We start from the raw sequence: 224,701 nt of genomic DNA, 5'->3' as shown, positions 1-224,701 counted from the left end.
ATGGCCGAGACCTTTGTTGCCCCGGAAGCCTTCCTGACCGCAGCCGACGGAACGCTCGTGGCGGACTTCGGCAGGGTCATCCCGGCACGCCCGGAAGTGGACTTCCGCACCGGCGTCATCGGGCGGACCGTCATGATTCGTGCCGGCTACACCCTGGACGCCGACGGCCGGGTGGACACCGGCAAGACTGCCAGCCAGAACACCGACATGTCCTTCCCCTACACGCAGGCCGACGGCCCGCAGCAGTTCCGCGCCACCGTGCACCTGGGCTTCCGCTACCTGGAACTCCCCGGGGTGGAGGCGACCGATCTGTCCCGGGTCGGCGCCGTCGTCATTCACGGGCAGCACCCGCAGGAGGGGAGCTTCAGCAGCTCCGACCCCACGCTGGATGCCGTGTTCGGGCTGCTCCGCGATTCAGCACTGCACGGAATCCAGGAGCAGTTCGTTGATACGCCCACCAGGGAAAAGGGCCAGTTCCTGGCCGACGCCGTCAACATCTCCTACGCCACCATGGCCCTGTTCGGCGAGCACGCCTACACGGCGCAGGCACTGCGCGAGTTCGGCTGGTCCGCGGCCCGTCACTGGACCGCCGGCGAGGACCTCGGACGCTACAACGCGGTCTACCCCAACGGCGACGGGAAACGGGACATCCCCGACTTTTCGCTCATGATGCCGGAATGGGCTGAGGAGTACCATCTCCGGACCGGAGACCTGGGCCTGGTGACGGAACTGCTCCCGCACCTCCACGCCACCGCCGACTATGCGCTGCGATACGTCGCCACGGCAGGCCCGACGGCGGGACTGGTCACCGAACTGGGCGGCGGCTCCGGCCCCTACCTTCATGGCATTGTGGACTGGCCCGCGCCGGGCCGCTTCGGCTACGACATGGACTGCGCCGCCAAGACCACCGTCAATGCGCAGGCACACTCCGCCTTGATGTCCACGGCCCGGCTGTGCAGCCTCGCCGGCCAGGAGGACGCGGCCATCCGGTACGCCCGCCACGCCGGGGCACTCGCGGAAACCATCCGCACCCGCCTGCGCGTGGACGGCGTGATGGTGGACGGGCTGCACGCCGACGGCACACCCAGCTCTCATGCGTCCCAGCACGCCACCTCCTTCCCGCTGTCCCTGGGGATCACCGGTCCTGCGTTCGCAGCGGCAGACGCACAGAGGATCGCCGGCCAGGGCATGCGGCAGGGGCCCATGACCGTGCATCGGCTGGTGCGGGCACTGCTGTCGGAGGGGCTGACGGACGCCGTCCTTGATCTGCTGACAAACCCAAACCAGCCCGGCTGGGCGCGGCTCCTGGAGTCCGGCGCCAGCTTCACCTGGGAGGCCTGGGAGCTCGTGGACGGCACGGATTACAGCCAGTCCCACGCGTGGTCCGCCTCAGTGGTGCAGGAAATCCTGGAGTTCCTGCTCGGGGTCCGCGTGAGTGTTCCGGGAGGCACCGAAGTGGTCATCGAACCGCCGGTGTGCAGCCTCGAACATGCCAAAGGAAGCGTGCCGCTGCCCAACGGCGCCGTCGAAGTCGCCTGGCGGCGGACCGCTAATGGAATGCAGCTGCAGTGCACGGTTCCCCAGGGCGTCACCGCCACCGTCAGGCTCCCCTCCGGCGGCACTTACGGAATCCAGGGGCCGACGGCGGAGCCCGCCGTCGTGGGTTCCAGCACGGAACGTGCCGGGGCCGGCACTCCCGGCGGCAGCGCCCGCACATCGGGCGGTGACGCAAGGCGCGATTTCCGCATCCACACCGGCTCCTGGACCTTCACGCCGCCCAACGAATCCTGAAGGCGACGGACACGGCCCCACTCCCACCCCAGGAACGACGCCGGACGCGGTTCGCATCCGGCGTCGTCCGTTTCTGGGTCGTCCGTTTCTGGAGGGTCGTGCCTTGCTTAGTTAAGGGAGCTCTTGATCTCCTCGATCGACTTCTTCCCCGCGTCCTGCGGGGAGATCCTGCTGAAATGGACCTCGTTGGCGTACCGGGTCAGGACTTCGGAGACCGAACTGGATCCGGCGGGAGGCACGGCAGGGGCCTCGCCTACTTCATCGGCAATGTCATCGATGAACTTTGCCGTCAGCGCATCCGTGGGCGTCAGCTTCGGGCCCACGGCCGCGCGGACTTCCGAGTTGCCCGGGATGCCGCGGTCTGCCAGCCCGATTTCGCCGGCTTCGACGCTGTTGGCCAGGAAGTCGATGAACTTCTGGGTTTCGACCGGATGCTTGGACCGCGAACTGGCAGACCAGAACTGCGATGCCTTGTAGAACTGTTCGGCCTTGGACGCATCGCCCTCGACGCTCGGCGGCCGGTGGATCTCCAGCGCTTGCCCTGACGCCTTGGTCAGCGCGGCCAGCTGGTTGGACCACACCCAACCCATGGCGAACCGGTTCGTTGCCAGGCCCTGCTGGTCCAGCGGTGCGCTGCCGTCTTCGGTCATCACCGATGCGGGCGGAACAGCCTTGGCGTCCCGCATCTCGGCCTGCATCTCGAAGTACTTGGTGGCGTCTGCCTCATCAAAGCCCAGGCCGCCGTCCGTGGCGAAAAGGGACTTGCCATGCTGGCGCATCCAGAGGTTGAAGGAGGCGTCACCGGTAAAGGCCCCGGAGCCGTAGATGCCTTCCTTGCTCTTGCTGGTGATGTCGGCCGCCGTCTTCATGTATTCGTCCCAGGTCCAGCTGGAATCATCAGGCAGGGACATCCCGCTGGCGGACACCAGCGCGGGATTGGCCAGGACCACCAGGGCATTCATACCGGCGGTCACGGCGTACTGACCGCCCTCGGTCCTTCCAGCATCTGCGGCGGCCTGGTCAAACTTGGACAGATCCACGTCCTTCAGCTCCAGTAGCGCCCCCCGTTCGGCGTATTCACCGAGGTACTGGGCATCCATCTGGATGATGTCCGGGGCGTCCTGGGAGGCCACCTGGGTGGCCAGTTTGTCCCAATATCCGGACCAGTCGCCGTACTCCCCTTCGATCTTGATGTTCGGGTTTTTCGCTTCGTAGGCGTCAATCAACTTCTGGGTCATCTTGTGGCGGGTATCGGAGCCCCACCAGCTGAAACGCAGGGTGACCGGTCCGTCGGAGGCAGCCGGCGAGCCCCCGGCGCAGCCCGAAAGGGCCAGCGCCAGGACGGCCATGGCAGCCGCAACTTTGGGAATTCTGGATTTTCGGGCGCGTGAAAGCATTCGTTGGTCCTTTGATCTGGCAGTCGGGAGCGTCTCAGAAACCGCTTTCTCACAGAGTAGGTGTGAGCCGCACCACGCGTCAAGAACTCACACAAAGTTACTTTTCCTCACAGGACTGTCAGTTCCGCACCCGCAGCGAATTCAGCCACAACAAAAGTCCGACGACGGCCGCGGACAGCATGGCCAGCGCACCGGTGACTACCAGGCCTGTCCGCACACCAAATTCCTCTGTCAGCCAGCCCGCCAGCAGGCCACCCAAAGCATGCCCGCCCAGCAGCAATGGCAGGTAAAGTGCCATCACCCTCCCCCGGACTTCGGGGTCCGCCTCCACCTGCACGGCCGTGGCGGCGCTCGTCAGGAACACCAGGGTCATCAGGCCCACCACGGCAAGCATCACGGTGAAAGCGACCAGGTTGGGCATCAACGCGGCAACCAGCTGCGAAAGCCCAAAGAGCCCGGCGGCGGCCACGATTCCCTTGCGGCCCATTGTCCTCAGCCGCGCGGCGAGCAGCGCACCGGCCAGGGCGCCGATGGCACCCACGGTGTTGAACAGCCCGAACCCCGCCGCACCGTTGTGCCACACCCGCTCGGCGAAGGCCGTCAGCACAACCGGACCGTTCATGCCAAAGGCCCCCAGCAGGCCGGCAAGAACGATGGTCAGCAGCAGTGATGGCCGTTCCCGGACGTACCCGAAGCCGGCCAGCAGCTGGCCACGTCCCCGGGATGCAGGGGCCGTGAGGTGCAGGAGTGCCGGCCGGACGGCGGCGATCATGACCAGCACCAGCACGGAAAGCAGGGCGTTCGCGGCGAAGGCGGCGGCGGATCCGGCCTGGGCGATCACCACTCCGCCAAGGGCCGGTCCCACCATGGCGCCAAACTGGCCGATCGCGTTGTTGACTCCGATGGCCGGCCTTAGCCCGGCGTCGCCCACCACTTCGTTGATGAAAACCTGGCGCGCCGGACCGTCGACGGCGGACGTCACTCCCAGCGCAATGCAGCTTCCGTACACCGCCCACACGGTGATGTTTCCGCCGGCGTCCCACGCAGCAAGTCCCAGGGCCAGCAGCGCGATCGCGGACTGGCACACCATCATGACGCTGCGCTTGGGAAACATGTCCACCAGCAGGCCGCTGAGCGGACCGATGACCAGCATCGGCAGGAACTGCAGCGCCACGGCGACCCCCACGGCGGCCGGACTCCCGGTCAGCTGCAGCACCAGCCAGTCCTGGGCCAGCCTCTGCATCCACACACCCATGCTGCCGGCGAAAGTCATGCCCATGTACAGGCGGTAGTTGTGCTGAGTCAGCGGCTGGTACCAGCGGACCGGAGTTTGAGGGGTGTGAAGGGATTCTGCGGACTGCGGGCTGTCGGAAGACACGTCTGGCTCAACTCGGTAGTAAAGGTGAAATGCAGAGACTTGCTAGGCGCGGCTGGTCCGCATCTTGACGGCGGCGGAGGCCAGGATCAGCATGCCGGGCACCACTACAAACAGGGCCTCAAGCATCCAGACAAAGACCACGGACGCGAACAGTGCCGCGGCAAGGAGAAGCGAGCCAGTCCAGTCACGCAGCGAGAGTGCCTTGGCGGCGCCAAGGGCCGCAGACCAGGTCCCCGGCGCGGCGGATTCCCCGCCGTCAACGTCTGACGAGGCAACGCCGGACCAGGCAGCGGCGGTGCGCAGGAGCAGGACCGCTCCGGCCGCCGCCAGGATCAGCGTGGCCGGCAGGACAACTGCACTGCCCGGCAGCTGACCCACCGTCGCGAGCAACAGGTTTAGGACAATCACGACGGCGGCTCCCGCCGTCGTGATTCCCAGCTTCCAGCTGCCCGGGAGGGCAGAACGGAATGTGCCCCAGAGGCCGCGCAGGGAATCATCGCGGCCGGCGAGGTGCCGTTCCAGGTGGGCGATCCCGGCCGCGTACGCGGCGGGGATGGTGACCAGCGGGATGGACAGCACCAGCACCAGCAGCCCGGCCAGGAGGGTCTCGGAAAACAGTGCGAAGCGGTTTACCGGGATCGGTTCATTGTGGCCGGATGCGGGTGTGGTGCTGTCCATGATGCTCATTTTCTGTATCCGTCAGCCCTTGAGGCCCTGGGTGGAGACGCCTTCAACAATGTAGCGCTGGAACACCAGGAAGAAGATCAGCACGGGGAGCAGGGCCAGGACGGACATGGCGATCATGGCGCCGTAGTCCGAGCTTTGGGTCTGGTCCACGAACAGGCGCAGGGCCAGCGGCAGCGGGTACTTCTCAGGGGTGTTCAGGTACAGCAGCGGACCCAGGAAATCGTTCCAGCTCCAGATGAACGAGAAAATCGAGGTCGAGATGAGCGCCGGTTTCATCAGCGGCAGCATGATGGAGCAGAAGATCCGCACGTGGCCGGCGCCGTCGATGCGGGCCGCCTCGTCCAGTTCGGCCGGGAGGTTGCGCATGAACTGGACCATCAGGAAGACGAAGAAGGCATCCGCCGCGAGGAACTTGCCGATGAGCAGCGGAACGTACGTGTCCACCAGACCCAGCTGCTGGAACACGATGTACTGCGGGATGATCACCACGTGGAACGGCAGCAGCAGGGTGGCGATCATCATCCCGAACAGCACGCTCCGGCCCGGGAACTTGATCCGGGCGAAGGCATAGGCCGAGACGCTGGCGGAGAGAATGGTGCCCACCACCGCGCCGATGGCCAGGACCAGGGAGTTGGTGAAGAACTGGAGGGTGGACACCCCGCCGATCCCGTCCATCGCCGTGACGAAGTTGTCCAAACTGAAGTTGTTCGACCACAGCGACGTGTTGGCGCCGCCGATCTCGGCATTGGGCTTGAAGGCGGAGGCCACCATCCACAACGCGGGGTAGAGAACCACGGCTGTCAGGCCGAGCGCCACCACGTGGAAAATCAGGCTCTTCACCCGTTTGGCCACCACGGACTCGGACTTCGGGTTGTAGTCCTGCGCCTGGAGCATCGGCGCCGACTGCTTGGGGGTTGCCATAATTGTCATTTCGAATCACCGCTGTAGTGGACCCAGGACTTGGAGGTTTTGAAGAAGATCAGGGTAATGATGCCCACCACGATCACCAGGAGCCAGGCCATCGCCGAGGCGTAGCCCATCCGGAAGTCGCTGAAGCCCCGCAGGTACAGGTAGAGGGTGTAGAAGAGGGTGGAGCCGGCCGGGCCGCCTTCACCGTTGGAGATGATGTAGGCCGAGGCGAAGATCTGGAACGCGTGGATGGTTTCCATCAGCAGGTTGAAGAAGATCACCGGGGAGAGCATGGGCAAGGTGATGTTGATGAACTTCCGCACCGGGCCGGCACCGTCCATGGACGCCGCTTCGTAGAGGTCCGCCGGGATCTGCTTGAGGCCGGCCAGGAAAATCACCATGGGGGCGCCGAACTGCCAGACGGTCAGCAGGATCATCATGGGCATGGTCATGGAGGGGTTGCCCACCCAGCCGCCCAGGTTGACTCCGAAGAAGGACAGGCCCTGATCCACGGGGCCGGCGTCGCCGAACATCGCCTTCCACACGATCGCGATCGAGACGCTGGCGCCGATCAGGGAGGGTGCGTAGAACGCTGACCGGTAGAACCCCTGGCCCTTGCGCTTGCTGTTGAGCAGCATTGCCACTGCCAGTGCCGCCGCCAGCTTCAGCGGGGTGCCGAAGACCACGTAGCTGAGGGTGACGCCCACGGATTGCAGGAACCTTTCGTCCTGGAACAGGGTGGCGTAGTTGTCCAGCCCGATCCACTTGGGCGGTTCGAAGAGGTTGTAGTTGGTGAACGACAGGTACAGCGAGGAGATCATCGGGCCCACAGTCAGGGCGATGAATCCCAGCAGCCAGGGCAACAGGAAGGTGTAGCCGGCGCGGGCATCCGCACCGCTCCGCTTTGATTTCAGCTGCCGCGGCTTGCGCGGCAGCTTGGGAGCGGACGACGACGAACGCCGGCTCAGGGTTGGGCTTTGGGTCACGAGATTAGTCCGTCAGTTGGGGCCTGGATCAGGCGTTCTGCTTGATGAGGTCTTCGGCTTCCTTGAACCACGCGTCCGCTGCCCCGTCGATGGTCACCTTGCCGTAGTTGAGGTCGGAACTTACCCGCTTGAACGATGCTTCCAGCGTGCCGAATCCAACGATGGGCGGCTCGGGGGCGTCCTTGAGGTACTGCTCGATGGACTTTTCGTAGTCAACAACGAGCTTGTCGGTGCCTTCGAACGTGGTGCCGTCGCGCTGGGTCTTGGAGGCCGGGACGCCGCGGGAGGTCTTGAAGATCTGGCCCACCTCGGGATCGTTGACCATAAAGTCGATGAAGCGGGCGGCAGCATCCTTGTTCTTGGTCTTGGCGCTGGCCACCATCAGCATGGAGGGCTTCAGGAACAGGCCCAGGTTGTCCGGGTCATCGGACGGAACGGGGACGAGCTTGAGCTCCTTGGCGCCGCTGTCACCGAGGTAACCGGCCATGAAGTTATCCCAGGTGACTTCCGTGGCGGTCACGTTCGAGCCAAAGGGTGACTTGGGTGCCAGCTGGGTCACGCGCTCCTCGGAGACGACGGCGGAGGTACCGCGGAGTTCGCCGGTCAGGTTCCACCACTTCTTGAGATCGTCCTTGGTGAAGCCGAGCTTGCCGTCCGCGGTGAAGGCTTCAATGTTGTTCTGGCGCAGCCAGATGTTGAACATCCACCAGACAGAGGTGTAGTCGGTTGACCCGAAGAGTGTGCCGTTACCTTTGGCGCCCACTTCGGTCAGGAAGGCATTGAAATCCTTGTAGGTCCAGGAGCCGTCCGGCTCTGCAATGCCGAGGGTGGCGAGCTTCGCCGGATCGTAGTAGACGGCGAACGCGTTGGTGCTGGTGGGGATGCCGTAGGTCTTGCCCTTGATCTGGCCGGAGGGCAGGAGGGACTTCTCGAAAGCAGACGTGTCGATCTTGACGGTTCCCAGGTCCAGGAGCTGATTGCGCTGGCCGTAGTCCCGGAGGTAGGAAAGGTCCCACTGCATCACGTCGGGGAGGCCGCCGCCGGCAGCTTCCGTGGCCCGCTTCTGCCAGTAGCCCGCGAAGTCCGTGAAATTTCCGTTGACCTTGATGTCCTTGTTCTTTTCCTCGAACAGGGCAATCGCCTTGCGGGTCCGCTCCGCGCGGTCATCGTTACCCCACCAGGTGTAGTTGATGGTGACCGGGTTCTCCGCCGAACCGGTCTGGCTGGGTGCGGGTGAGCCGCATGCTGCCAGGGCTGCCGCGGATGCGGTGCCAATGGCCACGGTGGTGAGGAAATGCCTTCGGTTGATCATGGGAGCCTCCTTGCTCGATTGGTACAAGCCGCTCGCTTCTACAACGTAAGTAGTGAGCTGGCTTACACGCTCTGAAACGATACAATATCGGTATTCCCCGAATTGGGCAAGCGTTTTCCCAAGTTCGGTTTTCAGGTACGTTTAGTCCATCCCGTAGACAAAGGAGTCCCATGAGCGTGCAGCGTAATTCCGGCCCGGCCAGCGTTTGGAGCAACGTGGAAGGGATCGCGTACGGCGGCGATTACAACCCCGAACAGTGGCCCGCGGACATCCGGCTGGAAGACCTGGAGCTCATGAAGGAAGCCGGCGTCAGTTTCCTGAGCGTGGGCATTTTCTCGTGGGCCTTGCTCGAACCGGCTGAGGGCGAATACAACTTCGGCTGGCTGGATGAAGTGATGGACAATCTCGCCGCCACCGGGATCAAGGTTGCCCTGGCGACCGCCACCGCTGCTCCCCCGGCCTGGCTCATCCGCAAACACCCGGAAATCCTGCCGGTCACGGCTGACGGAACGGTGCTGGGACCGGGCTCCCGGCGGCACTACACACCGTCGTCGGCCGTGTACCGCCGGTACGCCACCGGCATCACGCGGGTGATCGCCGAGCGGTACAAGGACCACCCCGCGCTGGCGTTGTGGCATGTGGACAACGAGCTCGGCTGCCACGTCTCCGAGTTCCATGGCGCGGAGGACGCCGCGGCGTTCCGCACGTGGCTGGAGCGCCGGTATGGCAGCATCGAGGCGCTGAACGCGGCCTGGGGCACGGCGTTCTGGTCCCAGAACTACGGTTCCTTCGAGGAGATCCTGCCGCCCGGCGTCGCGCCTTCCACGCTGAATCCGGGCCAGCAGCTGGACTTCCAGCGGTTCAATTCGTGGGCGCTGATGGACTACTACCGCGCGCTGGTGGCGGTCCTGCGGGATGTCACCCCTGGGGTGCCCTGCACCACCAACCTGATGGCGTCCAGCGCCACGAAGGCCCTGGACTATTTCGAGTGGGCCAAGGACCTGGACGTCATCGCCAACGACCACTACCTGGTGGCCGCGGATCCCGAGCGGCAGATCGAACTCGCGTTCAGCGCGGACCTGACCCGGGGAATTGCGGGCGGTGACCCGTGGATCCTGATGGAACATTCGACGTCGGCCGTCAACTGGCAGCCGCGCAATCAGCCCAAGATGCCCGGCGAAATGCTGCGCAACTCACTGGCCCATGTGGCCCGCGGGGCGGACGCGGTGATGTTCTTCCAGTGGCGGCAGAGCTTTGCCGGGTCCGAGAAATTCCACTCCGCGATGGTCCCGCACGGCGGCCGTGACACGCGGGTGTGGCGCGAGGTGGTGGAGCTCGGGTCTGTGCTGAAGCGGCTCGCGCCGGTGCGTGGCTCACGGGTGGAATCCCGCGTGGCGATCGTCTTCGACTACGAAGCCTGGTGGGCCAGCGAAATCGACTCCAAACCGAGCGAGGACGTGAAGTACTTGGACGTGCTGCGGGCGTTCCACCGGTCGCTATTCCTGCGCGGGATCGCGGTGGATCTGGTCCATCCTTCTTCGCCCTTGGAGGGCTACGACCTGGTCCTGGTGTGCACGCTTTATTCGGTGACTGACGCGGCCGCTGCGAACATCGCTGCCGAGGCGCGGGCCGGAGCCACGGTGCTGGTCACGTATTTCAGCGGGATTGTGGACGAACAGGACCACGTCCGGCTGGGCGGCTACCCCGGCGCGTTCCGGGAGCTGCTGGGGATCCGCGTGGAGGAATTCCACCCGCTGCTGGCCGGCGGGCAGTTGAAGTTGAGCGACGGCGGGGTCTCGTCCGTGTGGAGTGAGCACGTGCACCTCGCCGGCGCTGAGGCCGTGCAGACTTTCACCGAGTATCCGTTGGAGGGCGTGCCGTCGCTGACGCGGCATGCGGTTGGCTCGGGTGATAGTGCGGGCGCTGCTTCCGGTGCGGCCTGGTACCTCGCGACGTTCCCGGACCGCGACGGCATCGAAGCGGTCGTGGACCGGCTGCTGGCCGAATCCGGCGTCGCTCCCGTTGCCGCCGCCGACCGCGGCGTGGAACTCGTACGTCGACGGACCGACGACGGCGGCAGCTTCCTGTTCGCGATCAACCACTCACGCTCAGCCGCGGCGGTGGAGGCCGCCGGCGTTGACCTCCTGACGGGCGCGCGGTTTGCGGGGACCGTTGAGGCCGGTTCCGTTGCGGTGATCGCGGAGGACTGATTCGAGCCGGCTTGTCGGGGGCTTCTCAGGGGCTTCTCAGGACAGAACGCCCAACGGCGGCCATAATAATGTCATACCCCCACGGCAGAGTAATCCCATGGAAGACTTCGGGGATCAGCCGGCTCGGAACGGCGGCGGTAGCAACGCCGTTCTGACGCTCGCCGCCCCGCCCATTGGGGGCGCTTCCAACACTGGCGTTTTCGACGGCGACTTAAATGTCACACCCCCACGGCAGAGTAATCCTATGGAAGCTCTCGGGGATCAGCTGGCTCGGAACGGCGGCGGTAACACCGACGTTCCGACTGCCGCGACTGTTCTGTCGTTCGACGCTGTTCTCTCGAACGACGCCGGGCTGGCTGCGGCGATTGCCTCGGTGAACGCTGCCGCGGCGTCCGCACCCGGGACGCTCGCGATGGCCGGCTACGTGGAGGCTTCCGATTTCGCCGGCCGGGTGGAGGAGCTCTCCCGCACCGTGGACTACCTCCAAATCCTCGCCGCCGGCGCCGTGGACCGCACCCGCACGCAGGCCATCACCGCCGCCGCAACCACAAGCCGCACCCGGTCATGGATTACAGGGTGGGACAACGGCGTCGAAACCCTGAACGAAACGGACTCCGAGTGGCCCGCCGGGACCACCGCTGGAACCCCGGGAACGGTTACCGGGAGCACCCGAGATATTCCGCGGTCACCGGCCGATGACGGCTGCAAGAACACCGCGGAATTCCTGCGCCTCCGGCTTCGGATTGGACGCAGCGAAGCCCAGCGACGCATCCATCTCGCCCACAGCATCCTGCCCGCCTCCACTCTCACTGGAGACCGGGTACCCCCGCTAAGGGAACACCTCGCGGCAGCTCTGTCCCCCGCCGCTTATACCGGCGGTCCCGCGGAGACCAGTGACGACAACGACGCCGAAGGCCTGGACCCGCTTCGGCCCGTCCCGAGATCCGGGCCTGTGGTCTCCTCCCGGGCCGGGACCATCATCAGCGCCACGCTGGACCGTCTCAAACACCACACCACCGCCGAGAACCTGGACCGGATCGAACACGACCTCACCCACACCGCCGCCACCGCTGACCCCGACTTCCTTGCCCGTGTCGCCCGGCGCTGGGCCGATACCCTCGACGCCGATGGCACCGAACCTACGGAAGAAGCGCTCCGCCACACCCAAGGTGCCTTCATCCGCAAACCCCGCCACGGCCTCCACCACCTCGAAATCTTCGCCACCACCGACCAATACGAACACCTCGCGACGGTCATGAACGCCGCCACCAACTCCCGCACGCAACCCACAGGCGACACCACAGGCTCGGAAACCGGCACGGGGACCGGCGCAGCCAGCGACACCAAAGCCGGCACTCCCGCCACCGGACAGGGCAATGACGTCTGGCAGGATACGGACATCGATCTGGACCGGCGCACACGCTCCCAGAAACAACTCGACGGGATCATCGGCGCCGTCAAAGCCGCCCTCAGCACTAATCAGCTACCAACCACCGGCGGGAACCGCCCCCAAATCCTCGCCACCATCAACTACCAGGACCTCCTCCGCCACGCAGCGATGGCCACCGGCGGCATCGGCTCCGGCACTGGCGACGAGTTGGCGGCAGGAATACACACCGCGAACAGCAGTGAGGAGACTCGCACTGGCACTGGCAATGGCGTGAGCACAGCCACGGGCGCGGGCAGCTTCACGTTCACTGGTCCCGTCGCAGCCACTACGATCCGCAAAATCGCCTGCGACGCCGACATCATCCCCGTCCTGCTCGGCACCCACGGCGAAATCCTGGACCAAGGCCGCAAAACGCGGCTCTTCACGCCTGCCCAACGCCTCGCCCTCACCGCCCGAGACCAAGGCTGCGCTTTCCCCAACTGCACCATCCCGGCCCCCTGGTGCGAAGCCCACCACATCAGCTACTGGTCACACGACGGCCCCACCAACGTCAGCAACGGAGCCCTCCTTTGCTCCCATCACCACCACCTGATCCACAAAGAACAATGGACCATCCACACGCGCCACGACACCCCATGGTTCACGCCGCCACGCCACATCGACCCCACCCAAAAGCCCCAACAAAACCACTACTTCAAACCACCCCCGCCACCACAACGCGAATGAAAGCCACGGACAAGCCTGCGAGATTTACTACTTGGCCGCGGCCAGGACTGGGCCCGCCCGTTCCCCCAGGGCGCCGTCGGCTGTAAGGCCCAGGACCTCAATCAGGACATCTTCCTCGCGGTGCACCTCTGTAACGTTGACGGATCGGGCCGATCCGTCAACGACACCTGCCGGGAAGCCGTCGAGGGTCACTCCCCATCTGTAGACTGCGGGGTCATTGGATTCCCAGCTGACTTTGACTTCGCTGATCCCGCCGACCGTAGAGAGAACCTCCACCTGTACGTTCAAGGGCGCGGCCAGCAGCTGATACCGGGGTGTAGTGCTGATGCGAACAGGCGTCTCCAACGTGTCGGTGCCTCCGGCGATCCCCGTCACCCGCAGAATCATCAGTCCTTCAAACTCGGTCCGGTACGTGTGCTTGAGGACAGGATCTGTGGTGGTCCGGTCGTAGCTTCCGTCGCCGTCCAGATCCCATTCATACTTGACCACGACGCCTGCGGACTCTGAGGCATCGTAAGTAATTTCCGAACCTGGGGCTCCGGAGTAGCCGCTGACCGGCAGCCACGCCTCGACACCAGTCTGCTTCTGCTTGCCCAGCGGGATGGTGATCGCTTGAACCGGCGCCCCTGAGGCCTGAGCGGATGAACTCGGACGGACAGTGGGAACGGCACTGGGCGGACTAACTTCCAGTGTGTTCGGCGTCGGATGCCCGCTGGGCACACCATCTGCGCAACCGGTCAATATCACTAGTGCTGCCGCAGCGGCGGTCCAAGCGGATGCCTTCATGTTCTCCCCCATGAATTGAATTGATCCCAGTGGACCACGCCGACCGGCACCCGTCTAGCACTCATGGCTGCCTGGAAAAGCAGGACCCAGTACACGGACCTTAAAACGCCACAGTCCCGGCCGGAACCAAAGGTTCCAGCCGGGACTGTGGTGACCACTCGCCGTCGTACGCTTCCTGCTGAAGTTTCCTGCAGAAGCTGCATCCGGAAGAGCCCGACGGCGGCGCGGGACTTAGCTGATAGCGGACTTCATCTCGTCCACGGCCTTCTTGCCGGCCTCGTCTGTGGACAGGCGGTTGAAGAGGACCTCGGAGGTGTAGCGCTTGACGATTTCCTGGATGGCGCCGGCGCCCTTCGGCGGCGGGGCCGGGGCCTCGCCAAGTTCGCCCTTGATCTGGTCGATGAACTTGACCACCTTGATATCGGCGGGGGTCAGCTTTGGCTCGATGGCGGCGCGGACGTCGGAGTTCGGGTAGACGCCGCGGTCGGCAAGCAGGGCCTCGCCTGCCTTGGTGTTGTTGGCCAGGAAGTTGATGAACTTGGCCGTTTCCACGGGGTGCTTGGTGCGCGATGAAGCCGACCAGAACTGGGATGCCTTGTACCAAAGCTTGGCGTCGGCAGCCTTGCCGGTGGTGGACGGGAACCGCAGGATCTGCAGGTCGGTTCCGGCAGCCTTCTCCAGCGCCGGCAGCTGGTTGGACCACCAGAAGGCGAGCCCGTTCTTGCCCGTGGCCAGGCCACTCTGGTCAAGCGCTGCGGCCTCAGCTTCCACAACTTCCGATGCAGACGGCACAGCCTTCTTCTCACTGAGCTCCTTCAGGAAAGCCCACCAGTCGGCGATGTCCGAGGGCTCGAAGCCCAGTTTGCCGTCCGACGTGTACAGGGACTTGCCGTTCTGCCGGAGCCAGACTCCCAGCGAGGCCTCGTCCGTGCCGTAGGCGGCGGAGCCGTACGTACCCTTCGGGGACTTCTCGGTGAGTTCGGCGGAGATGCGGCCGAAGTCTTCCCAGGTCCAGGTCTTGTCGTCGGGAAGTTCAACGCCTGCAGCCTTGAAGACAGCCGGGTTGGCCAGGATGGTGGCCGCGTTGATGCCGGCGGCGATGCCGGTCAGGCCGTCTTCGCTCTTGCCGGCATTGAGGGCGGCTTCGTCCAGCTTTGACGTGTCGATCTGGTACTTGGAGAGGTCCAGCAGGGCGCCGCGGGTTGAGTACTCCGTGATGTATTTTTCGTCCATCTGGATGATGTCCGGGGCGTCGTTGGCGGCGACCTGGGTGGCCAGCTTGTCCCAGTATCCGCTCCAGTCGCCGTACTCCGGCTTGATCTTGATATTGGGGTTCTCGGCCTCGAACGCCGCGATTGCCGCCTGCGTCAGCTGGGCGCGCTTGTCGCTGCCCCACCACGAGAAACGCAGCTCAACGGGTCCGCCGTCGCTCTGCGGGGAGGCTCCGCCGCCGCAGGCACTCAGGGCAAGCACGACGGCGGCTGCCGCGGCCACCACGCCCGTCTTACGGAAACGCCGGGGTGCGCCGGTGGATGGCACCTCGGCCTTACGGATCTTGGCATCTGACTCAGTGCGGTGAAAAAGCGCCACTGGGTACTCCGATCTTCATTGATCTGGCTATGGGGGAAAGTAAACGAGAAAGCGTTTTCTTAACTCTCATACTACAAGTACATGACTTGTATTACAAGATGTTCTTTCCATACGCCAATGGCCCGTCCTCGGGGGACGGGCCACTGGCTGGAGCAAGGTGTTTCACTGGATCTATTTGATGCCTGTGGTGGCGATGCCCTTGATGAGGAACCGCTGGCCGAAGAGGAACACCAGGAATACCGGCAGGAGGGACACGATGGACATCGCGAACAGCGATCCCCAACTGGTGGCGGACTGCGAATCAACGAAGGCCCGCAGCGCAACCGGAACGGTGAACATGTCCGGATCCGTCAGGTAGATCAGGGCCCCGAAGAAGTCGTTCCACGTCCAGATGAAGGTGAAGATGGTGGTGGTGGCCAGGGCCGGCACCATCAGGGGCAGGATGACCCGCAGGAAGATGCGCGGGTGGCCGGCGCCGTCGATCCTTGCTGCTTCATCCAGGTCCTTCGGGATGCCGCGGATGAACTGGACCATCAGGAACACGAAGAACGCGTCGGTGGCCAGCAGCTTGGGCACAATGAGCGGCCAGAACGTGTTTACCCAGCCGATCTGCGAGAACAGGATGTACTGCGGCACGATCACCACGTGGAACGGGAGCATGATAGTCAGCAGCATGATGCCGAAGAACAGCTTCTTGCCCGTGAACTGGAGCCGCGCGAACGCGTAGGCGGCCATGGAACACGAGATCAGGTTTCCCAGGATGGAGCCGATCACCACGATGGCCGAGTTGAGCATGTAGTGCCCGAACGGGTGCGTCAGCGCGGACCAGCCGTCCGTGTAGTTGCTCATCTCCAGGCTGTTGAGCCACAGGCCAGGCTCGCGGAAAATCAGCTCATTGGCCCGGAGCGATGAGACCACCATCCACAGCAGCGGGTAGATCATCAGGCCGCCGGCGAGGATCAGGATGCCATGTTTGATCAAGGCCTTGGTGCGGGCAGCCCTGCTGAACGCGAGCGTGCCGCGGGATTCGCGGCGTTTCGCGGGCTTGCGGTGATTCGTTGGCTTACCGGCGCCGGCGGTCTTTTTGTCCGGGGCGGGCAGCGTCTCAAGCTTAGTCGTCATAGAAAACCCAATACTTTGCGGCGATGAAGTTGATGGCGGTGAACACACCGATGATGACCAGCAGGAACCACGCCATTGCGGAGGCGTAGCCCATGTCGAACTGGCCAAAGCCCTTCTGGTACAGGTACAGCGTGAAGAACATCGTGGAGTCCGAAGGGCCGCCATTGCCGCCGGAAACGATGAATGCCTGTGTGAAGGACTGGAAGGATCCAATGATCTGGAGCACCAGGTTGAAGAAAATGATGGGGCTGAGCATGGGAAGTGTGATCCGCCAGAACTGCTGGAGTGTGCTGGCGCCGTCCACCTTCGCTGCTTCGTAGTACATCACCGGAATCTGGCGCAGACCGGCCAGGAAGATGATCATGGGGGCCCCGAAGGTCCACACGTGCAGCAGGACGATGGAGCCCAGCGCGGTGCTCGGATCGGAAATCCAGCCGGGACCCTGGATGCCAAACATCGCCAGGGCCTGGTTGACCAGGCCGGTGGTGCCGAAGATCTGCTTCCACAGGATGGCAACTGCCACGGAACCGCCCAGCAGGGACGGCAGGTAGAAGACGGAACGGTAGAACGGCAGTCCCCGCAGGCCCTTATCCAGCACCAGCGCGATCAGCAGCGCAACACCGAGCTGCAGCGGGACGCCTACAAAGACGTAGGTGAACGTCACGCCCAGCGAGTTGTGCAGCCGGGCGTCGGCGAACATGCGGATGAAGTTGTCCAGCCCGACCCATTCCGGCGGCTGGAGCAGGTTGTAATCCGTGAAGGACAGGTACAGGGACATCAGCATCGGACCGACGGTGATGGCAACAAGGCCCACCAGCCACGGCAGCAAGAAGATGTAGGCGGCCTTGTTATCCCGGCCGTTCGCTTTTTTCTCCGCTGCCGTCATGGGGCCTTTGCGGCGCTTGAGGGTGCTCAGTTCACTGATGGCACTCATTGCGGCAACTCCGTTTCACGCAGCAGACCCGCAGCAGCCGGCATTCCTGCCGGGCACGGCGTCCTGGGTATGTGTCTAGCGGCCATGTGGCCTCCTTTGGTCATCGTGGCCCTCCACGTCTGGGTTGATCGCACTGGGCGATCCATGTTTACACCGTCTCCGGCGGCGGACTCACTTCATGTGCAGCTGTCCGGATCCGGCCTCCGTCACGCGGGACGTTGAAAGCGGCTCCGTACCAAAGTAAACGGTTTCTTGACTCCTGTATAGCCCTTTGTTAGTTTTTGAGAAAGCGTTTTCTGCAACCGGATCACTTTACCCACAGTTCAACATCCGTCCCGATCCGCCGCGCCTTCAACCCTCCCCGTCCACCCGAACAACAGGCAGGTCAGTGAGCAAGGATTCCCGGCCGGTCCGGCCCAGCGCAATTGCAGGCTATGAGAACTGGCCTGCCTACGTCCGTGACCGGCCGCGCTACCAGGCCGCCACCCCGGCGGCGCAGGACCTTTCGGACGCCCTGGGCGTTCCGGCAGTTGTTCCCCCAACGGACGTCACCGTCCACTGGGAGGAAACGTACGACGGCGTCACCACCTCCCAGCTCAGCTGGCAGTTGGGCTTCGGCCCCCGCACCACGGGCTGGTTATTGCGGCCGGCCGGGACTTCCGGGCCGCTGCCCGGCGTGCTGGCCCTGCACTGCCACGGCGGAAACAAGTTCGGCGGAGCGGACCGGCTGGTCACGCTTCCCGAGTCCCACCCGTCCGCGGCGGAAGCCCGCGCCGGGCACTACGGGGGGCGCGCCCTAGCCACGGAGGTCGCCCGCCAGGGCTTCGCCGTCCTGGCCCACGACGCCTTTGCCTGGGGCAGCCGGCGCTTCGATCTGTCCACCCCGCCGTGGCGGACGGAATCCGCACTGGAGGCGAGGCAGTCGCAATGGCGGGAGGCCGGCGTCGTACCTTCCGATGCCGAACTGTACAACGCCGCCGCGGGAATCCACGAGGACACCGTGGCAAAGGCGGCGGGCCTGCTGGGCACCAGCCTGGCGGGGATGGTGGCCCACGATGACCTGGCCGCACTGGAGATCCTTGCCGGTCTGCCCGGGGTGGACGCGGAGCGGCTGGGCTGCATCGGGTTCTCCGGTGGCGGCGGCCGGGCACTGGCTATGGCAGTCCTCAGCCCGCGGATCCGGAACTACGTGGTCACGTGCATGATGACCACGTTCCAGTCGCTGCTGCCCGCCTACCTGGATGCCCATTCCTGGCTGCTCCAGACCCCGGGCCTTTGGAAGCTGGGCGACTGGCCGGAACTGACCGGACGGTCCGGCGCCGACGGCTTACTGGTGCAGTACGCGCTGGCCGATGAGCTGTTCCCGGAAGAAGGGATGCGGGACGCCCACCGGATCCTGGAGTCCCTGCACTCAGCTGATTCCTACACAGGCGCTTTCTGGCCAGGCGGGCACGCCTTCACCGCGGAGATGCAGAATGAAGCCATCAGCTACCTGTCCAGGACCCTGGGCGCAGCGGGACCCGCCCGCCCACAACCTTTCGCCCCTAGCAACCCCTTAGCCACCGAGGACCCCAGATGATTCAGCACTCCGCCCCCGCGGCGCCCGCCAGCTCCGCAACGGCAGGTGACGTTCCGGCAACCCTCCCGCGCATAGCCCTCGTGGGTGTGCACGGTTTTGGCGAATCGCACCTGGCCAACCTCGCCAGGCTCGAGGAAGCCGGGGCCCTGCATCTGGTGGCAGTGGCGGACCCCAACCCACCGGAAACGGGCGCGCTGGCCGGGTCCGCGGCCGTATTCAACACCCTGGACCAGCTGCTGGCGGCCGGGCCGGTCCCGGACGTGGTCATCCTGGCCACCCCCATCCAGACGCACGCTCCCCTTGCACTGGCCGCGTTGGCCGCCGGTGCCGACGTGTATGTGGAGAAGCCGCCGGTGGCATCCATGGCCCAGTTCCAGGAGGTGCTGGCCGCCGCCGAATCCGCCGGCAGGCTTGTGCAGGTGGGGTTCCAGAGCCTGGGCTCGCTGGCCCTGCCGGAAATCCGGAACACCATCGAATCCGGTGATATCGGAGACGTGCTGGGACTCAGCGCCACCGGCATGTGGCTGCGGACCAGGAGCTACTTCAAGCGTTCCCGGTGGGCCGGAAAGCGCAGCCTGGACGGCATCGACGTGGTGGACGGTGTGGCCACCAATGCCTTGGCGCACGCCGTGGCCACCGCCCTGAACATGGCAGGCGCCCACACGGTTGCCGACGTCGCCTCCGTGGAGACGGACCTTTACCGCGCCAACGACACCCAGAGCGATGACACTTCGGTGATCCGCGTTCGCACGGTGGCCGGACAGACCCTGTTGTGCGCGCTCACTCTGTGCGCCCCCGAACAGCAGCGGCCCTCCGTCACGGTCCATGGGACGCGGGGGGAGATCACGTTCTTCTACACCGAAGACGAACTTGTCATCACGACGGCGGACGGCGAGCGCCGCGAGACGTTCGGCCGGACCGACCTGCTGGAGAACCTGCTTGCTGCGCGGACCGCCGGCACTCCCCTGCCCGGCACTCGCCTGCTCAGCGCGCTGCCGGATGCCGGCGCATTCATGTGTGTGCTGGAAGCCATCCGCACCGCCCCCGCGCCCCGGGAAATCGACGCCGGCCATGTCAGCTGGGAGGGCGACGGCGATGATGCCCACCCGGTGGTCCACGGCATTGCCGCGCTGATCGAACGCGCCACGAAGGCACAGGCCACCTTTGCCGAGCTGGGCGTCCCGTGGGCCCGGAGCCTGCCGCCGGTCGGGACCTTCGACCTTGCCGGGCATCCCGTGGCGGACTATCAGGACGGCAGCGGCATCCGCGCCGTGTCCTCCCCCCGCCCGTACCTGCACCCGGTCCGCACCCTGGCCGGGACCGTTGTGACGGACCACCAGCCGCTGGACCACGTGTGGCACCTGGGCGTGGGGGTGGCCCTCCAGGATGTGGACGGCGTCAACTTCTGGGGCGGGCGCACCTACACCCGGGCGGCCGGCGGCGAATACGTCTGGCGCCCGGACCACGGCAGCATCGTCCGGACCGGCGAACCGTCCGCCGCCGAGGGCAAGCTGACCGAGAACCTCGCCTGGAACGGGCCCGACGGCGCTCCCATCCTGACCGAACAGCGCACCTGGACGTGGGCCGCCGTCGGGCCTTCCGCGTGGCGCCTCACCCTGGACTTTGCACTCTCCCCCGCCGGCAACCGGCCGGTGAGCCTGGGCAGCCCCGGTTCCAACGGCCGTGTTGGAGGCGGTTACGGCGGGTTCTTCTGGCGCCTTCCCGAATGTTCCGGGGCGCGCGTCTGGACGCCTTCGGAGGCGGGTGAGTCCGCCGTGCACGGGAGTGTTACGCCGTGGCTCGCGTGGTCGGGCGGGTTCACGGAGGGAACGTCCGACGGCGGCACTGACGTTGGCGCCGTTCGCGACGGCGGCGAGGCCGGCGGCGCGGCCACACTCGTGTTCGTCGCCGCCGCGGATTCAACGGACCCGTGGTTCGTCCGCGTGGACGGATATCCGGGAGTTGGCCAGTCGCTGGCCTGGGACGCACCGGTCATTGCCGAACCCGGTGCGCCGGTTCGCCGCAGCGTGACCGTGCTTATCGCCGACGGAATTTTGGGTACCGAAGACATCGAGACATTGATCAACACACAGGGGGACAACTCATGAGCCAGACAACCACAGCTGCTACACCGCCGTCGCAGCTGACTGAAGCCGCGACATTTGCGGACCAGGGCCGCCGCACGCCGCCCGCCTCTACCGCGGACCGTGCCATCAAGCGGCGACGCGTCCTGGACATTCTCGATGCCAAAGGGCAGGAGTCGTTGCTGCTGACCACGCACACGGCGCTGGCCTGGTACCTGGACGGCAGCCGCGTCCACATCAGCCTGGCCGGTGACCCCATCGCTGCGCTGCTGGTAGACCGGGAAGGCGACCACCTGGTGACGTTCAACAACGAGGCCGGACGGATTGCGGCTGAGGAGCTCCCCGCCGGGGTCTCCCTCCACACCGCGCCCTGGTACGGGAACCTGCACGAGGCTGCCGCCGCCGTCGGACGTTCTTCCGGAGGGGGCACCGACGTGGGCTCCGGCACCCCGCTGGCCGAGGCCTCGGTGGCCACGGAACTGAGGGCAGCCCGGCAGCAACTGCTGCCCGGCGAGTCCGCCCGCTACGCCCACCTCAGCGCGGAACTGGCCGGCATCATGACCGATGTGCTGTCCACCGCCCGGCCGGACACCACCGAATTCGAACTGGTGTCCGCCCTGGCCGCCCGCGTGGTTGGAGGGGGCGCGGAGCCGCTGGTACTCCTGTGCAACGGCAGCTCCCGGAGCGACTTCCGTCACCCGCTGGCCACGCACGCGCCCCTCGGACGCCGCGCCATGGCCGTGGTGTGCGCTCGCCGGGACGGCCTGGTCGCGAACATCACCCGCTGGGTAAGGTTCGACGCCGGGACCCCTGAAGAGCTCGACGCCGAGTCCCGCATCGCGGCCGTGGAGGCGGACATCTTCGACGCAACGGTCCCCGGCGCCCGGCTGGACCGCGTCTTCGGCGAGATCAAGGCGGCCTACGCCCGTCACGGCTTCGGCGCGGAGCAGTGGGAGCAGCACCACCAGGGCGGACCGGCAGGCTATGCCGGACGGGATCCGCGCGTCACCGCGGCAGCCACCGACACCGTCGTCCTGAACCAGCCGTTCACCTGGAACCCGTCGGGACCCGGCGTGAAGATCGAGGACACGGTCCAGCTCACCGCGTCCGGCATGAAGGTCCTGACGGTGGATGACCGCTGGCCCGCTGCCACCGTGAACGGCCTCAAGCGGCCAGTGACGCTGCAGCTGTAAGCCCTGCCGTTAGACGGCCTGGAGAAGCCCCGGGACGGTCGTCCGGGGGCTTCTCCAGGGTCGGTGATCGAACGGGGGGTCTTGTGGCACAGGCTGTCTTGAGCGAGACTCATTGAGCACGCGATGAACTCATCATTTGGATTGCAGGACAAAACCAGCGGGAAGGGGACGCAACGGGGCGTCCGTTTCTGCTCCGTGGCAACGACGCCGCGGGGCGGATCCCGCAGACCGGGAGGATTTGCTATGGCCGGAATGTTCGAACTGTTCGTTGACGCGGAGTCGTATTTCAGGTTCCGTCTGACCGCGCCGGATGGCACCGTGATGGCAGTGTCCAAGGCCTTTGACAACAAGACCGCAGCTGTTGCCGGGATCGCCGCCGTGCGTGAGTACGCCGGCATGGGACTGATTGCCGATGTTTCCCCGACGGAAAGGCGGGCCACGCCGCCGGAGGCACGTGACGTCACTGTCCAAGTTCGTGAAGTCCGGCGCATTCCGGCTGCTGACCTTCACGCACGTTCACGGGAAATCCATCGCGCCACCAGCGACCGTCGATGGGCCGGGGCAGTTTAACGCTCTCGACTCCAACAACCCGGCCCGGGCTCGACGTTGACGTCGCCGCAGTTAGTGCGCGCTCCAGCCATCGGGCTGCAAACCATCTATGTCGGTGAATCCATACTCTCTGGCAAGTTGAGCGGAGCTGACCGACTGCTGATTCCATTTCGCGCGGTCAGGGTCCGCTGCCAGCGCAGCTACGGCCCGACCGACATAGCGGGGTGACTCCGAGAAAGCGAAACCTGCGGGGGCGTCTGGGTATCCGCCCACCAGGCCGGGGTCCAAAGCGTCGCGCCAGTTGGTTTCTGTGACTCCGAAGCTATCGAGCATCATCTCCGACCGTAGCCATCCAGGCGTGATGGCGATCGCAGTGACTCCGTGCGGTTCCAGCTCGTGGCCTTGAGAAAAGGCCAACCGATTGACCGCGACCTTGGCCAGGTCGTAGAACACCGAGATCCGGTACTCAGTGGCGTTGAATTTGGTAGTCCCATCGGTGACCTCAATGAGAAGACCCCCACGCTTGGTGATTAGCAGCGGAAGCAGATGGTGCGAGGTGATCAGATGAGTGTCAATGCCTAGTCGCAGGATGCGCAGCCCTTTGTCTAGGTCGTGCTCCCAGATAGGGGTGTTCCACTCGGCTGGGCCACCTTTCAGGACCTCAGCACCCCAGATGTCGTTGACCAGCACATCGAGACCGCCATATTCAGTTCGGATCCGCTGGGCCAAGCTTCGGACCTCTTCGGAGTCGAGATGATCGACCTGGATGGCGACTCCGGCGCCGCCAAGCTGTGTGACCAGATCGGCCGTCTCCTCAATGGTCTCGGGCCGGTCGTAGTCCGACCTACTTCTGCCGGCCGCACTGCTGCGTCCAGTGCAGATTACCGTCGCCCCGGCTTCACCCAGAGCAGCGGCTATGCCGCGTCCAGCGCCTCGGGTCGCTCCTGCGACAACTGCAACTCGGCCTCGCAGGGCATCAGGATCCGGGGACCATTGCATGTTTCAGTGTGGCGACAGGATGCAGGGCAAGCAAGACCGCCTCGCTCATTGACGTTTCGGCGGCTGAGCGTCTTCATCGTTCCGTAAGCCCATCGGCTTGGGGCAATCGTCCCGGAACTTGTTCAGTCGAGTCCCGGCTCGCCACTGGAGCTAATCGGTCCGTCTTGGTAGCTTCAACGCATGGCCATCAAACTTGAGAACGTCGGTATCGCCGTTCGCGACCTCGAAGCAACCATCGCCTTTTTCACCGACCTCGGGCTCACGGTCGTCGGCCGTGACACCGTCAGCGGCGAATGGGCCGACACTGCCGTCGGGCTGGATGGCAACCACGCGAAAATTGCGATGCTCCAAACCCCGGATGGTCAGGGTCAACTGGAACTCTTCGAATACATCCACCCCAAAGCGATCGAGACGAACCCAACTCGTCCCAACGACATCGGCATGCACCGCGTGGCGTTCTCGGTCGACGACATCGACGAATCCCTTGAGATAGCTGCGAAGCACGGATGTACACCGCTACGCGGCGTGGCGACCTACGGTGACGTCTACAAACTCACGTACCTCCGCGGTCCCAGCGGAATCCTCGTAATGCTCGCCGAGAAACTGAAGAAAGACTGATACCTGGATCGGCCCACCCCTGCGGCGCGACCAGCGGTGGCCATTCTTCTCTCGCGGCCGCCGTCCCCACCGCATCCTTTGCAGTGGAACGGATGTTCGAAGGGCCGAGCCGTAGCATTGGGCAGATGAAGGTTAGCAAGGTCCACGGACGCTCAGAACGGAAACTGCAATGACCGGCGGCAGGGATCGCGATGCTTCAAGGCGCCCGCGGCAGGCCCGGCCACGTGACGCCCTTGGACGGCCGCTGCCGTACGGAAGCGCTGGCGTTGAGCCGGTCTCCGAGGAGCCGCTGCCGCCGGCGGAGACGTTGATCTCGGCCCGGAGCCTGGTGGAAGCGGGCCGGCCCTTCGCCGCGCATGAGGTACTTGAGGCCCGATGGAAAGCTGGGCCGGCCCAAGAACGCAACCTTTGGCAAGGTCTCGCCCAGATCTGCGTCGGGCTCACCCACGCCGCCCGGGGGAACAGCGTTGGCGCGCTCCGGCTCTTCGAGCGCGGTGCGGCCCGACTCGAGGAATACGGTTCAGGCGAAGGGCCGACCTACGGGCTCGATTTGTCCGCCGTTGTGAGTTGCGCGCGTGATCGGATGGACACCGCCCGCTGAGCTCGCGACCAGCATCCTCGCGGCAGGCGGCGGAGGCACTATCTCCGGGAGACTGCTGAGAGTTTGCTTGACCATTAACTTGTCCCGTAAGGGGAACCCTCTATGGGACAGTCCCCAGCGTTTGATGGGCGTCACGATGAATAGTTGCCTAATACGCCGCGGCTGCCCCGCGGGACGAAGTGGTTTGGGCCCTAGTCTTGCATCACCTCTTTGGGCTTGTGATGGATACTTCGCCGCTGCCGAGGCTTTCCCAAAGGCAGTCAGCGATCCGTTCAGCGTCTTTTTGTGTCGCTGTTTCGAGCAGCTTGATACCCAGGTGCGTAGAAGGCAAATCTGCCGATTGGATCGACTCGTCAATGAGCGGGTCTTCAAAGCAGTGATCTATTGAGGCGCCGTCCCTCGGTCCGAGCACCGAGACATGCCACCGGTCCGACGTTCCTGGGGTGATGCTTGTTCCGTCTGTTGCCACACCGCAGCTACCCAGGGCAAGGGGCAATAGGAATAAACCCATCCAACGGCACGTCTGGCCTTTCATTTACTGCCCCTTCCCCAAAACTCCCAGCCTGACCAGGGCATACGCTCAACCCGCAAGTTCCCGTTCCGTTTGGGGATCCCTCTCCGGACGGATCGTCTGCGGTGAAAAACAGGATTGGCAGGAACGTCATGATCACGCTTCGGAACATAGCTCCACGAGATCCTTAGCTGGCTTCGAAGCCCGCGCTAATCCGAGGTCGGGCACTCAGCGCCTAGTCTCGTACCTGGCCAGGACCACACCATGGGGAAACGTCCGGGTCTCCACCAGCCTCAGATTCACCCAGTTGTCCAGGGCTGTGAAGAACGGCGTGCCGCTGCCCACCAGGACCGGATGGGTGACGATCACGTACTCGTCGATCAGCCCGGCCCGCATGGCCGCCGCGGCGAGTGTGGCACCGCCGATGTCCATGGAACCGCCGTCGTCGGCCTTGAGCCGGGTGATCTCGGTGACCGCGTCGCCGGTGACCAAGCGTGTATTCCAGTCGACCATGCTGGTCGTCGAAGAGAACACCACCTTCGGCATGTCCCGCCAGCGGCGGGCGTACTCGATCTGCGCCGGTGTGGCACCAGGCTGCTGGTCTGCGGTCGGCCAGTGGGAGCTCATCGTCTCCCACAGTTTGCGCCCGTACAGCGCCAGACCCGTCGCCCCCACCCGGTCGGACCACCACTGGAACAGCTCATCGCTCGGTACGCTCCAGCCGAGGTCGTCGTCGGGCGCGGCGATGTAGCCGTCCACGCTCAGATTCATGCCGAAGGTCAGATTGCGCATGGCGTCAGTCTGTCGTGGGTCGGTATTCGTTGTACAGACCAGCACGGCGCAGAGAAGTCACCGCTCAGGCCACACCGAGGGCCAGTTGATTACCACGCCAAGCAAATGCTCCGTACGGAAAGGATCCCTCAGCGGGACAGTCGGTTCTAACGCCACCCGCTAATGGACAAGAACAGATCCTGATCGAGCCGCCATCAGGGTGTGAAAACTGTTCCAGTGTCCGACTTTCACACGGTTGGCGGGTAACGCCGCTATCGGTGCTGGTGAGAGTCGGTTGCTCTCGGTTGGGTCTGGCCCCCGTAACCGCGAGCAACAGACTCTAGGTGATCGCAGTACTCGTGCCACCACGCCGGGTCCCCGGCTGCCATATTGTCGTTGCCGTCCCGGTGTCCGACGCTGCCGTCGGCCAACTCGCGCACGATGTCTGCATGACCGGCATGCCGATGCGTTTCGGCAGTCACGTGGACCAATATGCGGGCGAGGCTGACCGGGTTGCTCGCCTCACGCCACCACGGCACGTAGCCGGAAGCATCAAGCGGCAGCAGGGAAATTGTTGCGTCGGCATGTGCCCACACCCGTTGATATAGGCCGACGGTCGCGTCGCGGGACTCCTCAGACCGCGCCCACATGTCCTCATTCGGATCGGCATTGGGCGAAAGCCATTCTAATTCCTCACGGAAGGGTCGGTTGAAGACTACGCCGAAGTACTCGGCTTCGACCCCGGCTAGGTGCTTGACCAGCCCGAGAAGGTTCGTGCCGGTTGGTGTCAAGGGGCGGCGTAAATCGTATTCAGACAGGCCCTCAAGCTTCCACACAATCGCATCACGACCATCCTGCAAATACCGGCGCAACTCCGCCTTGGCAACATCACTCATGTGTGTCAGCTTGTAGCGGTTGACGGCCGATGGCCGATGGCCGATGGCCGATGGCAAGCCAACATGAACCCGGTGTCAGGAAGGGAACCCCCACGGGACGATAACAGCAGTATCGCTCTAGGTAATGAAGTGACGCTCTGAAGCCTCCAGTGGCACGAAGCTGGGCGTTTCACTGCCCCCGTTGAAGGTGTGCAATTTCATCCAGACTGCCTATACAAGACTTGCGCGGCGTCGGGTCGTGAGCCGAACGTATACCGGGCACGGTGACGGGTTTATGAGGCCGGCGCCTCGATGTCCAACTCGGGGGAGCTTTGCGAAGGTCATTTTGGCAAACGGTTGCAGGTTGAGTTTCACTGCGCTATGGTGCATAAGTCCACGAAAGAAAAGGTTTTCATTGAAGCGAATCCTCAAAATGGATTGCACGAAAGCTTCAATGACAACCGATTGCCATAACTATTGGTGACGCATGGATCCTTTTTATTGCGGCACTGTTCCCGGTGATAATATCCTCTGACGTCGCGGACAATTTCTTAGACCTGCCTCTTGGAGAACACCTTGACCCTGCAGCACACCAGCCACCGCGTCGGATGCGACATTCTTCCTGCCAGGCAAGGGGACGGCCCACCTGATCTGGAAGCCCAGGGGCTTGTCATTGTGTTCCCGGTGGTCTTCTAGGATGGCCTCGGCCGTCGGCACCGAAGCTGTTCCGCAGCTTAGGTCGGCAGCACGTGTACTGGTTATCGGTATCCCGTTGGCTGTTGCTGCTGGCTTGACCTTGCCGCTGCAGGCTCGGATCAATGGTGAGTTGGGGCAGCGGCTGCAGGATCCACTGCTGGCGGGATTGTTCAGCTTCGGGGGAGCCGCGCTGGTCATGGCAGCCGCTACTCTCGTCATTCCAAGCGGTCGCACGGCGTTCGTGAAACTCCTCGCGGATACTCGGCAGCGGAGCATCCCGTGGTATTTCCATGCGGCCGGCTTGATCGGTGCGTATTTTATCTTTGCGCAGACCAGTTTTGTCGCAAGTGTCGGGATCGCCATTTATACAGTGGCGGTGGTAACCGGCCAGACGGTCAGTGGACTCGCTGTGGACCGGATCGGGCTGGGTCCCGGAGGTAAACGGGCCATCACCGCGCTGCGGGTGCTCGGTGTGCTGCTCACGGTTTGCGCGGTGTTCTGGGCGGTGTCGCCTCGGATCTCCGGATCGCCGGACCCCATCGCCATGCTGGTCCCGCTGGCACTGGTTGTCCTGGCCGGGGTCCTGATGACCTTTCAGCACGCAGTCAACGGCAGGATCGCCGCACACGTCCGGTCACCAATACCGGGGACCTTGGTCAACTACGTGGTGGGCAGTTTGGCGTTGGCGCTGATCTGGACACTCAAATTGGTCCTCACCGGCGGGCTGCCCACGCTGCCGACCGAGCCGTGGTTGTATGCAGGCGGCGTGCTGGGCTGCATCAACCTGGTCCTGAGCGCCCTGCTGATCCGGCGTATTGGCGTGCTGCTGACCGGGTTGAGCATGATCGCCGGACAGTTGATCGGTGCTCTGTTGATGGACTGGCTGCTGCCGGTTGCCGGTAGTGTCATTTATCCGCAAACCGTGTTCGGCACCTTGCTCACACTCGCCGCGATCGTCGTGGCCGCGCTGCCAGGATCGACCCTGCGGGGGTTCTGGCGGCGCGGACCCAAGCTGCGCCAAGGCCCGCCCGCAAGAATTCCAGGGAAGCAGTCCCCATAATGGGCCAGACGTGAAACTGCTGAGGCTTTTCGTGCTGGGTGTGAGTCGGCGGTGGTTTCGCGGGAGGGTGTGCGTCGTGAAGCAGGTTCAAACAGTGGTCCGACTGTAGAGAGACAGGTTAGCCGAATGGTCCATGCGTAGTGAGATTGGTCCACCTTGAATGGGACGGGACAACGGTCTTGTCCCATTCAAGTTGAAGCACGAAAACCGCGAAACCTAGCGGGTTGCGCCAACCAATGGTTGGCGCATTTGGCCCGGTTGTCTCAATTTAGTTGACGCAAATCGGAGAATCCGGGGTCAGCCGGGGGACCAAGCGATCGAGGTGCCTAGGATCAGGCTTCGGGGCTGTCCCGTAAGACGGTCCCCTAGGGGGCGACGTCAAACTTAGCGTTGCTGTGTTTGGATGGAGCCGTTAGCTCCGGGGCGTGAATTGGACTTGGATGTGCTTGAGCTCAGTGCGTGGAAGCACAGCGGTCACCACGCCGCCGCCTGCCAGTTGGGCTCCGATACCGTAGACGAACGGGTCCGTATCGACCTCTGCACCGGGCATGTCGACTCCGTTGATGACGATCCTGGCCTGGCTGTTGACCATCCGGCCGGTTACTGTGGGTGCGTGCTGGTCCCACGGGTTGCTGCCCGGCCAGAGCTCTTGCCGGTATAGGTTCATGAGGATGTGGTTGACATGGTCAGCCAGTAGGCTTCGAACCGTAGAGCGCTCGGATGGAGCGCGGTGCCAGGTGGTTCGCACGGCTTCCCACAGTTGCGGGTAGCGCAGTCGCTCCACCTGCTCGATCAGCCAAAGGGGCCGCGGCCATGGCGGAACTTCCTCGATCGATCTGCGTGTCTTCTCGTCGAGGTCTGCGAGGTTTACCGGGTCTGAGCGGTCATCCGGGTTTCGCCAGAGCGTATAGGTGATGCTCGCCGTCATTTCGTTGTACCCACGATCATCTAGGCCGTAGCTCACACCGACGCTGTCCGTGTCCTCCAATGACGGTTGGGGCGTGAGCCCCATCACCGGAATGGGCATGAGTTTCAGGCTCTCGGCCCATTCGGCACGGGGGTCGGGAGCGTCTGCGGGGAGAACTCCAGCCACTCTCATACCCCGACTATGAACCACACGAGGGTGCCTGTAAATGGGATTGAGTTTCGGGCCCCCAATGTCCCGGTGAAGGTTGGGCTAAGCAGCAGAGTGGTTCGATTGGGCTGATCAGTTAGGGCGGACTTGGAGTCTTGTTTGGCTGCCCATAGAAGCAACGACGGCGGCTACGGCGGCGGCCAGGGCTGGGACGTAGAACCAGCCGATGCTTCCGGAGCCGATGACTACGAAGACAACAAGAGCGACAGCAGTCGCAACGGATACTGGAGTCCGCGCACGCCCACGTATAAGGAGAGGTAGCGCGGTCAGGGCCACGGGGATGAACAACGCCACGAAAACAGATGGCCCATTTGTTTCAAGCAGGGTCGGATGGCTGACCTGCTCTGACCCACCAGACGTTACTTTTACCTGGGTGTACATGGGAACTAATGAGAGAACCAAGGAAGCAACGATCGCGAGTGAGACAGCGAGGACCTGGCGAACATTCCTAGAATCCAGATGGTGTTTCATGTGACTCCCCGGGTGAAGCTGTATACGTCAACGAAAGCACGGTTGGGGTGTTTCCACTAGAGGACAGTTGGGATCGAAAGAACGTCCCTTTAGCAAGGAGTCCGTCATGGCGAGACTCCCGCTGGATGACGGATTAGGCTCACACCATGAAGCTTCGGGGCGTACTTCTGCTTGCGGCAGGCGTTGTTGTCACCGTGTTGGCATTTGCCGTCCTGCTCGGTCGCATGCCCTGGGTAAGCCGGGCATGTCCAGCAGTCGGTTACGCATATGTGGGTGCTGTGGAGCTGGCCTTTTCCACCCCGCCGGAGTCAGTAGCGGCTTGTTTTGGGGAGGGATGCACTCCTGAGCCGGTGGCGAGAAACCCTGAGGGAAAATGGCTGGTGCCGCAGTCCCCGCCATACCTGAATCCGCCTGTTAGTGTCATTTCTATTTTTGTGGAAGCCGTGGTCACTTCTGGTGGCCGCATAGCCCGTGATTTGCCCATAGAAACGGAATCAACCGGGGAGCACCCCTTCGGACCCGAGTGCGGCGGGCCTTTCAGGTTCAAGCCCGCGCAAGTGGCTTTTAGCTGAAGCATCGAGCGCAGGGGTGCGTGGCTTTGGGGCAGATCTAGCGGCGCCCTTGTCGCACCCGCCATCCTCCCTTAAAGCGTTCGGCTAACGGGCGGCCGGGGGGTGACATTTATCGCTGCGAAAACGCCGCCATTTATCGCTGCGATTCACACCGTAAGACCCGCCCGCAAAATGCCCGGTGAGGGAACCCTATACGGGACACATGAAGAAGGATGCTCGGGTGATGGCGATGTCCGGTCCCTGAATCGCTCTCCAGAGCATGCTGTGGTTCGGACTCGGCACGCGTCGCAGGAGGAAACCTAGTCAGCGTCGTATGGGGTGTCGAACAGAGTGACTCCCCATTCCGGGTTCTGCAGGACGATACCGGTCTCCCGTTGCACGAACTGGAGCGGGTCCTGGAGATACATTGCCATCCGCTCCTGCTCCTCGTCCCACGGGAAGCCGCAGGCGCCCACAAAACTCTCCAGCGTTCCCGGATCAGGCGTGATGGCTTGGCCGACAATGGTGACTCTGAGCGCGTATGAAGCGCAGGGGATCCGCACGGACATCCATGGACTGCCGCCCACGCTGGCGAACCTGATGGCGTAGTCGCCCGAGCCCACCCCCCGACCGGAGGGTACGTCTGCCGGGACCATGGAGCCGGAAGTGAAGTACTGGCACACCAGCACCCCGTGGGTGAGAGCATCTTTCGGACCTTGACCTAAGCAGTCGTCGGCGCAGGCCAATGGCAGTGGCATGCCCCATCAAGGCAGAGATCAACCCTTCTAGTTGACCCCTGCCTTGATGGCCCGCGACCAGTTACGGAAGAACCAGCTCACCGTCCACGCGGCGCGGGATGCCCAGCGGGTTGCTTTCGCGCAGCGCCGGGTGCAGGACCGTTTCGGGCGCATCCTGGTAGGCGACGGGTCGCTGGAAGCGGCGGACCGCCGTCGCGCCTACTGACGTGAACAGGGACGTGGTGGCCGGGTACGGGCCGCCGTGCTGCTGCGCCCAGTTCACTGCGACGCCGGTGGGCCAGCCGTCGAACAGGACCCGCCCGGCGAGGCCTGACAGCTGCTCCACCAGGTCCGCGACGTCCTCGCCCGGCTGGGCGTGGACGGTGGCGGTCAGGCTGCCGGGAACCTTGGCCAGGACCGCGGAGAGCTCTTCCTGGTCAGCGTATTCGATCAACATAGTGGTGGGGCCGAAGCACTCCTCCAGCAGCTCGTCCGGGCGCTCAAGGGCATTGGCGGCGGAGGTGGCGAACACTACGGGCGCGGCGCCATTGAGGGTGGCGTCCTGGTCGGCTGTGCCGCTGACGATGGTCACGTCCGGCAGCGAAGCCACGCTGCGCAGACCCTCCGGGTACGCGTCGGAGATCCGGGTGGTGAGCATGGCCGCCGTCGGCTTGTCCTTGCTGGCCTCAGCCAACTGTGCGGCGAATCCTGTGCCCGCCGGGATGAAGACCAGGCCGGGCTTGGTGCAGAACTGGCCGGCGCCCATGGTGAACGATGCCGCAAGTCCCGCCGCGAGCTGGCCGGAACGTTCGGCCAGCGCGGCCGCGGTGATGACCACCGGGTTCAGGCTGCCCAGCTCGCCGTAGAACGGGATGGGGTCGGGCCGCGAGACCGCGAGGTCAAACAGCGCCCGGCCGCCGGGGATGGACCCGGTGAAGCCTACGGCCTTGATGGCGGGATCCTGCACCAGCGTTGTGCCCACCTCGCGGCCTGCCACGAGTGCGAACAGCCCCTCCGGCGCTCCAGCCGAACGCAGGGCTTCGGTGACTACTTCGGCCGTCCGCTCGGACAGCTTCAGGTGGCCCGAGTGGGCCTTGACGATCACCGATGAGCCCACGGCCAGGGCCGACGCGGTGTCGCCGCCGGCCACCGAAAACGCGAAGGGGAAGTTGGAGGCCGAGAAGACTGCCACCGGGCCGATGGGACGCAGGATGCGGCGCAGGTCCGGCTTCGGCGGGGTGGCGGACGGGTCCGCGTGGTCAATCACCGCTTCAAGGTAGGAACCTTCGGTGATCACACGGGCAAAAAGCCGCAGCTGCCCGGAGGTGCGGGCCACCTCGCCGGTCAGCCGGACGGTGCCGAGCCTGGTCTCCGAATCGGCGATCTCCACCAGTTCGGCCACGTTGGCGTCCAACGCATCGGCGACGGCGGTGAGCCAGCCTGCGCGCTCGGCGTCCGTCGCGGCAGCCGCGATGGCGGCCGCCCGGGTAGCGGCAGCCGTGAGCTCGGAGAGGGAAAGTGTTGCAGTTGTCACTGGGGATACCTGATTTTCGTCGGGAGTGGTGGTGTCTGCGGTCAGTCGTGATTGCAAGCTGTCAGGCCTGCGGGTGGTCCGTGAACCGGAAGCCCAGCCCCGGCTGGTCCGTGAGCGTGAGGCGGCTGTTGCTGAAGCGGACCGGTGACGGTCCGGCCAGGATGCCCAGCTGCTCGAAGGACGCGTCCTCCACGTCCTCCACCAGGGTGGGCTCCGCCAGCGTGAGGGCCAGCTGCCCGGACAGCTCCGGCAGCAGGTGCGGCATCACGCGGATGCTGTTGGTCCGGGCCAGCTCCACAATCCGCCGGAACGGCGTGATGCCGCCTACCCGGATGATGTTGGGCTGGATGATGTCCGCCGCCTCCGCCTCAATGAAATCGCGGAACCGGTAGATGGTGTGCAGGTTTTCGCCCAGCGCGATGGGCACGGGTGAATGCTTCCGCAGCCTGCGGTAGGCCCAGAGGTCGTCCGCCCGGATGGGCTCCTCAAGCCATTCCAGCCCGTATTCCGCGAGCACGTCCAAAGCCTTGAAAGTGGTGGGCAGGTCCCACCGCTGGTTGGCGTCGATCATCAGCTTGCGGTCCGGGCCAAGGACGGAGCGGACTGCCGCCACGCGCTCGGCGTCCTCGCGGATATCGGGCTTGCCCACCTTGATCTTGACCGCCCGGTGTCCTGCTGCCACCCAACGTTCGGTCTGGGCCACCAGCTCCTCCAGCGTGTAGTGCAGGTTCACGCCAGACCCGTACACCTCCGCGGACTCCTGCCGCTGGCCCAGCAGGCCCGTGACCGAAGTACCGGCACGCCGTGCCTGGAGGTCCCAGAGGGCAAGGTCGACACCGGCCATCGCGATGGTGGTCAGTCCCCCGCCGCCGGCCTCATGCAGCCGCTTCCACAACGCGTCCCATACCGTCTCGGGATTGGCGGGCAGCCCCGTAATGAAAGGCGCGATGTCGTAGTCGAGGAGCGCTTGGACGGCCTGCGGGCCGATGGTGGGCGTCCACGAAAAACCGTGCCCCGCGCCGCCGTCGTCCGTCTGGATCTCCGTAACGATCACGTGGTTTTCCGGTGCCTCCACTCCCCAGCTGCGGCGCAGCGGGACGGTCAGGAGGCGGGTGGTCAGACCGGTAATGAGCGGAACGGTCCGGACGGTTTCGACGGCGGGCGCACTCATCAGCGGCCGGCCAGCTCGTAGCCCTTGGCCAGGATGGACTTCAGCTGGAGCAGCTGGTCCTCGGTGGGGTCCACCAGCGGCGGCCGGACCGGGCCAACAGGAAGTCCGCCGAGCCGCAGGCCGGCCTTGACCAGCGAGACGCCGAAGCCGGGGGTCTGGTCCCGGAGCCGCACCAGCGGAGCGTAGAAACCCTCCAGCAGGGCGTTGCGGCGGTCCTCATCGCCGGAGACGTAGGCGTCGTAGTACGCCTTGGCGATTTCCGGTGCCATGGCGAACGCCGCCGAGGAGTAGAGCGGAATGCCCAGGCCCCGGTAGGCACCCTGGGTCAATTCGGCGGTCAGGAGCCCGTTGAAGAACGCGAAGTCCTCGCGTCCCGTGGCGCGGACCGCGGACACGATCTCCTGGGCCAGGCCCACATCGCCCAGACCGTCCTTGAAGCCGATCACCTTCGGGTTGGCGGCAAGGCGGACCATGGACGCGGCGGTGAACTTGGCGTTGCCGCGGTGGTACACGATCACGGGGAGGCTGCTGGCGTCCGCCACTGCCTCGATGTACGCCACCAGGCCGTCGGTGGGTCCGGTGACCAGGTACGGCGGGAGGACCAGGAGTGCATCGGCGCCCGCCTCCTCGGCAACACGGGCGGCAGCAACGGCGTGCCCCAGCGGCCCGCCGGCTCCGGCCACCACCGGCACCGTGCCTGCCACAACTTCGACGGCGGCGGTCACCACGGTGCGCACCTCGTCGATGCTCAGGGCGTGGAATTCGCCGGTGCCGCAGGCAGGGAACACGCCGCCGGGTCCGAACGACAGCCGCGAGCCGATGTGCTCCTTGAGGAGCTCCACATCAACGGTGCCTTCCGGCGTGAACGGGGTGACGGGAAAGAACAGTACGCCGTCGAATTTCATGATGTCTCCTTGGCACCGGCTCCGGCTGTGACCAGCGCGGCGGATGTCTCGTCGTTGAGGTGGTTGGTTGTCTTCAGTTCGGTCCGCCAGCTGCGCTTGGGTTCCCAGCCGAGCAGTTGACGGGCCTTCGCGATGGAGAAGGCCGGGCTAGTGCCGGTCAGTCCGGAGGCCAGGGCCTCGCTTCCGGGCAGGAAGCGGGGCATCAGCTCCGCCAGCGGTGCCGTGGCGAGGGCGTCCGCCGCCCCCACAAAGAAGGTTTCGCCGTTCGGGATGGTGTCCATTTTCTTCAGGAGCACGTCCAGGAAGTCGGCCACATCGCGGGCGTCCACGTAGTTGAACAGCGCGGGCGCGGACAGGGCGGGATCGGCCAGCCGTTCGGCCAAGGTGTGGCCCTGCTGTGTGGGCGCGCCTTCCCATTCCTCCGGTGAGATGACGTAGCAGGGCCGGAAGGCGGCGTACCGGATCTTCGAACCCTGCGCCGCGGCAAACATCTGCACGGTCTGCTCGGCGATCAGTTTGGACAGCGCGTACGCGTTCCAGGGCTTCGGCACGCTGCGCTCATCCAGCGGGAAGCTGTCCGGCAGCCAGCCGGCCGGCGATCCGTAACCCAGCACCGTGGGGCTGCTCGCCGTGACGATCTTGCCGATCCCCAGTTCCGTGGCCGCGCTGATGACGGCATAGGCAAGGCGGGTGTTGGTGGCGAAGATGACGTCCTCCGGCGCGCTGAACGGAACGGCGATCGCGGCGAGGTGGATGACGGCGTCGGGCCTGGTCTCCCGGAGGAGGCGCAACGCCTCGCCCGGGGCCAGCAGGTCGCCGGTTTCCTGCACAACGCCGGCCGGCAGCTGGTCCGCCGGGATGGCGTCGCGGTCCACCGAGATGACCTCGTGGCCCGCAGCCGCGAGCCCGGCCACGACGCTGCGCCCCAGCCGGCCGGAGCCGCCGGTGACAAAGATCCTGCTCATGTTGGTTCCTTTGGGATTTCGGGCGGCGGACTAGGCGTCGCGGCGAAGGTCTGCGCCGAGGTGGAGATCCTCGATGCGGACGGGAAGGGAGGACTCCAGCGAAAGGTTGCCGGCGATGCCCACGGACACGGAGCGGAGGCCGTCGAGGTAGCCGGACGGACGGCCCAGCGGGTCCTCGCCGGGACCGTTGAAGAGGTCGGAGAGGAGCAGGTCGTCGCCGCCGCCGTGGCCGCCTTCGCCGTTAAGGATGGGCACCTCGTAGGCAGCTTCCCAGTGGCGCTGGACCACCAGGCGTTCGCCGTTGCGGCGGACGGCGTCTTCCTCCTCGATGGGGGTGGCGCTGGGGTCCACCACGGTCTTTTTGTCCGTGCTGTTGAGGACGGCGGCGCGTTCCACCACTTCAAGTTCGGCCCGGCCTTCGGTGCCGTTGACGGCCACGCGGTAGCCTTCCCACGGGCTGTGGGCGTTCAGGGAGTAGCTCAGGCGCGGGCCGCCCTGGTACTCCACCACGAGTGCCAGGTTGTCCTCGATGGTGATGCCGCCGGTGAAGACGTCCTGGTCGCGGCGGTAGCCGTCGTAGTGCTCGTTGTCCAGGAAGAGGGCCTTCAGGCGCTCATCCTCACGCAGGTCCAGCGCAAACGGATCCTTTTCGGCAGTATCGGGCGCGCCGGCGTCGGGCGTTCCACGCTCCGGACGGGGACCCAGGCCGCGCTCGGCGGCGTTCTCATCGCCGTAGAACTTGAGGCCACCGGAGGCGAACACGCGCTCCGGGACGTCGTTGATCCACCAGTTGACCAGGTCGAAGTGGTGCGATGCCTTGTGGATCAGCAGGCCGCCGGAGTTCTTCTTTTCGCGGTGCCAGCGGCGGAAGTAGTCGGCGCCGTGGACGGTATCCAGGACCCAGCTGAAGTCGATGGAGGTCACCTTGCCGATCACGCCGCTCTGGATGATTTCCTTCAGCGCACTGTTGCGCGGTGAGTAGCGGTAGTTGAAGGTGACCACCACGTTGCGGCCGGTTTCCGCCACGGCCTTGGTGATGCGGCGGCAGCCTTCGGCGTCGATGGTGAGGGGCTTTTCGACCACGACGTCGGCGCCCGCCTCGAGTGCCTCCACGATGTAGTCCGCGTGGGTGTAGTCCGGCGTGGTCACCACAACGCGGTCGATGTTGTTGGCCTGGATGTAGGCGGTGAGGTCTGCGGGGTCAAAGGAAGCGACGGGTCCGGGCGCACCGAGTTCCTGGATGAGCTTCTGGTAGAACTCCACGCGGCCGGGGTTCACGTCGGAGAAAGCCACCAGTTCCGCGGTATCGGCGTGCTTGCCGAAGATGGCCCGGATGTACATCTCGGAGCGGCCACCGGTGCCGATGAGGGCGATGCGGGCCTTGGTGCGCGCTCCTGGCTCCGGCGCTGAAGTGAAGGCAGCGGTAGCAGAACTCGATTCGGCTGTGTTGACCATGAGGGTCCCTTTCGAAGGCTTCAATACTCGGCCGAGCTGCGGCCGCTGGTGGTGCGCTGGACTGTGGTGCTCTGGACTGTAGTGCTTGGAACCTGTGCTGCTCTGGACCGTGGCCCGGAAGTCGCTGCGTTAACTGAGAAAGCGTTTTCTCAGTGCCGCTACATGATTTCTATCAATAGACGCGCGGTCCCGTCAACCCTTATCCTCTCTAAGAGAAAGCGCTTTCTGACCAAAAGGCCTGTTTCTGCGGCGGCGCAGCCATCATGCGGCGCGCCGAACGAATGGAAACCGGTTTCCGAGAGCGTTGTATGCTTTCCCACGGGCGCCGGTAATCACGGGGACCGGGACTTACGAAAGGCAGGGCCATGGCCAGGAAATCGGCAACCGGCAGGATCGGCATTGCGGACGTTGCCGTGAAGGCAGGGGTTTCGCACGCCACTGTTTCGCGCGTCATGAACGGGAACTTCACCGTGGACCCGGACATCGCGGCACGGGTGCGGGCGGCCGCCGTCGAGCTCAAATACCAGCCCAATCCAGTGGGTCGCAGCCTCGCGCTGGGAAAAACGGACACCATCGGCATTGTGGTGCCGGACCTTGCCAACCCCACCTTCCAGGCGATCCTGCGCGGATTGAGCCGGGCTGCGGCGGAGGACGGCTACCGCGTCCTGATTGCCGATTCCTTCGAAGTCTCCAGCGAGGAAGCCATTCTGGCCGGCGAGGCCCGCCGGCGCTGCGACGGCCTGGTGCTCTGCGCCCCGCGTATGAGCGATGCCGAACTGGAGGAAATCGCGCCGTCGCTGCACCCGCTGGTCCTGATCAACCGGACGACGGCGGCTGCCGGGATTCCCAGCCTCGTGGTGGACTACGGGCAGGGAGTCCAGGACCTCGCCGAGTACCTGGTGGGCCTCGGCCATACGCGCCTGGCCTTCCTGGCCGGCCCGGCAGGCAGCGCCTCCAACGGCCTCCGGCTCGAGGGCCTGGAGGCGTTCAAAACCCGGCACCCGCAGGTGGATGTCACCATGCTCGACGGCGGCTCGGACTTCGACACCGGCCACGGGGCTGTGGACTCGGTCCTGGCCAGCGGCGCCACCGGCATCCTTGCGTTCAACGACCTCGTGGCCATGGGCCTGATGAGCGGCCTGCACGAGCGCGGCGTGGACGTGCCGGGCGACATCTCCGTCACCGGCTTCGACGACATCCCGTTCGCCCGCTACACCACACCCACCCTGACCACCGCGGCGGTTCCCATTGCCGAGCTCGGCGGCCAGGCCTGGCGTGAACTGCGGGCACTCATCCGCAAGGAAGACCACGACGCCCCGGGCAGCCGGTACCAGCCGCGACTGGAAATCCGGGCCAGCAGCGGCCCCGCCAAGGCGCCACGTCCTGCGGCCCACGGCTAAGTTGCCCCGGTTCCCTCCGCCGGGCGCCCGACCCCGCCCTCGCGGTAGTACCCCTCGATGTGGGCAGCCACCAGCGCGGCCGCGCGCGCGCCGTCGTCGTTCCTGATGGCGGCCAGAATCTCCCGGTGCTCCGCCTGCAGGCGGGACGCCGTGGCATCCCAGTCCGGGAGATTGGCCGTAAACCGGGCGGTGTACCCCTGGATGGATTCGCGCAGCGAGCCCATCATGGCGCTGACCACGGCATTGCCGGCGGCGTCCGCGAGGGCCAGATGGAACCGGATATCCAGCGCCAGGAAGTCATCCGCCGTCCGGGCAACGCGTTCGACGGCGTCCATCTCGCCCAGGAGCGTGGCGGCCAGGCCCAGTTCCGGAGCGTCGGGCTTGGCCCTGGCAGCCGCCCAGGTCTCCAGCAGGATGCGCGTTTCCACGATGTCGGACACGGGCAGATGCTGCGTGGCAACGTGGAGCCGCAGCGCGGAGCCGAGCGCCGCCGTCGGATCCGAAATCACCACCGTCCCCGCTTCCGGGCCGGAGCCAACCCCGGCCCGGACCACGCCCATGGCCTCCAGGATCCGGATGGCCTCGCGCACCGAAGTCCTGGAAACTGCCAGCTGCTCGGCGAGTGCCCGCTCCGCAGGCAGGCGTCCGCCCACGCTCAGCTGTCCGTCGGAGAGCTGCTGTTCGATCCACGTCAGGACAAGTTGGTGCGTACGCATATCACCATCGTAGTTGATGTGGTTGGACCACATGGTTTAGAGTGTGGTTAGACCACAGCCCGACCCCCTGTGCCAGGCCCACCAACGGAGGCAGCCATGACCCACACCATCCAGCCGAACAACCCCGAGGTCACGCCGGCCCCGGATGCCACGGACGTCCCGGCCGCCGCGGCGCCGAAGCTGGTAGCTCCGGCGGTGCCGGCTGCGCTGAAGCGCCGCATCCCCAAGTACTCGGACCTGGCCCCGCTGATGCAGTTCAAGAAGCCCGAGTTCAGCAAGGAAGCCCGGCTGAAGCGTGCCAGCACCATCTGGGACCTGCGGGACATGGCCAAACGCCGGACCCCGCAGGCCCCGTTCGACTACACCGACGGCGCCGCCGAGGGCGAGATCACCCTGCGCCGCGCCCGCGAGGCCTTCCTGGACATCGAGTTCCGGCCCGGCATCCTGCGGAACGTCTCCAACATCGACCTCAGCACCGACATCCTGGGCAAGCCGTCACGGCTGCCCGTGGGCATCGCCCCCACCGGCTTCACCCGCATGATGCAGTCCGAAGGCGAATACGCGGGCTCGCAGGCAGCCGAGGCCGCCGGCATTCCGTACACCCTTTCCACCATGGGCACCGCGTCCATCGAGGACGTCGCCGCCGCCGCACCGAACGGCCGCAACTGGTTCCAGCTGTACCTGTGGACTGACCGCGACCGCTCGCTGGAACTGATCGAGCGCGCCGCCAAGGCCGGCAACGACACCCTCATGGTCACTGTGGACACCGCCGTCGCCGGCGCCCGCCTGCGCGACGTCCGCAACGGCATGACCATCCCGCCGGCACTGACCATCAAGACCGTCCTGGACGCGTCCTACCGCCCGGCCTGGTGGTTCAACTTCCTCACGCACGAGCCGCTCACCTTCGCCTCGCTGTCCCGCTACACCGGAACCGTGGCCGACCTCATCAACTCGATGTTCGACCCCACGCTCACGTTCGAGGACCTGGACTGGCTGCGCGAAACCTGGAAGGGCAAGCTCGTGGTCAAGGGCATCCAGACCGTGGAGGATGCCCGCAAGGTGGTGGACCACGGCGCCGACGGCGTAGTGCTCTCCAACCACGGCGGCCGTCAGCTGGACCGCGCGCCCATCCCGTTCCACCTGCTGCCCGGCGTCAAGGAGGCCTTCACCAAGGACAACTCGGACGCGGCCATCATGCTGGACACCGGCATCATGAGCGGCGCCGACATCATCGCCGCGCTGGCCCTGGGCGCCGACTTCACGCTGATCGGCCGCGCGTACCTGTACGGCCTGATGGCCGGCGGCCGGGCCGGCGTGGACCGCACCCTGCAGATCCTCGAGAAGGACATGGCCCGCACCATGGCGCTGCTGGGCGTCAGCAAAATCTCCGAGCTGACCCCGGACCACGTGCGCCTGCTGAACAAGTAAGTCGCACCGCCCAGAGGGGTGGGCGGGGGCTACTTCTTGCGGCCGAACTTGGGGAGGTTCGGGAGGTTGGCCAGCAGGTCCGCGGCCTTGGTGGCGGCGCGGCCCACAGTACGGCCGATCTGCTGCGGCACTGTGTCGTCGCTGAGCGGGGCCACCGTGCCGCCGGGAATCACGACGGCGGGGCTCAGTTCGGCGCCCGGGCGCTCAAGGACGGCGGCAACGGCCACGTTGTCCGACAGCGGGGTAGCCACGGGCCGCTCCGTGCCGGCGTCCGCCTCCGCGCGAGGTGACTTGGCGACGGCGGCCGCCGGGCCGACGTCGAACGTCTCCAGCCAGCTGACGATCCCCTCAAGCGGTTTGGCATTCAGCGCGTAATAGCGCTTCTGGCCCTGCGCCCGCATGCTGACCAGCTGCGCCTCGCGGAGGACTTTCAGGTGCTTGGAAATGGTGGGCTGGCTTGCGGAAAGTTCTTCCACCAGCTCGCCCACTGCCTTGTCCCCGGCGCGCAGGGATACCAAAATGTCGCGCCGGGTTGCTTCCGCAATGACGGCAAATACGTCGTCTGTCACCATGACTCCCACCCTAGCGACATATACGCCGCCGGGCATCAACTATTTCGCCCGTGACCGGCCCGCGCGGGTTGAAGATGGATCAGTCGAACCAGGGATCAAGGCCGTGCAGCGGGAAAACGGCTTTGCGGGTGGCCATGACGGTGCGGTCCACGGCGTCGTTGGGGTCAAAGCCCACTTCCCAGGACCGCCACCAGAGCTCCACGTCATCGCCCATCAGGCCCGGGGTGTCCATGCCGAACTTGTCCGAAACATACGTGCGCCAATCCTCCGGCACCGGGGTCCGGAGCGGAACGGGGCGCCCGGCAGCGATGGCGATCAGGTGGCTCCAGGAGCGCGGCACAACGTCGGTGACGCTGTACCCCCCACCGCCGGTGGCGATCCAGCGGCCCTCGCAATGGCGGGCAGCAAGATTCCCGACGGCGGTGGCCGCCTCGCGCTGGCCGTCCACGCTGATGTTCAGATGGGCCAGCGGATCAAGGCGGTGCGAGTCGCAGCCGTGCTGGCTGACGATGACTTCGGGCTGGAACGCGCCCACGAGCTGCGGCACCACGGCGTGGAATGCCCGCAGCCAGCCGGCGTCGCCGGTGCCCGACGGCAGGGCAACATTGACGGCGCTGCCCTCAGCCTGCGGACCGCCGATCTCGTTTGCGAAACCGGTCCCGGGGAAAAGTGTGAGTCCGCTTTCATGCAGCGAAATGGTCAGGACCCGGGGGTCGTCCCAGAAGATGCTTTCCGTCCCGTCCCCATGGTGCGCATCGACGTCGATGTACGCCACGCGGCTGATGCCGCCGTCGAGCAGTCTCTGGACGGCCAGGGCGGAGTCGTTGTAGATGCAGAATCCGCTGGCGCGGTCACGGGCGGCGTGGTGCAGGCCCCCGCCGAAGTTCACGGCGTGGAGCGCGGATCCGTCCAGGATGGCGGACGCGGCGGCCAGCGATCCGCCGGCGAGCCTTGCGGCGGCGTCGTGCATACCGGCGAAGGCAGGATCGTCGTCGGTGCCCAGTCCGCGGGCTTCATCCGGCGAGGTCGGGTCGTCGCTGACCCGGCGGACCGCAGCCACAAACTCAGGCGAGTGCACGGTTTCAAGTTCGGCATCGGACGCAACCTCCGGAGCCTCCACGAACACATGCGCAAGGTCCAACAGGCCGAGGCTACGGGCCAGCCGGGCCGTGAGGTCCAGCCGCGCGGGAGCCATGGGGTGGCCGAGGCCAAAATTGTAGGCCGTCATGGCCGAATTCCACACCACCATCGTTGGTGGCGCGGGCTGGCTGAGACCGGGCAGGAATGTCATCAATGACAGGCTACCGGAGGCCGCCGCTGCCCCAGCCCGGCCATTACGCGGGCATTAGTGGTTTACTACTGGAGGAAACAGTTTCAACCGAGGAAAAGCCCCCCATGACGCAACGCCAGACGAGGCCCCGGAACCCGGCCAGCTGGCACCCCGCCGCACCGGAGCGCGAAGGCCTCTGGATCTTCACCCGCGTACGCGACTTCGTCGACGATATTGCCAATACGTCGCCCGCCCGGCTTGCCCTGAGCGCCTTCGGGGCGGTCTGTCTGGTCTTCACGTTCTTCCTCTCGCTGCCCATCTCTTCCGCCACCGGTACGGCCACTCCGATACACCAGGCATTGTTCACCGCGGTGTCCGCGGTCTGCGTGACCGGCCTGACGGTTGTTTCGACGGCGGTGCACTGGTCATTCTTTGGCCAGCTGGTCATCCTGATCGGCATCTTCGTGGGCGGCTTGGGGACCCTGACGCTCGCGTCGCTGCTGGCCCTCATGGTGAGCAAGAAGCTTGGCGTCCGCGGCAAGCTCATCGCGCAGGAGGCCATGAACAACGCCGGCCGGCTCGGTGAAGTGGGTACGCTGCTGCGGATCGTCATTGTGACCTCCGTGGTGATCGAGGGCGTCCTGGCGCTGGCCCTGATCCCCCGGTTTATGACGCTGGGCGAGCCCTTCTGGCAGTCGGTGTGGCACGGAGTCTTCTACTCCATTTCCTCGTTCAATAACGCCGGCTTCACGCCTCATTCGGACGGCATTGTTCCCTACGAGACCGATCTCTGGATCCTCATCCCGCTGATGCTCGGCGTGTTCCTGGGCAGCCTGGGTTTTCCCGTGGTCATGGTCCTCCAGCAGAACGGGCTCAACTGGAAAAAGTGGAACCTGCACACCAAGCTCACCATCCAGGTGTCGTTCATCCTGCTGGCCGCCGGCACGGTGCTGTGGGCGCTGATGGAGTGGGACAACGTGCGGACCATCGGCCACATGGACCTCGGCGACAAGATCACCCATTCGCTTTTTGCCTCCGTCATGACCCGCTCGGGCGGGTTCAACCTGGTGGACCAGAACCACATGGAATCCACCACCATGCTGCTCACCGACGCCCTCATGTTCGCCGGCGGCGGTTCGGCGTCGACGGCGGGCGGCATCAAGGTGACCACCATCGCCGTGATGTTCCTAGCCATCGTCGCGGAGGCCCGCGGCGACTCCGACGTGAAGGTGTACGGCCGCACCATCCCGCAGGGGACCATGCGGGTGGCTATCTCAGTGATCGTTGCCGGCGCCACGCTGGTCTCCGTCTCGGCGTTCCTGCTGCTGCAGATCAGCGGCGCGTCCCTCGACCGGGTGCTGTTCGAAACCATTTCCGCCTTCGCCACCGTGGGGCTGAGCACCAACCTCAGCGCCGAGCTGCCGCCGTCGGGCGTTTATGTCCTCACGGCCCTGATGTTCGCGGGCCGCGTCGGCACCGTCACCCTTGCCGCTGGGCTGGCACTGCGCCAGCGCAGCCAGCTGTTCCACTACCCGGAAGAGAGGCCCATCATTGGCTAATTCCTCAGGCGCCCCCAACCGCCCCGCCCATAACGCGCCGGTCTTGGTGATCGGGCTGGGCCGCTTCGGCTCGTCCACCGCCGAGCAGCTCGTGAAACAGGGCCGTGAGGTGCTCGCAATCGAGCGCGACCGGAACCTGGTCCAGAAATGGGCACCGCTCCTCACCCACGTGGTGGAGGCCGACGCCACCAACATTGATGCGCTGCGCCAGCTCGGTGCACAGGAGTTCAGCTCTGCCGTTTGTGGCGTGGGCACCTCGATCGAGTCCTCCGTGCTGATCACCGTGAACCTGGTGGACCTGGGCATCGAGCACCTCTGGGTCAAGGCCATCACGCCGTCGCATGGCAAGATCCTCACCCGCATCGGCGCGAACCACGTGATCTACCCCGAGGCCGACGCCGGCGTCCGTGCCGCGCACCTGGTCTCCGGCCGCATGCTGGACTTCATCGAGTTCGACGACGATTTCGCCATCGTGAAAATGTACCCGCCGCGCGAGACGGTGGGCTTCACACTGGATGAGTCCAAGGTGCGCTCCAAGTACGGCGTGACCATCGTGGGCGTGAAATCGCCCGGCGAGGATTTCACCTACGCCCGCCCTGAAACCAAGGTGTCCGCCCGCGACATGCTGATCGTGTCCGGGCACGTGGACCTGCTGGAACGGTTCGCCGCCCGGCCGTAATTGCGGGTGGGGATCAGCCGAGCTGCCTGGTGATCTCCGCGGAGCGGTCCGCTGCGGCGCGGGCGCCGGCGGCTATGATGGCCGGAATGCCCCGGTCGTCGAAGGTGGCGATGGCCCGTTCGGTTGTGCCGTTGGGGCTGGACACTCCCTTGCGCAGGGCCGAGGGATCGGCGCCCGGCTCGGCAAGCATAAAGCCGGCGCCTGCGACCGTCTCCCGCGCCAGGAGCAGCGACAGCTCGGGATCCAGGCCCAGTTCGACGCCGGCAGCTGCCATGGCCTCGGCCAGGTAGAACGCGTAGGCGGGACCCGAGCCGCTGATGGCCGACAACGCGTCCACCTGATCCTCGCGCACCTCCACCACGGTGCCAGTGGCCCGGAGGATGTCCTTGACGGTCTGGAGCTGTTCCGGCGTGCAGTTGGTTCCGGGTGAGACGGACACGACGCCGCGGCCCAGCTTGGCAGGGGTGTTCGGCATGCTGCGGATCACCGGCTGTCCGGGAGGCAGGGCAGCTTCCAGTTGCGCCAGAGAGACGGCTGCGGCCACGCTGACAACGATGGCCTTCGGGGACAGGGAGCCGCTGATCTCGCGCGCCAGGTCGACGATGCCCACCGGTTTGACGCCAAGGATTACGACGGCGGATCCCTTGGCCGCCTGCTTGTTGTTGTCCGGTTCCTCTTCGCCTGCGATGGCCGTGATGCCGTGGTGACGCAAGGCCAGTTCCGCGGCGCGTTCAGCACGCCTGACTGTAGCCACGACGTCGGCGGGGTCGGTTCCCCCGCCCAAGAGGCCGGCGAGGATGGCTTCGTTCATGGATCCACAGCCCAGAAAGGCGATTCGGTTGCTCATGCTTCCATCATTGCAGTTCGGGTGGGCGGCTGCAGAAATGGAACGAATCGGAAAAAGCGGGAACCCCCCGAAATGCATTCACAGCGGACTCCCATGTTCGCTGCAGCTTGCACACAACTTCGCCGCCTAACGTAGTTATTACCTCATTGAGGGTGCGAGTGATGCGGCAAGCATGGGGATGTTTGCCCGAGGCGCCGGTGGTTTGCAGCAGGTTTTCCCCCATTTTCCTGCTGCGGACGCCGGCGCTTTCGCGTTAATGCTTCTTTCGGCCAGGCCGCAGGCATAGCGCGGCCTCAATCAAGCCGCGGCGGGCCTCAGGCGGGTGTGGCCTCGATCGCCTGGCGTGCCGCGGCGGGCTCCATGACATGCGGGGCCGGATCCAGCGGACCGGCGAAGACAAGCTGATCGAGCCGGCGCAGGATCAGCCCTTCACGCAGCGCCCACGGGCAGATCCTGATCTTCTTGAACTTGAACATTTCCAGGGCAGCCTCGGCCACCAGAGCCCCGGCGAGCAGCTGGTGCGCGCGGGCCTCGGACACGCCCGGCAGAAAGAGCCGGTCCTCGGACTTCATGGCTGAAATGCGCTGCGCCCACACGCCCAGATCCGTGGCGTTAAGTGTGCGCTTCACGTAGGGCCCTGCGGCGCTCGGGGCTGCTCCGGCGACCCTGGCGAGCGACCGGAAGGTCTTGGAGGTTCCAGCCACAACGTTGGCGCGGCCCAGGCCGTCGAACTGCCTGACTGCCGGGGCGAGGGTGGCCCGGATGTAGCGGCGCAGCTCTTTGACGCTCTTGGCGGAAGGCGGGTCCTCAGCCAGCCAGTCGCGGGTCAGGCGGCTGGCGCCCAGCGGCACCGAAGTGGCCACTTCGGGCAGTTCGTCCTGCCCGAAGGCCATTTCGAAGGAGCCGCCGCCGATGTCTAGGTTCAGGATCGGTCCCGCACCCCAGCCGTACCAGCGGCGGACGGCGAAGAAGGTCATGGAGGCTTCTTCGCTGCCGGTCAGTTCCTGCAGGGTGACAGTGGTTTCGTGCTTGACCCGGGCCAGCACTGCAGGGCCGTTAGTGGCTTCACGGATGGCCGACGTACAGAAAGCCAGCAGGTCGTCCGCTTTGTGCCTGGCGGCAAACTCCCAGGCTTCAAGGACGAATTCGGTCAGCTCGTGCTGCCCTTCGTCTGTGATGTTGCCGTCGGTATCCAGGTATTGGACCAGGGATATGGGCCGTTTGTGCGACGCGAAAGGCACCGGACGCGCGCCAGGGTGGGCATCCACCAGGAGAAGGTGGACAGTGTTTGACCCGATATCAAGGACGCCTAGCCGCATCCTGCCATTATTCCCCCGCCCGGGCCCTCACTTACAACCCTGCGCAAAAGATGTCAGTTTGCGGAGGCGTCCTCGGGTGCGCTGTCCGGAAGCTCATCGGCGCGCTTGAAGTCGCGCTTGATGTTGGCGACGCCGTCCGGGTTGATCTCAAACCCGTACGCAGCGCCGGGGTTGATCACCATGCCCAATTCCTCGCCGATGTTGGCGATGATGGCTGCACCCTGGGTCCCCAGGACGTTCGGGGCCGCCTCAAGATACTGCTCGTCAACGCGGCTGGGGTGCGAGAACACCGCAAGGACGGGCTCGCCGTCGGCGTTCGCCAATACCAGCGGCTCCACCTGGGAATCCTCCCCTTCGATGCCGTCGGTGCTGATGACGTAGACCTCGCTGTTGAGGAAGGACAGGATGACGTCCACCGGGCTGCCCTCGGGCTGGCCGCCAAGGGCGAGCTTCTCTTCGAGGTCGTTGAGCGGAGTGAGATCGGCTGTGCCGGGCTGTTCAGTCATGTATCTACTCGACCACGTTGGAGAGCCCGGCGCAATTCCGCCCGTACTTACTTCTTGGCTGGAGCCTTCTTCTTGGCCGGGGGCTTGCGGGCCGTTGTGGCGCGCTTGACCGGACCCTTGGCCCGCTTCTCGGCGAGGAGTTCAACGGCCTGTTCGCGGGTCAGTTCCTCCAGGGACGTGGACCGCGGGACGGTGATGTTGGTGATGCCGTCGGTGATGTACGGGCCGAAGCGGCCTTCCTTGACCACGATGTTCTTCTCGGAAACCGGGTCCGGTCCGAACTCGGCCAGCGGCGCCACCGCGGCCCGGGCGCCGCGCTGCTTGGGCTGCGAGTAGATCTCCAGCGCCTGCTCCAGCGTGATGGTGAAGATTTCCTCTTCGGTGCCGATGGAGCGGGAGTCCGTGCCCTTCTTCAGGTACGGACCGAAGCGGCCGTTCTGCACCGTGATGAGGTTGCCCTCGGCGTCCTCACCCAGGGCGCGGGGCAGGCTCATCAGCTGCAGCGCTTCGTCCAGGGTCACGGAATCCACGGTCATGGACGCGAACAGCGAACCGGTGCGCGGCTTGGCCTTGACGGGCTTTTTCGGCGGCTTCGGCTTGCCGTTCTTGTAGTACTCCACGGGCTGGTTGGCCAGCTGTTCCTCGGTCATCTCCGGGATGACTTCGGTGACGTACGCGCCGTAGCGGCCGTTCTTGGCGACAACGCTGTGGCCGGTGTGGGGGTCGTCGCCGAGTACGCGTTCTTCCGGCGCAGCCGTTTCCATCAGTTCGATGGCCTTCGCCGCCGTCAGTTCGTCCGGCGCCAGGTCCTCGGGGACGTTGGCGCGGGAGTTCTCCACGATTTCGCCGGTCTTGGCGTCCACCGTGGCAGCGGAGCTTTCCAGGTACGGGCCGAATTTGCCCACCCGCAGCGTGATCTCATCCGTAATGGGAATGGAGTTGATTTCCCGGGCGTCGATCTCGCCCAGGTTGTTCACGATGCTGAGCAGGCCCGGATCGGAATCTTCACCGTAGTAGAAGTGCTTGAGCCAGGCGGACCCAACGGCCTGGCCGTTGGCGATCTTATCCAGGTCGCCTTCCATGTCCGCCGTGAACTCGTAGTCCACATAGTCCGTGAAGTGCTGCTCGAGCAGCCGGATCACGGAGAACGCGATCCAGCTGGGCACCAGCGCGGAACCCTGCTTCCGGACGTAGCCGCGGTCCTGGATGGTGGAAATGGTGGAGGCATAGGTTGACGGTCGGCCGATGCCCTTCTTTTCCAGCTCGGCGGTCAGCGAAGCTTCGGTGAAGCGCGGAGGCGGCGAGGTCTCGTGACCCACGGCCAGAATGTCCGACGCCGTGAGGGCATCGTCCTTGGCCACGTTCGGCAGCCGCCGGGCTTCGTCGGAGTCGTCGTCCCCGCGGCTTTCGTCCTTGCCTTCTTCATAGGCGGCCAGGAAGCCCGGGAAGGTGATGACGGTACCGGAGGCGGAGAATTCAGCGTCCCGGCCATCGGTGGCCACGGCACCCAGGCGGATGGTCGCCGTCGAGCCCTTGGCGTCACCCATCTGGGATGCGACGGTGCGCTTCCAGATCAGTTCGTACAGGCGGAACTCGTCGCCGGAGAGCTGCTTGGCCACCTGGGCCGGCGTGCGGAAGGAGTCACCGGCGGGGCGGATGGCCTCGTGGGCTTCCTGCGCGTTCGCAGCCTTGCTGGTGTACACGCGGGGCGACGCCGGGATGTACTCCGGGCCGTACAGCTCGGAGGCCTGGCGGCGGGCGGCCGTGACGGCTTCGTCGCTCAGCGCCGAGGAGTCGGTACGCATATAGGTGATGTAGCCGTTTTCGTACAGCCGCTGGGCCACCTGCATGGTGCTCTTTGAGGAGAAGCGGAGCTTGCGGCCGGCCTCCTGCTGCAGCGTGGACGTGGTGAACGGCGCGGCGGGACGGCGCGTGTACGGCTTGGTGTCCACGGACCGGACACGGAAGTCCGCATCCTGGAGACCGGCGGCCAGCGAGGTGGCGAGTTCCTCGTTGAGGTGCGCCGCATTGCGCGAGGTGAGGACGCCGTCGTCGTTGAAGTCCCGGCCCGAAGCGACCTTGGCGCCGTCAACCGCAGCGAGCTTCGCCTTGAACGAACCGGCGCCGGCGCCGAACTGGCCCGTCAGGTCCCAGTACGAGGCGGCCTTGAAGGCCATGCGTTCGCGTTCACGGTCCACCACCATGCGCGTGACCACGGACTGCACGCGCCCGGCGGACAGGCCGCGGGCAACCTTGCGCCACAGCACGGGGGAAATCTCGTAGCCGTAGAGCCGGTCCAGGACGCGGCGGGTTTCCTGGGCGTCCACCAGGGCCGTATCAACATCGCGCAGGTTGTCCATGGCGCGGTGGATGGCTTCCTTGGTGATTTCGCCGAACGTCATCCGGTACACCGGGACCTTGGGCTTGAGCACTTCCAGCAGGTGCCACGCGATGGCCTCGCCCTCGCGGTCCCCATCGGTTGCGAGATAGAGGGCGTCGGCATCCTTGAGCGCGGCCTTCAGCTCGGTGACTTTTTTCCGCTTGTCCGCGGACACCACGTAATACGGTTTGAAGTCGTTTTCGATGTCGACGGCGAACTTGCCCACCGAGGTTTTCTTCAGTTCTGCGGGGAGCTCAGACGGCTGCGGCAGGTCGCGGATGTGACCAATGGAGGCCTCTACGATGAAGCCCTCGCCGAGGTACTTGGCGATGGTCTTGCTCTTGGCCGGAGACTCCACAATCACGAGTTTCTTGCCTGTTTTGGCCTTGCTTGGCACGGTGCTCCTACAGAAAAAGGTTGCTCGGGCAGATGAGCCCATATTGGCCTAGTTCACCATATTTTGGACAATAGTGCGCATTCATGTGGAAAACCCGTTGACTCATCAGGCACATCCGGGACACCGATTTGGGGTGTTCCGGGGCCCGCCAAACCACTATTCAGCTGGCTCGGAAGGAACCAGGAAACCGTCGCTGACCAGGTTCGCGACGTCGTCGAGCAGCCCGGTCCGGAACGCGTCGCCGTCGAACCCGTCCTCCCCGGCGAGGCTCCCGCCGAGCAGCGCGGCAAGGGCTCCGATGATCTGGCCGACGGAGAGGTCACCGTCGCACGCGGAGACAAATCCGGCGAGTTCGGTGCTGAGCAGATTGGTCCGGCGCAGGCCCGCACCCTGGCGCAGCAGGATCACGCCGGGGTGCTCGGCGCCGGGGCGCTGATGGCGCTCCTCCGTGACGTCGTCCGCCACGAGCAGGTGCGCGTCCGCCAGGCTGTTGGCGGCCAGCCAGTCGGAACGCTTGACGGCGGCGCCCAGGTGAGGCCCGATGGGCTGCTCAATGAGGTACGTGATTTCCTCGAAACGGCTAATGGAGGCGGCGGGTCGTCCCGCCGTCGGCCGGCGCAGCCAGATCATCCCGAAGCCGATCCCCGCCACGTTCCGGGACGCGAAGTCCGCCAGGTAGGCGGCGTAGGCGTCCCGGTAATGCTTCCGGTCGCGGGATTCGGACGCGTCCTGCAGCCAGGTTTCGGCGTACTGCTCCGGGCCAACCTGCTCGCGCTGGATGAACCAGGCATCCGCGTCCGGACCGATCCAGCTCTTGGGCCGCTCGTGCCACTCGGTCCCGGCGGGAATTTCCCAGTTGCCCAGCAGCTGCGCGGTGCCGCCCGGGGCGAGGGCACCGGGCAGCGCCGCCACGAGCGAGGACACAATGTCATCGCCGGGCAGCCCGCCGTCACGATAGGTGAACTGCCCGGACGCGGCTTCGCCCAGGGTCCGCGGGGTGATGACGAACGGCGGGTTGGATACCACCAGCTCGAATTCCTCCCCCGCCACCGGCTCCAGGAGCGACCCCAGCCGAAGGCTGACCCGGTCCTCCAGGTGCTGCGGGTCCAGGTGCAGGGCCGCGGCATTAAGGAGGAGGTTAAACCGGGTGAAGGCCAGCGCCCGTGTTGAGATGTCCGTTGCCGTCACGTGCTCGGCATGGTGCAGGAGGTGGAAGGACTGGATGCCGCAGCCCGTACCCAGGTCCAGGGCCTTGGCGACGTGGCGGCGGACGGTGGTCTGCACCAGCGTGGTGGACGCCTGCCCGATCCCCAGCACATGGTCGTGCCGGAGCATGCCGGCCTGCTGGTGCGCGGCGAGGTCGCTGGCCACCCAGAGCTCGGCGCCGCCGCTGCCGTCCTCATTGGCGTCCCAGCCGTACGGCCGCAGATCCGCTTTCGCCTGCACCAAGTCCTGCCCTGGCCGATCTGGGCCGGGCCGATCTGGGCCGGGCACGGGCTCGAGCAGCCCCAGCTCGATCAGGCCGTCGGCCCGTACTCCCGGCAGGGCGGCGTCGAGCGTTTCCCGCGTCTGCGGTTCCGCCAGGAGCCAGAGACGCACGACGGCGGCGAGCGCCGCCGTCGTCTTCTCACCGTTCGCTGCGTCACCCTTCGCCGCATCATTCTGGAGGGCGCTTTCGGTGGCGAGCAGCGCCGGGATGATCTGGTCCCGGTTCAGCGCGCGGTAGGCCGACTCGCCCAGCAGCCCGGCCACGCCGTCAAGCGTGTAGTCCACCCGGCGCAGGTCCGCGGCGAGCGCCGCCAGCAGCCCGGGGAGGTCGCTGCGCGGGGCATCGGGGGTGTTGCCGGCCAGGAAAAGCGTGGAATCAGTCACCGCCCAAGTCTATTGGCGGGCACGCTTCCTCCTGACGGGCTACAGGTTCTCCGCCGCGTAGATCTTCAGGGCATCCCGGACGAAGCCGGCACCCTCCGCGCCGCCGTAGTTCTTCGCGAACCGGGGGTCAGCAACGTACATTTCGCCGAGCCCGGTGACGTATGCCTGGACGTCACCGGTGCCCTTGCCTTCACCCTTGCCGCGGGCGTCCGACGCCGGGGTGCCCGGGATGCCGGTCAGCCATTCGACGTGCCGCCTCGCGATGGCCTGGGCCTCCGCGCTGTCCGGTGCGATGCCGGCGGTGGCGGCGGCGATCCAGTCCTCGCCCAGCTGCTGCGAGCGCTGCTTCCACGCGGCCTTCTCCGCGGTGCTCATGCCGCGCCACCACGAATCCCCCTTCGCGTAGGCGTCCTTGCCCCAGCGTTCCTCCACTTCGTCCTTGTACTGCGTGTGGTCGAAACCGTTGAACATGTCTTCTGCCATGATTTCGCCACCTCCTCTCACTGCTTCGATGGTTTGGGTGACCGACGCGATCTGCCGCGCCAGCCTGTCCTGTTCCTCCTTCAGCCATTCGAGATGCCCGGTGAGCGCCTTCGCTGCGTCCGCTTCGTCGTCGAGCACCTGGCTGATCACCGGCAGGCCCAGCCCCAGTCCGCGCAGGAGCAGGATGCGCTGGAGCTGCACCAGTGCGGCCTGGTTGTAGTAGCGGTAACCGTTGTGGCCGGTGCGGCTGGGCTTGAGCAGGCCGATGTCGTCATAGTGCCGCAGCGTCCTGCTGGTGGTCCCTGCGATCCGGGCTACGTCCTGGATGGACAAGTCCATGTGTTCCTCCTTCCTGCTCTGTTTGCGGGATGGTCCGGACGTTCTGTCCCGGCTGATGGTTCCACGATAAATGTTGACGTAGCGTCAAGGTCAAGGGTCTGAATCACGGAGCACAGATGGAGCCGGGTAAGTTGGAAGCATGGCTGTTATTCCTTCGTCCTTGCCGCGCGCCCTCTCCGCTGTGGCTGCAGCAGCTGTCCTCCTGGGTGTCTCAGGCTGTGCGCAGCAGCTTTCGGTGGAGAACGCCGATGTGCCGGCCTGGAAAGCCACGGCGATGCCGTCGGCCAGCGGCATTGTTGCCGAGGACTCCGGCAAGATTCTCAACGCCCAGCCCATTGACCATTCGGAAAACGTGCCGGCAGGCAAGTACACGCTGACACTCGTCTGCGAAGGCGGCGGCAAGGCCTTCCTCGCGGTGCGGTCCGGCGGCAAGGAACTCGCCGACCTCGGAGCAGCCTGCTACGGCACGCCGGAGTCCCGCAAAATCACTCTCCCGGAATCGGGGCCGCTGGAGCTCAGTGCCTCCAGCGTCGACGCACCGCTGATCTACGCCTACCAGCTGGTAACCGCGGGTTAGTTGACCCGGCTTTCCCTCACTTGCCCGAGGCTCTGGATTGGGGTCCGTGCCGGGCATAGAGTCGGAGTATGCCCGCAACGCAGGGGGCGCCGACGCCCCGCAGGGCGGTACTTCGTCCGGGCACTTGCCCGTCCCGGTCAGTCTCCGTGCGCACCCGGGTGAGGGCCGCCGTCGTACTCTGGACGGCTGGCACCCTGGTGGCCGGAACTGCGCTCGCCGGATGTGAATACACGTACGACGAAGGGTGGCGGCCGGCCGAGAACGCCCCGGCCGCGCCGGAGGTGACCGAGCCGGGGCCACGCGCTGAGCTGTGGCGGAACGATCCCGTCAGCGAGGCTGAAATGGAGGCCTGGCTGACGGAGTCCCAGGTGGGGCCCGGCCTGCAGGTGGCGCATAGGACATTCGGCCTGTTGCGCGCGGAGGAAATCCGAACGGACGCGACGGCGCCCCTCCCCGCCGGAACCTATGTCCTGGTGCTGGTGTGCCGGAGCCAGCGGCGCGTCGACTTCAAAGTCCGCAATGACGAATTCACCATGGTGGACCTCAGCCTGCGCTGCGGATCGCGGCGCGAAAGCGTGATCTACCTGTCCAAGGAAACGGTGCTGCAATTCCAGGTCGAAGCGCCGTCCCCCGCCAATTTCGCCTACCGGCTGGCCCGGCTCTGAACCGGCCCCGCGGCTCAGACCATGTAGCTCAGGCCGCGCAGCCTTCGGGGCAGCGCAGCGTCTCCGGGCTGGCGGCACACTCGGTGCAGTACAAGGTCAGCGTGCGGCAGCTCGGGTTGGAGCAGTTCTCGAACTTGCTGGTGGGCGCAGCACAGCGGACGCACTCACCGATGGTCTGGGCGTCCTCGCTGAATTCCAGGTGCATGCGCTTGTCGAACACGTACAGCGAGCCTTCCCAGAGGCCCTTGTCCTTGAACGTTTCGCCATAGCGGACGATGCCGCCGTCGAGCTGGTACACCTGCTTGAAACCGCGGTTCACCATCAGGCTGGAGAGCACCTCGCAGCGGATACCGCCGGTGCAGTAGGTGACCACCGGTTTGTCCTTGAGGGCGTCGTACTTGCCGGAGTCGAGCTCCTTGATGAAATCGTGGGTGGTGGCCACGTCAGGGACGATCGCGTCCTTGAACTTGCCGATCTGGGCCTCGAAGGCGTTGCGGCCGTCGAAGAACACCACGTCCTCGCCGGCCTGTTTCGTGGCTTCCACCAGTTCGTGGAGTTCTTCGGGCTTCAGATGGGTGCCGCCGCCCACCACGCCGTGCTCATCCACCTTGAGTTCGCCTGGCGCGCCGAAGGAGACGATCTCGTCCCGGACCTTAACGCTCAGCCGCGGGAAGTCCTCCGCGCCGCCGTCGGACCATTTCACGTCGATGCCGTGGAAGCCCCTGTATTCGCGTGTGGTCTTCACGTACTGCTTGACCGCGCCGATCTCGCCGCCCACCGTGGCGTTGATGCCGTCCTTGGAAAGGAGGATGCGTCCGGTCAGCCCGAGTTTTTCGCACAGGGCACGCTGCCAGAGCCGCACCGCGTCCGGATCAGCGATGGGAGTAAAGCCGTAAAAGAGCACAATTCGGTTCAAAGCCACGTATTTAAGGGTACTGGGTTGCCGGGCACCGGGCCCGCCCGGTGGCCGGGGCTAAGGTTGGCCCGCCGCGATAGCGGCGTCGCGCCTGTTCAGGGCAGTTTCGGCCGCCCGGTAGCCCAGAACGACGACGGCGAAGGGCACCGCGGTTGCCGTCACGGCGGCCGCGAAAGCATCAGCGCCATTGTTGAGGGCGAGTTCTGCCGCACCGTCACCAACGAGGCGCGGCACCACAAACAGGACCACGGCAGTAAGAAACCCACCAAGTCCCGGCCGTTGCGCTCCTTCGGGCTCGGAGCGCGAACCCAAAAAGTCCAGCGGGCGCTTCAAATTCCGGTAGATCAGTGCGCCGGCCACCAGCGGGATGAGCCCGCAGGCAAGCCAGACCCAGTAAGCCACGCCCGTGGCCGTCTCCCAATACCTGGCGCCGCCCACCATGGCCACCATTAAGGCGACGCAGACCAGCAGGGACAGCGGAAAGGTGTTCTTGGACAGTTCCTTGGCGGCGGGCATTCGGTCAGTCTTGTCCTGTCACGATTGCATAAGCAAGTCACATCGGGGGCACCCTACCCCTGTTGCTTGTGTCGGGGCTGGAATACTCTCATGACATGAGTCCGGACGCCTTGGTTGAAGACATCACACGCCTTCTTGAAGTCTGGGTAGCTGGCTGGGCCGGCTGCCGCGGTTACCAGACAACGGTTGAGGGCCGATTCCCCGCCGCACTGCGGGCCGACACCACCGGGGAATGGGAATACTTCGCCCACGACCCCTCCGCTGACGAGTTCGCGGCCCTGGCTGCGAAGACTGCCGAGGCACCGCCGAGGGTCCTGACCATCCTCACCAACGACGTTGCCCGTTTCACGGCGCTGGCCCAGAAACACGGCCTGAACGTCACGTCCGCATCGCAGGCCATGATGATTGTGGACATGGCCACCCAGGACACGGAAGATCCGTGGCTCTCCGACGACGACCTGAACCTGGTCGCCTCCGAACTTGACGGCGTCCACCACGCGGTGGTCCGATCGGGTGACACGGTGGCGGCGAGCGGCAGGGTGTTTGTAGTGGGCGAGACGGCGGTGTTCGACAAGATTGTTGTCCAACCCGAGTTCCAGCGTCGCGGCCTGGGCAGCTTCATCATGAAGGCCCTTGCGGCGCAGGCCATCGGACCGGATGTGGAGAACGGCCTGCTGCTGGCCTCCATCGACGGCCAGAAGCTGTACTCCCACCTGGGATGGTCCACTGTTTGCCGCGTGCTTTTGTTGTCCACCTCCGATGAGGGTGCTGACCTTTCCGTGGGGTGATTTTTCCCCGGGTGAAAGAATGTTGGGGTGAACCCCCATGACTCCCTGATTCCATTGCTGGGCCGAGGCCCGGACCCGGAACAGTTGCGTCATGTCCGCACCATCCCAGCCCGGCAGGCAGTCCACGAACCGTGGCCGGCGTGGGCACACCCTGATCTGGTGGCCGCTTACGGCTCCCTGGGCATCCACGAGCCGTACCGGCACCAGATCCAGGCCGCCAACTTGGCCCACGGCGGCGAGCACGTGGTCATCGCCACCGGCACCGCATCCGGCAAGTCCCTGGCCTACCAACTGCCGGCGCTTGATGCCATCCACCGCTCCGAACTGCGCGTCCTGTCCGAACCGGGAAAGATCCACGACGACGGCGCCGTGACGCTCTATCTCTCCCCCACGAAGGCACTCGCTGCCGACCAGCTCGCAGCCATCCGTTCCCTGAAGCTGCCCACCGTACGGGCCGAGACGTACGACGGCGATACCGACCCCGCGTCCCGCCGGTGGATCCGGGACCACGCCAATTTCATCCTCGCGAATCCGGACATGCTCCACTTCGGCATCCTTCCAAATCACGCCTGGTGGGCCAGCTTCTTCCGGCGGCTGCGGTACGTGATTGTGGATGAGGCCCACAGCTACCGCGGCGTGTTCGGTTCGCACGTGGCCAACCTGATGCGCCGGCTGCGCCGCATCTGCGAGTACTACGGTGCCGGGACGGCCCATCCCGGTCCGGTGTTCATCGCCGCGTCAGCCACGGCTTCTGAGCCGGGCACATCGTTCGGCCGCCTGATCGGGGCGCCGGTCCGGGCCGTTGCCGAGGACTGCTCGCCGCACGGTTCCACTACGGTGGCTTTCTGGGAGCCTGCCCTGACCGACCTCAAGGGCGAGAACGGCGCCAGGGAACGCCGCACCGCCGTTGCTGAAACGGCCGATCTGCTGGCGAACCTGGTCTCGTCCCGCATCCGGACCATCGCCTTCATCAAGTCCCGCCGCGGAGCGGAGACAATCGCTTCGATCACCAAGCGCCTTCTGGACGACGTGGACCCCACTCTTCCCCAACGCGTGGCCGCCTACCGTTCCGGGTACCTTCCGGAAGAACGCCGGGCCCTGGAAAAGGCACTCCGCTCCGGCGAGCTCCTGGGTGTCTCCAGCACGTCCGCCCTTGAACTGGGCATCGACATTTCCGGGCTGGATGCCGTCCTGGTCGCGGGCTGGCCAGGCACCAGGGCGTCGCTGTTCCAGCAGATCGGCCGGGCCGGGCGCGCGGGCCAGGATGCCATCGCCGCGTTTGTGGCCAGCGATGATCCGCTCGACACCTACCTGGTGAACCATCCCGAGGCGATTTTCGACGTGTCGGTGGAGGCCACCGTCTTTGATCCCTCCAATCCCTATGTGCTGGGGCCCCATCTTTGTGCCGCCGCCGCGGAGCTTCCGTTGGGCGTGGCTGAGCTGGGCCTGTTCGGCGGCACGGCAGAGAAGCTGTTGGGGCAGCTCGTGGCGCAGGGCTATTTGCGCCGCCGGCCGGCGGGCTGGTTCTGGACGCACTCCCAGAGCGCTGCGGCCATGGTGAACCTTCGCGCCGACGGAGGCGGACCGGTAAGCATCGTTGACGCCGACACCGGTTCCCTGCTCGGGACCATGGATTCGCCCCAGACGCACTACCAGGCGCACACAGGTGCCATCTACGTGCACCAGGGCGACAGCTATGTGGTGGAGGACCTGAACGAAGACGACCACTGCGTGGTGGTCCGGCGCGCCAACCCCGACTACTACACAACGGCCCGGGACGTGACCCAGATCGAAGTGCTCGAAACACTCCGGACTGAGCACTGGGGCGATATCGCCGTTCACTTCGGCGATGTGAAAGTGACAACACAGGTGGTTTCCTTTCAGCGCAAGGCCTTGATTTCAAACGAAATCCTGGGCGAGGAGCCGCTGGAGCTGGGCGCCCGGGACCTGTTCACGAAGGCCGTCTGGTTTGTGGTGGAGAACCGTTCGCTGACGGGCGCCGGGCTCATCGAGGCGCAGTTCCCGGGGGCCCTGCACGCCGCCGAACACGCAGCGATCGGCCTGCTGCCGCTTGTGGCCTCCAGCGACCGCTGGGACATCGGCGGAGTATCCACCGCAATCCACGCCGACACCGGCGTGCCCACCATCTTTGTGTACGACGGGCACCCCGGCGGTGCCGGCTTTGCCGAACGCGGCTTCGACAAGGCAAAGGTGTGGCTCTCGGCGACGCGCGACGCCATCAAGGCGTGTGAATGCGAGTCGGGCTGCCCGTCCTGCGTCCAGTCCCCCAAATGTGGGAACAAGAACAATCCGCTGGACAAGGCTGCCGCCGTCACGCTCATCGACGTCCTCCTCAAAGACGCGCGCGAAATGCCTCTCCGCAGTGCGGAATTCCTGGCGAGCACGGAGCCGTTCAGCACCACAGCCGCTCAGGGCGGCGGTCCGGCCCGCGCCTGACCGGTGGCGGCGCCCACGAGCGTCCGTGCGTTCAGCTCCGTTCGGACCTTGACGGTCTGGCCGGCCCCTTCCGTACAGCTGACGAGTGCCGCCTCATGGCGGGCTGCTACCTCGGCGGCCACCGTGCAGGGGTCTCCGGACGTGATCCCGCGCAGGGCATCGGCCGCCGCAAGGGCAGCGAGGTCCGCCGCTGCCGCTGCCCTGCTGGCCATCACCGCGGACTGTGCGAACAACAGCATCAGAGCCATCGCCATGATGACAACCAGCCCCAGTCCCGCAGCGAGTACTGTTCCCGAACCGCGCTCCGGGTTGTCCCGGAATTGCCTGTTCACGACGGCGCCTCCTCCGGGGCCCCGACCGGCTCCAACCCCGGATTGGCCGCGGCAGCCGGCGTTTCGCTCCGCGTGGTGGCCTTGGCCGTGAGCGTCCAGGGCACAGTTGCCCCCAGCGGCCCGCCCACACCGTCGGCCACCGTAACGCTGAGCCACTCACCTTCAGTCCCAACGGACGCCGTTGCCGACGTCCCCGCCAAGGTCCTGACGATCCCCTGCACTGCGGCCGGGTCCTCGCCACGGGCCAGCGCCCTGGCGCCGGCCCGTGCCGCCTCCTCGAGCCTGAGCTGCGTGACGCCCGCGGAGGCTCCCGCTAAGAGCAGTGCGAGGAGCAACAGTACTGCCGGCAGCGCTACCGCGAACTCCGCCGTCACGGCGCCGTGGGCGTCCCCCGGACTACGGCGGCGGCGACGGAGCCGGCGACGGAACGCGGCCGCCGGTCCCAGCGCCACGCGGCTTTCCACGCCCTGGTTCCGGCAGCGGCCACAGCGGCTGCTCCGGTCATCAGCCCGTGGCAGCGCTGCCGGCGGCAGACTCATGGCAAGGCCAGCGCCGTGCGGATGAGATTCAACAGGAATCCGCGCACTTCGTCGCTGCGGAGAATGAAGACGAGAAGTCCGGCGAAGCCAACCGCGGCAAGGGTGGCGATGGCGTATTCGGCCGTCGCCATTCCGGCCTCTGAAGCTGTGAGCCGGGGCCGGCGCTTTTTCGCCTCGCTGGCACCGGGGTAAAGCTCCACGACGTTGCCAGCGGCATCCGGGGCCTCCTCCCGTTGGCAGGTACACGCGCCCAATCCTGCATTGGCAAGTACTACGGAGTCCCATGCGGGGGTACCCGCAACTCCCGTGCTGAGCTCCGGCGCAGGGGCGGCGGAAAGGCTGTTTTGGATGATGGTCATGGTGACGGTTTCCCTTCTGTGCTCCGGCCGAGTTGCCGGCTGATTTCGACTCTTCCCGGCTCCGCGGATCTCGGTAAGTGCAAACATCCCGTAAGTGGATAAGCGCCGCTTTGAGCGGATTGTGGAGGACGGGACGGGGTGTGGAGGAATGGACCGTAACCCAAATCCCGCGGTCAGGACCCGGACGGCACCAGTGCCAGCAGGACCGGGACTACGCCCAGGCAGATGAAGGCCGGGAGCGAGCACAGGCCCAGCGGAATGACCAGCTTCACGCCGAGCGAGGCCGCCCGTTTCTCCGCAGCGCGGAATCTTTCCCGGCGCAACCTCGCGGCCTGTGCGTAAAGGATGGCCGACGACGGCGCTCCGGTCAGGGCGGCGAATCCCAGGGCGTCACGCAATTCCAGGATTTCAGGAAGACGGACTTCGGAACTGCGCCAGGCTGTTTCCCAGTCGGCTCCGATGGCGAGCGCAGACACCACCGGACGCAGCGCCTTGCCGTAGTCCGCGGAGGCCGAGGCTGCGACGAGTTCCAGGGACCGGCCAATGCCAGACCCCGCGTCCAGCATCGCGGCCACGAGCTCAAGCATCATGGCCGTGTCACGCAATCCGTGAAGGCGGCCGCCTTGAGTGAGTGCTTCATCGGCCCCATGCGGCCCGGCGCCCACGTCCCCTCGCAGTCTGAGCAGTCGCTTTCGGACCCGGCTTGGCTGCGAAAGGGCAAGGCAGGCGGCAGCAGCCAGAACAACGGCCAAGGCAAGCCCCGGCACAAGAATGTCCGTCATGGCACACCGGCCCCGGCGGCAGCACCGACCAGGCGGGCGGACCAGATTCTTCCGGCGATGGTGAGGCCCACACCCGCGGCGAGGGCCGCCAGTCCCAGCGGGGTCCCGATCAGGATGGCCAAGGGATCCACCCCCAACGCTATTCCCAGGCCCAGTCCCATCAGCGGGAGCCACGTCAGGAGACCGACCGTGGCCTTGGGCCCGGCGAGCGCTGTCTGCCGTGCGGCCTCGGCGTCGTCTTCCACTTCCAATTGGGCCGCAAACCTCGCCAGGACATCCGCCAGTGGACAGCCACTGGCTTCGGCAATGTCAAAGCAGGCGGCAAGCTCACACCAGATCCGTAACTCCCTGCTGTCGGCGCGCGAAAACTCCGATTGCGCGGCCTTCCTGATCGCCTCAGACACGGGTGCGCCCCGGAACGCTGCTGCCCGGACGGCGCCAAGCATCACCAGGGAACCTGCGCTGAGGCTCGGACCGCTGCGCCCGGCCGCTGACCCACGGATTGGTTCCGCCCTTCCACCAAGGTCTTGCGATGCGTGTGAACCTGCGCCCGCAGTTGCGGAATCTGGCTCCCGACGGCCACGGTGGACCAGCCACAGTTCATCCCATAGCCGTGCCGGAGTGCGGCCGCCCTTCAGCAGCGCAGCAAGCTGCTGCACCACAAGGGTCAGTGACAGGTCGTTCCGTTCCGGTCCGGCACGGAGCAACTTGCGCCACGAGCCGCCCGTCCTGCTGCCACCAGCCCCGCCCTGAACCCGAGAGGCGAGGCCTGGCCCTGCACTCCCCACGGCCCGCCGGAAACGGCCTGTGGCACCGCCGGGCGGGCTGAAGAGCAGCACGACCGCCAGCACGAGGACCACGGCCAGCAGAAGGGTCATACGGCGGCACCCGCCTCGAGGGACAGTCCCAGCCGCTTGCTCATCGCCTCCCAGGCTGGACCGGTGCCGACCTGGCCGCGTCTGGCCTCCAACGCCGGAACCACGGTTAGACCGCCGGGACCGTCCTGCACCACGCCCACGCACGCAACATGCCGCCCGTGCCCGGACCGCTCCACGTGGACCACAACGTCCAAGGCGCTGGCTGCCTGCAGCCGGACCGCGTCCTGGCCCATGCCTGCCAGAGCTCCCAAAGCTGTCAGGCGGGCCGGGACAGCGGTGGCAGCGTTCGCATGGATGGTCCCTCCCCCGCCAGTGTGGCCTGTGTTCATGGCCGTCAGGAGTTCCCGCACCTCGGCCCCACGGCATTCCCCCACCACCAGCCGGTCCGGCCGCATCCGCAGTGCCTGCCGGACCAGTTCGCCGAGATCCACTTCGCCGCCGCCTTCGAGGTTTCCGTGACGGGACTCCAGCGACACGATGTGCGGATGGACGGGGTTCAGTTCGGAGGCATCCTCGATCAGGACCAGCCGTTCCGCCGGGGAGCACAGCCCCAGCAGGGTGGACAGCAACGTGGTCTTTCCGGAACCCGTGGCCCCGCTGATCAGGAAACTCAGCCGCTGCTCAACAACCCGTTCAAGGACCTCCTGGACCACGCTGCCGAACATGCCGCCGGCACGGAGTTCGTCCATGGAGAAGACCTGCTCCCGCCGGATGCGGACGCTCAGCAAGGTGCCGGCGGTGGAAATCGGCGGCAGGACTGCGTGGACACGGTATCCGCCCTCAAGTCTGACATCAACGCACGGGGACCCGTCGTCCAGCCGCCTGCCGCCGGCGGCCACAAGCCGCGATGCCAGAGCCCGCACCTGTGCCTCTCCGGAAAACGAAACCCCGGCCGGTTCGATGCCTTGGCCCCGGTCGATCCACACCGAGTCCGGGGCGTTGACGAAGATATCGGTGACGTGGACGTCCCGCGTCAGTTCCTGGAGCGGGCCAAGCCCGTTCAGCTCGGCGCTGATCCGTTCCACGGCGGCGAGGGAGCCGGCCGTCCCCAGCAGCCGTCCGGTGGCCTGGACCGCGGCGGCAACCCGGGACGGGGTGACAGGTCCGGCGTCGGTCATGACTGATTCACGGACTGTTTCCAACAGCGCCGAATCCAAGAGGCGCGGATCCAGGACCCGGGCCTGCCGACGGCGTGCCCCGGTCCGCTGGTCCGGGTGCAACGGCGGCGGGACTGGCTGCCGCGCGCTCACGGCAGGTCTCCGACGGGGATGTCGCCGTCCAGCAGATCGAGCACTGAGGCGGCGAAATGCCTGACGCTCCGCCGTTTGCCCACGTCAAGTAGCCGCCCGTTTTCCCCGGCCGCCGTAACGCCGCGCAGCTCCGGTACGCGGCCCTGGACGGGCAGGCCGACGGCGTCCGCAATGAGTCCGGCGTCCAGCGCGGCGCCGGCCTTGCCCCGGACCAGGAGGGCTGCCTCAACCGGCGGAAGCTCGTGCAGCAGCCGGGCCGTGGCTACCGCGGCCTTCAGCTGCGCCGGCACAACCACGAGGATGCGGTCGCAGTCCCAGGCAAACATGCGCACGGGTTCGGCGCCCCGGCCGATGTCCACCACCACCAGTTCATAGCCCCGCCGGGCCGCATCCAGCACGCCACCCGCGGTGGCGGCATCCACCGGTGCCTGGCGGTCGCGGCTGCCGGGCCAGGACAGGAAGGAGAACCCGCCGGCGACCGGCAGTGAGTCGGCCAGCTGCTCGGGATCGATGCTTCCGCTCGCGTCGGACAGGTCAGGCCAGCGCAGCCCCGGCGTCTCCTCAGCTGCCAGCGCCAGTTCCAGGCCACCACCCCACGGGTCCCCATCAACCAGCAGTACGCGCACACCCAGACCGGCGGCCGCCTGGGCGATCCAGATTGCAGCAGTGGTGGCGCCGGCACCGCCACAACCGCCTGTTATGCCGAGGACCAGCCCTCCCGCTTCAGGCGACCGCGCCCGGCTCAGGTACTCTGCCAGCCAGGCCGCGGCATCCGGAAGCACCGCCACCCGCTCCGCGCCGAGTGCTGTGGCCAGGTGCCAGAGACTGTCCCCCTCCCCGTTCAGGCCCACCAACACGGCAGGGGCCCGCCGCCGCGGCGGCAGCTCGCGGACATCGCTCCCAACCAACACAGCGGCCGCGGCGTCCCAGTACTTCGCGGCATCGGCCACATCCGCCACCACTCGCAGCTGGCCGCCGGCGGCAGCCACAATCCGCTCCACTTCGCCCTGCAGAAAGTCGTAGCCGGTGACCAGGAGAACCTCGGCACCGGCGGGGTCCGGCAGCCAGGCTCCCGCGGCGTGTGCCGAGGCAGGCGCGCGGGACGTGGAACCACGGGCCTGGGAACCACCGGATTCAGATCCTTGGGGAGGGGAGGGCCGGGCACGGGACAGCTGGGCGGAAGGCCGCTCGGAAGGGGGTGGCGATAGCTGGTGCCTGCTCATGCAGCAACTCTCCACCGAACTCAAGGGGGAGAAACAGGGCCATGCCACCGTATGTGGACAACTCCCCCACGCGGCCGAAAGGCCGGACAGAAAGACGGGCCGAACGGTCGGACCGGTTACTGCTTCCCGTATTTGCGGTGGACGGCCTGCTTGCTGACCCCAAGGCACAGGGCAATGGCCTCCCAGGACAGACCGGCCTGCCTCGCCTTGCGGACCAGGGCCGCTTCGGCGCGGCCGACCTCCTTCTGCAGTTCCGCCACCGCGTACAGCGCTTCAGCGGGGCCTTTCCCGTCCATTGATGCGACCAGCGTTTTCATCCGCCCTACCTCCATTCGTCAACTTTAGTTGACGAATGGAGGTACGTCAACACATGTTGACGGCATGGGATTGGGGCTTGAATGTCCCCGCCACAGGGCAGAATTGGACCTATGTATCTGCTGCTCGCCGCCCACGCCCACGGCGCAGCCCTCCAGCAGGTCACCCAGGCGGGCGATCCCCACCCCGACCGCCCCGAACCGCGCCTCATCAGCGAAAGCGAGCTGGCCGGCGTCGTACGCCAGCTGGAGAACCGGCCCCGCGAGGCGCCGCCCCGCTGGATCTGGAACCGGACCCAGGACTGGTACCCCGCCCTGCTGGCGGCCGGCGTGGAACTGGAGCGCTGCTATGACCTCGGTTTGTGCGGCAATATCCTGGCGTATTCGCAGTTCACCGCCCACACGGAGTACGCGCGGAACGCCGACAAGGAATCGTTGGACGATCCCCAGGAGACGCCCCGCGCCCTCCAGCCGCCGCCCCCGCCAGCGGATCAGGGCGCCCTCTTTGACGATGTCCGCCACCGCGCCCCACGGCAAGGCCTGGCGGAGCTCCGCGCAGAATACGCCGCCCAGCAGGCTGCCCTGGCCGATGCTGCACCGGAAGAAAACAAGCGGAAACGGCTCCAGCTGCTGCTGGCCGCCGAATCCGCCGGCGCCATGATCGCCGCGGAGATGCAGCACACCGGCGTCCCCTGGCGCGAGGACCTGCACGAGCAAATCCTGGCCCACAACCTCGGGCCGCGCCCGCCGTCCGGTCACCGCCCCGCGAAGCTGGAGGCCCTGAACACCGAACTGCGGGGGCTGCTCAACTCGCCCGGGCTGAACCCGGACTCGCCGCAGGAACTGATGCGCGCCCTGCACCGCAACGGCATCGAGGTGAAAAGCACGCGGCAGTGGGAGCTGATGGAGTCCAGCCACCCCGCCATCGAGCCGCTCCTCGCCTACAAGAAACTGTCCCGCCTGCACACCGCCAACGGATGGGCCTGGCTGGACGCATGGGTAGCCAGGGGCCGCTTCCAGCCCGAGTATGTTGTGGGCGGTGTGGTGTCCGGCCGCTGGGCCTCGCGGGGCGGCGGGGCCCTGCAGATCCCGCGGCAGATCCGCGGCGCCGTCCATGCGGATCCCGGCCACAAGCTCATCGTCGCGGACGCCTCCCAGCTGGAACCCCGTGTGCTGGTGGCGCTGGCGCAGGACTCCAAAATGGCGGAAGCAGCGCGCGACAAGGACCTGTACGCCGGCATCGCCGCCCAGGGTTTCGGCGGCGATCGCGCTAAGGCGAAGGTCGCCCTCCTCGGCGCCATTTATGGTGCCACCACGGGCGAATCGGGGCGCCTGATGCCGCAGCTGGCACGGACCTACCCCCGCGCCGTCGGCTTCGTGGAGCAGGCGGCGCGCGACGGCGAGGCCGGCGGCACCGTGACCACCCGGCTTGGCCGGAGCAGCCCGCCCCCGTCGGAAGGGTGGTACCGGAGCCAGCAGTCGGCCACTGCCGAGGAGCAGCGCCGCGCGGAATCCATTGCCCGTTCCCGCGGCCGCTTCACCCGCAACTTTGTGGTGCAGGGATCCGCCGCTGACTGGGCGGCGTGCTGGCTGGCGGAATTACGACGGCGGCTGCGGGCCTTGCGTGCCGATGGCTCCGTTCAGGCGGAGCTGGTGTTCTTCCTGCATGACGAGGTGATGGTCCATGCCCCCGAGGCCGGCGTCCAGGCCTGCATCCGGGCCATCGAGGAAGCTGCCGCAGCCGCGAAGGAACTGCTGTTCGGCCCCATCCCGGTGGAATTCCCCGTCAGCGTGGCCGTAGTGGACTCCTACGACAACGCAAAATAGCAAATCCGGTTAGCCGGAAGAAACCTACCGGTGAGTAGCTGGTCGAACCGCTGTGACCATGGTTACATCGGTGCAGGACTGAAGCAGACGGTCCAGCTATTCATGCAAAGACGCATATCAGGGGAGGTCCGGCATATGGCTGGCAGGTTTGAAATACATCGTGTAAGTGACGAGTGCTATCGGCTGAGGCTCACTGACTCAAACGGGAACATAGTGGCGGTTTCGCCCGACTTCAAGCATCTCGGCGCGTTGAAGGACGGCATCAATGCGCTGCGTGAAAACGCGGCCACCGGCATTGTTGTTGATCTTCGGCAGCAGCCGATCGCCAGCTGAGGCGGTGTGCGCGAGCTCAGCCGGCGCACACGTGGTGCAAGCCCGGCGGGCTCAGTCCCGCCGGGCCACACCGACCCTGCGAGCTACCCCGAACCTAGAAGACCACCTCGTGGAGCCGGGTCCGGTCCCACGGCACGGCCCAGCCCAACTGGTCAAAGAGTCCATCCAGAATGATCCCGGTGAAGCCCCAGACCAGCACGCCGCTGACCGCGAAGGCCGGGCTGCTGAAGGTTCTGCCATCGCGGCTGACCGTGGCGGTCACCCGGTTGGCCGGGTCCAGCAGGTCGCGGACAGGGATCCGGAAAACCTGGGCGGATTCGGCAAAGTCCACCACATGCACGGGCGACGGCGACGCCCACCAGCCGAGTACCGGCGTCACCAGGAAGTTGCTGCGAGCCAGCCCAAGCTCCTGCAGCACACCCAGGACCTCCACACCGGCGGAGTCCAGCCCGGTCTCTTCTTCGGCTTCCCGCAGGGCGGCCGCAACCGGGGTTTCGTCCGCGTCGATGGAACCGCCGGGAAAGGCGACCTGGCCGGGGTGGGAATCCAGGGTGTGCGCGCGTTCCAGCAGCAGGACATCAAGATCCGCCGCGGCAAGGGGTTTGCCGGAGGCTGCGGGAACGTCGTCCAGCACACCGAAAAGCATCAGGACTGCCGCCTTGCGGGCTATGGTTTCGTCCACAGTCAGGGCCGCCCAGGCAGTGTTCGGCGCGGTGACGTCGCCACTGTCCGATCTGCGCACCAGGTCGATCAGGTCCTGGCGTGCGCTCACGGGAGCCGCCTCTGCGATTCCATCCGTATTTCAGCGGCGCGGTGCGTCTCGGCCAGCAACCGTTCCAGGAGGCTCTCGCTCCCGGGCGCCAACTCGTATTTAAGGAGCTTGGCGGCTTTGACGGGATCGGTCTCGCCCAACCCATAGCTGGGGCACCAGTTCGCCACCGGACACGCGCCGCAGGCTGGCTTCCGTGAGTGGCACACCCGCCGCCCGTGGAACACCACACGGTGCGAGAGCATGGTCCAGTCCTTGGGCTCAAACAGTTCAGCGACGTCGAATTCGACCTGCACCGGGTCCTCGGACGTGGTCCAGCCGAAGCGCCGTGCGAGCCGGCCGAAGTGGGTATCCACAGTGATCCCGGGGACGCCGAAGGCATTGCCGAGCACCACGTTGGCAGTCTTACGCCCCACTCCCGGCAGCGTCACCAGGTCTTCCAGACGGCCGGGGACCACGCCGTCGTACTCGTCCACCAGGCGGGTGCTCAGGGCCAGCACGCTCTTCGTTTTGGCCCGGAAAAAGCCGGTGGGCTGCAGGATCGCTTCCAGCTCGGCGGGATCGGCCTCTGACATGGCCCGGGCGTCCGGGTACCGTGCGAACAGGATCTTGGTGACCTGGTTGACCAGCACATCGGTGGTCTGGGCCGACAGGACGGTGGCCACGACCAGCTCGAACGGGTTCCGGAAATCCAGCTCCGCGTGGGCATAGGGATACTTCTCCGCCAGGGCCTTGTTGATCCGCCGCGCCCGGCGCTTCAACGCCAGCAAAGACTCCGGAGCTGTCGTGGCCGGGCCGGATCCGGGTCTACGGGACGTGGCCACGGGGCCGGCTAGCCGCGCTCGATGTTGCTGAGGTCGCGCAGCACGCCCACTCGTCCGTCGGTGTGCTGGACCAGGAATTCGTGGCCCCGGTCTTCCAGGGCCAGCACCCAGCCGCCCGGTTCAATCACAAAGGCGGGGGCGCCGGTCTGGGGGTCCACCGCGGTCCGGTGCTGGGCCACGGCAAACCAGAACGCCTCATGCGCCGGCTCTTCGTACGATTCTTCCGGCCTGGATGCCGGATCCACGGTGGCGCCGATGGGCTCCACGCGGCGCACCTGCTGATGCACGGCCGTCGCTGCAGGTTCCGCGGCAGACTGGCGAGCCGAGGCAGGGACACCTGTGCCGGCGTCGTGGGTTGCTGCTTCAGGGGCAGCGGCGGCGGACGCCGTAGCGGTCGGCGCAGGGGCAGCCGGGGCCGACGTCGGGGTGTCACCCGTTGTGGTTTCCGCAACGGCGGGCGCCGAGGCGCCCGTCGCTGAAGGGGAAGGCACGACGTCGGCCGCCTGGGTTGCGGGGCTCGGGTCGCCGGCAGCGGTCCACTCGTTGACCTCCGGGGCGGAAGAGACGGCTCCTGACGCAGCCGGAGAGGAGGTGGGCGCGGCGGCGGAAAGGGCCCCGGCCGAAGCGGCGGGCGCGGCGGCACGCGCAGAAGTTGCCGCTGCAGGTGTGGCGGTAGGCGCGGCAGCCTCCGGAACGGGCGCGGCCGCAGGCTTGGGTTCCTTGGGCGTGTGCGGCTTGGGCAGCGGGACAGCCGAGTCGCGCGCCATCACGTGGGCCGGGGTTTCGTCGCGCCCCAGGAAGTCGCCGGCGAAGTACGGGATGAACCGGCTCAGCACGGTCCCCGCGAACAGCACGACGGAACCTATCAGGCCCACCAACAGGCTGGGCACATAGCCCGCGGCCGTGGAAACGAAGAAGAACGCCAGTGCAAAGGAAGCCACCACGGACGCGAACTGGTCGATGGACAGCGAGCCGATGCGGACCTTCGTGGCGGGAGCGAGCCGGCGGGCAGCAAAGAGTGCCGTGACAATCATGGGCAACACAATGCCGAGGCCCAGGAAGAACAGGCTGCCCGCGTTCCAGAGGTTAAACCGGCCGAAGAAGATGGGCAGCAGCGAGGCGACCAGCAGGATGAGGGTGGCGGCGAAAACTGTCAGGTCCCGCAGGGTGAACGGACCCAGCACGGCCTGGTTGGTGGTGCCCGGCTTGGCGCCGGCCGGCTTCTGCACGCCCTTCGCTGAGCCGCCTCCCGGGGTGCTGCCAGGCCCTGCCTCGGGTGCGCGGCCAAACTTCTGGCCGAAGCTTTGCTGGTTCATTCTGTACTCCTTAGCGTGGCGGCACCGGGACGGTTCCGTCCCAAAACTGTGCCGTCCGAAACGGCGGCAACGGCCAGGCCCGGCAGTGATACACCGGATCCGACAGCTCCGTAGAAAGTCACAATTCAATCTCAGCCTAGTCAACCGCATGGCCGATCACTAGCCGATCCGCAGCGGCGGAACGCCAGCGGGCAGGGTCCTTTAACCATTCACCGCTAAATAAATGCCGTTCGCGGGCGCCTTTGTGACAGCGAACACGTCGCGGCCCCGGCACGTATTAGGGTTGATTCCGGAACAGCTCTTTGCGGAATGTCCGTGATCGGCCGCTGCCCAATGTCGCGCAAATCGGCGGAGGCGGCCGGGCGACGGCAGCCGCTGAAAAGACCGATGAATGATGAGGTTCACCATGTCTCAGGACACTCCCGGCTCCACGACCACCGCCCCCGCAGCTTCCGTGCAAAACAACCCGCAGGGCGATCAGCAGGGCGACGCCTTTGAAAACCTGCTGCACGAAAACCGCACTTTCGCCCCCAGCCCCGAATTCGCTGCCGACGCCGTTGTCACCGCCGCTGATTATGCAGAGGCCGACGCCGGCCGCCCGGCGTTCTGGGCCAGGCAGGCCCGCGAACTGCTCACCTGGTCCAAGGACTTTGGCCAGGCACTGGACTGGTCCAACCCGCCGTTCGCCAAGTGGTTTGTGGGCGGAGAGGTCAACGCCGCGTACAACGCGCTGGACCGGCACGTGGAGAACGGCCTCGGGGACCGTGTGGCCATCTACTTCGAGGGCGAACCCGGCGACACCCGCACGTACACCTACGCCCAGCTCACTGAAGAGGTCAAGAAGGCCGCCAATGCCTTCGAGTCCCTCGGCGTTGGCAAAGGTGACCGGGTGGCCGTCTACCTGCCCATGATCCCCGAAGCCGTCATCACGCTGTTGGCCTGCGCCCGCATCGGTGCCGTGCACTCCGTGGTGTTCGGCGGCTTCTCCGCCGATGCCCTGCGCTCCCGGATCGAGGACGCCGAAGCCAAGCTCGTGGTCACCGCGGACGGCACCTACCGCCGCGGCAAGCCCAGCGCGCTCAAGACCGCCGTGGACGACGCCCTCGCCGCACACGGGCACACGGTCCAGAACGTTGTGGTGGTCAAGCGCAACGGCCAGAACGTGGACTGGCACGAAGGCCGGGACCACTGGTGGGCGGACACCGTGGAGCTGGCCTCCACCAAGCACACCGCCGTGGGACACGACTCCGAGCACCCGCTGTTCATCTTGTACACCTCGGGCACCACGGGCAAGCCCAAGGGCATCCTGCACACCACCGGCGGCTACCTCACCCAGGGCGCCTACACCCACAAGGCCGTGTTCGACCTGCACCCCGAAACGGATGTCTTCTGGTGCACGGCCGACGTCGGCTGGGTCACCGGCCACACGTACGTCGCCTACGCGCCCCTCATCAACGGCGCCACCCAGGTCATGTACGAAGGCACCCCTGATTCCCCGCACCAGGGCCGCTGGTGGGAGATCATCGAGAAGTACAAGGTCTCCATCCTCTACACCGCCCCCACGGCCATCCGTACGTTCATGAAGTGGGGCCGGGACATCCCGGACAAGTACGACCTGACCTCCCTCCGGGTCCTCGGCTCCGTGGGCGAATCCATCAACCCGGAAGCCTGGATGTGGTACCGGGACGTCATCGGCGGCAACAAGGCACCGATCGTGGACACGTGGTGGCAGACCGAAACCGGCGCCCAGATGATCGCCCCGCTGCCCGGCGTCACGGCCACGAAGCCCGGCTCAGCCCAGACCCCGCTCCCCGGCATCGCGGTGGACGTAGTTGATGAGCAGGGCGAATCCGTGCCCAACGGCCACGGCGGGTTCCTCGTCATCCGGGAGCCCTGGCCTGCCATGCTCCGCGGCATCTGGGGCGACCCCGAGCGGTTCAAGGAGACCTACTGGTCCCGCTTCGAAGGCATGTACTTCGCCGGCGACGGCGCCAAGAAAGATGAGGACGGCGACATCTGGCTCCTGGGCCGCGTGGATGACGTTATGAACATCTCCGGGCACCGGCTCTCCACCACCGAAATCGAATCCGCCCTGGTCAGCCACCCCTCCGTGGCTGAAGCCGCCGTGGTGGGCGCCGCGGACGAGACCACCGGCCAGGCCGTCGTCGCGTTCGTGATCCTCCGCGGCGACGCCGTGGACGCGGGCGACGCCACCATCGCCGAACTCCGCAACCACGTGGGCAAGGAAATCGGGCCCATCGCCAAGCCGAAAACCATCCTGGTGGTCCCGGAACTGCCCAAGACCCGCTCCGGCAAGATCATGCGTCGCCTCCTGAAGGACGTCGCCGAAGGCCGCGAAGTAGGCGACTCCACCACCCTGGCCGACAACACAGTGATGCAGCAGATCGCGCAGTCGCTCAGAAAGTAACAGCTGCCTTACGACCCCGTCCGACGCTATCGAGTGGCCCCGGTTTTCCCGTCCCCATGGGAAAACCGGGGCCACTCCCTGTTTGGGACGATTCAAAAAAATCGACGCTCAAAATGTTATTTGCCGTTCTTCCATGTTCTATTTTGAGAGGTTATAGTCAGACGCAATGTGAGGTGTCTCACATGCAGCTATTTTTCAAGGGAGAGAACATGGCTTCACAGTTTGATGCGTCGGCAACTGCTTTTCCCAGCAGGCGGAGCATCCTCAAGACCGTCGGCGTCGGCGCGGCAGGCCTGGCCGGCATTCCGTTCCTCGCAGCATGTACGGGCGGAACTGCGCCCTCCGCCTCGGGTTCCGATTCCCCCGGCCTTACCTTCGGTTCCGGGTCCTCCGATGACGTCCCCAAGCGGGCGTACCAGGCTGTCACCGACGCCTTCACGGCCAAGACCGGCAAGAAAGTCACCACGAACGTGGTGCCCCACAATGATTTCCAGAACAAGATCAACTCCTACCTGCAGGGCTCTCCGGACGATACGTTCACCTGGTTCGCTGGCTACCGCATGCAGTACTACGCAGGCAAGGGGCTCCTTGCGCCCATCGATGACGTCTGGGAAACCATCGGCGGCAACTACTCCGATGCGCTGAAGAAAGCCTCCACCGGACCGGACGGCAAGATGTACTTCGTACCTAACTACAACTACCCGTGGGGGTTCTTCTACCGGAAGAGCCTCTGGGCCGAGAAGGGGTACGAGGTGCCCGAGACCTTTGACGCCCTCAAGGCTCTCGCCACGAAGATGCAGGCAGATGGCATCATTCCTATCGGCTTCGCCGACAAGGACGGCTGGCCGGCCATGGGCACCTTCGACTACATGAACATGCGGCTCAACGGCTACCAGTTCCACGTGGATCTGTGCGCACACAAGGAATCCTGGGACCAGCAAAAGGTCAGCGCGGTCTTTGACACGTGGGCAGCGCTCCTGCCTTTCCAGGATCCGGGAGCCCTCGGCCAGACCTGGCAGGACGCCGCCAAGGCGCTGGAAGCCAAGAAGACCGGCATGTACCTGTTGGGTTCCTTCGTCACCCAGCAGTTCACCGACCCGGCGGTACTGGCGGACATCGATTTCTTCGCCTTCCCGGAGATCGCCATGGAAGGCCGTGACGCCGTCGAAGCCCCCATCGACGGCCTCCTGCTGTCCAAGAAGGGCGGGGAGAACAAGGCGGCGCGCGACTTCATGGCCTTCCTCGGCACCGCCGAGGCCCAGGACGCCTACGCCGCCGTGGATGCGTCCAACATCGCCGCCGCCAAAGGCACGGACACCTCCAAGTTCAGCCCGCTTAACAAGAAGTGTGCGGACACCATCGCGGACGCGAAGTACATCAGCCAGTTCTTTGACCGCGACGCCCTGCCGGCCATGGCCAACAACGTCATGATCCCGGCCCTGCAGAGCTTCATCAAGGACGGCAAAATGGACGTCAAAAACCTTGAGGCCCAGGCCAAGTCGCTCTACGCCGCGCAGTAGTTCCAGGGCAGCACCTCCAGCCCTGTCAGCGCCGTTTTCAGAGGCGACCAGCCAGGAACGGAACGACGACGGCGGCGCAGAATCCCGCCGTCGTCATTCCCTTCCAGCGTCCCCACCAATAGAGGGAAGACTTCCATGAGCAGCACTGCACAAGAACTGATACCGCCGGAAGCGCGGGAACCCGGCGGGGGCCGTATCCCGCGGGCCAGAGGCGGGCGGGTCCGCCGCCTGACCGGGCGGGACAAGGTGGTCCTGTCGCTGATGGTGGGGATCCCCACCCTGATCGAACTGGCCCTGGTGTGGCTGCCGACGCTGATGTCCGTGGGGCTCAGCTTCACCCGGTGGAACGGCCTGGACCTGGCCGACATACGCCCCGCCGGCACGGCGAACTACCAGTACATCACGCAGGACTACCCGCCCTTTTGGCCGGCGGTGCAGCACAACCTGCTGTGGCTCCTGTTCCTGGCCCTGATTGCCACACCGCTGGGGCTGCTGCTCGCCGTACTGCTGGACCAGAACATCAGGGGCAGCAAGATCTACCAGAGCATCTTCTTCGCACCCGTGATGTTGTCACTGGCCCTGATCGGCATCATCTGGCAGCTCTTCTACCAGCGCGACAACGGACTCCTGAACTTCCTCCTTGGCACCGCAGGGACACCACAGGCCGTTGACTGGTTCGGGGACTCCTCCGTGAACATCTGGGCCGCCATGATCGCAGCCACGTGGCGGCATGCCGGCTATGTCATGCTCCTGTACCTGGCCGGACTGAAAGGCGTGGACCCGACCCTGAAGGAAGCAGCCGCCATCGACGGAGCCAATGCCGTGCAGACCTTCTTCCGTGTGGTGTTCCCGGCCATGCGCCCCATCAATATCGTCATCGTGGTGATCACCATCATCGAATCGTTGCGCGCCTTTGACGTGGTCTACGTCATTAACCGCGGAACCAACGGCCTGGAAATGCTCAGCGCCCTGGTGATCCAGAACCTCGTGGGCGAAGGCCAGGTGATCGGCGTCGGCTCTGCCCTGGCAGTGGTGCTGCTGGTCATTTCCCTCGTCCCCATCGTCTTCTACCTCAGCCGGACCTTTGGCAAGGAGAACAGAGCATGAGCACCACCACAGCCCGCGCCGGCCGTACGCCCACCGCAGCGGCGCCACGCTCCGGCAACAGGCCCAAACGCCACTACGGAACACACATCTTCCTCACGGTCATGGCCGTCATGTGGCTGATCCCGCTGGGCTGGTCCCTCTTCACCGCCCTCAGGCCGGTGGCGTCAACGAACGAGCACGGCTATTTCAGCCTCGCCGGCGCATTCAACTTCGACAACTTCGTCCAGGCCTGGACCCAGGGCGGGTTTTCCACGTACTTCTGGAACTCAGTCATCATCACCGTCCCGGCCGTGCTCCTGACCCTGTTCCTCGCCTCCCTCATGGCCTTCGCCGTCAGCCGGGTCAGCTGGAAGTTCAACATCACGCTGCTCATCATGTTTACCGCCGGCAACCTTCTTCCCCCACAGGTCCTTGCCGCCCCGCTGTTCGAGATGGCAAAGCACTTCGAAGTGCCGTACTCTTTCAGCGATTCCGGCAACATGCTGAACACCTACATCATCGTGATCGCGGTCAATATCGCTTTCCAGATGGGTTTCTGCACGTTCGTGCTGTCCAACTACATGAAAGCGCTCTCCGCGGACCTGACCGAGGCCGCCCTGGTGGACGGGGCCGGCATCTGGCGGCAGTACCGGGAAATCATCATGCCACTCTGCCGTCCGGCGTTCGCCGCCCTCGGCACGCTCCAGGTCATCTTCATCTACAACGACTACTTCTGGCCCCTCATCTTTATCCAGAGCGGCAACCGGCTTCCGATCACCACGGCCATCAACAACCTGCAGGGCGAATTCCTGAACAACTACAACCTCCTGGCCGCCGGTGCAGTCATCACTGTCATTCCCACGCTGGTGATCTACGTGCTCCTGCAGCGGCAGTTTGTTGCGGGGCTGACTCTTGGTTCCAGCAAGGGGTAGACCATCATGGAACGGGACGGGCGATATCGCTCCCCCGTCCCCCCTGCACGAAAGGAACTCCATGCTCCCCGCAGCACGCCACCAGGCAATCGTGGACGCCGTCCAGCGCGAACGGGTTGTCCGCGTCTCGGACCTCGCCCAACAACTGGGTGTTTCGCTGATGACTGTCCGCCGGGATATCGAGCTGCTGGAGGAGGGGGGCAAGCTGGAGCGTATCCACGGTGGCGCCAAGCTCCCCGGCGATGCGAGCACACACGAACCCGGCTTTGAACTGAAGTCCACGCAGCTGACAGCGGAGAAGCGTGCCATTGCTGTTGAAGCGGCCGCGCTGGTCCACGAGGGGATGGCGGTGGGTTTGAGTGCCGGGACCACAACGTGGGCGCTCGCCAAGGAACTGGTTAATGGCCCACAAATTACAGTGGTCACCAACTCGGTGCGCATCGCTGACCTGTTCCACCATGCTGCGGCAACGGGCCCTGCCCGCTACAGCTCCACGGTGATCCTGATCGGCGGCCAGCGCACGCCGTCGGACGCACTGGTTGGCCCCATCGCCACAAGCGCACTGAAGCAGTTGCACCTGGACGTGCTGTTCCTTGGCGTTCACGGCATGGAAGCCGTCGCCGGTTTCACCACGCCCAACCTGCTTGAGGCCGAAACGAACCGGGCTTTTGTGGCCGCAGCGCGGAAAACTGTTGTGCTGGCGGACCACACCAAATGGGGGGTGCTGGGCATCAGTTCCATTGCGTCACTGGACGAGGTGGACGAGGTCATCAGTGATGCCGGGCTGGGTCCGGAGGCGCGGCGTGTCCTGCAGGAGAAGGTTGGCAGGCTTCGGCTCGCTGCAGCCTAGGGGCAGCCGCAGGACTGCCGGATCTGTAAATCGGCAGGAAAGATGAGGTGTTCCGATTCGCGGCCGCGATGGGCGCCTATGAGGGCGCTGACAGCGGCCTCCGCCATTGCCTTTGCCGGCTGTTTCACTGTTGTGAGGGGAGGCCAGCTGTACTCCGCTTCAGCTGAGCCATCGAAGGACGCGAGGGCGATGTCATTGGGGATCGACAGTCCGGCCTCGTGGAGCGCCCGGAGGATTCCCACAGCCTGCAGGTCAGAGGTGGCAAAAATGGCCGTCGGACGGCTCGCGGCGGCCAGAAGGCGTTTCCCTGCGGCGTAGCCGCCTTCCCGGGTGAAGGGGGTACGGACAATGGGGCCTTCAGGCAGGCCCGCCCCGGCCAGAGCCTGCAGCCAGCCCTCTTCACGGCCGTCATAATAGTTGCCGGTGTTCGTACCCATGGCAAGGGCGATGTTGGTGTGTCCGTGGCCGATCAAGTGTTCAACGGCTGACTTTGCGCCCGCCACCAGGTCCACGCCCACGCTGTTGAATCCGGGCGCATCGGCACTGTGGTTCAGGAGAACCACAGGTATCTCCGCCGATTCAAGGTCCGTCAGGCCCGGTTCCATCAAGACACTGGACAGTATGACGCCGTCCACCTGGCGTGCCGCAAGGTTGCGGACGTGCCGGAGTTCCTTCGCGAGGTTTCCATCCGAGTTGGTAAGCAGCAGGGCGTAACCCAGTTCGGCGGCAGCATCTTCCACAGCGTGTGCCAGCAGCGAGAAGAAAGGGTTGCTGTTGTCCGGAATGACCAGCCCTATTGTTTCGCTGGATCCCAGTTTCAGGGCCCGCGCGGCAGCGTTCGGACGGTACCCCAGCCGGCGGATTGCGTCCTGGACCTTCGCTTCCGTGGCCGGAGCCACTTTCTTGGGCCCGCCGTTAACTACATAGCTGACGACGGCGGTGCTGACGCCCGCGTACCGGGCAACATCCTTGCGGGTCACCGGGCCGCGTGGGGCCTGCAATGCGGGAGTCGTCATGGTGTACATGCTAGCTATCAGATCCCCGGTGCGTCGCCGAAGTCACGGATGGGAAGCCGCTCTCCGCCGCGGAGGGCGGACTGGTGCGCCACGATGCCGGGCAGCGTGAACCGGGCGGCAACCCAGGCGTTGACCGGCGGCAGGGTGCCGGTGTTGACCGCTGTCACGAAGTCATCCACCAGGAAATGGTGGCTTCCCTCGTGGCCGTTCGGTGCGCCGCGGAACTCCTCCGGAAGCCGATCAGCGTCATGTACCGGCGAGAGCCCGGAGACGAACGCATCCCTCAGTTCCGGCGCAACATTGGCCAGCGACGGGTCATCCAGGGACATCGTGGGCCGTGTTTCCAGCTGCTCGGAAATGTCGTGGACGTTTTCCTTGTCCTGCCAGACCGAGACTCTTGCGAGCTGTTCAAAGCTCGCTTCCGTCCCGAAGAACCGGAACCGGGACTCCCTGATGTGTGAGGGGTAGCCCACGCGGCGCATCTCGTTGGTCCGCATAACGCCGCCATCGTTGAGTTCAAAAAGGGCCGTAGCGTTGGAGAAGTCGTTGGCGAACATGCTGACCTCCTTGTCAAAGACGCCGTCGTTGCGGTCATCCTTGACTCCGACGCAGCTGACGCTGACGGCATGGACGGGGACAGCGCCCAGCACTCCCCCGACCGCGTGCGTCGGGTACAGCATCGGCGGGTAGCTGGCGGTTTCCTTCCAGCGGTCACCGCCGCTGTACTCATAGGCATCGTAGAAGCCCAGGTCCATGTCGTGGACGTAGTCCCCTTCGCTGTAGAAGATCCGCCCGAAGCTGCCGGCCGCGTGCTGTTTGCGTGCATAGACGGTGGCAGGGTTGTAGTAGCTGGTCTCGCCCATCATGTAGACCAGGCCGGATTCGCGGACAGCGCTGATGATCCGGGCGATTTCCTCCTCGGAGATGGCCATGGGGACGGCTGAGTAGACGTGCTTGCCGGCGCGGAGCGCCTGCTCTACCAGCGGACCGTGTGTCCAGCGTTGCGTGAAGATGGCCACGGCGTCGACGTCGGAGGCGAGGAGGTCTTCGAAGCTCGCCTCCGAACCCGCCAGGTGATACCGGTCCACGGCCTCGGCGGCACGCTCCGGAAGCTCATCCACTACATAGACGGCACTGACGCCGGGGTGGAGATTGAAGAGGTGCGCGAACTGGCCGCCGAACTGGCCAACCCCTACTACGCCGATTGAAAACGTCATTGTCTCTCTTTCCGTGGGTGCCGTGAAGCGCCGGGCAAGCGCTGTCCATCAGGTTCCCAGTGTTTCACCCAGATCTACTCGAGTCAATGCCCTAGCGACTGGATAAATCCCTCTAAAAATAAAAGAAAATTAAACACTTGCCACTCCTAATCTACTCGTGTAGATTTCTCACCAGTTGTTATCCACATCACAGTCAGGAAAGGGTCGACGATGACCACCCTTGCCAAACCAGCGAGATCCGCCCCGCCCCAGCCGGGAGCCCCCAAGCCGCGCGGCGGTTACCGCCGGCTCGGCGACCTCAAGATCGCCCTGTTCTTCATCGCCCCGGCCATGATCGGGTTCATCTTCTTCTACGTTGTCCCAACCATCCGCGGCGTGTACTTGAGCTTCACGGAGTACAACATCCTCGGAGACCCCACTTGGGTGGGGATGGACAACTACACAGCGATCGCCAAGGACCCGCTGTTCTGGAATTCCCTGGCCGTCACCGGCCAGTACGTCCTCATCAACATCGTCCTCCAGACAGCCCTGGCACTGGGACTGGCCCTCCTGATGCACCAGGTCGCCAAGTCCACGCTCATCCGCGGCGCCCTACTCCTGCCCTACCTGATGTCCAACGTCATCGCGGCGCTGCTCTGGTTCTGGATGCTCGATTATCAGATCGGCGTGGTCAACCAGTTCATCGAATGGGCCGGCCTCCCCCGCGTCGCGTTCTTCGGCAGCGAAGAGTGGGCCATCCCCACCCAGGCAGTCATCAACACCTGGCGGCACATGGGCTACACCGCCCTGCTCATCTTCGCGGGCCTGCAGGCTATCCCCGGCAACATCTATGAGGTCGCAAAACTCGACGGCGCCTCAGCGTTCCAGACCTTCCGCAAGATCACCATTCCGCTGCTCCGCCCGGTCCTGGTGCTGGTCCTCGTGGTGACCGTGATCGGATCCTTCCAGGTCTTCGACACCGTGGCCGTCACCACCCAGGGCGGACCGGTGAACGCCACCCGCGTGATCCAGTACTACATCTACCAGCGGGCCTTCACCGAGTCGGACTTCGGTTACGGATCCGCCATCGCCGTCATTCTCTTCCTCATCCTCGCCCTGGTGGCCTTCATCCAGATGAAGTTCCTCAAGGGCAACGAGTCGGACCTGGACTAAGGAGTCCCCCATGACATCCACCACCAGCCGCGCACCGCAGCAGGCCCCGGCCCGCCGTCGTCGTCCGTTCAACACCCGCCGCGCAGGTGCCTGGGCCCTCCTGGTCCTCGCCATCGCCGTCTCCGTCCTCCCGTTCCTTTGGGTGCTGCGGACGGCGCTGTCCACCAATTCGGCACTGGCCGCCAACTCAGCCAGCCTGCTTCCCGCCGATTTCACGTTCGGTGCCTTTATGCGGGTGTTCGGGCTGCAGAGCCCCGCGGACGCCATCGCCGAGGGCGGTTCCGGTGCCACCATCGATTTCTGGCTGTACCTGAAGAACTCCATCATCTTCTCGTCCATCACCACCGCCGGGGCCGTGTTCTTCAGCGCCATGGCCGCCTACGCCTTTGCACGGCTGCGCTGGAGGGGCCGGAACGCGGTGTTCAGCCTGTTCCTGGGCACCATGCTGGTCCCGCCGATCTTCACGGCACTGCCCAACTTCCTGCTGATCAAGAACCTGGACCTGCTCAACACAATGCTCGGCATGGTCCTGCCATACGTCTTTATGACGCCGTTCGCCATCTTCTTCCTCCGCCAGTTCTTCCTGAACATGTCCCGCGAGGTCGAAGAAGCCGCCATGCTCGACGGCGCCAAGCACCTCCGCATCTTCTTCCAGATTGTGCTTCCCAACGCCGCAGCCCCCATCGCCACCCTTGCCCTGCTCACCTTCATCGGCCAGTGGAATGAATACTTCTGGCCGCTGCTCGTCGGGTCCCAGGACGATGTGCGCGTCCTCCAGGTAGGCCTCGGGGTCTTCAAATCCCAGGCACCCCAGGGTTCCCCGGACTGGTCCGGCCTGATGGCCGCGACCCTGGTTTCGGCCCTGCCCGTCCTGATCCTCTTCGCGGCCTTCGGCAAGAAGATCGTCAACTCCATCGGCTTCTCCGGCATCAAGTAACCACCCCCAAAAACCCCACTCCCCAACTCCCAAACGGAAAGTAGAACCATGAAGAAATCCCTCGGCGCCGTCGCCGTCGCCGCAGTTATGGCACTGTCCCTGTCCGCCTGTGGCGGAGGCTCGTCCTCCTCGGCAGAGTCAGCCAAGGGCGAGATCAACTACTGGCTGTGGGACGCCAACCAGTTGCCCGCCTACCAGCAGTGTGCCGACGACTTCGCGAAGGCCAACCCGGACATCTCGGTCAAGATCACCCAGCGCGGGTGGGACGACTACTGGAGCACGCTGACCAACGGCTTTGTCGGCGGCACTGCCCCGGACGTTTTCACCAACCACCTCGGACGCTACGGCGAGCTCGCAGAGAACAAGCAGTTGCTGGCCATCGACGACGCCGTCAAGAAGGACAACATTGACCTGACCCAGTACAACGAGGGCCTCGCGGACCTCTGGGTTGGCCAGGACGGCAAGCGCTACGGCCTGCCGAAAGACTGGGACACCATCGGCCTGTTCTACAACGAGGCCATGCTCGCCAGCGGCGGCGTCACCGAAGAGCAGATGAAGAACCTCACCTGGAACCCCCAGGACGGCGGCACGTACGAACAGGTCATCGCCCACCTGAGCGTTGACAAGAACGGCAAGCGCGGCGACGAGGCCGGCTTCGACAAGAACAACGTCGCCGTCTATGGCCTAGGCCTCAACGGCGGCGGCGACTCCTCCGGGCAGACGGAGTGGAGCTACCTCACCAACACCACCGGCTGGTCCCACACGGACAAGAACCCGTGGGGCACGCACTACAACTACGACGACCCCAAGTTCCAGGAAAGCATGGACTGGTTCGCCGGACTCGTGGAAAAGGGCTACATGCCCAAGCTGGAGACCACCGTCGGCGCCAGCATGGCCGACACGTTCGCGGCCGGTAAGTCCGCCATCAATGCCCACGGTTCGTGGATGACCGGCCAGTACACCGGCTACCAGGGCATCGATGTGGGCATCGCCCCCACCCCGGTGGGCCCCGAAGGCAAGCGTGCCTCCATGTTCAACGGCCTGGCCGACTCGATCTGGGCCGGAACCAAGAAGAAGGACGCCTCGATCAAGTGGGTTGAGTACCTCGCCTCCGCTGACTGCCAGGACGTCGTAGCGTCCAAGGCCGTCGTCTTCCCCGCGCTCAAGGCTTCCTCCGACAAGGCTGCCGCGGCCTTCGCCGCCAAGAACGTGGACGTCTCCGCGTTCACCGAGCACGTCAAGAACAAGAGCACGTTCCTGTACCCGATCACGGACAACACCGCCAAGGTCAAGGGCATCATGGAGCCCGCCATGGACGCAGTAGTGTCCGGCAAGGTCCCCGCCAGCTCCCTGACCCAGGCCAACGAACAGGTCAACGCCCTCTTCAAGTAGGCCGCAAGCTCTACCGGCTGCGCGCCGCGGGCGTTGTGTTCCCGCGGCGCGCAGCCTCTTTTCATACTCCTAAAAAACTCGCAGAAGGATAGCATTATCTATGGATACCCTCCACCTCCGTTCCGCCGGCACCAGCCTGGTGATGAGCTTTGACAGCGGGGAGGCCGAGGTCATCCACTGGGGCGCGGATCTTGGCAGCACCTTGCCGGACCTCGCCATTCTCGGTGAACCGGTCCCCCACTCCGCCATCGACGCCACTGTGCCCGCCGGCCTCCTGCCGCAGGCATCGTCCAGCTGGCGTGGCCGTCCCGCCCTCCGCGGCCACCGCCTCGCCGACGGCGTCTCCGGCCTTGACTTCTCGGCCCGCCTCCGCGTCGTGACAGTGAACGCCGAGGGCAACTCCGCGGTCATCGTCCAGGCCGATTCCGACGCGGGCCTCACCGTCTCGTCCTCTCTGGCACTGCACGACGGCGGCCTGCTGGAGCTGCGGCACACCGTCACCAATGACGGCAGCACCCCTTACCAGCTCGATGAACTGGCGACCGTTCTCCCGGTGGCGCCGGACGCCGTCGAGCTCCTTGACCTGACCGGGCGCTGGTGCCGGGAACGCCACCCGCAGCGCCGCCCCATCCAGCAGGGCACCTGGGTCCGCACCGGACGGCATGGCCGCACCGGACACGACTCCTCGCTGCTCTTCGCCGCAGGCACCGCCGGCTTCGGCAACCGCCACGGTAAGGTCTGGGCCACGCACCTGGCCTGGAGCGGCAACCACGAACAGTTTGCGGACAGCATCGGCGACGGCCGCACCATGATCGGTGGCTCCGAACTCCTGGGCCCGGCCGAGGTCATTCTTGAGCCCGGTGCCAGCTACACCACGCCCGCCTTGTTCGCGGCCTACTCGGACCGCGGCCTGGACGGCATCAGTGAGGCGTTCTACAGCTGGTTCCGGTCCCGCCCGCACCACGTGCTCCCCGCGGGGGGCGCCGGCAAGCCCCGTCCCGTGGTGCTCAACACCTGGGAAGCAGTCTATTTCGACCACAACCTGTCAACCCTGATCGAGCTGGCTGACTCCGCCGCCGAACTGGGCGTGGAGCGTTTTGTGCTCGACGACGGCTGGTTCCGCGGGCGCCGCGATGACCACGCCGGCCTCGGCGACTGGTACGTGGACGAGTCGCTCTGGCCCGATGGCCTCACGCCGCTGATCGATGCCGTGACCTCGCGTGGGATGGAGTTCGGCCTGTGGGTGGAGCCGGAGATGGTCAACCTGGACTCCGATATCGTCCGCTCGCACCCGGAGTGGATTGTGGGTCCTTCGGTCCAGAGCTACAAGGACGGTGGCCGCCTTCCGCTTGAATGGCGGAACCAGCACGTCATCGATCTCGTGAACCCTGACGCGTGGCAGTACATCTTCGACCGCGTCGACGCCCTCTTGCGCGAAAACAACATCAGCTACCTCAAGTGGGACCAGAACCGGGACCAGTTGGAGCACGGCCATGCCGGCCGCTCCTCGGTCCACGAACAGACCCTGGCCGCCTACCGTCTTTTTGACGAACTCAAGAAGGCCCACCCCGGCGTCGAGATTGAAAGCTGCTCCTCCGGCGGCGCCCGCGTGGACCTGGGCATCCTGGAGCGCACGGACCGGATCTGGGCCTCGGACTGCAACGACGCCCTGGAACGGCAGACCATCCAGCGCTGGACCGGGCTGGTGGTCCCGCCGGAGCTCGTGGGCGGGCACGTCGGCCCCACCACCTCGCACACCACGGCCCGCACGCACGATCTGTCCTTCCGCGCCATCACCGCGCTGTTCGGCCACTTCGGCATGGAGTGGGATGTCCGCGGGGTCCAGGGCGCCGAGCGCGAGGAACTCAAACGCTTCATCGCCCTCTACAAGGAACACCGCGGCCTGATCCACTCCGGACGCATGGTCCGCGCGGACGTCGCGGACACTTCCCTCATGCTCCACGGCGTGGTAGCCGACGCAGAATCTCTTAAAGGCACGACGGCGGCGCTGTTTGCCCTGGTCAGTACCGGCACCTCCTTCGCCGAGCAGACCGGCCGGATCACCATCCCCGGGCTGGAGCCTGACCTTACCTACCGGGTGGAGGCCATCTTCCCGGCTCCCGGTGATGCGGACCACGGACACACGTTCACGCAGGTCAGACCCCCGGCTTGGCTTTCTAACGGTGCCGTCGCGGGCGGCCGCTTCCTGGCCGAAGTGGGCCTGCCGATGCCCAACCTCAACCCGGAACACGCCCTGGTGCTGAGGTTCACCGCCCTGTAACAACTTGAAGGCCTGCCCCGCCGTTCCCCCGCCCTCGGAGCCGGGGAACGGCGGGCAGCCTCAGGTCCGATAGAGGATGCAAATGAGAATTCTGGTCACAGGTGGCACCGGGTACATCGGTTCCCACACTGTTTTGTCCCTGCAGGAAGCCGGCCATGACGTGGTGGTGATCGACAATTTGGTGAACTCCGGCGAGGAATCCCTGTGGCGGGTTGCCGAGCTGAGCGGCAGAATCGCGGAGTTCCACTACGTTGACCTGGTGGACGAGGCCGCGGTGGAAAACGTCTTTGCCGGAAACGGGATCGACTCCGTGATCCACTTTGCCGGGCTCAAGGCCGTGGGTGAATCGGTGCAGGAGCCGTTGAAGTACTACCACAACAACCTGGTGGGCACCCTGAATCTTCTCCGGGTCATGGAACGGCACGGCGTCCGGTCCATCGTCTTCAGCTCCTCAGCCACCGTATACGGCGAACACAACCCCATCCCGTACGTGGAGAAGATGGAGATCGGGGCCAACAACCCTTACGGCCGGACCAAGGAGCAGATCGAGGACATCCTCTCGGACCTGGGAGCAGCGGATACCCGCTGGCATATCGCCCTGCTGCGCTATTTCAACCCGGTAGGCGCCCACCCTTCAGGAAGCTTCGGCGAGGACCCCCAAGGCATCCCCAACAACCTGGTGCCGTTCATCGCCCAGGTTGCCGTGGGGCGACGCGAAAAACTGATGGTCTACGGCGGCGACTACGATACCCCGGACGGAACCTGCCTGCGCGACTACATCCACGTCGTGGACCTCGCTGAAGGCCACCTAGCCGCGCTCAACCACATCGCCGACCGGTCCGGCGTCTACCGCTGGAACCTTGGCTCCGGGAAGGGCTCCTCCGTGCTGGAGGTGCTGCACTCCTTCGAAAAGGCAGTAGGCAGGCCCATCCCCTACGAGATCACCGGACGCCGCGCCGGCGACCTGCCCGCCTTCTGGGCCGACGCCACGTCAGCACTGGCCGACCTCAGCTGGTCCACCACTAAAACCGTTGACCAGATGTGCGAGGACCACTGGCGCTGGCAGAAGAACAACCCGAATGGTTACAAGATCTAGGACAGCTGGGACGGGGGCATTCATGACCAGCCCGGATTATCAAACGTCCGGACCTGCTCAGGCGCAGACTGGCCAGTCACTCCATGCCGCAGGCATCCGGGACGTGGCCGCCGCCGCCGGCGTGTCGACGGCCACCGTCTCGCGCGCTCTGCGTGGACTCCCGCGTGTCTCCGAGGCCACCCGGCAGAAAGTCATGGCTGCCGCAACCAACCTTGGCTATGTTGCTTCCGCCGCGGCATCGGAACTGGCCCGGGGACGGGGCAGCCAGTCGGCGATGACCCGGAGGCACGCACAAGTGGCGGCTATTGGCACCACAGGCACCGTGAGAAAACACACCATGAAGCCTGCGACCAGCAGTTTCATAGTGAGCTTATGGACCATCTGGCCCGCGTCATCGGAGAACGCCTTGCCAGAGCCCATTGATCGTAAGAATGCGCGGCATGCCTGCCCAGGCGCTAGATTTGCAACCATGACTGAAGCCACCACTGCTGCCGGGCGCGGCACCATCCTCGTGATCAACGGCCCCAACCTCAATCTGTTGGGCACCCGTGAGCCGGAGAAGTACGGCACCTCCACCCTCGCGGACGTGGAGCAGCTGGCAGCCACCACGGCGCAGGCCCACGGCTTCAACGTGGAATGCGTCCAGTCCAACCATGAGGGTGTGCTCCTGGACGTCATCCACGCAGCCCGTGGCACCGCCGTCGGGATTGTGCTGAACGCCGGCGCCTTCACCCACACCTCCGTGGCCCTGCGCGACGCCCTGGCAGCAGTGCAGCTTCCCGCCGTCGAGGTCCACATCACCAACGTGCACCAGCGTGAGGAATTCCGGCACCACTCGTTCCTGTCCCCCGTGTGCGCCGCGGTGATCGTGGGCGCCGGCGTCTTCGGCTACAAGCTGGCCATCGATTACCTGGCCGAAGCGCTGTAGCCCGGCGCTGTGCGGCTCAGACTCGTGTGACTCAGGCCGCCCGGGCTACTTCTGGATGCACTGCCCGGAAGAGACTGGAGCGCTGAGGCTTGCGGCCTGGGATGCGACCGGGAACAGGTCATTCATGGTGATCGCGAAACCCATTTCGGTGTCCGAGGTTGCCTTGGCGAAAATGACGCCGGCCACCAGGCCCTCCATGGTCAGCAGCGGGCCGCCCGAGTTCCCGGGCTGAACGTTGCCGGCCAGGCGGTAGATCTCTTCCGGGGCCGGGTTTTCGCCGTAGATGTCGGGCACCAGAACCGAGGTGATGTCCTGGACCGTGGCGGGGTTGGACTGGAACGGACCGCCGTGAGGGTACCCCGCGAAAGCTGCCGGGCTGCCGTTCGGGAGATCGGACGTCAGCGTCAGCGGTTCGGACGGCAGACCGTCAACGGCCAGGACGGCGAGGTCGTGCCTGGGGTCGAAGTACACCACCCGCCCGGGCATCGCGCCGCCGTCGGGAATTTCAACCACCGGCTGCGACACGCCCGCCACAACATGGGCATTGGTCACAACCCGGCCCGGGGAAACCACAAAGCCGGTGCCGGTCTGGTTCTGGCCGCATTGGTAGGCGGTTCCGGCAATTTTCAGGACTGACTGCGCGGCCCGGTTCAGCGCTGGCGTATCGGTACTGGCGTTGGGCACCGCCACTGGCTGCCCCTGGTCCAGGCCTTCAAGCAGCGTGGGAATTCCGTTGCCGATCACCGTGGACCGCAGCTGCGCCATGGTGGTCTTCAAGGGGACAGGCGTCAGCCCGTCGATGTACCGGATGACTTTGGACTCGGCCAGTTGCTGGGACACAAACGGAACGCCCAGGGCGCTGACGCTGAAGGCGAGCATGGACATCACGAGGGCCGAGACCACCACGTTGACGGCCCCGCCCACCAGCCGGTCCACCGCACGCAGCGGCTTGATCCGCACGGCGCCACGGATTTTGCGCCCGATCATGGTCCCGAGGCCATGGCCCAGAGCCATCAGAACGACGGCGGCGGCCACGATGGCGGTCAGCCTCCAGCCGGAGTCTTCCACGAAGTTGCTGACCAGTGGAACGGCAAAGAAGGCAGCCATGGCGCCCGCGGCAAAGCCGGCGATACCCCCGAGGGTTACCAGGAAGCCGTTGCGCAGGCCATAGATCAGGTAAGACAGCAGGGCCAGGATCAGCGCCAGGTCCAGAACAGTCAAGCCAAACACTGAGCGCTCCTCGAATACGGTTGAGACCCAATTCTAGTGGCGCAAGCTGACATTGTTCTGTGGGCGCCAGTCCCCCGCCCCTTCGGCCCAGGTTCGGCCCACGTTCCGTCGTCAAACTCACACCCCGGGTGGGGCCGGACACCGGATCGTGCCCGCATTACACACTGTCAGCGGCGTTTCCGCTGCCAAGTACGTCACAGAACCTTGAAAATTCTGAAACAATGGCAAAAGCGCCACAGCCGACACTTTTTATTCAGGAGATTTCATGGACATCGAGGTACTGCGCCGAGCACCCCTATTTGCCACGCTCGACGACGAAGCATTCCGCCTGCTGACGGACGAGCTGACCGAGGTGGACCTCTCCCGCGGTGCATCGGTATTCCGCGAGGGCGACCAGGGCGACCAGCTCTACTTCATCGTCTCCGGCAAGGTGAAGCTGGGCCGCACGTCCCCCGATGGCAGGGAGTCCCTGCTCGCCATCCTGGGCCCGGGTGAACTGTTCGGCGAAATGGCACTCTTTGACCCCAGCCCCCGCACGGCCACGGCCACGGCTGTCTCCGAAACCCGCCTTGCTGGCCTGAAGAACGAAAGCCTCAACGCCCTGCTGCGGACACGCCCCGAGGTTTCGGCGCAGCTGCTGCAGGCCCTGGCCCGCCGCCTGCGCCGCACCAACGATTCACTCTCGGACCTGGTGTTCTCCGACGTCCCCGGCCGTGTGGCCAAGGCACTGCTGGACCTGGCCGACCGCTTCGGCCGCCCGGCAACGGACGGCGTCCTGGTAGCCCACGAGCTCACGCAGGAAGAGCTGGCCCAGCTGGTAGGCGCCTCCCGCGAGACGGTCAACAAGGCCCTCGCAGAGTTCGTCCAGCGCGGCTGGCTCCGCCTCGAAGCCCGTGCCGTAGTGATCCTCGACATGCAGCGCCTCCGCCAGCGCTCCCGCTAGTCCCAGTTGCGTCCGGCCCGAGGCCGGCATCCTCCGCGTGCTGCTCCTTCGTCGCTCTGACGCACGCTTCCGGATGCCGGACCTCGGGCCTTTTGCGTTGGGGCAGCGGACTGCGTGACGGATACGAGCTGGGCGGCGGTCTTTCGCGTAGGAGCGCATCGCGGCGCATCGGGCGCTGAAGGTCGCCCAGCGACCGCAAGTGCCCCTATGCGCTGTGTCTAAGCGACGGCGAAAGGGCCGTCGCATAGCGGACGCAACCAGAAGCGACTAGCGCTCGCGCTGGGGGTCTCCGGCTACGGTTTTGGCGGCCTCGACTTCGAGCATGAGCGTGCCCTCTTCATCGACCAGCCGTGCCTGGTACACGTGGGGTTTGCGCTTGTAGCTGAGGTAGGCGATGCAGCCGTTCGCTGCGGCCATCTTCTCCAGCATGATCTCCGACCCCGGCACCAGGAGCTGGCCGAGGGTAAGGCCAACGGTGTTCTCCTGGCCCACTTCATCGCCCAGGGCAGTGGTGCTGCGCGCGGCGATGGCCTTGGTGGCGCACACCCAGCGGCCCCAGACGCCCTTGCTCTCCAGCAGGCTGGGCTGCTGGTTCATGGGGACGGTGGCGGCGAAATAGCGGGTGTCGAAGCGGCGGTGCGCGAAGTCGGGGCTGCGCCAGTTGACGAGCGGCTTCAGCAGGTCGGTCCGCAGCGAGAGTCCCCGCTTGGCGAGGAGCTCCGTGAAGGTCTTCTCTTGGTCGGCAACGGCCACGCGGGCCCGCATCCAGTCCTGCGTTGACGTGTTTTCCACCGTGGTGGACATGTCCGGCCCGGCAAGGAGAACGCCGGCTTCCTCAAAGAGTTCGCGGATGGCGCCCACCACGTGGCGCCGCGCCAGCCCGACGTCGTCCGTCCCCATCTGCTCGGCCCAATGCTGGGGTGAGGGGCCCAGCCAACCGACGGCGTCGTCGTCGGACGCCTCCAGGGAACCTCCGGGGAACGCGAGGACGCCCAGCGGCGAGGAGCCGGGCCGGTACCCCAGCCACGTCTCCAGGCCGGTGGGCGAATCCCGCAGAAGCACCACGGACGATGCGTAGCGGGCGGCACGCGGGGTCCGCTCGCCGTGTTCGAGCCAGCTTTGGGCAGCCCCTTCAAGATCCGGAGGAAGGGCAAACAAGCGTCGGGCGAGCTGAGGCAATTGAGTGAACCGGGTCCTTAGCTGAATTCAGCGATCAGTTCGACCTCTACGGGAGAGTCGAGCGGAAGAACCGACACGCCGACGGCGGAGCGGGCGTGCTGGCCTGCGTCACCAAAGACCTGGCCGAGGAGCTCGGACGCGCCGTTGATGACGCCCGGCTGTCCGGTGAAGGCCGGATCGGAGGACACGAAGCCCACCACCTTGACGATGCGGGTGATGCGGTCCAGATCGCCGATGACGCTCTTGATGGCCGCCAGCGCGTTGATGGCGCAGACAGCGGCGTAGGCCTTGGCGTCCTCCGGGGACACGGTGGGCTCGTCGGAGGCGCCCTCCGTGCCGGTGGAGACCTTGCCGGTTGCTTCGAGTTTGCCGTTAATAAACGGCAGCTGGCCGGAGGTGTAAACATGGCTGCCGGTGATGACGGCCGGCACGTAGGCGGCGACGGGAGCGGCCACCTCGGGAAGGGTCAGTCCGAGCTCGGCGAGGCGCTGCTCAACGGCTGAAATCGGCGCGGTTTCCGCGCCGGACGTGGTCTCTGCGGGGGTGCTCATCGCTACTGCTTCTCCCTCTTGAGGTAGGCAACCAGGCCGTTGCCGTCCGGTCCGGTGATTACCTGGACGAGCTCCCAGCCGTCCTCTCCCCACTGGTCCAGAATCTGCTTCGTAGCGTGAATAATGAGCGGAATCGTCGCGTACTCCCATTTGGTCATGAGCTAAAGACTAGTCCTTGCCGGTAAAGTGGAAAACATGGTGACTCGTAAGAACCCCATTTTCGACACAGCCACTACCCTCGGAAAGATATTTGGTTTCCTCGGTGTGAGCGCGATTTGTGGTGTCCTGGTGGCGGGCCTGCTGGTCCCGGCTGCGGCCGTTTCCGGCAGCGCGGCAAGCGGTTCCATCGAGTTCTTCGATACCCTCCCGGCAGAGCTGCAGGTGGACCCGCCCAGCCAGTCCACCCGGATCCTCGCCGCGGACGGCAGCCTGATCGCGAACCTCTACGAGGAAAACCGGACCAAGGTTGCCCTCGACCAGATTTCGCCGTTCATGAAGGAAGCGATCATCGCTGTCGAAGACAGCCGGTTCTACGATCATGGCGGTGTGGACACCACCGGCATCCTCCGCGCCATGGTCAGCACGGCCCGCGGCAACAAACAGGGTGCCTCCACCATCACCCAGCAATACGTGAACAACGTACTCAACGCCAACCTCGCCGCCGAGGGAAACACTGATGACATCAAGCTCAACGGTGTTAACAAGGGCGTAGGAGACAAGCTTCGCGAAATGAAGCTCGCGATCGCCCTGGAGAAGAAATTCTCCAAGGAGCAGATCCTCGAGGGTTACCTCAACATCGTCTTCTTCAACCGCGACGCTTACGGCATCGAGGCCGCGTCCAAATTCTTCTTCAGCAACACCGCGAAGGATCTGACCCTCCCGCAAGCAGCACTCCTTGCAGGCCTCGTGAACAGCCCGTCGGCGTTTGATCCCATCACCAACCCGGAGAACGCCAAGGAGCGTCGCGACCTGGTCCTGGGCCTGATGCTGAACCAGGGAAAGATCACGCAGGTTGATCACGACGCCGCCGTGGCCACCCCGGTGGAGCCAAAGATCACTCAGTCGCGCCAGGGCTGCGCCTACGCCAGCACGGCACCGTACTTCTGCGACTACGTGCTGCACCTGCTGCTGAACAACCCGGCCTACGGCGCCACCCCCAAAGAGCGTGAGCAGATGGTGTTCCGCGGCGGTCTGACCATCACCACCACGCTGGACGTCAACGCCCAGAACGTGGCACAGGCCGAGTCGGATGCGGCCGCCGGCGTCAACCCTGACAACTGGGGTGCGTCCATCGTCTCCGTGCAGCCCACCACCGGCAAGATCCTGAACATGGCGCAGAACACGTCGTTCCTGCCCACCGAAGGCAAGTTCAACCAGACCCAGAACTTCAACGTGGACAAGCTGGACAAGGACGGCAACGACCTCAACGGCCTGGGCGGATTCCAGCCCGGTTCCACCATGAAGCCCTTCACATTCGCCCAGTGGGTGAACGAAGGCAAGTCGATGAACACCAACCTCAACGCCGCCACACGCAAATACCCTCAGAACTTCCCCTGGAAGAACACCTGCCCGGAACCCACCGTGGGCTGGTATGACGCCAGGATTCCCGGCAGCTTCGACCTGCAGAACTCCGACGACGGCTACTACCGGAACATGACCGTCCTGTACGGCCTGCAGAACTCGATCAATACGGCCACCTTCGCATCGGCGGCGCAGGTTGACCTCTGCGGCATCCAGAAGATCGTGGACGCCGTCGGTATCCACGGTGGCCTGCCGGTGGGTGACGATCCCAACCCGCCGGTCAAGATGACCACTTTGGCCAACCTGATCGGCTCCACGCAGACCGCCCCGCTGACCATGGCCTCCGCGTTTGCCACGTTCGCCAACGACGGCAAGTACTGCGAGCCCATCGCCATCACGTCTGTCACGGACCAGACCGGCGCACAGCTCCCGGCCCAGGCCACGAGCTGCCGTGATGCCGTCAAACCGGAGGTCGCCCGGGGCGTTGCGTATGCCTTGCAGAAAGTTCTGGATGAGGGGTCCGGATCCCTCATCAAACCCCGGATCTCCACCAAAACCAACTTCCCGGTGGCCGCCAAGACCGGTACCAACGACACCAACGGCTCCACCTGGGTGGTCGGTTTCACCACCGGTGTGGCCACTGCAGCATGGTTCGGCGACCCGCTGGGTGACCAGCTCCGGCCCGGCCGGAACCTGACCATCAACGGGAAACGCTATGAGGCGATCGACGGTTACATGATCGCCGGTCCCATGTTCTCCAAGTACATGGCCCAGGTCGCTCCGGCGTATGGCACCAACGCGTTCACGGCCCCGCCCACCAACATGGTGAGCGGAACGCCTGCCCGGACCACGCCGTCAACGCAGGCCACCGCGCCTGCCACGGCTCCAGCCACGCAGCCGTCCACGGACCCTGCACCGGGCAACAGCGACAAGAAGAACTAGCCTCCATGGCAGTCAGCCCTGCATTGGCCAGCCGCGTCCGGAACCTCGGGCGCGGCTTTGCCGTCACCGCCGGCGCGGGCACCGCAGCGGGTCTCGCCGCCTTCGGATACGGGCTGTGGGAGAAGAACCAGTTTGTCCTCCGCGAGGAGACATTGCCCATCCTGCCGGCAGGCCACGCGCCCTTCCGCGTCCTGCACCTGAGCGACATCCACTTCGTCCCGGGCCAGGACACCAAGGCCCGCTGGCTCGAGTCGCTGGCGTCGCTGGAGCCGGACCTGGTGGTCAACACCGGGGACAACCTCAGCCACGTCAAGGCCGTGGAGCCCCTGCTCAAAGCACTGCGCCCGCTACTGGAATTCCCCGGCGTTTTCGTCCCGGGGTCCAACGACTACTACGGCCCGAGCTTCAAGAACCCCGCGTCCTACCTGCTGGGTCCATCGAAGATCAAGCCCAAAGAAACCGAACTGGACTGGCCACGGCTGCGGTCCGGCTTCGGCATGGGCGGCTGGGTGGACCTCACCAACCGGCACCAATCGGTGGTACTGAAGGGCATCCGTTTCGACTTCTCCGGCGTGGACGATCCGCACTTGGACCGGGAGCGCTATGCGGGCTGGCCCCGCGGCACCCGTGACCAGGACGAGAACGCGCACCTCCGGGTTGCGGTCATCCATGCCCCGTACCAGCGGGTCCTGGACCACTTCACGCAGGACGGCGCGGACCTGCTGCTGGCGGGCCACACCCACGGCGGCCAGCTCTGCATCCCCGGCTACGGCGCCCTGGTGTCCAACTGCGACCTCCCTACGTGGCGGGCCAAGGGACTCAACAGCTGGGAAAGCAACGGACGTACGACGCCGGTCAACGTCTCGGGCGGCATCGGCACCTCCCGGTTCGCTCCCATCCGTATCGCCTGCAAACCCGAGGCCGTCCTGCTGACGCTCACCTCCCCCGAATAACGAAGGTGTGAACCTGCTCACGCCATGGCATAGGGTAGTTGCTAAGGGAAACTACATTCGATTTAGAGCTTGAGAAGCGGGCATGGCCAAGCAGACCTCATTTTTCAGATCCATCAGCCGTCTTTACCCTCATGTGAGGCCGATCATCCCCCGGCTGGTGATGGGGCTCCTCTGCGCACTCCTGGCCAGCGTTGTGGCGCTGACCATCCCGCAGGTGCTGCGGGTCCTCGTCAATGAGTCCCTCAAACCCGGTGGCGCGTCGGACGCGGTCTGGACTGCCGCCGTCGTAATCCTGGTCCTGGGCATCGCGGAAGCGGGACTCGTGGCCCTCCGCCGGCAGTTTGTGATCAACCCGGCCACCACTGTGGAAACCCGGATGCGGGTCTCGCTCTACGGGCACCTGCAGGACCTGACCGTGTCCTTCCATGACCGCTGGGGCTCCGGCCAACTCCTCTCACGCGCCATGACGGACCTGAACTTCCTCCGCCGCTGGATGGCGTTCGGTGCCATCATGCTGGTGGTCACCACGCTCACGGTGGTCATCGGCATTGTGGTTATGTTCTCCATGAGCTGGCAACTGGCCCTGATTTTCCTAGCCGCCGCGGTGCCCATCATGGCGTACGGTTTCCGGTTCCGGACCCGCTTCAGCAAGGTGGCGCGGCGGAGCCAGGACCAGGCCGGCGACCTCGCCACCACCGTGGAGGAATCCGTCCACGGCATCCGCGTCCTGAAGGCCTTCGGCCGCAGCCGCGAGGCCCTGGAAAACTTCAACGAGCAGGCCGAGGAACTCCGCCAGACCGAGATCATGAAGGCGAAGCACCAGGCCACGTTCACCATGGTGGTCACCCTGCTGCCCGAACTCGCGCTCGGCGCCGGACTGGTAGTGGGCGTGATGCTTTGCGCCAGCGGCCAGCTGAGCATCGGCGCCCTGGTGGCCTTCTTCGCCACCGCCGCGGTCATCGCGATGCCGGTGGAATTCTCCGGCATGCTGCTGGCCATGGCACTCACCGCCAAATCCGCCGTCGACCGCCACTTCGAAGTCATGGATTCGGTCAACACCATCACCAGTCCCCCGGAGCCGCGCACCCCCTCGCCACTGAAGGGCGCACTCAGCTTCAATAACGCCACGTTCGCGTTCGAGGACGCCCCGGACAGACCCATCCTCAAAGACATCAACCTGGATGTCCGGCCCGGCGAAACCATGGCACTGGTGGGCATCACGGGCAGCGGCAAGAGCGCGCTGATCCAGCTGGTCCCGCGCCTGTACGACGTCACCGACGGCTCCATCACCATCGACGGGGTGGACCTGCGCGAGTTCGACGTCGACGGGCTCCGGCGCGTAGTGGGCGTCGCGTTCGAGGACACCACGCTGTTCTCCAGTTCCGTCCGCGACAACGTGCTCCTCGGGGCGCCGGACCGGACCGAGGCAGCCCTGGACGAAGCCCTGGATGTAGCGCAGGCGCACTTCGCGTACTCGCTGCCGGAGGGCGTGGCCACCCTCATCGGCGAGGAGGGACTGAGCCTCTCCGGCGGGCAGCGGCAGCGGATCGCCCTGGCCCGGGCCATCGCGGCGCGGCCCCGGGTCCTCGTGCTGGACGATCCGCTCTCGGCCCTGGACGTGCACACCGAGGAGCTCGTGGAAACCCGGCTCCGCGCGGTCTTGAAGGACACCACCACACTGATCGTCGCGCACCGCCCGTCCACCGTGGCGCTGGCTGACCGGGTGGCGCTGCTCGAGGAAGGCCGGATCGCCGCCGTCGGAACCCACACGGAACTTCTGGCGCACAACCCCCATTACCGCTACGTCATCGCCAGCCTGGACCGGGAACCACGGGACCTGGATTCGGAACTGTCGGAGCTTGAGGACGAGTCAGAGGACAGCATCCGATGAGTAACGCAACCTTCGGCACCGCCAACGAGGACAACACGCACCTCAGCAAGTCGGACAGTAAAACCGTACGACGGCGGTCGCTCGCCCTCTTGGCCACCCTGATCCGTCCGGTGCGGCTCAGGTTCTGGCTGACCATCGCCACCGTGGTCCTGTCCCAGGCCGCGCGCGTGGCCGGGCCTGCACTGATCGCGTTCGGCATCGACCACGCGCTCCCGTCGTTGCAGGCGGGCGACAACCTCCCTCTGGTGCTTACCGGTGTCGCGTACCTGCTCGCAGCGATTGCGACGGCGGGACTCACCGCCCTCTACGTCACCTCCACCGCGCGGCTCAGCCAGGCGATGCTGCTGGACCTGCGCGTCCGGGTCTTCCGGCACACGCAGCGCCTGAGCCTGGAGTTCCACGAAAAGTACACGTCGGGACGGATCATCGCCCGGCAGACCTCGGACCTGGAGGCGCTGCGGGAACTCCTCGACTCCGGTGTCAGCTCCCTTGCCTCGGGCCTGCTGTTCATGGTCTTCACGGCTGTGACGGTGTTTGCCCTGGACTGGCGCAGCGGGCTGATCGTGCTGGCCGCCGGCGTCCCGATGTACTTCCTGTCGCGCTGGTACCAGAAGCACTCCCAGATCGTGTTCCGCGAATCCCGGGTGGTGTCCGCCCGGCTGATTGTGCACTTTGTGGAGACCATGACCGGGATCCGCGCCGTGAAGGCCTTCCGCAAGGAAACTGAAAACGCCGAGACGTACGGCCAGCTGTCCGAGGACTACCGGCTGGTCACCGTGCGCTCCATCAACCTCAACGGCATTTTCCAGCCCGGGCTGGTGCTGATCGGCAACGTCTGCGTGGCCGTGGTGCTCCTGTTCGGCGGGTTCCGTGTGCTGGACGGGGACCTTGCCGTGGGCGTGCTGCTGGCACTGATCCTTTCCACCAAACGCTTCTTCCAGCCGGTGGACCAGATGGCCATGTTCTACAACTCCTTCCAGAGCGCCCAGGCTGCCCTGGAGAAGGTGTCCGGCCTGCTGGAGGAGGTTCCCACGGTCCGTCCGCCCAAGAACCCTGTTGCGCTCCGCGATGCCAGGGGCGCCGTCGATTTCAAGGGTGTGGAGTTCCGCTACGGCGACGGCCCTGTGGTCATCCCCACCATGGACCTGCACATCCCCGCCGGCCAGACCGTGGCCCTGGTGGGGCAGACCGGTGCCGGGAAATCCACGCTTGCCAAGCTGATCGCCCGCTTCTACGACGTCTCCTCCGGCTCCCTGACCCTGGACGGGGTGGACCTGCGCAGCCTCACCACCACGGACCTGCGCCGGAACATCGTGATGGTCACGCAGGAGGCGTTCCTGTTCAGCGGCTCCGTGGCGGACAACATCGCGCTGGGCCGGCCGGAGGCTTCGCGGGCGGAGATCGAGGATGCTGCCCGGGCCGTGGGCGCCCACGAGTTCATTACCGAACTCCCCGAAGGCTATGACACGGATGTCAACAAGCGCGGCGGCCGGGTGTCCTCCGGGCAACGGCAGCTGATCAGCTTCGCCCGGGCGTTCCTGGCCCGGCCGGCGGTGCTGATCCTGGACGAGGCCACCTCGTCCCTGGACATCCCCTCCGAGCGGCTCGTCCAGAGCGGCCTGGCGCGCCTTCTGCGGGCAACGTCCGACGCCGGCAGTCCGGCAGGTGCCCCGGGCTCGTCTGATGCGGGATCTGCGGCCGAGGGCTCAGCTGCTGCCGGCGGCGGCCGGACGGCGCTGATCATCGCGCACCGCCTCTCCACCGTTGAAACTGCCGACCGCGTCCTGGTGGTCCACGACGGCCGCGTGGTTGAGGACGGCACCCCCGCGGAACTCATCGGCGGCGGCGGACGCTTCGCAGACCTCCACGGCGCCTGGAAGGACTCCCTGGTCTAGGGATCTGGCCCGGCCTGCGCCGCCGATTTCGCATCCGGGCCCGGCGTCGGCTATTCTTGTAAAGTTGCTTTTGCAGCGGATCGGGATGTGGCGCAGCTTGGTAGCGCGCGTCGTTCGGGACGACGAGGTCGCAGGTTCAAATCCTGTCATCCCGACCAATTGAAAGAGGGTCTCCCCCAGGGGAGGCCCTCTTTTGTGTTTCCCGGCTGTCAAGCGCCGGGGCTAGGAACGGTCAAGTGCCCGGACAAAGAAATGGCCCCGAGGCATGATGACCATGCCCCGGGGCCGCGCCTCCTGAGAGGATTCCTTACATCGGGTCGGGCCAGTTGCCAACGTTGGTGGTGTACGTGCCGCCGGTCTTGTCCTTGACGGGCTTGGACATGGGATCGGGCCAGTTGCCAACGGCTACGGATACGCCGGTGGTGTCGGCGATGGAACCTGCCGACAGGACAGCCGGGGCCGCCGCAGAAAATGCCAGGGCAGCAGCGAGTACGCCAGCGGCCGCAATCTTCTTCAACATATAAGTTCCTCAATACGAGTCGGATTCGTTACAAAGTCAGCACTGTCCTTGTTGACATACATTGTAAAATGTTTTCCACAGGGACTGTCAAGCATTGAGTACAAAGACTGTCCAGAATTAGGAGGAAATCCCGTGGGCAACGGATTCGGGGAGAAGCTCCGTGCGGAGCGTCTCGAACGTGGGCTGACACAGGCTGAACTGGGCAAGGACCTGTATTCCCCCAGTTACATCTCCCTCCTCGAAACCGGCCGCCGTGAGCCGACGGCCGAAGTGATCGAGGAGCTCGCCCGCAGGCTGGAGCTGGCGCCCAAGGCGCTGGAAGCCTGGAGCCAGCCCATCACTGTCAGCGACGCCGAGTACGTCCTGGCCGGCCTCTACGCGCGCCAGGCCTGGGACCTCAGGGACTATCCTCTGGCCGCCACCCACGCAGCCAACGCGGCCCAGATAGCCTTGGAAGGCAAGAACACCAGCGCGTGGTGGAACATGACCTACATGCAGGCCGAATGCCTGATCAAGCAGGGCAACTGGCAGGAATGCCAAAAGATCATGCAGCACCTCCTGGAGCACCCCATGGCCACGGAGTCTGCCGGCCTCGCCGTCCGTGCCCGCCAGATGCTCGCGGCGATCTGCCAGGGACAGGGACAGCTGAGCACTGCCGTGGAACACGCATTGGCGGCCGTCCAACTCTGCGGCCAGCTGCCCAACGGTTCCACGCTGATCATCGGCGCCTACCGCGCGCTGATCGGCGCGCTGGCGGAGAGCGGCCGCCTGGACGAGGCCTGGAAGTACTGCCAGGCCATGAATGACCAGATGGACGAGCACTCCATGTCCCAGCTTGCCGGTGAGGTTGCCTGGGTGATCGGAAACGTCGCCTTTATGCGGCACGACTACCCCGAGGGCATCAAGTACCACGAGCGCGCCGCCCGGATGCTGTCCCCTGCCAACGACATTGATCTGTGGGCCCGCTTCAACAAGGCCTCGGCCGCCGTCCGGCTGTCCTCCGGAATTGTAGAACCGGAAACACTTTCCAGCATCGAGCGCGCTGAACTGGCGCTGTCCATTGTGGGCGGCAACAAGAGCGACCAGCTGGAAGTTGCGTTCATCCGCGCGCGCTGGCTGTATCTCACCGGCGACATCGTGGCCGCCATCAACAAGCTCCGCGAGATCCACTCGGAATCAGGGGCTCTGGCCAAGCACACGGCAGGCGAAGTTTCACTCCTGCTGGGAAAGTCGCTGAAGGCCGCCGGCGAGTCAGACGAAGCCCTGGTCTATCTCGAAGAAGCGCAGAAGGCCTTCAGTGCCGCGGGAGCCTCGGACCGCGTCCAGCAGGCACTGGACGCGGTCCTTGAGATCAGGCTTGCCCAGCAGCGGGCCGCCGCAGCTGCGAATGACGTCAAAGCAAGCTAGGTTCGGGCCCGGCCTGAAGCCGGGCCCGTCAAAAACGCCCTAGGCGAACGTCCTGCCGGTGATCTTCTCGTAGGCCTCGACGTAGCGGCTGCGCGTCCGGCCCACGACGTCCACCGGCAGGGCGGGCGGTGCCTCGTCGGAGTTCTTGTCCCAGCCGGATTCGGCCGACGTGAGCCAGTCGCGCACATACTGCTTGTCATAGGAGGGCTGCGCCTTGCCCGGCTCATACGTTGCCGCATCCCAGAAACGGGAGGAATCCGGCGTCAGGACCTCATCGCCCAGGGTGATGGCCCCGGACACGGCGTCGTAGCCGAACTCCACCTTGGTATCGGCCAGGATGATACCGCGTTCGCGGGCGATCTTCTCGGCGCCGGTGTAGATCTTTAGGGTCAGCTCGCTCAAGCGTGCGGCGATGTCGTCCCCCACCATGGCCACAACATCGTTGTAGGAGATGTTCTCGTCGTGCTCGCCCACCTCGGCCTTGGCAGACGGTGTGAAGATGGCCTGTTCCAGCCGGGACCCGTCCACCAGGCCCGGCGGCAGCGGAATCTCGCAGACCGTCCCCCGGGCCTTGTACTCCAGCAGTCCGGTGCCGGTGAGATAGCCGCGGGCGATGCATTCCACGGGGAACATATCCAGCTTCCGGCAGATCATCGCGCGGCCTTCCACAGCCGCGGGAACGCCGTCCTCCACGGTGGATGCCAGCACGTGGTGGACCACGTCAAGCTGGTCGAACCACCACAGGCTCAACTGCGTGAGGATGCGGCCCTTGTCCGGGATCTCGCTGGCCAGCACGTGGTCGAAGGCGCTGATGCGGTCGCTTGCCACCACCAGGACGCAGTCCTGGCCCACCTGCTGGCGGATGGCTTCGTCCGCCGGCTCGTAGAGGTCGCGGACCTTGCCGGAGTAAACGTGCGTCCAGCCCGGCAGGTCCAGGGTTTCGGTGCTGAAGCCGCGGGGCTGCTGTGGTTCCTGGGCGGAGTTCTCAGTCATGTTATGCCTTCGCCTTCGTGACAGGAGCCGATCCGGTGGCCTTGGATGCAACCTTGATTTCACCGCGGGCGGCCTTGCGGCCGATGTCCGTCCGGAACTGGGAGCCTTCCAGGTGAACCAGCTCCACGCCGTCGTACGCCCGTTCCCGGGCCTCCACCAGGTCGCTGCCGAGGGCAACGACGGCGAGCACCCGGCCGCCAGCGGAGATCACCTTGCCGTCGTCGTCGAGCGCGGTGCCCGCGTGGATCACGTGCACGCCGTCGAGCTCGTCCACCTTCTTGAGTCCGCGGATGCGGTCACCGGTGCGCGGGGTGTCCGGGTAGTTTTCGGACGCCACGACGACGGCGACGGCCGTCTCCTTGGACCAGCGCAGCTCGTCTGCCTTGTCCAGTTCGCCCTTGGCGGCTGCCAGCAGCAGCGCACCGAGCGGGGTTTTGAGCCGGGCCAGCACGGCCTGCGTCTCGGGGTCCCCGAAGCGGACGTTGAATTCGATGACGCGGGTGCCGCGCGTGGTCAGCGCCAGGCCCACAAACAGCACACCCACAAACGGAGTGCCGCGGTTGGCCATCTCGTTGACCGTGGGCTGCGCGACGCGGTCGATGACTTCCTGGACCAGCCCGGCGGGGGCCCATTCCAGCGGCGTGTAGGCACCCATGCCGCCGGTGTTGGGGCCTTCGTCGTTGTCGAAGATGCGTTTGAAGTCCTGCGCCGGGGACAGGGCCACGGTGTTGCGGCCGTCGCAGAGGACAAAAACGGATACCTCGGGGCCGTCGAGGAATTCCTCGATCACCACGGTGCCGGCGGCGTCGAAGCACGTCTGCGCGTGGGCCAGGGCTTCGTCGCGGTTGTTGGTGACCACCACGCCCTTGCCGGCTGCGAGGCCGTCGTCCTTCACCACGTAGGGTGCGCCGAAGGTGTCCAGGGCTGCGGCGGCTTCCTCGGCGTTTGTGGCCACCATCGCCATGGCCGTGGGGACTCCCGCTTCGGCCATAACTTCCTTGGCGAACGCTTTGGAGGCTTCCAGCTGGGCTGCGGCCTTGCTGGGGCCAAAGACCGGGATGCCGGCGGCGCGGACGGCGTCGGACACCCCGGCAGCCAGCGGCGCCTCGGGGCCCACGACGACGAGGTCCACGCCGAGCTTGGTGGCCAGCACCGCGACGGCGTCGGGATCATTCCCGTCAATCTTGTGGGTGGGGACCAGCTTGCTGATGCCGGCGTTGCCGGGAGCCGCATGGACCTCGGAAACGTTGGGGTCGGCGAGCAGGGAGCGGACAATGGCGTGTTCGCGGCCTCCAGGGCCAATGACGAGTACCTTCACAGTCTCCAAGGGTACTTTGTGCACCCTGCCCTTTCCTAAGGGGGATGTTCCTAAGCTGTGTCCTCGCCCGGCCATCCCTGCGGCCCGCCGCAACGAATCCAAGGCATGAAGAAGCTTCTGAAGTGGCTCAAGGACCCCGCCGCAATGGCCGCGCTGGCAGGCGTGGCGGCTGCCGCCGTCGTACTTTCCGTTGCGGAGCTGACCGGAGCGTTCTTTACCGCCCGGGCAACTCCGGTGATCGCGTTGGGGTCCACGTTCATCGACTTCACACCGCCGTGGATGAAGGACTTTGCCATCGCCACGTTCGGCACGAATGACAAAGCCGCGCTGTTTGTGGGGATGGGCCTGACCATTTTCCTGCTGGCCTGCGTGCTGGGTGTGGTGGCCTACCGCAGGTGGGCGCTGGGCGTTGCCGGTGTGCTGCTGATGGGCACGGTGATCGTGGCCAGCGTGGTGACTCGGGCCAGCGTGAAGCCGCTGGATGCCATCCCCACCGTGCTGGGCACAATTGCCGGGCTGGTGGTGCTGCGGCTGCTGATCGCCCCGCTCTGGCGGCTGAAGTCCTGGCCTGAGGCGCCTGCCGACACGGGCGCCGCGGAACCTGACCGTCCCGCCACCAGCCGCCGCCGTTTCTTCGCCGCCGCCGGGATCACCGTGGTCGGCGCCGGGATCGCGGCCACGGGCGGCCGCCTGCTCAGTGCCGCGCGCAGCAACATCTCCAAGGCCCGCGAGGCCCTGCAGCTGCCCGCCCCGGCAAAGGCCGCCGCCGCTGTGCCCGCGGGCGTCCAGTCCCCCGCTGCCGGCGTGACGCCCTGGATCACGCCCAACGGGGACTTCTACCGGATCGATACCGCCCTGAGCGTGCCCGAAATCACCGCCGACGACTGGGAGCTCCGCGTGCACGGGCTGGTGGAGGAAGAGGTCCGCCTCACCTTCCAGGACCTGCTCGACGCCGACCTCATCGAATCGCACGTGACCCTCACCTGTGTCTCCAATCCCGTGGGCGGAAACCTCGCGGGGAACGCGCGCTGGCTCGGCCTTCCCATCCGCGAGGTCCTCAAGCGGGCACGTCCCAAGGACGGCGCGGACATGGTGCTGTCGACGTCGATCGATGGCTTCAGCGCCTCCACGCCGCTGGAGGTCCTGCAGGATGACCGCGACGCCATGCTGGCGATCGGCATGAACGGCGAGCCCCTGCCGCTGGAGCACGGCTATCCGGTGCGCATGGTGGTGCCCGGGCTGTACGGTTTTGTCTCCGCCACCAAGTGGGTGGTGGACCTGGAAGTGACGCGGTTCGCCGACAGCAAGGCGTACTGGACCCAGCGCGGCTGGTCCGAGCGTGGTCCCATCAAGACCATGGCCCGGGTGGAAGTTCCGAAGTCCTTCGCCAAGGTGCCCGCCGGCCGGGTGGCGATCGGCGGCACGGCATGGGCGCAGACCCGCGGCATCACCAAGGTGGAAGTCCAGATCGACAACAACCCGTGGGCCGAGGCCGTCCTGTCCACCGAGGCGTCCCTCATCACGTGGCGCCAGTGGTCCTTCGACTGGGAAGCCACGCCCGGTCCCCACTACATCAAAGTCCGCGCCACCGACGGAACAGGCGAGGTCCAGACCGATCAGCGGGCCGATCCGGTGCCCGACGGCGCCTCCGGCTGGCAGTCCGTCATGGTCACCGTGGAGTAGCCCGGCATTAGAGGATTCCGCCCCTAGACTGGCAATATGCCGCACAACCCGCATGCCACGTTCACTGTGGACTCCGCCGTCGAACTCGCCGTTATTGAACGAAGCGGTTTTGTGGAGTCCCGGCACATCGGCTCCGCCGTCGTACTGTCCGGCGACGGGTCAGTCGTCACTGAACTCGGCGACATCCGGACTCCCCTGTACCCACGGTCCGCGCTCAAACCGCTGCAGGCCCTGGCGGCCATGCAGTCCGGAGTTCCGCTCCGCGGCGCTCAGGTGGCCCTAGCCTGCGGCAGCCACGTGGGCTCCCTGGACCACATGGACGTGGTGGAGGGAATGCTCAAGGCCGCCGGCGTCCGGGAGGACCAGCTCCAGTGCCCCGCCGCCTGGCCCCAGGACGAGACGGCGCGTAACTGGCTGGTCCGGTCCGAAAAGGGCAAATCGAAGCTGGCCTTCAACTGCTCCGGCAAGCACGCCGCTTTCCTGTGGGCCTGCACCGAAAACGGCTGGGATACCCACAGCTACCTCGAGCCGAACCATCCGCTGCAGCAGCGCGTCCGCAGCGTGATCGAGGAATACAGCGGCGAAAAGATCGCCCACCTGGGCATTGACGGGTGCGGGGCCCCGGTGGCCGCTATTTCGCTGACCGGGTTGGCGCGCGCCTATTCGATGCTGGCCAAGGCCCCGGGAGACAAGAACTCCAACGCCCGCGCCGCCACCATCACCACGTCCATGCTCGACTACCCGTGGGCCGTCCAGGGCCGCGGCGAGGCCAACACCATCGTGATGGACGAACTGGGCATCATCGCCAAGATCGGCGCCGAGGGTGTCCTGGCCATGGCCACACCCCAGGGTGTCTCAGTGGCCATCAAGATGCTGGACGGGAATCTGCGGGCGACATCCCTGGTGGGCCTGACCCTCCTCGCCGCGGTCGGCGCCGTGGATATTCCGGGCGTCTCCAGCGTCCTCGAAAAAGTGGTGGCCCCGGTGATGGGCGGCAGCCACGAGGTGGGCAAGATCCGCCTGGGCCCGGCCGTGTCCGCGCTCCTGGACTGATGGCTGTAGCGCGCCGCCGGATCGGCATTGAAGAAGGCACAGCGGCACTGGCCGCATGGCAGGAAGCCGCCGCACCGCCGTCGGACGTTCCGCTCCCCCGCAACGTCACGGCCACGGCCGTGCGGTACACGCTGGAGGAGGTGACCGCGCGGGCGCCGGGGAATTCGGTGGAGGTGCGGGTGCCGCCGTTCGGCGTCACCCAGTGCGTGGAGGGGCCGCGTCACACCCGCGGAACCCCGCCCAACGTGATCGAGTGCGACGCCGCGACCTGGCTGAGCATGGTGACCGGCCAGTTGAGCTGGGCGGACGCTGTCGCGGCGCACAAGGTGTCCGCCTCCGGTCTGCGCGCTGACCTCTCAGCCCTGCTCCCCCTCTAACCTGCCCCCCTCCCAAGCGTCCCGGCACCAGCGCGAACGGACAGTTAAGCCCCCGCAACGCGCGCGAACGGACAGTTAAGCCCCCGCAACGCGCGCGAACGGACAGTTAAGCCCCCGCTGGCAGGGCCGCAAGTGTCCCCTCGCGCAACTGGGCACAGGCGGGCAGGGCCGCAAGTGTCCCCTCGCGCTACTGGGCGCCGGCGGGGTTCGATTCCAGCGTCAGCAGCCTGCCGATGGCGCTTGCCTGCAGGTTGTCCAGGAGGTCCCGGGGGCCGTTGTAGACCTCGGCCGCGCCTGCCTCGCGGAGTTCGGCGGCGCTGGTCCCGCCGCAGGTGACGCCGATGGCAGGGATTCCCAGCGCGGCAGCAGCTTGCATGTCCCACACCGCATCCCCCACATAGACTGCTCCGGCCGCGGCCACACCAACAGCTTCAAGCGCGGCCACGAGGATGTCCGGGGCCGGCTTGCTTGCCTTCGCATCGTCCGCGCTGGTGGCGGCATGGATGAACGCGTCCGCACCGAGGGCTTTGCGGGTGGCCGTCAGATCCTGCGTTCGCGCCGATGATGCCAGGGCGACGGCGAGTCCCCCGGCGTGGCACTGCGCAAGCAACTCCTTGGCGCCGTCGAACGGACGCAGCGACGGCCAGCTCTGCGCGAAGACTGCCGCATGGCTGGCCAGGATTTCGGCGTCGGCCTCTCGGTCCCGGCCAGCAGGAAGAAGCGTGTCCACCAAACGGTCGCCACCCATCCCGACGCACCGGTGAATGGCGGCCATGGGGACGTCATACTGGTGCTGGCGGAACGCCTGCCACCACGCGAGCGTGTGGATGTAGGCGGAATCCACCAAGGTTCCATCAACGTCAAAAAGGACGCCGAACCGCCGCCCGCGGACCAAGGCGTGGCTTTGGGTGATCACCCGGCTACAACGCGAGCGGCCCCGGACATTTTTTTGGCGCGGGCAGCCGCATTGTCTTTCGGGGAGGACAGGGGACCAACCCGGTCCCGGATGACGGCTCCGGCACCGTTGCTGCTGAAGTCCCTGATCAGGCCGGTGCCGGCAATCTCGCGGGCCATCGCAATGCCGGCCACCGCTGCGCGCATCGTTGGGAAAGTCACCGAGATAGCCATCAGGCTTCCTGAACCATCCAACATCCGCACGCGATAGCCGCCGTCAGGCGCATCCACCAGCTCAAAATGTCCTGCCATTACAACCACCCCTCGTTCAGTCACGGCGCTGTGCCTTAATAGGAGCGCTCCGCGAGTCTAGTAAGTATACTTACCTATCCCGCGGAGGTGAAGAGCGGGCGGACCCTCAGGCCCTCATTGCCCTACCCGTTCTGTCTCCGGGGGAATAGGTGTGTCACTTCGGCGAACTGTATCCTGATGCAGCTCAAGAGCGCTTGTCACAAGCGCGAAATGGCTGAAGGCCTGGGGTGTATTGCCCAGCTGCCGCCCCGCCCTGACGCCCCACTCCTCGCTCAGCAGACCCACATCGTTGCGGAGTTCCAGCAACCGTTCGAAGAGTTCGGTGGACTCCGCCGTGCGCCCAGCGCCCAGCAGGGCCTCCACCATCCAGAACGAGCACGCCAGGAACACGCCTTCGTCCCCCGGGAGCCCGTCGTCGCTGTCGGCGGGACGGTAGCGGAGCACAAAACCGTCTTCGGTGAGCTCCCGCTGGATCATGTTAATGGTCCCCAGCACGCGGGGATCATCCGGCGGGAGGAAGCCCACCCGCGGGATCAGCAGCAGGCTGGCGTCCAGTTCGGGCCGGCCATACGCCTGCACAAAGGTGTTGCGGACGGGGTCGAAGCCGTTGGCCATGACGTCCTGGTGGATGGTGTCACGAAGGGCCTCCCAGCGTTCCACGGGGCCGGGCAGGCCGAAATCGCGGACGCCCTTAACCATCCGGTCTGCGGCCACCCAGGCCATCACCTTGGAATGCGTGAAATGGCGCCGCGGCCCGCGCATCTCCCAGAGTCCGTTGTCCGGCTGGTCCCAGATGGTCTCCAGGTGCTGCATCAGGGCCACCTGCACGTCCCAAGACTCGTCCGTGTGTTTCAGCAGGGAGTTCCTGGTCAGCGCCAGGCAGTCCAGGACCTCGCCCCAGACGTCCAGCTGAAGCTGATCGGCGGCACCGTTGCCGGTCCGTACCGGTTTTGAATTCTCGTACCCGGCAAGCCACGGCAGTTCCATTTCCGGAAGCCGGCGTTCGCCGTGGATTCCGTACATGATCTGCAGGTCGGCCGGATCGCCCGCCACAGCGCGGAGCAGCCAGTCACGCCAGGCGGCAGCCTCGGTGGTGTAGCCGGCGGCCAGGAGCGCCTGCAGCGTCATGGTGGCGTCCCGCAACCAGCAGAAGCGGTAATCCCAGTTACGGGGACCGCCCAGCTGTTCCGGCAGGGACGTGGTGACCGCAGCGACGATGCCGCCCGTGGGAGCGTAGGTCAGCGCCTTCAGGGTCACCAGCGAACGGACCACGGCATCCTGGTACTTTCCCTGGACGGTGCACTGCGATGCCCAGCCGCGCCAGAAGGCCAGGGTGGTGCCCAGCACTACCTCGGCGTCCACTGTGTGCGGGCGGGGAACGTGGCTGGGCGCCCACGTCAGGACAAAGGGGATGCGCTCCCCTGCCTGGACTGTGAAGTCACTGACGGAGTGCTTGTTCTCGCCGTGAAGCGGCGCCTTGGTGACGAAGTAGACGGAGTCTGGGCCGGCGATGGCATGCAGGCCGTGCTTGTCGCGCCGCACCCAGGGAACGATATGCCCGTAGTCGAACCTCAGCGCCAGTTCACCGTGCATCCTGACGCTTCCGCTCACGCCCTCGACGATCCGCACGATGTCCGCCACTGCGTCACGTGGCGGCATGAAGTCAATAACCCTGACGGTACCCTCCGGGGTTTCCCATTCTGTTTCCAGGATCAGGGTCCCCTCCCGGTAGCCGCGCCTGGTGCAGGTGCCGCCGCTCTCGGGTGCCAGTAGCCAGCGTCCGGCCTCCGGCGTATCCAGGAGCGCGTTGAAACATGCCGGAGAGTCGAAGCGCGGCAGGCAAAGCCAGTCGATGGAACCCTCGGTGCTGACCAGGGCGCCGGTGTGGAGGTCGCCAACAACTGCATAATCTTCAATGCGCGCCATGCCCATACCCTGCCACAAGGATGGGCCCTCAGGGGAACAACGGTGAACGATAGCGGCAAAGCCCGGCGGTGTAGCCTGAGTTGACGGCCGGTCCACGAACACCGGAGGCATCATGGTTCACCCTTCATCCCTGCGGGTCAGCTGACCGTGGCTGTACATATCGGCACCTCCGGCTGGAGCTATGACCACTGGGAGAACGTGCTCTACCCGCCAGGCCTCCCGGCCCAGGACAGGCTCCAGCACTACGTTTCCCGGTTCGGCACCGTTGAGTTGAACGCCAGCTTTTACCGGTGGCCCCGGGACACGTCCTTCGCCAGCTGGCGGCGCAGGCTCCCGGACGGGTTCGCGATGTCCGTCAAAGCCCCCCGCGGCCTGACGCACGGCAAGAAACTCTACGGACCCGAAGTCTGGCTGGAACGCATCGCCCGCTGCTGGCACGAGCTGGGCGACAAACGCGCTGTCCTGCTGGTCCAACTGCCACCGCAGCTGCAGCGCGATGATGCCCGGCTGGATCACTTCCTCGCCGCGGTCCCGTGGTGGATCCGGGTGACCGTGGAGTTCCGGCACCCCAGCTGGGACCATCCGGACGTGTACGCCTTGCTGGAACGGCACCAGGCCGCCTACTGCATCATGAGCGGCGCCCAACTGCCGTGCATCCTCCGCGCCACAGCGCCCTTCGTCTACATCCGGCTCCACGGGCCTGACCATCAGCACCTGTATGGCGGCTCCTACTCCGATACGGACCTGCAGTGGTGGGCGGACCGGATCCGCGAATGGTCCGCGGCAGGCAAGGATGTCTATGCCTATTTCAACAACGACGGCGGCGGGAACGCCGTGCGGAACGCCGACACCCTCCGCTGGCTCCTTGGTGGAGGCTGACGTCACGCACGACGGCGGGACCGCCGAACGTGCCGGGCGAGCGGCTGCGCTGTGGCAGAGTGGAGACATGGACAGGGCTCCTCAGAATTCACCGCAGAACACTACGCACCCCGCACCGCTGTCCGGCACCCAGCTTTTACGCCTGGCGCACCGGATCTCCGCCGTCGTCAACGCCGTCCGCATCCAGCTCGCCAAGGGCTGGAATTTCGCACCTCAGACCATCGCGTACCAGGGCTACGGTTCGACCGGCTGGGTACGCGTGCTCGGCCGCGTCCTGTTGACCAAGAATCCGGCCCCGGGCAGCCGGGCCGAGCACGCAGCACGTAACGGCACACAAAACGTCCGCGGCTGGCGGGCCTTCACCAGCGTCCCGCTGCAGTTCGTCGAGGTGGAAATTACTATCGGCGGCGTCACCACCCGGGTCCGGGCGGACCGCGGTGGGCTCATCGATACAGTGGTGGACGTGCAGCTCCCGCCGGGCTGGCACACCGCCGTCCTGAGGGCTGACGCGACCGAACCCGTGGAGACGCGGATCCAGGTGATAGGTGCCGACGCGAAGTTCGGCATCGTGTCCGACATCGACGACACCGTGATGGTCACCGCCCTGCCGAGGCCATTCCTGGCCCTGTGGAACACGTTTGTCCTCAGCGAACGGGCACGGATGGCAACGCCGGGGATGGCGGTCCTGCTGGAACGGCTCACCATTGAACACCCGGACGCGCCCGTCATCTACCTGTCCACGGGCCCGTGGAATGCTGCCCCCACCCTGGCGCGGTTCCTGGGCCGGAACATGTATCCCTCCGGCGCCCTCCTGCTCACCGACTGGGGCCTGACACAGGACCGTTGGTTCCGCAGCGGGCAGGAGCACAAGCACCGAAATCTGGAGCGCCTCGCCAAGGAATTCCCGGACATGCGGTGGCTCCTGATCGGCGACAACGGCCAGCACGACGAACAGATTTACTCAGGCTTCGCCCAGGAAAACGCCGACAGGGTGGCCGCCATCGCCATCCGGCAGCTTTCCGTCAGCGAGTCCGTCTTCGCCGGCGGGCACTCCGAGGACGGCGACCACACCACCTCCGCGGTGCCCTGGATCTATTCGCCCGACGGCGCGGGGATGGCCAAACAGCTCAAGCTCCTGGACCTCCTCTAGATCCCGCCGGGTCAGCAATAGAATGACCTCACACCTTCAGGCGGGTAGGCGACACGAATGAGCGACACTGACGGCGATGAACGGCGGCGGGAACTTGGCGACAATCCAGGCCCGGTTGAGGAGGAGGTGGAGGAATCCTTCGACCGCACGGTTGAGGAAGGCGCGCAGCGGCTGAACCGCTCCTTTCGGGACGTGCTCATCACCGGTTTGTTCGGCGGGTTTGAAATAGGCGTTGGCATTATGGCCTACCTCGGCGTTCTCCATGAGACCGGGAACCACCTTCTCGCGGGGCTGGCCTTCAGTGCAGGCCTCATCGCCCTGCTGCTGGCCAAGAGCGAACTGTTCACGGAAGGCTTCCTGGTACCCATAGCCGCCGTCGTCGCACGGGAGGCAAGCTACGCGCAGCTCGGGAAGCTCTGGGGCGGCACACTCATTGCCAACCTGGCGGGCGGTTGGCTGTTCATGGCATTGATCATGACAGCGTTCCCGCAGTGGAGCGAGACCATCACGAAGGAAGCCACCCACTATCTCGACGCCGGGTTTAACTGGAAAACCGTGTGTCTTGCCGTGTTGGCGGGGAGCACCATCACGTTGATGACCCGCATGCAGCACGGGACGGACAGCGTCACCGGCAAGATCGCGGCCGCCGTCGTTGGCGCTTTCCTGCTCTACGGGCTGCAGCTCTTCCACTCGATCCTGGACTCGCTGCTGATCTTCGGTGCCATCCACGCGGGTGCCGACATCAACTACCTTCAATGGCTCGGCTGGTTTTCCTATGTAGTGGTCTTTAACGTGCTTGGCGGGATCCTGCTGGTGACCGCGCTACGGCTGGTGAGTGCCAGCAAGCTCGTGAAGGAACGGCGCGATGACTCACCCGAGGACCCGGAGGACGCGCACCACGCCGGCTAGGTTCCGGCGAACGGGCCTAAGTCCGAGCAACATATCCCCACGAGGCTAGGCGGTGGCACCCGAGGTGGTCACGCCGTCGTCGGGAGATACCGCCGTCTCGGGATCAACGGCAGTGTCCGGTTCCTCACTGGCGGCCTGCGCGACGGCGGCACCCGCCGCCGCGGCAAGGTTCCGCTCCTCGATGAGCTCCTGAAGCCAGAAGTAGGACGCCTTCGGCGTGCGCTCCAGGGTCTCGAAATCAACATGCAGCAGGCCAAACGGCTGGTTGTAGCCTGCCGACCATTCGAAATTGTCCATGAGCGACCACACGTAGTAGCCCCGCAGGTCAATGCCCTCGGCGTCACCGCCGGGAGCCGTGGCCTTCAGCGCTGACTCGATGTGGTCCGACAGGTATTTCAGCCGCCGCTCGTCCGGGATGAAGGTGGTGTTGGTGGACTTGTCCCGGACGACGATGTCCTCAAAACTGGCCCCGCCCTCGGTGATGATCACCGGCGGCAGATGCGGGTATCGCTCCGCCATCTCCTTCAGCGCCACCGCCATGTACTCGGGCTTCACCGGCCAGCCGTAGGAGGTGATGTCCGCTTCGGGCCAGGCCTCCACGTGGAACGGCGTGGAACCGTTGCCTGCCGCACTCAGGTCGCTGCCCATGGCCTCCGCCATGGTCGCCGGCACCGCCCCCTCACCGGGGCCGACGGCTACCTTCGTGGGCATGTAGTAGTTCAGCCCGTAGAAATCCAGCGGCTGGGAGATGATCTCCATGTCCCCGTCCGGATGGTCAAAGGAGCCGAAGAACTTCGCGGCGCGGATGATATCCGGATATTGGCCAGTGAGGACGGGGTCCGCGTACAGCCGGTTCTGGGCAATGTCCATCAGGCCCGCACTCATCCAGTCCAGGGGGTTGATGGAGTTCGGGACCATGGGCGAGTACACGTTGGTCATCCCGATCTCGCCTGGGACCCCCGCCGCCCGCAACGCCTGCATCGCGAGCCCGTGGCCCAGAAGCTGGTGGTGCACGGTAGGCAACGCGTTGACCATAAGTGCTTCGCCCGGTGAGTGCAGGCCCATGGTGTAGCCGTTGGTGCTGACCGTGGCGGGCTCGTTGATGGTGACCCAGCGGGCAACGCGGTCGCCGTACGCATCAGCGGCAATCGCGGCGAACTCGCCCAGGCGGTAGGCGGTATCGCGATTCATCCAGCCGCCAGCGTCGTCCAGTGCCAGCGGAGTGTCCCAGTGATAGAGGGTGACCATGGGCGAAATCCCGTTGGCCAGGAGTTCGTCCAGAAGCCGGTCATAGAACGCCAGCCCGGCAGGGTTCATCGGGCCGCTGCCGTTGGGCTGGATCCGGGGCCAGGACAGTGAGAACCGGTACGAGTCGACGCCCAGCTGCTTCATAAGGGCAACATCGCCGGGCATGCGGTGGTAGTGGTCGCAGGCTACGGCCGGGCTGTGCCCGTCCACGATGGCACCTTCCTTGGCCGAAAACACGTCCCAGCCCGCCGTGCCCCTGCCGTCTTCAGTAAGGGCGCCCTCGATCTGGAAGGCCGCCGTGGCCACGCCCAGCGTGAAGTCCGCAGGGATGAGGGCGGCCAGGTCCTTGGCGGAAATGTGCATGGATTCAGTCCTTCATGACCGAGAAAGCGTGGAACGGGTACGTCCCAGAATGGCACACCGGAGCGGGGCTGACGAGCGTCGCTGCTAGGGTCTGAGCATGGATGAAAAACTGGGGAAGTTCATCGACGATTTTTCCGAGCTGGTCCAGCTGGCGCAGGCCGGAAACCACCGGCAGCGGGCGGGCAAGCAGCTGCTTGAGGCGCTGACGGAGCACCTGGGTGAGCCGGCTGAAGGCCTCTCCGTGGTGGTGGAGAACATCCCGCCGCACCGGTTTGTGGACGCGGACATCCTGATGGCGGAGTTTGCCGGTCAGGATCCGGGCAGCCGGCTGGTGGGCATCGGCGGCGCCCAGCGGCACCACCAGTCACTCAGCGACATGGTGCAGCAGTCGCAGCTGTTCCCCAGTTTCCGCTGTCCCAGCCCGACTACACCAACCTTGCCAGCAAAAATAGCTGAGGCACCGAAACGATTTTCGCGAGCATCTTGACTTGAGGCACTACTCGGACCCAAAGTCGTGGCCATCAGACCCACGCGTCATCTTCAGAATTGGATGTCCCTGGTGTTCAGAAGTCGCAGTCGGCGGAAGCCCCGTGACTCCCCGGCAAGGGCATAGTCGTACGAATCGCCTTTCGACCCTACGGAGGCAACGGCGTCTGCTTCTTCCAGTCGCTGGGTGTAGCGGATCGCCCGGTGCTGCACTCCGCGATCGGCGTGATGGACCATAGACCCAACCGGCGAACGTGCGGACATAGCTTATGTCAGCGACCCACAGCCGGCTCGGCGCCGGCGCGGTGAAGCGGCGCTCGATCAGGTCCTCAGGCTTGCCGGCCGGCGAGACTCAACCTCGTTGCTCGTCAGCTCTGCCTGCTGCATTGGCATCGCACCGCACTGGTCGAGCCTGGATCCGAACAGGGTGGAACGACGGTTCCCGCCCGAGAGTCTGACCTGCCAGCTTTCATATCACCGCTTGGCGTAGTCAGCGAATCCCTGCCAGTCGATCACGACACACGGCTCGTCGCCAAGAATCCAGGCGTCGTGCCCAGGAGGCATGATGCCGAAGTCCCCAGGCCCGTACTCCATTTCTTCGCCGTCGTCCATGACAACCTTCATCCGTCCGGAGATGAAGTAGCCCATGTGGGAGGCTTGGCAACTGTCCGTCTTAGCGATCGGCTTTACGTGCTCGGACCACCTCCACCCCGGCAGGAATGTGGCGCGGCCGACGCCGCCCGCTTCCATGTTTACCAGTTGGAGCTGACCCGTCCCACCCTCGAACGGCCTGGTCTCCTCAGGCGAATCGAGGCTCTTGCGAATTAAACCTGCCATCTTGACCTCCTGTTGTCGGTATGCATTTTCTTGTGGATACGGCCAACGGTTCAGCCCCGCTGTCACGCCAAGCCCGCAGTCGCCTCGGACGACCTTGGCCGTCGCCGGTAGTTCCACACTGTACGCCGCTGTTCGCCATTCTGATACGGACGCACCGTCGTCTTGATTCCCGGATGGATCCTGACCTCGGTCGGCATCGTCTGCATCGTCGCCGGCTGCCTGCTGCCTGCTGCCTGCTGCCTGCTGCCTGCTGCCTGCTGATGATGCTCTGACGTGAAGGCTATCGAGGGCCGTCGGACTGTTTCAGCGGCGGGACGCTTGCACGTGCCGATCCGGCACCGTGCGTTTGGGACAGCGGAAGAGGGTCTCCGCGGCCCGCCGGCCCGTGACGTCCGGCAGCACAGAGAGCGTGGCGAAGAAAACAGACATGGCAACGGGAACAGTGAAATTGTTCAACTCCGAAAATCCTGCCCGACGGCCTGCTGCAGAAGGTCGCGGACCACACCGTGGGCATCGCCACGCACCGGGCGTCCCTCAAACAGCACGGTCAGCATCTCAAACGGGGCATCCTGCTGTACGGCCGCCCGGGCACCGGCAAGACGCACACCGTCCGGCACCTGCTGAGCCAGAGTGAAGGCTCGACGGCGATCCTCCTCTCGGGCGGTTCCCTCGCCAGGATCTCGGAGGCGGCCCGCATGGCGCGGGCGCTGCAGCCCTCGATCGTCGTGCTGGAGGATTGCGATCTTATTGCCGAGGACCGGAGTTTCGGGCACGGGCCGCAGCCGCTGCTCTTTGAGGTGTTGGACGCCATGGACGGCTTGGATAACGACGCCGACGTCGCGTTTGTCCTCACCACCAACCGGCCTGACATGCTGGAGCGGGCGCTGGCGCAGCGCCCGGGCCGGGTGGACCTCGCGGTGGAGATCCCGCTGCCGGCCCATGCCGAGCGGGTCAGGCTGCTGGAACTGTACGGCCGCATGGTGGCGTTCAGCCCGGCGGCACTGGATGCCGCCGCGGAACGGACGGCGGGAACCACCGCCTCCTTCGCCCGGGAACTGGTCCGGCGGGCGGTGGTGGCTGCGGCGCTGGATAACACGCCGGTGTCCGATTCGCATCTGGCGGCCGCCGTGGAGGATCTGATGGCCGACGCCGAAACCCTCACCCGCAGCCTGCTGGGCAGCGGCACGGACGCGGCCGGTTCATTGTGAGCCGAAGAGGAACTCCTTGGCGTGCGCCACGGCCTTCCGGAAGGCATCATTCCGGAGCGTGACGAGTTGCTCCGCGTCGCCGTCTGCCGGCTCCAAATAGCCGGTGTAACCGGGCCGCAGCACCCAGACGTCCCCGGCAGGCGGAAGATAGAACACTCCGAAGGAACGCTGCTGTTCGTCTTCTGCGGTCCACACCGGCACCACTGCCAAGGCTGCGCCGGTGGCAGGGTTGATCCACTGCGCGCGGGGAAGCGGCTCTTCGTGGGCTTCGGGGTCCAGGAACGGTGCAGTACCCTCGCCCCAGCGCTGTTCGAAGCGTTCGTGAAAGGCAGGGATCAGGTGGGAGTCGTAGCGGCGCCAGTCGCTCATTGTTTTCCGCCTCCTCGCGGTGGTGGCTGTCGTCTTACGGGGTTTACGTCCAGGGTCCGCTTTCCCAGCGCACCGGCGTGATCCTGATGGTGTTGCCGGCCGACACGGACCGGCTGCTGACCTTCCGGACCGGGACGACGGTCGGGGCGCCACCCGCCGCGCTTGCTCCGTTGCGGCTCCGGTCGTAGGCTGCGCGCCGCGCCGGGTCACGGAGGACAGCGAACGCCTGCATGATCCGCAGCAACTCTCCATCCTGGACGTTGCGGTCACCCTTTGGGCCGCCGTCGACGTCGGGGTGGTGGGTGCGCATCAGCGCCCGGTAGGCGCGCGAGATCTCCTGCTGGCTGGCAGCGGGTTTCACCCTCAGGGCGGCGTAGTAGTCCGGCTGGCTGGTCATGGCGGGTACGTCTCGGGGATCTTACGGGGACGGCGCGGGGGCACCGACTGCAGCCGGTGCCCCCGCGGTCCGGACCTATTTACCGATCTCGTGCAAGGAACCCTGCTTGGTTTCGATCTCGATCCTGCGCGGCTTGGCCTGCTCCGCCACTGGGATCCGCAGGGTCAGGACGCCCTGGTCGTAGCTGGCCTTGATGTTGTCCGCATTGAGCGTGTCGCCCAGGATGAGCTGGCGACTGAAGACACCGCGCGGACGCTCTGAGGCCACCAGCTCCACATTGGGCTGTGTGGGGTCCTGGCGCTCCGCCCGGACAGTCAGTACGTTGCGTTCAACATTGAGGTCCACTGAATCGATCTTGACGCCCGGGAGGTCGAACGCCACCACGAACTCGCCGTCTTCCTGCCAGGCGTCCATGGGCATGGCCGCCGGCCGGGCTGCGGTTCCGAAGACCTGCTGGGTGAGCCGGTCCAGCTCACGGAACGGGTCCGTACGCATCAACATCATTTCCCACTCCTTCAGTTTCTAGAAGTTACTTCCAGTTGCTATACCCACCATCGTTTATCTGTGGTGGTGGATATAGATTTTTTATAGCACTCGTGCGAGACTGATGCAACATCACGGGGAGGGAATTTTGGAGTGGACGCGGTCAGTGGAACACCAGGACAAAAACCGGGACCTCGGGCCGGGCAGGCACTGTATGCCATCTCCGTGGCGGCAAAGCTGGCAGGGACCGGGCAGCAGAACATCAGGCTCTACGAGACAAAAGGGCTGATCCTCCCGGAGCGAACGGCCGGGGGCACGCGTCAGTACAGTGATGCCGATGTCGCCCTGCTCCTGCACATCGGCGAACTCCTGGACCAGGGGCTCAATCTTGCCGGCATCGCCAAAGTTTTGGAGCTCGAGGTAGCCAATGCCGAACTGCGTCGCGCCCTCGGACGGGCCAGGTCACGCCCGGACACGTAACGGCCAGAGTCCCCGGCCAGTCAGGATCCGCGGCCGCCCGCCAGCCGGTAGGACTCCTCAAGCAGTTCGCCGAGTTCCTCGGTGCCGATCCGCGCCAGCCGGACCAGCACCAGCTGCGGCGAACGCTCGTGGTGCGGCGTCCAGAAATACGTAGTGGGCGCCGTACCGGCCAAGGCCTCCCGCTCTGTGGTCTTCACCGTCAGCACGCCGTCCTCCCACATGCGCGCCATCAGCGTCTTCGCGAACCAGGCGGGCTGGTCCCAGCTGCTGCGTTCGGTGACACCGGGCAGGGCGAGGCACATGCTGCGGACATCCGACTCGGTTGCCATCGCGGCTAATCCCCCGGCGCGTCCGCTTTGGAGAGCTCGCCCGTGATCCGTTCACCGGGGATCCGGGCGGTCCGCCACGTATCGAGGGCGATGACGGCACCGAGGATCAGCAGCGAGAGGGAGACTGAAGCCATGGCGTCGCTGAGCCAGTGGTAGCCGAGGTACAGGCGGCTCAGCGCGGCCAGGACAACGCCGATGCCCGCACCAACGAAGCCGAAGACGGCCGACCTCGGATTTTTCCGCCGCGAGAACACCAGGAAGGTGGTCACCAGCAGGAAGTCACAGGCACCCAGCACATGGCCGGACGGAAATGAGTAGGTGTGGTCGGCGCCGAACAGCATCAGTTCCACCGGCGGCCGCGAGCGCTGGACGATCGCCAGGATGATCTGCGATGTCACGACGCCGGTGAGCATCGCGGCGGCGAGCACAATGGGCCGCCAGGCGTGCTTGGCCACGAACCCCCAGACCACCGTCACCACCAGCACGATGATTGGCAGGGCAACAGGGCCAAAGATCACCGCGAGGAAGATCATCACGGCCGTGAGGGTCTCTGACCGGAGCGAGAGCAGCCAGTCGCGGATGGATTCGTCGGGACCCCAGGGGCCGGTGTTGCTCTGCAGAACGCCCACCAGGGTGGCGATGAACAGCAGGGCGCCCACGCCAATGAGCACCACAGCCGTCCGGTACAGAGCCTTCCGCGCGGCCGGTTCCATAAAGCGTTCCTCCACCACGAACTTGTCATGGAAGGTCCGCCAAAGGCTGTTCTTGCCTGCCTGCTCTGCCACTGTATTTCCGTCCGTGCGCCGTTATGGAGTGCCTAAGGTGAAGATTATCCCTTCTGCCCGGTGTTGGCCCTGTTCTTTGCCGCGTTGGCTCCGCCGCCGGGCATGTCAGCCTGCCGGGGTAGCCTGGCTCAGTGGGCGCGATGAATGAGCTGATCAACCGGCAGGGCGTGGAAACACTGGCCGGGATCCTGGCTGAGGCCGCTCCGGGATCGGACTGGCCGCACGTCGCTGCTGCCGCCGCACATTTGGACGAGTTGAGCCTGCGCGGCCGCACGGATGCGGTGAGCAAAGCCCTACTGGCGGACGTGCGGCAGCTTCCGGATCCGGGATACCCGACGGCGGCACGCATCTTCCGGAGCGCCCTTTCCGGAGCCGGTTTCACGGGGTGGGTCCTCTGGCCGGTATCCGAAACGGCCGTCACGCTTGCCCTCGAATCAGGCACTGCACCTGACTTTGACGACTGCCTGGCCCTCCTGGCCGAACTGACCCCGAGGCTCACCGGCGAGTTCGCCATCCGGCGGCTGCTTGCCGCGGACCTGGAGCGTTCCCTCAAGATCATCCAGGGCTGGACCGCGCATCCGGACGAGCATGTCCGCCGCCTGGCCTCCGAGGGCACCCGCGCGTATCTCCCCTGGGCGGTGCGGGTTCCCGCCGTCGTGCTTCATCCGGAGGCGTCCCTCCCCATTCTGGACGCCCTGTACCGGGACGCTTCGGAGTACGTGCGGCGCTCGGTGGCGAACCACCTCAACGATCTGGCCCGGCACGCACCAGAGATCGTGGTGGCGACGGCGGCTGGCTGGCTGGCCGCGCCGGACGCCAACACCGCATGGGTGGTCAGGCATGGCCTGCGGACCCTGATCAAGAAGGCCCACCCCGGTGCGCTCGCGCTGCAGGGGTTCGCGCCGGCGTCGGTGGCTGTCACGGGGCCCACGCTGGACCGGAACTCGGTGGCCATACCGGGTGAACTGGCTTTCGACTTCGCGATCGCCAACACGGGGAACTACGATGCCAAGCTCGCGGTGGACTACGTGGTCCACTACGTCAAAGCCAACGGCACGCAATCGGCAAAGGTCTTCAAGATCGCGGCGCTCACCCTGGCCGCCGGTGAGACCCGCACATTATCGAAGCGTCATGCCTTCCGGCAGATGACCACCCGGGTGCACCACGCGGGGGTCCACGCCCTGGAGCTGCAAATCAACGGGATCCGGCACGGGCACACAGAGTTCGAGCTGCATGTCTGAGCTGGGAGGCACTGCGGCTTGGGCGATAACGCTCATTCGGGTATGCGCGGAAATCCCAACTGGTCACTGATGTGGTCATCCAGCCAGCGATAGCTGGAAAGAGCCCAGTCCCCGCAGGGCTCCACTGGTGCAGGAATAGGGTGACCCTGTTCATCCCTATACTCTCCGGTCCATCGACGGAAACAGTGCTGGGCCAATAGATCTTCGTCCGACAGGGGCTGGGTGCCGACGGTTTCGAAGTAGCCTTTGGTCCAGGGTATGCGGTTTATGAATATGGGCGGGAGGAGTAGAAAGTCCGGTCTTAGTTGGTCTAATGCGGGACTTTTCGCAGATGAAACGTGATCGTAAATGTAGATGAGATATGAGCCGGGCATGGGTGCCTTATCCGCAGGAAGATCCACGGAAATAACCCTGCCAAACACGTACTGCTCGTCTGGCAGCTGTAAGGCAAAGATGTCACCGGAAGCCGGCTTTTTACGACTGGGCTTGAGAATCCGTATATTTGTTTCGCTCATCAGTACCCATACTGCCTTAGCCACGAGCTGGTCAAAGCGACCGCCATGTTGAGCACCGCGACGTCCCAAGTCTTCAACAACTGGGAGGCACTGCGGGTACCTGTATCAACAGCCACTCCCACGCGTGCGGAATGTGCGGTTGGCTATTAAAGGAACACCCGGGCTCCTGCCCCTGACGAAGTGATGAGGAAACGAAAATGCGAGCAACCATGATGTATGGCGCCGGCGACGTGCGCGTGGAGAACGTGCCCGATCCCGTCATCCAGAATCCGACCGACGCCATCGTGCGGATCGTCAATTCCTGTATCTGCGGCTCCGACCTGCACCCCTACCACGGCATGCCCTCGTCCCGGCAGGGCAGCCCCATGGGCCACGAGTTCATCGGCGTCGTCGAGGAAACAGGCAAGGACGTGTCCACTCTGAAGAAGGGCGACTTCGTCATCGCCCCGTTCGCCTGGTCCGACGGGACCTGCGTCTTTTGCCGCGAAGGCCTGCAGACGTCCTGCCGCCACGGCGGGTTCTGGGCCTCGAACGGAATCGGCGGCGCCCAGGCCGAGGCCGTCCGCGTCCCGTTCGCCGACGGCACGCTGGTCCAGGTCCCGGTGGGTGAGGACAGCGAGCTGCTGCCCTCGCTCCTGACCCTCTCTGACGTCTATGGCACCGGCTACCACGCCGCCATCAAGGCGGGCGTCAACGCCCGGACCACTGTCACGGTCATCGGTGACGGCGCCGTCGGGCTGATGGCGGTGCTGTCCGCCAAGCAGCTGGGTGCCGAGCAGATCATCCTGATGGGCCGGCACAAGGCCCGCACCGACCTGGGCATCGAATACGGTGCCACCGACGTCGTTGCCGAGCGCGGTGAGGCCGGCATCGAGAAGGTGCGCGAGCTCAGCGGCGGCGACGGAACGCACACCGTCCTCGAGTGTGTGGGGCACCGGCCGGCGTACGACCAGGCCCTCGGCGTGATCCGCCCGGGCGGCGTTATCAGCCGGGTGGGGGTTCCCCAGTACGAGGACGCTCCGATCGGTTTCGGCTCCATGTTCGGCCCGAACATCACGCTCACCGGCGGCCCGGCCCCTGTGCGCGCCTACATCGAGACGCTGCTGCCCGGCGTCCTTGACGGCACCGTAAACCCCGGTAAGGTCTTCGACCGCACCATCAGCCTGAACGACGTGCCCGACGGCTACCGCGCCATGGATTCCCGCGAGGCCCTGAAAGTCCTCGTCCGCCCGTAACGTCACCCCCGAAAGGAAACACGCCATGACTACCTGGCTCATCACAGGCTGCTCCACCGGACTCGGGCGCGCACTCGCCCAAACCGTGCTCGCCAACGGCCACAACGCCGTCGTCACCGCCCGCAACGTCACCGCCGTGGAAGACATCGCGGTTGCCTACCCGGACACCGCCCTTCCCCTTCAGCTCGACGTCACCAACACCGCCGAGATCAGCGCGGTTGTCGAGCAGGCCAGGGCACGCTTCGGCGGCATCGACGTGCTGGTCAACAACGCCGGCTACGGTTACCGTGCCGCGGTTGAAGAAGCGGACGACGCCGACATCCGGCAATTGTTCGACACTAACTTTTTCGGCGCCGTCAGCATGATCAAAGCCGTCCTCCCCGGAATGCGCGCCAACAGGGCCGGGTCCATCCTGAACATCTCCTCCATCGGGGCGCGCATCTCACCGGCCGGATCCGGATACTACTCCGCCAGCAAGGCAGCCCTGGAGGGCCTGTCCGGCTCCCTCCACAAGGAATTGAAGCCACTCGGGATCAGCGTCACCGTCATCGAGCCCGGCGCGTTCCGGACCGACTTCGCCGGCCGCTCGCTGACCCAGTCAGCGACGCCGATCGGGGACTACGCGGAGACAGCCGGGAAGCGCCGCAAGGAAAATGACACGATGCACGGCACGCAACCGGGCGACCCTGCCAAGGCGGCGGAAGCCATCCTGGCGGTCGCCGAAAGCCCCAACCCGCCAGCCCTGATGGTGCTGGGCAACGACGCGTTTGACCTGTTCGCCGCCGTCGCGCAGGCCGAGCGCACCCAGCTGGATCAATGGCGGGACGTCAGCCTCAGCACCGGCATCGGAGCAGACCAACGATGAGCACACATAGGCAACCGAAGACCGCCACCGTCAAGGGACCCGCTGACTGGTTTACCGGCGATGTCTACTTCAACGCTTACTACTCCGGCCAGCAACCGTCCCGCGCCCGGCTGAATCTTGTGCGCTTCACTCCTGGCGCGCACACAGCGTGGCACAAGCACGCCGTCGGGCAGACCCTGCACGTCACGGAAGGCATCGGATACGTGCAATCGCGCGGGGAAGAGCTGATCGAGCTGCAGCCCGGCGATACCGTCTACACGCCCGCGAGTGAGTGGCACTGGCACGGCGCGACGGAAGGCAACTTCATGTGCCACCTCGCCCTGTGGGAAGCGCCCGTGGACAGCGACGAGGCCGAAACAGTCTGGGGTGCCAAGCTCACGGCCGACGAATACCCCTCGACGAAGTAGGAGGACTATAAGGCACCCGTAGTAGCGCCAGCTAAGGCAGCTTTACAAGACTATCGAGGCTCTCCCAGGTTTTGGTCTCATTGTTGAGAACGGTTGTCTCAGCACCGGAGCCTTTCACCTCTCTGAGCCCGAACTGATATCCGGTTATGGAATATTCGTGGAGTTTTCCATCTTTGGAGGACTGCGGTGAGAGGAAGACGACATATTCTTTGCCGGCCTCGATGTCGACATCATCGAGGACCTTCTTTTGGATGTACTTCTTCGCAGTCGGCCTCTGGCCGTTATTCAGATGGAGGATTTTATCTCTCTGCTGCTGATTTAGGCTGCTCCAGTACTCATCGAAGGTTACGGTCCCACCGACCCGTGAATAGTTCACCTGGTCACCGGGCTTTACGTCACCCTTGTAGACGTCGCGGACCGTCATCTTCCCGATTGTCTGCGGGAATACGTACTGATCGGAGATGGTGCTGAAAGCCCGTCCACCGTCGATGGAGTCGATGTGCACGCGGGCAACGACGGGAACCCTGTTGTATCCGTAATACGGGTCCTTCGCGTCCCAAATAAACTCAGCCTCTGTTATGGCGTGCTGAATTTCGTCACTTGGGATGCTGGCGTACACATTGTTGGAACTCGATGTTTCGGCCTGTTTCACCTGCTGATTTGACTCATGATCGGCAGGCTTGGGTGCGTCGGATGCGCAAGAAGATACCCCGGCCAGTAGCAACATGGCCGCAATCATGAAAGACACTTTCGGCTTGTTCATTCTGTTGACCTCCCCTACTGCGGGTGCTTGGCCGTAGGTGCTGGTTCGGCGAACGCGTCATCGTGCGTGGCAGCCCAGGAGGCCAAAAGCTGCAAGGCATCAGCCGTCGGGGAGCCCGCCGGTGCGGTGTAGACGTTCAGCACCAGGCCCGGCTCGCTGGGCAGCTCCATGGACTGGTAGTTCAAGTCGAGGTCACCCACCACCGGGTGATGCAGCCGTTTGAGCCCGCTGCGGTGGAAGACCACGTCCCGGGAAGCCCACCGGTCCCTGAACAGCTCGCTCTGCGTGGACAGCTCGCCAACGAGCCGGATCAGGTCGGGGTCGTGCGGGTGGCGGCCTGCTTCAAGCCGGAGCATCGCTGCGGCATCGTTGGCGATCTGATCGTAATCGCGCCAGAACTCCCGGGCCGCCGGGTCAAGGTACGTAAACCGGGTGGTGTTCACGGGCCGGTGCGCACTTTTGAACACGGGTGCGTAAAGTGCCCGCCCCATCCGGTTTGCAGCCAGGATGTCATGGCGGCCGTTGCGGACCCACGCCGGCGCGTCAGCCATTGCATCGAGGACCTGCTGGACTTCAGGGCGGACAGTACCGGACGGCTTACTGCGGCTCCTGCGAGCCGGCCCGGCGGCGCGGGCGAGGTCAAAAAGATGCTCCCGCTCGGCTTCGTCCAGCTTCAGCGTGCGGGCGAGGGCATCCAGCACGCTATCGGAAGCCCCGGCGAGGTTGCCGCGTTCCAGGCGCACGTAGTAGTCCACGGACACACCGGCCAGCATCGCCACTTCCTCACGCCTCAGGCCGGCGACCCGCCGGTTCCCGCCGTACGCAGGCAACCCGGCTTCCTCGGGCGAAATCCGCGCCCGCCTGGAACTTAGAAACTCCTTTATGTCCGCGCGCACGTCTCCCATACCCCTACGGTAGGCGCCCGCGGTCCCGGGCGGCAGGCACTGTCAGTACCTGCCTGCTCCGCGCCCGGGGAATGCGAGCCAAGGAGTGCAAGCCCAGACAGACAAGCCCAGACACGACCAGGCCGCTACCGCTGGGTGGTTCCGCTGGCGGTGGCGCCCAGCATGGCGAGCTCGGCGCGGCTGGGCAGGCCCTCCCAGTCGCCGGCGGTGCTGACGGCGAAGGCTCCCATAACGGCGCCGCGTTGCAGGCGGCCGGCAACATCCTCGCCGTCGAGCAGGGCAGAGAGGTAGCCGGCGGTGAAGGCGTCCCCCGCGCCCACGGTATCAATGCTTGTCACCGCGACGGCGGGCGCCTCGAACCGCCCGGAGGCGGTGTGGACGCCGGCGCCGGCGGATCCCCGCTTGACCACGACTTCCCCGACCCCTTGCTCCAGCAACGAGGCAGCGAGCGCAGTTTCGGCGTCGTCGTACCCCAGGGAATCGGAGCCGCTCAAGGCGGCGGACGCCACTAGGTCCAGTTCGTCGTCGGACGCTATCAGGATGTCGGCGTGCCGCGCGATGGGGCCCAGCACGGCGCGGGCCTCGTCCCGGGTCCAGAGCCTGCTGCGGTAATTAACGTCGAGGGAGACCAACACTCCGTCGGCTGCGGCGCACTCGGCAGCGTATTCAAACGCCTTCCGGGCTTCCGGGCTGAGGGCGGGGGTGATGCCGGTCAGGTGCAGCACGCGCGGTCCGGCAGCGAGGGCACTGTCCACGTCGTCCCGGCTGACGGTGGAACCGGCCGAACCGGCGCGGTAGTAGAAGGCCCGGGTGACGTCCGCGGTCCGCTGTTCGAGGAACATCACGCCCGTGCTGCGGGACGGATCCACCCGGCACTGCGTCCCGATGCCCTCGGAGCGGAGCTGCCGCAGGATGAATTCGCCGTGCGGATCGGCGCCAACTGCACCGGCCCACGTGACTGTGTGTCCCAGCCGCGCGACGCCCACGGCGACGTTCGATTCAGCACCGGCCACGTGCATGGCCAGGCTGCCGCCGGCGGACAGCGGCCCGGCTGACCGCAGCGACACCATGGATTCGCCGAAGGTCAGAAGGTCGACGGCGGCGATCACCGCACGCCCGCAGCGGCGGTTGCTGCGGCGGTCGCTGCAGCCGCTGCGGCCGTCCGGCGGGCAAAGGAGTCCGCCAGGTCCACAAAGGCGCGGGCACGCCCCCGCATCGGGGCCAGGTCTCCGCCGGAGCCGGCATCACCGAACAGCGGCCCGCCAAGCCCGACGGCGATCGCGCCGGCTTCCCAGTAACCCGCCGCTTCGTCAATGCCCACACCGCCCACCGCGATGAACGGGATCCCGGGGAAGGGATCGCGCAGCGCCTTGAGGTAGCCCGGGCCGCCGATGGATGCGGGGAAGAGCTTGATGGCTGTGGCCCCGCGGCTCATCGCTTCGTACGCCTCGCTGGGCGTCAGGGAACCGGCCAGGACCGGGATTCCCTGCCGCGCCGATTCCTGGATGGATGCGGCCAGGGACGGCGTGACCATAAACTGGCCGCCGGCCTCGGCGACGTCGTCCACGTCCTGCCCGGTCAGGACGGTTCCGCCGCCGACGTAGCAGCCCGCCGGTGCGGCGGCGCGGACCTCGCGGATGGCATCCAGCGCCCCCGGCGTGGTCAGTGCGATCTCGACGAACCTGAACCCTTCCGCCATCGCGGCGAGGGCGGCCTGCGCCGCGGCCTTGCCGTCGGTGCCGCGCACGATTCCCACGAGCCGCGACTCCCGGATTCCGGCCAGCAGGCTTTCGGGCGTGATGTCCGTGCTGTCAGAAACGTCAGCGCTGTCAGTCATGTTGTTCACCATTCTGCAAATGCTCCGTCCGAGTGGCGCCAGACCGGCCCGCGCCAGGCGTGGCCGCGCTTGTCCGCCGCGCGGACCACGGCCTCGTCGATTTCAATGCCGAGGCCGGGACCGGTCAGCCGTTCGATGTGGCCGTCCACGAACTTCAGCGGGGACTTGTCCACGACGTAGTCCAGGACTTCGGCGCCCTTGTTGTAGTGGATGCCGATGCTCTGTTCCTGGATCAGGAAGTTGGGCGTTGCGAAGCCCACCTGCAGGCACGCTGCCAGCGCCAGCGGCCCCAGAGGGCAGTGCGGGGCCAGTTGGACGTCGTAGATTTCCGCCAGCGAAGCGATCTTGCGGACCTCGGTGATGCCGCCGGCGTGCGAGAGGTCAGGCTGGGCCACGGCGATGCCAGCCTGCAGAGCGGGCAGGAATTCCTGCCGGCTGTAGAGCCGCTCACCGGTGGAAACCGGCGTCGTGGTTGAAGAGGTGAATTCGCGCAGCAGGTGCGTGTTTTCCGGAACCACCGGTTCTTCGAGGAAGAACGGCCGGTACGGTTCCAGCAGCGGCGCCACCCGGCGGGCGTTGGCCAGGCTGAAGCGGCCATGGAAGTCCACCGCGACGTCGCGGTGGTCCCCCAGCACCTCGCGGGCAGCGGCAACACGGCGGACGACGCCGTCGATCTCGGCCACCGAGGCGACGGGGCTCATCCGGCCGCTGGCATTCATCTTGACGGCGGTCAGGCCCACTTCCAGCTGGGCGCTGATCTGGTCCGCCACTTCGTTCGGCTCGTCCCCGCCCACCCAGCCGTACATCCGGATCCTGTCGCGGACGTGGCCACCCAGGAGCTGGTGTACGGGGGTGTTGAAGTGCTTGCCCGCGATGTCCCAGAGGGCCTGGTCCAGCCCGGAGACGGCACTGGCCAGGATGGGTCCGCCGCGGTAGAAGGAACCCTTGGTCATGACCTGCCAGTGGTCTTCGATCCGGAGGGCGTCGTTGCCGATCAGCAGCTCCGAGAGCTGGCCGACGGCGGTGCGGACCGTTTCGCTGCGCCCCTCGCAGGTTGCCTCGCCCCAGCCGACAATCCCGCTCTCGGTCTCGATTCGGACAAACAGCCACCGCGGCGCGACGAGGAAGGTTTCTATTCTGCTGATGAGTGTCATACCGGACCTAGCCCTTGGTAGCTCCGGCGGTCATGCCGGAGACGATGTACTTCTGCGTGAAGAGCGCAATGATCATGATGGGGATGGTCACCACGGTGGCGGCCGCCATGAGTCCGCCCCAGTCGATGCTGGCGTAGGAGACGAAGTCGAAGATGGCCACCGGCAGCGTCTTGGTCTTGGACCCGGAGAGCACCAGGGCGAACATGAAGTTGTTCCACGAGAAGATGAAGGACAGGATGCCTGCGGTGGCCATGCCGGCCACGGACAGCGGCAGCGTGATGCGCTGGAACGCGCCGATGGGGGTGAGTCCGTCCACCTGGGCCGATTCCTCCAGTTCCAGCGGGAGTGAATCGAAGTAGCTCATCATGATGTAGACGATCAGCGGCAGGGCAACGAACATGTGGCTGAGGATCAGTACCTCGAACCCGCCCACCATTTTCAGGTTGGAGAACACGTAGTACCAGGGCACCAGCAGGGAGACACCCGGGATGACGCGGGCCATCAGGACCACCAGGGCTGAGCGGTGCATGGTGAAGCGGCTCATGGCGTACGCGGCCGGGACGCCCAGCACCAGCGAGAGGGCCGTGGAGACAAAGGCCACCCAGAAGCTGTTGAAGATGAAGACGAAGTAGTTGTTGCGCTGCAGCACGTTAGCGTAGTTCTCGAACGTGGGGCTGAAGATGAACGATTTGGCGGTGTCGTAGATGTCCACGTTGGTCTTCAGCGAGGCCAGCAGCATCCAGAACAGCGGCGCGACCAGGAACAGCACCACGGCGATCAGGGCCGCGACGCGGAAGACCTTGTAGGCGCGGGTGCCGAGGGGCTTCTTCGGGCGGCGGACCGGCCGGGGCTGCCGGGGTTGCCCGGCGGACGTTTGGGTTTCGGTGTTTTCGTTCAGGACGGTCATTTGCTTACCGCTTTCTTGCGCATGGTCAGCAGCCACATGGAGCCGATGATGATGATGAAGAACAGGATCAGCACCGCGGAGGACAGCCCGTACTGGTTGTAGTCGAAGCTCAGCCCATAGGCGTAGACGTTCAGGGTCTCCACCTCGTGGAAGGACCCGCCGCCCTTGCCCTTGGTGGCGTACAGGATGTCGAAGGTCTTCAGGGCGTCGATGCCCCGGAGCAGGATGGCCACAATCACGGTGGGCATCATCAGGGGCAGCGTGATGAAGAAGAAACGCTGGAACGCGTTGGCGCCGTCCATGCGGGCCGCTTCGTCGGGCTCCTCGGAGAGGGAGGTCAGGCCGGCGAGCAGGATCAGGACCACCATGGGGGTCCACTGCCACACGTCCATGAAGATGGTGGTGCCGAGCGCGGTGTCCTGGCCGGAGAGCCAGGGCTGGGCGGGGATGCCCACAGCGGCGAGCAGCTGGTTCGCGAACCCGATGTTGGGGTCGAAGATCAGCCGCCACATCATGCCGACGGCTACCGGGGTTGCCACGAGCGGCAGCAGGATGGCCACGCGGACCCACTTTTCGCCGCGGAAGGGCCGCCACAGCAGCAGGGCGATGCCCATGCCCAGCGCCACTTCGCACACCAGTGCAATGCCGGTGAAGGTGAGTGTGCGGCCCACAGCGGGCCAGAAGCGCTCGACGTCGGACAGGACCGTCAGGTAGTTTTCCAGGCCGATGAATTCGGTGGCTGCCCGGACGGAGCCCTGCGAATCGGTGAGGCTCAGGTACAGCGTCCAGGCCAGCGGAAAGATGATCAGGACGCCGACGAAGGCCATCGCCGGGGCTGCGAAGAGCCATTTGCGGTGCCGGTTGGCCCAGTCAGAGAATTTTTCGCGGGCACCGGGAGCACGACCTGCGTTCCGGGCTGCGCTGCGGGGAGGAGTCATTACAGACATGGTTCACCTAAGGAGTTGGGGGGTGAAGAATGGCCTGGGCGGGACGGCAGCGTCACTGCCGTCCCGCCGAGGCTGTTGCGTGCACCGGGCCTCATTGACTGAGGCCCCGTGCACCGCGTGCGTTACTTCTTTTCGCTGTCCAGGAACTTCTGGAAGGCCACGTGGGCCGAGTCTGCTGCGGCGGAAGCGTCGGCGCCGGTGATGCTGGCGACGATCGGCTCGCCCACGATTTCGCGGGCCTTGCCAACGGTGACTACCTCGGGACGGTCGTGGCCCACACCGTTTTTGGCGCTGGCGGCAATGGCTTCGGCCAGGTCCTTCGGGTATGTGGAGGTTCCCGCGGAGTCAGCCCAGACGGAGGCGCGGGGTCCGGGGACGCCCGCCTTCTGTGCGGCCAGGGTGCGTTCCTTGCTCGTGGCCCACTGGATGAACTTCCAGCCGTTGTCCTGGTTGCCCGAGGCCTCGTTCACTGCCAGGCCCCAGGACGGGATGTTGTACGGCTTGGAGCCAGCGGGACCGGCGGGCAGGGCAGCGAACCCGACAGTCTCGGCCACCTTGGACTTGGCCGGATCGGTGGCGTTCTTGTAGAGCGAGTCTGCCTCGGTGTAGAAGGCGGCCTTGCCCTGTGTGAAGATTGCCATCGCCTCGGGCCAGCTCATATCCGTGCTGACGTTGGCGGGGCCGTAGTTCTTGATCAGGCCGCCGTAGTACGCGTAGGCCTCTTTGGCAGCGTCCGAGTTGACGGTGGACTTGCCGCTGGAATCGGTGAAGTCGCCGCCGAAGCTGTACAGGAAGCTGGAGAACTGGGTGACGGCGGCGGACTTGCCTGTGCGGGCCACAAAGCCGGCCGTGTCCGGATTGGATTCCTTGATGGCCTTGGCGGCCGCTTCAAGCTCCTGCATGGTCTTGGGGACCTCAAGACCGGCGGCCTTCAGCAGGTCCTTGCGGTAGTAAAGGACTTCGCGCTCGGTGATGATGGGGACGCCCACAACCTTGCCGTCAGCGGTGGTGGCCTTGACCGGGCCCTCCTGGTAGTCCTTCCAGTCCCAGCCGGAATCCGAGGAGACCTTGTTGGTCAGGTCCGCGAGGTAGCCGTTCTTCGCGAACGCCCTGCCTTCCTGGAGCGGGCGGTACATCATCACGTCGATCTCGTCGCTGCCTGCGTTGAGCTTGACGTTGTACTGGTCCGAGAGCTGGTCTTCGCCGAGCTGGGTCAGTTCCACCTTGAGCCCGGAGGACTTCTCAAATTCCGGGATGGCGGCCTTGATGCCTTCGGTCCAGACGTGGTTTGCGAGAGTTACCCGGACGATGCCGGATTCCTTGGCGGCGCTGCTGCCGCTGCCGCCGCCGCAGGCGGTGAGCCCCATGGAAAGTGCCGCGGCAACTGCCGCGTACTTCATTACTGAACGTCGCTTCATGACGACTCCCTTGCTTCCAGGCTGACGTCACTGTCCAGCCATCTACAAATGCATCTTTACATCTGCTCTGGAAGAGAGCATAGGTAAATAAGGCAGACTTAAACAACCCCTTTCGGCGACCAGTATGATTTATCTATGAAAACCCCAAAGGCGGAGTCCCCTACAGACCGGCATACTGCGTTGGTCCAGAGTTTGGGACTCGCGATCGCCGAGGGGTCCCTGGCTCCGAACTCGGTGGTGCGGCTGGATGAGCTGGAGGCGCAGCACAAGGTATCCCGCTCGGTGGTCCGGGAAGCGGCCCGGGTTCTGTCATCCAAGGGCATGCTCGCATCCCGCAGGCGGTTCGGCACCGTGGTGCAGCCCGAAGAGGCCTGGAACCTTTACGATCCCCAGGTAATCCGCTGGCGGCTGGCCTCGTCCCGCCGGCTGGAGCAGCTGCAGGCACTCAACGAGCTCCGTGGCGCGATCGAACCGCAGGCCGCCCGGCTCGCCGCCGAACGGGCGTCCTGGGATGCCGGCAGCGATCTGGTCTCCCTCGCAGCGCGGCTCTGGGCGGCCGGCCAGCGCGGCGACCAAGAGGAATTCCTCCGGCTGGACGTGGAGTTCCACGCCGCCGTGCTCAACGCATCAGGCAACGCCATGTTTGCCCAGCTCCAGAACCTTGTGGCCGAGGTCCTCACCGGCCGGACCGAACACGGCCTGATGCCGGACCTCCCGCATCACGAAGCGCTGCAGCTGCACGTTGACGTGGCCAGCGCCATCCAGCGCGGTGAGGCCGGCGCCGCGCATGCCGCCATGAGCAGGATCGTGGAACAGTTCGCCGAAGAAGTGGGCCATATCTGGTCCGAGCACCACCAGGGCGTGACGCCGGATGCGTCCCCGCGGCACACAACCCCGCAGCACACAACAGAGGCCGACGGCGCCCCCCAATTGCCGCCGTCGGCCTCCCCTTCCCTCGCGGACGGCTAGAACGAACCCGTGGTGAACTGCCACGTCTTCGTGGCCAGCTGATTGCCTGCGAGGTCGCGGATGGACGTCCCGCCGCCGGTCACGGTCACCGTGTATTTCGTCTTCGCTGCCAGGGTGTTCTGCGGGTCCAGGATCCACTGATTGGTGGTTCCGTTGCGGAAGACGGCGGCCGGGACCACAGCCCCGGTGGCGGCGTTCTTCACCGTGAACGTGGCGGCGCCGACGCCCTGGACCGGCTCGCTGAAGGTCACCGACAGGTTGTTGTTCCGCCGGACCAGGACGGAGTTGCTGCCCGGCGTGAACCCCGTGACCGTGGGCGCGGGGCCGGTGGTGAACGTCCAGCTCGTGCTGGCCAAGGGCGTGCCTGCGGTGTCGCGGATGGCGGTGGCGCCGCCCACCAGCGTGGCGGTGAAGGTGACATCCGCGGCCAGGTTGGCGGTGGGATCGAGGGTGGCCGTTTTGGTTGTGGCGTTGTAGCTGACCGTTGCCGGGATGGCGGTGCCGGCGGCGTTCCGGAGCACAAATGTTCCGGCACCAACACCCTGGACAGCCTTGCTGAACGTGGCCGTCACGTTGCCGGCAACGGGCACCGCCGTCGACTGCGGTGCGGGTGATTTGGCCGTAACAGTGGGGGCAGGCGCCACGGGAGCCGGCGCGGGTGCAGGTGCCGGGGCTGGGGCAGGTGCCGCGGCGTACAGCAGGCGGTTCGGCGTTCCGGTTCCGATGCCCGTGATGGCTCCGGCTGTGGCGTTCGAGGTCAACGACGCAGCGACCTGGGCCGGTGTGAGCGCCGGGTTCTGGGACAGCAACACGGCCGCGGCGCCGGCCGTGTGGGGCGCCGCCATGGAGGTGCCGGACATGGAGGCGGTTGCGGTGGCCGAGGTGTACGACGCGGACATAATACCGACGCCGGGTGCATACAGATCCACGCAGGAACCGAAGTTGGAGAAGGAGGCCTGACGGTCGGCGGAATCGCTGGCTGCCACCGTGACCGCTGCGGCGAGCCGCGCCGGCGAGCTCCCGCAGGCGTCCGCGGCGGAGTTGCCGGCGGCAACCACTGCAGTAACGCCGTCGTTAATGACACCCTGGAGCGCCGAATCCACGGCCGTGCTGGCCACTCCGCCCAGGCTCATGTTCACCACGGCGGGAGTTCCCGCGGCGTGGTTGGCGGCGATCCAGTCCAGGCCGGCAACGACGTCGGAGTTGAAGCCGGAGCCGGAGCAGTCCAGCACCCGGACGGGGACGATCGTCGCCGCCTTTGCCACGCCGTAGGCGGTCCCGGCCACCGTTCCGGCCACGTGGGTGCCGTGGCCGTTGCAGTCGCCAGATCCGCGGCCATCGGCCACTGCCGTCCAGCCTGCTGCCACGCGGCCGGCAAGCTCTGAGTGGGAGGCGAGCACGCCGGTGTCCACCACGTACGCGTTGACTCCGGCGCCGGCGGCGGTCCAGGTGTAGGAACCGGAAAGCGGCAGGGGACGCTGGTCCACGCGGTCCAACCCCCATGGCGCGGGCTGCTGCGTTGCGGAGAGTGTGATGGGCGCATCCACCTCAACCGACGCGACGCGCGCCGCACGGGACAATGCCGCGGCTTGCGCCGGCGTCGCCGTGACCACGGCGCCGCGCAGGGCGTGCGAAAAGGAGCGTCCGACGCCGAGGCCCTGGGACTTGAGGCGCGCCGCCTCGGCCGGGACGTCCGTTTCCGCGGTGAAGTGGACCAGATAGCGGACGCTTGCGTCGTTGCCGCCCGGGGCAACGGGCGATGCAACGGCGGCGGCGGGCAGGCCCGAGGCGGTCAGGGCCACCGCAGAAATCAGCATGGCGGCAGCGGTCAGCACAAAACGGAAGGTGCGCATGGCGGGGTCCTAGTGTGACGGTCTGGATTGATGCTGGCGGCAACAAATCCCCGCCTATCACCAGATTAGGAGCCCGCCACGCGCCGCGGCCGGGAATTGAGCTGATCCTGCGCCAACCTTTCGGCGCCTGCGGAATTCTTGAGGGACCGCCCTCCTCAGTGGCCTGCTTTCGGGTTCAGCCTTCCGCGATTCAGTCTTCCGTGGGCGTGGTCCTGTTGGAGTGGTAGGTCCGCCACGTGTGTTCAGGTTCGTAGCCCAACAGGCGCCGGGCCTTGTCGATGGACAGCAAGGTCTCGTGTTCGTCCAACTCCTTGGTCACGGTGACGTTGGGGAACACCTCCGCGGCGAGGCTGGCGCTGGAACGCGTCATGACAGTGTCCGCGTTCGCGATGATGAAAGCCTGGAACCCGGGCTGGCCGTTTTCCAGCGCACGCGCCACGGCCTGTGCGCCGTCGCGCCCGTCGATGTAGCCCCAGAGGTTCCACTTCCGCGCACTGGCGTCCGAATCGAACGACGGGAACCGTTCGTAGTCCTCAGGATCCATGACGTTGGAGAACCGCAGGCCCGCAATGCTGAGCTCCGGATCCCAGCGCGTCAGCTGGATCGCCATCTGCTCCTCGAGGTGCTTCACGAGTGAGTACGTGCTCTCGGGCCGGGCCGGGTATTCCTCATCCACCGGGATGTAGGGAGGGTCGACGTCGAACGGCAGTCCCAGCACCGTCTCGCTGGAGGCGTAAACCACCTTCTTGATGCCGGCCCTCCGCGCCGCCTGGAAGACGTTGTAGGTCGAGAGCATGTTGTTCTCGAAGGTGGCGGCATCCGGGATGATGCCAGGCGCCGGGATGGCTCCCAGATGGACGATTGCGTCGAAGCCGTCATGCCGGTCGTCGAGACCGAGGAACACGTCAAGAACCTGGCCATAGTTGCGCAGGTCCACGATTGCCAACCCGCGGTGCCGCTCCCCCGCCCGGTCCAGGTTCAGCACCTGGTGGCCGTCGTCGGTCAGCCTGCGGACCACATGCCGTCCCAGTTTTCCGCTGCCGCCGGTCACTGCAATTCTCATGGGGACACCCGGGTGGCCAGGAACTTTTCGACGGCGGCAATGGCACGTGTGGTGATGGCACTTGGGTCGCCGCTGCCATCCACCGAAACCAATATGCCCCGGCCGGCGTAGACCGCCACGACCTCGTGGGTTTCGCGGTGGTAGAGGTCCAGCCGGTGCCGGAACACGTCGATGGTGTCGTCCTTCCGGCCTTGTTCCTTGGCCCGCCGCAGCATCCGTTGCTCCAGTTCGGAGTCCGGTGCGCGGAGTTCCACCACGGCGTCGAGGCGGTGGCCCTGGGACGCCAGTATGTTGTCCAGTTCCATGATCTGGGGAGCTGTCCTGGGGTATCCGTCCAGCAGGAAACCGGGCTGCAGATCGGCGTCGAGGAGCCGGTCCTTGACCAGGGCGTTGGTGAGATGGTCCGGGACAAAAGCGCCGTCGTCGAGATACTTGGCGGCCTCTACGCCCAGCGGCGTCTCGTGGCTGACGTTGATCCGGAAGATTTCGCCCGTGGATACGGTTGGAATGCGGAAGTGCTTGGCGATCTGCACCGCTTGGGTGCCTTTCCCTGAGCCCGGCGGCCCGATGATGAGCAGTCTGGTCATTTCCTGTCCCTCCACGGCGTCCTTGCCGGCTGGTCTCGGGTCCACTGTCGGCAGCGCCAACGTGTGCTTCATTCTGCCCACAAGTCGCAGCACAACGCCAGCCTCCGGGGAGGGATCCGGAGACTGGCGCTGGATTGAGGGGGTTAGAACCTGGAAGCAGGCGCCCCGCTGATCTGCGTGATTGGAAGCGGATTTCCCACGATGTCTGTCAATCCTGTTTGAGGCGTGTACCTCGGAATATTGGCTTGCTGAGTGGCATTGCCTGGATTGCCACTTGAGACGCTGCCAAGTGTGACTGTCAGTTGTAGGGTCGACTGGTCCCACGCCAGCGACGAGCCACCAAACTGCAGGTTGCCTGATCCATAGTAGGAAGCCCCCAAAGCAACTGACCCAAACCTGAGCGTGGGACAGCCACTGGTAGCCGAAACTGACAAGGAGTTGCTGCTGTTGATGGCGACTACTACCCCGGATCCAGTAATTGACTGGACGGGATTGGTGTTGTTCCAGTCGCTGCAGATGGATGATGCATCCAGGGCTTCGGAGAACTTGATGACCACCTTGTCGCCGACATCCACCTTGCCGTCTTTTGCGTTTCCGCTGCCGTTGAAGAGGGTAACTGCAGCTACCGAGGGTGCCCGCGTGTCCTTGGTTGTCGTGGCCGCTATTCCTGGCGCACTAACGTTACCCACTGCATCGGTGGCAACGGCTGTATAGCTGATAGTGCCATCAGCCAGGCCGGTGAGGTTGAAGTTGCTAACTGTCCACTGACCGGAGCCAGTGGCACTCACGGGTTGAGAAACTCGAAACGCTCCCCCGGCGTCGGTGGCGGTGACGGTCACGGACCAGCCGGCACCAGCAGTGCCGCTGACCTCAGCCCGGTCAGCATTGGCGATCTTCACGGGACTTGGTGGATCGATTGTCGGAGAGGCCAGCGGAGTTCCGGCCACTCCCCCGCTGCGGGCAGACTCCGGCCCCGCCCATGCTGCGAGCACAGGGGTCACGGTGTAGTACCAGGTGCCGGCCGGCAGCGCAGCCTCGCTGCAGGTCAGCGCTGTGACCGTGCCCTCACAGCCTCCCAACGCTGCAACCTTGGTACCGCCGGTCTCGGACGAGTAGCGGGCAACGGTGTAGCCGGAGACCGGCCGGCCCGCCGCCGTCGTGCTTTGGGCCCAACTGACGGAGGCGGCACCTGCCGAAGCGGACGCCGTCAGCGCGGCCACGGCAACGATGGCATCGGCCCCGGCGCCGCCGTTGTTGCTGCTGAGGGTCTGCCAGTAGGCGTCGGCCGCCGGGGCTCCCCAGGAAATCACGAGTGCCGCAGCCATAATGCTGGCAATGCGGGCCTTCCGGCGCGCCCGCGGCGGCTGCACGTGCGGCAGGGTCTGGATGGGGCGGCTCATTTCCGTGCCTCCAAAGTGACGGGCAGACTGAACGTGGCGCCCTGGCAGCCTGACACTGATGCCGTGGACATGGCGGCGGCGCCCGGCAGGGTGATCAGCACGGACGAATTCGCCGGAATACTCACTGTGGGGGCCAGCGGAGCGGCGGGTTCAACGAAGGTCACGCCGGTGGTGGTGCAGCCAGGGTGGCCGGCGTCCGCCGTCGCGGCCCCGTTGCCGCGGATGGCGTAGACCTGCACGGCGTGGCCGTTGGGGTTGAGCACCCGGACGGCAACATCGGCGGTGCCGCCCGGGGCAAGGGTGTTCTGCGGGCTGTCGCCCGCCACGAGGGCCTCTACGGTGACGGTGGCCATGGTGCCGTTGGTGGCAGCGCCGGATCCGGCACCCACCGTGGCCCAGTAGGCGTACGCTCCGCCCACTCCCGTGACGAGGCAGAGGGTGACGGTTGCTGCCGCAGTCCTGGCAGCCAGCCGTCGGGAGGTGGTTTTCGTTGTGCGTGTCATCTCAGTTCCCCTCTCCTGCTCCGGAGTAGGAGAACTGCAGGGTGGCACCCTTACAGCCGTCCTGGTTCAGCGCCGTGTCCAGCATGGCGATTTTGGGCCACAGTGCCGGAGCGATGCCGAGTGATTGGAGCGAGCTGGAGCCCACAGGAACCGTGAACGGATAGGAGCCGGCGTAGTTGGTCACCACGTAGTCCGACGCCGTGCAGGGAAGCGCTGCTGCCGCTGCCGCCTGCGTCCGGGTGATGCCGGTGATGGCGACGGACAGGCTGGTCAGCGCCAGGCTCTTGTTGTTGGGATTGGCAAAAGAAAGATTCAGCGGCAGCGTGGCACCCGGCGTTAGCTGCGTGCCCAGATTCCCGAAAATCGTGAAGGACTTCTTGGACGAAAGGACGTGCAGTTGGACCACGACGGCGGCGGCCTGGCTTGCGCCGGCGGCCGTGGCGATGGTCAGGTCCGCTTTGCCGTCCGGAGTGGTTGCCGACGTCGCCACCGTGAGCGTGACGGTGGCAGTCTTGCCCGAAGCGAGCGTCACCGACGCCGGTGTGAAGGCTGCCGTCGTACTGGCCGGCAGGCCCGAAACAGTGGGGGTGACGCTGCCGCTGAACCCGTTGGTGGAGGTCAGGGACACCGAATAGTTGACCGGTTCGCCCCGGTCAACCGTCCGGCTGGAGGGATTCACCTGGATGGTGACGCCCTTTGTGTTGTTGCCCTGGCTCCCGCCCTGGCTGGCCGCGAAGATAGTGCCCGCCGAAACGAGCATCACTACAAGACCCACCAGCAGCACCTTCGCTACGGTGGTGGTTCTTCGCATGACTGTGCGGAAGTACCCAGAATATTTCTGCACGTTCAGCCCTTCTGGCCTGTTCCTAATTGAGTGGGAGGAGGTGGAATTCGCCGGCGGGGAGGTTCTGCTCCTCCCCGCCGGCGAAGACTATTTGTCGCTCTCGAGAGTGAGCGTCACCGTTGCACCCTTGCAGGCGCTCTGGTCGACTGTTGCACTGTCTGCGAACGTCAGATCTCCTGTGCTCACCAACGCCGTCGCGCCTGCAGCGACGGCTACTCCACCAGCGACAACCGGAGCAGTCGGGGTGAACCAGGTAGTGTCGCAGGTGCCCGTGACACCGGCCGCAAGAGTGATGCTGACCGTGGGCGAAACACTGAATACGCGAGTTCCGGATGCGGTTTCATTCTCGGCGTAGTACTCCACTGGTACCGAGTTGCCCGGAGTCAGACCCTGGCTAAATTGGGCGGTCAACGCCACGGTGCCGCCGCCGTTCGAGTTGGCAGCGGAGCCTGAACCGTCGCCCGTGGTGGTCCAGTAGGCGTAGGCAGCGCCGCCGCCGCCGGCCACCAGTGCCAGGGCACCGGCTGCTGCCAGGACCTTGTTCTTCTTGGTCATTTTGCGCATGAGAGAGACTCCTTTGGGCTGGGGGTAAAGACAGATGCTGAGACGCACAGCCATCGGGAACCACTAAGGGACCTTGCTTCCGGCTGATCGATGACGCCCATACTTCCCGGCCCCATTGGTCCCAACAACGCGTAGCAGTACTGGACTTTTGCAGACCTCCTCGGCGACGACCTCTTGGATGAGGGGCAGGGTACTCGGTTTTCGTCGACGAGGCGTGAGGTGTCCGATGTGCAAGGACTCTCGTGCGGGCGTTCGGGAACCCGCCGCACTCCTTGTAGTTTCAAGCCCAGAGGCCTCACTGCCGGATCCCCGGCGGTGCCACCCGCACGGTAAGCAGGTAGTACTTGAGTCCCCCTGGCCTGGCCGCCTTGTGGCGCTTCCCAAGGCTCTGGCCTGTATATACTTCTGGATATCGGTTTAGCAGCAGGCCGTTGGACAGTTCGTCGATCCAGCGACCGTCGCCACCCTTTTGCCACTACGGCGGGTTGTGCGGAGGGTTGCCGGCTCCTTTGACCTGAGCGAATGGCACTAAGAACCGTGGCCAGCGAGTCAACAGCAAAAACAGCGACATCAATCACTGAGCACCTGCACGAAGAACTCCTCAACAGCTCCGACGTAGAGGAGTTCCTGGATGAGCTTGCCCGGGTGTCGGCCCGCAACCTTTCCGAATCCGGCGACGAAGTGCTGTGCGGTATCACGCTCCTGCGCCAGCGCAAGGCCGCCACTATTGCCAGCAGCGGCACCGCTGCCCGCGCTGTCAGCCAGATTGAATGTCAGTCCGAGCAAAGCCCGGGGATGGCTGCCTCGCTGGAGCAGGTGACGGTCCATGTTCCTGATGTGAACGACGAAGAGCGCTGGCCCGAATACTGCGAAGCCGTCCTGGACCAAGGCATCCGTTCAGTCCTGGCCATCCCGTTCCGGCTGGAGGGGGAAACCAAAGCCACCCTCCTCCTCTACTCCCACCGGACCTCCCGCTTCGAAGGCCGCGTCCTGACGGCTGCGGAGGACTTCGTCCGCCAAACCTCACTGGCCCTGCGGCTTGCGGTGCGTTTCGCGCATTACAGCGAGACTGCGGCGCATCTGCGTGCCACCCTCGAATCACGCACGGTGATCGACGTGGCGGTGGGCATCATCATGGCCCAGAACCGGTGCAGCCAGCAGGACGCGTTCGAACTCCTCAAAGCGGCGTCCAGCACCCGCAATTCCAAGCTGCATATCGTCGCCGCGGCCGTGGTGAATGCGCTGGGCCAAGGGCCGGCCCGGACCCATTACGACGGCTGAACCGGCCCACGGCCGGCGGCCAGCGAAGGGACCGCTGCGATGACCGGCGGGGCGGTTTGCGGAATATGTCATTGTGACGTTTTCCACCCCACCGGCCCCGTAAACTGGTGGCAAAGTTGGCTGAGGGGCTTTCATGGAAACAAAACGCATCTGTCTTGTCATCGAGGACAACGACGACATCCGCGGTCTCATCACGGTGGTCCTGACCCGCGCAGGCTTTTCCGTTCGTTCGGTTGCCAACGGCGCCGAAGGAATTGCCGCGGCCGCGGAACCCTCGGTTTCGCTGATCACCCTGGACTTAGGCCTGCCGGACATGGACGGGCACGTCGTAGCCCGGGCAATCCGTGCCTTAAGCACCGCTCCCATGCTGTTCCTCACGGCCAGGTCCGAGGAGGACGACATCCTGGCCGGAATGGCCTCCGGCGCTGCCGCCTACCTGACCAAGCCGTTCCACCCCAAGGAACTGCAGGACCTCGCACTGCGGCTCTGCCCGGCGGATACCCCCGCCCGCCAGCAGTCGACACCGCAACGGCAGCAGTAAGCCGCACCCTCGCGCCTGCCCGCTCTGCGCGAATTCGGCGCCGTCGGCCAACACTGCGTACCCTTTCACAGCCTCAGCACATCCTCGGCAAATCGAAGCGATAGCTTGGCTGCCTACAAATGAGGCATGACTCCTCTCAAGAACAAACCACGCAAGGGCAGCCGCGTCCGGCGCGCCATCGTCGCCGGGGCCGTGGCCCTGACGCTTTCGGCAGGAGGTGCCACGGCCTGGGCGCTGGACCGGTTTGTGGTCCAGCACGTGGAAATCTCGGACGTCTCCGCGTACCAGGCCAGCCAAACGGGAACGTCCACCAGCACGACGGCGGACACCACCACTGATTCCACCGCCAGCGCCGTCACCACGGACACCTCCTACGTGTCGGACAGCTCGAACATCACCATCTCCACGGTGACCACCGGCAGCGGCGACAGCACCGTCACCCACTACGTTGCCGACGTCGTGCTTCGCGATGCCACCACCCTCCAGTCAGCCTTCGCCAACAACAGCTTCGGCGAAAACATCACCGAAACCACGTCCGCCATCGCCGAGGCCAACAGTGCCGTCTTCGCCATCAACGGCGACTACTACGGCTTCCGCGACACCGGCATCGTGATCCGCAACGGCGTGGTGTTCCGCGACGACGGCGCGCGGCAAGGCCTGGCCTTCTACCGCGACGGCACCGTCAAGGTCTACGACGAAACCGCCACCACCGCCGAACAGCTGCTGGCCGACGGCGTCTGGAACACCCTCTCCTTCGGCCCGTCCCTGCTGGACAACGGCGAAGTGGCTGCGGGCATCGAGGACGTGGAGGTGGACACCAACTTCGGCAACCACTCCATCCAGGGCGAACAGCCGCGCACCGCTGTCGGCATCATCGACGAGAACCACCTGGTGTTTGTGGTGGTGGACGGCCGCAGCCCCGGCTACAGCGCCGGCGTCACCATGACCGGGCTGGCCGAAATCATGCAGGGCCTCGGCGCCACCACCGCGTACAACCTCGACGGCGGCGGATCCTCCACCATGTACTTCAACGGCGAACTGGTCAACAACCCGCTGGGTGAGAACAAGGAACGCGGCACCTCCGACATCCTCTACATCGCGGAGTAGGGCCCGCCATGATCATCCTGATCCCGGCGTACGAGCCGGACCAGCAGCTGCCCGCCCTGATCCGTTCCATCCGCGAAACCAAGCCGTGGGCCACCGTGGTGGTGGTTGATGACGGCAGCGGGCCTGAGTACAAGGCCGTGTTCGACGGCGTCAAGGCCCTCGGGTGCCACGTCATCGGGTACGCCCGCAACCGGGGAAAGGGCTTCGCGCTGAAGACCGGGTTCGGGTTCATCGCCGACCACCTCCCGGGCCGCAACGTGGTGTGTGCCGACAGCGACGGCCAGCACACCATCGTGGACATCCTGCGTGTGGCGGCCGCAGTCCAGCCCGGCTCACCGGCCATGGTCCTGGGAACCCGGAACTTCAACGGTAACGTCCCGGCCCGCAGCAGATTCGGCAACAGCGCCACCCGGCTGCTGTTCACCCTGGCCACCGGCGAGCGCATTTCCGACACCCAGACAGGCCTCCGCGGCTACCCGGCGTCCATGCTCCCGTGGCTGCGGTCCGTCCGTGGTGAGCGTTACGAATACGAACTGAACCTCCTGCTGGAAGCCAAACCGGCCGGCTATGCGATCACCACCGTGGACATCGCCACGGTCTATTTGGACCACAATTCGGCGTCCCATTTCCGGCCGGTGGCGGACTCTGTCCGCATCTACGCGCCGCTGCTGAAGTTCCTGGCGTCCTCCTTCGCGGCGTTCCTCGTGGATACCGTGGTATTCCTACTCCTGACGCTGGTGACCGACTCGCTGCTGGTGGCAGTGGTGGGAGCCCGGGTCGTAAGCTCCGCGGTGAACTTCCTGGTCAACCGCCGCGTGGTGTTCCAGCACGGCCGGGACAGACCTGCCGCCGCTGCCGGGGTGCGCTACTTCGGCCTGGTTCTTGTCCTCCTGGCCACCAACTACGGCCTCATCTCTGCCCTGGACTCGCTCTCCGTGGCCGCCCTGCCGGCAAAGATCCTGGCCGAAATCGCGCTCCTGGCCGTCAGCTATGTAGTGCAGCAGCGGTTCCTTTTCTCCAGGAACGCAGCGGGGAACACGGCCAGAAGCGCCGCACGGGAGGCTCAGAACCAGACTCTGGACCTGAGCCGCGGCCACCACCCCGGGAAGTTGCGCCGGTAGCCGGAGTAATGCTCGCCTTATCCGGTGGTGCCCGTCTTCTCGGCGTAGGAGGTGGCCTGGCGGCGCACCTGGTCCACGTAGGAATCGGACTGGTTGTAGGAGTAGATGGCCTCAGTCCATCCGTTCGCGGCGGTGAGGTCGGGGCCATGAGCGCATAAGTAACCGGCAGCGCTGAGGGCGGCATCGTCGATGTTGAAGGGATCCGCTTCTCCGTCACCGTTCCCGTCTCGTCCCGCAAGCTCCCAGGTGGAGGGGATGAACTGCATGGGTCCTACGGCGCGGTCCCAGCGAGCGTCGCCATCCAGGACGCCGTCGTCTGTATCAGCGATGGCGGCGAATCCGTTGCCGTCCAGGCTCGGGCCGACAATTGGTCCACTCGCCTGCCCTGCGGGGGTCAGGCTTCCGCCGCCGTAAGCTCCGTGGGCGGATTCGATGAAGCCGATCGCCGCCACCGTATTCCAGCCGATCCCACACGTCGGAGCGGAATGATTGGCCGCGCTGGCCGCACCCACGTAGGCCCGAAGCGCGCGGGCGGGTATACCGGTTTGTGCGGCAGCCAGGTTGAGCCACTCAGCGTCCGCGTTCCGAGTGATATTCACGGCAGTTGTAAGGCCGGTGGCGGGCGTTTCGAGTTTCGCCTCCGACCGTGGCGGAGGAGGAAGAGCCCCGCGGGCGTCCGCGCCGGACTGCCCGAGCGCCCAGAATGACACCGCGGTGATGACGCAAATCGCGAACACGCAGAAAACCGCAAGGCGTTTGAGTTGGAGCACGGGTTTGATCCTATCGATCGAAGTCCGCCAGGAGGAACGGCGGCTGCATGACTCCCGGGAAACAGCAGTGGAGCGCCCAGCCGGCACTCATATTCGTGCCTAGGTTCCGTCACAGCACCCGCACAGTATCGCCCGGGATCGTAGAGAACAGCCCACCAACAGATTCCGGAGAATCCCGATGACTTCCCTCATTTTCATCGCCGCAGACCTCGCGGCCATCAGCATCCTTACGTTCGTCCTCTACCTTCGCCGCCACCGGCGCCGCGACCTGGTGGTCTCGTACCTGGGCATGAACATGGGCGTCCTGGCCGTGGCCACCGCGCTGTCAGGCTCCGCGGCCGGGCTCGGCCTGGGACTTGGCCTCTTCGGCGTCCTGTCCATCATCCGGCTCCGGTCCACCGAGCTGGCCCAGCACGAGGTGGCCTACTACTTCTCGGCCCTGGCACTTGGCCTGATTGCCGGCCTCGGCATTGAACCCGTCTGGCTCACTGCCTCGCTGATGGGCCTGATCCTGCTGGTGATGTTCATCGGGGACCACCCTCGCGTGCTGCCCGCCCACCGGCACCAGACGGTGATTCTGGACCGGGCCCTGGCCGAAGACGGCGAACTGTACGCACGGCTCGAGGAAGTCCTGCACGGCAAGGTCCACTCCGCCACCGTCCAGGAACTGGACCTGGTCAACGACAAAACCATCGTGGACGTCCGCTACGCCTACACCCCCGCGGCCGCCCCGGCAGCCGTGGCGTACCTTCCGGCCATGACGACGGCGGCGCCCCGGCACGCAGTACCGGCACCTCCGGTGCCGTTCCCCGCAGAGGAACCGGTGCCGACGTCGTCCGCTCCCGTCCGTGCGGCAGAAACCGAGCGTGCAGCAGAACCCGTCCATGCCTCTGCCGGTGCGGCGTGAACGCCCCCGCAGGCGTCGTCAGCAGCCTCAGCGGACTGCCGGCCGTGGGGCTGGACGAACTGAACACCGAAGCCGCGCTGCAGACCCGGGTGGACCGCAAGTACGTGGTCCCCGAGGACGTGGCCCAGGAGCTCCTGGCCACGTTCGATGCCGAGGTCCGGGTCCTGGAGATGGACGGCTCCCGCTGCTTCGCCTACGACTCCGTCTACTTCGATACCGCGCAGCTGGACAGTTACCGCCTGGCCGCCCACGGCCGGCGGCGCCGCTACAAGGTCCGCACCAGGACCTATGTGGACAGCGCCATCAGCTTCCTGGAGGTCAAAACCGAAGGCGCCCGCGAAGCCACCGTCAAGGAACGCATCCCCTACGAGCTCACGGACCGTGCCCGGCTGACCGCGGAAGGCCTGCACTACGTCCACGAAACCCTCGCCGCCGCGGTGGGCGGGGCGCCGGACGGAGCCCTCGGGCCGGTCCTCGAAACCCGCTACCACCGCACCACGCTTTACCTGCCGGAATCCGGCAGCCGGGCCACCATCGATACCGACGTCACCTGGCAGCGGCCCGGCGAGCAGGCCTGGGTCCTGGACGGCGCCGTGATCCTGGAAACCAAGTCCGGCTCGGCCTCCGGCCCGCTGGACCGGCACCTCTGGGCCCACGGGATCCGGCCCTCCAGGATCTCGAAGTTCGCCACCGGCATGGCCGCGCTCTGCCCGGACCTGCCAGCCAACCGCTGGAACCGCACGCTCCGCCGCACCATGAACCTCCGCCCCGCCGCCTGACCCACCTCCCCACTGATCTCGAAGGAACACACCATGAACCGCTTCCGCACTGCTCTGTCCGTCACCGCCCTCGCCCTCGCCGTTGGGCTGGCCGGCTGCTCCGCCGCCGGCACCGCCACGGGAACGTCCATCACCGGGACCACCTCCACCGGCAGCACCTCCAACTCGTCCACCACGTCCGGCACGGCCCAGGCCGCGGTTTCCCTGGACACCCTCGCCGCCGACACACACTACGACGCCGACGACCTCACCTGGGACGCGGCCGCCGAAGTAGCCGTGACCCTGGCGGGCGACGCCAGCAGCGTTGCCTCCGGGACGTCGTCGGACGCTGTAACGGTCGACGGCGACACCGTCACCATCAGCGCGGCCGGCACCTACCGCCTGAGCGGCTCGCTGTCCGACGGCCAGGTGGTGGTGGCCGCAGGCGAGGAGGACGTGGTGCGCATCATCCTGGACGGCGCCGACATCTCCAGCTCCACCGGCTCGCCGTTTGTGGTGCAGAGCGCCAATGAGGCCATTGTTTTCCTTGAGGACGGCACGTCCAACTCGCTGAGCGACCCGTCCACCTACACGGACACCGCCGAGGACGCCCCGAACGCGGCACTCTACTCCATGGCCGATCTCACCATCGCCGGCACCGGCTCGCTGAGTGTGGACGGCAACTTCAACGACGGCATCTCCTCCAAGGACGGGCTTGTGCTGGCCGCCGGCAACGTCACCGTGAACGCCACCGACGACGGCATCGTGGGCAAGGACTACGCGGTCCTGCTCGACGGCGCCTACCAGGTGACCGCCGGCGACGACGGCTTCAAGTCGGACAACGAGGAGGACGAAGGCCGCGGCTGGGTCCTCATCAACGGCGGCACCCTGAACGTCAGCGCGGTGGACGATGGCATCAAGGCCTTCAACACGCTCACCATCGCCGCCGGCGTCACCACGGTGGCCAAATCCGAGGAGGGCCTGGAGGCCCAGCACATCGTGATGTCCGGCGGCACGGCCAGCGTCACCGCGAACGACGACGGTGTGAACGCCTCGGGCGGGGCCTCCACCTCCACTTCGGCCCAGGGCGGAATGGGCGGGGGCGGCGGCGAGATGGCCGTGGGCGACTACACCGTGGACATCACCGGCGGCTCGCTGACCATCAACGCGCAGGGCGACGGGCTGGACTCCAACGGCAACGCCAGCATCTCCGGCGGCACTGTCGTCGTCAACGGCCCCACCAACTCCGGCAACGGGGCGCTGGACGTCAACGGCGAACTGACCGTCACCGGCGGCACCGTGGCAGCGGCGGGAAGCGTGGGCATGGTGGTCACGCCGGGCACCTCATCGACGCAGTCCGGCGTGCAGGTCACGCTCGGGTCATCGGTTCCGGCCGGCACCGTGGTGCAGATCGCTGACTCCAGCGGCACTGTGGTGGGTGCTTTCGTGACCACCAAGACGACGGCGTCGCTAGTGTTCTCCTCGGCAGCGATCACTGAAGGCGAGGAGTACACCGTCTACACCGGCGGCACGGCCACGGTCAGCGCCGGAGTAGGCGAGGGCTCCCTGGACGGCGCCGATCAGGTGGGCACCGTGACCGCCGGCGAGTACACCGCGGCCCAGGGCCCGGGCGGCGGAGGCGGCTTCGGCGCCCGCCCCTAATCCCACCCCCACCCCACCTCCAACCCCTTCAGACGCTCTCTCACTTAACGCAGGTTTTTGACCAACGCTCTCTCACTTTTTTCAAGAAAGTGAGTGTGAATCGCTGCAAAAACGCCGCCATTTACCGCTGCGATTCACATACATAGATAGCGGACACGGATCATGTCATGTCGAAGACGTGGCGGCCGACGATTGTCGCCCCGATCTGGTCCCAGTACGGCCGGGTGTAGTCGTAGGACGTCTGCGACACCTTCACCTCGCCGCTCTCGTCCAACGGGACGTCACCGCTGGACAACCAGTCGAACAGCGGTCCGGGCTGGTCGTTCTCGTCCGCGACGAAGCCGTCCACCGACACCGAGCTGTACATGACCACCTTGCCCACGGGGCTCTCCTTTGATTTGGGGTGCCCCACATTAGCAGCTCTTCACAGTTGAGGGTGTAGCGGGCGTGTGATGTTGTCGGCGGCGGTGGTCGACGCGTCGGTGGCCGGGTAGGGGTCGAGGTCTCCCGAAGATGGAAGTTCTCACACTGCCCATCCGGAAGACCTCGACGTGCCTGACGCTACCCCTGGGGCGGGCTTGCCTGCCCTGAACTGACCGTGTTCTGCCGACTCGACGAGCTCGGTCTCGAAGTGACCGGGCAGCGGTTCGAGACGGACCGTGCTGTCTTGGCCTGTCGCGTCGTCGAGCCCGACGGGTCGGATGAGAGGTGGTCGCTGCGGATGCGAGGGATCGCCGCGCGACACAGTGACCCGGCGTCTGGCGCACGAGCCGCTGGGTTGGCGGCCGACCACGCTGGTGGTCACGATCCGTCGCTATCGGTCATCCGGATGCCCGCTAAGACGATCGCCTAGTGAGACGCCGATGTCGGGGGCGGGAGGTCGCTCTGGCAGGCTAGGAACGTGATTGCAATCCTGTCTGCACCAAGTAACCTCGGCCTGCGGCCTCCAAGACGCGGCAGTGTGCCCGGCACAGCCAAAGCACCCGAGGCCCTAAGAGAAGCCGGTCTATTCAAGCGGCTCGCACAAGTGGGGGCGATTGACGCTGGCGTAGTCCTTCCAGGTCGGTACGTCGATGACGACACCACTCGTTCGGCTGGCCATGTTCGCAACGAGGCTGCGATGGCCGAGCACGCCCATCGACTTGCCGATCGTCTGGCGGGTGTTATCGAAACGGGAAACACTCCGTTGGTGGTCGGCGGAGATTGCAGCCTCCTACTCGGAATCGGCCTCGCTCTCTCGCGGTGCGGCCGGACTGGCCTGGTTCATGTAGACGGCCACACTGACTTTCGGCACCCTGGCAACAGCGAGGAGTGCGCTAGCGTCGCCGGTGAAGACCTTGCCGCTGCCGTTGGCCTGCACTGGCCAGCAATCGCGAATATGGACGGATTCGGGCCGTACTTCCCCACTGCTCGTACCGTCCACATAGGGCACCGAGACGATGATGCAGAGGCTTCCGAAGCGCGTCGGAAACTGGGCCTCGTGGTCTCCGCTCAAGAAGCCCTTGCCCAGACGCCGGACGCCATCGCCGCTGCAGCTCTTGCAGTTGCGGGCGCTGGCTACTGGCTGCAGATCGACGTCGACGTACTCGATCCCAGCGTGATGCCAGCCGTAGACAGTCCCGCCCCAGGAGGATTCGCCGCGAATGAACTGACGGAACTTCTGGCTCAGCTCGCCCCATGGGCCATCGGGGCGTCAGTGACCGTGTTCGACCCTGACCTCGACCCCGACGGACGGTACTCCCGCGTAGTTACCGACGTCATTGCGGACGGTCTCGCGCGATTAGGTGTGGCTGCCTGGCCTCCCCACTCCCAGTAAGGGATCCCCTACCGGGCAACCGGGCGTATTTACGGCTGCAGAAACGCCGCCATTTAGCGCTGCGATTCACAAAAGTGAGAGAGCGTTGCGAATTAAGTGGCATTAAGTGAGAGAGCGTCCGGGGGGTGGGGAGGGGCGGCGTTTTTGGTCCTGTGAGCTTTCCGGTTATCGGCGCATACTTGAACGCACAGGCCACGCCATGGGAGGACACCATGAAGTTTCTCGGAGCACTGATTGTCATCTGGCTGATCATCGGAGGAATCGCCGCCTGGCAGCGCGGCTATTTCGGCGGGGCTCCAGGGTCCTGCGCCGCGGCGGGAACGGTGGCCGTGACCATCGTCGCCGGGCCCTTGAACTACCTGGGCGTCAACCCGCAGATCAACTGCGAGCTGCCCCAACCCACGCAGTAGCCACATCCTTGGCGCCCCGGCGCGTGGTCTCTAGAGTAGGGAATGCCGGGCGCTGGCTTTTGCTTGCGCCCGAAACTGATCCCGAAGCTTCGAAAGGACCGCCGAGATGGCATTCGTCACCGTTGGAACCGAGAACAGCACCGATACCGAGCTCTACTACGAAGACCATGGGAGCGGCCAGCCCGTTGTCCTGATCCACGGCTACCCGCTGGACGGATCCTCCTGGGAAAAGCAGACCACCGCCCTTCTGGAGGCCGGCTACCGCGTGATCACCTACGACCGCCGCGGCTTCGGCAAGTCCAGCAAGACCACCAGCGGCTACGACTACGACACGTTCGCCGCCGACCTCAAAACCCTCCTGGAATCGCTGGACGTCAACAACGCCGTGCTGGTGGGCTTCTCCATGGGTACCGGCGAGGTTGCCCGTTACCTGAGCACGTATGGCTCCGCCCGGGTGGCCCGCGCAGTGTTCCTCGGATCGCTGGAACCGTTCGTCCTGAAAACCGAGGACAACCCGGAAGGCGTACCGCAGGACGTTTTTGACGGGCTCACCGAAGCCGTCACCGCGGACCGGTACGCGTTCTTCACGCAATTCTTCAAGAACTTCTACAACTCGGACACGTTCCTGGGCACGCCGCGGCTCAGCCAGGAAGTCCTGGACGCCAGCTGGAAAATCGCCGCAGGAGCCGGCGCCACCGCTTCAGTCGCCGCGCAGCCCACCTGGCTGACCGATTTCCGCGGCGACATCCCCCGGATCGATGTCCCCGCGCTGATTGTCCACGGCACCGAGGACAACATCCTCCCCATCGACGTCACCGGCCGCCGGTTCGCCAAGGCCCTGCCGTCGGCGGAGTATGTGGAGATCGACGGCGCCCCGCACGGGCTGCTGTGGACGCACGCCGCGGAAGTCAACGAAGCCCTGCTCGCCTTCCTGAAGAAGCAGACCGGGTAACAAAACGAGTGGAAGGGCCAGGCGTTTCGCCTGGCCCTTCCACTCTTTAAGGCTTAGTCAGCTCAAGCCCTGGCAGCCTTGCCCGGCAGTGCCAGCCTAAAGATCTTGCCCCAGGTCGATCCAACCTGCTTCAGCAGGGGACCCGTGGTGTACTTCAGGCCGTAGCGCTCGCAGATTTCTCGGACCAGCGGCGCAACCTCGGCGTACCGGTTGGACGGCAGGTCCGGGAAGAGGTGGTGCTCGATCTGGTGCGACAGGTTGCCGGTCATCAGGTGCATGAACTTGGACCCGGAGATGTTGGCGGAACCAATCATCTGGCGGACGTACCAGTCCCCGCGGGTTTCGCCTTCCACCATTTCCTCGCTGAAGGTGTCCGTGCCTTCGGGGAAGTGGCCGCAGAAGATGACCGCGTGCGCCCAGACGTTGCGGACGGCGTTGGCCGTCAGCGTGCCGTAGAGGGCCTGCTTGCCTGAGCCGGTGAGCATGGCGACGGCAGGAGTGGCCGCGTAGTCCTTGGTGAACTGAGTGACCACCTTCTTGCCCAGCGCCTTGAGGTCCTTGAGCAGGGCTTCCTTGGACTTCTTGCCCTCTTTGAAATCGTTCAGCTCGAGGTCGTAGATGGCAATGCCCCACTCGAAAAGGGGTGCCAGGATCGCGTTGTACAGCGGGTTGCCCAGGTTCATGGGCACCCACGGCTGGCTCTCGTCCATGCGCAGGAGGTTGTACCCGACGTCGTTGTCCTTGCCCACCACATTGGTCCAGCGGTGGTGCAGGTCATTGTGGGTATGCTGCCAGGAGCGCGACGGGGTGACGAAGTCCCACTCCCACGTGGTGGAGTGGATATCCGGGTCCCGCATCCAGTCCCACTGGCCATGGAGCACGTTGTGCCCGATCTCCATGTTTTCGAGGATCTTCGCCAGGCTCAGGAGCGTGGTTCCGGTGACCCAAGCTGCCTTGTTCTTGCTCACCAGGAGAGCCGCCCGGCCCGAGATTTCCAGCCCGCGCTGGATCTTGATTACGCGCCGGATGTAGGCGGCATCGGACGCGCCGCGCTTGGCGAGGATATCGTCGCGGATCGCGTCGAGTTCGCGGCCCAGCTCAGCTACCTGTTCGTCGGTAAGGTGCGCTGCGGCAGGTGGACGCACCAGGGGGCTGCCGGACTCGGCCAGCGCTCCGGGGCGCGTCTTTGCCGCTCCGGTGGGGGCGGTGCTGCTTGCGGAATCTTTCTTGCTTTCTGAAACTACTGACATGCGGTATTGCTCCTCAGAGTTCGAGGTTGACGGGTCCGGCGGCTGCCGAGACACACGTTTGGATTAGTTGGCCGGGTTCGCCGTGGACCTCGTTGGTGCGAAGGTCACGGACCTGTCCGGCCAGGAGCGGAGTCAGGCAACTGTGGCAGATTCCCATCCGGCAGCCGCTGGGCATCAGCACCCCGGCGTCTTCGCCGACGTCGAGCAGCGGAGTATCGCCGTCGGCGTCAACTTCCCGGTCCGACGCCTCAAAGGTGACCAGGCCGCCGTCGTGCCCTACACCCCCGGCGAAGGTGGTGTTGAACCGCTCAATCATGAGGTTGCCGGGATCGCCGGCGAGCGCAACATCGGAGCCGGGGGCACCGGCGGTGAGGGACGCCTGCTTCCACAGGGCCTCGGCGTCGTCCAGGAAACTGTCCGGGCCGCACGCGTAAGCGGCCCGTTCCTTCCAGTCCGGGCAGATCTCATCGAGCTCGGCCGTGTTGGTCAGGTCCATCCGGCCCTGTTCGCCGGTGTACCAGTGGGCCAGCCGGAAGTTGGGGAACTGGTCAGCCAGTTCGGCGAGTTCCTCGCGGAAGAGGCTGTCGCCGGGCGTGCGGGCGGAGTGCACCAGGACGACGTCGGCATCCGGGCGGCGGGGAACAAGGGTGCGGATCATGGACATCACCGGAGTGATGCCGCTGCCGGCGGTGACCATCAGGAGCGGCCTGGGGTGCTCGGGCAGGACGAAGTCGCCTTGCGGGGGTGCCAGGAAAAGGACGTCGCCCGGTTTGGTGGTCCGGACCAGGGTTCCGGAAACGGCGCCGACGTCGGTGACGGTGATGGCCGGGTCCTTGCCGGCGGGGGCGCTCAGCGAATACGAGCGCCAGTGGCGGACGCCGTCCAGCTCAACGCCGATGCGCGCCCACTGACCAGCCAGGTGGGAATGCCAGCCGCGGCCGGGACGGAAGAAGATGGTGGCCGACTGTGCCGTTTCCTGGACCACACGGGTCACCACTCCACGCAGCTGGCGCGCCGAGAAGACAGGGTTAAAGAGCGCCAGAATATCTTCCGGTGCCAATGGCGTGGTCAGTACGGAAGCCGCCTGTGCCAGCTGACGTAGCCGGATCATGCAGTAAAACCTAAAGCGGCGCGAGCCATATTTCTCTCTCCTGACCGTTCCGCAGTCACGCAGTAATCGTAGGGCGCATTGCCCCCAAAGCCCGCTACAAGCCTAACGGCTGTGGCTTGTGGATGGTTCCTTGAGCAATATTAGTAAGGATGCTGACTAATATCCACTGCCGATCACCGGAATGAGCCAGACCGACGGCGGGGGACGGTTGTCAGCGGTCGTCGCGTTCCTGGAATTCCTCGTCCAGGTCCAGGTGCCGGAACTCCGTCTCCGGGTTCGGTTCGCCCTCGGCCACGTACTCGTAGTCCAGTTGACGCTGTACTTGACTGTCCAAAACCTGCAGCTCCTTGTCCGGGATGCTGGAAAGATCCTCCGGGAACTCGTCTTCCGGTGTCAGGTGTAGTTTTTCGGACATGGTGAGCCTCTCTAGGCCGTGAGGAATAACCGGGCCTCAACGGCCCGCACCTTCTCAGGATATTCCCTTCCGGGCGGATCACCCAGCGGAATCGGCTCCGGATCAGGAACGTGCCGGGGTCCAGCCGACGGCGGGCGCAATGTACCGGGCGATGTTTCCCAGCATTTTGGCATTGAAGTCAACGCCCAACTGGTTGGGCACAGTCACCAGCAGCGTGTCCGCGGCCTGGACGGCGGCGTCGGCCACCAGCTGTTCGGCCAGGACATCCGGGGCGCCGGCATAGGTCTTGCCAAAGCGTGCCGTGAGGCCGTCGATGACGCCCACCTGGTCCCGGCTGTCCCGCAGCGCGCTGCCCGCAAAATACCTGCTGTCCTCGTCGTCCACGATTGGCAGGATGCTCCGGCTGACAGAGACCCGTGGCTGGTGGCTGTGTCCTGCCGCGGCCCAGGCCTCCCGGAAGAGCTGGATTTGCTCCGCCTGCAGCTGGTCGAAAGGGACGCCGGTGTCCTCGGTGAGCAGGGTGGAGCTCATCAGGTTCATGCCCAGGCCGGCCGCCCACACGGCGGTGTTGCGGCTTCCGGCGCCCCACCAGATCCGCTCTGTGAGGCCCGGCGACTGCGGTTGGACCGGCAACAGGCCGATGGCTCCGCCGGCGTAACGCGGGTCCGCCTCGGCCACGCCGGCGCCGCTGATGGCGTGCCGGAACTGGGCTGTGTGCTGGTGGGCCATGTCCGCGTCGGTCTCCCCTTCTGCCGGTTTGTGGCCGAAGGCAGCGGCCCCGTTCCGGGCGGGCTCGGGTGAACCACGGCTGATGCCCAGCTGCAGCCTGCCGCGGCTGATCAGATCCGTGGCCGCGGCTTCCTCGGCCATGTACAGCGGATTTTCGTACCGCATGTCGATGACACCGGTGCCGATCTCTATCCGGCCGGTCCGTGCGGCGATGGCTGCCAGCAGCGGGAAGGGCGACGCCTGCTGACGGGCGAAATGGTGCACCCGGAAGAAGGCGCCGTCGATTCCGAGTTCCTCGGCGGCCACCGCCAGCTCAATGCCCTGGCGCAGGGCCTCGCCGGCGGTTCTGGTGCGGGAGCCCTGGCCGGGGCCCCAGTGGCCGAAGGACAGGAATCCGATGCGTTGCATGTAAGGCCCAACCTCCCGCCGGGTGGCCGCATTCCCGGCTGGCATGATGAGCCTGTGAGTATTCCTGCTGAAACCGTGGCGATCGCCAAAACGACTGTGCTGTTCGTCCTGGCCGCTGCTGCCGAGATCGGCGGCGCGTGGCTCGTGTGGCAGTCAGTCCGTGAGGGCAAGGACTGGTGGTGGGCAGGGCTGGGTGTGATTGCCCTGGGCCTCTACGGTTTTGTGGCCACCCTGCAGCCGGATGCCCATTTCGGCCGGATCCTTGCCGCCTACGGCGGAGTGTTTGTGGCTGGGTCGCTGGCGTGGGGAATGGTCTTCGACGGTTTCCGGCCGGACCGGTGGGACATCGCGGGCTCCGTCATCTGCCTGGTCGGGGTGGCTGTGATCATGTTTGCCCCACGAAACGCGGGCTGACCCTGGAGACGTGACAGCGTTCGGAAACGCCCAGCGGAGGTAGCCCGTACCCGCGGTTGGGAGCACAATTGATCCATCCTTTGGATGTGGATGGTGATCAGCGATGGCCACAATAGTTGTGGTGGGGTCCGCCCTTTTTCTGCTCCTTGGCCTGCTGGTGGTGGTGCTGTGGGGAGGCCGCAGCATCCGTGAGCCATCCGCCTCACGGCCCCACCCCTCCACGGGCACCGGCGGGCAAGAGTTCCGGACTGACGTGAAACTGAGCGCGCTGCGCCGGTTCTTCTGGTGGGCCAACGTCGTGTCCTTTTCCGCACTGGTCTCGGCGTTGCTTGCCGCCTGGCCCGGCGGGCGGCTGGTCATGCGCATTTTGGCGGACACATCCCCCGCTTCCGCACAGGGCCGGCTAACGGAGGCCCAGGCATTCGTGGGAATTCCCAGCGTTGGGGGGACCATGGCCCTGCTGTTCTTCGGTGGCCTGCCGGCCGGCTTCCTTGCCGCGATCCTGTTCCCCCTCGTACGCCGCTGGCTTCCACGCGGACGTCTCGCCGGACCGCTGTTCGGTTTGCTCCTCCTCGTGTGGGTAGGGTCCTTGATGGATCCCCTGCGCGCGGACAACATCGATTTCAACATCGTTGGACCCGGCTGGCTGTCGGTGGCACTGTATGCCGGACTTGCCCTCCTTCACGGCGCCGTCGTCGCTGCCGCGGCGGGTTGGTGGAGTGAGCGCCTTCCGCTGTGGGGCCCCGCAGCGGCTAAATTCTATGTTCCGTTGCTCGTTGGTGCCATCTTGTTTCCACCGTTCGCAGTCCTCGTCGTCATTGGGACCCTCCTCTTGTTCCTCTGGCTGAGCGTCGTTCCGGTTTCCTGGCTGAGATCCGCGCGGCCCCGCCGGACAGTGCCGGCTTGGGTGGGTGCCGGGGCGATAGTGCTGATCAGTGCCGCCGCGCTTCCTGTTTTCATCAGCGCCGTGGTTTCCATCTCGTCCAGGACCGGCTGACGCCAACGGCTAAACTGGCCCCGTGCCCAGCAACCAGACGCCGCCCAACGACCCCGTGCCGCCGTCGCGGGGAAAGATCGCCGAACGGCTGCTGCCCGGCGGCACCGAGCCGGACCCGCGCTTCACGCTGGCCAATGAACGAACCTTCCTCGCTTGGATCCGCACGGCGCTGGCGCTTCTGGCCGGCGGCATCGCCATCGAGGCCTTCACCTCGGACCTGTTCCTGGAACCGGTCCGCAAGAGCCTGGCGGTACTGCTCCTGCTCCTGGGCATGCTGCTGAGCGCCGGCGCCGCAGGGCGCTGGATCCGCGTCGAACGGAGCATGCGCAACAAAACTCCACTCCCGCTGCCGCTCATTGTGCCGCTGCTGGCCGGCGCAGGGGCACTGGCTGCCGCCGTCGTCCTCGTCTTTATCCTCTGGCGTTAGCCCGGTGGTCCGCACCGGGCTTCCGGACCCCGGGCCGCACGGGGATCCCGGGCTCCAGCCCGAGCGGACCACGCTGGCGTGGGGCCGGACCATGATGGCGCTGGTGACGGTCAGCGCCATCTTCCTGCGCTGGCTGCCCCACCACGGCTTCCCCATCCTGCTGCTTTTCGCCGTATCCGCGGCCGCAGCGGCGGCCATCTACCTGACTCAGCGCCGGCGGTACGGCGCCAGCGCGCGGGGAATTTCGCGCGAAAGGGTCGACGCCGATACGTCCGCGGTACTCTGGACCGCCTTTGCGGGTGTTGCGCTGGGCGCGCTCGGCATCGGCGTGGTGCTGGCCGGCTGATTCAGCCGCGCTACGTCAGAACATCGGCAGCAGGAAGCCCGCGATGAGCGAAACGGCACCGATCCCGGTGAGCACCCGGCCAAGCACGACGGCGGTCCGCCCCACCGCTTCTGGCGCTGCGGTCTGCCACTGCGTGGGGCGCTTGGGGTGGTAGTAGATCGGCAGCGTGTCGCCCACGGTCAGGTCCTTGATGTCGTGGGGTGACATCGGTGCGTGGTGGACCTGGTACTTGCGGTCAAACCAGCGGAAGCCCGTTCCGGTAGCGTCCGCGTAGACCACCGCTTCTGCAACGGTCCAAGGGTGCACAAACCGCCGAAGGATGCCCGAGTAGAACAGCAGGGCAAGCCCCGGCGGAAGGCACAGCCAGGTCATCATTTCCAGGATGGGACCTGCCATTTCAAGCGCAGTGGGCATAGCAATGATGCTACCGGGAGTTGCGACCCCAGCGGGCCCCCGCCCGGCGGAATCAGCCGATGGGCTCGGCCATCTGCTCCACCACGTACCGGGCATCCACGGTGGATCCTGTCACGGGGTCTGTCATCTCCACTTTCCAGCTGCGGGCGAACTGGTTTACCCCGCTTGTCATGGCCACCGTGCCGGAAATGAGGACCGTCCCCGGCTCATTCAGGCCACGCTCGGTCAGCACCTCCAGCCAGTAGTCCGGCGTCAGCAGGGCTTCCAACGAGCTGTCCTGGATCAGCGTGTCCGCGGTATCACCCTGCCCCACCCAGCCCTTCAGCGTGATCTGGTCCAGGTGGTCGCGCACGTCGTCCAGCCGCCACGCCTTGCGGCCCAGGACGTCCGGGCTGGCATTCTTGCTCCAGGCCACCCCATGGACCTCAAGCTCGCGGTCCGTGTGGTCGCACGCGACCGTCAGCAGCACGCCGTCGTCCGTGATGACCAGCGCCCATTCGGCTTCCCCGGAGGTCCGGGCATGCTGCACGCGGACTTCGGAAACCTGCTGCGCCAGGTACGGCGAGACCGGGTAGAGCGCCGGGGTGGTGGCGGGGCCCGGAACGCCCAGTTCTGCCAGCTCGGCAATGTGGGCCTGCACTTCCTCCTGCTCCCGCCCTGCATAACCGGCGTTCAGGAGGTGCTTGACCTGGACTGTCCGGGTGCTGCCGTCGGGAAGTTCGAAGCTCAGAGTCGTCATGTTCTGTCCATCCTTTGCGTGTCCTGCTGGAGAAATTTACAAACTGGAAACCGGAAACGGTGGCCAATGTACATCCAGTATGCGTAATGTATACATTTAACGCCAGCGTGACAGGCGTCACCCGTAAACATCTCGTGGAGGACAACACCCATGGCTAACGTCCCAGTTCCGGCTTCCGGCGCAGCGCCGCGTCCGGACAAGCCGATTCACCCCAAGGGCCTGTACAAGGCCTTCGCTGCCAGCCTCACCGGCACCGCCCTCGAGTGGTATGACTTCGCCGTCTACTCGGCCGCGGCCGCCGTCGTATTTCCCCTCGTGTTCTTCCCGTCATCCGATCCCCTGACGGGCACCATCCTGGCCTTCTCCACGTATGCGGTGGGCTACGTGTCCCGGCCTGTTGGTGGCATCATCTTCGGCCGCCTGGGTGACCGGATCGGCCGCAAGAAGGTGCTGGTGACCACCCTGATGATCATCGGCGTGGCCACCGTCCTGATCGGTGTGCTCCCCGGTTACGACAGCATCGGCATCAGCGCCCCGATCATCCTGGTGCTGCTGCGGTTCGCCCAGGGCGTGGGAGTCGGCGGCGAATGGGGCGGCGCCGTGCTGCTCTCCAGCGAATACGGCGACCCCCACCGGCGCGGCTTCTGGGCGTCTGCAGCCCAGGTGGGCCCGCCCGCCGGCAACCTTATGGCCAACGGCGCCCTGGCTGTCCTGACCCTCGCCCTGACCGAGGAACAGTTCATCGGCTTCGGCTGGCGCATCGCGTTCCTTGTCTCGGCCGTGCTGGTCGGTTTCGGCCTCTGGATCCGCCTGAAGCTGGAAGACACCCCCATCTTCAAGGCCATCGAGGCCCACGGCGAACAGCCCCACGCCCCCGTCCGTGAGGTCTTCAGCACCGAACTCCGGCCCCTCATTGCCGCCACGCTGTGCCGGGTGGGCCCGGACGTGCTCTACGCCCTGTTCACCGTTTTCACCCTCACCTACGGCATCCAGACACTCGGCTACGAACGCAGCCAGGTGCTCACGGCAGTCCTGATCGGCTCCGCGTTCCAGCTCTTTATGATCCCGCTGGCCGGCGCTGTGTCCGACCGCTTCAACCGACGCCTGGTCTACGGCACCGCGGCTGTGGTGGGCGCCGTGTGGACGTTCATCTTCTTCGGCGTCCTGGGCGCCGACAACGAGCCGATGCTCATTGCCGGCATTGTGCTGGGCCTCATGGCGCACTCGTTTATGTACGGCCCGCAGGCTGCCTTCATCGTGGAGCAGTTCTCACCGAGGCTCCGGTCCACGGGCAGCTCCCTGGCCTACACGTTCGCCGGCGTGATCGGCGGCGCCATCGCCCCGCTGATGTTCACATTGCTGCTGGCGCAGTTCGGCACCTGGATTCCGGTGGCCATCTACGTGGCAGTCGCTGCAGGCGTCACCGCCGTGGGACTGGCCCTCGGCCGCGATTCCAACACCGTGGAGGACGAGGACTACCGGCTGCTGCTGGAAGTATCCGCACTAGAGCGCCAGCAGTCGGCCACCGGCAAAGGCCACTGACGATTTCCCACTCCCAAGACCGGAGTTTTTGTCCACATAATGCACCCAAAACGACTCTCAACTCGCGTTATGTGGACAAAAACTCCCTTAGGTGCGGAGCAGAATATCCCGGGTGACAGCCAGGTGATGGTCAATGGCCTCCTGCGCCTTCGCGGGGTCGCCGGACATCAGGGCATCGAGGATGTCCTGATGTTCGGCGCACACCTGTCCGCGCCGGTCTCCGGTGCGGAACAAGGCCGAAACGCCCACCAGGATTTGCCGGACATGGAGCTTGCTGTACGTTCGGGAGATGAGCTCATTGCCGGCGGCGTCGATCAGAAGCTGATGGAAGAGGGTGTCCAGCCGGATGAACTCCTGCGCAGCCTCCGCATTCAGCAGCTCGGGAAGCTGGGCCTGCAGGTCCAGGGTGTCCTGCATCGTTTTCGCAGGAACGCGGTTCTGTTCGATAACCAGGCGGGCGGCATGGCTTTCCAGCACACCCCGGAGTTCCATCAGTTCCGACATTTCACGGCCAGTCACCGGCGGAACATATGCCCCGCGCTGCGGAATCAGTTCCACCAGGCCGTCGGAGACGAGCAGCAGGAGCGCCTCCCGGACCGGAGTTCGCGAGACGCCGATCTCCGCGGCCAGCTCCTGCTCATTCAGGAACTTCCCCTGCACCGCCGGGTCAACCAGGATGTTTTCGCGCAGGTACGCGTACGCCTTCTCGCGGCCGGACGCCGCCGTCGCCGAACTTTTTCGCATACATTATGTATACAACAGACTGGAGTAATTTCATGCGTTTAGCAGTGGCCCAAATCATCACCGGAGCCGATCTGGCCGCCAACCTGGAGCTCATCAGAGACTACGCCACGCGAGCCAAAGCTGCCGGAGCGGAGCTCGTGGTGTTCCCGGAAGCCGCCATGCGCGCCTTCGGCAACAGCCTGAAGGACATTGCCGAGCCGCTGGACGGGCCGTGGGCTGCCGCCGTCCGCAGCATTGCCCAAGAGCTGGACATCACGGTGGTGGCGGGCATGTTCACCCCGGGCGACGGCGGCCGCGTGCGGAACACGCTGCTGGTCACCGGCCCCGGCGTCGAGACCGCCTACGACAAGATCCATCTCTTTGATGCATTCGGGTTCGCCGAGTCCGATACCGTGGACGCCGGAACCGCCCCCGTGACCTTCGAGGTGAACGGCACCACCTTCGGCCTGGCCACCTGCTACGACGTGCGGTTCCCGGCACTGTTTACGGCCAACGCCAAGGCCGGCGCCCAAGTCAACATTGTCTGCGCCTCATGGGGCGCCGGCGAGGGCAAGGCAGAGCAGTGGGACCTCCTGGTCCGGGCCCGCGCGCTGGACAGCACCACCTTCGTGGTGGCCTGCGGACAGGGCGACCCGGCAAGCGTCGGCATCGCCTCCGCCGGCAAGGCTCCCACCGGCGTCGGCCACAGCGCCGTCATCTCTCCCGTGGGCGCTGCCCTGGTGGCCCTCGGCGGCGAACCGGAACTCGCCGTCGTCGACATTGACCCGGCCGTCATTGCCGAGGTCCGCGGCCAACTGCCCGTCCTGGCCAACGCCCGGACCTTCTGACCCGGCGGGCCAGCCCCGCGCACCGTAAATTCCCGGACCGCCTGAGGCACTCCCCCAAGCTACGTCAAAGCGGCGCCCCACGGCGGTGAGCCGCCGTTCACTTTCAGGAAACGTTGCCCTTTCAGCGTCCGACGGCGGCTTCTCACCACGTGCGCGGACCGGCGCCCGCCGTTGCTGGCATCGGAGTCTCAGGGCCTCCCGTCCCGGCGCCGTTCAACAGGTCCCGTTTACACGCCGGAAACATCACCGTCATGCGATCTTCACGTAAGCCGCCGGGCCGTAACGTATCCGCAACTTAGCGAAGCGCAAACGGAAACACGCGGCGACAAATATTGATCGGGGGGATTGCGCGGGCCAGGTAGGAAAAGTCCCCGTATACAGGATCAATGAAAGGGACCCACCGGTGGAGATCACTGCGCAACACGTCTGGATGATGATCGCGGCGGCAATGGTGCTGCTTATGACACCCGGGCTTGGCCTCTTCTATGGCGGCATGACGCGCGCCAAGGCAGCGCTGAACATGATCATGATGAGCTTCATCTCCGCCGGCATCGTGGGAGTTGTGTGGGTCCTATGGGGATACTCGATGACCACCGGCGAGGGAATCCTGGGCATCTTTGGCAACCCCTTCGCCAACTTCGGGCTGCAGAACCTCATGGGCTCCCCTGACCTCATCAAGGCAGGCTTCAGCGCCACCTTCGCCATCATCACGGTGGCCCTCATCAGCGGGGCCATCGCGGACCGCGCCAAGTTCAGCGCCTGGGCAGTGTTCGTGCCGCTGTGGATCACGCTGGTTTATTGCCCCTTGGCCTACATGATCTGGGGCGGCGGGCTCATGAGCGCCGGCGGAGCCATCACCGAGACCTTCGGCCAGGTCATCGACTTCGCCGGCGGTGCGGTGGTGGAAATCAGCTCCGGTACGGCCGCCCTGGTCCTGGCCCTGGTGGTTGGCCAGCGCCACGGCTTCGCCAAGGATCCCAGCCACCGCCCGCACAATGTCCCCTTCATCATGCTCGGCGCGGCCATCCTGTGGTTCGGCTGGTTCGGGTTCAATGGCGGCGCCGCCACCACCGCGGAGCAGGCCGGCCTGATCTGGATCAACACCCTGGTCACCCCGGCCGCGGCCATGCTCAGCTGGCTGCTGGCGGAGAAGATCCGCCACGGCCATCCCACGTCCCTGGGCGCAGCCTCCGGTGTTGTTGCCGGCCTGGTGGCCATCACACCGTCCTGCGCCAACATCAGCCCAGTGGCCGCCATCGGCCTGGGCCTGGTGGCCGGTGCAGCCTGCTGCGTGTTTGTTGACCTGAAGTACCGGTTCGGGCTGGACGACTCCCTGGACGTGGTGGGAGTACACCTCGGCGCCGGGCTCATCGGCACACTCGCCCTGGGCTTCGTCGCTCTCCCCATGGACGGCCAGGGCGGGGGCCTGTTCTACGGCGGCGGTCTCCAGCAACTGACGGCGCAGGCCGTGGCGGTAGTGGTCACCGTAGTTCTCTCCGGCGGTGTGACCCTGGTGATCGGCCGGGCCATCAACAGGACCATCGGGTTCCGGGTGAGCCACGAGGCCGAGATGGCAGGGGTGGATCTCTCCGAGCATGCCGAGACCGCCTACGCCTTCGGCGGGCTGGGTAGCCACTTCAACCCGCTGGGCCGCGGCGTCACGGCACCTGCTGCCGCTCCCGCCAAGGAAGACACGTTCGCCTGAGGCCACAGCGTTCAAAAGCGCTCAGTCGGCCAGGATCCGGTAGAGCGCGCGGCGGGTTTCGTCGAGCTTTTCCACCGCAGCATTGCGCTGTTCTTCCGTAGCGGCCGTACGGAACTGATGAATGACCCCCATCAGTTTGCCCACACTCTGGTGGAAGGCGGGTCCGGATCCTTCCGCATCGCTGTTCCACGCGTTCTCCAGTTCCTCCGCATGCTCGGCCACGTAGGCCTTGCCGGCGTCGGTGAGGGTGAAGTCGGTCCGCCGGCCCTCGCTGAGGGGGGCAATGAGGTCCTCGTCCACCAACTGCTGGAGTGTGGGGTAGATCGACCCGGGGCTGGGCCGCCATGCGCCGGACGTTTTCTCCGCGATGGTCTTGATCAGGCCATAACCGTTGGACGGGGCCTCGGCCAGCAAAGACAGGATGGCCCACCGGACGTCCCCCCTGCTTGCCCGCCGGGGACCGGGCCCAAAGCCGGGACCGAACCCTCCGCCCGGTCCAAAACCGGGACCAAATCCGCCCCGTGGGCCAAAGCCCGGGCCAAACCCTCCCCCGCGGTGCCCGTGCGGTCCGCGGCGGCCCCTGCCGCGCTCAAACCGTCCCCGCCCAAACTGTCCCCGCCCGAACGGCGGTTCCAAAAACTTGTCGTCGTGAATGCCTTTCATGGTGGCATCTTCCCTTCTCTGTCTTTTTGAATGCTTCTTGGCCCTTGTTGAATGGTTATCGGTCAACTACTCACCGACATTTAACGATATATCGGTATCTATCGCCTGACAAGACCCAAAACAAGACTTAGGGACGGAAAAGTACCGGCTTGGCATCAGTTCGTCCAGCATCTGGATGCTGCAGGTGCAGCGGCGTATCCTGTTCACACGTCGCGAGCTTGGGGCTGAACAATGGCGCAGCAAAAGAAACGCAGGCACCGGTTGGCCGCCACCCTGGGAAGGGTCATCGGATTCTTTGCTGCGAGCGCCATGTGCGGCGTCCTGGCCGCAAGCCTGGTGGTCCCCGCTGTTGCGACTGTCGGCTACGGGGTCAGCACCTCCATCAGCTACTTTGAAAATCTGCCCTCGGAACTGATCGTTTCGCCGCCGTCGCAGTCCACCAAAGTCCTCACTTCCGACGGCCAGCCGCTCGCCACGTTTTATGCCGAAAACCGGATTAAGATCCCCCTGGACCGGATATCCCCCTACGTCCGGGATGCCATCGTGGCCATCGAGGACAGCCGCTTTTATGAGCACCCGGGCGTTGACCCGCAAGGGATTCTCCGGGCCGCAATCTTCAACCTGACGAGTGAGGGCAGGCAGGGCGCCTCCACGATCACCCAGCAGTACGTCACCAACGTGATCAACGAGTCATTCGTGTCCCAGGAGAAGACCGACGAGGTCATCCTCAGCGGCCAGAAGAGCATCGGGGACAAGCTCCGCGAGATAAAGCTGGCCATTGCGCTGGAGAAGAAGTTCAGCAAGGACCAGATCCTCGAGGGCTACCTGAATATCGTGTTCTTTAACCGCGAGGCCTACGGAATCGAGGCGGCGGCCCGGTATTTCTTCAGCACCGGGGCAGGGGACCTCACGCTGCCGCAGGCCGCCCTGCTGGCCGGTCTGGTCAACAGTCCCAGCTTTTACAACCCCGCGGTCAACCCGGAGCAGGCCATGAGCCGCCGGAACCAGGTTCTTACGGAGATGCTGGCCACCGGCAAGATCACCCAGGCGGACCACGACGCCGCAGCGGCTACGCCCATCGAGCTCAAGCTCAGTCCGGGGAAGCAGGGCTGCGCCCACGCCCAGATGGCGCCGTACTTCTGCGACTACATTTCGCATATGATCCTGAACAACCCGGCCTACGGCGCCACCCTGGCCGAGCGCGAGCGGAAGCTGTACCGCGGCGGGCTCACCATCGTCACTACGCTGGACAGCCGGCTCCAGGCGGCGGCCCAGGCGCAGGTGGACAGCACTGCCGGGGCGAATCCTGACCGCTGGGGCGCATCCCTGGTGTCGGTCCAGCCGGGCACCGGGAAAATCCTGGCCATGGCGCAGAACACGGTATTCCTGCCGGCGGAGGGCAAGTTCGACACCCAACTGAACTTCAATGTGGATTCCCGGGATTCCACGGGCAATGACCTCAACGGGGCGGGCGGCTTCCAGCCCGGCTCCACGATGAAGCCCTTCACGTTCGCCGAGTGGCTGAACGAGGGCAAACCACTGACAGGCGTGGTGGACGCCTCCCGCCGGGTGTATCCGCTCGGCTTCCCGTGGCGCTCCAGCTGCGGAAGGGTGCTGGGCGCCTACAGTACGGCCCAGAACAACCCTGAGCTGGGCGCCGCCGACGATCTCCAGAATGCTGATGAGGGCTACTACCGTCCCATGCCCGTGAACTACGGGCTGTACAACTCCATCAACACGGCCACGTTCGCCGCGGCCACCCAGCTCGACTTCTGCGGCATCCAGAAGATGGTGGACGCCGTGGGGCTGCACAGCGGACTGGACGGTGCCCAGATCAACATGCACCAGCTCGGCAATCTCCTCGGTGCCATCGGCGTCGCCCCGCTCCACCTCGCCAATGCTTTCGCCACCTTCGCCAACGACGGCCGTTACTGCTCCCCGATCGCCGTGCTTGAGGTGACGGACCTGACGGGCGGGAAGCTTCCCGGACAGACCAGCGAGTGCCGCGATGCCGTCAAGCCGGAGGTTGCCCGGGGAGTCAATGCCGTGCTCCAGGACGTACTGAAGATCGGCTCCGGCGTGTGGATCAATCCCAAAATCCACACGCAGATGCCCGTGGCCGCCAAGACCGGGACCTCCAACAACAACGGCGCCACCTGGGTGGCTGGGTACACCTCGGGACTGGCTACGGCGTCCTTCTTCGGCGACGCCCTGGAAGGCCAGCACCGTCCCGGCCAGAACGTCACCATCAATGGCCAGTTCTACCCGCGGCTGGACGGCTACATGATAGCGGGGCCCCAGTGGGTCAACTACATGCTCAAAGCCGCGCCGCTTTACCCGGCGAACCCGTTCCCGCCGCCGCCAGCATCCATGGTGGCCCCGCCGAAACCGTCACCCGCTCCGCCCGCGCCGCCTGCGCCCGCTCCAGCTCCAGCCCCCGCGCCCGCACCCGCTCCAGCGCCGGCTCCCGCGCCGGAGCCCGCACCTGCACCACCTCCTGCCCCTGCTCCTGAGCCCGCGCCCGTCCCGCCTGCTCCGCCAGCACCGCCCCAGCTTCCGGACCCTCCGCCTGCGAACGGCTTCCCGGGAGGCAGGCGCTGAGATCCGACGACGGCGGGAGGCGCCGCCGTCGTCCGTTGCCTACCTCGCGCGTTCCCCTCGCCCGCTCAGCTAGGTGGTGCCGCGCCAGAGCCGCTGCCACCAGGAGCGCTGCGGCTCCGGTTCAGGTAGGGCGTCCTGTGCGTGGGCGGCGCGGCGTTCGTGCCAGCGCGCCACCTCGGCGTCGACGTCCCGCGTTTTGGTGACGACGGGCGGGCCGCCCTGGAGCTGGCGGCGGGCCTCGATTACCCGGGCATTGAAGTCGGCGAGGATGTCCCGGACCTGTTTTTCGGTGAACTGCACATCAAGCCGGCCGTCCAGTTCGGCGTCTTCGGTGCGGAGCAGGATGGCTTTGGGGCCCAGCCCGCTGATGTTCTCGCGCTGGATCAGGCCCTTGACCCACCAGTCAGGATCGTAGGCCTCGCCCAGCCCGGGGATGGGCTTGCCGGCGTATTTGAGGTTGTCGAATTTGCCCTGTGCCATGGCGTCCCGGATCAAGTACTCCGCCCGCCGCGCATCGTCGACCTTCTTGCGTTTGTCCCGTTCCTTGGCCTCGGCGGCCTCGAGTTCGGCCTCTTCCTCGGCACTGATGCCGGCGCCCCGGTAGGAGCGCACTTCCGCAGCCCGTTCCAGCCGGCGCTTGAAGGCACTGTCTCCGCCGCCCATAACCCCTTCACCGCCTCATTGCCCGTCCCAACCCTTCAGACTTCCAGTATTCAGACGTGGACCTCAGGTTTCAACGAGCGCCACCCACGGCGGGCACCAAAGCTCATTGGAGCCCCAAAGACGGCAGCCCCGTGCCGGAGACCACCACCGCGCCGCTCGCCGTCGAATCCGGGTTCAGCATCCAGCCCATCCGCTTGGCGCTGCTCAGGATCACAACGCTCTCCACGAGCTCGATCTGCGGGATGCGTTGCTGGAGGGCCAATTCGGCGTTCATCACATCGGCCAGGGAATTCAGCCACATGAGGATCACAAAATTTGTGCCTCCGGTGGTGGAGGCGCTGAGCCTGACAGTGCGGAGGCCGCGGAGTTCGGCGGCCGCGGCCTCGTGCTGGCCCGGCGGCACATTGGCGAACCACTGACAGCTCACCGGGTAGCCGGAGAGATTCTGGGCAATGTCGCAACGGAAGGTCAGCAGCCCACTGGATATCACCCTGTTGAGCTGCCGCTGGACCGTCGCCGGGCTCCTGCCCAGGCTGCGCGCGATGTCCGCTGCGCTCGCACGCCCGTCCCGCGCCAGGAACGGGATCAGATCCAGGTGACTGGGCGGCAGTGGCGCCCCGGGCCTCGGGGCTGCCGAACCGGTGACTTCATGACTGGCAACGTCCATAAGCGCATTCTGCTTCGCCTTGTCCAACGTATTGAGGCGCCACGAATGGCCAGCGGAGTGCAGACGGGTACCCAGCGAGGTCCGGTACTTCAACAACCCGCGAATCTCCTTGAACCTCGGGAGCACATGATCCGTGAACCGGTCCAAGGTGGGCGCTATTACCGTCAGCATGAGGTCCCTGTTGCTTGCCGCCTCCTCCACCGTGACCACCTCCGGGATGGCGGCGAGCGCCGCGGTCACCTCGGCCCGCAACTGCATTTCGCAATCCACGCTCACCAGCGCCAGGCACATCTTTTTGGGATCGCCGATCAGGTGGGCCGTCGTCCAGGCCGCCCCCGACAACCGCAGCCTGTCCCAGCGCGCAGCCAGCGTTGTGGCGTGCACTCCCAGCACATCGGCTGCATCCGACCAGCTGATCCGCGGCGCAACCTGCAGCACGTTGATCAGGGCAAGGTCTTCCTCGCTGAGTACCACTTCGCCACTCCCACGCTTCAGTGAATGAATCCTGCCATTTCCATCATACTTTTGATTTTTTCCAGCTATTTCGCAGCTTGTGAACCGCATCACTTCACAATGGAAGCGGGTCACTGACCAAACGTTCAGAAATTAGGAGAGAGCAGATGTCGATCACCACCGACGCCAAGGAACTGCAGGGCGAGATCGCCCGGTTCCGCCACGAGCTGCATCAGGAACCGGAGATCGGCCTGGACCTCCCCCGGACCCAGGAAAAAGTCCTCAAGGCGCTCGACGGCCTACCGTTCGAAATCACCCTGGGCAAGAGCACGACGTCGGTCACCGCGGTCCTGCGCGGCGGCGCGGCTTACGCCTCGGCGGAGAAGCCCGTGGTCCTCCTTCGCGCGGACATGGATGGCCTCCCTGTCCAGGAGACCACCGGCGTCGACTACACCTCAAGGGTCGACGGCGCCATGCACGCCTGCGGCCACGACCTCCACACCTCCATGCTCGCCGGTGCCGCCACCCTCCTGGCCGAGCGTCGCGATCAGCTGGCCGGCGACGTCGTCCTGATGTTCCAGCCCGGTGAAGAAGGATTCGACGGCGCGAGCTACATGATCAAGGAAGGTGTCCTGGACGCTGCCGGTCGCCGCGCGGACACCGCCTACGGAATGCACGTCTTTTCCGCTTTGGAGCCGCATGGCCAGTTCACCACCAAGAACGGCGTGATGCTCAGCTCCTCGGATGGACTCGTCGTCACCGTCCTGGGCGCCGGCGGCCACGGTTCGGCCCCACACTCTGCCAAGGACCCCGTAACGGCTGCGGCCGAGATGGTCACTGCACTGCAGGTCATGATTACGCGACAGTTCAACATGTTTGATCCCGTCGTCCTGACGGTCGGCGTGCTGCACGCAGGAACCAAGCGGAATGTCATTCCCGAGACCGCCCGCATCGAAGCCACCATCAGGACCTTCTCCGAAGAGTCGCGCAGGAAGATGATGGATGCAGTACCCAAGCTGCTCCAAGGCATCGCTGCAGCCCACGGCTTGGAGGTGGACGTGCACTACCAAGAGGAATACCCCCTCACCATCAACGACGAGGACGAGACCCACACTGCCGAAAAGGTCATCGCTGGAATGTTCGGCGAGCCCAGGCTCACCCGGATGGCTACGCCGTTGAGCGGTTCGGAGGACTTCTCCCGTGTCCTTGCCGAGGTCCCCGGCACGTTCGTCGGGCTCAGTGCCGTTCCCCCCGGCGCCGACCACACGACGTCGCCGTTCAACCACTCGCCTTACGCCACGTTCGACGACGGCGTACTCTCCGACGGTGCAGCGCTCTACGCAGAGCTCGCCGTCTCCCGCATCGCGGCACTTGCCGCCGCCAACTGACCTTCCCGCCACCCCTTGGAGCATGACATGACCACAACTGCAGGCGTCCCAGCCGACGTCCAGGTTCACAAGTCCCACCTGCGCACCCTCGTCGGCACCGGCATCGGCAACGCCGTGGAATGGTACGACTGGGCCATCTATGCCACGTTCTCGCCGTTCATCGCGAGCGCACTGTTCAGCAAGGCGGATCCGACGTCGGCCTTCCTCGCCACCCTGGCGATCTTCGCCGTCGGCTTTGTCGCCCGTCCGTTCGGTGGCTTCGTGTTCGGCTGGATCGGTGACCGGATCGGCCGCAAGACGTCCATGACGTTCGCGGTGGGCCTCGCCGCCCTCGGCAGCCTGATCATCGGCGTCGCCCCCACTTTCGAGGCCGTGGGGGCCTTCGCCTCGGTCCTGCTGCTGGTGGCTCGGCTTATCCAGGGCCTTGCCCACGGCGGAGAGCTGCCGTCGTCGCAGACCTACCTCTCGGAAATGGCGCCCAAGGAACACCGTGGCTTCTGGGCAACGCTCATTTATACGTCCGGCACGGTCGGCATCCTGGCCGGAACCATGCTCGGCGCCATCCTCTCCAATGTCTTGAGCACGGCCGACATGAACGCCTGGGGCTGGCGGGTGCCATTCCTTATCGGCGGCGCCATGGGCCTCTACGCCCTGTTCATGCGGGCCCGCATGAAGGAAACGGCGGCGTTCGAGGCAGAATCGCCCAAGGAAAAGCACGAGCCGATGTGGCCACAGATCTACCAGCACCGCAAGCAGGCCCTGCAGGTGATTGGCCTGACCGTCGGCCTGACTGTGACCTACTACATCTGGGGCGTCGTGACTCCCAGCTATGCCGCGTCGGTCCTCAAGATGGACCGTGGCGAGGCCCTCTGGGCCAGCGTAATCGCCAACGTGCTGTTCATCGCCGCGCTGCCGTTCTGGGGCAAACTCTCGGACCGTATCGGACGCAGGCCCGTCATGATCATGAGCGCCGCCGGCGCCGCGCTGTTCCACTTCCCCATGACCTGGCTGCTGAAGGACTCCCCGTGGCAGCTCGCGGTCACCATGTCAGTCATGCTGTTCTTCATCGCCGGCAGCGCAGCAATCGTCCCGGCCGTATACGCCGAACTGTTCCCCACCAAGATCCGCACGGTCGGCGTGGGCGTCCCGTATTCCATCTGCGTCGCAGTCTTCGGGGGTACCGCACCGTACCTTCAGGCCTGGCTCGGCTCCATCGGACAGGGCAACCTCTTCAACGTGTACGCGGTGGTCCTGCTGGCCATCAGCATCGCGTTTGTGTTCACCATCCCGGAGACCAAGGGCAAGGACCTGACACACTAACCAGCAACGCCGCCTCCGTAGGAGCGACCACCACCACGCGCGAAAGGACACTTGAGGCCCCGGATCCTGGGGCCTCAAGTGTCCTTTCGCGCGTGCCTTTGCGTGAAAGCGTCAGCGTTACTCAGGCGCGGGCGTGTTCGGCGAGGACGGCGTCGATCTGGCCGGCAGCCTCCTTCATGCCTTCCTCCATGCCCATCTTGACCATTTCTTCCATCTGCTCTTCGGAGTCGAACGTGGACATAATGGTCATCCGGGTGCGGCCGCCGAGATCCTCGAGGTCAACAGCGGCATGGGCACTGCCCATGGCATCCACGGGCGCTCCGGTTTCGTCCGCGAAGCCGTCATCAAATTCGAGCTTGCGCGGCGCCTCGATGGTTCTGAATTTCCACCAGCCTCGGGGCTTCTCGCCTTCGGGCGTGGTCATGTAATAGTCGGCCTTCCCGCCGGGCTGGAAGTCGAACCGGTCAAACGTGGCCGGATAGTTGGGCGGACCCCACCAGCGCTCGAGCTGCCGCGGGTCCTCCCAAATCTGCCAGACGCGTTCGACGGTGGCGTCGAACTCGGCGACGAGGGTGAGGCTGAGTGCCTCGAGATTTTTCATGGAACTGATAACAGGCATTGCCGTACCTTTCCTATCCTTCAGCCAGAATGTCCGCGATCCGTTCGGCACGCTGCCGCCAGATCGCCTCGTACTCATCGAGCAGCCGGCGGGCCTTCGCCAAACCTTCGTGATTGCCCCGCACGATCTGCTCCCTTCCGCGCTTCTCCTTGGTGACCAGGGAAGCCCGCTCCAACACCGCCACATGCTTCTGGACTGCGGCGAAACTCATGGCGTAGAGGGCCGCAAGGCCGGAGACCGAGTACTCCCCCGCCGTCACCCGCCGGACAATGTCCCGCCGGGTGGCGTCCGCGAGCGCCTGGAACAGGCGGTCCACGTCCGCGTCTCTGAGCTGATCTACAACCATTTGGTTGTACGATACGCCCGGGGCCGAAGGGTGTCAAGAGGTCTCCGCCGCCGCCCGGTTTGACGCGGGTACCCGCCATTGTCCACAGTGGGTCAGTGTCTGCCACTATCCCCACCGATGCCCCCGAGGCACGCCCGGACGGGCCGTCCCGACGGCGGCAGGTTGCCGCCCTGGTCGGCTTCCTCGCGCTTTCCTGGGCCGTGTCGTTCGTGGGGTCCCTCCCGATCCGAACGGCTGCCGGCGGCTGGTACGCCCTGGCGGACAAAGCCCCCTGGACGCCTCCCGGGCTGATGTTCACGTCGGTCTGGCTGGTCCTGTACGCGGCCATGGCCGTGGCGGCCTGGCTCGTATGGCGGCAGAGGCGCCACCCGCGCCGCCGCGCACTCAGGCTCTATGGGCTCCAACTGGCCTTGAACCTGCTCTGGCCCATGACGTTCTTCGGGCTGTATCCCATACTGGGGACCGCGGCGCTCTGGCTGGCCCTGGCCGTCCTCGCCGCCCTCTTCCTCACAGCGGCCCTGACAGTTCTGCGCTTTGGACCCATCAGCCCAACGGCCGGACTGCTGATGCTGCCGAACGTGTCGTGGCTGGTGTTTTCGGCGTCCCTGAACCTTTACGCCGCCGTCAGTAACTAAAGCCGGCGCGAGCGTGTAATCGCTCACACTTTCGCCATTTCTGTTGCAAATCCCGGCGGCAAGCATGAACCATGAGATCGGGACCCCGTTCCCGCACTACCAAGATCAGCAATCCTCACCGACGAGGATGCGGCCCCCTCAAGGACGACGCGGAGCCGTTAACTGCATGAGCGAAAGTACTGACAATGACGTTTGAAAACACTGACTCCATCACGCTGAAAATCTGGGACCGGTCTGCGATTGAGCACACCCTGGAGAGCATTGTGCATGACCTCTCGGTCAAGGCGAACACCACCAAATGCCGCATTGCGGTCCAGTGCAGCGGCCCCAACACTTTCACGGTCAGCGTCCGTGGCCAGGAACGCCAGCTCGCCACCGTCTGATCGGTTCACGGCCAAAAACTGAAGCGGACGACGGCGGGAGGTTCCCGGCGTCGTCCGCTTCCGTTTTGTGCCCGGGCGAATAGCCCTACGCCCTGGACTGGCGGCTCACCATCTCATTAATCCAGCTCGGCGCGAACGGCGACGTGCAGTTCGGGGGCGTCGGGTAGTCCTTGAGGACCTCGAGCCGTTCGCCGATATCGAGCGCCCGGGCCCGGTGCTCGGCGTGCTCGATGCCAATGAAGGCCAGCGTGTGGTTCATCGCCCACTGCAGCCGGTCCGGGGCGTCCTTCATCTCGGCCTCGATAGTGTCCAGCAGCCCGGGGAGGTCGAGCCCTGCTGGTTTTTTCGCCACCCGTTCGCTGGTCAGGGCCCAACCGGCGCTGGCGACCACCGGATCCGGGTCAGCCATCCAGGCCACGCGCAGGTCCTCCGCGTGCGTGCTCTTCTTCACGACGTAATTCACGAGCCAGTCGTGCACTTTGGGGGCGCGCGCCTCGCGGAGCATGGTGTCCAGTTCGTCGCGTTCGAAGGCCTTTGGCCGGCAGATCAGCAGCGCCACCAACCTGGCCGGAGTGTCGTTCGTGGACCAGAGCTCGCGCGCGAGTTCCTGCTGCGTCTTCAGCCGCTTCGCGACCGCACGCAGCTTGGACAGGTTCACGCCGTGGTCGTCGCCGCGCTTCTCGTTCGCCTCGCGCATCTTGGGGTCCTCAAGCACGGCCAGCTCGGCCATCACCTCGCCCAGCAGCCCGGCCGTCATCGTCTCCGACATTGTCACCCTTTCGGTCACCCTTTTGTCGGTTCCAGCCTACGGCTGACAGAGCGGAAGCGGACGACGGCGGGAGGTTCCCGTCGTCGTCCGCTCCTCTTTTGTGGTCAGTAACGTTCGGGCCCGCGACGGCGGGTCATGCCCATGCCACGACGAGCCGTGCGACCTGGTTGGGCACAGTGAGATCAATCCCGGTCAGCTCCTGATTCGATGCCTGTAGAGCATGGAATCAAGCCCAATTTGGTCTTTGACCGCATAGCCGATGAACACGATAGTGGTGAGAGCGTGCAGTGGAAATAGTTTCATCGCACATCGAAGGAACCCTTGCCCATGGCGCTGTCTGGTTCAAGGAGTTCGCCCCCGAGTGGTCTCGTTTACTGTCTGCCCACTCGGGATCACTTCATAAACCTGCCGTGCGCCCGCCAGCATTTCACTTTTCCAGAACGCGCAGCTGCACCTTGCACTGCCAGAAGCATGAAGGGATGTCCATGCCCCGTTCCTCTACCGTCCACACTCCCCACGCCCCTGCCCTGCCCTGGCTATCCCAGGCAGTCGCAGCCGGCGATCTGGTGCTGACATCAGGCCAAGTGGGAGCCGATCCCGACACCGGGCACGTCCCTGAAAACTTCACCGACGAAGTCCGACAGGCCTTGCGGAACATCGAGGAAGTGCTCCGGGCCGCCGATTGCACCTTGTCGGACGTCATGAGGACTTTCTGCATCCTGACTGACACCGCATACCTTGCGGCATTCAATGACGAATACATTAAGTGGTTCCCTGACGCCAAACCGGCCCGCACCTCGATCATTGCCGGGCTCGTTGGATCCTTCCGGTTCGAAATCGAAGCAACGGCTATCCGGAGCAACCCATGACCCCCTCCGATAGGCCTCAGGTAGCAGTTATCGGCGCCGGCGTCATCGGCCTGACTACCGCCCTCGTCGCGGCTCGCGCAGGCTACGACGTTACGGTCACGGCTGCGCATCGTCCCGAAGACACCGTGTCTGCGGTGGCCGCTGCCATCTGGGCGCCATACCACGCGGAACCCGAAGCATTGGTGGGGTCCTGGGGTGCTGTCACCTTCAAAGTACTCGCCGGGCTCGCCGCCAGCTCACCGGAATCCGGTGTGGAGATGCGGGAAGGGGTTGTCGTCGTACGCGCAGGGTCCACACCCCTCAAGTGGCCGGCTTCAGTCGGAGGCCATCGTCCCGCCAGGGAGGAAGAACTGCCACGGGGCACAGAATCGGGCATCGTCTGCACTGTCCCCATTGCAACCATGTCCAGCTACCTGCCTTGGCTCCAGCGGCAGTGCACAGACGCAGGTGTGAGCTGGGAGTGGCGCTCAGTCCATACACTGGCCGACATCCCTGCCAACGACCTGGTTGTGCTGGCTACCGGGCTCAACAGCCTCGGACTGCATGCAGATGACGGGCTCTACCCGGTGCGCGGCCAAGTTGCCCGGATCGGCGATGCGCGCCCCACTCGTTGGATCATCGATGACTCCAACCCCGCGGGCCCCACCTACATCATTCCCCGATCAGACGAAGTCGTCTGCGGCGGCACCGCACAGGTCGGCGAGAACAGCCTCGAACCCGATGCGGCGACGGAACACAGGATTCTTTCCACTGTGCGGTCGCTGGAACCGGTGCTGGACGGCGGGGTCTTCCTCGGAAGCAGAGTGGGACTCCGACCAGGGCGGGACTCGGTCCGCCTGGGACTGACGGAAGATCACGGGCGACCAGTGATCCACAGCTATGGCCATGGCGGATCCGGGGTAACAGTCTCCTGGGGTGTCGCCTTCTCGACGCTCGAATTGATCGACAGGGTCACGACCGCTGCGGAAACTCTGCACGCCCCCACCGCCACGCCCCCGGGCCGAGCCCAAGCAGGCCGGTAGAGAGCCAACTCGACCCCTTGGTGCGCCGAACGTTCTGACGCAGCACTGAAGGTTGATCGTGGCACATGTGAGCATCGATCGCGGCGGCGGGGTGTTCGCCGCCGCTCCGGGCCCGCAGCACACCCGTCGGCGTGTACCGTTCGAGCCGTACTGGGCCAGGTTGGGCTCCAATCAGGTTGGCACAGTCAGTCCTACGGCTGGTGGCTAGGCTGTCTTCGCAGGCCAGGAGGCCGAAATCGTCCAGGTTGCGTCGACGGTGATGGTCCGCGCCACAGGGGAACGTCAAAGCGCTTCACACGATCCCCAATTTCCAGAACATGGAACCAGCCCACCGGCGGGATCTACCGTTGGATAAGGGTCCGGCCAGGCTTGAGACCGACAAGCCGCTCCAGGACGACATCGAACATTGCATCGTCTACGTCCTCGGTACCGCCTTCCACAGCAACGGACTTGGTCGTTCAGAGCTTCATCTGAGCTTCGGCCTCCCGTCCGTCGATGAGGTGCGGGACAGCGCGAGAATCCTCGGCCAGTCCTTCACTAAGGTGCTGGCCCAAACCAACTAACCCAAGGCAAGGCTCAATGATTTTCCGGAGCCCTGCGCCCTTCGATCGGGACCAGCCGCCCGGGACCGCCCACTCGAAAGGGTCTAGGACAATTTGGTTGAGGGCCATTCTGAGTCCGGGCGCCCATCCTCACGCTGCTATAACCGTGCCTTGCAAGGCGAGGAAGTCCCGGATACGATCGGCGATTTGCGCGATGACGCCCTCAGCGAAGTGGCCCGGCGTGCATGTCAAATGCAGCGGCAATGCCAGGGGGTTGCTGTTGCCGTCGGATGCACCCGCTTCGCGAACAATGATCGCGTGGGCTCCATACATCGGGCGTTCTGTGGAAAAACCAACCCCGTGACCGGCTGCCGCAAGCGCCACGATCGTCTGCCCATCGTCGCACTCTGTAACACCTTGGAAAGCCATATCGGCCCGGCTGACTGCCGCGTCGATGATGTGGCGGCTCGCGCTGTGGTGTGAAGGAAGAACAGCCGTAACGCCCGCAAAGGAGGAGATGGGGAGCTCGGCGACGCCGTTGAGGGCCCACTCGTGGCCAGCCGAAACGTAAGCCCTGACCGGCACGCGCCCCAGCTGTATATTCCGCAGCACCGGATCCGGTAACGCCGGAGAGATTGCGAAGTCGCAGCCATTGCGCAGCGATTCCGTCATGTCGAAGTGGTTGACCTCACGGGGAATGATTCTCGGATCATCCGGCCCCATTGTCGCAATGAAGGGCGCCAGGAATACCCGCAGTGAGCCGCTCGTTGTCGCTGCGACGAGTTCCTGAACACATCCGGTACGCAACGCGGTTGCTGCTTCTTCAAAACCGTGGGTTTCCCTCATGAGCCTGCGCGCCATGGGGACGAGCGCGCGGCCGGCAGCGGTCAGTGCAAGCCGGTTGCCCTGGGCCTCGAAGAGCCGCAGTCGCAGTTCACGTTCGAGCGTCTTGATTTGCCGGCCCAAGGCCGGCTGGGCAATGTGCAGGCTCTCCGCGGCCCCCGTCACCGTCCTGGCGTCGACAACAGCAAGGAAGTACTGGAGCCGACGAAGATTCATGTTCGATTGACGGGTCATTTGAACTGTAGATCCCTCCATGAAGTCTGCCCTGAATGACTGAGCCCTGACGGTGGAACACATCGGCTGGTCCAGGCGGGACTCTGCCCGCCCGGACCAGCCGAAGCGGCCGATCGGGGCGCCTTACCGGCTTACGGATTGACACTGTCCGACAGGGCACCCCCGATTGGGGGGGACGCGCTTCCTAGAGGACCTTACTCAGGAAGCCCTGGGTACGCTGGTGCTGCGGGTTGGCAATGACGTCACGGGGGTTGCCCGACTCGACGACGACACCGCCGTCCATGAACGTCAGCGTGTCGCCGACTTCGCGTGCGAAACCGATTTCGTGGGTGACGACGACCATCGTCATGCCGGACCTTGCGAGGTCCTTCATGACATTGAGCACGTCGCCGACAAGCTCCGGGTCAAGCGCAGAAGTGGGTTCGTCGAAGAGCATCAGCTCGGGGTCCATGGCCAGGGCGCGGGCGATCGCGACGCGCTGCTGCTGGCCGCCCGAGAGTTGTGCCGGGTAGTGATAGGCACGTTCCGACAGACCAACCCGATCCAGGAGCTCCAGCGCGCGCCTTTTGGTCGAAGACTTGTCCTTGCCTTTGACCTGGATCGGTGCCTCCATGACATTCTCAAGGGCGGTCTTATGGCCGAACAGGTTGAAGCGCTGGAACACCATGCCGATGTTGCGGCGTTGCCGGGCGATCTCCTTGACGTGCAACTCGTGGAGCTTGCCGCCGCGCTCCCGGTAACCGATCAGTTCGTCGTTCACCCGGATCCGGCCGGCGCTGATTGACTCCAGGTGGTTGACGCACCGCAGCAGCGTCGATTTCCCGGAGCCGGAGGGCCCGATCAGCACCGCCACCTCGCCCTGTTTGACCGTCATGTCGATCCCGCGCAACACGTGGTGGCTGCCGTAGAACTTGTGCACCCCTTCGATGCGGACGAGCTCTTTGTCGGAAGCGGGGACGGTGTGCCCCTTCACGGGTGCGGCGTGTGCGCTCACTTTTGGTCCTCCTCGGTGCTTGTGGCGATGGGTTGGACGGCGACAGCTCCTGTTGTGGTGGCTGCTGCGGCTTTGGCTGCTGCAGGGTTGACGGCGGCGGGGGCCATGTTGTCCACGCCTTTGCCGTAGTACTTCTCTATGTAGTGCTGGCCCACCATGAGGATGCTTGTGACGAGCAGGTACCACGTCGCCGCAACGATGAGCAGCGGGATCGGCTGGTATGTGCGGTTGGCAAGGGCATTTGTGACAAAGGTCAGGTCGAGGGTGAATGGCACCGCCAACACCAGGGAGGTGGTCTTGAGCATGCTGATGGTCTCGTTCCCGGTAGGGGGCACGATTACGCGCATGGCCTGGGGCAGGATGATCCGCCACATGACCTTCCGGCGGGCCATGCCCAGGGCCTCGGCCGCCTCCGTTTGGCCCTTGTCCACGGATTTCAGGCCTGCGCGGAAGATCTCGGCGAGGTAGGCAGACTCGTTGAGCCCGAGGCCGATCACTGCCGGGATGAAGCCTTTGGTGGGGTCGGAGACGACCACGTGCAATAGTTCGGGGCCGAACGGTATTCCAAGGGAGATCGACGGATACAGCACGGTGATCAGGCCCCAAAAGATCAGCTGTGTATACACGGGGGTGCCCCGGAAGAACCAGACCCAGAACCAGGACGACCAGGCCAGGACCGGGTTATCCGACTGGCGCATGAACGATAACAGGACAGCCAGTACGATCGCGATGATCATGGCCATCACGGTCAGCAGCAGAGTCCACCCCACACCCTTGAAGACGTTCACATCGAGGATGTACGCAGCTACGGTTTCCCACCGGAAATTCGGGTTGGTCGCCACGCTCTGGATACCCAGGGCTACGAACAGGAGGATCATCGCCGCAGCAACCCAGCGGCCGGGGTGGCGCACCGGAACCGCCTTGATCAGCTCCGGAGCGCCCCCTTTCCCAGCGTCGGCAGCCTCTGCTGCCTCGAGAACCCCGGAGGATGTGTTACTCATGAAGGTACCGACGGGTTAACCTCGGACTTGGCGATCGCACCGTCGGATACGGTCCAGCTGTCGAGGATCTTCGTGTAGGTTCCGTCGGCCATGAGCTTGGTCACGACTTTCTGGATGACCTCGCTGAGGGCTTTGTCGTCCTTTGCGATGCCGATGCCGGCAAGAGCTGCCCCGTACATGTCACCGATCTTCTCCACGGCGCCGTTCGTCTGCTGGGCCGCATAACCGATAACGGGCGAGTCGGCGCTCATGGCGTCGATGCTGCCGTTGACCAGGCGGGTGGTGATGTCGGTCTGTGTCTTGAGCGAGACGACATCGATCGGTTTCTTACCCTCGGCAAGACACTTTTCGTTGCGCTCCTTCAGATCCGGCTCTTCCTGCGTGGTACCGGTCTGGACTCCGACGCTCCTGCCGCAAATGTCCTCGAGGGAGAAGTTCTTCGGGTTGCCCTTCTGGACGGCCCACGTGGTGCCGGCGCTGAAGTAGCTGACAAAGTTGACGGCCTGCAGGCGCTTCTGGGTGATCGTGAACGATGCGATGCCCAGATCGTACTTGGGGCCCAGTGCGGGCAGGATGCTGGGGAAATCGGCAGGCCGAAGGTCGATTTCCAGCCCGAGCGTGGTGCCGATGGCCTTGGCGAAGTCGATGTCGTAACCCACTGGAGTGTTGTTGTTGGGGCCGCTAAGGAACTGGGCCGGTGCGTACGTCGGCGTGATGCCGATCGTCAACGTGCCCTTGGACTTGATGGCGGCCGGCACCAGGGCTGCGAGTTCTTCGTCTTTCTTGAGGGTGCCTGGATCAAACGTGGCGGCAGCGGAGCCGGTACTGGCGGGCTTGGAGTTCGCATCGGTATTGGAGGCGTTGGTGCATGCCGTCAGGGCCAGCGCGCTGGCCACCAGAACGGCCAGGGCCTGGGCCGTGAATTTCGTGGAGACAGTCATATGTCGTCCTTCCTGGGATGTAATGCGGTGTTGGGTCATGCGACCGTTGCGGGTCCACATGCTGGTGGCGCAGCCGGGAGGCGTGGCACGTTCCCGGGTGCTGGATACTACGGTTGGATGACCGATTGCCGTTTGGGTGTTTCACTATGATCTGGCTAACAGTTCAAGTCCGTCCAAGACCAGAATTGGCTTGTCTCAGTGCCATGTCGGCATAGTGGTGATCAGACGCCACCCCCGCATGAGGCAGGTCAGACAGGCCCATACGCAGCGGTCCTCAAGGCCCTGTCGGCCCGCTGGCGTATGAGGAACTACCTGTTCGTGTAGACTTTCCGGCCGTCCTGGCGCAGGAACGCCGTCCGTGGGAAGTCGGCCGTGGCCGCGATCCAGAGGACCGCATTGTCGACCGTTACGTCCTCAACTTTGCCTTCACGGTCGGCGCTGTTTTCGCCAACCAATTGGACGATGTCGCCGATGGCTGGCCCGTCCGCGGTGATGTAGTAGGTGATCATGTTTTCTCCATGGGTCGTACCGGCTGAAGCGGTGGCCGGGGGCAGAGTGGTCGGGGTGTGTTCATGCTGGGATTCCTTCCAGGGCCGAATGTGTGAAGGCACCGCCAAGGACCGTTGCCTCCACTTTCAAATCTGTGAGGTTTGGGGTGTCGTAAGGGTTGCCGGAGAGGATGACGGCGTCGGCCAGTTTTCCGGGGGAAAGGGATCCGTTGTGGTGGGCCGCTCCGGTGGCGGGTGAGCCGTTCGCGGGGGTAGCCGATTCGGTGCCGGTAGCTTCTAGGCAGGGATTGTGAACGACGTGGGCAGCGCGGATGCTTCGGGCAGCGGGACGGGGGCGAGTTCTGCGAACCTGTCCCCCGGGCCCGGGTTCTCCGGCGCACTGCTTCCGCCCAGCTGGTCCATCACCGCCCATGCCGTGTTCAGGGCGGTGGTGACTGCTCCTTCGGCCCATCCGGCGGTCCATGAGACGTCATCTCCTGCCAGGTAGATCCCTTGGGCCTGACGGCCCTGGGTGTGTTCCATGAACTGGGTGTAAAGCCGGCGCTGGTACCGGTAGTGCCCGGGCAGGTTGATCTTGAACGCACCCGCGAAGCCCGGCTCATCCTCCCAGGACACGGTCAACGGTTCGCCCACGATGTGGCTTCTGATGTCCACGTCCGGGTAGATCTCCCCCAGAGTGCGCAGCATGACATCGGCGCGCTGCTGCGCAGTCAGGGGCAGCCACTTCAGCGCGTCATCGTTCCAGGTGTAGGACAGGCAGATCAGTGCCTGCTGGTCCGGGCCATTGTCGAAGAGGTACGTGCCGCGCGTGACCCTGTCGGTCAGGGTTGTGCTCATGACACGGCGTCCGGTCTTGGGGTCGGTGTCCAGCCAGAACGGGCGGTCGACGACGACGAAGGTCTTTGAGGACTGGAGGTAGTGGACCCGACGCATGGCCATCCACTGCTCCGGGCTGAACAGGCTTTCCTCGGTGTCGATTTCCGTGGAGAGCAGCCATTTGTGACAGGTGACAATGACTGCCGCGTAGTCCCGGGAACCTTCGGCGTCAGTGATCGTCACGGTCGGATCCGCGGCCCCTGCCGCGCGCCGGATGCTGGTCACCGCACCGTGCGGGGTGCCGCCGTGGAGGGAGGCCAGGCTGGTGCCTTGCGGCCAGCGGACCATGTTTTCAGGGGCGTGGTTCCACAGTCCGTCGGTGATGCCCCGGGCCCCGCCGAGGATTCGTCGTTGGTTGTTTTCGCATTCCATATAGACCACGCGGAGGATTTCCAGGATCGCATTGGGGAAACTGACATCCCATCCGCCGGAGCCGAACCCGATTTGGCCGAAGGCTTCACGGTACTGGTAGGGCAGGTCGGAGAAAGCCTTGGAGCTGGCCAGGTAGTTGGAGAAGGAGGTGTCGTCCAGGGCCGGGACGAGGCCTGCCCAAATACGTTTGATAGCGGCGTAGTCCCGCTCAGCAATGGCCTGCTGCATGGCGGCGTATTCGGCACGTTCCTCCAGGCTGTGTTCCCAGGCGTCGGCGACTTCCTGGAAGAACGGGGGCAGCTTGTCGCTGGCGCTGGCGTAGAACTGTTCTCGGCCAAGTTCGACGACGGTGCTCGGGGAGGCGGCGTCCAGCGGGTTCGGGAACGGGGCCGAGTCCACGCCTGCGAGGTCGGCGTAGTGCCAGAATGCGCGGCTGGAGACGGGGAAGCGCATGCCTCCCATGTCGGCGACGGGTCCGTCGGTGCCAGGCAGGGTGGCACCGCGGAGCCTGCCGCCGATGGTACCGGATTCATAGATGACAGGCCGCAGGCCCATTTTCATCAGTTCCAGGGCAGCGACCAGGCCGGCGAGGCCGGCGCCGATGACGGCTACTTCGGTGCCATGGGCTGCTTCGGGGATGGATCCAAGGCCGGAGGGGTGGTGGAGGTATTCGTCATAAGGGAAGGGAAAGTCGGGGGTCAGCATCGTGACAGGCTGTGTGTTCATGGCATTTTCCTGACGGGTCGGGGGTTACTGGTTGAAGTAGTTGAGGTAGCCGATGTCTGTCCGGGCTTGCCGGACGAGGGCGTGGTCCAGGTCGGCGAAAAGGACTTCCGCGCCGGCATCGCCGGCGGTGGCGATCCTGCGGCCATACGGGTCAGCGACGGTGCTGGTTCCAGAGAACCTCGGCCCGGTGTGGTTGGCGTAGGCGATGAAGAGCTGGCTTTCCAGGGCGCGGGCCGGGACCAGGAGTGTGGATACGATTCTGGTGTCCAGGGGGTGCGGCACCCCGCCGACGCCGGCACGCAGGGGAACGGCGGTAGGTATCAGCAGCAGGTCCGCGCCCCGGAGTGCCTGTTCCCGGGCGAATTCCGGGAATTCGACGTCGAAGCAGATGCCCAGGGCAGCCGTGAACTCACCGATTCTGACCAGTTCCGGTTGCCCTGTGCCTGGCCTGAAAACTCCGGTCTCGGCCGCACCGAAGAGGTGCTGCTTGCGGTAGCGGGTGAGTTCCTGGCCGGTCCTGTCAAAGAGGGAAGCACAGATGTAACTTCCGTCGCTTCCATGCTCCACGGTTGAGGCGGCGATTCGGATACCGGCTGCGGCGGCGATCCCGGCGATCCAGTCACGGTGTTTGTCTCCGTCGTCCTGGTGGACACGCAGCGGATCGTATCCGCTGAGAAACAGCTCGGGTGTGAGAAGCAGTTCCGCTCCCCCACTGGCGGTTGACCTGGCCGCCCCTTCCAAGGTTTCGCGGTTTCCCTGGGCCGCTCCCACGGTTCCTGTGGCCTGAAGCAGCGCGATCCTCATGACTGCGGAACCTCTGCAACGGCTGCTGCTGTCGCCGGCTCAGATTGGCTTTCCCGTTGACGGGCGAGTTCGCTGACTCTGCCGCGCACGGCATACCAGCCGAGAATGAGCGCCGGGACAATGATGACCAGCGTACCTACTGTGTAGGTTCCCGTGGGGTATTGGAATCCAATAATGACCAGCACCGACAACAGAAACGCCAGGGCGAGGTATGACGTCCACGGTGACCCTGGAAGCCGGAATGCCGGCCGGGTCACAAGGCCCTGTTTGGCCCAGCTCTGCAGACGGAGCTGGCACAGAATGATCGTGGCCCAGACTGCCAGAATGGCTAGTGCGGTGGCGTTCAGCGTGATCTCGAATGCTTCCTTGGGCACAATGGCGTTCACAGCCACGCCGATCAGTGCAAACGCCGACGTGAACAGGACTCCGGCGTACGGCACACCGGATTTGTTCATCCGGTTCATGAACCGAGGCGCCGAGCCGGCGATGGCCAGGGAACGGTAGATACGGCCGGTGGAGTACAGGCCTGCGTTGAGACTGGACATCGCAGCGGTTACCACCACGAGATTCATCACGTCCCCTTCGCCGGAGACCCCGATGGACGCAAAGAACGTCACAAACGGTGAGACTCCGGCGGAGTAGGACGTAAACGGCAGAAGCAGGGCAAGTAGCACGGTCGAGCCGACATAGAACACCGCGATGCGGAAGATGACGGCGTTGACGGCCTTGGGAATGACCTTCTCCGGGTTCTTGGCCTCCCCAGCGGCCGTACCAATCAGTTCGATGCCTCCGTAGGCGAACATGACCCCCGAGACAGTGATGATCAGCGGCAGCGCGCCGTTGGGCAAAAGCCCTCCCCCGGCTTCGAGAACGCCCAGACCAGGAACCTGCCCAGCGACAGGGAAGGACCCGGCCAGGAACACGGTGCCGATGACCAGGAAACTCACCAATGCAAGGACCTTGATCAAGGCAAACCAAAACTCCATCTCACCGAAGAGCTTCACAGAAACCAGATTAATCGCCGTGACGATGACCAGCGCAATAAAGGCAAGCACCCACTGCGGGACGCTGGTGAACACCGTCCAGTACTGCAGGTAGACGGCGACCGCGGTGATGTCCACCAGGGCCGTGAGCCCCCAGGTCAGCGCATAGATCCAGCCGGCAACATAGGCAGCCTTTTCGCCGTAGAACTCGCGGGCATAGGAGACGAACGACCCGGACGAGGGCCGGTACATGACCAGCTCACCCAGGGCCCTAAGGATGATGTAGGCAAAAATGCCGCACAACGCATAGACGACAAACAGTGCCGGTCCGGCCTCGGCCAGCCGTCCACCCGCCCCCAGGAACAGCCCGGTGCCAATGGCCCCGCCAATACCAATCATCTGCACCTGGCGGTTGGACAGGCCCTTGTGGTATCCAGCCTGTTCCTGCAGATCCACCCTGCTCGGCTTGTTGTGGTTGATCATGAAAAGTCTCTCTGGATTGGAGTCCGTGCCGCCGGCTTCGATGACGGGCCACAGTTTTCAGTCGCTTGCCGGAACGTTCCGGCTTCCAATAGACTGACAGTGTCAGCCATCACATGTCAAGGGGGCGCTCAAGGAGGTCATGATGGATCGATACCATTCACTAATGGGCAAACCGACGATTATCGATCTCGCAAGGCACCTGGGGATCTCCAAGACCACAGTGGCCGACGCACTCAAGGGCTCCGGCCGGGTTGCCGAGGAAACACGGGCAAAGGTCATGGCAGCGGCACAGGAAGCCGGCTATGTATCAAACCGCGCGGCCCGGCAACTGCGGGAAAGCTCAACCGGTGCCATTGCACTGTACGTGCCCCAACGGGTTCGCAACATGTCCTTCTACATGCCCTTCGCCTTGGGGGTTGCCGACGAGGCAGCCAAGCACGGTTACGACCTGACCCTCGTCTCAGACCGCTCCGCAGACAGATCCGGCTGGGCACATGTGGACGGAGTCATCCTGGTCGACGCCATGATGGGCGACCCTGTGGTGCAGTCGTTGCTCCCTGCTTCCTTGCCGATAGTGACTGCCGGACGGGTCGCCGGATTTCCGGAAGACCGAGCCGCCGGCACAGTTGAGATCGAACACGCCAAGATGTGCGGGGAAATCCTGGACGCCATGGCCTCGCACGGAGCCGAACATCCAGCCCTGATTTGCCCTGAGCCCGGGGACGAGTATTCCTGGGCCCGACAAATCGTTGCCGGATACCAGGAATGGTGCACCCGCAGAAACATCCGACCTGTAATGGAAGTGGTCAGTAGCTTTCCCACCAATGTTGAGCTTGAAGCTTCCCTGGCGGACGCACTGTCCGGCGGTGACGTCGATTCTCTCCTGTTCGGGTGGCAAGACGTCGCCCAGCGAGCAGAGGCCGCACTGACGCGCATCGGACAACACCCTGGGAAGGTAAAGCTGGCCTCGCTGCTGAGCTCGCAGGACAACCTGAATGACTCCTATGTGGCCGGCTTGGATCTACAGCCCTACGAATTTGGGCAAAAAACCGCCGCCGTACTCTGCGAATCCATTTCCACACCGCCCCTCACCCCGGCACACCAGGTCCACGAGGCATTGGTGGTACTGCCCGTTGACGGCGGTTAATGTGGCAGCCTCATCGCCGGCGGAAACCGCTGCCTTGGCCGCGTCGTCGTCAACAACGCCGGCGCCGCCGCATTCACGCTGGTCGGCCAGACGACAGTCAACGACTTCGCCAAAGAACCTCACAATCCTGGCCAACCCTCGGGCTGCAAATTCGCGGGCAACTTTGGTCCAGCACGTGGCGGCTTCCCCCGAAGTCAGCTGACCACTCTCGCACCAAAAACAAAAGCGGACGACGGCGGGAGGTCCCCGTCGTCGTCCGCTCCTCTTTTGTGGTCAGTAACGTTCGGGCCCGCGACGGCGGGTCATGCCCATGCCACGACGAGCCGTGCGACCTGGTTGGGCACAGTGAGATCAATCCCGGTCAGCTCCTGAAACCGGTTGAGCCTGTTGAGGACCGTGTTCCGGTGGCAAAAGAGCCCTTCCGCCGTGAGCGCCACGCTGCCCGACTGAAGAAAATGCCGCGCAGCCTCCGTGAGCCTTTCCCGCTCCGCGCCACGACAAGGTTCCAGCGCAGCGTCAATCTCTTCCACAAGGTCCAGACCCGCCTCCGCGAGTTGCCGCTTGGCAAGTCGCGGCCACGCCTGGTTGGCAGACAGTGGACCCGTGTCCGCGGGCTGCAGGAGGGCCGCCAGGCTTGAAGCCGTCCGAGCAGCCTTTGGCAATCCGCGCAGGCCGTTCGCTTCGGCCACACCGCAGGGGATATCTGCAAATACCTGTGGCACTGTGAAAATGACAGCCTTGTCGTCTCCCGCCCGCGATGCTGGCACCGGCCAGAAGACATAGGCCATGTCACCCGATTCCCGGAGAAAAAGTCTTTGGTTGCGCCTGGTCGCAGCTTTTCCCTGGGCCGTTCGCAGCAGGGCGGCGGCGCTCCCGCTTGCCGCGACGAGCCCAAACCGGGCATCGACTGAGACCCCCAGTGCGTCCGCGACCTGGGCGGCCGTTTCCGCCGAAGGATTCACCACACTGAACAGTCTCGCAATGAACTCGTTCTGGATGCTCGACTCCTCCTGAGCCATGCGCACACGCTCATTGAGGTAACTTGCGTTTGTCCGGGCGGCGAACTCGTCCACAACACGCCACACCTGATCCACCCGGGATGTCAGCATGGGCGCATCTGCCGGATCAGCGATCGCCAATAGCTCTGCCCAAAGAATGGTGAAGTCCAAGCGCACCGCGGAAATGAGGGCTTCGGCCGGAATCCCGGACCGGGCACGCTTGGCACCCAAAGCCGCAGAAAATTCTCCATCCAGTTCCCCACCGGGTCGGCTCCCGCCGCTCCTGAGGGCGTTCACCAGCCGGTGGAAGGTTTCCCGAGCCGTCAGCATGATCTCATCGGTGTCAACAGCGGATTCCCGATATTCGGGGATCTCCCGGACTTGGGTGATGAATTTCCCAGCCAAAGTATCCACCCTGTCGTGAAGCAGTTCCACGAGCTCCGACCACCTGCGCGAGACCGCAACATCCTCATTATTGTGCATTTACACACAATACAAGCCGATTTCGGTTGCCGCTAGCTAACTTATTTGAGCAGATCTACTGAGACAATTGAATCCGGTGAGACGCATCACACCCATCCGGGCCCGACTGCCCCGATGGCCCTCTGCCGGCCCCGGCCGCCAGAATCTATCCGCACTACCATCCGTATTTGGAGTAAGCATGGCAAGCAGCAGCCCCGCAACTGGTCTCGGACCATCAGTACCCCGCGTTGTAGACGAGCGTGTCACGAAGAAAGTGGCGCTAGCCGCGCTGGTGGGCACCGCGCTGGAGTGGTACGACTTCTTCCTGTTCACCACCGCCGCCGCCCTGGTGTTCAACGCCCAGTACTTTGTTTCCGCTGATCCGTTCGTCGCCGCGATGAGTTCCTTCGCCACCCTTGCCGTGGGTTTTGTGGCCCGTCCCATCGGTGGATTCATCTTCGGAGCCCTGGGCGACAAGGTGGGGCGCAAGAAGATCCTGATGATCACGATTGTCGGGATCGGCGTTGTCACGGGCCTGATCGGGCTGCTGCCGAACTACATGACCATCGGTGTCGCAGCTCCCATCATCCTGGTGGCGCTGCGCATCCTGCAGGGCCTTGCCGTGGGCGGCGAGTGGAGCGGTGCGGTGATTATCGCCGTCGAAAACGCCCCGGTTGCCAAGCGTGCACGCTACGCGGCGCTGCCGCAGATCGGTTCCCCGATCGGCACCATCCTGTCCTCCGGCGGCTTCTTCGGCATGCTCTATCTGGTGGGCCAGACCAACTTTGATGCCTGGGGCTGGCGCATCCCGTTTATTGCGGCCATCCCGCTGCTGGCGGTCTCTATGTGGATCCGCAGCCGCCTCAGCGAATCACCCGAGTTCGAGGCCCTGATGGAGTCCGGCGAAACGGAGCACGCCCCCATCCGAGGCGTCCTGACCAAGAGCTGGCGCCAGATCCTGGTCGGCGGGTGCTCTGCGCTGCTGGGCATCGGCGGCTTTTATCTCATCACCAGCTTTGTGGTCTTCTACGGCACCAAGGTCCTCAAGATGCCCTACGAAACCCTTTTGCTGGGCTCGCTCCTGGCCGCGGTGTTCGAGATCTTCGTCCTGATCTGGGCCGGCCGGATGGGCGAGAAGTACGGGGCCAGCAAGGTGATCCTCTGGGGCGGCATCGCCTCCGCTGCCGTCGCCGTACCGGTCTTCCTCGCGATCGACACCGCCAACCCGGTCCTGGTGATCCTGGCCATGATCGTCGGCGTGTGCACACTGTCGATCCCTTACGCCGTCTCCGGCACCGCACTGACCTCGCTCTTCGCCACCAAGGTCCGTTACACCGGAGTAGCCATCACCTCCAACAGCGCCGGCGTGATTTCCGGCTTCGTGCCGCTGATTGCCACCGCACTGGTTGCCGCCAGCGGCAACTCATTCTGGCCCGGGGCCATCATCCTGCTGGTCGTGTCGGTCCTGACCGCACTGTCCGGCATCTTCCTGCCGGCACTCAGTATCGAAGAAGAAGGTATGAAGCATTGAGCACCCTAACCACTGCCGGGCACCTGATTGTTGCGCAGCTCGAACGTGCCGGCGTCAAGCGGGTCTACGGTGTCCCCGGCGAGAGCTTCCTGGATGTCCTGGACGGCCTGCACGGCTCCTCCATTGAAACGGTGGTGACCCGCCATGAAGGCGGCGCGGGTTTTATGGCCCTCGCCGAGGGCCGGCTCACTGAGCTGCCCGGCGTGGCGATGGTGACCCGTGGCCCCGGAGCGGCCAACGCGTTCATCGCCATCCACACCGCGCACCAGGACGCCACGCCCATGATCTTGTTCGTGGGGCTGATCCCGGTGGCGGACCGCGGCCGGGAGTCCTTCCAGGAATTCGACATCAATGCCTGGTTCGGCAGCACCGCCAAGAAAGTGGTGACGCTCGACGACGCCGCTTCCGCGGCCCGCGTGGTGGACGACGCCATCTTCACCGCGCTGAGCGGACGCCCCGGACCCGTGGTGATCGGACTTCCGGAGGACGTCCTGGTCCACGCCATCGACTCGGGGACAGTGGAACCCAGGGTGGTGGCACGATCCGAACCGACCGCGGCGGACCTGGCCGCGCTGGAACAGCGCCTGGCAGCATCGCACAAGCCCCTCATCGTGGTGGGCGGCGAAGGCTGGGACCAGGCTTCTTCGGAAGCGTTGGCCGGCTGGGCAGAACGCCAAGGCGTTCCTATCCTGGCTGATTTCCGCGCCTACGATGCGGTCCCGTACAGTAGCGGCGCCTACGCCGGCTACCTGGGCTACGCCCGCAGCGACGCCAACGCGGCACGGTTGGACGAGGCCGATCTCTTGATCTTCGTCGGCTGCGTCCGCGCCGATGTGCTCTCCGACGGCTACCGGCGTGGTCTCGATGCCGTCACCGTCGTCGTCAACGCCGACGCCGACCTGCTGGGTCACTTCGGCCGGCTGGATCAGCACATCCCCGCCCACGTCGCGTCCTTCGCCACGGTCCTCGCCGCTACTACGTCCGAGGTGAAGCCGGCCGCGGGTTGGCTGGCCGACGCCCGCGCCGACTACGAAAAGTTCTCCACCGCCCAGCCCGACGGCGGAACCGGCGTGGACCTCGCCGTCGTGATGGAAATCCTCAAACAGGAAATGGACGACGACGCCGTCATCACCTACGGGGCGGGGAACCACTCGCTCTGGCCGGCCCGCTACCTCAAGCACAACGCCGCGAACTCCCTGGCCGCGCCCCGCAACGGCGCCATGGGCATGGGCATCCCCGCAGCGGTGGCGGCGTCCCTGGCGTACCCGGGCCGTCAGGTCATCTCCGTGGCCGGAGATGGCTGCTTCATGATGAACGGGCAGGAGATCGCCACGGCCATGGGCCACGGCGCCCGGTTCATCGTGCTGGTGGTGGACAACGGCATTTTTGCCACCATCAGGGAGCACCAGGAAGCCCACTATCCAGGCCGTCCCTCCGGCACGCACATGACCAACCCGGACTTCGCCGCCCTGGCCCGCTCCTACGGCGGCTACGGCGAGCGCATTGAGAAGGCCGAGGACTTCGCCGGTGCGTTCCGCCGCGCCGTCGAGTCCGGGCTTCCCGCCGTCTTGCACCTGCCCCAGGACCCTGCCACCCGCTCGCCCCAGACCGCCAGCAACTGACCGGAGCACTCCATGATCACCCTTAACAACATCATCAACGGCCAGTCCGTTCCGGCGGCGGCCTCCTTGCCGTTCTTCGATCCGGCCACCGGAGTCCAGCTCGGCAGCGCACCGGACAGCGACGCAGCCACCGTGGACCTCGCCTTCCAGGCCGCGCAGGAGGCGTTCAAGAGCTACAAGCGGACCACCCCGGCGGAACGCCAGGCCATGCTGCTCAAACTCGCTGACCTCATCGAAGCCAACGCCGACCGGCTGCTGGAGGCGGAAGTCGCCTGCACCGGAAAGCCTCGGCAGACCACCAGGGAGATCGAAATCCTGAGGGGCGCGGACCAGCTCCGCTTCTTCGCCGGTGCGTGCCGGGTGGTTTCCGGAACGGCACAGACCGAATACGTGAGGGGATTCTCCTCGACGGTCCGCCGTGAACCGCTCGGAGTGGTCGCCCAGATTACTCCCTGGAACTACCCGTTCATGATGGCCATCTGGAAGATCGGGCCGGCTCTGGCCGCAGGTAACACTCTGGTGCTCAAGCCGGCCGACACCACGCCCTGGTCCACCGTGATCCTGGGTGAGCTGGCACAGGAAGCCTACCCTGCAGGGGTGGTGAACATCCTCTGCGGCGGCCGCGAAACCGGCGCCGCCATGGTGGACCACGAGATCCCGGAAATGGTCTCTATCACCGGCTCCACCCGTGCCGGGGCGCAGGTCATGTCCGCAGCCTCGAAGACGCTCAAGGACGTCCACCTGGAACTCGGTGGCAAAGCGCCGGCGATCGTTTTCGCCGACGTCGACATTCAGCTGACAGCCAAGGAGATCGCGCTCAGTGCGTTCTTCAACGCCGGGCAGGACTGCACCGCCGTGACCCGCGTCCTGGTGCACGAAACCATCCACACCGAATTCGCGGCCGCCCTCGCCGAAGCCGCTTCCGCGCTTCAGGTGGGCGGTGACAGTGCCGACCTCGGACCGCTAAACAGCGCCGCCCAGCTGGACCAGGTGGAGGGTTTTATGTCCCGGCTGCCGGCCAACGCCAAGGTCCTCGCCGGTGGCAAGCGCACCGGCACCGGCTACCACTTCGAACCGACGGTGATCGACGGCGTGTTCCAAAGCGACGAGGTGGTGTGCGATGAGATCTTTGGCCCCGTCGTCACCGTCCAACCCTTCCGCACCGAGGAAGAAGCACTTGAGCTGGCCAATGGCACCAAGTACGCCCTGGCGTCCAGCGTCTGGTCCAACAACCACGGAGTGGTCACCAGGGTCTCCAATGAACTGGACTTTGGCGCCGTCTGGATCAACTGCCACCAAGTGATTCCGGCCGAGGCCCCGCACGGCGGCTTCAAGCACTCCGGCACCGGCAAGGACCTCTCCGTCTTCGGTCTGGAGGACTACACCCGCATCAAATCCGTCACCACCTCCCACCGCTAAACCCACGCTAGGTAAACCATGAAACTCGATCTGCTGCTGTGCAATGCGGACATCATCACCATGGACGAGCGGCGCCCGCACGCCACATCGTTGGGCATCTGGCAGGGCCGCGTGGTCGGCCTGGACGAAGACCTGTACGGGCTGGACGCCGTCGAGGTCCTGGACCTCCACGGCGCTACGGTGACTCCCGGATTCATCGACGCCCACTGCCACACAACCTGGTTCGGCCTGGGCCTGGCAGAAGTGGATGTTGCTGCCGCCCGCGGCCTGGACCAGCTGTATGCCCTGCTGGAGGCCGACATGGCCACGGTTGGGGCTACCGGCGAGGAGAAAACCACGGATCAGCAGACCGGATGGCTCATGGCCACCGGCTTCAGCCAGACCCAGCACGGGGGCCAGTTTCCGGACATCGCCGTACTGGACCGGATCACGGGGAACCGGCCGTTGTTTATCCGCCACAACTCGGGTCACATGGCCGTGGTCAACACCGCGGCGCTGCGGCTGGCAGGTGCCGAGTCGCCGTCGTTTCCGGACCCCGACGGCGGGGTGATAGTCCGCGGCGCCGCCGGCCGGCCCACGGGGCTGGTCCAGGAGACGGCGCAGCAGCTGATCCAACAGCTGATCCTGCCGTATACCTTGGATGGCATCGAAGCAGCCCTGGACCGTGGGACCCGGTACTACGCGTCGGAAGGAATCACCAGCTTCACCGAAGCCGGAATCGGTGGCGGCTGGATTGGACACAGCCCCGTGGAACTGGCCGCCTACCAGCGCGCCCTGGCCAACGGCAGGCTCCACGCACGTGCGCAGCTCATGCCGGTCCTGGATGCGCTCCACCCGCTGGAGGGGCATGGCTCAGATCCGGCCGGAGCGGCTGGCCTCGATTTGGGCATGTACAGCGGGTTTGGCAACGACTTTCTGTCCCTCGGGCCGGCCAAAGTTTTTCTGGACGGCTCGCTGCTGGGCGAAACGGCGGCGGTCAGCGAGGCCTACTGCAGCCACGGGCACACCGACAACAGCAGCAACACCGGGTATTTCCAGGCCGATCCGGAAGCGCTGCGGAACCGGATCGAGGCCGCCTACGCGGCGGGCTGGTCCATCGCCGCCCATGCCATCGGCGACCGGGCAGTGGACCTGGCGATTGACATCATCACGGAGTGCGCGGAAAAGTACGCACCGCGGACCGTGCCCAACCGGATCGAACACGCGTCCATCACCAGGCCCGAACAGGTGGCCCGGATCGCGGCGGCTGAAATCGCCGTCACCCCGCAGGCCAGCTTCTTCGCCGACGGCGGGGACGGCATGACCGCCTCGCTGGGCCAGGAACGGTTGGGTTGGGCCTATCGGGCAGCGTCCTTCCTGGCGGCCGGCGTGACTGTTGCCGGCAGCTCGGACCGCCCGGTGGCAGACGGCAACGTGCTCCGCGGAATGCAGGCGTTCGTGGACAGGCGCACCTCAAGCGGGAACGTCTTCGGGAACCCGGATGAGCGGCTGACCCCGCTTCAGGCCCTGGCGGCCTATACCACCGGAGCGGCCGCAGCCACCGGCACGTCCCACATCAAGGGCGCACTGACCCCCGGGAAACTGGCGGACTTCACTGTCCTGTCCGGCTCTCCGCTCGACGTTGACGATATCTCCGGACTCAAAGTGCTCGCCACTTCCGTCGGCGGCACGTTCACGCACCTAACACCTGGCCTGCAATTGACGGACGGCAGGCCAAAGGTCCTGCAGCACGTCCCATCAGACGCTGCGGGAATCTCACCATGACCGTGGTGGAGCCGGAGGTCATGCCCGTCCGCCCGGGCCACACGGAACTGTGGGCCCGACGGGCGGCACCCACCCCATCCACGGCCGTGCGGGAGATCTTTGCCGCCGCGGCCCGGCCAGGGATTATTTCGCTGGCAGGTGGAAACCCCGACGTCGGATCGCTGCCCCTCGAGGCCCTCGGCAAGACGGCGGCCGCCATCATCACCGGCCAGGGTTCCCGGGCGCTGCAGTATGGTGCGGGGCAGGGAACCGAGGAACTGCGGTCGCAGATCTGCACCGTCATGTCCCTCGAAGGCATCAATGACGCCGACCCCGACGACGTTTCCGTGACCATCGGATCCCAGTCCGGCCTTGACACCGTGACGAAGATTCTTTGCGATCCGGGGGACACCGTGCTGACCGATGACGCCACGTATATGGGCGCCCTCGGTACATTTTCCGTCTACGAAGTGGACGTCCAGCCGGTCCTCACGGACTCCGACGGCCTGGTCCCCGAAGCTCTGCGGGAACGCATCGATACGTTGCGGGGACTGGGGAAGCACATCAAGTTCCTCTACACGATTCCCAACTTCAACAATCCAACCGGTGTGACGCTCAGCCTGGAACGGCGGCAGCAGGTAGTCGACATCTGCCGGGAGGCCAACATCCTGGTGGTGGAGGACAACCCTTATGGATTGCTCCGCTACCGTGGCGACGCGCTCCCTGCAATGCGGGCGGCCAACCCCCTGGACGTCATCTATTTGAGTTCGTTCTCCAAAATATTCTCTCCCGGCCTCAGGCTCGGCTGGGCGCTGGTTCCGCCTCACTTGAAGCAGCGTTTCCTCATTATCGGAGAGTCCAGCACCCTTTGCCCGCCGGCTTTCAACCAGATGCTCACCTCTGCTTATCTGCGCGACTACGACTGGCAAGGCCAGCTCGAAGTCTCCCGTGCCGCCTATCGGCTCCGCAGTGATGCCGCCCTGTCTGCCCTCTCCGAGACCATGCCCGACGGCGTGACCTGGACCAGGCCTGAAGGCGGCTTTTTCACCTGGCTCACGTTGCCCGGGGCCGTGGACACCCAGGCGCTCATCACGACGGCGGTGGACGCCTGTGTGGTGTACTTCCCGGGAGCCGCGTTTTCGCTCGGCACTGCGCCGTCGAATCAGCTGCGCCTGGCATTCAGCGCACTTAGCCCCGACCTCATCACCGAGGGCATCCACCGGCTCGCACCGGTGCTTGCCCGGTTCTAAAAGCCGCTTCACGGCTCCTCCCCCGGACTAAATGCTCCACACGCCAGTGCTGGCGGTTGTCTGCGCGTAGTCGGTGAAGTCGCGAGCGGGCCTGCCGAGTATGCGTGCGACGTCGTCAGAGGTTGACGCCAGCGCATAGCGCGAGAGCGATTGATGATTACCAAACGGATGTTAGGTTGAGCGTCATGACTGATCCCAACACGCCACCTGCCCGTGGCGGAGCGTCCGTCCTCAGAACCAATTCGCCGATCGGACGGCAATCCTTCGACCGCTTGATCAACGATCTCGCAACTAATCGACCACGAACGGTCTTGGACCATGGGTGCGGATGGGGTGGAATGCTCCTGGACATCCTTGAGGCGATGCCGAATACCAGCGGCACGGGCATTGACATCAAGGAGTCCTACGTTGAGCAGGCACGCATGGCAGCTAAGCAACGGGGGCTTGCTGACCGGGTCGTATTCCAGGCGGAATCGTCTGCGGATTACGCGGAGAGCGCCGACCTCGTGCTCAACGTAGGTTCGTACCAAGCTTTTGGGACGATCAGCGAAGCCCTGTCCCGTCTTCGCAGCTCGACCACGCCTTCCGGACGTCTGGTTTTTGGTGCCGAGTTCTGGTCTGTTGTCCCAACCGATATTCAGTTGGCTCACATGTGGCAAGGGACAACGGTTGATGATGCTTTACTCCTTCCCGACCTTGTCGACAAGGTCACCCGCGCTGGGTGGCGCGTTCTGGATCTGCGGACCTCAACCAGTCAGGAATGGGAAGAATTTGAGTGCGGCCATCTCCGAAATCGGGAGCAGTGGCTTGTAACCCACCCCGGGCACGAGTCGGCGACAGAAATTCGGGACGAGTTGGACAAGGCAAGAATGATGTGGTTGCGCGGCCACCGTGACGTCATGGGCTTCGTCACCTTCATCCTTGCCAAGGACGGGTGATCAGACGCTGAACGACCCATGTGATGCCGGGGTCGTTCTTGGTTGTCGACGATCCCCGATTTAGCTGAGTCCCTGTTGGGCGATGGTGTGTGCGAGGCGGTATGAGTTGGTGCCGGTTTCGATGATGGCACCGTTGAAGGTGAGTCGGTCGACGATCGCGGCGCAGAGTCGTGGATCGGTGAAGGTTTTGGTCCAGCCAGAGAAGGATTCGCTGCTGGCGATCGCGATGCACGTCGATGTTTCGGAAACGCACCGGACCACAAATTGTGCGCGGAAGATCCTGGTGCGGCCCACCTTAAACAGCTAAGCGCCCGGCCGGGATATTCCGGACAGGCGCGTGGAGCTTATTCCATGCCGCCGGGAAGAACCGTATCGATGGCCTCTCCGGAACGCAGGCGTCGCAGAATGTCCGGCTCAGCACGGTCCGTTGACAGGGCCAGGTCAACAATGGCTGCGGCCTCCTCGGGCGAGAGAACCAGGACGCCGTTGTCGTCGGCCATAACTACGTCGCCGGGGTTCACCATCACCCCGCCGCACAGCACCGGAACATTCACCGCGCTGTTGGCATCGAGCTTGCGCTTAGCCGTGAGGACACTGGTTCCGCGGGCGAACACCGGAAGCCCTGCGCCCCGGAGCTCCACGATGTCGGTCACCACCCCGTCCACAACGATCCCTGCGGCACCGGCGCATTGGGCTGCACACGCGGTGACAGCACCTACAGGTGCATGCGTGGTGTCATGCCCGGTTTCGATGACAAGAACGTCGCCAGGTTCCAGAAGCGCCAGCGCACGGTTCGTGGCGAAGGCATCCGCGGAGGCAACTCGAACGGTCACGGCCCGGCCAACAAGGTGGACGTTCCGGAGCATCGACCGGATGCCCGAGTCGAGGAATCCTTCCTCCAGAAAATGCCCGATGGTGGGAAAGCTCACGGACTGAAGCCGGCTGACCAGCTCAGCATCCAGGGCCTGGGTCAGACGAACGGTGCCGTTCATAAGCTGCTGCCCTCCTTCATGACAGCTATGCACTGAATCTCGAAGGAGAAATCCCAGATTCCCACGCAGATCGACGTGAGTGCAGGTGCACGGGAACTGAAAACTTCAGCATAGACGCGGCGGTATTCCTCCTCCTGGCTCCGGTCGGATAGGTACACGGTCGCGTTGACCACGTGGTCAAGGCTGGAGCCTGCCCCCTCAAGAACGGTTTGGAGATTGGTCAGCACCTGGCGGACTTTCCCTTCAAAGTCCGCCGGCCGATCGTCCGTCCTGGAGCTCAGCGGAATCTGGCCTGTGGTGAAGACAAATCCCCCTGCAACCACAGCTTGGGAGAACGGTCCCACCGAGGCTGCCATCCCTGGAAATGTGGCCAGCCGCGTTAGCATGTCTCCCCTGCTTTCTGGGTAGCGGAGACAAGCTCCGGTTCCTGAGGAAATGGGGCCTGTGACGGTCCGTCCGCTACGAAAGCAATGCATTCGATTTCCAGCGCTATGTCCCAGATGCCAACGCAGCATGAAGTGCGGGCCGGCAACGTTGACCCGAAAACCTCGGCGTACACACGGTTGTATTCAGCCAACTGCTCCGGGTCCGTCAAGTAGGTGGTGACCTTCGCGACGTGTGCAAGATCAGAGCCTGCCTCAAGGAGGATGGCTTCCAGGTTGGTCAAGGTCTGGCGGACTTTTCCGGCGAAGTCCTCCGGCTGGTCCTGCATGCTGGTTCGGGCCGGGATCTGGCCCGATGTGAAGACCATTCCGTTTGCAACGACAGCCTGGGAATAGGGTCCCAGGACCGGAGCCATTCCTAGAGCGTTTGTGATCCGGCGGATAAGCGGTGGCTTGTGACCGTCCGCCACCGCCGCTATGCAATGGATCTCAATGCTGTAATCGCTTTCGGACACCATAACCGTCGTCCTGGCAGGAAGGTTATCGCCGAAGACGTCCACGTAGATCTCGTTGTAGTCGGCCAGCCGTGGATCCGTGAGGAACGTCGTTATTTTCAGTACGTGTTTCAGGCTGGACCCCGACTCTTCGAGAATCGCAGAGAGGTTTGCCAGCGCCAGCCGAACGTCGTCGGCAAAGTTCCCGTTCTCCACTTCAGGGACGGAGCGCAGCGGTACCTGTCCTGAGGTAAATACCAGGCCATTTGCCACGACCGCCCGAGGGGGTGGACTGGGCAGGGCGCTGACGCCGTCCATCGTGCCGATGCGCCGGATCATGCGCGGGAAAGTTCGTCGCGGTCGGCAGCCTCGGCGGGAGCCTCGTGGATTGCGTCGATGTTGGAACGCAGGGTTTCAGTTAGCAGCAGCAGTGCCACGAGGGAAACGGCAGCCGAGCCGATCATGAACCATGCCACGGAAGACCCCTGGCCTGTGGCGTTCAGCAGAGCTGTAGTGACGACAGGCGTAATCGCACTCCCAAGGAGTCCGGCGAGCATGTAAGCGACGGAGAGGCCGGAGTATCGGACCCGCGATCCGAAGAGTTCGGCCAGGAAAGTGGCGATCGGGCCGTAGTTGGCGCAAAATGCCGTCATCAGCAGGATGTATCCGAAGACCACGCCGGCGAGGGAACGGGTGTCCATCAGCCAGAACAGCGGGAATGCGACGACGATCTCGGCGATTATCCCGCCGACGATAATGGGCTTGCGGCCAAATTTGTCCGATAGTTTGCCGAAAACGGGGAGCATGATGATTCCTACGGCGCACGCCGCCAGGACTGCAATCAGCATGTCGTTGGTGGAAAAGCCCAGTTTTGTCTTGCCGTAGGTAAGCCCGAACGCCACCAGGATATTGAAGGCTGTTCCGGTGGAAATTGTTGCCAGCGCGCCGAGAAGGACCTGCTTCCAGTACTTTCGCAGCAGTTCGGCCAGCGGCATTTTTGCCTTGGCTCCCGCGTCCTTGACGGCCTGGAATGACGGCGTCTCTTCCAGGGTCAGTCGAATGTAAAGGCCTACGGCAACCAGGATGACACTGGCCAGGAAGGGAATCCGCCAGCCCCACGCAAGCAGGGCTTCCTCCGGCATGATTCCGGCGATGATCAGGAACACGAGGTTGGCGATCAGCGTTCCGCCCGGGACACCGACCTGGACTAGGGAACCGTAGAATCCGCGCTTGTCCTTCGGAGAATGCTCCACCACCATCAGGACCGCTCCGCCCCACTCCCCGCCCAGGGCAAGTCCCTGAATGACTCGAAGCACGAGCAGGAGGATCGGCGCCGCGATACCGATTGTTGCGTAGTCCGGCAGGAGGCCGATGGCAAAGGTCGCGGCACCCATCGTCAGCAGTGATGTGAGGAGCATCGATTTGCGCCCCATCCGGTCACCGAAGTGGCCGAAGAGTGCGGCGCCTGCCATTCGAGCAACATAGGCAGCAGCGAACGTGCCGAACGCCAGCATGGTTCCGACCAGCGCATCAAAGCTGGGGAAGAAGATCTTGTTAAAAACGAGGGCAGAAGCGGTAGCAAAGAGGAACAGGTCGTACCACTCAACGGTGGTTCCGATGACACTGGCTACTGCGATCTTGCGCATCTTGTCTATTTTGGGACCGGACGTTGTTGCGGGTGGGGCAACGGATGATTGAGGCATGGCTCTTCTCCAACGTGAGAGGCGGCTGATGTGAAATGTGACTGATCGGTGCACTCAACTTTGGTGTGCGCGAGGTCACAACTCAAGGGATTTTTTCCCCCGTTTACACGCATAAACGAGGGCATTTGCCCAAATTTCTAGGATGGGTGCCGGCCAAATCACTCACGGCTTTCGGGCTCATCTACTTCTCAGGAACTGCGATTCACCAACCCCAGCCGCGTCCGTCCGCGTCAGTTACGCGATCTCCTATCGACCGCCGGTGGCCACCCAGGAACCGAGCGGCTCCTCCGCCACTTCCGTGTCCCCGTCCTCGGTCCCGCAGGGCTCAAAGCCGCGGGACTGGTAGTTTGCCAGGGCCGCGGGACCGTCCAGCGTGCAAGTGTGGACCCAGACCCGGGACACCTGCGGGAGGTCGAAGCGTTGTGCCAGCGACCATGCCGCCGTGATGCCGTGTTCCAGCAGCCGGCCGCCGAGGCCCCGTCCGATCGCCTGCTCTGAAAGGCCGAAGTACCTGACTTCGACGTGGGTGCCGTCCTCGGCAACGACGGGCTGAAGATGGACATAGCCCCACGGCACGCCCTCCCCATAGAGGACCCAAAATTCCGTCCCCGGCACCGCGAGCTCCTCGGCCCACTGCTGCCGTGTCCACTCGAGCCGATCCGTCCAGTGCCACGGGCCGCCCACCAGGCCATAGAGGAACCGGGCATACTCCGGCGTGACCCCGTCAGCCCGGTCCAGCCGTGCGTCATCGGGCAACAGGCGCGCCGTCCAGGCGGGCGGCTGGAGCATCTGGAGCGTTGTGGTGGTGACCTTCATAGACAGCTCAAACTTTCGATCTCGATCGTCGGTCAATCGTATTTGAGACCAGGGAAAGCGGACGACGGCGGGACCTCCCGCCGTCGTCCGCTTTCCCCATACGGTGGTTGCCTACGAGGTGCGGAGCCGGCCGAGGCAGTAGTTCTTGACGCAGTGCCGGAGCAGCCGCGGCAGCCGTGGGTACACCAGTGCGGACCACCGGGTGGTGCGTTCGAACAGGCGGCTGTGGCGGTCGCTCCACGGCAGCCCGAAGCCGGCGCGCAGGTGGTCCGGCAGCAAACCGGCGGTAACAAACCGGATCAGCGGCATGCTCATCCGCAGCCAGAGTGGCCCGGCTGGCGGGTACAGGAGGTCGCGGCCGACGCCGGCGGTGACGGCGTCCAGCTCCAGTGTCAGCAGGGACGTGTCCCAGTATGTCCTGAAGGCTGTGCGGTCGGCCGGCCAAAGGTTCGCCGGCAGTTGCAGGACGGTGCCGATTCTTGCGTAGTCGCTGTACATAAGGTCGGCTGCCTCGTCGTCCAGCGGGCCATAGATTTTCTCGTAGACGGTGATGGCTGTGTCGTACAGGGTGGCCACCACCCATAATTGCGCCTGGGCATCGAACGCGCTGTACCCGTGGGAGCCGGATTCGGGCTTGCGGCGGACCGCGGAGTGGGCCCGGTTGACGCTGCGGCGAACGGCCGCGACCTGGGCTTCGGTGCCGTAAACCACGGCGTAGACGTAGGTGACGGTGGCCCGGAAGCGGTCCAGCGGCCGGGCAATAAAGTCACTGTGCTCGGCGACGCCATGGCCCACAGCGGGGTTCGCGATCTGCAGCAGGATGGCACGGCCCGCCCCGGCGAGCAATACACCTTCAGCGCCGATGTCGGCCAGGTTCCGCACCATGGACCCACGATACCGGAGAAGGCAACCGCTACTTCCCCCGCGACGCCGTCAATGCGGGCTACCTCAAGAACAGCGACATGTACTCCGTCTGCCCGTGGAAGGGCAATCTCGTACGGATCAACGGGACCGCCACTATGCTGGGCAGACCATCAAAGGAGATGGCACGGCAGCGCAAGGGGGAACTGTTGGAATCAGATTCTGGCGACAGGGAGTTTCCCCCCATCCGCCGTTCGCCCAGCGGGCGCATTCCGCAATGGGCAATCGATGAGGCACTGGGCAAGCCGCCAGCGCGCGAGCCGTGGCGCGGTGCCCCCATCTCGCCAATCTCGGCAAAGAGGACCGTCCACCGCCGGAAAGTCAGCGGGCGCAAGTGGAAATCGCGCACAGCCACGGTCCTGGGCATCGCCCTGGTGGCGGGTCTCTACTTCACGCCGACCCTTTTCGAACGGTTTGTGTTGCCGGCAGCCATGCCCCACCTGCCGGGCGCCAAAGTGCCGCCGCCAGGGTTTGAAGCCGCATCAGCCCCGCTCGGCCTGCCGCCGGCCACCAGCGGATCCACCGCCTATGTCCTGCAGAAGTCCCCGGACCCGGGCCAGGCCTTTGTGGCCTATGACCCCTGCCGTCCGCTGCACTACGTGGTCCGGCCGGACAATGCGCCGCCAGGAACGGACGTACTTATCCAGGAGGCCGTGTCCGCGGTTTCCGCGGCCTCGGGACTGCAGTTCGTGTATGACGGAACCACGTCTGAGGCGCCATCCGAAGCCCGCGAAGCGTACCAGCCGGCGCGCTACGGCAAGCAGTGGGCGCCGATTCTCATTGCGTGGTCATCTCCGGAGGAAGCACCCAAACTGGCCGGGAAGGTTGCAGGGACCGGCGGCAGCGCCTACGCCCACATCCCTGGCGAGCCCTATGTGTACGTCGCCGGCCAGGTGACCCTCGATGCGCCGGGCCTTGCGGAAACGCTGGCCTGGCCGGAGGGACCTGCCCACATCCGCGCCATCATCATGCACGAGCTGGGGCACGTCCTGGGGCTGGACCACGTGGACGATCCCACGCAGCTGATGCATGAGGAAAACAGCGGGCAGTTCGACTTCGGCGATGGCGACCGCGCCGGGCTGGCGTTGCTGGGAACCGGGGAGTGCGTCCCGCGGCTGTAACCACGGACGCACCCACGGCGGGACGGCTGACCGTTTTTCCGTCAGCGGACGCTGCCCGTCGGCGGGCGACGGCGGGACCTCCCGCCGTCGTCCGCTTTCTGTTGGGGGCGTCCCCCTTTCCGTTGGGGCATCACCCGAGCAGCGTCCCGGAAGTTGACACCCGCAGGTGCGTGCGGTTGACTTTTGCATATGCTGAAATAACAGTTCCATGATGCGGAATAAAATATCCGCATAGCCTCACACCGTGGATGCCAGCATCGAAACACGAGGACTTGCCTCATGCATCTTGAACAGTTCAACGCGGCCGGCCGCACGGAGGCTGCCGCTTTCCTGCGCCCCTGCCTGGATATCCAACGCTGGATCGACGAGCTCGCCGACGCGCGGCCCTATTCCAGTCCCGACGCGCTCCTGGCCGCGGGCCGCGGTGCAGCCAATCCATTCACGCCGGCAGAGATCGAGGCAGCCCTCGCCCACCATCCGCGGATCGGCGAGCGGGCGCAGGGCGACAGTGCCGAAGCCAGGCTGTCCCAGTCGGAACAGGCCGGACTGGGCGTGGCCGACGCGGCCGTCGCCGAGGCCCTGGCTGAGGGCAACCGGGCCTACGAGGAGAAGTTCGGGCAGGTGTTCCTGATCCGCGCCGCCGGCCGCAGCCGGGAGGAGATCCTGGCCGCCCTCAACACCAGGCTCGCCCACACCCCCGAAGCAGAGCAATCAATCATTGGCCAGCAGTTGCGGGAAATCGCAGTGCTCCGACTCGAAGGACTGATGGGCAAATGAGCATTTCCCACGTCACCACGCATGTACTCGATACCGGTTCCGGAAAACCGGCAGCCGAGGTCCCGGTAACCCTCCACGTGCTCGACGGCGAGCGCTGGGTCCGGATCGCAGACGGCGCCACCGATGCGGACGGACGCATCAAAGAGCTGGGACCGGAGCGGCTGCCTTCGGGCACCTACCGCCTCGCATTCGACACAGGCAAGTACTTCGCAGCGAGCGGCACCGAGACGTTCTTCCCGGAGGTAACCCTCACGTTTGGCGTGGTGGAGTCGGAGCCGCACTACCACGTGCCGCTCCTGCTGAGCCCGTTCGCGTATTCCACCTACCGGGGCAGCTGAGCGTTCAGGCAGTACCCCTCGGCGGCCGGCGCTTCGGAGCCCTTGGCCGCCGATTGTGACCGTCCGCTCACCTTGACGCGCGGATCGTCGCTTGGATAATCTCGAGATGCAATAAAGTTTTCTCACAGAATGAAAACTTGAGCCAACTATTCAACGATGAAAAGAGGCTGGACGTGGCTGCAGGAGAAGAGACCTCCCATATCCTCAGCGGGTTGACAAACCAGCTGCCCGATCGTGATCCGGAAGAGACCGCCGAATGGCTGGAGTCCCTGGATGCCCTGATCCAGGAACAGGGCACCGAGCGTGCCCAATACATCATGCGGAGCCTGCTCCAAAGGGCGGGCGCGCAGAGCGTCGGCGTTCCGATGGTGACCACCACGGACTACGTGAACACCATCCCGGTGGACCAGGAAACGGCGTTCCCGGGGGACGAAGAGATCGAACAGAAGTACCGGGCGTACATGCGCTGGAACGCCGCCATCATGGTGCACCGGGCGCAGCGGTCCGATATCGGCGTGGGCGGGCACATCTCCACGTACGCCGGCGCCGCCACCCTGTACGAGGTCGGCTTCAACCATTTCTTCCGCGGCAAGGACCACCCCGGCGGCGGCGACCAGGTCTTCTTCCAGGGCCACGCCTCCCCCGGCATGTACGCCCGCGCGTTCATGGAAGGCCGACTCGCCGAGGAGGACCTGGACGGATTCCGGCAGGAAAAGTCCAAGGAAGGCCACGCGCTCTCCTCCTACCCGCACCCGCGCCTCATGCCGAAGTTCTGGGAATTCCCCACGGTCTCGATGGGCATCGGCCCGATGAACGCGATCTACCAGGCCCAGTCCAACCGGTACCTGCACAACCGCGGCCTCAAGGACACCTCGGACCAGCAGGTCTGGGCGTTCCTGGGCGACGGCGAAATGGACGAGCCCGAGTCCCGCGGTCTGCTCCAGCTCGCCGCGAACGACAAGCTCGACAACCTCAACTTCGTGATCAACTGCAACCTCCAGCGCCTGGACGGTCCCGTCCGCGGCAACGGCAAGATCATGCAGGAACTCGAAGCGTTCTTCCGCGGCGCGGGCTGGAACGTCATCAAGGTCGTCTGGGGCCGGGAGTGGGACGGCCTGCTCACCAAGGACGCCGACGGCTCCCTCGTGAAGATCATGAACGAGACCCCGGACGGTGACTACCAGACCTACAAGGCAGAATCCGGCGGGTTCGTCCGCGAGCACTTCTTCGGCAAAACCCCGCAGACCAAGGACATGGTCGCGGACCTTTCCGATGACGAGATCTGGAACCTCAAGCGCGGCGGCCACGACTACCACAAGGTCTACGCCGCGTATAAGGCAGCCACCGAATTCAAGGGCAAGCCCACCGTCATCCTGGCCAAAACGGTCAAGGGCTACGGACTCGGACCCCACTTCGAGGGCCGCAACGCGACCCACCAGATGAAAAAGCTCACCCTCGATGACCTGAAGAAGTTCCGCGACCACCTGCGGATCCCCATCACGGACGAACAGCTCGACGCGGACCTCTACCGGCCCCCGTACTACCACCCCGGCATGAACTCCCCCGAGATCCAGTACCTTATGGAACGCCGCCGCGCCCTGGGCGGTTTCGTCCCCGAACGCCGGCCGGACCACGCGCCGGCGGAGCTGCCGGACGCCAAAACCTACGAGGTTGCCAAGCGCGGTTCCGGCAAGCAGCAGGCGGCCACCACCATGACCTTCGTGCGCCTGCTCAAGGACCTGCTCAGGGATAAGAAGTTCGGACACCGCATTGTCCCCATCGTTCCGGATGAGTCCCGAACCTTCGGCATGGACGCGTTCTTCCCCACGGCCAAGATCTACAACCCGGACGGACAGGCCTATCTCTCCGTGGACCGGGACCTGGTCCTGGCCTACAAGGAATCGGCCCAGGGCCAGCTGATCCACCCCGGTATCAATGAGGCCGGGGCAGTCGCGGCCTTCACGGCCGCGGGAACTTCTTACGCCACCCACGGCGTACCGCTGATCCCGGTGTACGTGTTCTACTCCATGTTCGGCTTCCAGCGCACCGGCGACGCCTTCTGGGCCGCCGGGGACCAGATGGCCCGCGGGTTCATCATCGGCGCCACCGCCGGCCGCACCACCCTGACCGGCGAAGGCCTGCAGCACGCCGACGGCCACTCCCCGATCCTGGCTTCGACCAACCCGGCCGTCCTTACCTATGACCCCGCATACGGGTACGAAATGGGCCACATCATCCGGGACGGCATCGAGCGCATGTACGGGCCGGCCGCAAGCGGCGATGGAACCGGACCTGCATCCGATAAGAACCTCATGTACTACATCACGGTCTACAACGAGCCGATCTCCCAGCCGGCCGAACCTGAGAACCTCGACGTCAACGGTGTGCTGAAAGGCATCCACCGGGTGTCGGCGTCGGGTCTCGAAGGGCCCAAGAGCCAGATCCTGGCCTCCGGCGTCTCCGTCCCGTGGGCCCTGGATGCCCAGCGGATCCTCGCCGAGGACTGGGGCGTCTCCGCCGACGTCTGGTCCGTCACGTCCTGGAACGAACTGCGCCGCGACGGGCTCGCCGCCGAGGAAGAAGCCTTCCTGAACCCAGGCCAGCCCGCCCGCGTACCGTTCGTCACGCAGCAGCTCGCCGATGCGCAGGGGCCCGTGGTAGCGGTGACCGACTACATGAAGGCCGTCCCGGACCAGATCCGCCAGTTCCTCCCGCACCAGTTCGCCTCCCTCGGAGCCGACGGCTTCGGCTTCTCCGACACCCGCGCAGCAGCCCGCCGCTTCTTCAAGAACGACACCCACTCGATAGTGGTGAAGACCCTGCAGCTGCTGGCTTCGCGCGGCGAGGTGGACGGCGGCGTGCCCGCCTACGCGCTGGACCGCTACAAGCTCCTGGACGTCAACGCCGGGACCACCGGCGGCACCGGCGGCGACGCCTGACCCCGGTCATCCATGGAACAGTTGACGGCAGTGTTCCCCCGGAACACTGCCGTCAACTGTCATGTGGCTGGATAGGCTGGGGCGATGGCTGACCTGGACAAACAACGCACGACGGCGGTGCTGCTTGCCGCCGGTGCCGGGACGCGGCTGGGGCTCGGGCCCAAGGCATTGCTCCGGTTCCAGGGCCGCACGCTCGTTGAAGTCCTGGCAGACGTGCTGCTCGCCGGCGGCTGCCGGGAAGTGGTGACGGTGCTCGGCGCGGACGCGGAAACGGTCCGCGCGGCCACCGATCTCAGCCGGCACCGGATCATCAGCAACCCGGCCTGGGCCAGCGGAATGGGAAGTTCGTTCCGGGCGGGAGTTGCCGCCGCAGCCCCGGAGGACCATGTGCTCATCGCACTCGTGGACCAGCCGGGCCTGACCGCGGAAACCGTCGCCCGGTTGCTGGCATCACACAAGCCTGGCCGGGTGACGGCGGCCGCCTACCGTGGCAACGACGGAAAACTACAGCGGGGACATCCGCTGCTCCTGGATTCCAGCCTTCGCGCGCAGGCCACGGAAATGGCAACGGGCGACGCCGGGGCCCGCTATTTCCTCCAGGCCCATCCCGAAGTGATAGATCTCATCGATTGCAGTGACCTCTCCGCCGGTGAAGACCTCGACTCCCCCGAGCAGTTGCACCTCCTCGACTAGTAGTCCACCTGCCGCTTGAGCTTGTTGCCGAGCCACAGCATCGCCAGGCTCACCACCAGGAAGCCGACGGAAATGGCGAGGGCAAACACCACCACTCCGCCCCAGCCACCTGCCCGTGCGGGGTCGACGAACCAGTACGGGTACCAGTTCACCAAGGCCCCGCGGACCAGGCTGTAGACCAGGTAGCCGACGGGGTAGAGCAGCCAGTACCAGATGTGCTTGACCGTGAGCGTGGCCCGCGGCGGTTGGAAGAGCCAGTCCACCACCATGACCACCGGGATCAGGTAGTGCACCACGAAGTTGACCCACGGCAGCAGCGAGCCGAGATCTTCCCCGGCGAGCAGTGCACCGAACACGAGTCCCACCACGGCCATGGCGATGGTTGCCGTGCCGCGCGTGACGTCGTCGATTTCGCTGGGGCGTTTGCGGATCAGGACCCTGTAGCCGCTGATGAGAAGCACCAACGCAGCGAAGATGTTGGACAGATTGGTGAAGTAGCTGAAGAAGTTCCAGACGTCATAGCCCATGCCCAAATGAACTGTCAGCTGTGTTCCCACCGCCACCAACGTCAAAAGGCCAAAGAAAAAGCGTCCCCCGATAAGCACAGTTCTCTTGGTCATAGCCCCAATCCTTGCCGAATCCCCAGCTCAGACGCGGTTCGACACTCCGAAGCTGAGTGGGCGTGGTCAATGCCAGACGCAAGGAACCCCACCCCCATTCAGGGGCGGGGTTCCTTGCCTTGGCGACGGCGATCAGCCGGGGAACCGGAAGTTACTTCCCGCCGCCCGCGTCGGACGAACCGTCAGGCGCGGCAGCGGCGTGGGTGGGCCGCCTCATGTGGAACTCGCGGATCTCTTCCGGGTTCGGTCCACCGCGGAACTTGGGCGACGGCTCCTGGCCGCCGCTGATCCGCTCAAGCTCCTGGTCTTCGAACTCTTCCTCAACGCCAAGCATGATGGCGGAATCGTGGTTGGTGATTTCGCCCTTGAACGCCCTGACCATAACGCTCCGGTCGAACTGGCCCTCCCACTTGGAGACGACGAACGTGGCGACGCAGTTGCCCAGGAGGTTCACCACCACGCGCATGGAGTCCATGAGGCGGTCGGCACCGAGCAGGAGCGCCACGCCGGCAACCGGGAAGATCCCCAGTGCTGCGGCGGTGGCGGAGAGAGCCAGGAACGATGAACCGGGTACGCCGGCCATGCCCTTGGAGGTCAGCAGCAGGACGCCGAGCGCGGCCAACTGCTGGCCGAGGTCCAGGTTGTGGCCGAAGGCCTGTGCCAGGAAGAGCAGGGAGATCGAAAGGTAGATCGCGGCGCCGTCGAGGTTGAATGAATAGCCGGTGGGCACCACCAGGCCCGTGGTGGCGCGTGAGCAGCCGGCGTTGGTCAGCTTGGTCATGATGCGCGGCATCACAGCCTCGGTGGAGGCGGTGCCGAGCGCCAGCAGGAACTCCTCGCGGGTGTACTTCAGGAAGTGCCAAAGCGGGACGCGGGCAAAGCCCCAGGCCACGAGGAACAGCAGGCCGATGAAGACAATGGCCGCGCCGTAGCAGGCGGCAATGAGCAACGCATAGGTGCTGAGCGTGTCCAGCCCGTACTGGCCGATGATGAATGCCATGGCACCGAAAGCACCGATCGGGGCAACCTTCATGATCCAGGACATGATCTTGAAGATGAGCTCCAGGACGGTCTCCATGAGGCTGACGACCGGCATGCAGCGCTCGCGTCCGATGACGACGATTGCCGCGCCGAAGAAGACCGAGAAGAACAGGACCTGCAGGAGGCTGTTGCTCGCGAAGGCGCCGATGACGCTGGTGGGGATGACGTCCAGGATGAAGGCCGCGGCGTCCTTGGGCACGGCATTGCCGGTCTTGGCGGTCAGCGCTTCCTGGGAGAGGGTGTTGGGATCAATGTTCAGCCCGGCACCGGGCTGGACGATGTTGCCTACGATCAGGCCGAAGACCAGCGCGAAGAGCGTGGCCGCGGTGAAGTAGAGAAGGGCTTTGACTCCGACCCTTCCGACCGCCTTGACGTCGCCTACGGCCGAGATGCCGGTGACAATCACCAGGAAAATCAGCGGCGCGATGATCATCTTAATGAGCTGGATAAATCCATCACCGAGAGGCCTCAGCTGCGAGCCGAGGTCCGGCCAGAAATGTCCGATAAGGACACCTGCCACGACGGCGATCAGAATTTGGAAGAAGAGCGACCTATACAGGGGCTTCTTCTTCTGCGGGGCCGAACTCGCCTTCAGCGCCGCGGAATCTGGGATCTTCATTGATCTGTACCTATCAATCGGGAACAGCCCCGGAGATCGGGGTCTGTTTCCAAAGTAACCCCGCTCACATTATTCCGCAAGGGGAAAATGAGTTTTCACAATGTGGAAATCGCTAGGAAGTTTCGGACATGAAAAATCCGCCACGGAAACGGACGCCCACCCGGGAAAACCCCGGTGCGGACGTCCGCTTCCACAGCGGAAGGGTGTGGATTATTCTTTGTCAGCCCCGGCCGATGAACGGCATTCCCGCAGCAGTGATCACCACTGAGCCCACACTGGCCGACGGCGGCATGCCTGCCATCAGGAGCACGGCGCGCGCGGCGTCCTGCACCGGGAACGTGGGTTCCACCCTGCGGCTGCCGTCAGCCTGCAGGGCGCCGGAGTCCACGCCGATGGTGGACATGATGTCCGTGGCCGTGTTGCCGATGTCGATCTGGCCGCAGGTGATGCCAAAATCCCTGCCGTCCAGCTCGATACTCTTGGTCAGGCCCGTCATCGCGTGCTTGGTGACCGTGTAGGCCACCGTCCGCGGCCGCGGCGAATGCGCTGAAATGGACCCGTTGTTGATGATGCGGCCACCCTGCGGCTCCTGGGATTTCATGGCCCGCACGGCGGCGGCGGCGCAGAGCAGGGAGCCGGTCAGGTTCACCGCCACCACCGCGTCCCAGTCGGCCACACTGATTTCATCCACCGACGCCGCCGGGCCGAACACTCCGGCGTTGTTGAACAGGACGTCAACCCTCCCCCACTTGCCGAGGGACGCGGCGAAAAGGCGCTCGACGTCGTCGGGTATTGTCACGTCGCAGGGCACCGTCAGCGCCTGGCGGTGGCCGGCCGCGGACTCCAGCAGCGGAGCCTCACGGCGGCCGGCCAACACCACGCGGTACCCGTCGGCCAGCATGAGCCGCGCCACCGCCCTGCCAATCCCGGAGCCTGCACCGGTCACGACGGCGACCGGTGCCGGCCGGTGGGGATGTGCGGGCCGGTGGGTTGCAGTCATGGGGTCGCTCCTTGAGTTGATTGCCGGGCTGTTGATCGCCGGCTAAGGCGCAGCGGGCATGTTCGCTGCCGTTATTGGCCAGCCTATGACGGTCTTGGGCCGCGGGGTGGCGTAGGTCCGGACCTTTGAGGTGCTCAGCCGCAGCCGGACCAGCGATTCAGCGATGGTGACCGCGGCCGCCACACCGTCCACCACGGGGACGCCGGCACGCTTCCGGATTTCCTCGTCCAGGCCGGCCATGCCGCCGCAGCCCAGGACAATGACTTCCGCCTTGTCCTCACGGACAGCCAGCAGCGCCTGTTCGATGATGGCTTCCACAGCGCGCTCCGGCTCCTCCTCCAACTCCAGGACGGCCATGCCGCTGGCCCGGACCGAGGCGCACCGGGCGTCGAGGCCGGCCAGCTTCAGCCGGTCCTCGATCAGCGGCACGGCCCGGTCCAGGGTGGTGATCACCGAGTACTTGTGGCCCAGGAACATCGCGGTGCTCGCGGCCGCCTCGGTGATGTCCACTACCGGAACGTCAAGGAGCTCCTGGAGCCCTTCGCGGCCGTGCTCGCCGTAGCCGGCCTGGATGACGGCGTCGAACGGCTCCTGGTAGTTGACGACGGCGTCCATCACGGCGATCGCCGCGAGGTAGCTCTCAAAGTTTCCCTCGCAGGAGTCTGCGCCGAAGCGCGGAGTGATTCCCACGATCTCCGTGTCCGGCAGCGCGGCCTGTTTTGCCTGCGCGGCGATGGAATCGGTCATGGACTGTGTGGTGTTGACGTTGGCCACAAGGATGCGCATGGTGCTTTTCCTCTTTCGGGACAGGTTGGTTGGCTGGCGCGGCGGTTGGCTGGCGCGGCGGTTGGCTGGCGCGGCGGTCAGCTGGTGTTAGTGGGCGCTGGCGACGGCAATGGATTCGCCGTCGACGTCGTCGAGCCGCTGGGAGCGGTCGGAGATGACGTAGTAGACCACCGCGGCGATGCCGGCCGCGACGAACCACGCGAACGGGGCGGCGGCTTCCAGCGCCGGAACAAAGGCGATCAGGAGCGCGATGGCGGCAGCGGGCACCATGGCGATGATGGCCCGGGGGTTGTAGCCCTTTTTGTAGTAGTAGGCACCTGCCGGGTCCTCGGAGTAGAGCTCAAGGACGTTGACCTTGCCGCGGCGCAGCAGCCAGTAATCGGCCATGACAACGCCGAACAGCGGGCCGAGCAGGGCTCCGAGTCCGCCCAGGAAGTACACGATGACCAGCGGGTTGTTGTACAGGTTCCACGGCAGGATGATGAGGCCGATGGTGCCGCTGACCCAGGCCGCCTTGCGGAAGTTCAGGTGCTTCGGGAAGAGGTTGGTCAGGGCATAGACGGGGGCCACAAAGTTGGCCATCAGGTTCACGGCGATGGTCAGGATCAGCAGGGCAAGGCAGGCCAGGACAAGGAACAGCGTGTTCGGGATGGTCTGGACGATGTCCGACGGACTTTGGATGACAGTGCCGTTGATCTTGAACTGTCCACCGGCCATGACTACAACGATTGCGCCGAAGAGGAGCATGTTGATGGGGATGCCCCAGAAGTTGCCGCGCACGACGGCCTGCTTGGAGACGGCGGACCGGGTGAAGTCGCAGAAGTTCAGGACGAACGTTCCGTAGATGGCAACCCACAGGGCACCGCCGGCGAAGATGGTGCGCCACATGTCGCCGCCTTCGAGGGCGTTGTCCCCGGCCCAGGCGATGGAGCCGCCGGCTTCGACGAAGATCCAGACGGCGATGGCCGCCATGGTGACCAGGATGATGGGGCCGGCGAAGGCCTCGTACTTGCGGATCATTTCCATGCCAAAGCTGACGATAACCAGCTGGACAATCCAGAGGAATACGAACGAAGCCCAGCCCAGCGTGGACAGGCCGAGAATGGAGTTGGTGTCGAGCTCCTGCAGCGAGGGAACCATGGCAACGAGCATGACCCTGAGCACCACGGACGCGAGGTACGTCTGGATGCCGAACCAGGCCACGGCCACTGCCCCGCGCAGGAGGCTGGCAATCTGGGCGCCCCTGATGCCGAAGCTGATCCGGCTCATGACGGGGAACGGGACACCGGTTTTTACGCCCATAAAGCCGGACAAGCTGAGGAGCGCAAACAGCAGGACGGCGCCGACTCCCAAAGCGAGGAGGATCTGCCAGCCGCCCAGCCCGAGGGCGAAGAGTCCAATGGCGAAGGCGTAGTTTCCAAGGCTGTGGACGTCGTTGGCCCAGAGGGTGAAGATGCTGTAGCCGGTCCAGCGGCGACCTTCCCGCTTCGTCGGGGCAAGGTCGATGTTGTAGAGGGTGGGGCTGATGGTTCTGCCGGAGGCGGCGCTGGCTACATCGCAAAGCGCGTCGACGCCCACGGAGGGGTGGGCTGCTTTGCCCAAGTCAACTGCTGTCTCAGGTGCCGGTTCAACGCCGGTCAACGGGGTTGTCTGCATCGTGATCTCACTTCTTGAAGATGTCTTCCATATGTTCCGCTGTGGGATTTATGCCGGAAACTACCGGCAGAAGCGTCATTGCTTTTCCACAATGCGAAAAATAGGTATCGAGTAGTGAAATAACGGTATGACCTGGGTCACGCATCGGTCAAGGGGTCGCCGAATCACGGCCGGTCACAAACGGTTGCTTCGCCAGCAACGCGGGGTCAGATACGGCCCAATAAACCCCGCCCCATGGGCCGTATCTGACCCCGCGTTGGTCTTAGCGGGAGCGGACGAGCCCTCCTTCCTTCAGACCCAGATAGATCTTGTCCCGCCCGATCGGCAGCTCCGCGAACCGGACCCCCGTGGCATTCCGGATCGCATTGGCCAGGGCCGGAGCCACCGGGTTGAACGGGCTTTCACTCATGGATTTCGCCCCGAGCGGGCCCACCTGGTCGTTGGTGGAGGCGAAGTAGACCTCGCTGCGCGGCACGTCCGCGAAGGACGGGATGTGGTATTGCCGCAGGATGTCCGTGGTGACCCGGCCGGCGTCGTCCACCCGGACCTCCTCATACAGTGCAGCGCCCAGCGCCTGCGCGATGCCTCCCTCGATCTGGCCGCGGCACTGCCGCGGATTCACCACCACGCCGGCGTCGGCTGCCTGAACGCTCTGCAGGATCCGCAGCTCCCCCGTGCCGGTGTTGACCGCAACGCGGAAGCCGTGGACGTTGAACGCCACGGATCGCGGGGTCCCGTCCCAGTTGCCCTCGACGGCGAGCTGCACGCTCTGGTGCCGCGCGGCGTCGTGGATGTCCGCGAGCAGAACCCGCCGCCCGGCACAGTCCACGCCGCCGTCGTCGAGCACGCATTCGGTCTCCGGCGCGCCCGTCAGCGCCGCGGCGACGGTGACGATCCGGGAGGCCAGCTCGGTAGCCGCCATCAGGGTGGCCTTGCCGGCCACCACCGTTCCGGCCGAGCCGAACGCGCCGGTGTCGTGCTCCACGAGGTCCGTGTCGGACTGCCGCACGGCCACTTTGGCTGCCGTGGTGGACAGCGCCGTCGCGGCCAGCTGCGCGTGCACCGTGGTGGTGCCGTTGCCGAATTCGGCGGTCCCGACGTCGGCCGCGAACGTGCCGTCCGGAAGCAGGCTCACGCGGGTGTGGGCGAAGTGGCCGCGGGGCGGCACGGTGTCGATCATGGACAGCGCGGAACCTTCCCCGGTCACCCAGTCCGGGCCGAGGTCGTCGAGCCCGGCGTCGCGGTAGCGCTGCTGGCCGCGGTCCAAGGCATCACGCACCAGGGAGATGCACTGGTCCAGGCCGTAGCTGCCGTAGTGGACGTCTTCCTCGGGCTCGGGGTTGGTGGAGAGCATGTCATCGCCTTCGCGCACCATGTTCCGGCGCCGGAATTCCAGGGGATCCATGCCGATGCCGACAGCCAGTTCATCGATGGCCGACTCGATCGCGAAGATCATCTGGCTGAGCCCGTAGCCGCGGAACGCCCCGGCCGGCACGGTGTTCGTGTACACGGCATGCGCGTCCACTTTCTTGTTGGCGCACTTGTACACGGCCAGCGATTCGCCGCAGCCGTGGAACATCACACCGGGGGCGTGGTTGCCGTAGGCGCCGGTGTTGGTGACCACGTCCAGCTGCAGCGCGGTGAGGAGACCGTCCTTGCTGGCGCCGGCCTTGAGCTTGATGGTGAAGGGGTGCCGCGTGGTGGTGGCGGTGAACTGCTCCGTGCGCGTGAACTCCACCTGGACCGGCCGGCGCAGCGTGAGCGCGGCGAGGGCCACGAGGTCCTCGGTGAGCACTTCCTGCTTGCCGCCGAAGCCGCCGCCTACGCGCCCGGCCACCACGCGGATACGGTCCTCCGGCAGGTCGAACACCCGGCCCAGCGTGCGCCGGACCAGGAACGGGACCTGGCTGGAGGTGCGGACCACGAGGCGGTCCTCCTCGTCGAGCCAGGCGATGGAGGAGTGCGTTTCCAGGGCGACGTGCTGCACGCGCTGGGTCCGGTAGGTGTGCTCGTGGATGAAGTCGGCAGCGGCGAAACCGTCCGCCACACTGCCCAGCTCCGAGTGCAGCTCGGCCACCACGTTCTGCCGCGGCCGCGAGATCCGGGCCTTCACGGCATCCTTGTCCCCGTGCAGTGCCGGAGCGCCGGGGAGCATGGCGTCCTGCGGGCTGAAGACAGTGTCCAGCAGCTCGTATTCCACCTGCAGGGCGCGGGCCCCGGCCTCGGCGGCACCCACCGATTCGGCCACGACGGCGGCCACCCGCTGGCCAATGAACCGCACCACGTCATCGAAGACGCGGGTATCGTCGGGATCGTCCGTGTAGAGCTCGTGCTGGGCGGTGGAGAAGTGCTGCGCCGGGGCATCCTCGTGCGTGAAGACCGCGACGACGCCGGGCACCTGGAGCGCGGCAGTCCTGTCGATGGAGACAATTCGCGCGTGCGCGTGGGGTGAGCGGAGCAGCTTCAGGTGGAGCAGGCCTGTCAGTTCTTCGGCCGGGACATCGAGTGTGTAGCGGGCGGTGCCGGTGACGACGGCGAGGCCCGCCGGGGCGGGCACGTTGTCGCCGATCTGCCCGGCCCGGGAAGCCGTGGTGCCGGCGGCGGTATTGCTCGTGGCGGTGGTTCCGGCCGCGGTGGTTCCGGCTGCGGAAGCCGGACGGACCGCGCCAGCTGCCGCGCCGCCGTCGTGCGTGTGGGTCCCGCACACTGCGTCCGCGATGGAACGGTAGCCGGTGCAGCGGCAGAGGTTGCCCTTGAGGCTGCGGGGCAGGTTGGCTTTCTGTTCGTTGTCGAAGGTGGCCGCGGTCATCATCATGCCGGCGGTGCAGAAGCCGCACTGGAAGCCCTGTTCGGCCAGGAACTGCTCCTGCACGGGGTGCAGCGCACCGCCCTGGGCGAGGCCTTCGATGGTGGTGACGGCCTTGCCGTCGGCGCGGACGGCCGGGTAGATGCAGCTGTGCACGGGGGTGCCGTCCACGTGCACGGTGCAGGCACCGCAGTCGCCGCCGTCGCAGCCTTTTTTGACGCCGAAATTGCCTTGTTCGCGCAGGAACGTGCGCAGGCACTGGCCCGGGCGGGGTATGGCCGGGGTGGCGGTGCCGTTGATTTCGATTGCCATGCTCAGGCCTCCTTCTGCTGCTGGTTCTGTGCTGTGTCGGGTTGCGCGCTCGGCTGCGGCGACGTGGCGTGCGGCTGGCCGGTCCAGAAATCGCCCGACACGGTGAGCCGTTCCTCCAGCAGTTCCGCACGGATCTCCTCCGCGAGCCGGAGGGTCATGTCCCGGCGCCACTCGGGCAGCCCGTGGATGTCATCGTGGTACAGCTCCGCGGGAATGGCCTTCCCGACGGCGGCCGCCAGTGCCGCGGGGCCAGCCATCTTGGCAGCGGTGAACCGCAGCTGCACGGGGCGTTTGGTGGCGGCGGTGACGGTGAGGACCAGGCCGCCGTCGGCATCCCGCCGTCCGATCAGCAGGACTCCGGAACGGCCGAGGTTGCTGAGCGAGAGCCGGCGGAAGGCCACTTTCGCCGACAAGGCCGACGCCGGCAGGTGGATGCTGCGCAGGAGCTCGCCGAGTGCCAGGCTGTTTTGCCCGTCCCCGGTGATGAACGTGGCCACCGGGACCGTGCGGCTGCTGCCGCCGGGGCCGAGGATGGTGGCGGTGGCGTCCAGCCCTGCGCAGAGCGAGATCATGGGCCCGGCCGGGAGCGAGGTGCACAGGTTGCCGCCCACGGTGGACATGTACCAGACCTTGAAGGACGCCACGAAGGAGTCGCAGCACGGACGGAACAGGTCCAGGCCCGGCCACTCCCTGCCGGCAACTTCGTCCGAACCCGGCAGGGCGTAGAGCTCCGCGACGGTGCATGTGGCGGCCAGTTCAATCCCTGCATCGCTCACGGTCACGGCCGGCCAACCCGCTTCGCCAAGGTCCAGCAGCCGCTTCAGGACGGTACTCCCGTAGGAAAACAGCACCGTGCCGCCGGCCAGCCAGGCATCGCCGTCGCGCCAGTCGGCGGGGTCTGTCGTGGGGACGACGGCCTCGATGGTGTTCATGTCCATGGGTCCTCCTGGCGGGGTTCGTGCGTGCGGGGTTCGTGCGTGCGGGGGTCTGGATGGTGGATGGGGCCGCTGCCGTCCTTGAGCGAGGATGCCTTGAGCGGCGCCGGCGTGGTGCTGCCCCGTCCGGCCCGGCCACGGGAGGCGATGATCTCGGCCGTAATGGACACCGCGACCTCGGCAGGCGTGACCGCGCCCAGATCCAGGCCGATGGGCGAGTGCAGCCGTTCGAGCGCTTCAGCCGGCGTGCCGTCCGCGAGCAGCGCGTCGATCCGCTGACGGTGGCTGCGCCGCGAACCCATGGCGCCCACGTAGGCGAGGCCCAGGCCGAGCGCGGTTTCCAGCAGCGGGATATCGAACTTGGGGTCGTGGGTCAGTACGCACACCACGGTGCGGCCGTCCACCCGGCCCGCGGCTGCTTCTGCGGCAAGGTAGCGGTGCGGCCAGTCAGTGACCACCTGGTCAGCGGCGAGGAAACGGCCCTGGTTCGAAAAAGCCGGCCGGGCATCACACAAGGTAACGTCATAGCCCAGCAGTTTCCCGGCCGGGAGCAGCGCGGCGCCGAAGTCGTTGGCGCCGAAAATGAGCATGCGCGCGGCGGGGAGCCGGCTTTCCACGAACAGGGTGATGGGTTCGGGGTGTGTCTCCGAGCCGCCGGTGCAGCCGGCGGGTGGTGCCAGCCGGATAAGGCCCGCGCGCCCGCCTTGGACCAGCGGCTCGAGCTGGGCGGCTGCCGCGTAAACAGTGGCGGGATGGTCGCCCACCAGCACGGCAAGTTCAGGCGACTCCATGGCGCGGAACCTCACAGGATCGTCGACGACCACCACGCCTCCGCCCGCGTCGAGCCGGCGGATGACCGCCAGGGCGGCAAGCCCCCGGGCGGCGGGGCCTTCGGCCACGTTGCGGCCAGCGTCACCAAAACCGCGCAACACAGATAGTTCAGGGGAGCCAACACCGAGCGGCTGGATATGGACTTCCAGCTCTCCTCCACAGGAGAGTCCGACGGCGAACGCGTCCTCGGCACTGTAGCCGAACGACTCAAGGCGGCTGCCGCCGTCGCGCATGGCCTCAAGGGCGGCGTCCACCACGGCGCCTTCCACGCAGCCGCCGGAGAGACTGCCGAGGACGTCCCCGCGTTCCGACACAAGCATGGAGGTGCCGAGCGGCCGGGGCACGGAGCCGCCCGCGGCCACGATGGTGGCGACGGCGCAGCGCTGGCCGGAGACCGCGGCCCGCCAGCCTCCCAGTGAAGGTATTAGGTCCAGCATGGCAACACGTCCTTTACCACTGAGGTTCCGGACGGGAAGCCTGTCCGGAACAGTGCGCGGTCTTGCCTCATAATCTCATTCCTTGCTGGTGTAGAGGGAAAGTCAGGGGAGTTGTTTGATGGGACCGGGGGCGGGGCCTCTAATCCCGCCCCGGTCCGTGACGGCGCAGCCGCACTCCACCGCCGCCCGCCGTCGTGGGTTCCCGTGCTGCGGACCACGGCGACGGACGCCTACTCGATGCGGTGGGTGCGGATGGACCGCCGTCTAAGGCGCCCGAATGGGCGGTTACGCCGGGGGCCTACGCGCCCAGCAGGGCGTTGATCGGCCCGCGGGCGAAGTAGATGATGAAGCCCGCGGTGACCACCCACATGAGCGGATGGACTTTCCTGGCCCGGCCGGACGCCGCGCTGATGACCGCGAAGGAGATGAATCCGACGCCGATGCCGTTGGCGATCGAGTAGGTCAGCGGCATGGTGATGATGGTCAGGAAGGCCGGCAGTGCGATCGAGAACTTGCTGAACTTGATCTCGCGGATCTGTGCCATCATCATGGCGCCCACCACCACCAGGGCGGCTGCCGCCACTTCGAGCGGCACCACCGAGGTCAGCGGCGTAAAGAACATCGAGCCCAGGAACAGCACGCCGGTGACCACGGAGGCCAGGCCGGTGCGGGCACCTTCGCCGATGCCGGCCGCGGAATCGATGTAGACGGTGTTGGACGAGCCGGACGTTCCGCCGCCCACCACTGCGCCCATGCCTTCGACGATGAAGGCCGACTTCAGCCTGGGGAACGTGCCGTCCTTGTGCGCCACTCCGGCGCTCTTGGCGAGTCCGGTCATGGTGCCCATGGCGTCGAAGAAGTTGGTGAACACCAGGGTGAACACCAGCATGGTGGCCGCGAGGCCGCCGATCCTTGAGAACGAGCCGAAGAGATCGAACTGGCCCACCAGGCTGAAGTCCGGGGCGGAGACCAGCTGGCCGGCGAGCACGGGCACGTTGAGGTGCCAGCCGCCGGGGTTGTCGGCGCTGCCGGGACCGATATGCATGGTGGCCTCGACGACGGCGGCGAGGGCTGTGGTGGCGACGATTCCGATCAGGAGACCGCCCTGGATCTTGCGGGCCACGAGGATTCCCATGACCAGCAGGCCGACGATGAAGACGAGGGTGGGGATGGAGGTGATGGAGCCGTCGTTGCCGAGCTGGACCGGCGGGCCGCCTTTGGTGGGGCGGACGAAGCCGGAATCCACAAAGCCGATGAAGGCGATAAACAGGCCAATGCCGACGGTGATGGCAGCCTTGAGTTCCTTGGGGACTGCCTTGAAGATCGCCGTCCGGGCACCCGTGGCGCCGAAGAGGACAATCAGGAAACCGTTGATGACCACCAGACCCATGGCTTCGGGCCAGGTCACGTCCTGGATGACGGCCACTGCCAGGAACGAGTTGATGCCCAGGCCCGCTGCGAGCCCGAACGGCAGGTTGGCGACGAGGCCGAACACGATGGTCATAACGCCGGCGGTGAGCCCGGTAACTGCCCCCACCTGCGCCGCCGAGAGCCAGCCGCCGGCGACGTCCGTGGGGGCGTTCTCGGCCGAGAAACCGCCCAGGATCAGCGGGTTGAGGATCACGATGTAGGCCATCGTGAAGAACGTGACGATGCCGCCGCGGAATTCGCGGGCCAGCGTGGAGCCACGCTTGGTGATCTGGAAGAAACTATCCAGGAAGGATTTCGACGCCGGGGGCCGGGGTGCCGCCGTGTGCTCTGCGCCTTCGGGCGCAGCCTGCTTTTCAGCTGCGGTTCGCATTTCTGCGGGGTCCAGGATTGTCATGTCAGCCACCGGATCCTAGTAGTCAATCCTGGAATCGAGCGTGTTCCAGGTGTTGAACGGTTCCAGGATGGCGGGAGCCTGGGGGTCGCCCAGTTCCAGCTTGGCGACCGGCATCAGTGCATCCCGGTCCTCGTTCTCGAAGTACTCGTAGAAGACCGCGTCGTCGAAGCCCACGGAGGCTGCGTCGTGCCGGTCAGCGGCGAAGACCACGTTGCCGATCCGTGCCCACAGGGCCGAGGCCAGGCACATGGGGCAGGGCTCGCAGCTGGTGAAGAGGGTGGCTCCGCTGAGATCGAACGTGCCGAGTTCGCGGCAGGCATTGCGGATGGCGGTGACCTCGGCGTGGGCCGTGGGGTCGTTCGTGGCGGTGACCCGGTTGACGCCTTCGAAGGCGTGGCCATCCGCGGTGACAACGACGGCGCCGAACGGGCCGCCGCTGTTCAGGACGTTGGCTGTTGCCAGTTTTATGGATGCGGCCAGAAAATGTTCGGCCGTGACGGTTGTACTCATTTTTGCGACTTCCTTAGTGGCAAGGAAGCCCAGTAACCCTGAGACGGGGACGCGCCAGTGATACGGCTACCAGGCTTCAGCATGTGCTTTTGAAGGTTCGCCTGGTAGATAGCTTCCCGGAGTCCGGGTGCCCGCCTTTGGCAAGATCGAGATTAGCACCGAACCTGTGATCAGCGCCATAGTTTCTGGAAACTTAATTTCGTGATGTGAAATTCAGGTTTCGGACGGGTCACATTGACGCGCTTCCGCGTGCGTCCTACGCTGAAATCCCACCGGCCGTCCCTAGGGAGGCCGGGATCCTGGATCAGCAGACAGGGCCTAACTGAGCTGGAACGCATTTGTTGCCGACCAGACAAGGAGCCATCCATGGCCCACCCGCAAACCCCGTCCCCGTCCCCGTCCAGGCTCTGGATCAAGAACCCGCTCGCCGCTTTCACCGCCAACGGGCTCGACGCCGGTGGCGGCATCGTGGTCAGCGGCGGCATCATCGCCGAGCTGGTTCCGGCCGGCGGGCAGCCGTCCGCTCCCTGTTCCGCCGTCTTCGATGCTTCCGCGCACGTCCTCCTGCCGGGCCTGATCAACACGCACCACCACTTCTACCAAACGCTCACGCGGGCCTGGGGGCCCGTGGCCAACGCCCCACTGTTCCCGTGGCTGCAGAACCTCTACCCGGTCTGGGCACGCCTGACTCCGGACAGCCTCGAACTCGCGGTCAAAGTGGCCCTGGCCGAGCTGCTGCTCTCCGGCTGCACCACGGCAGCCGACCACCACTACCTGTTCCCCGCGGGACTCGAGGACGCGATCGACGTGGAGGTCGGCGTCGTACGCGACCTAGGCATGCGGGCAACCCTCACGCGCGGCTCCATGACTTTGGGAACGGACGACGGCGGCCTGCCGCCGCAGTCCACGGTGCAGCGGCCGGAGATCATTCTGGCGGACAGCGAGCGCCTCATCCGCGAGTACCACCAGCGCGGCGACGGCGCTGTCATCCAGATTGCCCTGGCCCCGTGTTCGCCGTTCTCGGTGACCAAGGAGATCATGGCCGAAAGCGCCTTGATGGCAGAGCGGCTGGATGTCCGGCTACACACTCACCTCGCCGAAACCATCGACGAGGAAGACTTCTGCCAGTCGATGTTCGGCCTGCGGACCGTGGACTACCTGGACAGCGTCGGCTGGCTGGGCAACCGCACCTGGCTGGGCCACGGCATCCACTTCAACGACGACGAGATCGCCCGGCTGGGAGCCGCGGGCACCGCCGTCGCGCACTGCCCGACGTCGAACATGCGGCTCGCGTCAGGCACGGCACGCGTGCTGGAACTCGAGGCAGCCGGGGTCCCTGTGGGGCTGGGAGTGGACGGATCGGCGTCGAACGATGCCTCCAACATGATCCTTGAGGCCCGGCAGGCGCTCTATCTGCAGCGGTTGCGCTACGGCGCGGACGTGCCGGTGGAGCGCGCTCTCGGCTGGGCGACGCGGGGCTCGGCAGCCGTGCTGGGGCGCTCCGATATTGGTCAACTGGCGCCGGGGATGCAGGCCGACCTGGCACTCTTCCGCCTCGACGACCTGCGCTTCTCCGGCAGCCACGATCCGGTGGCGGCGTTGTTGCTGTGCGGGGCGGACCGTGCGGACCGGGTGATGGTGGGCGGAGAGTGGCGCGTGGTGGACGGGCAGATTCCGGGCTTGGACGTCGCCGGGCTCATCGCGGAACACTCGGCTGCGGCGCGGAAGCTCGTGAACGGCTAGGCACTCCGCCTCGGCTCGCCGGCCTGCCCGCTCCGCCGCCTCCCACCCCACCCGTTTCGATGGTTCCCTGCGCAGACGATGGTTCGAACCATCGAGCGCGCAGGGAACCATCGAAACGGCCTTGGCTAACCTGCATTTCGGAGGGCCCGCAGGACGCGCATCTTGAACTCGTGTTCCTGGAACAGGTCTTGCCACTTGATCCGGATGAACGTCCACCCCTCCTCGGTCAGCGCCTTTTCACGGTGCCGCTCCTTGTAGATGACCTCATCGGTGGGCTCGTAGTCGAAGTACTTCACCCTGCCGTCGAATTCCAGTGCCACCTTCTTCTCCCGCCAAGCAAAGTCCAGCCGGTACTGGCCTTCCGGCGACCAGGCGACCACCTGCAGCTCGGGCGGTTCAATGCAGAGCCGGTGAATCAACTCACGGGTCAACGTCTCGCCCGGTGACTCCGACCGCGCGTCGGCGTTCTCAGTGGCTCGTCGCAAGGTCCGTACGCCGTTGCGTCCCGCCAACGAAGCACTCATCCGACGGATTTTCTCCAGGTCAGCGCCCATCCTGAGGGCATGATCCATGAGCACCAAGGCCTGCCTGTAGGTCAGCATGAGGCAGCAATCCACCACGGTGCGCTCCAGTGAGGTGCAGGGCATGCCGTCCACGAAGACAATGTCCGCTGTCTGCAGCGACCTGGTGTGGCAACTACGTCGCGGCCATGGGAAGTACGCGAAGGAGCCGGACCAAGTCGCCGGTCCGCACCAAGGCCGCGACTTTGCGGGCATTGACCCCGGATTCCTGCAGCTCGCCGGTGCGCCACAGGTCCATTCCGGTGGGCAGCATGCCAGCCGGCGGCATCGTCAACTGCGCGTTGTTCGTCATGGGTCAAGCCTCGGACGGCACCACTAGCCGACGACAGCCGGAGTTCGTCCTATGTGGATAACGCCGGATCGACGGTTCCCTGCGCACACGACGGTTCGAACCATCGTGTGCGCAGGGAACCATCGAATCGGCGGAGGTGCGGAGGCTCGTGAACGGCTAGGCACGCAAAAGCGGGCGGCACCTCCCCAGGTGCCACCCGCCCGTTGGCTCTGTTGCGCAGAGTCCGGCCTGAACAGGGCCCACAGCCGCAGGGTTCCCTGTCCGAGCTTGCGAGCAGAGGGGGCTGCTGGGGATGGAGCTCTTAGGGACGCTGCCGGCCGAATACCGGGAGCGCGCGCATCCAGCGGGAGAACCCGCCTGCACGGTCACAGTCGGCCGGAATGTAGAAGTCGGGATCCGTGGCGCCGAACGGCAGGTACAGCTCCTGGCCGGGGGCCGGGAAATCCACGACGTTGTTCTTATCCTTCGAGTCCATCTGTTCCTCCTCGTTCTTGCTGCTTAGCTTTTCCGTACTTCGGAAATCTTTTATTGTTATGTGGAAATTCTATGAGGGTCTGGGATCGGCGTCAAGACCTCGGCCGCAGAGATGCACCCCCGGGCGGTCACAATCGGAAAGTACATAACAATTCCCGGGAAGTGATGACACCACTGGCAAGAGTGGGCTACGCTTTTTTCACTTCGTGGCGCAGGTCACGTAACCTGGGAGCAGCAGGCAGGGTCGTAATGAGCTGGCATCAATGGATGCCGGCTCTTTTTTGTTGGGTCGGCTCCACCAGAAACGCGTTGGAAATACGCGCTTAATTTCGTTGGTGGACCTTGAAGGTTCCACCTCGTAGAAGTTGGGATATGACCATGAGCAACAAAATCGTCCTCGGCGACAACCAGTACGGCAAGGCAGAAGTCCGCGTCGTCAAAGTCACCCGCGACACCGACCGCCACCAGATCGAAGACCTGAACGTCACCTCGCAGCTGCGTGGTGATTTCGAGGCTGCGCACCTCCAGGGCGACAACGCCCACGTCGTCGCCACGGACACCCAGAAGAACACCATCTACGCCTTCGCCAGGGCGGGCGTTGGCTCCCCCGAAGCCTTCCTTCTTCGCCTCAGCGAGCACTTCACGTCAGGCTTCGACTGGGTTACGGGCGGCCGCTGGGAAGCCGAGTCCTACACCTGGGACCGCATCCAGTCGCACGGCTCCGAACACGACCACAGCTTTGTCCGGAACGGGCAGGAAGTCCGTACCGCCGTCGTGGTCCGGGACGGCAACACCACGCACCTGATCTCCGGGCTCAAGGACCTGACCGTCCTGAAGACCACCCAGTCCGGCTTTGTGGGCTACCCGCGAGACAAGTACACCACCCTGCCCGAGACCACGGACCGCATCCTGGCCACGGATGTTTCCGCCCGCTGGCGCTACAGCACAGGCCTGGACCACACGGCCACGGACTTCAACAAGAGCTACGAGGACATCAAGGCCCTGCTGCTCGAGGGCTTCACGGAGAACTACTCCCACGCCCTGCAGCAGACCCTGTTCGACATGGGCAAGAAGGTCCTGGAAGCACATGGCGAAGTGGACGAGATCAAGTTCTCGATGCCCAACAAGCACCACTTCCTCGTTGACCTCAGCCCGTTCGGGCTCGACAACCCCAACGAGGTCTTCTTCGCCGCGGACCGCCCCTACGGCCTGATCGAGGCCACGGTCCAGCGCGAAAACTCAGGCACGGCCCCCGCCGCCTGGAACGGCATCGCCGGCTTCTGCTGACCCACCCGCCACCCCGCCCCGGCCTCGGAGTTTTTGTCCACTTAAAGCGACTTCAGGAACCCTTAAACCCGCTATATCTGCCCAAAAACTCCGGGGCCGGGCACCAACATTCCCTAGATCCATAGCCAGACATTGTTAGCCAGACGAAGGCGTCTGCCATGAACCAAGAAAGTCTGCCATGAACAGCAAGAAGAATTCCCGGCCCGCGTCGACTAGTTCCGCGGCCCGCCCCGAGGACAAGCGCCTCTCCATCGGAAGCACGTTCGCGTACGGCTTCCAGCACGTTTTGACCATGTATGGCGGCATCATCGCCCCGCCGCTCATCATTGGAGCCGCGGCCGGCATGTCCGCCACGGACATCGGCCTGCTCATCGCGGCCTGCCTGTTTGTCGGCGGCCTCGCGACCATCCTGCAGACCGTGGGAATCCCGTTCTTCGGATCGCAACTGCCGCTGGTACAGGGCGTCTCGTTCGCCGGCGTCTCCACGATGGTGGCGATCGTGCAGGGCGGCGGCGGCATCCAGGCCGTTTTCGGCTCCGTGATTGTGGCGTCCCTGATCGGCCTGGCCATCACGCCGCTCTTCTCCAAAATCATCAAGTTCTTCCCGCCCGTGGTCACCGGCACGGTCATCACCACGATCGGCCTGACCCTCATGCCGGTCGCCGCCAACTGGGCCATGGGCGGCAACGCCAAGGCCGAGAACTACGGGAGCGTGGCCAACATCGGCCTCGCCGCAGCCACCATGGGCATCGTCCTGCTGCTGAGCAAGGTGGGCAACGCCGCCATCTCCCGCTTGTCCATCCTGCTGGCCATGGTGATCGGCACTGTGATCGCCCTGTTCACGGGCATGGCGGATTTCTCCAAAGTGGGCCAGGGCGACGTTGTCGCCTTCCCCACGCCGTTCGCCTTTGGCCTGCCGACCTTTGAGATTGCCGCGATCATTTCGATGCTGATTGTCATCCTGGTGACGCTCACGGAGACCTCTGCGGACATCATCGCCGTCGGCGAGATCGTGGACACCAAGGTGGACTCACGCCGCATCGGCGACGGCCTGCGGGCGGACATGCTCTCAAGCGCCATCTCGCCCCTGTTCAACTCCTTCACCCAGAGCGCCTTCGCCCAGAACG

The 224,701-nt window shown here is 65.3% G+C and carries 211 protein-coding genes, 1 tRNA gene and 6 pseudogenes (2 of these 218 running past the window's edge); 96 read left to right on the top strand and 122 right to left on the bottom strand.

Annotated features, from left to right (window positions below):
* Positions 1 to 1,791: the 3' portion of a family 78 glycoside hydrolase catalytic domain gene (locus tag AU252_RS14750; RefSeq protein WP_099093399.1), read on the top strand. It extends 1,632 nt beyond the left edge of the window; the window shows 1,791 of its 3,423 coding nt (coding positions 1,633-3,423); its start codon lies beyond the left edge, outside the window; the stop codon is at positions 1,789 to 1,791.
* 107 nt (positions 1,792 to 1,898) lie between these two features.
* Here AU252_RS14750 and AU252_RS14745 read toward each other — a convergent pair whose 3' ends face one another.
* From AU252_RS14745 to AU252_RS14720, 6 genes are all read right to left on the bottom strand, one after another.
* Positions 1,899 to 3,188, bottom strand: coding sequence for an ABC transporter substrate-binding protein (locus tag AU252_RS14745; RefSeq protein ID WP_083510415.1), 1,290 nt, complete (start codon positions 3,186 to 3,188; stop codon positions 1,899 to 1,901).
* A gap of 118 nt (positions 3,189 to 3,306) precedes the next feature.
* A complete protein-coding gene (locus AU252_RS14740) occupies positions 3,307 to 4,566 on the bottom strand; it encodes an MFS transporter (protein ID WP_058931365.1) in 1,260 nt (419 codons plus the stop codon).
* Positions 4,567 to 4,608: 42 nt separating this feature from the next.
* Positions 4,609 to 5,253 carry a hypothetical protein gene (locus AU252_RS14735; protein WP_058931364.1) on the bottom strand — a complete coding sequence of 215 codons (645 nt, stop codon included), beginning with the start codon at positions 5,251 to 5,253 and terminating at the stop codon, positions 4,609 to 4,611.
* Between the two features lie 12 nt (positions 5,254 to 5,265).
* Entirely contained in the window at positions 5,266 to 6,183 is a 918-nt protein-coding gene (locus AU252_RS14730) for a carbohydrate ABC transporter permease (protein WP_058931363.1), read from the bottom strand.
* Positions 6,180 to 7,148, bottom strand: coding sequence for a carbohydrate ABC transporter permease (locus AU252_RS14725; protein ID WP_058931362.1), 969 nt, complete (start codon positions 7,146 to 7,148; stop codon positions 6,180 to 6,182). The genes AU252_RS14730 and AU252_RS14725 overlap by 4 nt, the downstream gene beginning before the upstream one ends.
* Positions 7,149 to 7,176: 28 nt before the next feature.
* On the bottom strand, positions 7,177 to 8,460 hold the full coding sequence (locus tag AU252_RS14720) for an ABC transporter substrate-binding protein (protein ID WP_058931361.1): 1,284 nt from the start codon (positions 8,458 to 8,460) through the stop codon (positions 7,177 to 7,179).
* Positions 8,461 to 8,630: 170 nt separating this feature from the next.
* Between AU252_RS14720 and AU252_RS14715 the strand changes: the two genes are divergently transcribed.
* Positions 8,631 to 10,670, top strand: a complete 2,040-nt coding sequence (locus AU252_RS14715; RefSeq protein ID WP_058931360.1) for a beta-galactosidase — start codon at positions 8,631 to 8,633, stop codon at positions 10,668 to 10,670.
* A 244-nt stretch (positions 10,671 to 10,914) separates the two neighbouring features.
* Complete coding sequence (locus tag AU252_RS14710) at positions 10,915 to 12,786, top strand: HNH endonuclease signature motif containing protein (RefSeq protein ID WP_058931359.1); 1,872 nt, start codon at positions 10,915 to 10,917, stop codon at positions 12,784 to 12,786.
* Positions 12,787 to 12,813: 27 nt separating this feature from the next.
* Here the strand turns inward: AU252_RS14710 and AU252_RS14705 are convergent, their stop codons facing one another.
* The 4 genes from AU252_RS14705 to AU252_RS14690 all read right to left on the bottom strand — a co-directional run bounded on the left by AU252_RS14705 (position 12,814) and on the right by AU252_RS14690 (position 17,218).
* Positions 12,814 to 13,572: a hypothetical protein gene (locus AU252_RS14705; RefSeq protein ID WP_157768990.1), complete on the bottom strand. Its 759-nt coding sequence runs from the start codon at positions 13,570 to 13,572 to the stop codon at positions 12,814 to 12,816.
* Between the two features lie 231 nt (positions 13,573 to 13,803).
* Positions 13,804 to 15,111 (bottom strand): ABC transporter substrate-binding protein, encoded by a 1,308-nt coding sequence (locus AU252_RS14700; RefSeq protein ID WP_430929486.1) that lies wholly within the window; start codon positions 15,109 to 15,111, stop codon positions 13,804 to 13,806.
* Between the two features lie 222 nt (positions 15,112 to 15,333).
* The gene (locus tag AU252_RS14695) at positions 15,334 to 16,284 is read right to left on the bottom strand and encodes a carbohydrate ABC transporter permease (RefSeq protein WP_058931357.1); all 951 of its coding nucleotides are present in this window, start codon (positions 16,282 to 16,284) and stop codon (positions 15,334 to 15,336) included.
* On the bottom strand, positions 16,274 to 17,218 hold the full coding sequence (locus AU252_RS14690) for a carbohydrate ABC transporter permease (protein ID WP_056346294.1): 945 nt from the start codon (positions 17,216 to 17,218) through the stop codon (positions 16,274 to 16,276). Before AU252_RS14690 ends, AU252_RS14695 begins: the two co-directional genes overlap by 11 nt.
* A gap of 388 nt (positions 17,219 to 17,606) precedes the next feature.
* On the opposite strand from AU252_RS14690, the gene AU252_RS14685 reads away from it, so the two are divergent.
* From AU252_RS14685 to AU252_RS14670, 4 genes are all read left to right on the top strand, one after another.
* A complete protein-coding gene (locus AU252_RS14685) occupies positions 17,607 to 18,797 on the top strand; it encodes an acetylxylan esterase (RefSeq protein ID WP_099093397.1) in 1,191 nt (396 codons plus the stop codon).
* Complete coding sequence (locus tag AU252_RS14680) at positions 18,794 to 20,905, top strand: DUF6807 family protein (protein WP_058931355.1); 2,112 nt, start codon at positions 18,794 to 18,796, stop codon at positions 20,903 to 20,905. Before AU252_RS14685 ends, AU252_RS14680 begins: the two co-directional genes overlap by 4 nt.
* Positions 20,902 to 22,074: a M24 family metallopeptidase gene (locus AU252_RS14675; RefSeq protein ID WP_058931354.1), complete on the top strand. Its 1,173-nt coding sequence runs from the start codon at positions 20,902 to 20,904 to the stop codon at positions 22,072 to 22,074. Before AU252_RS14680 ends, AU252_RS14675 begins: the two co-directional genes overlap by 4 nt.
* A gap of 243 nt (positions 22,075 to 22,317) precedes the next feature.
* Positions 22,318 to 22,644 carry a YegP family protein gene (locus tag AU252_RS14670; RefSeq protein ID WP_058931353.1) on the top strand — a complete coding sequence of 109 codons (327 nt, stop codon included), beginning with the start codon at positions 22,318 to 22,320 and terminating at the stop codon, positions 22,642 to 22,644.
* 51 nt (positions 22,645 to 22,695) lie between these two features.
* On the opposite strand, the gene AU252_RS14665 is transcribed toward AU252_RS14670, so the two are convergent.
* Positions 22,696 to 23,622, bottom strand: a complete 927-nt coding sequence (locus AU252_RS14665) for an SDR family oxidoreductase (protein ID WP_058931352.1) — start codon at positions 23,620 to 23,622, stop codon at positions 22,696 to 22,698.
* 180 nt (positions 23,623 to 23,802) lie between these two features.
* Here AU252_RS14665 and AU252_RS14660 point away from each other — a divergent pair, with 180 nt between their 5' ends.
* Together AU252_RS14660 and AU252_RS14655 are read left to right on the top strand one after the other, a co-directional pair.
* Positions 23,803 to 24,240 carry a VOC family protein gene (locus tag AU252_RS14660; protein WP_058931351.1) on the top strand — a complete coding sequence of 146 codons (438 nt, stop codon included), beginning with the start codon at positions 23,803 to 23,805 and terminating at the stop codon, positions 24,238 to 24,240.
* Positions 24,241 to 24,409: 169 nt separating this feature from the next.
* The gene (locus AU252_RS14655) at positions 24,410 to 24,841 is read left to right on the top strand and encodes a DUF309 domain-containing protein (RefSeq protein WP_058931350.1); all 432 of its coding nucleotides are present in this window, start codon (positions 24,410 to 24,412) and stop codon (positions 24,839 to 24,841) included.
* Between the two features lie 739 nt (positions 24,842 to 25,580).
* On the opposite strand, the gene AU252_RS14650 is transcribed toward AU252_RS14655, so the two are convergent.
* Positions 25,581 to 26,144 (bottom strand): dihydrofolate reductase family protein, encoded by a 564-nt coding sequence (locus tag AU252_RS14650; RefSeq protein ID WP_058931349.1) that lies wholly within the window; start codon positions 26,142 to 26,144, stop codon positions 25,581 to 25,583.
* 251 nt (positions 26,145 to 26,395) lie between these two features.
* Positions 26,396 to 27,019 (bottom strand): DinB family protein, encoded by a 624-nt coding sequence (locus AU252_RS14645; RefSeq protein ID WP_058931348.1) that lies wholly within the window; start codon positions 27,017 to 27,019, stop codon positions 26,396 to 26,398.
* A 676-nt stretch (positions 27,020 to 27,695) separates the two neighbouring features.
* Between AU252_RS14645 and AU252_RS14640 the strand changes: the two genes are divergently transcribed.
* The gene (locus AU252_RS14640) at positions 27,696 to 28,754 is read left to right on the top strand and encodes a DMT family transporter (RefSeq protein WP_083510414.1); all 1,059 of its coding nucleotides are present in this window, start codon (positions 27,696 to 27,698) and stop codon (positions 28,752 to 28,754) included.
* Positions 28,755 to 29,166: 412 nt separating this feature from the next.
* Here the strand turns inward: AU252_RS14640 and AU252_RS14635 are convergent, their stop codons facing one another.
* On the bottom strand, positions 29,167 to 29,853 hold the full coding sequence (locus tag AU252_RS14635; protein ID WP_058931347.1) for a hypothetical protein: 687 nt from the start codon (positions 29,851 to 29,853) through the stop codon (positions 29,167 to 29,169).
* A 135-nt stretch (positions 29,854 to 29,988) separates the two neighbouring features.
* On the opposite strand from AU252_RS14635, the gene AU252_RS23895 reads away from it, so the two are divergent.
* On the top strand, positions 29,989 to 30,150 hold the full coding sequence (locus AU252_RS23895; protein ID WP_157768989.1) for a hypothetical protein: 162 nt from the start codon (positions 29,989 to 29,991) through the stop codon (positions 30,148 to 30,150).
* A 1,081-nt stretch (positions 30,151 to 31,231) separates the two neighbouring features.
* Here the strand turns inward: AU252_RS23895 and AU252_RS14630 are convergent.
* The 6 genes from AU252_RS14630 to AU252_RS14605 all read right to left on the bottom strand — a co-directional run bounded on the left by AU252_RS14630 (position 31,232) and on the right by AU252_RS14605 (position 37,678).
* Positions 31,232 to 31,669, bottom strand: a complete 438-nt coding sequence (locus AU252_RS14630; RefSeq protein ID WP_058931346.1) for a hypothetical protein — start codon at positions 31,667 to 31,669, stop codon at positions 31,232 to 31,234.
* A 61-nt stretch (positions 31,670 to 31,730) separates the two neighbouring features.
* The gene (locus AU252_RS14625) at positions 31,731 to 33,182 is read right to left on the bottom strand and encodes an aldehyde dehydrogenase (NADP(+)) (protein ID WP_058931345.1); all 1,452 of its coding nucleotides are present in this window, start codon (positions 33,180 to 33,182) and stop codon (positions 31,731 to 31,733) included.
* 61 nt (positions 33,183 to 33,243) lie between these two features.
* Positions 33,244 to 34,353 (bottom strand): mandelate racemase/muconate lactonizing enzyme family protein, encoded by a 1,110-nt coding sequence (locus tag AU252_RS14620; RefSeq protein WP_058931344.1) that lies wholly within the window; start codon positions 34,351 to 34,353, stop codon positions 33,244 to 33,246.
* Positions 34,353 to 35,258: a 5-dehydro-4-deoxyglucarate dehydratase gene (locus tag AU252_RS14615; RefSeq protein ID WP_058931343.1), complete on the bottom strand. Its 906-nt coding sequence runs from the start codon at positions 35,256 to 35,258 to the stop codon at positions 34,353 to 34,355. Before AU252_RS14615 ends, AU252_RS14620 begins: the two co-directional genes overlap by 1 nt.
* Complete coding sequence (locus AU252_RS14610; RefSeq protein ID WP_058931342.1) at positions 35,255 to 36,223, bottom strand: NAD-dependent epimerase/dehydratase family protein; 969 nt, start codon at positions 36,221 to 36,223, stop codon at positions 35,255 to 35,257. The genes AU252_RS14615 and AU252_RS14610 overlap by 4 nt, the downstream gene beginning before the upstream one ends.
* Before the next feature lie 30 nt (positions 36,224 to 36,253).
* Positions 36,254 to 37,678: a Gfo/Idh/MocA family protein gene (locus AU252_RS14605; protein ID WP_058931341.1), complete on the bottom strand. Its 1,425-nt coding sequence runs from the start codon at positions 37,676 to 37,678 to the stop codon at positions 36,254 to 36,256.
* Between the two features lie 365 nt (positions 37,679 to 38,043).
* Between AU252_RS14605 and AU252_RS14600 the strand changes: the two genes are divergently transcribed.
* Positions 38,044 to 39,078, top strand: coding sequence for a LacI family DNA-binding transcriptional regulator (locus tag AU252_RS14600; protein ID WP_058931340.1), 1,035 nt, complete (start codon positions 38,044 to 38,046; stop codon positions 39,076 to 39,078).
* Here the strand turns inward: AU252_RS14600 and AU252_RS14595 are convergent.
* Entirely contained in the window at positions 39,075 to 39,794 is a 720-nt protein-coding gene (locus AU252_RS14595) for a FadR/GntR family transcriptional regulator (RefSeq protein ID WP_058932971.1), read from the bottom strand. The genes AU252_RS14600 and AU252_RS14595 overlap by 4 nt on opposite strands.
* A 96-nt stretch (positions 39,795 to 39,890) precedes the next feature.
* Between AU252_RS14595 and AU252_RS14590 the strand changes: the two genes are divergently transcribed.
* Entirely contained in the window at positions 39,891 to 41,222 is a 1,332-nt protein-coding gene (locus AU252_RS14590; protein ID WP_058931339.1) for an alpha-hydroxy acid oxidase, read from the top strand.
* Between the two features lie 29 nt (positions 41,223 to 41,251).
* On the opposite strand, the gene AU252_RS14585 is transcribed toward AU252_RS14590, so the two are convergent.
* Both AU252_RS14585 and AU252_RS14580 read right to left on the bottom strand, forming a co-directional pair.
* Positions 41,252 to 41,794: an ArsR/SmtB family transcription factor gene (locus tag AU252_RS14585; RefSeq protein WP_058931338.1), complete on the bottom strand. Its 543-nt coding sequence runs from the start codon at positions 41,792 to 41,794 to the stop codon at positions 41,252 to 41,254.
* Between the two features lie 79 nt (positions 41,795 to 41,873).
* Complete coding sequence (locus tag AU252_RS14580) at positions 41,874 to 43,085, bottom strand: acetoin utilization protein AcuC (protein ID WP_058931337.1); 1,212 nt, start codon at positions 43,083 to 43,085, stop codon at positions 41,874 to 41,876.
* A gap of 104 nt (positions 43,086 to 43,189) precedes the next feature.
* Between AU252_RS14580 and AU252_RS14575 the strand changes: the two genes are divergently transcribed.
* Together AU252_RS14575 and AU252_RS14570 are read left to right on the top strand one after the other, a co-directional pair.
* Positions 43,190 to 44,623, top strand: a complete 1,434-nt coding sequence (locus AU252_RS14575) for a TrkH family potassium uptake protein (protein ID WP_058931336.1) — start codon at positions 43,190 to 43,192, stop codon at positions 44,621 to 44,623.
* Positions 44,616 to 45,302 (top strand): potassium channel family protein, encoded by a 687-nt coding sequence (locus AU252_RS14570; protein WP_058931335.1) that lies wholly within the window; start codon positions 44,616 to 44,618, stop codon positions 45,300 to 45,302. The genes AU252_RS14575 and AU252_RS14570 overlap by 8 nt, the downstream gene beginning before the upstream one ends.
* Before the next feature lie 13 nt (positions 45,303 to 45,315).
* Here AU252_RS14570 and proC read toward each other — a convergent pair whose 3' ends face one another.
* The 6 genes from proC to AU252_RS14540 all read right to left on the bottom strand — a co-directional run bounded on the left by proC (position 45,316) and on the right by AU252_RS14540 (position 53,445).
* Entirely contained in the window at positions 45,316 to 46,149 is an 834-nt protein-coding gene (proC, locus tag AU252_RS14565) for a pyrroline-5-carboxylate reductase (protein WP_058931334.1), read from the bottom strand.
* A gap of 314 nt (positions 46,150 to 46,463) precedes the next feature.
* Positions 46,464 to 47,468 carry a Ppx/GppA phosphatase family protein gene (locus AU252_RS14560; protein ID WP_058931333.1) on the bottom strand — a complete coding sequence of 335 codons (1,005 nt, stop codon included), beginning with the start codon at positions 47,466 to 47,468 and terminating at the stop codon, positions 46,464 to 46,466.
* A gap of 53 nt (positions 47,469 to 47,521) precedes the next feature.
* Positions 47,522 to 47,974, bottom strand: coding sequence for an SseB family protein (locus AU252_RS14555; RefSeq protein ID WP_058931332.1), 453 nt, complete (start codon positions 47,972 to 47,974; stop codon positions 47,522 to 47,524).
* 47 nt (positions 47,975 to 48,021) lie between these two features.
* Positions 48,022 to 50,751 carry a type I DNA topoisomerase gene (gene topA / locus AU252_RS14550; RefSeq protein ID WP_058931331.1) on the bottom strand — a complete coding sequence of 910 codons (2,730 nt, stop codon included), beginning with the start codon at positions 50,749 to 50,751 and terminating at the stop codon, positions 48,022 to 48,024.
* A gap of 156 nt (positions 50,752 to 50,907) precedes the next feature.
* Positions 50,908 to 52,623, bottom strand: coding sequence for a DUF7059 domain-containing protein (locus AU252_RS14545; protein WP_058931330.1), 1,716 nt, complete (start codon positions 52,621 to 52,623; stop codon positions 50,908 to 50,910).
* A 39-nt stretch (positions 52,624 to 52,662) separates the two neighbouring features.
* Entirely contained in the window at positions 52,663 to 53,445 is a 783-nt protein-coding gene (locus AU252_RS14540) for a MerR family transcriptional regulator (RefSeq protein WP_058931329.1), read from the bottom strand.
* A 139-nt stretch (positions 53,446 to 53,584) separates the two neighbouring features.
* Between AU252_RS14540 and AU252_RS14535 the strand changes: the two genes are divergently transcribed.
* A complete protein-coding gene (locus AU252_RS14535; RefSeq protein ID WP_058931328.1) occupies positions 53,585 to 54,022 on the top strand; it encodes a hypothetical protein in 438 nt (145 codons plus the stop codon).
* Between the two features lie 68 nt (positions 54,023 to 54,090).
* Positions 54,091 to 54,687 (top strand): hypothetical protein, encoded by a 597-nt coding sequence (locus tag AU252_RS14530; RefSeq protein ID WP_083510413.1) that lies wholly within the window; start codon positions 54,091 to 54,093, stop codon positions 54,685 to 54,687.
* A 28-nt stretch (positions 54,688 to 54,715) separates the two neighbouring features.
* Here AU252_RS14530 and AU252_RS14525 read toward each other — a convergent pair whose 3' ends face one another.
* Together AU252_RS14525 and AU252_RS14520 are read right to left on the bottom strand one after the other, a co-directional pair.
* Positions 54,716 to 55,609 (bottom strand): rhodanese-related sulfurtransferase, encoded by an 894-nt coding sequence (locus AU252_RS14525; RefSeq protein ID WP_058931326.1) that lies wholly within the window; start codon positions 55,607 to 55,609, stop codon positions 54,716 to 54,718.
* A 51-nt stretch (positions 55,610 to 55,660) separates the two neighbouring features.
* The gene (locus AU252_RS14520; RefSeq protein WP_058931325.1) at positions 55,661 to 56,119 is read right to left on the bottom strand and encodes a hypothetical protein; all 459 of its coding nucleotides are present in this window, start codon (positions 56,117 to 56,119) and stop codon (positions 55,661 to 55,663) included.
* A gap of 95 nt (positions 56,120 to 56,214) precedes the next feature.
* Here AU252_RS14520 and AU252_RS14515 point away from each other — a divergent pair, with 95 nt between their 5' ends.
* Both AU252_RS14515 and AU252_RS14510 read left to right on the top strand, forming a co-directional pair.
* Entirely contained in the window at positions 56,215 to 56,907 is a 693-nt protein-coding gene (locus tag AU252_RS14515) for a GNAT family N-acetyltransferase (protein WP_058931324.1), read from the top strand.
* A gap of 27 nt (positions 56,908 to 56,934) precedes the next feature.
* Entirely contained in the window at positions 56,935 to 59,364 is a 2,430-nt protein-coding gene (locus tag AU252_RS14510) for a DEAD/DEAH box helicase (RefSeq protein WP_240484191.1), read from the top strand.
* On the opposite strand, the gene AU252_RS14505 is transcribed toward AU252_RS14510, so the two are convergent.
* From AU252_RS14505 to AU252_RS14470, 8 genes are all read right to left on the bottom strand, one after another.
* Positions 59,337 to 59,696 (bottom strand): Rv3654c family TadE-like protein, encoded by a 360-nt coding sequence (locus AU252_RS14505; RefSeq protein WP_058931323.1) that lies wholly within the window; start codon positions 59,694 to 59,696, stop codon positions 59,337 to 59,339. The two genes, AU252_RS14510 and AU252_RS14505, sit on opposite strands and share 28 nt — an antisense overlap.
* On the bottom strand, positions 59,693 to 60,235 hold the full coding sequence (locus AU252_RS14500) for a TadE family type IV pilus minor pilin (protein WP_083510412.1): 543 nt from the start codon (positions 60,233 to 60,235) through the stop codon (positions 59,693 to 59,695). Before AU252_RS14500 ends, AU252_RS14505 begins: the two co-directional genes overlap by 4 nt.
* Entirely contained in the window at positions 60,232 to 60,594 is a 363-nt protein-coding gene (locus AU252_RS14495) for a DUF4244 domain-containing protein (RefSeq protein WP_099093396.1), read from the bottom strand. The genes AU252_RS14500 and AU252_RS14495 overlap by 4 nt, the downstream gene beginning before the upstream one ends.
* Positions 60,595 to 60,767: 173 nt before the next feature.
* Positions 60,768 to 61,376, bottom strand: coding sequence for a type II secretion system F family protein (locus AU252_RS14490; RefSeq protein WP_058931322.1), 609 nt, complete (start codon positions 61,374 to 61,376; stop codon positions 60,768 to 60,770).
* Positions 61,373 to 62,254 carry a type II secretion system F family protein gene (locus AU252_RS23635; protein ID WP_058931321.1) on the bottom strand — a complete coding sequence of 294 codons (882 nt, stop codon included), beginning with the start codon at positions 62,252 to 62,254 and terminating at the stop codon, positions 61,373 to 61,375. The genes AU252_RS14490 and AU252_RS23635 overlap by 4 nt, the downstream gene beginning before the upstream one ends.
* Positions 62,251 to 63,474, bottom strand: a complete 1,224-nt coding sequence (locus AU252_RS14480; RefSeq protein ID WP_430929485.1) for a TadA family conjugal transfer-associated ATPase — start codon at positions 63,472 to 63,474, stop codon at positions 62,251 to 62,253. Before AU252_RS14480 ends, AU252_RS23635 begins: the two co-directional genes overlap by 4 nt.
* A 26-nt stretch (positions 63,475 to 63,500) precedes the next feature.
* The gene (gene ssd / locus AU252_RS14475) at positions 63,501 to 64,727 is read right to left on the bottom strand and encodes a septum site-determining protein Ssd (protein WP_240484190.1); all 1,227 of its coding nucleotides are present in this window, start codon (positions 64,725 to 64,727) and stop codon (positions 63,501 to 63,503) included.
* A 116-nt stretch (positions 64,728 to 64,843) separates the two neighbouring features.
* A complete protein-coding gene (locus AU252_RS14470) occupies positions 64,844 to 65,059 on the bottom strand; it encodes a hypothetical protein (RefSeq protein ID WP_056346200.1) in 216 nt (71 codons plus the stop codon).
* Positions 65,060 to 65,155: 96 nt separating this feature from the next.
* On the opposite strand from AU252_RS14470, the gene AU252_RS14465 reads away from it, so the two are divergent.
* Complete coding sequence (locus tag AU252_RS14465; protein ID WP_058931320.1) at positions 65,156 to 66,868, top strand: bifunctional 3'-5' exonuclease/DNA polymerase; 1,713 nt, start codon at positions 65,156 to 65,158, stop codon at positions 66,866 to 66,868.
* 102 nt (positions 66,869 to 66,970) lie between these two features.
* Complete coding sequence (locus AU252_RS14460) at positions 66,971 to 67,201, top strand: YegP family protein (protein WP_058932966.1); 231 nt, start codon at positions 66,971 to 66,973, stop codon at positions 67,199 to 67,201.
* A gap of 94 nt (positions 67,202 to 67,295) precedes the next feature.
* Here the strand turns inward: AU252_RS14460 and AU252_RS14455 are convergent, their stop codons facing one another.
* Genes AU252_RS14455 through AU252_RS14445 form a run of 3 tightly spaced genes read right to left on the bottom strand, consistent with a single transcriptional unit; the run spans position 67,296 to position 70,110 of the window.
* Entirely contained in the window at positions 67,296 to 67,973 is a 678-nt protein-coding gene (locus AU252_RS14455) for an NUDIX hydrolase (RefSeq protein WP_058931319.1), read from the bottom strand.
* Positions 67,970 to 68,794: an endonuclease III gene (gene nth, locus AU252_RS14450; RefSeq protein WP_058931318.1), complete on the bottom strand. Its 825-nt coding sequence runs from the start codon at positions 68,792 to 68,794 to the stop codon at positions 67,970 to 67,972. Before nth ends, AU252_RS14455 begins: the two co-directional genes overlap by 4 nt.
* 8 nt (positions 68,795 to 68,802) lie before the next feature.
* Complete coding sequence (locus AU252_RS14445) at positions 68,803 to 70,110, bottom strand: hypothetical protein (protein ID WP_058931317.1); 1,308 nt, start codon at positions 70,108 to 70,110, stop codon at positions 68,803 to 68,805.
* Between the two features lie 406 nt (positions 70,111 to 70,516).
* Between AU252_RS14445 and acs the strand changes: the two genes are divergently transcribed.
* The gene (acs, locus tag AU252_RS14440; protein ID WP_058932965.1) at positions 70,517 to 72,538 is read left to right on the top strand and encodes an acetate--CoA ligase; all 2,022 of its coding nucleotides are present in this window, start codon (positions 70,517 to 70,519) and stop codon (positions 72,536 to 72,538) included.
* 209 nt (positions 72,539 to 72,747) lie between these two features.
* Positions 72,748 to 74,058 (top strand): ABC transporter substrate-binding protein, encoded by a 1,311-nt coding sequence (locus AU252_RS14435; RefSeq protein WP_058932964.1) that lies wholly within the window; start codon positions 72,748 to 72,750, stop codon positions 74,056 to 74,058.
* On the opposite strand, the gene AU252_RS23890 is transcribed toward AU252_RS14435, so the two are convergent.
* Positions 74,043 to 74,195 carry a hypothetical protein gene (locus AU252_RS23890; protein WP_157768988.1) on the bottom strand — a complete coding sequence of 51 codons (153 nt, stop codon included), beginning with the start codon at positions 74,193 to 74,195 and terminating at the stop codon, positions 74,043 to 74,045. The genes AU252_RS14435 and AU252_RS23890 overlap by 16 nt on opposite strands.
* Between AU252_RS23890 and AU252_RS14430 the strand changes: the two genes are divergently transcribed.
* The 3 genes from AU252_RS14430 (at position 74,194) to AU252_RS14420 (ending at position 76,926) form a co-directional block, all read left to right on the top strand.
* On the top strand, positions 74,194 to 75,165 hold the full coding sequence (locus AU252_RS14430; protein ID WP_058931316.1) for a carbohydrate ABC transporter permease: 972 nt from the start codon (positions 74,194 to 74,196) through the stop codon (positions 75,163 to 75,165). The two genes, AU252_RS23890 and AU252_RS14430, sit on opposite strands and share 2 nt — an antisense overlap.
* The gene (locus AU252_RS14425) at positions 75,162 to 76,076 is read left to right on the top strand and encodes a carbohydrate ABC transporter permease (RefSeq protein ID WP_058931315.1); all 915 of its coding nucleotides are present in this window, start codon (positions 75,162 to 75,164) and stop codon (positions 76,074 to 76,076) included. Before AU252_RS14430 ends, AU252_RS14425 begins: the two co-directional genes overlap by 4 nt.
* 61 nt (positions 76,077 to 76,137) lie before the next feature.
* Positions 76,138 to 76,926: a DeoR/GlpR family DNA-binding transcription regulator gene (locus AU252_RS14420; protein ID WP_058931314.1), complete on the top strand. Its 789-nt coding sequence runs from the start codon at positions 76,138 to 76,140 to the stop codon at positions 76,924 to 76,926.
* Here AU252_RS14420 and AU252_RS14415 read toward each other — a convergent pair.
* Complete coding sequence (locus tag AU252_RS14415) at positions 76,923 to 77,942, bottom strand: LacI family DNA-binding transcriptional regulator (RefSeq protein WP_058932963.1); 1,020 nt, start codon at positions 77,940 to 77,942, stop codon at positions 76,923 to 76,925. The two genes, AU252_RS14420 and AU252_RS14415, sit on opposite strands and share 4 nt — an antisense overlap.
* A gap of 17 nt (positions 77,943 to 77,959) precedes the next feature.
* Complete coding sequence (locus AU252_RS14410) at positions 77,960 to 79,159, bottom strand: Gfo/Idh/MocA family protein (protein ID WP_058931313.1); 1,200 nt, start codon at positions 79,157 to 79,159, stop codon at positions 77,960 to 77,962.
* A 210-nt stretch (positions 79,160 to 79,369) separates the two neighbouring features.
* Between AU252_RS14410 and AU252_RS14405 the strand changes: the two genes are divergently transcribed.
* From AU252_RS14405 to aroQ, 7 genes and pseudogenes are all read left to right on the top strand, one after another.
* A complete protein-coding gene (locus tag AU252_RS14405) occupies positions 79,370 to 80,311 on the top strand; it encodes a carbohydrate ABC transporter permease (RefSeq protein ID WP_058931312.1) in 942 nt (313 codons plus the stop codon).
* A gap of 10 nt (positions 80,312 to 80,321) precedes the next feature.
* Positions 80,322 to 81,248 carry a carbohydrate ABC transporter permease gene (locus AU252_RS14400; protein ID WP_058931311.1) on the top strand — a complete coding sequence of 309 codons (927 nt, stop codon included), beginning with the start codon at positions 80,322 to 80,324 and terminating at the stop codon, positions 81,246 to 81,248.
* 48 nt (positions 81,249 to 81,296) lie between these two features.
* Positions 81,297 to 82,640: an ABC transporter substrate-binding protein gene (locus AU252_RS14395; protein ID WP_058931310.1), complete on the top strand. Its 1,344-nt coding sequence runs from the start codon at positions 81,297 to 81,299 to the stop codon at positions 82,638 to 82,640.
* A 100-nt stretch (positions 82,641 to 82,740) separates the two neighbouring features.
* Entirely contained in the window at positions 82,741 to 84,921 is a 2,181-nt protein-coding gene (locus AU252_RS14390; protein WP_058931309.1) for an alpha-galactosidase, read from the top strand.
* 82 nt (positions 84,922 to 85,003) lie between these two features.
* Positions 85,004 to 86,017, top strand: coding sequence for a UDP-glucose 4-epimerase GalE (gene galE, locus AU252_RS14385; protein WP_058931308.1), 1,014 nt, complete (start codon positions 85,004 to 85,006; stop codon positions 86,015 to 86,017).
* Positions 86,001 to 86,228, top strand: a pseudogene (locus AU252_RS25025) (LacI family DNA-binding transcriptional regulator); the annotation flags it as partial. The gene galE and the pseudogene AU252_RS25025, both read left to right, overlap by 17 nt.
* Before the next feature lie 258 nt (positions 86,229 to 86,486).
* The gene (gene aroQ / locus AU252_RS23880; protein ID WP_058932962.1) at positions 86,487 to 86,945 is read left to right on the top strand and encodes a type II 3-dehydroquinate dehydratase; all 459 of its coding nucleotides are present in this window, start codon (positions 86,487 to 86,489) and stop codon (positions 86,943 to 86,945) included.
* A 45-nt stretch (positions 86,946 to 86,990) separates the two neighbouring features.
* On the opposite strand, the gene AU252_RS14375 is transcribed toward aroQ, so the two are convergent.
* On the bottom strand, positions 86,991 to 88,175 hold the full coding sequence (locus AU252_RS14375) for a MarP family serine protease (RefSeq protein ID WP_058931307.1): 1,185 nt from the start codon (positions 88,173 to 88,175) through the stop codon (positions 86,991 to 86,993).
* Positions 88,176 to 88,440: 265 nt separating this feature from the next.
* On the opposite strand from AU252_RS14375, the gene AU252_RS14370 reads away from it, so the two are divergent.
* A complete protein-coding gene (locus AU252_RS14370) occupies positions 88,441 to 89,118 on the top strand; it encodes a Crp/Fnr family transcriptional regulator (protein ID WP_011693220.1) in 678 nt (225 codons plus the stop codon).
* Positions 89,119 to 89,385: 267 nt separating this feature from the next.
* Here the strand turns inward: AU252_RS14370 and AU252_RS14365 are convergent, their stop codons facing one another.
* Genes AU252_RS14365 through AU252_RS23630 form a run of 3 tightly spaced genes read right to left on the bottom strand, consistent with a single transcriptional unit; the run spans position 89,386 to position 91,006 of the window.
* Positions 89,386 to 90,297, bottom strand: a complete 912-nt coding sequence (locus tag AU252_RS14365) for an NUDIX hydrolase (protein WP_058931306.1) — start codon at positions 90,295 to 90,297, stop codon at positions 89,386 to 89,388.
* Positions 90,298 to 90,314: 17 nt separating this feature from the next.
* Positions 90,315 to 90,848 carry a RidA family protein gene (locus AU252_RS14360; protein WP_058931305.1) on the bottom strand — a complete coding sequence of 178 codons (534 nt, stop codon included), beginning with the start codon at positions 90,846 to 90,848 and terminating at the stop codon, positions 90,315 to 90,317.
* A gap of 2 nt (positions 90,849 to 90,850) precedes the next feature.
* On the bottom strand, positions 90,851 to 91,006 hold the full coding sequence (locus AU252_RS23630) for a DUF4177 domain-containing protein (protein WP_099093395.1): 156 nt from the start codon (positions 91,004 to 91,006) through the stop codon (positions 90,851 to 90,853).
* A gap of 37 nt (positions 91,007 to 91,043) precedes the next feature.
* Between AU252_RS23630 and AU252_RS14355 the strand changes: the two genes are divergently transcribed.
* The 5 genes from AU252_RS14355 (at position 91,044) to AU252_RS14335 (ending at position 98,208) form a co-directional block, all read left to right on the top strand.
* Complete coding sequence (locus AU252_RS14355) at positions 91,044 to 93,311, top strand: transglycosylase domain-containing protein (protein ID WP_058931304.1); 2,268 nt, start codon at positions 91,044 to 91,046, stop codon at positions 93,309 to 93,311.
* A 5-nt stretch (positions 93,312 to 93,316) separates the two neighbouring features.
* Positions 93,317 to 94,264, top strand: a complete 948-nt coding sequence (locus AU252_RS14350) for a metallophosphoesterase (protein WP_058931303.1) — start codon at positions 93,317 to 93,319, stop codon at positions 94,262 to 94,264.
* 82 nt (positions 94,265 to 94,346) lie between these two features.
* Positions 94,347 to 96,155, top strand: a complete 1,809-nt coding sequence (locus tag AU252_RS14345) for an ABC transporter ATP-binding protein (protein WP_058931302.1) — start codon at positions 94,347 to 94,349, stop codon at positions 96,153 to 96,155.
* The gene (locus AU252_RS14340) at positions 96,152 to 98,050 is read left to right on the top strand and encodes an ABC transporter ATP-binding protein (protein ID WP_058931301.1); all 1,899 of its coding nucleotides are present in this window, start codon (positions 96,152 to 96,154) and stop codon (positions 98,048 to 98,050) included. The genes AU252_RS14345 and AU252_RS14340 overlap by 4 nt, the downstream gene beginning before the upstream one ends.
* An 81-nt stretch (positions 98,051 to 98,131) precedes the next feature.
* Positions 98,132 to 98,208: transfer RNA gene (locus tag AU252_RS14335), tRNA-Pro, on the top strand.
* A 149-nt stretch (positions 98,209 to 98,357) separates the two neighbouring features.
* Here AU252_RS14335 and AU252_RS14330 read toward each other — a convergent pair.
* A complete protein-coding gene (locus AU252_RS14330) occupies positions 98,358 to 98,570 on the bottom strand; it encodes a hypothetical protein (protein ID WP_058931300.1) in 213 nt (70 codons plus the stop codon).
* Between the two features lie 132 nt (positions 98,571 to 98,702).
* On the opposite strand from AU252_RS14330, the gene AU252_RS14325 reads away from it, so the two are divergent.
* Entirely contained in the window at positions 98,703 to 99,977 is a 1,275-nt protein-coding gene (locus AU252_RS14325) for a helix-turn-helix domain-containing protein (RefSeq protein ID WP_058931299.1), read from the top strand.
* 39 nt (positions 99,978 to 100,016) lie between these two features.
* Here AU252_RS14325 and AU252_RS14320 read toward each other — a convergent pair whose 3' ends face one another.
* A complete protein-coding gene (locus AU252_RS14320) occupies positions 100,017 to 100,970 on the bottom strand; it encodes a phosphoribosylaminoimidazolesuccinocarboxamide synthase (RefSeq protein WP_058931298.1) in 954 nt (317 codons plus the stop codon).
* A 1-nt stretch (position 100,971) separates the two neighbouring features.
* Positions 100,972 to 102,288, bottom strand: coding sequence for a phosphoribosylamine--glycine ligase (gene purD / locus AU252_RS14315; protein ID WP_058932961.1), 1,317 nt, complete (start codon positions 102,286 to 102,288; stop codon positions 100,972 to 100,974).
* A 105-nt stretch (positions 102,289 to 102,393) separates the two neighbouring features.
* On the opposite strand from purD, the gene AU252_RS14310 reads away from it, so the two are divergent.
* The 3 genes from AU252_RS14310 to AU252_RS14300 are packed head-to-tail and all read left to right on the top strand — an operon-like array spanning position 102,394 to position 105,401.
* A complete protein-coding gene (locus AU252_RS14310; protein ID WP_058931297.1) occupies positions 102,394 to 103,971 on the top strand; it encodes a molybdopterin-dependent oxidoreductase in 1,578 nt (525 codons plus the stop codon).
* 36 nt (positions 103,972 to 104,007) lie between these two features.
* Positions 104,008 to 105,024, top strand: coding sequence for an asparaginase (locus AU252_RS14305; RefSeq protein ID WP_058931296.1), 1,017 nt, complete (start codon positions 104,008 to 104,010; stop codon positions 105,022 to 105,024).
* On the top strand, positions 105,024 to 105,401 hold the full coding sequence (locus AU252_RS14300; RefSeq protein WP_058931295.1) for a sterol carrier family protein: 378 nt from the start codon (positions 105,024 to 105,026) through the stop codon (positions 105,399 to 105,401). Before AU252_RS14305 ends, AU252_RS14300 begins: the two co-directional genes overlap by 1 nt.
* 187 nt (positions 105,402 to 105,588) lie before the next feature.
* Here the strand turns inward: AU252_RS14300 and AU252_RS14295 are convergent, their stop codons facing one another.
* The 3 genes from AU252_RS14295 to AU252_RS14285 form a co-directional block, all read right to left on the bottom strand.
* The gene (locus AU252_RS14295; protein WP_240484189.1) at positions 105,589 to 106,317 is read right to left on the bottom strand and encodes an HAD family hydrolase; all 729 of its coding nucleotides are present in this window, start codon (positions 106,315 to 106,317) and stop codon (positions 105,589 to 105,591) included.
* A complete protein-coding gene (locus AU252_RS14290; RefSeq protein WP_058931294.1) occupies positions 106,314 to 106,607 on the bottom strand; it encodes a hypothetical protein in 294 nt (97 codons plus the stop codon). Before AU252_RS14290 ends, AU252_RS14295 begins: the two co-directional genes overlap by 4 nt.
* 114 nt (positions 106,608 to 106,721) lie before the next feature.
* Positions 106,722 to 108,533, bottom strand: coding sequence for a glycoside hydrolase family 15 protein (locus tag AU252_RS14285; RefSeq protein ID WP_058932959.1), 1,812 nt, complete (start codon positions 108,531 to 108,533; stop codon positions 106,722 to 106,724).
* Positions 108,534 to 108,680: 147 nt separating this feature from the next.
* Between AU252_RS14285 and AU252_RS14280 the strand changes: the two genes are divergently transcribed.
* From AU252_RS14280 to AU252_RS14270, 3 genes are all read left to right on the top strand, one after another.
* Entirely contained in the window at positions 108,681 to 109,412 is a 732-nt protein-coding gene (locus AU252_RS14280; protein WP_058931293.1) for a DUF72 domain-containing protein, read from the top strand.
* 67 nt (positions 109,413 to 109,479) lie between these two features.
* On the top strand, positions 109,480 to 110,562 hold the full coding sequence (locus AU252_RS14275) for an App1 family protein (RefSeq protein WP_058932958.1): 1,083 nt from the start codon (positions 109,480 to 109,482) through the stop codon (positions 110,560 to 110,562).
* 57 nt (positions 110,563 to 110,619) lie between these two features.
* A complete protein-coding gene (locus tag AU252_RS14270) occupies positions 110,620 to 111,471 on the top strand; it encodes a formate/nitrite transporter family protein (protein ID WP_058931292.1) in 852 nt (283 codons plus the stop codon).
* Positions 111,472 to 111,516: 45 nt separating this feature from the next.
* Here AU252_RS14270 and AU252_RS14265 read toward each other — a convergent pair whose 3' ends face one another.
* Positions 111,517 to 113,082, bottom strand: coding sequence for a glycoside hydrolase family 1 protein (locus AU252_RS14265; RefSeq protein WP_058931291.1), 1,566 nt, complete (start codon positions 113,080 to 113,082; stop codon positions 111,517 to 111,519).
* Positions 113,083 to 113,179: 97 nt separating this feature from the next.
* Between AU252_RS14265 and AU252_RS23625 the strand changes: the two genes are divergently transcribed.
* Positions 113,180 to 113,569, top strand: a complete 390-nt coding sequence (locus AU252_RS23625) for a hypothetical protein (protein ID WP_058931290.1) — start codon at positions 113,180 to 113,182, stop codon at positions 113,567 to 113,569.
* Between the two features lie 473 nt (positions 113,570 to 114,042).
* Here AU252_RS23625 and AU252_RS14255 read toward each other — a convergent pair whose 3' ends face one another.
* Positions 114,043 to 114,405: a cupin domain-containing protein gene (locus AU252_RS14255; protein WP_058931289.1), complete on the bottom strand. Its 363-nt coding sequence runs from the start codon at positions 114,403 to 114,405 to the stop codon at positions 114,043 to 114,045.
* Positions 114,406 to 114,869: 464 nt separating this feature from the next.
* Between AU252_RS14255 and AU252_RS14250 the strand changes: the two are divergent.
* A pseudogene (locus AU252_RS14250) lies at positions 114,870 to 115,613 on the top strand (AAA family ATPase); the annotation flags it as partial.
* Here AU252_RS14250 and AU252_RS14245 read toward each other — a convergent pair.
* The 3 genes from AU252_RS14245 to AU252_RS14235 all read right to left on the bottom strand — a co-directional run bounded on the left by AU252_RS14245 (position 115,605) and on the right by AU252_RS14235 (position 116,880).
* The gene (locus AU252_RS14245; protein ID WP_058931288.1) at positions 115,605 to 115,982 is read right to left on the bottom strand and encodes a hypothetical protein; all 378 of its coding nucleotides are present in this window, start codon (positions 115,980 to 115,982) and stop codon (positions 115,605 to 115,607) included. The pseudogene AU252_RS14250 and the gene AU252_RS14245 overlap by 9 nt on opposite strands.
* A 43-nt stretch (positions 115,983 to 116,025) precedes the next feature.
* Positions 116,026 to 116,379 carry a J domain-containing protein gene (locus AU252_RS14240; RefSeq protein ID WP_058931287.1) on the bottom strand — a complete coding sequence of 118 codons (354 nt, stop codon included), beginning with the start codon at positions 116,377 to 116,379 and terminating at the stop codon, positions 116,026 to 116,028.
* Positions 116,380 to 116,454: 75 nt separating this feature from the next.
* Positions 116,455 to 116,880: an Hsp20/alpha crystallin family protein gene (locus AU252_RS14235; protein ID WP_058932957.1), complete on the bottom strand. Its 426-nt coding sequence runs from the start codon at positions 116,878 to 116,880 to the stop codon at positions 116,455 to 116,457.
* 135 nt (positions 116,881 to 117,015) lie between these two features.
* Between AU252_RS14235 and AU252_RS14230 the strand changes: the two genes are divergently transcribed.
* Positions 117,016 to 117,342 (top strand): MerR family transcriptional regulator, encoded by a 327-nt coding sequence (locus tag AU252_RS14230; RefSeq protein WP_058931286.1) that lies wholly within the window; start codon positions 117,016 to 117,018, stop codon positions 117,340 to 117,342.
* 20 nt (positions 117,343 to 117,362) lie between these two features.
* Here the strand turns inward: AU252_RS14230 and AU252_RS14225 are convergent, their stop codons facing one another.
* The gene (locus tag AU252_RS14225; protein ID WP_058931285.1) at positions 117,363 to 117,671 is read right to left on the bottom strand and encodes an MmcQ/YjbR family DNA-binding protein; all 309 of its coding nucleotides are present in this window, start codon (positions 117,669 to 117,671) and stop codon (positions 117,363 to 117,365) included.
* Between the two features lie 5 nt (positions 117,672 to 117,676).
* Positions 117,677 to 118,456 carry a phosphatase PAP2 family protein gene (locus tag AU252_RS14220; protein WP_058931284.1) on the bottom strand — a complete coding sequence of 260 codons (780 nt, stop codon included), beginning with the start codon at positions 118,454 to 118,456 and terminating at the stop codon, positions 117,677 to 117,679.
* A 140-nt stretch (positions 118,457 to 118,596) separates the two neighbouring features.
* On the opposite strand from AU252_RS14220, the gene AU252_RS14215 reads away from it, so the two are divergent.
* Complete coding sequence (locus AU252_RS14215) at positions 118,597 to 119,697, top strand: hypothetical protein (protein WP_058931283.1); 1,101 nt, start codon at positions 118,597 to 118,599, stop codon at positions 119,695 to 119,697.
* Between the two features lie 32 nt (positions 119,698 to 119,729).
* On the opposite strand, the gene AU252_RS23260 is transcribed toward AU252_RS14215, so the two are convergent.
* Complete coding sequence (locus tag AU252_RS23260; protein ID WP_083510404.1) at positions 119,730 to 120,212, bottom strand: immunity 26/phosphotriesterase HocA family protein; 483 nt, start codon at positions 120,210 to 120,212, stop codon at positions 119,730 to 119,732.
* A gap of 197 nt (positions 120,213 to 120,409) precedes the next feature.
* Between AU252_RS23260 and AU252_RS14210 the strand changes: the two genes are divergently transcribed.
* The 3 genes from AU252_RS14210 to AU252_RS14200 are packed head-to-tail and all read left to right on the top strand — an operon-like array spanning position 120,410 to position 122,719.
* Entirely contained in the window at positions 120,410 to 121,447 is a 1,038-nt protein-coding gene (locus tag AU252_RS14210; protein ID WP_058931282.1) for a zinc-dependent alcohol dehydrogenase family protein, read from the top strand.
* Between the two features lie 25 nt (positions 121,448 to 121,472).
* Complete coding sequence (locus AU252_RS14205) at positions 121,473 to 122,312, top strand: oxidoreductase (RefSeq protein ID WP_058931281.1); 840 nt, start codon at positions 121,473 to 121,475, stop codon at positions 122,310 to 122,312.
* Positions 122,309 to 122,719, top strand: coding sequence for a (R)-mandelonitrile lyase (locus tag AU252_RS14200; RefSeq protein WP_058931280.1), 411 nt, complete (start codon positions 122,309 to 122,311; stop codon positions 122,717 to 122,719). Before AU252_RS14205 ends, AU252_RS14200 begins: the two co-directional genes overlap by 4 nt.
* A 31-nt stretch (positions 122,720 to 122,750) precedes the next feature.
* On the opposite strand, the gene AU252_RS14195 is transcribed toward AU252_RS14200, so the two are convergent.
* From AU252_RS14195 to AU252_RS14160, 8 genes are all read right to left on the bottom strand, one after another.
* A complete protein-coding gene (locus AU252_RS14195) occupies positions 122,751 to 123,482 on the bottom strand; it encodes a hypothetical protein (protein WP_058931279.1) in 732 nt (243 codons plus the stop codon).
* A gap of 14 nt (positions 123,483 to 123,496) precedes the next feature.
* Positions 123,497 to 124,387 (bottom strand): helix-turn-helix transcriptional regulator, encoded by an 891-nt coding sequence (locus AU252_RS14190; RefSeq protein WP_058931278.1) that lies wholly within the window; start codon positions 124,385 to 124,387, stop codon positions 123,497 to 123,499.
* Positions 124,388 to 124,512: 125 nt separating this feature from the next.
* Positions 124,513 to 125,496, bottom strand: a complete 984-nt coding sequence (locus tag AU252_RS14185; RefSeq protein WP_240484188.1) for a sugar kinase — start codon at positions 125,494 to 125,496, stop codon at positions 124,513 to 124,515.
* A complete protein-coding gene (locus tag AU252_RS14180; protein WP_058932955.1) occupies positions 125,493 to 126,224 on the bottom strand; it encodes a bifunctional 4-hydroxy-2-oxoglutarate aldolase/2-dehydro-3-deoxy-phosphogluconate aldolase in 732 nt (243 codons plus the stop codon). Before AU252_RS14180 ends, AU252_RS14185 begins: the two co-directional genes overlap by 4 nt.
* Before the next feature lie 5 nt (positions 126,225 to 126,229).
* The gene (gene dgoD / locus AU252_RS14175) at positions 126,230 to 127,378 is read right to left on the bottom strand and encodes a galactonate dehydratase (RefSeq protein WP_058931277.1); all 1,149 of its coding nucleotides are present in this window, start codon (positions 127,376 to 127,378) and stop codon (positions 126,230 to 126,232) included.
* 7 nt (positions 127,379 to 127,385) lie between these two features.
* Entirely contained in the window at positions 127,386 to 128,285 is a 900-nt protein-coding gene (locus tag AU252_RS14170; protein WP_058931276.1) for a carbohydrate ABC transporter permease, read from the bottom strand.
* A complete protein-coding gene (locus tag AU252_RS14165) occupies positions 128,282 to 129,223 on the bottom strand; it encodes a carbohydrate ABC transporter permease (RefSeq protein WP_083510402.1) in 942 nt (313 codons plus the stop codon). The genes AU252_RS14170 and AU252_RS14165 overlap by 4 nt, the downstream gene beginning before the upstream one ends.
* 131 nt (positions 129,224 to 129,354) lie before the next feature.
* A complete protein-coding gene (locus tag AU252_RS14160; protein WP_058931274.1) occupies positions 129,355 to 130,650 on the bottom strand; it encodes an ABC transporter substrate-binding protein in 1,296 nt (431 codons plus the stop codon).
* A gap of 135 nt (positions 130,651 to 130,785) precedes the next feature.
* On the opposite strand from AU252_RS14160, the gene AU252_RS14155 reads away from it, so the two are divergent.
* The gene (locus AU252_RS14155; RefSeq protein ID WP_083510401.1) at positions 130,786 to 131,619 is read left to right on the top strand and encodes a FadR/GntR family transcriptional regulator; all 834 of its coding nucleotides are present in this window, start codon (positions 130,786 to 130,788) and stop codon (positions 131,617 to 131,619) included.
* Here the strand turns inward: AU252_RS14155 and AU252_RS14150 are convergent.
* From AU252_RS14150 to AU252_RS14120, 7 genes are all read right to left on the bottom strand, one after another.
* The gene (locus AU252_RS14150; RefSeq protein WP_240484187.1) at positions 131,616 to 133,472 is read right to left on the bottom strand and encodes a S8 family serine peptidase; all 1,857 of its coding nucleotides are present in this window, start codon (positions 133,470 to 133,472) and stop codon (positions 131,616 to 131,618) included. The genes AU252_RS14155 and AU252_RS14150 overlap by 4 nt on opposite strands.
* Positions 133,473 to 133,662: 190 nt before the next feature.
* Positions 133,663 to 134,535, bottom strand: coding sequence for an NAD-dependent epimerase/dehydratase family protein (locus tag AU252_RS14145; protein ID WP_058931273.1), 873 nt, complete (start codon positions 134,533 to 134,535; stop codon positions 133,663 to 133,665).
* The gene (locus tag AU252_RS14140) at positions 134,532 to 135,122 is read right to left on the bottom strand and encodes an adenylate kinase (protein WP_058932953.1); all 591 of its coding nucleotides are present in this window, start codon (positions 135,120 to 135,122) and stop codon (positions 134,532 to 134,534) included. The genes AU252_RS14145 and AU252_RS14140 overlap by 4 nt, the downstream gene beginning before the upstream one ends.
* Before the next feature lie 143 nt (positions 135,123 to 135,265).
* On the bottom strand, positions 135,266 to 136,522 hold the full coding sequence (locus tag AU252_RS14135) for a hypothetical protein (protein WP_058931272.1): 1,257 nt from the start codon (positions 136,520 to 136,522) through the stop codon (positions 135,266 to 135,268).
* Positions 136,519 to 137,025: a hypothetical protein gene (locus tag AU252_RS14130; RefSeq protein WP_058931271.1), complete on the bottom strand. Its 507-nt coding sequence runs from the start codon at positions 137,023 to 137,025 to the stop codon at positions 136,519 to 136,521. Before AU252_RS14130 ends, AU252_RS14135 begins: the two co-directional genes overlap by 4 nt.
* Before the next feature lies 1 nt (position 137,026).
* On the bottom strand, positions 137,027 to 137,869 hold the full coding sequence (locus tag AU252_RS14125) for a hypothetical protein (RefSeq protein WP_240484186.1): 843 nt from the start codon (positions 137,867 to 137,869) through the stop codon (positions 137,027 to 137,029).
* A gap of 87 nt (positions 137,870 to 137,956) precedes the next feature.
* Entirely contained in the window at positions 137,957 to 138,433 is a 477-nt protein-coding gene (locus AU252_RS14120) for a hypothetical protein (RefSeq protein ID WP_058931269.1), read from the bottom strand.
* Between the two features lie 537 nt (positions 138,434 to 138,970).
* Here AU252_RS14120 and AU252_RS14115 point away from each other — a divergent pair.
* The 4 genes from AU252_RS14115 (at position 138,971) to AU252_RS14100 (ending at position 142,483) form a co-directional block, all read left to right on the top strand.
* A complete protein-coding gene (locus AU252_RS14115) occupies positions 138,971 to 139,714 on the top strand; it encodes a GAF and ANTAR domain-containing protein (RefSeq protein ID WP_058931268.1) in 744 nt (247 codons plus the stop codon).
* Between the two features lie 133 nt (positions 139,715 to 139,847).
* Positions 139,848 to 140,255: a response regulator transcription factor gene (locus AU252_RS14110; RefSeq protein ID WP_058931267.1), complete on the top strand. Its 408-nt coding sequence runs from the start codon at positions 139,848 to 139,850 to the stop codon at positions 140,253 to 140,255.
* Between the two features lie 126 nt (positions 140,256 to 140,381).
* Positions 140,382 to 141,362, top strand: coding sequence for a phosphodiester glycosidase family protein (locus AU252_RS14105; protein ID WP_058931266.1), 981 nt, complete (start codon positions 140,382 to 140,384; stop codon positions 141,360 to 141,362).
* Between the two features lie 8 nt (positions 141,363 to 141,370).
* On the top strand, positions 141,371 to 142,483 hold the full coding sequence (locus AU252_RS14100; protein WP_058931265.1) for a bifunctional glycosyltransferase family 2/GtrA family protein: 1,113 nt from the start codon (positions 141,371 to 141,373) through the stop codon (positions 142,481 to 142,483).
* A gap of 17 nt (positions 142,484 to 142,500) precedes the next feature.
* Here AU252_RS14100 and AU252_RS14095 read toward each other — a convergent pair whose 3' ends face one another.
* Entirely contained in the window at positions 142,501 to 143,253 is a 753-nt protein-coding gene (locus AU252_RS14095) for a lytic transglycosylase domain-containing protein (RefSeq protein ID WP_058931264.1), read from the bottom strand.
* A gap of 178 nt (positions 143,254 to 143,431) precedes the next feature.
* On the opposite strand from AU252_RS14095, the gene AU252_RS14090 reads away from it, so the two are divergent.
* From AU252_RS14090 to AU252_RS14080, 3 genes are read left to right on the top strand one after another with little or no spacing between them, the layout of a single operon-like run.
* Positions 143,432 to 144,160 (top strand): DUF4956 domain-containing protein, encoded by a 729-nt coding sequence (locus AU252_RS14090; protein ID WP_083510400.1) that lies wholly within the window; start codon positions 143,432 to 143,434, stop codon positions 144,158 to 144,160.
* Positions 144,157 to 144,939, top strand: coding sequence for a polyphosphate polymerase domain-containing protein (locus tag AU252_RS14085; RefSeq protein ID WP_058931263.1), 783 nt, complete (start codon positions 144,157 to 144,159; stop codon positions 144,937 to 144,939). Before AU252_RS14090 ends, AU252_RS14085 begins: the two co-directional genes overlap by 4 nt.
* 33 nt (positions 144,940 to 144,972) lie before the next feature.
* The gene (locus AU252_RS14080; protein ID WP_058931262.1) at positions 144,973 to 146,580 is read left to right on the top strand and encodes a carbohydrate-binding domain-containing protein; all 1,608 of its coding nucleotides are present in this window, start codon (positions 144,973 to 144,975) and stop codon (positions 146,578 to 146,580) included.
* A 163-nt stretch (positions 146,581 to 146,743) separates the two neighbouring features.
* Here the strand turns inward: AU252_RS14080 and AU252_RS14075 are convergent.
* A pseudogene (locus tag AU252_RS14075) lies at positions 146,744 to 146,962 on the bottom strand (dihydrofolate reductase); the annotation flags it as partial.
* A 169-nt stretch (positions 146,963 to 147,131) separates the two neighbouring features.
* On the opposite strand from AU252_RS14075, the pseudogene AU252_RS14070 reads away from it, so the two are divergent.
* From AU252_RS14070 to AU252_RS14055, 4 genes and pseudogenes are all read left to right on the top strand, one after another.
* Positions 147,132 to 147,413, top strand: a pseudogene (locus AU252_RS14070) (ISL3 family transposase); the annotation flags it as partial.
* Positions 147,414 to 147,481: 68 nt separating this feature from the next.
* Positions 147,482 to 148,396, top strand: coding sequence for an arginase family protein (locus AU252_RS14065; protein ID WP_083510399.1), 915 nt, complete (start codon positions 147,482 to 147,484; stop codon positions 148,394 to 148,396).
* A gap of 212 nt (positions 148,397 to 148,608) precedes the next feature.
* Complete coding sequence (locus AU252_RS14060; RefSeq protein ID WP_058931260.1) at positions 148,609 to 148,806, top strand: hypothetical protein; 198 nt, start codon at positions 148,609 to 148,611, stop codon at positions 148,804 to 148,806.
* A 106-nt stretch (positions 148,807 to 148,912) separates the two neighbouring features.
* Positions 148,913 to 149,758, top strand: coding sequence for an alpha/beta fold hydrolase (locus AU252_RS14055; protein ID WP_058931259.1), 846 nt, complete (start codon positions 148,913 to 148,915; stop codon positions 149,756 to 149,758).
* Positions 149,759 to 149,820: 62 nt separating this feature from the next.
* Here the strand turns inward: AU252_RS14055 and AU252_RS14050 are convergent, their stop codons facing one another.
* The 4 genes from AU252_RS14050 to AU252_RS14035 all read right to left on the bottom strand — a co-directional run bounded on the left by AU252_RS14050 (position 149,821) and on the right by AU252_RS14035 (position 153,671).
* A complete protein-coding gene (locus tag AU252_RS14050; RefSeq protein WP_058931258.1) occupies positions 149,821 to 151,008 on the bottom strand; it encodes a fatty acid desaturase family protein in 1,188 nt (395 codons plus the stop codon).
* 13 nt (positions 151,009 to 151,021) lie between these two features.
* Entirely contained in the window at positions 151,022 to 152,119 is a 1,098-nt protein-coding gene (locus tag AU252_RS14045; RefSeq protein WP_058931257.1) for a ferredoxin reductase, read from the bottom strand.
* 211 nt (positions 152,120 to 152,330) lie between these two features.
* Positions 152,331 to 152,534 carry a hypothetical protein gene (locus AU252_RS14040; protein ID WP_058931256.1) on the bottom strand — a complete coding sequence of 68 codons (204 nt, stop codon included), beginning with the start codon at positions 152,532 to 152,534 and terminating at the stop codon, positions 152,331 to 152,333.
* Between the two features lie 102 nt (positions 152,535 to 152,636).
* A complete protein-coding gene (locus AU252_RS14035; protein WP_058932952.1) occupies positions 152,637 to 153,671 on the bottom strand; it encodes an LLM class flavin-dependent oxidoreductase in 1,035 nt (344 codons plus the stop codon).
* A 75-nt stretch (positions 153,672 to 153,746) separates the two neighbouring features.
* On the opposite strand from AU252_RS14035, the gene AU252_RS14030 reads away from it, so the two are divergent.
* The 4 genes from AU252_RS14030 (at position 153,747) to AU252_RS14015 (ending at position 155,855) form a co-directional block, all read left to right on the top strand.
* On the top strand, positions 153,747 to 154,085 hold the full coding sequence (locus AU252_RS14030; protein ID WP_058932951.1) for a YnfA family protein: 339 nt from the start codon (positions 153,747 to 153,749) through the stop codon (positions 154,083 to 154,085).
* A 103-nt stretch (positions 154,086 to 154,188) separates the two neighbouring features.
* Complete coding sequence (locus tag AU252_RS14025; RefSeq protein WP_058931255.1) at positions 154,189 to 155,082, top strand: hypothetical protein; 894 nt, start codon at positions 154,189 to 154,191, stop codon at positions 155,080 to 155,082.
* A gap of 22 nt (positions 155,083 to 155,104) precedes the next feature.
* Positions 155,105 to 155,509 (top strand): YidH family protein, encoded by a 405-nt coding sequence (locus tag AU252_RS14020; RefSeq protein WP_058931254.1) that lies wholly within the window; start codon positions 155,105 to 155,107, stop codon positions 155,507 to 155,509.
* Between the two features lie 4 nt (positions 155,510 to 155,513).
* On the top strand, positions 155,514 to 155,855 hold the full coding sequence (locus AU252_RS14015; protein ID WP_058931253.1) for a DUF202 domain-containing protein: 342 nt from the start codon (positions 155,514 to 155,516) through the stop codon (positions 155,853 to 155,855).
* Between the two features lie 15 nt (positions 155,856 to 155,870).
* Here AU252_RS14015 and AU252_RS14010 read toward each other — a convergent pair whose 3' ends face one another.
* Together AU252_RS14010 and AU252_RS14005 are read right to left on the bottom strand one after the other, a co-directional pair.
* Entirely contained in the window at positions 155,871 to 156,269 is a 399-nt protein-coding gene (locus AU252_RS14010) for a hypothetical protein (protein WP_058931252.1), read from the bottom strand.
* Positions 156,270 to 156,321: 52 nt separating this feature from the next.
* Positions 156,322 to 157,008: a DUF2848 domain-containing protein gene (locus AU252_RS14005; RefSeq protein ID WP_058931251.1), complete on the bottom strand. Its 687-nt coding sequence runs from the start codon at positions 157,006 to 157,008 to the stop codon at positions 156,322 to 156,324.
* 150 nt (positions 157,009 to 157,158) lie between these two features.
* On the opposite strand from AU252_RS14005, the gene AU252_RS14000 reads away from it, so the two are divergent.
* On the top strand, positions 157,159 to 158,550 hold the full coding sequence (locus AU252_RS14000; RefSeq protein ID WP_058931250.1) for an MFS transporter: 1,392 nt from the start codon (positions 157,159 to 157,161) through the stop codon (positions 158,548 to 158,550).
* An 87-nt stretch (positions 158,551 to 158,637) separates the two neighbouring features.
* On the opposite strand, the gene AU252_RS13995 is transcribed toward AU252_RS14000, so the two are convergent.
* Positions 158,638 to 159,294, bottom strand: coding sequence for a GntR family transcriptional regulator (locus tag AU252_RS13995; RefSeq protein ID WP_058931249.1), 657 nt, complete (start codon positions 159,292 to 159,294; stop codon positions 158,638 to 158,640).
* Positions 159,295 to 159,326: 32 nt separating this feature from the next.
* Here AU252_RS13995 and AU252_RS13990 point away from each other — a divergent pair, with 32 nt between their 5' ends.
* Both AU252_RS13990 and AU252_RS13985 read left to right on the top strand, forming a co-directional pair.
* Positions 159,327 to 160,121, top strand: a complete 795-nt coding sequence (locus AU252_RS13990; protein ID WP_058931248.1) for a carbon-nitrogen hydrolase family protein — start codon at positions 159,327 to 159,329, stop codon at positions 160,119 to 160,121.
* 403 nt (positions 160,122 to 160,524) lie between these two features.
* Positions 160,525 to 161,826 carry an ammonium transporter gene (locus AU252_RS13985; protein ID WP_083510398.1) on the top strand — a complete coding sequence of 434 codons (1,302 nt, stop codon included), beginning with the start codon at positions 160,525 to 160,527 and terminating at the stop codon, positions 161,824 to 161,826.
* Between the two features lie 21 nt (positions 161,827 to 161,847).
* Here the strand turns inward: AU252_RS13985 and AU252_RS13980 are convergent, their stop codons facing one another.
* Positions 161,848 to 162,489, bottom strand: a complete 642-nt coding sequence (locus AU252_RS13980; RefSeq protein ID WP_058931246.1) for a PadR family transcriptional regulator — start codon at positions 162,487 to 162,489, stop codon at positions 161,848 to 161,850.
* Between the two features lie 231 nt (positions 162,490 to 162,720).
* Here AU252_RS13980 and AU252_RS13975 point away from each other — a divergent pair, with 231 nt between their 5' ends.
* On the top strand, positions 162,721 to 165,090 hold the full coding sequence (locus AU252_RS13975; RefSeq protein WP_083510397.1) for a transglycosylase domain-containing protein: 2,370 nt from the start codon (positions 162,721 to 162,723) through the stop codon (positions 165,088 to 165,090).
* A 69-nt stretch (positions 165,091 to 165,159) separates the two neighbouring features.
* On the opposite strand, the gene AU252_RS13970 is transcribed toward AU252_RS13975, so the two are convergent.
* Both AU252_RS13970 and AU252_RS13965 read right to left on the bottom strand, forming a co-directional pair.
* Positions 165,160 to 165,753 carry a DUF1992 domain-containing protein gene (locus tag AU252_RS13970; protein WP_058931245.1) on the bottom strand — a complete coding sequence of 198 codons (594 nt, stop codon included), beginning with the start codon at positions 165,751 to 165,753 and terminating at the stop codon, positions 165,160 to 165,162.
* A 103-nt stretch (positions 165,754 to 165,856) separates the two neighbouring features.
* Positions 165,857 to 166,894 carry an Lrp/AsnC family transcriptional regulator gene (locus tag AU252_RS13965; RefSeq protein WP_240484184.1) on the bottom strand — a complete coding sequence of 346 codons (1,038 nt, stop codon included), beginning with the start codon at positions 166,892 to 166,894 and terminating at the stop codon, positions 165,857 to 165,859.
* A 146-nt stretch (positions 166,895 to 167,040) separates the two neighbouring features.
* On the opposite strand from AU252_RS13965, the gene AU252_RS13960 reads away from it, so the two are divergent.
* The gene (locus AU252_RS13960; RefSeq protein WP_058931243.1) at positions 167,041 to 168,261 is read left to right on the top strand and encodes a M20 metallopeptidase family protein; all 1,221 of its coding nucleotides are present in this window, start codon (positions 167,041 to 167,043) and stop codon (positions 168,259 to 168,261) included.
* 27 nt (positions 168,262 to 168,288) lie between these two features.
* The gene (locus AU252_RS13955; RefSeq protein ID WP_058931242.1) at positions 168,289 to 169,581 is read left to right on the top strand and encodes an MFS transporter; all 1,293 of its coding nucleotides are present in this window, start codon (positions 168,289 to 168,291) and stop codon (positions 169,579 to 169,581) included.
* 121 nt (positions 169,582 to 169,702) lie between these two features.
* Here the strand turns inward: AU252_RS13955 and AU252_RS13950 are convergent, their stop codons facing one another.
* Positions 169,703 to 170,200, bottom strand: coding sequence for an SRPBCC family protein (locus tag AU252_RS13950; RefSeq protein WP_058931241.1), 498 nt, complete (start codon positions 170,198 to 170,200; stop codon positions 169,703 to 169,705).
* A gap of 13 nt (positions 170,201 to 170,213) precedes the next feature.
* On the bottom strand, positions 170,214 to 170,546 hold the full coding sequence (locus AU252_RS13945; RefSeq protein WP_058931240.1) for an ArsR/SmtB family transcription factor: 333 nt from the start codon (positions 170,544 to 170,546) through the stop codon (positions 170,214 to 170,216).
* Positions 170,547 to 170,641: 95 nt separating this feature from the next.
* Here AU252_RS13945 and AU252_RS13940 point away from each other — a divergent pair, with 95 nt between their 5' ends.
* Positions 170,642 to 171,181 carry a TspO/MBR family protein gene (locus AU252_RS13940; protein WP_167349834.1) on the top strand — a complete coding sequence of 180 codons (540 nt, stop codon included), beginning with the start codon at positions 170,642 to 170,644 and terminating at the stop codon, positions 171,179 to 171,181.
* A 185-nt stretch (positions 171,182 to 171,366) separates the two neighbouring features.
* Complete coding sequence (locus tag AU252_RS13935) at positions 171,367 to 171,564, top strand: hypothetical protein (RefSeq protein ID WP_058931239.1); 198 nt, start codon at positions 171,367 to 171,369, stop codon at positions 171,562 to 171,564.
* 85 nt (positions 171,565 to 171,649) lie between these two features.
* On the opposite strand, the gene AU252_RS13930 is transcribed toward AU252_RS13935, so the two are convergent.
* Positions 171,650 to 172,333 carry a DNA alkylation repair protein gene (locus AU252_RS13930; RefSeq protein WP_099093394.1) on the bottom strand — a complete coding sequence of 228 codons (684 nt, stop codon included), beginning with the start codon at positions 172,331 to 172,333 and terminating at the stop codon, positions 171,650 to 171,652.
* 485 nt (positions 172,334 to 172,818) lie between these two features.
* On the opposite strand from AU252_RS13930, the gene AU252_RS13925 reads away from it, so the two are divergent.
* The 3 genes from AU252_RS13925 to AU252_RS13915 all read left to right on the top strand — a co-directional run bounded on the left by AU252_RS13925 (position 172,819) and on the right by AU252_RS13915 (position 174,787).
* A complete protein-coding gene (locus tag AU252_RS13925) occupies positions 172,819 to 173,202 on the top strand; it encodes a RidA family protein (protein WP_157768987.1) in 384 nt (127 codons plus the stop codon).
* Complete coding sequence (locus AU252_RS13920; protein ID WP_058931237.1) at positions 173,199 to 174,224, top strand: FAD-dependent oxidoreductase; 1,026 nt, start codon at positions 173,199 to 173,201, stop codon at positions 174,222 to 174,224. The genes AU252_RS13925 and AU252_RS13920 overlap by 4 nt, the downstream gene beginning before the upstream one ends.
* A 317-nt stretch (positions 174,225 to 174,541) precedes the next feature.
* Positions 174,542 to 174,787 (top strand): hypothetical protein, encoded by a 246-nt coding sequence (locus AU252_RS13915; protein WP_157768986.1) that lies wholly within the window; start codon positions 174,542 to 174,544, stop codon positions 174,785 to 174,787.
* Between the two features lie 129 nt (positions 174,788 to 174,916).
* Here AU252_RS13915 and AU252_RS13910 read toward each other — a convergent pair whose 3' ends face one another.
* From AU252_RS13910 to AU252_RS13875, 8 genes are all read right to left on the bottom strand, one after another.
* Entirely contained in the window at positions 174,917 to 175,843 is a 927-nt protein-coding gene (locus AU252_RS13910; RefSeq protein WP_167349833.1) for a LysR family transcriptional regulator, read from the bottom strand.
* A gap of 184 nt (positions 175,844 to 176,027) precedes the next feature.
* Positions 176,028 to 176,837 carry an amino acid ABC transporter ATP-binding protein gene (locus AU252_RS13905; RefSeq protein ID WP_276203717.1) on the bottom strand — a complete coding sequence of 270 codons (810 nt, stop codon included), beginning with the start codon at positions 176,835 to 176,837 and terminating at the stop codon, positions 176,028 to 176,030.
* Positions 176,834 to 177,838, bottom strand: coding sequence for an amino acid ABC transporter permease (locus AU252_RS13900; RefSeq protein ID WP_083510396.1), 1,005 nt, complete (start codon positions 177,836 to 177,838; stop codon positions 176,834 to 176,836). The genes AU252_RS13905 and AU252_RS13900 overlap by 4 nt, the downstream gene beginning before the upstream one ends.
* A complete protein-coding gene (locus AU252_RS13895; protein WP_083510395.1) occupies positions 177,835 to 178,779 on the bottom strand; it encodes an ABC transporter substrate-binding protein in 945 nt (314 codons plus the stop codon). The genes AU252_RS13900 and AU252_RS13895 overlap by 4 nt, the downstream gene beginning before the upstream one ends.
* 308 nt (positions 178,780 to 179,087) lie before the next feature.
* Positions 179,088 to 179,288 (bottom strand): hypothetical protein, encoded by a 201-nt coding sequence (locus AU252_RS13890; RefSeq protein ID WP_058931233.1) that lies wholly within the window; start codon positions 179,286 to 179,288, stop codon positions 179,088 to 179,090.
* Positions 179,289 to 179,564: 276 nt separating this feature from the next.
* Positions 179,565 to 181,262 carry a flavin monoamine oxidase family protein gene (locus AU252_RS13885; RefSeq protein WP_205630578.1) on the bottom strand — a complete coding sequence of 566 codons (1,698 nt, stop codon included), beginning with the start codon at positions 181,260 to 181,262 and terminating at the stop codon, positions 179,565 to 179,567.
* Positions 181,263 to 181,286: 24 nt separating this feature from the next.
* Positions 181,287 to 182,066: a nitrilase-related carbon-nitrogen hydrolase gene (locus AU252_RS13880; protein ID WP_058931232.1), complete on the bottom strand. Its 780-nt coding sequence runs from the start codon at positions 182,064 to 182,066 to the stop codon at positions 181,287 to 181,289.
* Positions 182,063 to 183,532, bottom strand: a complete 1,470-nt coding sequence (locus tag AU252_RS13875; RefSeq protein WP_058931231.1) for an amino acid permease — start codon at positions 183,530 to 183,532, stop codon at positions 182,063 to 182,065. The genes AU252_RS13880 and AU252_RS13875 overlap by 4 nt, the downstream gene beginning before the upstream one ends.
* Before the next feature lie 163 nt (positions 183,533 to 183,695).
* Here AU252_RS13875 and AU252_RS13870 point away from each other — a divergent pair, with 163 nt between their 5' ends.
* A complete protein-coding gene (locus AU252_RS13870; RefSeq protein ID WP_058931230.1) occupies positions 183,696 to 184,679 on the top strand; it encodes a LacI family DNA-binding transcriptional regulator in 984 nt (327 codons plus the stop codon).
* A 302-nt stretch (positions 184,680 to 184,981) separates the two neighbouring features.
* Here the strand turns inward: AU252_RS13870 and AU252_RS13865 are convergent, their stop codons facing one another.
* Complete coding sequence (locus tag AU252_RS13865) at positions 184,982 to 186,160, bottom strand: PucR family transcriptional regulator (protein WP_058931229.1); 1,179 nt, start codon at positions 186,158 to 186,160, stop codon at positions 184,982 to 184,984.
* Between the two features lie 178 nt (positions 186,161 to 186,338).
* On the opposite strand from AU252_RS13865, the gene AU252_RS13860 reads away from it, so the two are divergent.
* The 6 genes from AU252_RS13860 to AU252_RS13835 all read left to right on the top strand — a co-directional run bounded on the left by AU252_RS13860 (position 186,339) and on the right by AU252_RS13835 (position 194,642).
* Positions 186,339 to 187,670 (top strand): MFS transporter, encoded by a 1,332-nt coding sequence (locus AU252_RS13860; RefSeq protein WP_058931228.1) that lies wholly within the window; start codon positions 186,339 to 186,341, stop codon positions 187,668 to 187,670.
* A complete protein-coding gene (locus AU252_RS13855) occupies positions 187,667 to 189,292 on the top strand; it encodes a thiamine pyrophosphate-dependent enzyme (RefSeq protein ID WP_058931227.1) in 1,626 nt (541 codons plus the stop codon). Before AU252_RS13860 ends, AU252_RS13855 begins: the two co-directional genes overlap by 4 nt.
* A gap of 12 nt (positions 189,293 to 189,304) precedes the next feature.
* Complete coding sequence (locus tag AU252_RS13850) at positions 189,305 to 190,711, top strand: gamma-aminobutyraldehyde dehydrogenase (RefSeq protein ID WP_058931226.1); 1,407 nt, start codon at positions 189,305 to 189,307, stop codon at positions 190,709 to 190,711.
* An 18-nt stretch (positions 190,712 to 190,729) separates the two neighbouring features.
* Entirely contained in the window at positions 190,730 to 192,475 is a 1,746-nt protein-coding gene (locus AU252_RS13845) for an amidohydrolase (protein ID WP_083510393.1), read from the top strand.
* A complete protein-coding gene (locus AU252_RS13840) occupies positions 192,472 to 193,704 on the top strand; it encodes a PLP-dependent aminotransferase family protein (protein ID WP_058931225.1) in 1,233 nt (410 codons plus the stop codon). Before AU252_RS13845 ends, AU252_RS13840 begins: the two co-directional genes overlap by 4 nt.
* A 185-nt stretch (positions 193,705 to 193,889) precedes the next feature.
* Positions 193,890 to 194,642, top strand: coding sequence for an SAM-dependent methyltransferase (locus AU252_RS13835; RefSeq protein ID WP_157768985.1), 753 nt, complete (start codon positions 193,890 to 193,892; stop codon positions 194,640 to 194,642).
* 60 nt (positions 194,643 to 194,702) lie between these two features.
* Here AU252_RS13835 and AU252_RS13830 read toward each other — a convergent pair.
* The 7 genes and pseudogenes from AU252_RS13830 to AU252_RS13800 form a co-directional block, all read right to left on the bottom strand.
* Positions 194,703 to 194,876: pseudogene (locus tag AU252_RS13830) on the bottom strand (ATP-binding protein); the annotation flags it as partial.
* 110 nt (positions 194,877 to 194,986) lie between these two features.
* Complete coding sequence (locus AU252_RS13825; RefSeq protein ID WP_058931223.1) at positions 194,987 to 195,634, bottom strand: RraA family protein; 648 nt, start codon at positions 195,632 to 195,634, stop codon at positions 194,987 to 194,989.
* Positions 195,631 to 195,990: a RidA family protein gene (locus AU252_RS13820; RefSeq protein WP_240484183.1), complete on the bottom strand. Its 360-nt coding sequence runs from the start codon at positions 195,988 to 195,990 to the stop codon at positions 195,631 to 195,633. The genes AU252_RS13825 and AU252_RS13820 overlap by 4 nt, the downstream gene beginning before the upstream one ends.
* A 23-nt stretch (positions 195,991 to 196,013) precedes the next feature.
* Positions 196,014 to 196,850, bottom strand: coding sequence for a RidA family protein (locus AU252_RS24575; RefSeq protein WP_240484182.1), 837 nt, complete (start codon positions 196,848 to 196,850; stop codon positions 196,014 to 196,016).
* Positions 196,847 to 198,157, bottom strand: a complete 1,311-nt coding sequence (locus tag AU252_RS13810) for an MFS transporter (protein WP_099093393.1) — start codon at positions 198,155 to 198,157, stop codon at positions 196,847 to 196,849. The genes AU252_RS24575 and AU252_RS13810 overlap by 4 nt, the downstream gene beginning before the upstream one ends.
* Before the next feature lie 303 nt (positions 198,158 to 198,460).
* Positions 198,461 to 199,030, bottom strand: a complete 570-nt coding sequence (locus AU252_RS13805; RefSeq protein WP_058931220.1) for a GNAT family N-acetyltransferase — start codon at positions 199,028 to 199,030, stop codon at positions 198,461 to 198,463.
* Between the two features lie 111 nt (positions 199,031 to 199,141).
* The gene (locus tag AU252_RS13800; protein WP_058931219.1) at positions 199,142 to 199,915 is read right to left on the bottom strand and encodes an oxygenase MpaB family protein; all 774 of its coding nucleotides are present in this window, start codon (positions 199,913 to 199,915) and stop codon (positions 199,142 to 199,144) included.
* On the opposite strand from AU252_RS13800, the pseudogene AU252_RS23875 reads away from it, so the two are divergent.
* The 6 genes and pseudogenes from AU252_RS23875 to nboR all read left to right on the top strand — a co-directional run.
* Positions 199,876 to 200,010: pseudogene (locus tag AU252_RS23875) on the top strand (hypothetical protein); the annotation flags it as partial. The gene AU252_RS13800 and the pseudogene AU252_RS23875 overlap by 40 nt on opposite strands.
* Positions 200,011 to 200,100: 90 nt before the next feature.
* Positions 200,101 to 201,072, top strand: a complete 972-nt coding sequence (locus AU252_RS13795; protein ID WP_240484181.1) for a matrixin family metalloprotease — start codon at positions 200,101 to 200,103, stop codon at positions 201,070 to 201,072.
* A 279-nt stretch (positions 201,073 to 201,351) separates the two neighbouring features.
* Positions 201,352 to 201,849, top strand: a complete 498-nt coding sequence (uraD, locus tag AU252_RS13790) for a 2-oxo-4-hydroxy-4-carboxy-5-ureidoimidazoline decarboxylase (RefSeq protein ID WP_058931218.1) — start codon at positions 201,352 to 201,354, stop codon at positions 201,847 to 201,849.
* Positions 201,846 to 202,187 (top strand): hydroxyisourate hydrolase, encoded by a 342-nt coding sequence (uraH, locus tag AU252_RS13785; protein ID WP_058931217.1) that lies wholly within the window; start codon positions 201,846 to 201,848, stop codon positions 202,185 to 202,187. Before uraD ends, uraH begins: the two co-directional genes overlap by 4 nt.
* Before the next feature lie 173 nt (positions 202,188 to 202,360).
* Positions 202,361 to 205,126, top strand: coding sequence for a pyruvate dehydrogenase (acetyl-transferring), homodimeric type (aceE, locus tag AU252_RS13780; protein WP_058932943.1), 2,766 nt, complete (start codon positions 202,361 to 202,363; stop codon positions 205,124 to 205,126).
* A gap of 84 nt (positions 205,127 to 205,210) precedes the next feature.
* Positions 205,211 to 205,819, top strand: coding sequence for a nicotine blue oxidoreductase (gene nboR, locus AU252_RS13775; protein WP_058931216.1), 609 nt, complete (start codon positions 205,211 to 205,213; stop codon positions 205,817 to 205,819).
* On the opposite strand, the gene AU252_RS13770 is transcribed toward nboR, so the two are convergent.
* From AU252_RS13770 to AU252_RS13725, 10 genes are all read right to left on the bottom strand, one after another.
* Positions 205,816 to 206,439: a Pr6Pr family membrane protein gene (locus AU252_RS13770; protein ID WP_056340720.1), complete on the bottom strand. Its 624-nt coding sequence runs from the start codon at positions 206,437 to 206,439 to the stop codon at positions 205,816 to 205,818. The genes nboR and AU252_RS13770 overlap by 4 nt on opposite strands.
* 151 nt (positions 206,440 to 206,590) lie before the next feature.
* The gene (locus tag AU252_RS13765) at positions 206,591 to 208,099 is read right to left on the bottom strand and encodes a cation:dicarboxylate symporter family transporter (RefSeq protein ID WP_058931215.1); all 1,509 of its coding nucleotides are present in this window, start codon (positions 208,097 to 208,099) and stop codon (positions 206,591 to 206,593) included.
* A 220-nt stretch (positions 208,100 to 208,319) separates the two neighbouring features.
* Positions 208,320 to 209,099: an SDR family oxidoreductase gene (locus tag AU252_RS13760; RefSeq protein ID WP_058931214.1), complete on the bottom strand. Its 780-nt coding sequence runs from the start codon at positions 209,097 to 209,099 to the stop codon at positions 208,320 to 208,322.
* Between the two features lie 42 nt (positions 209,100 to 209,141).
* Positions 209,142 to 209,885: an aspartate/glutamate racemase family protein gene (locus AU252_RS13755; protein ID WP_058931213.1), complete on the bottom strand. Its 744-nt coding sequence runs from the start codon at positions 209,883 to 209,885 to the stop codon at positions 209,142 to 209,144.
* 87 nt (positions 209,886 to 209,972) lie between these two features.
* Positions 209,973 to 211,541 (bottom strand): NCS1 family nucleobase:cation symporter-1, encoded by a 1,569-nt coding sequence (locus tag AU252_RS13750; RefSeq protein WP_058931212.1) that lies wholly within the window; start codon positions 211,539 to 211,541, stop codon positions 209,973 to 209,975.
* Positions 211,542 to 211,803: 262 nt separating this feature from the next.
* Positions 211,804 to 214,659, bottom strand: a complete 2,856-nt coding sequence (locus tag AU252_RS13745; protein WP_058931211.1) for a molybdopterin-dependent oxidoreductase — start codon at positions 214,657 to 214,659, stop codon at positions 211,804 to 211,806.
* A gap of 2 nt (positions 214,660 to 214,661) precedes the next feature.
* The gene (locus AU252_RS13740) at positions 214,662 to 215,597 is read right to left on the bottom strand and encodes an FAD binding domain-containing protein (RefSeq protein ID WP_058931210.1); all 936 of its coding nucleotides are present in this window, start codon (positions 215,595 to 215,597) and stop codon (positions 214,662 to 214,664) included.
* Complete coding sequence (locus AU252_RS13735; RefSeq protein ID WP_058931209.1) at positions 215,588 to 216,862, bottom strand: XdhC family protein; 1,275 nt, start codon at positions 216,860 to 216,862, stop codon at positions 215,588 to 215,590. Before AU252_RS13735 ends, AU252_RS13740 begins: the two co-directional genes overlap by 10 nt.
* A 298-nt stretch (positions 216,863 to 217,160) precedes the next feature.
* Positions 217,161 to 218,687: an NCS2 family permease gene (locus AU252_RS13730; protein ID WP_240484402.1), complete on the bottom strand. Its 1,527-nt coding sequence runs from the start codon at positions 218,685 to 218,687 to the stop codon at positions 217,161 to 217,163.
* A gap of 15 nt (positions 218,688 to 218,702) precedes the next feature.
* Positions 218,703 to 219,197: a nucleoside deaminase gene (locus tag AU252_RS13725; RefSeq protein WP_058931207.1), complete on the bottom strand. Its 495-nt coding sequence runs from the start codon at positions 219,195 to 219,197 to the stop codon at positions 218,703 to 218,705.
* A 366-nt stretch (positions 219,198 to 219,563) separates the two neighbouring features.
* Here AU252_RS13725 and AU252_RS13720 point away from each other — a divergent pair, with 366 nt between their 5' ends.
* A complete protein-coding gene (locus AU252_RS13720) occupies positions 219,564 to 220,940 on the top strand; it encodes an 8-oxoguanine deaminase (RefSeq protein WP_058931206.1) in 1,377 nt (458 codons plus the stop codon).
* Positions 220,941 to 221,065: 125 nt separating this feature from the next.
* Here the strand turns inward: AU252_RS13720 and AU252_RS13715 are convergent, their stop codons facing one another.
* From AU252_RS13715 to AU252_RS24170, 3 genes are all read right to left on the bottom strand, one after another.
* Positions 221,066 to 221,596, bottom strand: coding sequence for a hypothetical protein (locus AU252_RS13715; RefSeq protein WP_346425552.1), 531 nt, complete (start codon positions 221,594 to 221,596; stop codon positions 221,066 to 221,068).
* A 40-nt stretch (positions 221,597 to 221,636) separates the two neighbouring features.
* A complete protein-coding gene (locus AU252_RS24895) occupies positions 221,637 to 221,813 on the bottom strand; it encodes a hypothetical protein (RefSeq protein ID WP_346425551.1) in 177 nt (58 codons plus the stop codon).
* 301 nt (positions 221,814 to 222,114) lie between these two features.
* Positions 222,115 to 222,288 carry a hypothetical protein gene (locus AU252_RS24170; RefSeq protein WP_167349832.1) on the bottom strand — a complete coding sequence of 58 codons (174 nt, stop codon included), beginning with the start codon at positions 222,286 to 222,288 and terminating at the stop codon, positions 222,115 to 222,117.
* 371 nt (positions 222,289 to 222,659) lie between these two features.
* Between AU252_RS24170 and pucL the strand changes: the two genes are divergently transcribed.
* Together pucL and AU252_RS13705 are read left to right on the top strand one after the other, a co-directional pair.
* A complete protein-coding gene (gene pucL / locus AU252_RS13710) occupies positions 222,660 to 223,574 on the top strand; it encodes a factor-independent urate hydroxylase (protein WP_205630577.1) in 915 nt (304 codons plus the stop codon).
* Positions 223,575 to 223,752: 178 nt separating this feature from the next.
* Positions 223,753 to 224,701, top strand: the 5' portion of a protein-coding gene (locus AU252_RS13705; protein ID WP_058931205.1) for a nucleobase:cation symporter-2 family protein. It continues 539 nt past the right edge of the window; only the first 949 of its 1,488 coding nucleotides appear in the window; the start codon lies at positions 223,753 to 223,755; the stop codon falls past the right edge of the window.

This window comes from Pseudarthrobacter sulfonivorans, from assembly GCF_001484605.1.
GTDB lineage: Bacteria > Actinomycetota > Actinomycetes > Actinomycetales > Micrococcaceae > Arthrobacter > Arthrobacter sulfonivorans_A.
Note: the sequence above shows the minus strand (reverse complement) of the source record. Positions and strands in the feature narration are given on the sequence as shown.

What these genes read in the sequence shown, in the direction of transcription:
- AU252_RS14745 (WP_083510415.1), bottom strand. Translation starts at nt 3,188, where the DNA reads ATGCTTTCACGCGCCCGAAAATCCAGAATTCCCAAAGTTGCGGCTGCC.
- AU252_RS14735 (WP_058931364.1), bottom strand. Translation starts at nt 5,253, where the DNA reads ATGAGCATCATGGACAGCACCACACCCGCATCCGGCCACAATGAACCG.
- AU252_RS14730 (WP_058931363.1), bottom strand. Translation starts at nt 6,183, where the DNA reads ATGACAATTATGGCAACCCCCAAGCAGTCGGCGCCGATGCTCCAGGCG.
- AU252_RS14720 (WP_058931361.1), bottom strand. Translation starts at nt 8,460, where the DNA reads ATGATCAACCGAAGGCATTTCCTCACCACCGTGGCCATTGGCACCGCA.
- AU252_RS14715 (WP_058931360.1), top strand. Translation starts at nt 8,631, where the DNA reads ATGAGCGTGCAGCGTAATTCCGGCCCGGCCAGCGTTTGGAGCAACGTG.
- AU252_RS14710 (WP_058931359.1), top strand. Translation starts at nt 10,915, where the DNA reads ATGGAAGCTCTCGGGGATCAGCTGGCTCGGAACGGCGGCGGTAACACC.
- AU252_RS14705 (WP_157768990.1), bottom strand. Translation starts at nt 13,572, where the DNA reads ATGAAGGCATCCGCTTGGACCGCCGCTGCGGCAGCACTAGTGATATTG.
- AU252_RS14695 (WP_058931357.1), bottom strand. Translation starts at nt 16,284, where the DNA reads ATGACGACTAAGCTTGAGACGCTGCCCGCCCCGGACAAAAAGACCGCC.
- AU252_RS14690 (WP_056346294.1), bottom strand. Translation starts at nt 17,218, where the DNA reads ATGAGTGCCATCAGTGAACTGAGCACCCTCAAGCGCCGCAAAGGCCCC.
- AU252_RS14680 (WP_058931355.1), top strand. Translation starts at nt 18,794, where the DNA reads ATGATTCAGCACTCCGCCCCCGCGGCGCCCGCCAGCTCCGCAACGGCA.
- AU252_RS14675 (WP_058931354.1), top strand. Translation starts at nt 20,902, where the DNA reads ATGAGCCAGACAACCACAGCTGCTACACCGCCGTCGCAGCTGACTGAA.
- AU252_RS14670 (WP_058931353.1), top strand. Translation starts at nt 22,318, where the DNA reads ATGGCCGGAATGTTCGAACTGTTCGTTGACGCGGAGTCGTATTTCAGG.
- AU252_RS14665 (WP_058931352.1), bottom strand. Translation starts at nt 23,622, where the DNA reads ATGCAATGGTCCCCGGATCCTGATGCCCTGCGAGGCCGAGTTGCAGTT.
- AU252_RS14660 (WP_058931351.1), top strand. Translation starts at nt 23,803, where the DNA reads ATGGCCATCAAACTTGAGAACGTCGGTATCGCCGTTCGCGACCTCGAA.
- AU252_RS14655 (WP_058931350.1), top strand. Translation starts at nt 24,410, where the DNA reads ATGACCGGCGGCAGGGATCGCGATGCTTCAAGGCGCCCGCGGCAGGCC.
- AU252_RS14650 (WP_058931349.1), bottom strand. Translation starts at nt 26,144, where the DNA reads ATGCGCAATCTGACCTTCGGCATGAATCTGAGCGTGGACGGCTACATC.
- AU252_RS14645 (WP_058931348.1), bottom strand. Translation starts at nt 27,019, where the DNA reads ATGAGTGATGTTGCCAAGGCGGAGTTGCGCCGGTATTTGCAGGATGGT.
- AU252_RS14640 (WP_083510414.1), top strand. Translation starts at nt 27,696, where the DNA reads ATGGCCTCGGCCGTCGGCACCGAAGCTGTTCCGCAGCTTAGGTCGGCA.
- AU252_RS14635 (WP_058931347.1), bottom strand. Translation starts at nt 29,853, where the DNA reads ATGAGAGTGGCTGGAGTTCTCCCCGCAGACGCTCCCGACCCCCGTGCC.
- AU252_RS14630 (WP_058931346.1), bottom strand. Translation starts at nt 31,669, where the DNA reads ATGCCACTGCCATTGGCCTGCGCCGACGACTGCTTAGGTCAAGGTCCG.
- AU252_RS14620 (WP_058931344.1), bottom strand. Translation starts at nt 34,353, where the DNA reads ATGAGTGCGCCCGCCGTCGAAACCGTCCGGACCGTTCCGCTCATTACC.
- AU252_RS14615 (WP_058931343.1), bottom strand. Translation starts at nt 35,258, where the DNA reads ATGAAATTCGACGGCGTACTGTTCTTTCCCGTCACCCCGTTCACGCCG.
- AU252_RS14610 (WP_058931342.1), bottom strand. Translation starts at nt 36,223, where the DNA reads ATGAGCAGGATCTTTGTCACCGGCGGCTCCGGCCGGCTGGGGCGCAGC.
- AU252_RS14605 (WP_058931341.1), bottom strand. Translation starts at nt 37,678, where the DNA reads ATGGTCAACACAGCCGAATCGAGTTCTGCTACCGCTGCCTTCACTTCA.
- AU252_RS14600 (WP_058931340.1), top strand. Translation starts at nt 38,044, where the DNA reads ATGGCCAGGAAATCGGCAACCGGCAGGATCGGCATTGCGGACGTTGCC.
- AU252_RS14595 (WP_058932971.1), bottom strand. Translation starts at nt 39,794, where the DNA reads ATGCGTACGCACCAACTTGTCCTGACGTGGATCGAACAGCAGCTCTCC.
- AU252_RS14590 (WP_058931339.1), top strand. Translation starts at nt 39,891, where the DNA reads ATGACCCACACCATCCAGCCGAACAACCCCGAGGTCACGCCGGCCCCG.
- AU252_RS14585 (WP_058931338.1), bottom strand. Translation starts at nt 41,794, where the DNA reads ATGGTGACAGACGACGTATTTGCCGTCATTGCGGAAGCAACCCGGCGC.
- AU252_RS14580 (WP_058931337.1), bottom strand. Translation starts at nt 43,085, where the DNA reads ATGACATTCCTGCCCGGTCTCAGCCAGCCCGCGCCACCAACGATGGTG.
- AU252_RS14575 (WP_058931336.1), top strand. Translation starts at nt 43,190, where the DNA reads ATGACGCAACGCCAGACGAGGCCCCGGAACCCGGCCAGCTGGCACCCC.
- proC (WP_058931334.1), bottom strand. Translation starts at nt 46,149, where the DNA reads ATGAGCAACCGAATCGCCTTTCTGGGCTGTGGATCCATGAACGAAGCC.
- AU252_RS14560 (WP_058931333.1), bottom strand. Translation starts at nt 47,468, where the DNA reads ATGCGGCTAGGCGTCCTTGATATCGGGTCAAACACTGTCCACCTTCTC.
- AU252_RS14555 (WP_058931332.1), bottom strand. Translation starts at nt 47,974, where the DNA reads ATGACTGAACAGCCCGGCACAGCCGATCTCACTCCGCTCAACGACCTC.
- AU252_RS14540 (WP_058931329.1), bottom strand. Translation starts at nt 53,445, where the DNA reads ATGGACTTGTCCATCCAGGACGTAGCCCGGATCGCAGGGACCACCAGC.
- AU252_RS14535 (WP_058931328.1), top strand. Translation starts at nt 53,585, where the DNA reads ATGGCTGTTATTCCTTCGTCCTTGCCGCGCGCCCTCTCCGCTGTGGCT.
- AU252_RS14530 (WP_083510413.1), top strand. Translation starts at nt 54,091, where the DNA reads ATGCCCGCAACGCAGGGGGCGCCGACGCCCCGCAGGGCGGTACTTCGT.
- AU252_RS14520 (WP_058931325.1), bottom strand. Translation starts at nt 56,119, where the DNA reads ATGCCCGCCGCCAAGGAACTGTCCAAGAACACCTTTCCGCTGTCCCTG.
- AU252_RS14515 (WP_058931324.1), top strand. Translation starts at nt 56,215, where the DNA reads ATGAGTCCGGACGCCTTGGTTGAAGACATCACACGCCTTCTTGAAGTC.
- AU252_RS14500 (WP_083510412.1), bottom strand. Translation starts at nt 60,235, where the DNA reads ATGAGTCTGCCGCCGGCAGCGCTGCCACGGGCTGATGACCGGAGCAGC.
- AU252_RS14495 (WP_099093396.1), bottom strand. Translation starts at nt 60,594, where the DNA reads ATGACCATCATCCAAAACAGCCTTTCCGCCGCCCCTGCGCCGGAGCTC.
- AU252_RS14490 (WP_058931322.1), bottom strand. Translation starts at nt 61,376, where the DNA reads ATGACGGACATTCTTGTGCCGGGGCTTGCCTTGGCCGTTGTTCTGGCT.
- AU252_RS23635 (WP_058931321.1), bottom strand. Translation starts at nt 62,254, where the DNA reads ATGACCCTTCTGCTGGCCGTGGTCCTCGTGCTGGCGGTCGTGCTGCTC.
- ssd (WP_240484190.1), bottom strand. Translation starts at nt 64,727, where the DNA reads ATGAGCAGGCACCAGCTATCGCCACCCCCTTCCGAGCGGCCTTCCGCC.
- AU252_RS14470 (WP_056346200.1), bottom strand. Translation starts at nt 65,059, where the DNA reads ATGGAGGTAGGGCGGATGAAAACGCTGGTCGCATCAATGGACGGGAAA.
- AU252_RS14465 (WP_058931320.1), top strand. Translation starts at nt 65,156, where the DNA reads ATGTATCTGCTGCTCGCCGCCCACGCCCACGGCGCAGCCCTCCAGCAG.
- AU252_RS14460 (WP_058932966.1), top strand. Translation starts at nt 66,971, where the DNA reads ATGCAAAGACGCATATCAGGGGAGGTCCGGCATATGGCTGGCAGGTTT.
- AU252_RS14445 (WP_058931317.1), bottom strand. Translation starts at nt 70,110, where the DNA reads ATGAACCAGCAAAGCTTCGGCCAGAAGTTTGGCCGCGCACCCGAGGCA.
- acs (WP_058932965.1), top strand. Translation starts at nt 70,517, where the DNA reads ATGTCTCAGGACACTCCCGGCTCCACGACCACCGCCCCCGCAGCTTCC.
- AU252_RS14435 (WP_058932964.1), top strand. Translation starts at nt 72,748, where the DNA reads ATGGCTTCACAGTTTGATGCGTCGGCAACTGCTTTTCCCAGCAGGCGG.
- AU252_RS14430 (WP_058931316.1), top strand. Translation starts at nt 74,194, where the DNA reads ATGAGCAGCACTGCACAAGAACTGATACCGCCGGAAGCGCGGGAACCC.
- AU252_RS23890 (WP_157768988.1), bottom strand. Translation starts at nt 74,195, where the DNA reads ATGGAAGTCTTCCCTCTATTGGTGGGGACGCTGGAAGGGAATGACGAC.
- AU252_RS14425 (WP_058931315.1), top strand. Translation starts at nt 75,162, where the DNA reads ATGAGCACCACCACAGCCCGCGCCGGCCGTACGCCCACCGCAGCGGCG.
- AU252_RS14420 (WP_058931314.1), top strand. Translation starts at nt 76,138, where the DNA reads ATGCTCCCCGCAGCACGCCACCAGGCAATCGTGGACGCCGTCCAGCGC.
- AU252_RS14415 (WP_058932963.1), bottom strand. Translation starts at nt 77,942, where the DNA reads ATGACGACTCCCGCATTGCAGGCCCCACGCGGCCCGGTGACCCGCAAG.
- AU252_RS14410 (WP_058931313.1), bottom strand. Translation starts at nt 79,159, where the DNA reads ATGACGTTTTCAATCGGCGTAGTAGGGGTTGGCCAGTTCGGCGGCCAG.
- AU252_RS14405 (WP_058931312.1), top strand. Translation starts at nt 79,370, where the DNA reads ATGACCACCCTTGCCAAACCAGCGAGATCCGCCCCGCCCCAGCCGGGA.
- AU252_RS14400 (WP_058931311.1), top strand. Translation starts at nt 80,322, where the DNA reads ATGACATCCACCACCAGCCGCGCACCGCAGCAGGCCCCGGCCCGCCGT.
- AU252_RS14395 (WP_058931310.1), top strand. Translation starts at nt 81,297, where the DNA reads ATGAAGAAATCCCTCGGCGCCGTCGCCGTCGCCGCAGTTATGGCACTG.
- AU252_RS14390 (WP_058931309.1), top strand. Translation starts at nt 82,741, where the DNA reads ATGGATACCCTCCACCTCCGTTCCGCCGGCACCAGCCTGGTGATGAGC.
- galE (WP_058931308.1), top strand. Translation starts at nt 85,004, where the DNA reads ATGAGAATTCTGGTCACAGGTGGCACCGGGTACATCGGTTCCCACACT.
- aroQ (WP_058932962.1), top strand. Translation starts at nt 86,487, where the DNA reads ATGACTGAAGCCACCACTGCTGCCGGGCGCGGCACCATCCTCGTGATC.
- AU252_RS14370 (WP_011693220.1), top strand. Translation starts at nt 88,441, where the DNA reads ATGGACATCGAGGTACTGCGCCGAGCACCCCTATTTGCCACGCTCGAC.
- AU252_RS14360 (WP_058931305.1), bottom strand. Translation starts at nt 90,848, where the DNA reads ATGAGCACCCCCGCAGAGACCACGTCCGGCGCGGAAACCGCGCCGATT.
- AU252_RS23630 (WP_099093395.1), bottom strand. Translation starts at nt 91,006, where the DNA reads ATGACCAAATGGGAGTACGCGACGATTCCGCTCATTATTCACGCTACG.
- AU252_RS14355 (WP_058931304.1), top strand. Translation starts at nt 91,044, where the DNA reads ATGGTGACTCGTAAGAACCCCATTTTCGACACAGCCACTACCCTCGGA.
- AU252_RS14350 (WP_058931303.1), top strand. Translation starts at nt 93,317, where the DNA reads ATGGCAGTCAGCCCTGCATTGGCCAGCCGCGTCCGGAACCTCGGGCGC.
- AU252_RS14345 (WP_058931302.1), top strand. Translation starts at nt 94,347, where the DNA reads ATGGCCAAGCAGACCTCATTTTTCAGATCCATCAGCCGTCTTTACCCT.
- AU252_RS14340 (WP_058931301.1), top strand. Translation starts at nt 96,152, where the DNA reads ATGAGTAACGCAACCTTCGGCACCGCCAACGAGGACAACACGCACCTC.
- AU252_RS14330 (WP_058931300.1), bottom strand. Translation starts at nt 98,570, where the DNA reads ATGTTGAAGAAGATTGCGGCCGCTGGCGTACTCGCTGCTGCCCTGGCA.
- AU252_RS14320 (WP_058931298.1), bottom strand. Translation starts at nt 100,970, where the DNA reads ATGACTGAGAACTCCGCCCAGGAACCACAGCAGCCCCGCGGCTTCAGC.
- AU252_RS14310 (WP_058931297.1), top strand. Translation starts at nt 102,394, where the DNA reads ATGAAGAAGCTTCTGAAGTGGCTCAAGGACCCCGCCGCAATGGCCGCG.
- AU252_RS14305 (WP_058931296.1), top strand. Translation starts at nt 104,008, where the DNA reads ATGCCGCACAACCCGCATGCCACGTTCACTGTGGACTCCGCCGTCGAA.
- AU252_RS14300 (WP_058931295.1), top strand. Translation starts at nt 105,024, where the DNA reads ATGGCTGTAGCGCGCCGCCGGATCGGCATTGAAGAAGGCACAGCGGCA.
- AU252_RS14290 (WP_058931294.1), bottom strand. Translation starts at nt 106,607, where the DNA reads ATGGCAGGACATTTTGAGCTGGTGGATGCGCCTGACGGCGGCTATCGC.
- AU252_RS14285 (WP_058932959.1), bottom strand. Translation starts at nt 108,533, where the DNA reads ATGGCGCGCATTGAAGATTATGCAGTTGTTGGCGACCTCCACACCGGC.
- AU252_RS14275 (WP_058932958.1), top strand. Translation starts at nt 109,480, where the DNA reads ATGGACAGGGCTCCTCAGAATTCACCGCAGAACACTACGCACCCCGCA.
- AU252_RS14270 (WP_058931292.1), top strand. Translation starts at nt 110,620, where the DNA reads ATGAGCGACACTGACGGCGATGAACGGCGGCGGGAACTTGGCGACAAT.
- AU252_RS14265 (WP_058931291.1), bottom strand. Translation starts at nt 113,082, where the DNA reads ATGCACATTTCCGCCAAGGACCTGGCCGCCCTCATCCCTGCGGACTTC.
- AU252_RS23625 (WP_058931290.1), top strand. Translation starts at nt 113,180, where the DNA reads ATGGATGAAAAACTGGGGAAGTTCATCGACGATTTTTCCGAGCTGGTC.
- AU252_RS14255 (WP_058931289.1), bottom strand. Translation starts at nt 114,405, where the DNA reads ATGGCAGGTTTAATTCGCAAGAGCCTCGATTCGCCTGAGGAGACCAGG.
- AU252_RS14245 (WP_058931288.1), bottom strand. Translation starts at nt 115,982, where the DNA reads ATGAGCGACTGGCGCCGCTACGACTCCCACCTGATCCCTGCCTTTCAC.
- AU252_RS14240 (WP_058931287.1), bottom strand. Translation starts at nt 116,379, where the DNA reads ATGACCAGCCAGCCGGACTACTACGCCGCCCTGAGGGTGAAACCCGCT.
- AU252_RS14235 (WP_058932957.1), bottom strand. Translation starts at nt 116,880, where the DNA reads ATGTTGATGCGTACGGACCCGTTCCGTGAGCTGGACCGGCTCACCCAG.
- AU252_RS14225 (WP_058931285.1), bottom strand. Translation starts at nt 117,671, where the DNA reads ATGGCAACCGAGTCGGATGTCCGCAGCATGTGCCTCGCCCTGCCCGGT.
- AU252_RS14215 (WP_058931283.1), top strand. Translation starts at nt 118,597, where the DNA reads ATGAATGAGCTGATCAACCGGCAGGGCGTGGAAACACTGGCCGGGATC.
- AU252_RS23260 (WP_083510404.1), bottom strand. Translation starts at nt 120,212, where the DNA reads ATGAGCGAAACAAATATACGGATTCTCAAGCCCAGTCGTAAAAAGCCG.
- AU252_RS14210 (WP_058931282.1), top strand. Translation starts at nt 120,410, where the DNA reads ATGCGAGCAACCATGATGTATGGCGCCGGCGACGTGCGCGTGGAGAAC.
- AU252_RS14205 (WP_058931281.1), top strand. Translation starts at nt 121,473, where the DNA reads ATGACTACCTGGCTCATCACAGGCTGCTCCACCGGACTCGGGCGCGCA.
- AU252_RS14200 (WP_058931280.1), top strand. Translation starts at nt 122,309, where the DNA reads ATGAGCACACATAGGCAACCGAAGACCGCCACCGTCAAGGGACCCGCT.
- AU252_RS14195 (WP_058931279.1), bottom strand. Translation starts at nt 123,482, where the DNA reads ATGAACAAGCCGAAAGTGTCTTTCATGATTGCGGCCATGTTGCTACTG.
- AU252_RS14190 (WP_058931278.1), bottom strand. Translation starts at nt 124,387, where the DNA reads ATGGGAGACGTGCGCGCGGACATAAAGGAGTTTCTAAGTTCCAGGCGG.
- AU252_RS14180 (WP_058932955.1), bottom strand. Translation starts at nt 126,224, where the DNA reads ATGACTGACAGCGCTGACGTTTCTGACAGCACGGACATCACGCCCGAA.
- dgoD (WP_058931277.1), bottom strand. Translation starts at nt 127,378, where the DNA reads ATGACACTCATCAGCAGAATAGAAACCTTCCTCGTCGCGCCGCGGTGG.
- AU252_RS14170 (WP_058931276.1), bottom strand. Translation starts at nt 128,285, where the DNA reads ATGACCGTCCTGAACGAAAACACCGAAACCCAAACGTCCGCCGGGCAA.
- AU252_RS14165 (WP_083510402.1), bottom strand. Translation starts at nt 129,223, where the DNA reads ATGACTCCTCCCCGCAGCGCAGCCCGGAACGCAGGTCGTGCTCCCGGT.
- AU252_RS14160 (WP_058931274.1), bottom strand. Translation starts at nt 130,650, where the DNA reads ATGAAGCGACGTTCAGTAATGAAGTACGCGGCAGTTGCCGCGGCACTT.
- AU252_RS14155 (WP_083510401.1), top strand. Translation starts at nt 130,786, where the DNA reads ATGAAAACCCCAAAGGCGGAGTCCCCTACAGACCGGCATACTGCGTTG.
- AU252_RS14150 (WP_240484187.1), bottom strand. Translation starts at nt 133,472, where the DNA reads ATGCGCACCTTCCGTTTTGTGCTGACCGCTGCCGCCATGCTGATTTCT.
- AU252_RS14145 (WP_058931273.1), bottom strand. Translation starts at nt 134,535, where the DNA reads ATGAGAATTGCAGTGACCGGCGGCAGCGGAAAACTGGGACGGCATGTG.
- AU252_RS14140 (WP_058932953.1), bottom strand. Translation starts at nt 135,122, where the DNA reads ATGACCAGACTGCTCATCATCGGGCCGCCGGGCTCAGGGAAAGGCACC.
- AU252_RS14135 (WP_058931272.1), bottom strand. Translation starts at nt 136,522, where the DNA reads ATGAGCCGCCCCATCCAGACCCTGCCGCACGTGCAGCCGCCGCGGGCG.
- AU252_RS14130 (WP_058931271.1), bottom strand. Translation starts at nt 137,025, where the DNA reads ATGACACGCACAACGAAAACCACCTCCCGACGGCTGGCTGCCAGGACT.
- AU252_RS14120 (WP_058931269.1), bottom strand. Translation starts at nt 138,433, where the DNA reads ATGCGCAAAATGACCAAGAAGAACAAGGTCCTGGCAGCAGCCGGTGCC.
- AU252_RS14110 (WP_058931267.1), top strand. Translation starts at nt 139,848, where the DNA reads ATGGAAACAAAACGCATCTGTCTTGTCATCGAGGACAACGACGACATC.
- AU252_RS14105 (WP_058931266.1), top strand. Translation starts at nt 140,382, where the DNA reads ATGACTCCTCTCAAGAACAAACCACGCAAGGGCAGCCGCGTCCGGCGC.
- AU252_RS14100 (WP_058931265.1), top strand. Translation starts at nt 141,371, where the DNA reads ATGATCATCCTGATCCCGGCGTACGAGCCGGACCAGCAGCTGCCCGCC.
- AU252_RS14090 (WP_083510400.1), top strand. Translation starts at nt 143,432, where the DNA reads ATGACTTCCCTCATTTTCATCGCCGCAGACCTCGCGGCCATCAGCATC.
- AU252_RS14080 (WP_058931262.1), top strand. Translation starts at nt 144,973, where the DNA reads ATGAACCGCTTCCGCACTGCTCTGTCCGTCACCGCCCTCGCCCTCGCC.
- AU252_RS14060 (WP_058931260.1), top strand. Translation starts at nt 148,609, where the DNA reads ATGAAGTTTCTCGGAGCACTGATTGTCATCTGGCTGATCATCGGAGGA.
- AU252_RS14055 (WP_058931259.1), top strand. Translation starts at nt 148,913, where the DNA reads ATGGCATTCGTCACCGTTGGAACCGAGAACAGCACCGATACCGAGCTC.
- AU252_RS14050 (WP_058931258.1), bottom strand. Translation starts at nt 151,008, where the DNA reads ATGTCAGTAGTTTCAGAAAGCAAGAAAGATTCCGCAAGCAGCACCGCC.
- AU252_RS14045 (WP_058931257.1), bottom strand. Translation starts at nt 152,119, where the DNA reads ATGATCCGGCTACGTCAGCTGGCACAGGCGGCTTCCGTACTGACCACG.
- AU252_RS14040 (WP_058931256.1), bottom strand. Translation starts at nt 152,534, where the DNA reads ATGTCCGAAAAACTACACCTGACACCGGAAGACGAGTTCCCGGAGGAT.
- AU252_RS14035 (WP_058932952.1), bottom strand. Translation starts at nt 153,671, where the DNA reads ATGCAACGCATCGGATTCCTGTCCTTCGGCCACTGGGGCCCCGGCCAG.
- AU252_RS14025 (WP_058931255.1), top strand. Translation starts at nt 154,189, where the DNA reads ATGGCCACAATAGTTGTGGTGGGGTCCGCCCTTTTTCTGCTCCTTGGC.
- AU252_RS14010 (WP_058931252.1), bottom strand. Translation starts at nt 156,269, where the DNA reads ATGCCCACTGCGCTTGAAATGGCAGGTCCCATCCTGGAAATGATGACC.
- AU252_RS14005 (WP_058931251.1), bottom strand. Translation starts at nt 157,008, where the DNA reads ATGACGACTCTGAGCTTCGAACTTCCCGACGGCAGCACCCGGACAGTC.
- AU252_RS14000 (WP_058931250.1), top strand. Translation starts at nt 157,159, where the DNA reads ATGGCTAACGTCCCAGTTCCGGCTTCCGGCGCAGCGCCGCGTCCGGAC.
- AU252_RS13995 (WP_058931249.1), bottom strand. Translation starts at nt 159,294, where the DNA reads ATGCGAAAAAGTTCGGCGACGGCGGCGTCCGGCCGCGAGAAGGCGTAC.
- AU252_RS13990 (WP_058931248.1), top strand. Translation starts at nt 159,327, where the DNA reads ATGCGTTTAGCAGTGGCCCAAATCATCACCGGAGCCGATCTGGCCGCC.
- AU252_RS13980 (WP_058931246.1), bottom strand. Translation starts at nt 162,489, where the DNA reads ATGAAAGGCATTCACGACGACAAGTTTTTGGAACCGCCGTTCGGGCGG.
- AU252_RS13975 (WP_083510397.1), top strand. Translation starts at nt 162,721, where the DNA reads ATGGCGCAGCAAAAGAAACGCAGGCACCGGTTGGCCGCCACCCTGGGA.
- AU252_RS13970 (WP_058931245.1), bottom strand. Translation starts at nt 165,753, where the DNA reads ATGGGCGGCGGAGACAGTGCCTTCAAGCGCCGGCTGGAACGGGCTGCG.
- AU252_RS13960 (WP_058931243.1), top strand. Translation starts at nt 167,041, where the DNA reads ATGTCGATCACCACCGACGCCAAGGAACTGCAGGGCGAGATCGCCCGG.
- AU252_RS13955 (WP_058931242.1), top strand. Translation starts at nt 168,289, where the DNA reads ATGACCACAACTGCAGGCGTCCCAGCCGACGTCCAGGTTCACAAGTCC.
- AU252_RS13950 (WP_058931241.1), bottom strand. Translation starts at nt 170,200, where the DNA reads ATGCCTGTTATCAGTTCCATGAAAAATCTCGAGGCACTCAGCCTCACC.
- AU252_RS13945 (WP_058931240.1), bottom strand. Translation starts at nt 170,546, where the DNA reads ATGGTTGTAGATCAGCTCAGAGACGCGGACGTGGACCGCCTGTTCCAG.
- AU252_RS13935 (WP_058931239.1), top strand. Translation starts at nt 171,367, where the DNA reads ATGACGTTTGAAAACACTGACTCCATCACGCTGAAAATCTGGGACCGG.
- AU252_RS13930 (WP_099093394.1), bottom strand. Translation starts at nt 172,333, where the DNA reads ATGTCGGAGACGATGACGGCCGGGCTGCTGGGCGAGGTGATGGCCGAG.
- AU252_RS13925 (WP_157768987.1), top strand. Translation starts at nt 172,819, where the DNA reads ATGCCCCGTTCCTCTACCGTCCACACTCCCCACGCCCCTGCCCTGCCC.
- AU252_RS13920 (WP_058931237.1), top strand. Translation starts at nt 173,199, where the DNA reads ATGACCCCCTCCGATAGGCCTCAGGTAGCAGTTATCGGCGCCGGCGTC.
- AU252_RS13915 (WP_157768986.1), top strand. Translation starts at nt 174,542, where the DNA reads ATGGAACCAGCCCACCGGCGGGATCTACCGTTGGATAAGGGTCCGGCC.
- AU252_RS13910 (WP_167349833.1), bottom strand. Translation starts at nt 175,843, where the DNA reads ATGACCCGTCAATCGAACATGAATCTTCGTCGGCTCCAGTACTTCCTT.
- AU252_RS13900 (WP_083510396.1), bottom strand. Translation starts at nt 177,838, where the DNA reads ATGAGTAACACATCCTCCGGGGTTCTCGAGGCAGCAGAGGCTGCCGAC.
- AU252_RS13895 (WP_083510395.1), bottom strand. Translation starts at nt 178,779, where the DNA reads ATGACTGTCTCCACGAAATTCACGGCCCAGGCCCTGGCCGTTCTGGTG.
- AU252_RS13890 (WP_058931233.1), bottom strand. Translation starts at nt 179,288, where the DNA reads ATGATCACCTACTACATCACCGCGGACGGGCCAGCCATCGGCGACATC.
- AU252_RS13885 (WP_205630578.1), bottom strand. Translation starts at nt 181,262, where the DNA reads ATGAACACACAGCCTGTCACGATGCTGACCCCCGACTTTCCCTTCCCT.
- AU252_RS13880 (WP_058931232.1), bottom strand. Translation starts at nt 182,066, where the DNA reads ATGAGGATCGCGCTGCTTCAGGCCACAGGAACCGTGGGAGCGGCCCAG.
- AU252_RS13875 (WP_058931231.1), bottom strand. Translation starts at nt 183,532, where the DNA reads ATGATCAACCACAACAAGCCGAGCAGGGTGGATCTGCAGGAACAGGCT.
- AU252_RS13870 (WP_058931230.1), top strand. Translation starts at nt 183,696, where the DNA reads ATGGGCAAACCGACGATTATCGATCTCGCAAGGCACCTGGGGATCTCC.
- AU252_RS13865 (WP_058931229.1), bottom strand. Translation starts at nt 186,160, where the DNA reads ATGCACAATAATGAGGATGTTGCGGTCTCGCGCAGGTGGTCGGAGCTC.
- AU252_RS13860 (WP_058931228.1), top strand. Translation starts at nt 186,339, where the DNA reads ATGGCAAGCAGCAGCCCCGCAACTGGTCTCGGACCATCAGTACCCCGC.
- AU252_RS13850 (WP_058931226.1), top strand. Translation starts at nt 189,305, where the DNA reads ATGATCACCCTTAACAACATCATCAACGGCCAGTCCGTTCCGGCGGCG.
- AU252_RS13845 (WP_083510393.1), top strand. Translation starts at nt 190,730, where the DNA reads ATGAAACTCGATCTGCTGCTGTGCAATGCGGACATCATCACCATGGAC.
- AU252_RS13840 (WP_058931225.1), top strand. Translation starts at nt 192,472, where the DNA reads ATGACCGTGGTGGAGCCGGAGGTCATGCCCGTCCGCCCGGGCCACACG.
- AU252_RS13835 (WP_157768985.1), top strand. Translation starts at nt 193,890, where the DNA reads ATGACTGATCCCAACACGCCACCTGCCCGTGGCGGAGCGTCCGTCCTC.
- AU252_RS13825 (WP_058931223.1), bottom strand. Translation starts at nt 195,634, where the DNA reads ATGAACGGCACCGTTCGTCTGACCCAGGCCCTGGATGCTGAGCTGGTC.
- AU252_RS13820 (WP_240484183.1), bottom strand. Translation starts at nt 195,990, where the DNA reads ATGGCAGCCTCGGTGGGACCGTTCTCCCAAGCTGTGGTTGCAGGGGGA.
- AU252_RS24575 (WP_240484182.1), bottom strand. Translation starts at nt 196,850, where the DNA reads ATGATCCGGCGCATCGGCACGATGGACGGCGTCAGCGCCCTGCCCAGT.
- AU252_RS13810 (WP_099093393.1), bottom strand. Translation starts at nt 198,157, where the DNA reads ATGCGCAAGATCGCAGTAGCCAGTGTCATCGGAACCACCGTTGAGTGG.
- AU252_RS13805 (WP_058931220.1), bottom strand. Translation starts at nt 199,030, where the DNA reads ATGAAGGTCACCACCACAACGCTCCAGATGCTCCAGCCGCCCGCCTGG.
- AU252_RS13800 (WP_058931219.1), bottom strand. Translation starts at nt 199,915, where the DNA reads ATGGTGCGGAACCTGGCCGACATCGGCGCTGAAGGTGTATTGCTCGCC.
- uraD (WP_058931218.1), top strand. Translation starts at nt 201,352, where the DNA reads ATGCATCTTGAACAGTTCAACGCGGCCGGCCGCACGGAGGCTGCCGCT.
- uraH (WP_058931217.1), top strand. Translation starts at nt 201,846, where the DNA reads ATGAGCATTTCCCACGTCACCACGCATGTACTCGATACCGGTTCCGGA.
- nboR (WP_058931216.1), top strand. Translation starts at nt 205,211, where the DNA reads ATGGCTGACCTGGACAAACAACGCACGACGGCGGTGCTGCTTGCCGCC.
- AU252_RS13770 (WP_056340720.1), bottom strand. Translation starts at nt 206,439, where the DNA reads ATGACCAAGAGAACTGTGCTTATCGGGGGACGCTTTTTCTTTGGCCTT.
- AU252_RS13765 (WP_058931215.1), bottom strand. Translation starts at nt 208,099, where the DNA reads ATGAAGATCCCAGATTCCGCGGCGCTGAAGGCGAGTTCGGCCCCGCAG.
- AU252_RS13760 (WP_058931214.1), bottom strand. Translation starts at nt 209,099, where the DNA reads ATGACTGCAACCCACCGGCCCGCACATCCCCACCGGCCGGCACCGGTC.
- AU252_RS13755 (WP_058931213.1), bottom strand. Translation starts at nt 209,885, where the DNA reads ATGCGCATCCTTGTGGCCAACGTCAACACCACACAGTCCATGACCGAT.
- AU252_RS13750 (WP_058931212.1), bottom strand. Translation starts at nt 211,541, where the DNA reads ATGCAGACAACCCCGTTGACCGGCGTTGAACCGGCACCTGAGACAGCA.
- AU252_RS13745 (WP_058931211.1), bottom strand. Translation starts at nt 214,659, where the DNA reads ATGGCAATCGAAATCAACGGCACCGCCACCCCGGCCATACCCCGCCCG.
- AU252_RS13740 (WP_058931210.1), bottom strand. Translation starts at nt 215,597, where the DNA reads ATGGACATGAACACCATCGAGGCCGTCGTCCCCACGACAGACCCCGCC.
- AU252_RS13735 (WP_058931209.1), bottom strand. Translation starts at nt 216,862, where the DNA reads ATGCTGGACCTAATACCTTCACTGGGAGGCTGGCGGGCCGCGGTCTCC.
- AU252_RS13730 (WP_240484402.1), bottom strand. Translation starts at nt 218,687, where the DNA reads ATGACAATCCTGGACCCCGCAGAAATGCGAACCGCAGCTGAAAAGCAG.
- AU252_RS13725 (WP_058931207.1), bottom strand. Translation starts at nt 219,197, where the DNA reads ATGAGTACAACCGTCACGGCCGAACATTTTCTGGCCGCATCCATAAAA.
- AU252_RS13720 (WP_058931206.1), top strand. Translation starts at nt 219,564, where the DNA reads ATGGCCCACCCGCAAACCCCGTCCCCGTCCCCGTCCAGGCTCTGGATC.
- AU252_RS24895 (WP_346425551.1), bottom strand. Translation starts at nt 221,813, where the DNA reads ATGACGAACAACGCGCAGTTGACGATGCCGCCGGCTGGCATGCTGCCC.
- AU252_RS24170 (WP_167349832.1), bottom strand. Translation starts at nt 222,288, where the DNA reads ATGGACTCGAAGGATAAGAACAACGTCGTGGATTTCCCGGCCCCCGGC.
- pucL (WP_205630577.1), top strand. Translation starts at nt 222,660, where the DNA reads ATGACCATGAGCAACAAAATCGTCCTCGGCGACAACCAGTACGGCAAG.